Source organism: Geomonas oryzae (assembly GCF_004117875.1).
Classification (GTDB): Bacteria; Desulfobacterota; Desulfuromonadia; order Geobacterales; family Geobacteraceae; genus Geomonas; species Geomonas oryzae.
Window position 1 is genome coordinate 114,739 of record NZ_RAHW01000006.1, and the last position, 230,686, is coordinate 345,424.

Annotated in this window: 192 protein-coding genes, 1 tRNA gene, 1 pseudogene and 1 riboswitch (2 of these 195 running past the window's edge); of the genes and pseudogenes, 117 read left to right on the forward strand and 77 right to left on the reverse strand. The window is 60.6% G+C overall.

Features of this window, described 5'->3' with window-relative positions; genetic code table 11:
- Positions 1-670 carry the 5' portion of an endonuclease Q family protein gene (locus D6Z24_RS15570; protein WP_129127527.1) on the reverse strand. It extends 572 nt beyond the left edge of the window, so the window shows 670 of its 1,242 coding nt (coding positions 1-670); the start codon lies at positions 668-670; the stop codon falls past the left edge of the window.
- Positions 671-736: 66 nt separating this feature from the next.
- On the reverse strand, positions 737-1,144 hold the full coding sequence (locus tag D6Z24_RS15575; RefSeq protein ID WP_129127528.1) for a MerR family transcriptional regulator: 408 nt from the start codon (positions 1,142-1,144) through the stop codon (positions 737-739).
- Positions 1,145-1,320: 176 nt separating this feature from the next.
- On the opposite strand from D6Z24_RS15575, the gene D6Z24_RS15580 reads away from it, so the two are divergent.
- The 8 genes from D6Z24_RS15580 to D6Z24_RS15615 all read left to right on the forward strand — a co-directional run bounded on the left by D6Z24_RS15580 (position 1,321) and on the right by D6Z24_RS15615 (position 7,309).
- Entirely contained in the window at positions 1,321-1,857 is a 537-nt protein-coding gene (locus tag D6Z24_RS15580; protein ID WP_129127529.1) for a nitroreductase family protein, read from the forward strand.
- A 7-nt stretch (positions 1,858-1,864) separates the two neighbouring features.
- Positions 1,865-2,737, forward strand: a complete 873-nt coding sequence (locus D6Z24_RS15585) for a pseudouridine synthase (RefSeq protein ID WP_129127530.1) — start codon at positions 1,865-1,867, stop codon at positions 2,735-2,737.
- Positions 2,738-2,784: 47 nt separating this feature from the next.
- Complete coding sequence (locus tag D6Z24_RS15590) at positions 2,785-3,060, forward strand: hypothetical protein (RefSeq protein WP_129127531.1); 276 nt, start codon at positions 2,785-2,787, stop codon at positions 3,058-3,060.
- 352 nt (positions 3,061-3,412) lie between these two features.
- Complete coding sequence (locus D6Z24_RS15595; RefSeq protein WP_129127532.1) at positions 3,413-4,333, forward strand: diguanylate cyclase; 921 nt, start codon at positions 3,413-3,415, stop codon at positions 4,331-4,333.
- A gap of 94 nt (positions 4,334-4,427) precedes the next feature.
- Positions 4,428-4,628: a hypothetical protein gene (locus D6Z24_RS15600; RefSeq protein ID WP_129127533.1), complete on the forward strand. Its 201-nt coding sequence runs from the start codon at positions 4,428-4,430 to the stop codon at positions 4,626-4,628.
- Between the two features lie 199 nt (positions 4,629-4,827).
- Entirely contained in the window at positions 4,828-5,604 is a 777-nt protein-coding gene (locus D6Z24_RS15605) for an electron transfer flavoprotein subunit beta/FixA family protein (protein ID WP_129127534.1), read from the forward strand.
- 9 nt (positions 5,605-5,613) lie between these two features.
- Entirely contained in the window at positions 5,614-6,528 is a 915-nt protein-coding gene (locus tag D6Z24_RS15610) for an electron transfer flavoprotein subunit alpha/FixB family protein (RefSeq protein ID WP_129127535.1), read from the forward strand.
- A 160-nt stretch (positions 6,529-6,688) separates the two neighbouring features.
- Complete coding sequence (locus D6Z24_RS15615; RefSeq protein ID WP_129127536.1) at positions 6,689-7,309, forward strand: four helix bundle suffix domain-containing protein; 621 nt, start codon at positions 6,689-6,691, stop codon at positions 7,307-7,309.
- Positions 7,310-7,369: 60 nt separating this feature from the next.
- Here the strand turns inward: D6Z24_RS15615 and ligA are convergent, their stop codons facing one another.
- Entirely contained in the window at positions 7,370-9,376 is a 2,007-nt protein-coding gene (gene ligA, locus D6Z24_RS15620; protein WP_129127537.1) for an NAD-dependent DNA ligase LigA, read from the reverse strand.
- Between the two features lie 791 nt (positions 9,377-10,167).
- Between ligA and D6Z24_RS15625 the strand changes: the two genes are divergently transcribed.
- A complete protein-coding gene (locus D6Z24_RS15625) occupies positions 10,168-12,204 on the forward strand; it encodes an ATP-dependent helicase (RefSeq protein WP_129127538.1) in 2,037 nt (678 codons plus the stop codon).
- Positions 12,205-12,406: 202 nt separating this feature from the next.
- Here the strand turns inward: D6Z24_RS15625 and D6Z24_RS15630 are convergent, their stop codons facing one another.
- Positions 12,407-12,967: a peroxiredoxin gene (locus D6Z24_RS15630; protein ID WP_246014702.1), complete on the reverse strand. Its 561-nt coding sequence runs from the start codon at positions 12,965-12,967 to the stop codon at positions 12,407-12,409.
- A gap of 235 nt (positions 12,968-13,202) precedes the next feature.
- On the opposite strand from D6Z24_RS15630, the gene D6Z24_RS15635 reads away from it, so the two are divergent.
- Positions 13,203-13,718, forward strand: coding sequence for a peptidylprolyl isomerase (locus D6Z24_RS15635; protein ID WP_129127540.1), 516 nt, complete (start codon positions 13,203-13,205; stop codon positions 13,716-13,718).
- Positions 13,719-13,788: 70 nt separating this feature from the next.
- Here D6Z24_RS15635 and D6Z24_RS15640 read toward each other — a convergent pair whose 3' ends face one another.
- Positions 13,789-14,298, reverse strand: coding sequence for a hypothetical protein (locus tag D6Z24_RS15640; RefSeq protein ID WP_129127541.1), 510 nt, complete (start codon positions 14,296-14,298; stop codon positions 13,789-13,791).
- Positions 14,299-14,561: 263 nt separating this feature from the next.
- On the opposite strand from D6Z24_RS15640, the gene metK reads away from it, so the two are divergent.
- Positions 14,562-15,731, forward strand: a complete 1,170-nt coding sequence (gene metK, locus D6Z24_RS15645) for a methionine adenosyltransferase (protein ID WP_129127542.1) — start codon at positions 14,562-14,564, stop codon at positions 15,729-15,731.
- 134 nt (positions 15,732-15,865) lie between these two features.
- Here the strand turns inward: metK and D6Z24_RS15650 are convergent, their stop codons facing one another.
- Positions 15,866-16,570: a response regulator transcription factor gene (locus D6Z24_RS15650; protein ID WP_129127543.1), complete on the reverse strand. Its 705-nt coding sequence runs from the start codon at positions 16,568-16,570 to the stop codon at positions 15,866-15,868.
- Position 16,571: 1 nt separating this feature from the next.
- On the reverse strand, positions 16,572-17,531 hold the full coding sequence (locus D6Z24_RS15655; RefSeq protein WP_129127544.1) for a sensor histidine kinase: 960 nt from the start codon (positions 17,529-17,531) through the stop codon (positions 16,572-16,574).
- 141 nt (positions 17,532-17,672) lie between these two features.
- On the opposite strand from D6Z24_RS15655, the gene D6Z24_RS15660 reads away from it, so the two are divergent.
- From D6Z24_RS15660 to ahcY, 3 genes are all read left to right on the forward strand, one after another.
- Complete coding sequence (locus D6Z24_RS15660; protein WP_129127545.1) at positions 17,673-18,764, forward strand: NAD(P)H-dependent flavin oxidoreductase; 1,092 nt, start codon at positions 17,673-17,675, stop codon at positions 18,762-18,764.
- A 420-nt stretch (positions 18,765-19,184) separates the two neighbouring features.
- Entirely contained in the window at positions 19,185-20,102 is a 918-nt protein-coding gene (locus D6Z24_RS15665; protein ID WP_129127546.1) for an ArsR/SmtB family transcription factor, read from the forward strand.
- 53 nt (positions 20,103-20,155) lie between these two features.
- Positions 20,156-21,550: an adenosylhomocysteinase gene (gene ahcY / locus D6Z24_RS15670; RefSeq protein ID WP_129127547.1), complete on the forward strand. Its 1,395-nt coding sequence runs from the start codon at positions 20,156-20,158 to the stop codon at positions 21,548-21,550.
- A gap of 486 nt (positions 21,551-22,036) precedes the next feature.
- Here the strand turns inward: ahcY and D6Z24_RS15675 are convergent, their stop codons facing one another.
- From D6Z24_RS15675 to D6Z24_RS15695, 5 genes are all read right to left on the reverse strand, one after another.
- On the reverse strand, positions 22,037-23,278 hold the full coding sequence (locus tag D6Z24_RS15675) for a molybdopterin molybdotransferase MoeA (protein ID WP_129127548.1): 1,242 nt from the start codon (positions 23,276-23,278) through the stop codon (positions 22,037-22,039).
- A 251-nt stretch (positions 23,279-23,529) separates the two neighbouring features.
- Positions 23,530-24,381, reverse strand: a complete 852-nt coding sequence (locus tag D6Z24_RS15680) for a HesA/MoeB/ThiF family protein (RefSeq protein WP_129127549.1) — start codon at positions 24,379-24,381, stop codon at positions 23,530-23,532.
- A gap of 1 nt (position 24,382) precedes the next feature.
- Positions 24,383-24,607 carry a MoaD/ThiS family protein gene (locus tag D6Z24_RS15685; protein WP_129127550.1) on the reverse strand — a complete coding sequence of 75 codons (225 nt, stop codon included), beginning with the start codon at positions 24,605-24,607 and terminating at the stop codon, positions 24,383-24,385.
- Positions 24,608-24,678: 71 nt separating this feature from the next.
- Entirely contained in the window at positions 24,679-26,409 is a 1,731-nt protein-coding gene (locus D6Z24_RS15690; RefSeq protein WP_129127551.1) for an aldehyde ferredoxin oxidoreductase family protein, read from the reverse strand.
- Between the two features lie 41 nt (positions 26,410-26,450).
- Positions 26,451-26,571: riboswitch (molybdenum cofactor riboswitch) on the reverse strand.
- Between the two features lie 154 nt (positions 26,572-26,725).
- Positions 26,726-27,889, reverse strand: a complete 1,164-nt coding sequence (locus D6Z24_RS15695; protein ID WP_129127552.1) for an iron-containing alcohol dehydrogenase — start codon at positions 27,887-27,889, stop codon at positions 26,726-26,728.
- A gap of 488 nt (positions 27,890-28,377) precedes the next feature.
- On the opposite strand from D6Z24_RS15695, the gene moaA reads away from it, so the two are divergent.
- The 7 genes from moaA to D6Z24_RS15730 all read left to right on the forward strand — a co-directional run bounded on the left by moaA (position 28,378) and on the right by D6Z24_RS15730 (position 36,394).
- Positions 28,378-29,358 (forward strand): GTP 3',8-cyclase MoaA, encoded by a 981-nt coding sequence (gene moaA, locus D6Z24_RS15700; protein WP_129127553.1) that lies wholly within the window; start codon positions 28,378-28,380, stop codon positions 29,356-29,358.
- Between the two features lie 64 nt (positions 29,359-29,422).
- Complete coding sequence (locus D6Z24_RS15705) at positions 29,423-29,854, forward strand: MOSC domain-containing protein (RefSeq protein ID WP_129127554.1); 432 nt, start codon at positions 29,423-29,425, stop codon at positions 29,852-29,854.
- 43 nt (positions 29,855-29,897) lie between these two features.
- Positions 29,898-30,077 (forward strand): hypothetical protein, encoded by a 180-nt coding sequence (locus D6Z24_RS15710; protein ID WP_129127555.1) that lies wholly within the window; start codon positions 29,898-29,900, stop codon positions 30,075-30,077.
- A gap of 81 nt (positions 30,078-30,158) precedes the next feature.
- Positions 30,159-30,971 carry an electron transfer flavoprotein subunit beta/FixA family protein gene (locus D6Z24_RS15715; RefSeq protein WP_129127556.1) on the forward strand — a complete coding sequence of 271 codons (813 nt, stop codon included), beginning with the start codon at positions 30,159-30,161 and terminating at the stop codon, positions 30,969-30,971.
- A gap of 81 nt (positions 30,972-31,052) precedes the next feature.
- The gene (locus D6Z24_RS15720; RefSeq protein ID WP_129127557.1) at positions 31,053-32,402 is read left to right on the forward strand and encodes an FAD-binding protein; all 1,350 of its coding nucleotides are present in this window, start codon (positions 31,053-31,055) and stop codon (positions 32,400-32,402) included.
- A 360-nt stretch (positions 32,403-32,762) separates the two neighbouring features.
- Complete coding sequence (locus D6Z24_RS15725; protein WP_129127558.1) at positions 32,763-34,739, forward strand: (Fe-S)-binding protein; 1,977 nt, start codon at positions 32,763-32,765, stop codon at positions 34,737-34,739.
- Positions 34,740-35,053: 314 nt separating this feature from the next.
- The gene (locus tag D6Z24_RS15730) at positions 35,054-36,394 is read left to right on the forward strand and encodes a radical SAM/SPASM family putative metalloenzyme maturase (RefSeq protein WP_129127559.1); all 1,341 of its coding nucleotides are present in this window, start codon (positions 35,054-35,056) and stop codon (positions 36,392-36,394) included.
- Here D6Z24_RS15730 and D6Z24_RS15735 read toward each other — a convergent pair.
- The 5 genes from D6Z24_RS15735 to D6Z24_RS15755 all read right to left on the reverse strand — a co-directional run bounded on the left by D6Z24_RS15735 (position 36,378) and on the right by D6Z24_RS15755 (position 42,388).
- Positions 36,378-38,675 carry a hybrid sensor histidine kinase/response regulator gene (locus tag D6Z24_RS15735; RefSeq protein ID WP_129127560.1) on the reverse strand — a complete coding sequence of 766 codons (2,298 nt, stop codon included), beginning with the start codon at positions 38,673-38,675 and terminating at the stop codon, positions 36,378-36,380. The genes D6Z24_RS15730 and D6Z24_RS15735 overlap by 17 nt on opposite strands.
- A gap of 74 nt (positions 38,676-38,749) precedes the next feature.
- A complete protein-coding gene (locus D6Z24_RS15740) occupies positions 38,750-39,610 on the reverse strand; it encodes a substrate-binding domain-containing protein (RefSeq protein WP_129127561.1) in 861 nt (286 codons plus the stop codon).
- 126 nt (positions 39,611-39,736) lie between these two features.
- On the reverse strand, positions 39,737-40,147 hold the full coding sequence (locus D6Z24_RS15745) for a hypothetical protein (RefSeq protein ID WP_129127782.1): 411 nt from the start codon (positions 40,145-40,147) through the stop codon (positions 39,737-39,739).
- A 3-nt stretch (positions 40,148-40,150) separates the two neighbouring features.
- Complete coding sequence (locus tag D6Z24_RS15750; protein WP_129127562.1) at positions 40,151-41,323, reverse strand: vWA domain-containing protein; 1,173 nt, start codon at positions 41,321-41,323, stop codon at positions 40,151-40,153.
- A 3-nt stretch (positions 41,324-41,326) separates the two neighbouring features.
- On the reverse strand, positions 41,327-42,388 hold the full coding sequence (locus D6Z24_RS15755; protein WP_129127563.1) for a hypothetical protein: 1,062 nt from the start codon (positions 42,386-42,388) through the stop codon (positions 41,327-41,329).
- A gap of 164 nt (positions 42,389-42,552) precedes the next feature.
- Here D6Z24_RS15755 and D6Z24_RS15760 point away from each other — a divergent pair, with 164 nt between their 5' ends.
- Together D6Z24_RS15760 and D6Z24_RS15765 are read left to right on the forward strand one after the other, a co-directional pair.
- On the forward strand, positions 42,553-42,894 hold the full coding sequence (locus D6Z24_RS15760) for a YtxH domain-containing protein (RefSeq protein WP_198419567.1): 342 nt from the start codon (positions 42,553-42,555) through the stop codon (positions 42,892-42,894).
- 35 nt (positions 42,895-42,929) lie between these two features.
- Entirely contained in the window at positions 42,930-43,121 is a 192-nt protein-coding gene (locus D6Z24_RS15765; protein ID WP_129127564.1) for a ferredoxin, read from the forward strand.
- A gap of 154 nt (positions 43,122-43,275) precedes the next feature.
- On the opposite strand, the gene D6Z24_RS15770 is transcribed toward D6Z24_RS15765, so the two are convergent.
- The 3 genes from D6Z24_RS15770 to D6Z24_RS15780 all read right to left on the reverse strand — a co-directional run bounded on the left by D6Z24_RS15770 (position 43,276) and on the right by D6Z24_RS15780 (position 47,632).
- Positions 43,276-44,448 (reverse strand): cytochrome b/b6 domain-containing protein, encoded by a 1,173-nt coding sequence (locus D6Z24_RS15770; RefSeq protein ID WP_129127565.1) that lies wholly within the window; start codon positions 44,446-44,448, stop codon positions 43,276-43,278.
- Positions 44,445-46,160 carry a nickel-dependent hydrogenase large subunit gene (locus tag D6Z24_RS15775; protein ID WP_129127566.1) on the reverse strand — a complete coding sequence of 572 codons (1,716 nt, stop codon included), beginning with the start codon at positions 46,158-46,160 and terminating at the stop codon, positions 44,445-44,447. Before D6Z24_RS15775 ends, D6Z24_RS15770 begins: the two co-directional genes overlap by 4 nt.
- Before the next feature lie 290 nt (positions 46,161-46,450).
- A complete protein-coding gene (locus tag D6Z24_RS15780; protein WP_129127567.1) occupies positions 46,451-47,632 on the reverse strand; it encodes a hydrogenase small subunit in 1,182 nt (393 codons plus the stop codon).
- Positions 47,633-47,926: 294 nt separating this feature from the next.
- Here D6Z24_RS15780 and D6Z24_RS15785 point away from each other — a divergent pair, with 294 nt between their 5' ends.
- The 5 genes from D6Z24_RS15785 (at position 47,927) to D6Z24_RS15805 (ending at position 62,716) form a co-directional block, all read left to right on the forward strand.
- Complete coding sequence (locus D6Z24_RS15785; RefSeq protein ID WP_129127568.1) at positions 47,927-52,492, forward strand: pilus assembly protein; 4,566 nt, start codon at positions 47,927-47,929, stop codon at positions 52,490-52,492.
- Between the two features lie 2 nt (positions 52,493-52,494).
- Complete coding sequence (locus tag D6Z24_RS15790; RefSeq protein WP_129127569.1) at positions 52,495-57,639, forward strand: MBG domain-containing protein; 5,145 nt, start codon at positions 52,495-52,497, stop codon at positions 57,637-57,639.
- 67 nt (positions 57,640-57,706) lie between these two features.
- A complete protein-coding gene (locus tag D6Z24_RS15795) occupies positions 57,707-59,188 on the forward strand; it encodes a M15 family metallopeptidase (protein ID WP_129127570.1) in 1,482 nt (493 codons plus the stop codon).
- A 248-nt stretch (positions 59,189-59,436) separates the two neighbouring features.
- Positions 59,437-60,192, forward strand: coding sequence for a substrate-binding domain-containing protein (locus D6Z24_RS15800; protein ID WP_129127571.1), 756 nt, complete (start codon positions 59,437-59,439; stop codon positions 60,190-60,192).
- A 37-nt stretch (positions 60,193-60,229) separates the two neighbouring features.
- Entirely contained in the window at positions 60,230-62,716 is a 2,487-nt protein-coding gene (locus D6Z24_RS15805; protein WP_129127572.1) for a methyl-accepting chemotaxis protein, read from the forward strand.
- A gap of 106 nt (positions 62,717-62,822) precedes the next feature.
- Here D6Z24_RS15805 and D6Z24_RS15810 read toward each other — a convergent pair whose 3' ends face one another.
- On the reverse strand, positions 62,823-63,107 hold the full coding sequence (locus D6Z24_RS15810) for a flagellar biosynthesis anti-sigma factor FlgM (RefSeq protein ID WP_129127573.1): 285 nt from the start codon (positions 63,105-63,107) through the stop codon (positions 62,823-62,825).
- 266 nt (positions 63,108-63,373) lie between these two features.
- Here D6Z24_RS15810 and D6Z24_RS15815 point away from each other — a divergent pair, with 266 nt between their 5' ends.
- The 7 genes from D6Z24_RS15815 (at position 63,374) to D6Z24_RS15845 (ending at position 70,507) form a co-directional block, all read left to right on the forward strand.
- Complete coding sequence (locus D6Z24_RS15815) at positions 63,374-63,583, forward strand: hypothetical protein (protein WP_129127574.1); 210 nt, start codon at positions 63,374-63,376, stop codon at positions 63,581-63,583.
- A 9-nt stretch (positions 63,584-63,592) separates the two neighbouring features.
- Positions 63,593-63,961 carry a rhodanese-like domain-containing protein gene (locus tag D6Z24_RS15820; RefSeq protein WP_129127575.1) on the forward strand — a complete coding sequence of 123 codons (369 nt, stop codon included), beginning with the start codon at positions 63,593-63,595 and terminating at the stop codon, positions 63,959-63,961.
- 242 nt (positions 63,962-64,203) lie between these two features.
- Complete coding sequence (locus tag D6Z24_RS15825; RefSeq protein WP_129127576.1) at positions 64,204-65,616, forward strand: OmpA family protein; 1,413 nt, start codon at positions 64,204-64,206, stop codon at positions 65,614-65,616.
- Between the two features lie 121 nt (positions 65,617-65,737).
- Positions 65,738-65,941 (forward strand): hypothetical protein, encoded by a 204-nt coding sequence (locus D6Z24_RS15830; RefSeq protein ID WP_129127577.1) that lies wholly within the window; start codon positions 65,738-65,740, stop codon positions 65,939-65,941.
- Positions 65,942-66,028: 87 nt separating this feature from the next.
- On the forward strand, positions 66,029-67,024 hold the full coding sequence (locus D6Z24_RS15835; protein WP_129127578.1) for an aldo/keto reductase: 996 nt from the start codon (positions 66,029-66,031) through the stop codon (positions 67,022-67,024).
- Positions 67,025-67,260: 236 nt separating this feature from the next.
- Complete coding sequence (tkt, locus tag D6Z24_RS15840; RefSeq protein ID WP_129127579.1) at positions 67,261-69,342, forward strand: transketolase; 2,082 nt, start codon at positions 67,261-67,263, stop codon at positions 69,340-69,342.
- Between the two features lie 49 nt (positions 69,343-69,391).
- Positions 69,392-70,507 carry a transaldolase family protein gene (locus tag D6Z24_RS15845; protein ID WP_129127580.1) on the forward strand — a complete coding sequence of 372 codons (1,116 nt, stop codon included), beginning with the start codon at positions 69,392-69,394 and terminating at the stop codon, positions 70,505-70,507.
- 365 nt (positions 70,508-70,872) lie between these two features.
- On the opposite strand, the gene D6Z24_RS15850 is transcribed toward D6Z24_RS15845, so the two are convergent.
- From D6Z24_RS15850 to D6Z24_RS15885, 8 genes and pseudogenes are all read right to left on the reverse strand, one after another.
- Entirely contained in the window at positions 70,873-71,343 is a 471-nt protein-coding gene (locus tag D6Z24_RS15850) for an SRPBCC family protein (protein ID WP_129127581.1), read from the reverse strand.
- A gap of 14 nt (positions 71,344-71,357) precedes the next feature.
- Positions 71,358-71,954 carry a chemotaxis protein CheD gene (locus tag D6Z24_RS15855; RefSeq protein ID WP_129127582.1) on the reverse strand — a complete coding sequence of 199 codons (597 nt, stop codon included), beginning with the start codon at positions 71,952-71,954 and terminating at the stop codon, positions 71,358-71,360.
- Between the two features lie 37 nt (positions 71,955-71,991).
- On the reverse strand, positions 71,992-74,523 hold the full coding sequence (locus D6Z24_RS15860; protein WP_129127583.1) for a hybrid sensor histidine kinase/response regulator: 2,532 nt from the start codon (positions 74,521-74,523) through the stop codon (positions 71,992-71,994).
- 214 nt (positions 74,524-74,737) lie between these two features.
- Entirely contained in the window at positions 74,738-77,698 is a 2,961-nt protein-coding gene (locus D6Z24_RS15865; RefSeq protein ID WP_129127584.1) for an NAD-glutamate dehydrogenase domain-containing protein, read from the reverse strand.
- 61 nt (positions 77,699-77,759) lie between these two features.
- On the reverse strand, positions 77,760-79,400 hold the full coding sequence (locus D6Z24_RS15870; protein WP_129127585.1) for an anaerobic C4-dicarboxylate transporter: 1,641 nt from the start codon (positions 79,398-79,400) through the stop codon (positions 77,760-77,762).
- A gap of 687 nt (positions 79,401-80,087) precedes the next feature.
- Positions 80,088-80,306 (reverse strand): annotated as a pseudogene (locus D6Z24_RS22100) (glutaredoxin family protein); the annotation flags it as partial.
- 692 nt (positions 80,307-80,998) lie between these two features.
- Entirely contained in the window at positions 80,999-82,411 is a 1,413-nt protein-coding gene (locus D6Z24_RS15880) for a sigma-54-dependent transcriptional regulator (protein WP_129127587.1), read from the reverse strand.
- A complete protein-coding gene (locus D6Z24_RS15885; RefSeq protein WP_246014690.1) occupies positions 82,408-84,183 on the reverse strand; it encodes a transporter substrate-binding domain-containing protein in 1,776 nt (591 codons plus the stop codon). The genes D6Z24_RS15880 and D6Z24_RS15885 overlap by 4 nt, the downstream gene beginning before the upstream one ends.
- 224 nt (positions 84,184-84,407) lie before the next feature.
- On the opposite strand from D6Z24_RS15885, the gene D6Z24_RS15890 reads away from it, so the two are divergent.
- From D6Z24_RS15890 to D6Z24_RS15900, 3 genes are all read left to right on the forward strand, one after another.
- Positions 84,408-86,306 carry a methyl-accepting chemotaxis protein gene (locus D6Z24_RS15890; protein WP_129127588.1) on the forward strand — a complete coding sequence of 633 codons (1,899 nt, stop codon included), beginning with the start codon at positions 84,408-84,410 and terminating at the stop codon, positions 86,304-86,306.
- Between the two features lie 151 nt (positions 86,307-86,457).
- Entirely contained in the window at positions 86,458-86,700 is a 243-nt protein-coding gene (locus D6Z24_RS15895) for a type II toxin-antitoxin system HicA family toxin (RefSeq protein WP_129127589.1), read from the forward strand.
- Complete coding sequence (locus D6Z24_RS15900; RefSeq protein ID WP_129127590.1) at positions 86,697-87,101, forward strand: type II toxin-antitoxin system HicB family antitoxin; 405 nt, start codon at positions 86,697-86,699, stop codon at positions 87,099-87,101. Before D6Z24_RS15895 ends, D6Z24_RS15900 begins: the two co-directional genes overlap by 4 nt.
- Before the next feature lie 100 nt (positions 87,102-87,201).
- Here D6Z24_RS15900 and D6Z24_RS15905 read toward each other — a convergent pair whose 3' ends face one another.
- Entirely contained in the window at positions 87,202-88,578 is a 1,377-nt protein-coding gene (locus D6Z24_RS15905) for an ABC transporter substrate-binding protein (RefSeq protein ID WP_129127591.1), read from the reverse strand.
- A gap of 307 nt (positions 88,579-88,885) precedes the next feature.
- Between D6Z24_RS15905 and D6Z24_RS15910 the strand changes: the two genes are divergently transcribed.
- The gene (locus D6Z24_RS15910; protein ID WP_129127592.1) at positions 88,886-89,275 is read left to right on the forward strand and encodes a hypothetical protein; all 390 of its coding nucleotides are present in this window, start codon (positions 88,886-88,888) and stop codon (positions 89,273-89,275) included.
- On the opposite strand, the gene D6Z24_RS15915 is transcribed toward D6Z24_RS15910, so the two are convergent.
- On the reverse strand, positions 89,272-90,858 hold the full coding sequence (locus tag D6Z24_RS15915; protein ID WP_129127593.1) for an L-lactate permease: 1,587 nt from the start codon (positions 90,856-90,858) through the stop codon (positions 89,272-89,274). The two genes, D6Z24_RS15910 and D6Z24_RS15915, sit on opposite strands and share 4 nt — an antisense overlap.
- 208 nt (positions 90,859-91,066) lie before the next feature.
- Between D6Z24_RS15915 and D6Z24_RS15920 the strand changes: the two genes are divergently transcribed.
- Positions 91,067-92,119 carry an adenosine deaminase gene (locus D6Z24_RS15920; protein ID WP_129127594.1) on the forward strand — a complete coding sequence of 351 codons (1,053 nt, stop codon included), beginning with the start codon at positions 91,067-91,069 and terminating at the stop codon, positions 92,117-92,119.
- A gap of 270 nt (positions 92,120-92,389) precedes the next feature.
- Here the strand turns inward: D6Z24_RS15920 and D6Z24_RS15925 are convergent, their stop codons facing one another.
- On the reverse strand, positions 92,390-92,755 hold the full coding sequence (locus tag D6Z24_RS15925; RefSeq protein WP_129127595.1) for a DUF3135 domain-containing protein: 366 nt from the start codon (positions 92,753-92,755) through the stop codon (positions 92,390-92,392).
- A 216-nt stretch (positions 92,756-92,971) separates the two neighbouring features.
- Here D6Z24_RS15925 and D6Z24_RS15930 point away from each other — a divergent pair, with 216 nt between their 5' ends.
- The 6 genes from D6Z24_RS15930 (at position 92,972) to D6Z24_RS15955 (ending at position 97,169) form a co-directional block, all read left to right on the forward strand.
- A complete protein-coding gene (locus D6Z24_RS15930; RefSeq protein ID WP_129127596.1) occupies positions 92,972-93,421 on the forward strand; it encodes a phage holin family protein in 450 nt (149 codons plus the stop codon).
- Positions 93,337-93,933 carry a DUF3618 domain-containing protein gene (locus D6Z24_RS15935; RefSeq protein ID WP_129127597.1) on the forward strand — a complete coding sequence of 199 codons (597 nt, stop codon included), beginning with the start codon at positions 93,337-93,339 and terminating at the stop codon, positions 93,931-93,933. Before D6Z24_RS15930 ends, D6Z24_RS15935 begins: the two co-directional genes overlap by 85 nt.
- A 27-nt stretch (positions 93,934-93,960) precedes the next feature.
- On the forward strand, positions 93,961-94,236 hold the full coding sequence (locus D6Z24_RS15940; RefSeq protein WP_129127598.1) for a YtxH domain-containing protein: 276 nt from the start codon (positions 93,961-93,963) through the stop codon (positions 94,234-94,236).
- A gap of 403 nt (positions 94,237-94,639) precedes the next feature.
- Positions 94,640-95,569 carry a ketopantoate reductase family protein gene (locus D6Z24_RS15945; protein ID WP_129127599.1) on the forward strand — a complete coding sequence of 310 codons (930 nt, stop codon included), beginning with the start codon at positions 94,640-94,642 and terminating at the stop codon, positions 95,567-95,569.
- Positions 95,566-96,156, forward strand: coding sequence for an HD domain-containing protein (locus tag D6Z24_RS15950; RefSeq protein WP_246014691.1), 591 nt, complete (start codon positions 95,566-95,568; stop codon positions 96,154-96,156). Before D6Z24_RS15945 ends, D6Z24_RS15950 begins: the two co-directional genes overlap by 4 nt.
- A complete protein-coding gene (locus tag D6Z24_RS15955; RefSeq protein WP_129127600.1) occupies positions 96,153-97,169 on the forward strand; it encodes a DUF3187 family protein in 1,017 nt (338 codons plus the stop codon). Before D6Z24_RS15950 ends, D6Z24_RS15955 begins: the two co-directional genes overlap by 4 nt.
- Positions 97,170-97,175: 6 nt before the next feature.
- Here D6Z24_RS15955 and D6Z24_RS15960 read toward each other — a convergent pair whose 3' ends face one another.
- From D6Z24_RS15960 to D6Z24_RS15970, 3 genes are all read right to left on the reverse strand, one after another.
- Positions 97,176-97,700: a hypothetical protein gene (locus D6Z24_RS15960; protein ID WP_129127601.1), complete on the reverse strand. Its 525-nt coding sequence runs from the start codon at positions 97,698-97,700 to the stop codon at positions 97,176-97,178.
- Positions 97,700-98,854: a DUF2157 domain-containing protein gene (locus tag D6Z24_RS15965; protein WP_129127602.1), complete on the reverse strand. Its 1,155-nt coding sequence runs from the start codon at positions 98,852-98,854 to the stop codon at positions 97,700-97,702. Before D6Z24_RS15965 ends, D6Z24_RS15960 begins: the two co-directional genes overlap by 1 nt.
- Positions 98,855-99,109: 255 nt before the next feature.
- Positions 99,110-99,517, reverse strand: a complete 408-nt coding sequence (locus D6Z24_RS15970) for a winged helix-turn-helix transcriptional regulator (RefSeq protein WP_129127603.1) — start codon at positions 99,515-99,517, stop codon at positions 99,110-99,112.
- Positions 99,518-99,614: 97 nt separating this feature from the next.
- Between D6Z24_RS15970 and D6Z24_RS15975 the strand changes: the two genes are divergently transcribed.
- Both D6Z24_RS15975 and D6Z24_RS15980 read left to right on the forward strand, forming a co-directional pair.
- Positions 99,615-100,472: an SDR family oxidoreductase gene (locus tag D6Z24_RS15975; RefSeq protein WP_129127604.1), complete on the forward strand. Its 858-nt coding sequence runs from the start codon at positions 99,615-99,617 to the stop codon at positions 100,470-100,472.
- A 328-nt stretch (positions 100,473-100,800) separates the two neighbouring features.
- The gene (locus D6Z24_RS15980) at positions 100,801-101,907 is read left to right on the forward strand and encodes a Fic family protein (protein WP_129127605.1); all 1,107 of its coding nucleotides are present in this window, start codon (positions 100,801-100,803) and stop codon (positions 101,905-101,907) included.
- 303 nt (positions 101,908-102,210) lie between these two features.
- Here the strand turns inward: D6Z24_RS15980 and D6Z24_RS15985 are convergent, their stop codons facing one another.
- Together D6Z24_RS15985 and D6Z24_RS15995 are read right to left on the reverse strand one after the other, a co-directional pair.
- Complete coding sequence (locus D6Z24_RS15985) at positions 102,211-102,549, reverse strand: hypothetical protein (RefSeq protein ID WP_129127606.1); 339 nt, start codon at positions 102,547-102,549, stop codon at positions 102,211-102,213.
- Between the two features lie 567 nt (positions 102,550-103,116).
- Positions 103,117-103,488, reverse strand: coding sequence for a hypothetical protein (locus D6Z24_RS15995; protein WP_129127608.1), 372 nt, complete (start codon positions 103,486-103,488; stop codon positions 103,117-103,119).
- A 252-nt stretch (positions 103,489-103,740) separates the two neighbouring features.
- Between D6Z24_RS15995 and D6Z24_RS16000 the strand changes: the two genes are divergently transcribed.
- From D6Z24_RS16000 to D6Z24_RS16010, 3 genes are all read left to right on the forward strand, one after another.
- Positions 103,741-104,874 (forward strand): potassium channel family protein, encoded by a 1,134-nt coding sequence (locus D6Z24_RS16000; protein ID WP_129127609.1) that lies wholly within the window; start codon positions 103,741-103,743, stop codon positions 104,872-104,874.
- Positions 104,875-105,129: 255 nt separating this feature from the next.
- Complete coding sequence (locus D6Z24_RS16005) at positions 105,130-106,203, forward strand: GTP pyrophosphokinase (RefSeq protein WP_129127610.1); 1,074 nt, start codon at positions 105,130-105,132, stop codon at positions 106,201-106,203.
- Positions 106,204-106,573: 370 nt separating this feature from the next.
- Positions 106,574-106,879, forward strand: coding sequence for a hypothetical protein (locus D6Z24_RS16010; protein ID WP_246014692.1), 306 nt, complete (start codon positions 106,574-106,576; stop codon positions 106,877-106,879).
- A gap of 693 nt (positions 106,880-107,572) precedes the next feature.
- On the opposite strand, the gene D6Z24_RS16015 is transcribed toward D6Z24_RS16010, so the two are convergent.
- Positions 107,573-108,106 carry a DUF4870 family protein gene (locus tag D6Z24_RS16015; RefSeq protein WP_129127612.1) on the reverse strand — a complete coding sequence of 178 codons (534 nt, stop codon included), beginning with the start codon at positions 108,104-108,106 and terminating at the stop codon, positions 107,573-107,575.
- 227 nt (positions 108,107-108,333) lie between these two features.
- On the opposite strand from D6Z24_RS16015, the gene D6Z24_RS16020 reads away from it, so the two are divergent.
- The gene (locus tag D6Z24_RS16020) at positions 108,334-110,061 is read left to right on the forward strand and encodes a tetratricopeptide repeat protein (RefSeq protein ID WP_129127613.1); all 1,728 of its coding nucleotides are present in this window, start codon (positions 108,334-108,336) and stop codon (positions 110,059-110,061) included.
- Between the two features lie 105 nt (positions 110,062-110,166).
- Here D6Z24_RS16020 and D6Z24_RS16025 read toward each other — a convergent pair whose 3' ends face one another.
- A complete protein-coding gene (locus D6Z24_RS16025; protein ID WP_129127614.1) occupies positions 110,167-110,406 on the reverse strand; it encodes a dihydrofolate reductase family protein in 240 nt (79 codons plus the stop codon).
- 192 nt (positions 110,407-110,598) lie between these two features.
- Between D6Z24_RS16025 and D6Z24_RS16030 the strand changes: the two genes are divergently transcribed.
- From D6Z24_RS16030 to D6Z24_RS16045, 4 genes are read left to right on the forward strand one after another with little or no spacing between them, the layout of a single operon-like run.
- The gene (locus D6Z24_RS16030; protein ID WP_129127615.1) at positions 110,599-110,808 is read left to right on the forward strand and encodes a hypothetical protein; all 210 of its coding nucleotides are present in this window, start codon (positions 110,599-110,601) and stop codon (positions 110,806-110,808) included.
- Positions 110,801-112,780 (forward strand): APC family permease, encoded by a 1,980-nt coding sequence (locus tag D6Z24_RS16035; protein WP_129127616.1) that lies wholly within the window; start codon positions 110,801-110,803, stop codon positions 112,778-112,780. The genes D6Z24_RS16030 and D6Z24_RS16035 overlap by 8 nt, the downstream gene beginning before the upstream one ends.
- A gap of 43 nt (positions 112,781-112,823) precedes the next feature.
- The gene (locus tag D6Z24_RS16040; protein WP_129127617.1) at positions 112,824-114,317 is read left to right on the forward strand and encodes a DUF4118 domain-containing protein; all 1,494 of its coding nucleotides are present in this window, start codon (positions 112,824-112,826) and stop codon (positions 114,315-114,317) included.
- A 3-nt stretch (positions 114,318-114,320) separates the two neighbouring features.
- Entirely contained in the window at positions 114,321-115,013 is a 693-nt protein-coding gene (locus tag D6Z24_RS16045; RefSeq protein ID WP_129127618.1) for a response regulator, read from the forward strand.
- 234 nt (positions 115,014-115,247) lie between these two features.
- Here D6Z24_RS16045 and D6Z24_RS16050 read toward each other — a convergent pair whose 3' ends face one another.
- The 4 genes from D6Z24_RS16050 to D6Z24_RS16065 form a co-directional block, all read right to left on the reverse strand.
- Complete coding sequence (locus D6Z24_RS16050) at positions 115,248-115,808, reverse strand: dihydrofolate reductase family protein (protein WP_129127619.1); 561 nt, start codon at positions 115,806-115,808, stop codon at positions 115,248-115,250.
- Between the two features lie 67 nt (positions 115,809-115,875).
- Entirely contained in the window at positions 115,876-116,562 is a 687-nt protein-coding gene (locus D6Z24_RS16055) for a response regulator transcription factor (RefSeq protein ID WP_129127620.1), read from the reverse strand.
- A 4-nt stretch (positions 116,563-116,566) separates the two neighbouring features.
- Entirely contained in the window at positions 116,567-117,709 is a 1,143-nt protein-coding gene (locus D6Z24_RS16060) for a HAMP domain-containing sensor histidine kinase (RefSeq protein WP_129127621.1), read from the reverse strand.
- 72 nt (positions 117,710-117,781) lie between these two features.
- Positions 117,782-118,429, reverse strand: coding sequence for a hypothetical protein (locus D6Z24_RS16065; protein WP_129127622.1), 648 nt, complete (start codon positions 118,427-118,429; stop codon positions 117,782-117,784).
- A gap of 123 nt (positions 118,430-118,552) precedes the next feature.
- On the opposite strand from D6Z24_RS16065, the gene D6Z24_RS16070 reads away from it, so the two are divergent.
- Positions 118,553-118,747, forward strand: coding sequence for a helix-turn-helix transcriptional regulator (locus D6Z24_RS16070; RefSeq protein ID WP_129127623.1), 195 nt, complete (start codon positions 118,553-118,555; stop codon positions 118,745-118,747).
- 237 nt (positions 118,748-118,984) lie between these two features.
- Here the strand turns inward: D6Z24_RS16070 and D6Z24_RS16075 are convergent, their stop codons facing one another.
- Complete coding sequence (locus D6Z24_RS16075; protein WP_129127624.1) at positions 118,985-120,112, reverse strand: hypothetical protein; 1,128 nt, start codon at positions 120,110-120,112, stop codon at positions 118,985-118,987.
- Between the two features lie 323 nt (positions 120,113-120,435).
- Here D6Z24_RS16075 and D6Z24_RS16080 point away from each other — a divergent pair, with 323 nt between their 5' ends.
- Both D6Z24_RS16080 and D6Z24_RS22035 read left to right on the forward strand, forming a co-directional pair.
- Positions 120,436-120,609, forward strand: a complete 174-nt coding sequence (locus D6Z24_RS16080; protein ID WP_129127625.1) for a helix-turn-helix domain-containing protein — start codon at positions 120,436-120,438, stop codon at positions 120,607-120,609.
- A gap of 119 nt (positions 120,610-120,728) precedes the next feature.
- On the forward strand, positions 120,729-120,854 hold the full coding sequence (locus tag D6Z24_RS22035; RefSeq protein ID WP_129127626.1) for a helix-turn-helix domain-containing protein: 126 nt from the start codon (positions 120,729-120,731) through the stop codon (positions 120,852-120,854).
- A gap of 189 nt (positions 120,855-121,043) precedes the next feature.
- Here D6Z24_RS22035 and D6Z24_RS16090 read toward each other — a convergent pair whose 3' ends face one another.
- From D6Z24_RS16090 to D6Z24_RS16120, 7 genes are all read right to left on the reverse strand, one after another.
- The gene (locus D6Z24_RS16090; protein WP_129127627.1) at positions 121,044-123,809 is read right to left on the reverse strand and encodes an Hsp70 family protein; all 2,766 of its coding nucleotides are present in this window, start codon (positions 123,807-123,809) and stop codon (positions 121,044-121,046) included.
- A gap of 291 nt (positions 123,810-124,100) precedes the next feature.
- Complete coding sequence (locus tag D6Z24_RS22105; RefSeq protein WP_129127786.1) at positions 124,101-124,292, reverse strand: DUF350 domain-containing protein; 192 nt, start codon at positions 124,290-124,292, stop codon at positions 124,101-124,103.
- 87 nt (positions 124,293-124,379) lie between these two features.
- Positions 124,380-125,009 (reverse strand): alkylmercury lyase MerB, encoded by a 630-nt coding sequence (merB, locus tag D6Z24_RS16100; protein ID WP_129127628.1) that lies wholly within the window; start codon positions 125,007-125,009, stop codon positions 124,380-124,382.
- 191 nt (positions 125,010-125,200) lie between these two features.
- Positions 125,201-128,344 (reverse strand): efflux RND transporter permease subunit, encoded by a 3,144-nt coding sequence (locus D6Z24_RS16105; protein ID WP_129127787.1) that lies wholly within the window; start codon positions 128,342-128,344, stop codon positions 125,201-125,203.
- Positions 128,337-129,404: an efflux RND transporter periplasmic adaptor subunit gene (locus D6Z24_RS16110; protein WP_129127629.1), complete on the reverse strand. Its 1,068-nt coding sequence runs from the start codon at positions 129,402-129,404 to the stop codon at positions 128,337-128,339. Before D6Z24_RS16110 ends, D6Z24_RS16105 begins: the two co-directional genes overlap by 8 nt.
- 3 nt (positions 129,405-129,407) lie before the next feature.
- Positions 129,408-130,814, reverse strand: a complete 1,407-nt coding sequence (locus D6Z24_RS16115; protein WP_162605151.1) for a TolC family protein — start codon at positions 130,812-130,814, stop codon at positions 129,408-129,410.
- A gap of 194 nt (positions 130,815-131,008) precedes the next feature.
- Complete coding sequence (locus D6Z24_RS16120; protein ID WP_129127631.1) at positions 131,009-134,170, reverse strand: PocR ligand-binding domain-containing protein; 3,162 nt, start codon at positions 134,168-134,170, stop codon at positions 131,009-131,011.
- Positions 134,171-134,486: 316 nt separating this feature from the next.
- Here D6Z24_RS16120 and D6Z24_RS16125 point away from each other — a divergent pair, with 316 nt between their 5' ends.
- A complete protein-coding gene (locus D6Z24_RS16125) occupies positions 134,487-135,446 on the forward strand; it encodes a tetratricopeptide repeat protein (RefSeq protein ID WP_129127632.1) in 960 nt (319 codons plus the stop codon).
- Here D6Z24_RS16125 and D6Z24_RS16130 read toward each other — a convergent pair.
- From D6Z24_RS16130 to cmoA, 3 genes are all read right to left on the reverse strand, one after another.
- Complete coding sequence (locus D6Z24_RS16130; protein WP_129127633.1) at positions 135,443-135,844, reverse strand: hypothetical protein; 402 nt, start codon at positions 135,842-135,844, stop codon at positions 135,443-135,445. The genes D6Z24_RS16125 and D6Z24_RS16130 overlap by 4 nt on opposite strands.
- A gap of 144 nt (positions 135,845-135,988) precedes the next feature.
- On the reverse strand, positions 135,989-136,966 hold the full coding sequence (gene cmoB, locus D6Z24_RS16135) for a tRNA 5-methoxyuridine(34)/uridine 5-oxyacetic acid(34) synthase CmoB (protein WP_129127634.1): 978 nt from the start codon (positions 136,964-136,966) through the stop codon (positions 135,989-135,991).
- Entirely contained in the window at positions 136,963-137,697 is a 735-nt protein-coding gene (gene cmoA / locus D6Z24_RS16140; RefSeq protein WP_129127635.1) for a carboxy-S-adenosyl-L-methionine synthase CmoA, read from the reverse strand. Before cmoA ends, cmoB begins: the two co-directional genes overlap by 4 nt.
- A gap of 311 nt (positions 137,698-138,008) precedes the next feature.
- Between cmoA and D6Z24_RS16145 the strand changes: the two genes are divergently transcribed.
- Positions 138,009-138,671, forward strand: coding sequence for a LysE family translocator (locus tag D6Z24_RS16145; protein WP_129127636.1), 663 nt, complete (start codon positions 138,009-138,011; stop codon positions 138,669-138,671).
- An 11-nt stretch (positions 138,672-138,682) separates the two neighbouring features.
- Here the strand turns inward: D6Z24_RS16145 and D6Z24_RS16150 are convergent, their stop codons facing one another.
- Both D6Z24_RS16150 and D6Z24_RS16155 read right to left on the reverse strand, forming a co-directional pair.
- Positions 138,683-139,456 (reverse strand): hypothetical protein, encoded by a 774-nt coding sequence (locus D6Z24_RS16150; protein ID WP_129127637.1) that lies wholly within the window; start codon positions 139,454-139,456, stop codon positions 138,683-138,685.
- The gene (locus tag D6Z24_RS16155) at positions 139,453-140,133 is read right to left on the reverse strand and encodes a M15 family metallopeptidase (RefSeq protein WP_129127638.1); all 681 of its coding nucleotides are present in this window, start codon (positions 140,131-140,133) and stop codon (positions 139,453-139,455) included. The genes D6Z24_RS16150 and D6Z24_RS16155 overlap by 4 nt, the downstream gene beginning before the upstream one ends.
- 708 nt (positions 140,134-140,841) lie before the next feature.
- On the opposite strand from D6Z24_RS16155, the gene D6Z24_RS16160 reads away from it, so the two are divergent.
- The 4 genes from D6Z24_RS16160 (at position 140,842) to D6Z24_RS16175 (ending at position 142,504) form a co-directional block, all read left to right on the forward strand.
- A complete protein-coding gene (locus D6Z24_RS16160; RefSeq protein ID WP_129127639.1) occupies positions 140,842-141,120 on the forward strand; it encodes a hypothetical protein in 279 nt (92 codons plus the stop codon).
- A 381-nt stretch (positions 141,121-141,501) separates the two neighbouring features.
- Positions 141,502-141,819, forward strand: coding sequence for a type II toxin-antitoxin system MqsR family toxin (locus tag D6Z24_RS16165; RefSeq protein ID WP_129127640.1), 318 nt, complete (start codon positions 141,502-141,504; stop codon positions 141,817-141,819).
- Entirely contained in the window at positions 141,812-142,225 is a 414-nt protein-coding gene (locus D6Z24_RS16170) for a type II toxin-antitoxin system MqsA family antitoxin (RefSeq protein WP_198419569.1), read from the forward strand. Before D6Z24_RS16165 ends, D6Z24_RS16170 begins: the two co-directional genes overlap by 8 nt.
- A gap of 60 nt (positions 142,226-142,285) precedes the next feature.
- A complete protein-coding gene (locus D6Z24_RS16175; protein ID WP_129127641.1) occupies positions 142,286-142,504 on the forward strand; it encodes a VF530 family protein in 219 nt (72 codons plus the stop codon).
- 729 nt (positions 142,505-143,233) lie between these two features.
- Here the strand turns inward: D6Z24_RS16175 and D6Z24_RS16180 are convergent.
- From D6Z24_RS16180 to D6Z24_RS16190, 3 genes are all read right to left on the reverse strand, one after another.
- Positions 143,234-146,761: an NACHT domain-containing protein gene (locus tag D6Z24_RS16180; protein ID WP_129127642.1), complete on the reverse strand. Its 3,528-nt coding sequence runs from the start codon at positions 146,759-146,761 to the stop codon at positions 143,234-143,236.
- A 144-nt stretch (positions 146,762-146,905) separates the two neighbouring features.
- Positions 146,906-150,004 (reverse strand): AAA family ATPase, encoded by a 3,099-nt coding sequence (locus D6Z24_RS16185; protein ID WP_129127643.1) that lies wholly within the window; start codon positions 150,002-150,004, stop codon positions 146,906-146,908.
- Entirely contained in the window at positions 150,001-151,815 is a 1,815-nt protein-coding gene (locus D6Z24_RS16190; RefSeq protein WP_129127644.1) for a hypothetical protein, read from the reverse strand. Before D6Z24_RS16190 ends, D6Z24_RS16185 begins: the two co-directional genes overlap by 4 nt.
- A 246-nt stretch (positions 151,816-152,061) precedes the next feature.
- On the opposite strand from D6Z24_RS16190, the gene mobF reads away from it, so the two are divergent.
- The 5 genes from mobF to D6Z24_RS16215 all read left to right on the forward strand — a co-directional run bounded on the left by mobF (position 152,062) and on the right by D6Z24_RS16215 (position 158,984).
- A complete protein-coding gene (gene mobF / locus D6Z24_RS16195) occupies positions 152,062-155,316 on the forward strand; it encodes a MobF family relaxase (protein WP_281275042.1) in 3,255 nt (1,084 codons plus the stop codon).
- Between the two features lie 380 nt (positions 155,317-155,696).
- Positions 155,697-156,233: a plasmid mobilization protein gene (locus D6Z24_RS16200; RefSeq protein ID WP_162605153.1), complete on the forward strand. Its 537-nt coding sequence runs from the start codon at positions 155,697-155,699 to the stop codon at positions 156,231-156,233.
- Positions 156,230-158,050, forward strand: coding sequence for a type IV secretion system DNA-binding domain-containing protein (locus D6Z24_RS16205; protein WP_129127647.1), 1,821 nt, complete (start codon positions 156,230-156,232; stop codon positions 158,048-158,050). The genes D6Z24_RS16200 and D6Z24_RS16205 overlap by 4 nt, the downstream gene beginning before the upstream one ends.
- A gap of 169 nt (positions 158,051-158,219) precedes the next feature.
- Positions 158,220-158,567, forward strand: a complete 348-nt coding sequence (locus tag D6Z24_RS16210) for a type II toxin-antitoxin system RelE/ParE family toxin (RefSeq protein WP_246014693.1) — start codon at positions 158,220-158,222, stop codon at positions 158,565-158,567.
- Between the two features lie 69 nt (positions 158,568-158,636).
- Positions 158,637-158,984, forward strand: a complete 348-nt coding sequence (locus D6Z24_RS16215) for a helix-turn-helix domain-containing protein (protein ID WP_129127648.1) — start codon at positions 158,637-158,639, stop codon at positions 158,982-158,984.
- A 381-nt stretch (positions 158,985-159,365) separates the two neighbouring features.
- Here the strand turns inward: D6Z24_RS16215 and D6Z24_RS16220 are convergent, their stop codons facing one another.
- Both D6Z24_RS16220 and D6Z24_RS16225 read right to left on the reverse strand, forming a co-directional pair.
- Positions 159,366-160,373, reverse strand: a complete 1,008-nt coding sequence (locus D6Z24_RS16220) for a hypothetical protein (protein WP_129127649.1) — start codon at positions 160,371-160,373, stop codon at positions 159,366-159,368.
- Positions 160,374-160,470: 97 nt separating this feature from the next.
- Entirely contained in the window at positions 160,471-160,707 is a 237-nt protein-coding gene (locus D6Z24_RS16225) for a helix-turn-helix transcriptional regulator (protein ID WP_246014694.1), read from the reverse strand.
- A 489-nt stretch (positions 160,708-161,196) separates the two neighbouring features.
- On the opposite strand from D6Z24_RS16225, the gene D6Z24_RS16230 reads away from it, so the two are divergent.
- Together D6Z24_RS16230 and D6Z24_RS16235 are read left to right on the forward strand one after the other, a co-directional pair.
- Positions 161,197-161,709 carry a nucleotidyltransferase domain-containing protein gene (locus tag D6Z24_RS16230; protein ID WP_162605154.1) on the forward strand — a complete coding sequence of 171 codons (513 nt, stop codon included), beginning with the start codon at positions 161,197-161,199 and terminating at the stop codon, positions 161,707-161,709.
- A complete protein-coding gene (locus tag D6Z24_RS16235; protein WP_129127651.1) occupies positions 161,706-162,086 on the forward strand; it encodes a HepT-like ribonuclease domain-containing protein in 381 nt (126 codons plus the stop codon). The genes D6Z24_RS16230 and D6Z24_RS16235 overlap by 4 nt, the downstream gene beginning before the upstream one ends.
- 106 nt (positions 162,087-162,192) lie before the next feature.
- Here D6Z24_RS16235 and D6Z24_RS16240 read toward each other — a convergent pair whose 3' ends face one another.
- Both D6Z24_RS16240 and D6Z24_RS16245 read right to left on the reverse strand, forming a co-directional pair.
- Complete coding sequence (locus D6Z24_RS16240; protein WP_129127652.1) at positions 162,193-163,428, reverse strand: tyrosine-type recombinase/integrase; 1,236 nt, start codon at positions 163,426-163,428, stop codon at positions 162,193-162,195.
- A gap of 191 nt (positions 163,429-163,619) precedes the next feature.
- Positions 163,620-163,717: transfer RNA gene (locus D6Z24_RS16245), tRNA-Sec, on the reverse strand.
- Positions 163,718-163,962: 245 nt separating this feature from the next.
- Between D6Z24_RS16245 and D6Z24_RS16250 the strand changes: the two genes are divergently transcribed.
- The 7 genes from D6Z24_RS16250 to galU all read left to right on the forward strand — a co-directional run bounded on the left by D6Z24_RS16250 (position 163,963) and on the right by galU (position 167,897).
- Entirely contained in the window at positions 163,963-164,292 is a 330-nt protein-coding gene (locus tag D6Z24_RS16250; RefSeq protein WP_129127653.1) for a YggT family protein, read from the forward strand.
- Positions 164,289-164,735 (forward strand): DivIVA domain-containing protein, encoded by a 447-nt coding sequence (locus D6Z24_RS16255; protein ID WP_129127654.1) that lies wholly within the window; start codon positions 164,289-164,291, stop codon positions 164,733-164,735. The genes D6Z24_RS16250 and D6Z24_RS16255 overlap by 4 nt, the downstream gene beginning before the upstream one ends.
- Positions 164,736-165,050, forward strand: a complete 315-nt coding sequence (locus D6Z24_RS16260) for a DUF167 domain-containing protein (protein WP_129127655.1) — start codon at positions 164,736-164,738, stop codon at positions 165,048-165,050.
- A complete protein-coding gene (locus D6Z24_RS16265; RefSeq protein ID WP_129127656.1) occupies positions 165,047-165,505 on the forward strand; it encodes a CBS domain-containing protein in 459 nt (152 codons plus the stop codon). The genes D6Z24_RS16260 and D6Z24_RS16265 overlap by 4 nt, the downstream gene beginning before the upstream one ends.
- Positions 165,506-165,591: 86 nt before the next feature.
- Positions 165,592-165,831: an FmdB family zinc ribbon protein gene (locus D6Z24_RS16270; RefSeq protein ID WP_129127657.1), complete on the forward strand. Its 240-nt coding sequence runs from the start codon at positions 165,592-165,594 to the stop codon at positions 165,829-165,831.
- 182 nt (positions 165,832-166,013) lie between these two features.
- Positions 166,014-166,859, forward strand: a complete 846-nt coding sequence (folD, locus tag D6Z24_RS16275; protein WP_129127658.1) for a bifunctional methylenetetrahydrofolate dehydrogenase/methenyltetrahydrofolate cyclohydrolase FolD — start codon at positions 166,014-166,016, stop codon at positions 166,857-166,859.
- 171 nt (positions 166,860-167,030) lie between these two features.
- A complete protein-coding gene (gene galU / locus D6Z24_RS16280) occupies positions 167,031-167,897 on the forward strand; it encodes a UTP--glucose-1-phosphate uridylyltransferase GalU (protein ID WP_129127659.1) in 867 nt (288 codons plus the stop codon).
- Here the strand turns inward: galU and D6Z24_RS16285 are convergent.
- The gene (locus D6Z24_RS16285; protein WP_129127660.1) at positions 167,894-168,739 is read right to left on the reverse strand and encodes a TonB family protein; all 846 of its coding nucleotides are present in this window, start codon (positions 168,737-168,739) and stop codon (positions 167,894-167,896) included. The genes galU and D6Z24_RS16285 overlap by 4 nt on opposite strands.
- A gap of 219 nt (positions 168,740-168,958) precedes the next feature.
- Here D6Z24_RS16285 and D6Z24_RS16290 point away from each other — a divergent pair, with 219 nt between their 5' ends.
- The 12 genes from D6Z24_RS16290 (at position 168,959) to D6Z24_RS16345 (ending at position 184,655) form a co-directional block, all read left to right on the forward strand.
- The gene (locus tag D6Z24_RS16290; protein WP_129127661.1) at positions 168,959-169,771 is read left to right on the forward strand and encodes an electron transfer flavoprotein subunit beta/FixA family protein; all 813 of its coding nucleotides are present in this window, start codon (positions 168,959-168,961) and stop codon (positions 169,769-169,771) included.
- An 85-nt stretch (positions 169,772-169,856) separates the two neighbouring features.
- Positions 169,857-171,185 carry an FAD-binding protein gene (locus tag D6Z24_RS16295; RefSeq protein ID WP_129127662.1) on the forward strand — a complete coding sequence of 443 codons (1,329 nt, stop codon included), beginning with the start codon at positions 169,857-169,859 and terminating at the stop codon, positions 171,183-171,185.
- 63 nt (positions 171,186-171,248) lie between these two features.
- Positions 171,249-173,237 carry a heterodisulfide reductase-related iron-sulfur binding cluster gene (locus D6Z24_RS16300; protein WP_129127663.1) on the forward strand — a complete coding sequence of 663 codons (1,989 nt, stop codon included), beginning with the start codon at positions 171,249-171,251 and terminating at the stop codon, positions 173,235-173,237.
- 180 nt (positions 173,238-173,417) lie between these two features.
- A complete protein-coding gene (locus tag D6Z24_RS16305) occupies positions 173,418-174,374 on the forward strand; it encodes a CapA family protein (protein WP_246014695.1) in 957 nt (318 codons plus the stop codon).
- Between the two features lie 15 nt (positions 174,375-174,389).
- Complete coding sequence (locus D6Z24_RS16310) at positions 174,390-175,076, forward strand: type 1 glutamine amidotransferase (protein ID WP_129127664.1); 687 nt, start codon at positions 174,390-174,392, stop codon at positions 175,074-175,076.
- Between the two features lie 142 nt (positions 175,077-175,218).
- Positions 175,219-177,666 carry a response regulator gene (locus D6Z24_RS16315; RefSeq protein WP_129127665.1) on the forward strand — a complete coding sequence of 816 codons (2,448 nt, stop codon included), beginning with the start codon at positions 175,219-175,221 and terminating at the stop codon, positions 177,664-177,666.
- Positions 177,660-179,816 (forward strand): putative bifunctional diguanylate cyclase/phosphodiesterase, encoded by a 2,157-nt coding sequence (locus tag D6Z24_RS16320; RefSeq protein WP_129127666.1) that lies wholly within the window; start codon positions 177,660-177,662, stop codon positions 179,814-179,816. Before D6Z24_RS16315 ends, D6Z24_RS16320 begins: the two co-directional genes overlap by 7 nt.
- A gap of 421 nt (positions 179,817-180,237) precedes the next feature.
- On the forward strand, positions 180,238-180,576 hold the full coding sequence (locus D6Z24_RS16325) for a P-II family nitrogen regulator (RefSeq protein WP_129127667.1): 339 nt from the start codon (positions 180,238-180,240) through the stop codon (positions 180,574-180,576).
- A 48-nt stretch (positions 180,577-180,624) separates the two neighbouring features.
- Entirely contained in the window at positions 180,625-182,160 is a 1,536-nt protein-coding gene (locus tag D6Z24_RS16330) for an ammonium transporter (RefSeq protein ID WP_129127668.1), read from the forward strand.
- 612 nt (positions 182,161-182,772) lie between these two features.
- Positions 182,773-183,222: a ferritin family protein gene (locus tag D6Z24_RS16335; protein WP_129127669.1), complete on the forward strand. Its 450-nt coding sequence runs from the start codon at positions 182,773-182,775 to the stop codon at positions 183,220-183,222.
- Positions 183,212-184,021 (forward strand): inositol monophosphatase family protein, encoded by an 810-nt coding sequence (locus D6Z24_RS16340; protein ID WP_198419570.1) that lies wholly within the window; start codon positions 183,212-183,214, stop codon positions 184,019-184,021. Before D6Z24_RS16335 ends, D6Z24_RS16340 begins: the two co-directional genes overlap by 11 nt.
- Positions 184,022-184,199: 178 nt before the next feature.
- Positions 184,200-184,655, forward strand: a complete 456-nt coding sequence (locus tag D6Z24_RS16345) for a universal stress protein (protein ID WP_129127671.1) — start codon at positions 184,200-184,202, stop codon at positions 184,653-184,655.
- On the opposite strand, the gene D6Z24_RS16350 is transcribed toward D6Z24_RS16345, so the two are convergent.
- The 12 genes from D6Z24_RS16350 to D6Z24_RS16405 form a co-directional block, all read right to left on the reverse strand.
- Positions 184,645-185,439, reverse strand: a complete 795-nt coding sequence (locus tag D6Z24_RS16350; RefSeq protein ID WP_129127672.1) for a sugar phosphate isomerase/epimerase family protein — start codon at positions 185,437-185,439, stop codon at positions 184,645-184,647. The genes D6Z24_RS16345 and D6Z24_RS16350 overlap by 11 nt on opposite strands.
- Positions 185,440-185,447: 8 nt before the next feature.
- Positions 185,448-186,713, reverse strand: a complete 1,266-nt coding sequence (locus tag D6Z24_RS16355; RefSeq protein ID WP_129127673.1) for a putative nucleotidyltransferase substrate binding domain-containing protein — start codon at positions 186,711-186,713, stop codon at positions 185,448-185,450.
- A gap of 179 nt (positions 186,714-186,892) precedes the next feature.
- Entirely contained in the window at positions 186,893-188,413 is a 1,521-nt protein-coding gene (locus D6Z24_RS16360) for a VC_2705 family sodium/solute symporter (protein WP_129127674.1), read from the reverse strand.
- A complete protein-coding gene (locus D6Z24_RS16365) occupies positions 188,406-188,729 on the reverse strand; it encodes a DUF4212 domain-containing protein (RefSeq protein WP_129127675.1) in 324 nt (107 codons plus the stop codon). Before D6Z24_RS16365 ends, D6Z24_RS16360 begins: the two co-directional genes overlap by 8 nt.
- A 66-nt stretch (positions 188,730-188,795) precedes the next feature.
- Positions 188,796-190,013, reverse strand: coding sequence for a DUF294 nucleotidyltransferase-like domain-containing protein (locus D6Z24_RS16370; protein ID WP_129127676.1), 1,218 nt, complete (start codon positions 190,011-190,013; stop codon positions 188,796-188,798).
- 203 nt (positions 190,014-190,216) lie between these two features.
- Positions 190,217-192,211: a solute symporter family protein gene (locus D6Z24_RS16375; RefSeq protein WP_198419571.1), complete on the reverse strand. Its 1,995-nt coding sequence runs from the start codon at positions 192,209-192,211 to the stop codon at positions 190,217-190,219.
- Between the two features lie 16 nt (positions 192,212-192,227).
- Positions 192,228-192,539, reverse strand: a complete 312-nt coding sequence (locus D6Z24_RS16380; protein ID WP_129127677.1) for a DUF485 domain-containing protein — start codon at positions 192,537-192,539, stop codon at positions 192,228-192,230.
- A gap of 877 nt (positions 192,540-193,416) precedes the next feature.
- Positions 193,417-194,466 (reverse strand): hypothetical protein, encoded by a 1,050-nt coding sequence (locus D6Z24_RS16385; RefSeq protein ID WP_129127678.1) that lies wholly within the window; start codon positions 194,464-194,466, stop codon positions 193,417-193,419.
- Positions 194,467-194,498: 32 nt separating this feature from the next.
- The gene (locus tag D6Z24_RS16390; RefSeq protein ID WP_129127679.1) at positions 194,499-194,750 is read right to left on the reverse strand and encodes a hypothetical protein; all 252 of its coding nucleotides are present in this window, start codon (positions 194,748-194,750) and stop codon (positions 194,499-194,501) included.
- A gap of 71 nt (positions 194,751-194,821) precedes the next feature.
- On the reverse strand, positions 194,822-195,019 hold the full coding sequence (locus D6Z24_RS16395) for a hypothetical protein (RefSeq protein WP_129127680.1): 198 nt from the start codon (positions 195,017-195,019) through the stop codon (positions 194,822-194,824).
- Between the two features lie 387 nt (positions 195,020-195,406).
- Positions 195,407-196,789: a sigma-54-dependent transcriptional regulator gene (locus D6Z24_RS16400; protein WP_129127681.1), complete on the reverse strand. Its 1,383-nt coding sequence runs from the start codon at positions 196,787-196,789 to the stop codon at positions 195,407-195,409.
- A 37-nt stretch (positions 196,790-196,826) separates the two neighbouring features.
- Positions 196,827-198,797 (reverse strand): cache domain-containing protein, encoded by a 1,971-nt coding sequence (locus D6Z24_RS16405; RefSeq protein WP_129127682.1) that lies wholly within the window; start codon positions 198,795-198,797, stop codon positions 196,827-196,829.
- A gap of 235 nt (positions 198,798-199,032) precedes the next feature.
- Here D6Z24_RS16405 and D6Z24_RS16410 point away from each other — a divergent pair, with 235 nt between their 5' ends.
- Positions 199,033-199,914: a DUF2156 domain-containing protein gene (locus tag D6Z24_RS16410; RefSeq protein WP_129127683.1), complete on the forward strand. Its 882-nt coding sequence runs from the start codon at positions 199,033-199,035 to the stop codon at positions 199,912-199,914.
- 145 nt (positions 199,915-200,059) lie between these two features.
- Here D6Z24_RS16410 and mnmH read toward each other — a convergent pair whose 3' ends face one another.
- On the reverse strand, positions 200,060-201,082 hold the full coding sequence (mnmH, locus tag D6Z24_RS16415) for a tRNA 2-selenouridine(34) synthase MnmH (protein ID WP_129127793.1): 1,023 nt from the start codon (positions 201,080-201,082) through the stop codon (positions 200,060-200,062).
- Positions 201,083-201,354: 272 nt separating this feature from the next.
- Here mnmH and secA point away from each other — a divergent pair, with 272 nt between their 5' ends.
- The 25 genes from secA to pilQ form a co-directional block, all read left to right on the forward strand.
- Positions 201,355-204,231, forward strand: a complete 2,877-nt coding sequence (gene secA / locus D6Z24_RS16420; protein ID WP_129127684.1) for a preprotein translocase subunit SecA — start codon at positions 201,355-201,357, stop codon at positions 204,229-204,231.
- A gap of 232 nt (positions 204,232-204,463) precedes the next feature.
- On the forward strand, positions 204,464-205,639 hold the full coding sequence (gene argJ / locus D6Z24_RS16425) for a bifunctional glutamate N-acetyltransferase/amino-acid acetyltransferase ArgJ (RefSeq protein ID WP_129127685.1): 1,176 nt from the start codon (positions 204,464-204,466) through the stop codon (positions 205,637-205,639).
- A gap of 81 nt (positions 205,640-205,720) precedes the next feature.
- Complete coding sequence (locus D6Z24_RS16430; RefSeq protein ID WP_129127686.1) at positions 205,721-206,125, forward strand: DUF2914 domain-containing protein; 405 nt, start codon at positions 205,721-205,723, stop codon at positions 206,123-206,125.
- Positions 206,126-206,166: 41 nt separating this feature from the next.
- Positions 206,167-207,345 carry a serine hydrolase domain-containing protein gene (locus D6Z24_RS16435; protein ID WP_246014696.1) on the forward strand — a complete coding sequence of 393 codons (1,179 nt, stop codon included), beginning with the start codon at positions 206,167-206,169 and terminating at the stop codon, positions 207,343-207,345.
- A gap of 238 nt (positions 207,346-207,583) precedes the next feature.
- On the forward strand, positions 207,584-208,900 hold the full coding sequence (locus D6Z24_RS16440; protein ID WP_129127687.1) for a response regulator: 1,317 nt from the start codon (positions 207,584-207,586) through the stop codon (positions 208,898-208,900).
- Between the two features lie 236 nt (positions 208,901-209,136).
- Positions 209,137-211,803 carry a valine--tRNA ligase gene (locus D6Z24_RS16445; RefSeq protein WP_129127688.1) on the forward strand — a complete coding sequence of 889 codons (2,667 nt, stop codon included), beginning with the start codon at positions 209,137-209,139 and terminating at the stop codon, positions 211,801-211,803.
- A gap of 79 nt (positions 211,804-211,882) precedes the next feature.
- Positions 211,883-212,704 (forward strand): prepilin peptidase, encoded by an 822-nt coding sequence (locus tag D6Z24_RS16450; protein ID WP_129127689.1) that lies wholly within the window; start codon positions 211,883-211,885, stop codon positions 212,702-212,704.
- Positions 212,705-212,715: 11 nt separating this feature from the next.
- The gene (locus D6Z24_RS16455) at positions 212,716-214,179 is read left to right on the forward strand and encodes a sensor histidine kinase (RefSeq protein ID WP_129127690.1); all 1,464 of its coding nucleotides are present in this window, start codon (positions 212,716-212,718) and stop codon (positions 214,177-214,179) included.
- A 20-nt stretch (positions 214,180-214,199) separates the two neighbouring features.
- Positions 214,200-215,570, forward strand: a complete 1,371-nt coding sequence (locus tag D6Z24_RS16460) for a sigma-54-dependent transcriptional regulator (RefSeq protein ID WP_129127691.1) — start codon at positions 214,200-214,202, stop codon at positions 215,568-215,570.
- Between the two features lie 202 nt (positions 215,571-215,772).
- The gene (locus D6Z24_RS16465; protein WP_129127692.1) at positions 215,773-216,552 is read left to right on the forward strand and encodes a DsbC family protein; all 780 of its coding nucleotides are present in this window, start codon (positions 215,773-215,775) and stop codon (positions 216,550-216,552) included.
- Between the two features lie 46 nt (positions 216,553-216,598).
- Positions 216,599-221,719 (forward strand): pilus assembly protein, encoded by a 5,121-nt coding sequence (locus tag D6Z24_RS16470; RefSeq protein WP_246014697.1) that lies wholly within the window; start codon positions 216,599-216,601, stop codon positions 221,717-221,719.
- The gene (locus D6Z24_RS16475) at positions 221,719-222,207 is read left to right on the forward strand and encodes a pilus assembly FimT family protein (protein WP_129127693.1); all 489 of its coding nucleotides are present in this window, start codon (positions 221,719-221,721) and stop codon (positions 222,205-222,207) included. The genes D6Z24_RS16470 and D6Z24_RS16475 overlap by 1 nt, the downstream gene beginning before the upstream one ends.
- Positions 222,179-222,592, forward strand: coding sequence for a type IV pilus modification PilV family protein (locus D6Z24_RS16480; RefSeq protein ID WP_129127694.1), 414 nt, complete (start codon positions 222,179-222,181; stop codon positions 222,590-222,592). Before D6Z24_RS16475 ends, D6Z24_RS16480 begins: the two co-directional genes overlap by 29 nt.
- A 20-nt stretch (positions 222,593-222,612) precedes the next feature.
- On the forward strand, positions 222,613-223,818 hold the full coding sequence (locus D6Z24_RS16485) for a prepilin-type N-terminal cleavage/methylation domain-containing protein (RefSeq protein ID WP_129127695.1): 1,206 nt from the start codon (positions 222,613-222,615) through the stop codon (positions 223,816-223,818).
- Positions 223,819-223,832: 14 nt separating this feature from the next.
- Entirely contained in the window at positions 223,833-224,456 is a 624-nt protein-coding gene (locus tag D6Z24_RS16490) for a pilus assembly PilX N-terminal domain-containing protein (RefSeq protein ID WP_129127696.1), read from the forward strand.
- A 167-nt stretch (positions 224,457-224,623) separates the two neighbouring features.
- Positions 224,624-225,118 (forward strand): pilus assembly FimT family protein, encoded by a 495-nt coding sequence (locus tag D6Z24_RS16495; RefSeq protein ID WP_129127697.1) that lies wholly within the window; start codon positions 224,624-224,626, stop codon positions 225,116-225,118.
- Positions 225,119-225,146: 28 nt separating this feature from the next.
- The gene (locus D6Z24_RS16500; protein WP_162605155.1) at positions 225,147-225,503 is read left to right on the forward strand and encodes a type IV pilus modification PilV family protein; all 357 of its coding nucleotides are present in this window, start codon (positions 225,147-225,149) and stop codon (positions 225,501-225,503) included.
- Positions 225,500-226,681, forward strand: coding sequence for a PulJ/GspJ family protein (locus tag D6Z24_RS16505; RefSeq protein ID WP_129127699.1), 1,182 nt, complete (start codon positions 225,500-225,502; stop codon positions 226,679-226,681). The genes D6Z24_RS16500 and D6Z24_RS16505 overlap by 4 nt, the downstream gene beginning before the upstream one ends.
- A gap of 12 nt (positions 226,682-226,693) precedes the next feature.
- The gene (locus tag D6Z24_RS16510) at positions 226,694-227,311 is read left to right on the forward strand and encodes a pilus assembly protein PilX (protein ID WP_129127700.1); all 618 of its coding nucleotides are present in this window, start codon (positions 226,694-226,696) and stop codon (positions 227,309-227,311) included.
- A 281-nt stretch (positions 227,312-227,592) separates the two neighbouring features.
- Complete coding sequence (locus D6Z24_RS16515; protein WP_129127701.1) at positions 227,593-227,790, forward strand: helix-turn-helix transcriptional regulator; 198 nt, start codon at positions 227,593-227,595, stop codon at positions 227,788-227,790.
- A gap of 17 nt (positions 227,791-227,807) precedes the next feature.
- A complete protein-coding gene (pilM, locus tag D6Z24_RS16520) occupies positions 227,808-228,860 on the forward strand; it encodes a type IV pilus biogenesis protein PilM (RefSeq protein ID WP_129127702.1) in 1,053 nt (350 codons plus the stop codon).
- Entirely contained in the window at positions 228,857-229,405 is a 549-nt protein-coding gene (locus D6Z24_RS16525) for a PilN domain-containing protein (RefSeq protein WP_129127703.1), read from the forward strand. The genes pilM and D6Z24_RS16525 overlap by 4 nt, the downstream gene beginning before the upstream one ends.
- Before the next feature lie 66 nt (positions 229,406-229,471).
- Positions 229,472-230,083 (forward strand): type IV pilus inner membrane component PilO, encoded by a 612-nt coding sequence (locus tag D6Z24_RS16530; RefSeq protein WP_129127704.1) that lies wholly within the window; start codon positions 229,472-229,474, stop codon positions 230,081-230,083.
- Positions 230,058-230,591 (forward strand): pilus assembly protein PilP, encoded by a 534-nt coding sequence (locus D6Z24_RS16535; RefSeq protein WP_198419572.1) that lies wholly within the window; start codon positions 230,058-230,060, stop codon positions 230,589-230,591. The genes D6Z24_RS16530 and D6Z24_RS16535 overlap by 26 nt, the downstream gene beginning before the upstream one ends.
- A 12-nt stretch (positions 230,592-230,603) precedes the next feature.
- Positions 230,604-230,686, forward strand: partial view of a type IV pilus secretin family protein gene (gene pilQ / locus D6Z24_RS16540; protein ID WP_129127706.1) — the 5' end (the start) only. It continues 2,677 nt past the right edge of the window; 83 of the gene's 2,760 nt are visible here — the first part of the coding sequence; its start codon is at positions 230,604-230,606; its stop codon lies beyond the right edge, outside the window.

Below are 230,686 nucleotides of genomic sequence, written 5' to 3' on the forward strand. Positions count from 1 at the left end.
CGTCCGAGTTGGAGACGAGGGTGATGCCGTCGAGCGCTGAGATGCGCCAGTTCATGGCGGGGTCGGAGGAAAGTCCGGTCTCGATGGCGAAGACGTGCGGGGCGAGCTCCTCGAAGCACTCCTCCAGCGTGTTGAAGCCGGAAAAGGCGCCGAATACGGAAAAGTGGGGGGTCCAGGCGTGTGCCGGGATGAGCAGCGCCTCGGGGGACGCCTCGAGCAGCATGGCGAGGAGATCCTTCGCGTCGAGCTTCAGGATCGGCCTGCCGTCCGAGGTGATGCTCCCGATTCCGGCGAGCCTTACGTTCAGCCTGCGCACCGCGTCGAGGTCGGGAAGGAGCACCAGGCAGTGCACCTTCCTGGTGCGGCCGTTTTTACGGTAGATGCAGCTGATCTCGCCGCTGGGTAGGAAGGAAATCGGTGCGAGGCAGCGCTCCGGCACGTCGGGGGCGCCGCAACGGTCGGGCGTTTCCCTGAGCCGGAAGAGCCCGCTGCCATCCGGGACGAGTTCGCGCTCGAGCTCCTCGAGCCACAAGGGATGGGTGCAGTCGCCGGTGCCGATGACGCGGATACCCTTCAACTGCCCCCAGCGCCAGAGGCTGTCGAGGCCTAAGTCGCGGCTCGTGGCTATGGAATAACGCGAATGGATGTGCAGGTCCGCGATGAATCTCATCTGTGTCCCGGTGGGTGGTCCGCCTTCAGGCGCGGCGGGCGGGGATGCGGAGTGCGGGCGGACGGCTCAGGCGCCCGTCTTGTTGCCGAACTTCTTGACCATGTGCTGGCGGTAGCTCGAGATGTCGCTGCGCAGCGAGGCGAGGCTAGCCATCTTCTCGTCGATCTTCTCGATGTGCTCGTCCAGTATCTCAACGAGGCGCGGCACCATGCGCTCGGTCTGCTTCGCCTCGCCGTACGCCGCGTAGAGCTCCTGCATTTCCCTGATGGTGAGGCCCAGTTCCTTCAGCTTGATGATGAACTTGATGCGGCGCACGTAATACGGGGTGAAACCGCGGGTCGCCCCGTCGCTTCTGGGAACGCTCTCGATGATGCCTACTTCTTCCCAGTAGCGGATGGTCCTGGTGGTGAGCCCCAGCGCAGAGGCGACCTCCCCGATGGAGGTTACTTCCTCGCCGTCCGTCAATATGTCCATGGAGTCCTCGCGGTGTTAAATTCCAAGCTAATCTAGAACATGGCGTTCTGGGTGTCAATCGCTTTCCGGCCGGATCGGTTCGGAAAAGCACGCGACACGTCATGCAAAATGCGCGGTTTACAAAACGACGTTTTTGGGATATGTAGTCCAAAAACCGACAAAAGGAGGCCATTGCCATGGATGTTTTCCAGGCAATAACCGGGCGTCGCAGCATCCGAAAGTACAAACCGACGCCGGTTGAACCAGGCAAAATAAAACAGGTCCTTAATCTCGCTCGGCTGGCGCCTTCGTGGAAGAACCAGCAGTGCTGGCGCTTTTTGGTGCTGACCGAGCCGGAGCGCATCGGGCGTCTGCTCGAGGCCTTCCCGGACGATAACCCCGGGAAAAAGGCGATAGCGGCCGCGCCTTGCATCATCGTCGTCTGCGCCGATCCGAACGAGAGCGGCGTCGAAAACGGCATCGAGTACTACATCGCCGACGCGGCGCTGGCCTTCGACCATCTCTGCCTCGCCGCCTACGGTCTGGGTCTTGGGACCTGCTGGATGGGGTGGTACGACGAGGGGCGCATCAAGGAGGCGCTCGGCATCCCCGGCGAGATAAAGGTGGTCGGGCTCACTCCGCTTGGGTATCCCGACCAGGCCCCGAATCCCCGCCCGCGCAAGGAACTGGCGGAGGTGGCCTTCAGCGAGCAGTGGGGGAACAGCCGGTGGTGAGCGTACGATGAATGCCGGATTTGCCGCCAAGGTGACCATGCCGAGGGTCGAGCGGCCGCAGGAAACCGTGCTCGCCTTCTTGCTGCAGCGTTTCCCGAAGATCCCGCCGGAGGTATGGGAGCGCCGCGTCGCCGAAGGCAAGGTGCTCTCGGACGACGGGACGCCGATCACCGCCGAGACACCGTACGCACCGCAGAAGCGGGTCTTTTATTTCAGGGAGATCGAGAATGAGCCGGTCATCCCCTTCACCGAAGAGATCCTCTTCCAAAACGAGGAGCTGCTGGTGGCGTGCAAGCCCCATTTCCTCCCCGTCACCCCGGGAGGCGCCTACCTCGAACAGAGCCTCCTGCACAGGGTGCGCAGACGGACCGGGATCGATCACATCGTGCCGCTGCACCGCATCGACCGCGAGACCGCAGGCCTCGTCCTCTTCTCGGTGAACCCCGCGACCCGCGGGCTTTACGGCGGACTTTTCCGGCAGGGGGGGATCGAGAAGAGCTACCTCGCCCTTTCCGAGGGAAAGGTGCCGGGTGAAAAGTGGCACGTGGAGAGCAGGCTCGTGCCGGGTGACCCTTGGTACACCATGATGGTCGCGCCGGGGGAGGCGAACGCCCGCTCGCAGATAACGCGCATCGGCGAAAGAGGGGGCGTGTCGCTCTTCTCGCTCGTGCCGCACACGGGAAAGACGCACCAGTTGCGGGTGCACATGATGAGCCTCGGGATGCCGATCATGAACGACAGGCTTTACCCGCAGCTGCGTCCCCGGCAGTACGACGACTTCGAAAAGCCGCTTCAGCTCCTCGCCCACACGCTCCGATTCAAGGACCCGGTGACCGGGAAACTCATGGAGTTTCAGTCGAATCGGGAGCTTTTGTGGTAATCTAAAACGGTCTGCGGCTGGAGAGGTCCGGCACACGGAGGTGCAAGATGGCCAAGAACGTGCTTTTGATGGTCGATTACGGCGTCAACAACAGCATCCATGTCAGCCTTTTCAAGATACATTTGAAAGAGGCGGGATGGCGCGAGGGGTTCCTCGAGGGGACTTTCGAAAAGAGCATGGATCTTCCCGATGCGGTGATAGAGAAGGTGGTGCAGGAAGAGTTCGACAGCGCGGCCAACCAGGCTGCCTTCAAGAAGACTTATTGCGAACTGTTCGTCACCGAGGATGAGCTGAAGTTCTCTTGGGACTGGAACACCCCTTAGTCGGTCGCGTTGCAAGTATTAAATATCTGGACAAGATCCACGAGGATTGGTTAATATCCCACCTATGAAAAAACCCGCAGCAATATTCATTATTTTGTTCACTCTGGCAGTGGTAGGTTTTGGAACATGGCAACTCTTCAAAGGGAATTTTGAGGCGGCTTTCTCTTCCTTTCCATTCCTGCTGATCATCTACTTTTTTATTAAACCTTACCGTAGTACTTGACGATAAGCGTCACATCCTTTTTGAGACTCATGATGCTTTCCCGCAGTCTGTTGTGACTGCTGTGAAAGCTCCGGTTTCGCATTGGCATCGATTACCGGCTGCTCTTGTGTAATGTCGATGGGAGAAATCATGTCCAATTGTGTGCTCGTTATCGATGATTCTGCCGCCATACGGGAACAGGTGGTGCGCACCCTGAAAGATGTCGGCCTGTTCGAGCAGTACCGGGAAGCGCGGGACGGCTTGGAAGGGTTCAAGACGCTGATCGACTCCAAGGCCGACCTCGTCATCTGCGACGTCGACATGCCGCGCATGGACGGCTACAAGTTCCTGCAGCTGGTGGCGTCGCGCCCCGACCTGCAGGGGCTTCCCATCATCATGCTGACCGGCATGATGGACTTCAACTCGAAGATCAGGGGGCTCGAACAGGGGGCAAGCGACTACCTCACCAAGCCCTTCGATCCGGGCGAGCTCGTGGCGCGCGTCAGGGTGCAACTTAAGATCAAGTCCTTGCAGGACGATCTGAGGAAGGCCAACGAGCAGTTGAAGCGCCTGACCAATATCGATCATCTCACCAACCTCTTCAATAGGCGTTACCTGTCCGAGATAATGGACGGTGAGTTCATCAGGGCCAGGCGTAACCACGAAAACCTCTCCCTCGTCATTTTCGACATCGATTACTTCAAGAGCGTGAACGACACCTACGGGCACCAAAACGGCGATATCGTGCTCTCCGCCGTCGCGGGTATCGCCCAGCAACAGATGCGCGCCTACGACAGTGCTGCGCGTTACGGCGGCGAAGAATTCGTGCTGGTGCTCCCCGGTACCGCGCTCGAAGGGGGCGTCATCGTCGCGGAGCGCCTGCGCCAGGCCGTGCTTGAATCCTCCTTTCCGTCCCCCATGGAGGATCTCACCCTCACCATCAGCGCCGGGGTCGCCACCTACCCGGGCCCGTCCGTTGAGAACATCGACTCGCTGTTCCGCCGCGCCGACGAGGCGCTCTATCGGGCGAAGCAGAGCGGTAGAAACCGCGTAGAGATGATGCCGACCTGAGAAAAATTAGACAAGTTTAAGAAAATAACTTGAAAAAATTTTAATTTGATTGTAAACGTACCTTCTGCTCGACACCGAACCAGGAGGACGTTCCATGGACAGTTTTGACGAAGCCTACGCCAGGTACCTAAAGTTGCTGGCGAAGCTCGATCGTACCGATGATGTCGCGGAAAAGAACCAGCTCTTTCGCCAGCTGACGCACCTGCTGTGCGAGCTGGAGCAGAATCTGAAAGCCGTAAAAGTAAAGCAGTACGAAAATTGGTCCCGGCGCGAAGAGCTCGCGTATTGGATCTAGTTCTTTCTCCATCGTTTTCCGTCAGATCTCCCCTCAACAGATCCCTCCGTTGTCAGGTCCTTCGCGTCGGCCGCTCCCGCGTAATTCATTAAGATGTTTGACACATTTCGTTACTCCTATATCCTATAATTAAAGCTCCTGGCGGTGCGCCGACACGCGGCGCGCACCGTTCTTTCAATCCCAGTTGGAGGAGGTTGCCATGAAGATACTGGTATGCATAAAGCAGGTGCCGGACATGGAGTCCCGGTTCAAGCCTGATGCTTCGGGCGTATGGTTCGCCGAGACGGACCTTGCCTTTAGAGTGAACGAGTACGACGAGTACGCCGTCGAGCAGGCCGTGCTGCTCAAGGAGCAACTGGGCGGCGAGCCTGAGGTCACCGTGCTCTCGGTAGGGGCGGATCGGGTGGTCGAGGCGATCAAGAAGGGGCTTTCGATGGGCGGGGACCGCGGTGTTCACGTGCAGGATGCAGCGGCACACCTGAAGGATTCCTGGCAGGTGGCGTCGATAATCGCCGCCTATGCCGTCGGGGAAGGGTTCGACCTCATCCTCACCGGGCTGCAGTCACAAGATCGAGGTTCCGCCCAGGTCGGCGTGACGATAGCGGAGCTGCTCGACTATGCCTGCGCCACCACCGCGGTCGGCTTTGAGTATGCCGATGGTACCGTTACGGTGAAGCGTGAGCTGGAAGGAGGGGTAAAGGGGACGGTGCGGCTGAAGACGCCGGCCGTGGTGACCTGCCAGTTGGGGCTGAACCAGCCGCGCTATCCGACACTGCCCAACATCATGAAGGCGAAGAAGAAAGAGGTCCGCGTCATACCCGTAGCCGAGTTGCTGCACCAGGAACAAAGGGTGGCACCGGTCGAATTCCGGGCTCCGGCCAGGAAGGGGAGCGCCGTGGTGCTGGAAGGAGAGCTTGCCGACCAGGTCGACCGTCTCATCGGGATACTGAAGGACAAGACAGCGGTGCTGCGCTAGGGGGATACCATGAAATTCTTACTGATCGGTGAATGCCGTGAAGGCAAGCTGCTGGAATACAGTTATGAACTGTTCGGGTTCGCGTCGCAGGCGGGAGCCGAAACTGCCATGCTTCTTGTCGGCGAGGAGGGAACCCTTCCCGGGTACGGTGGTACCGTTTACCTCGCTGATGCCGGGAAGTACGGCGAGTACAACCCGGACCTGCACAAGCGTCTGGTGCAGGCGGTTGTGGAGCGGGAGCGGCCGGACTACGTGGTGTTCATGCACACCTCCTACGGTTGGGATCTGGCGCCGAGGGTCGCGGCCCTGTTGAAGGCGCCGCAGGTTTCCGAGGTGGTTGCGCTGGCGGAAGGGGGGGGCTTCGAGCGGCCCTGCCTGAGCCAGAAGATGCGTCAGGTAGTGAAGCCGCAGGGAACTCCCGTGGTGCTTACCCTGCAGGGGGGAGCGTTTCCCGCCCTGGTCCCGGGAGGAACGCCGCAGGTGCAGCCGGTCGACGCGGCGGGGGAGGGGAAGGTAGAGTTTCTAGGGTATGAGGCGGCGGCGCGCAAGGGGGTCGACCTGACCAAGGCCGAAGTGATCGTGAGCGTCGGTCGCGGTGTCGGCAAGAAGGAGAACATACCGGTCATTGCCGAGCTTGCCAGGGTGCTGGGAGGTGAGGTCGGGGCGAGCCGCCCCGTGGTGGACAGCGGCTGGATGGATGCCGGGAATCAGGTCGGTGTGACCGGGCAGACGGTGAGCCCGAAGCTGTACGTCGCGTGCGGCATCAGCGGGGCGATACAGCATCTTGCGGGGATGAAGAAATCCGGGTTCATCGTGGCGATCAACAAGGACAAGGACGCCCCCATAGCCGGGGTGGCCGACGTGTTGGTGGTGGCCGACGTGATGCAGTTCGTCCCGGCGCTGACCGCGAAGCTGGTCAAGTAGCGGAACTGCCGGTGGACCCTCTGACCAGTCGGACCAGTCGGACCAGTCGGACCAGTCGGACCGGTCGGACCAGTCGGACCAGTCGGACCAGTCGGACCAGTCGGACCAGTCGGACCAGTCGGACCGGTCGGACCAGTTGGACGAAAATCGGGAGGTGCTGATGAACGGTTCGGACGACCTCATCCTGCCGCACGGCGGCTTTCGCCGTTTGCGCAGTTTTGCGGTGGCGTTGGCCGCCTACGACGGCACCGTGATCTTTTGCGACCGCTTCATCGACAAGCGTTCGCGCACCCACGACCAGATGGTGCAGGCCGCGCGCAGCGGCGTGCAGAACATAGCCGAAGGCTCTCTCGCCTCGGGCACCTCGAAAAAGACCGAGCTCAAACTGACCGGTGTGGCTCGAGCGAGCCTTGGTGAACTGATCCGCGACTTCGAGGACTACCTGCGCCAGAACGGTCTGCAAATCTGGGACAAGGATTCCCCAAAGGTAAGGGCAATGCGGGCGAGGCTCGCCGGACGGTTGACCAAGGCGGCCGGCGAGTCGGACAGGTCGGACAGGTCAGACAGGTCAGACAGGTCAGAGTTTTTCGATGAGCCTTTGCTGGCGGCGTTGCGGGCTCTGAGGACCAGCAGCGCGGAGGTTGCCGCCAACATACTCCTCTGCCTGTCCCACCAGGCAAGCTTCCTGCTCAGACGCCAGATGGAGCGCCTGGAACACGACTTCACCCAGAACGGCGGCTTCACGGAAAGACTCTACAACTACCGCAAGGAACACCGCTGACACAAAAAAGGCGCGGCAACCATCGGCTGCCGCGCCTTCTCTTAACAACACCTGCGACGCCTACCGCATCAGCTCCAAAAATTCCTCTTCACTCAAAACGCTCACGCCCAACTGCCGCGCCTTCTCGAGCTTGCTCCCGGCATCGGCGCCTGCCACCACATAGTCGGTCTTCTTGGAAACGGACCCGGCGGCATGCGCTCCTTCCTGCTCCACCATCTTCTTCGCCTCGTCCCTGGTGAACTTCTCCAGAGCACCGGTGAAGACGAAGGTCTTGCCGGTGAAGCGGCCGCCGACCCGCTTATCCTCGACCTTGGGACTCACCCCGGCCGCTTTGAGCCGCTCGATCACCTTCAGGTTCTCTTCGTTTCTGAAGAAATCGGCGATGCTCGCCGCCACCTGCGGGCCTACTTCGCGGATGCTGGTCAGCTCTTCTTCGCCTGCCTTGGCGAGGTTGTCGATACTGCCGAAGGCCCCGGCCAAAAGCTTCGCGGTGTGCTCCCCCACGTGCCTTATGCCGAGCGCGAAGATGAGTCTGGATAGCTCGCGCTCCTTGCTCGCCTCGATGGCGTTCAAAAGGTTCTCGGAGAGCTTCTTGCCCATCCGCTCGAACTGCATGAAATCCTCTTCCTTCAGCGAGTAGATGTCGGCCACGTCTCTGATGAGCTTCAGGCTCAGCAACTGTTCGATGAACTTGTCCCCGAGCCCCTCGATGTCCATGGCGCGCCGCGAGGCGAAGTGCTTCACCCGCTCGAGCAACTGTGCCGGACAGGCGAAGGCCACGCAGCGCACGGCGACCTCGTCGGGGATACGCACCACTTCGCCGCCGCACACCGGACAATGCGCCGGGACCTCCGGCTTCACCGCACCTTCGGGACGCTTGTCCAACTGTACCTGCACCACGGCTGGGATGACGTCCCCCGCACGCTCCACGATCACGGTGTCACCTTCCCGGATGTCCTTGCGCTCGAGCTCTTCCCAGTTGTGCAGCGTGGCCCGGGACACCATGACGCCGGAGACGTTTACCGGCTTCAAAAACGCAACCGGGGTTATGACGCCGGTACGACCTACGGAATGGAAGATCTTTTCGACTACCGTCGTCGCCTGCCGGGGAGGGAACTTCCAGGCGATGGCCCAGCGCGGCGAACGGCTCTTCTCCCCAAGCTCGCGCTGCATGGTGAAGGAGTCTACCTTCACCACGACCCCGTCGATCTCGTAGGGGAGCTCCTCGCGTTGTTCCATCATCTCCTGGTAGTAGGCGAGCATCGCCGCGATGCCTCTCACCACGCGGGTAAGCGGATTGACGGGCAGACGCCATTTCGGGATGGTCTCCAGGAAGTTGCTCTGGGAGGTGAAGTCGGCGCCGGCAATCTCCCCCGGTGCATAGCAGAAGATGCTGAGCGGGCGCTTGGCGGTGATGCGGGAGTCGAGCTGGCGCAGGGAACCTGCCGCCGCGTTCCTCGGGTTGGCGAAGGGAGGCTCTCCCGCTTCCTCGCGCTCCTGGTTGAACTTGCGGAAGGGGGCCAAGGGCAGGTACACCTCGCCGCGCACGGTGAGAAGTTCAGGGGCCTTGTCCGTCTCCAGACGTAGCGGCACGTCCTTGATCGTCTTCAGGTTCTGCGTCACGTCCTCGCCCACGACGCCGTCGCCTCGGGTCGAGCCGATCTCCAAAAGCCCCTGCCGGTACACGAGCTCCACGGCGACCCCGTCCATCTTAGGTTCGCAGACGTACGCGATCTCCGCGTCCCCGGAAAGGCCCAAGAAGCGCTTGACCCGGTCGTCGAAGTCGATCATGTCCTGCTCGGTGAAGGCGTTTTCCAGCGAGAGCATGGGGAGGGTGTGGCGCACCTGGGAAAACTTCGCGAGCGGCCTTCCTCCTACGCGCTTGGTGGGTGAATCGGGGAGGGCGAGCTCCGGGAACTCGGTTTCCAGCGTGAGCAGCTCGCGAAACAGCGCGTCGTACTCCGCGTCGGTTATTTCCGGCATGTCCTGCTCGTAGTAAAGGCGGTTGTGGCGCTCGATCTCTTTTGCGAGCAGGACGATGCGCTCCCCTGCGGCTTGTGCTTCCATTTTCTAGGACCTCGATGGCTTTTGTCGTGAACGCTGCTTTATAGCACACCCTTCAAGGTATTAACAGCGGGAGATGGCCTCCTTATTCGCCATCAAGGATAAGTGTGACGTCTTCGCACTCAAGCCCCGGGTCGTCGCGCGTAAGGCTCGCCGGACGACGCTTAAGCTGAGTGGCATCAGATGTAACCCCGCTGCGGAGCCTCGGCAAGCATCCCTATTCCCATGCTTCGTTATCCAGGACCGCATTTTGTTAATCTGACGCCTTGAAATAGCAAATGCACCTCTTAGTTTTCTAATACAAGCCTCCATATTAACAAGTGAGACCGGCTCATTAAGGCATGGCGCCCATCTTCGGTCATGACATGCTCGAAGATGGGTACGGAAGTGGCCCGCAGTGGTAAAAATGACACGCAAACTTCGCTTGCCGGGGGCTAAATCAGTAAATGATGGTGTTACTTTGTCTTACTGCACCCATACATTAGCAAACGCACCCCTGCTTTTTCCTTAAGCAGACCTTACATATAATAAACGCACTCCTGCTTTTCCTTAAAGCAGACCGTACATTAATAAACGCACTCCTGCTTTTGCTTGAAGCAGACCTTACATTAATAAAAGTGCCCCTGCTTTTTCTGAAAGTGACTTTTGCATTAACAGATGCAGGCCCTGCTTTCTTTCCATGTCATGTGTAGAGGGTTAAGCATGAGGTGGAGGAGGGGGCGCGATACCGCCTTGCATTGCCCCGCGGCATCTGGTAACAATACGGCGGCTTTTTTCGCTTCGCAGAGGAACACATGCTCGACCTTTCACGTTTAAATCCCGAACAGCTTGCCGCGGTAAAGCATACCGAAGGGGCACTCCTGGTTCTTGCCGGTGCCGGTTCCGGTAAGACCGGCGTCATCACGTATCGCATCGCGCACCTTATCCTGAATCTGAAGGTGCCGGCGGACCGCATCCTGGCCGTTACCTTCACCAATAAGGCGGCAAAGGAGATGAAGGAGCGCGTGGAGCACCTCGTGGGGCGCCGTGATTCGAAGGGGATCGTCCTCTCGACCTTCCACTCCCTCGGAGTGCGCGTGCTCAAGCGGGACATCGAACGCTTGGGGTACAAGAAGAACTTCTCCATCTACTCCACCGCCGATCAGGTGGGGCTCGTGCGCCAGATCGTTCGCGAGGTGAACACGGACAGCAAGAAGTACGATCCGGAGAGCATCATCTGGCGCATCTCGGGCGCCAAGAACAAGTTGATCCCGCCGGACCGCTACGCGCCGAACCCGCTGGACGACGTGGACATGATGGCCGCCCTGGTCTATCCCCGCTACCAGTCCGCGCTGAAGGCGTTCAACGCCATCGACTTCGACGATATCATCATGCTCACGGCCGAGCTTTTGCAGCACCATCCGCCGGTGCTGAAGCACTGGCAGGAGCGCTTCAGCTACCTCATGGTGGACGAGTACCAGGACACGAACTCCTCCCAATACCTCCTGGTGAACCTTCTGGCCGCCGGCAGCGGCAACCTCTGCGTCGTCGGCGACGACGACCAGTCCATCTACGGCTGGCGCGGCGCCGACGTCGGGAACATCCTCGACTTCGAGAAGGACTTCAAGGGGTGCCGCACCATAAAGCTCGAGCAGAACTACCGCTCCACCGGCAACATCCTCGATGCCGCCAACAGTGTGATCGGCAACAACAAGGTGAGAAAGGCCAAGCGCCTCTGGACCGCCTCTGGGCAGGGTCCGCTCATCGACCTCTGCATCGTGCAGGACGACGAGGAGGAGGCGACCAGCGTGGTCGAGCGCATCCAGTTGGAGCGCTTCAAGAAGGACGTGCCGTACAGCGACTTCGCCATCCTGTACCGCACCAACGCGCAGAGCCGCGCCTTCGAGGAGCAGCTCCGTTTCGAGGACATCCCCTACGTCCTCGTCGGGGGCACCCAGTTCTTCGAAAGAAAGGAGGTGAAGGACTCCCTTTCCTATTTGAAGGTGATCGCGAACCCTCTGGACGAAGTGGCTCTGCTGCGCATCGTCAATTTCCCGCGGCGCGGTATCGGCGACAGCACGGTGATCCGCATCAACCAATGGTCGCTGGAAAAGGAGATCCCACTCTTCGAGGCGTTCAGCCGCGTCGCGGAGATCGAGGGTATCGCCGACAACATAAAGGAGAAGGTGCACGCCTTCCACCAGACCCTTCTTGACGCTGCGGCCGCATTCAAGGAGGAGGGGGGACTCGCGGAGCGGGGAAAGTTGCTCTTCGAGAAGCTGAAGATCGAGGAGGAGATCTTCCGTACCATCGACGACCAGAAGACCGCGCGGCGGAAGGTCGAGAACGTGGAGCAGATCATCAACTCCATGGCCGCCTACGAGGAGCGGGTGCCGCAGGCGACGCTCGGGGGCTTCATCGAGAAGGTCTCCCTCATGGACGAGGACCGTTTCTCCGGCAAGGACAAGAAGGACCACGGCAAGGACGCGGTGACCCTCATGTCGCTGCACTCAAGCAAGGGGCTCGAGTTCCCCTTCGTGTTCCTGGTCGGGATGGAGGACGAGATCCTGCCGCACAAGAGGGCCATCTACGAGGACGACAGCATCGACGAGGAGCGCCGCCTGTGTTACGTCGGCATCACGCGGGCGAGGCAGCAGCTCGTGATGACGCGGACGCTGTACCGGAAGCGATACGGAAAGCTCGAGGAGAGGGTTCCCTCCAGGTTCCTGGAGGAGATCCCCGGAAACGTCTTGAACGTGCAGCAAAGCGGCGTGGCGCGCGAGGTCACGCCTGAAGAGGCGGAAAAGAGTGCGGAGGATTTTTTCGCGAAGATGAAGGCGATGATGGGGTAGGGGGAAAGAGATTCAGCTGAGGTTACCGGCATCCGGGTAAGCAATGGAGTCAAATCCCCCCTCTCCCCCCTTCGCAAAGGGGGGGACGTGACGCCATGCTCAGTGCTTCGAGACTAATGACGCAGGAGTTTCCCCGGAAGTTCCTGAAGAATCTTCGCAAAGGGGGGAGTGTAAGGTCACCTGCGACGCCTTTTAGAGAGCCCTAGTGTTTGCCGAGGGTTTTTTGGCCGGGTTTCCAGCCGAGCGGGCAGAGCGAGCCTGTCTGCAGCGCCTCGAGGACGCGCATGGTCTCTTCGATGCTTCTCCCCACGTCGAGGTTGTGCACGACCTGGTACTGGAGCACTCCTTCCGGGTCGATGATGTACAGCGCGCGCAGGGCGACGCCATCCTTCTCGTCGAGGCAGCCGTACTTCATGGCGACTTCCTTCTTGATGTCGGAGAGCAGGGGGTAGCGCAGGTTACCCAGATCGCCCCGCTGGACCCAGGCGAGGTGGGAGTACTTGCTGTCCGTGGAAGCACCCAGCACGACGGTGTTCAGCTGCTCGAAGCCGGCAAGCGCCTCGTTGAACCCCTTGATCTCAGTCGGGCAGACGAAGGTGAAGTCCATCGGGTAGAAGAAAAGGACGACCCATTTGCCGCGGAACTCGTCGAGGGAGACCTGCCGGAACTCCTTGCCCTGCGTGGTGCTGACCCAGGCGTCGAGCTTGAAACCGGGGGCCGGATCACCTACCTTGGCGATCTGCTGGATGTCTTCGGCACCCATCGCAGAAGGAGCGGAGGCGAAGAGGGAGAGGGCCAGTGCGGCTAACAACGTAACGGTAGAAAGTTTCATCTGTCGCTCCTGTGACTGACGCAATATGCTTTACTGTTTACGTTTTCAGGTATAATTCAACGGCGGTATATCATACCCTAGCTCTGTATGAGCAACCAACAAAAACTTTTCACCCAATGCTTAGTATGGTATTGGTGTAGCAAATCAAACACAAAGGAGCAACATAATGACTGAAGAAAAAAATCCCGTGGTCATCATGGAGACCTCGATGGGTACCGTTAAGATCGAGCTCTTCAAAGATAAGGCCCCCATCTCCGTCCGTAACTTCCTCTCCTATGTCAAGGACGCATACTACGACGGCACCATCTTCCACCGTGTCATCAAGAATTTCATGGTGCAGGGGGGCGGTCTGGACGAGAACATGCAGCCGAAGAAGACCAAGTTCGCCATCAAGAATGAGGCGACCAACGGCCTTAAGAACGTGCGCGGCACCCTCGCCATGGCCCGTACCGCGGTCGTCGACTCCGCCACCTCGCAGTTCTTCGTCAACGTGGTGGACAACGCGTTCCTCGACCACGCCGGCAAGACTCCGGACCGTTTCGGTTATGCCGTCTTCGGGCAGGTGATCGAAGGGATGGACGTGGTCGACGCGATCCGCGATGTGAAGACCACCACCAAGTCCGGTCATCAGGATGTTCCGGTCGATCCGGTCGTGATCAACTCGCTGCGCTTGGCTGAGTAGGATAAGAGAGAGATGCCGCCCCGGCAGGGGCGGTGGTTTTTGATGAGCGGCTGGCGGATGCGTCAGCCGCTCATTGCGTTTGAAGGGTAAGGCGGGACGTTATGTCGGAGATGGCGGCACCGCCGGCATTGCGGGCCGAGAAGGCGTCGAGGGTGAAGGATTCCGCTGTCGGGGGTGTCCCGGCTGCCGCGGTGCAGGTAAGGGTGACCAGGGGGCCGACGGTCATGCCGACGGGATTGGCGATGTTGACGGCGAGCACGGGCCCGGAGGCGGACGAGGAAGGGGTTATTACGGCGGCGCCGACATAGCTTCCTCCTATGGCCGAAGCCACGACCCCGTCCGTGACGGTCCCGTCGGCTTCGGTCGGCACGGAGACCCCGGCGGGTAGGCGCAAGGTGAACTGGGCGGCGTAGAGCACGGCGTCGGCAACCGGCCCCTGCGCGGTGACGAGGACGTGCACCGTCCCGCTAGCCGGTTCCGGGATGTGCACGTTGCCGTCATTGCCGGGAATTTGATTCGACCCGGAGCCGCCACAGGCTGCGAGTAACAGGCACATCAGCATCACCGCCGGCAGTTTCATGATTCCTCCCTCAAAGCCTTTTCAGTTCAGCTCTTTGCACTCAAGGAGCTAGGTCACCTTACTGTTTCGCAACGAAAGAAGATTGTAACGGATGTTTTATTGGTATCAACTAATGTTTAAGCGACAGGGAAGTCGGCAGCAGTACCCCGGTAAAATGTGTTGAAATTTGCTGTACTTAATCATTGACAAAGGAAAATGGCACCTATACAATTCGTCAGCTTTGCCTATACCTAGCTGCACACTTTTTCTGGGGGTCTCACCTTATGGAAATGAAGGACTTCATCTTTACCTCTGAATCTGTCTCTGAAGGGCATCCTGACAAGGTTGCCGACCAGATATCCGACGCCATCCTCGACGCCATCCTGGCTCAGGACCCCAAGGCGCGTGTTGCGTGTGAGACGCTGGTCACCACCGGTATGGCCGTGATCGCCGGCGAGATCACCACCAACGCCGTCATCGACTATCCGAAGATCGCGCGTGAAACGATCCGTGAGATCGGCTACCACGATTCCGCCATGGGCTTCGACTGGGAAACCTGTGCGGTGCTGACCTCTATAGATAAGCAGTCCCCGGACATCGCCCAGGGCGTCACCGAAGGCGAGGGGATGTTCAAGGAGCAGGGCGCGGGCGACCAGGGGCTCATGTTCGGCTTTGCCTGCAACGAGACCCCGGAACTGATGCCGATGTCGATCCTGCTTGCCCACAAGCTCGTGGCTAGGCTCGCCGACGTCAGAAAGACCGGCGTGCTCGATTTCCTTCGTCCGGACTCCAAGTCCCAGGTTTCCATCCAGTACATCGACGACAAGCCGGTGCACGTGGACACCGTCGTCATCTCTTCGCAGCACACCCCCGAGGTGTCCTACGAGATGATCAAGGAAGGGATCATCGAGGAAGTCGTCAAGAAGATCATCCCGGCCCACCTGATGGATGCGAACACCAAGTTCCTCATCAACCCGACCGGCCGTTTCGTCATCGGCGGACCGATGGGTGACTGCGGCCTCACCGGCCGCAAGATCATCGTCGACAGCTACGGCGGGCACGGCGCCCACGGCGGCGGCGCTTTCTCCGGCAAGGACCCCTCCAAGGTGGACCGTTCCGCGGCCTACATGGGGCGTTATGTGGCGAAGAACCTGGTTGCTTCCGGCATCTGCGAGCGTTGCGAAGTGCAGGTGGCCTACGCCATCGGCGTCGCCGAGCCGGTCTCCGTCATGGTCGACTGCAACGGCACCGGCAAGATTCCGAGCAAGCGCATCTCCGAGATCGTGCGCGAGGTGTTCGACCTGCGTCCGCGCGCCATCATCGAGCAGCTCGACCTTTTGCGTCCGATCTACAAGAAGACCGCCGCCTACGGCCACTTCGGCCGCGAGCTTCCCGAGTTCACCTGGGAGCGCACCGACAAGGCCGCGATCATCAGGGAGAAGGCGGGACTCTAAGAACCGGTTCTACGTTCTAAGTTCTACGTTCTATGTTAAAAACAAAAGGCCTTCCGGATTCCGGAGGGCCTTTTGTTTTAGACGACTCTTTGTTGTTCAACTTAGAACGTAGAACGTAGAACGTAGAACGGCTGTTAGCTTTTCCTGCTGAACCTGTACCCCACGCCGCGCACGGTCTGGAAGAAGACCGGGCGGGAGGGCTCGGGCTCGAAGTACTTCCTGAGCCGCACGATGAAATTGTCCAGCGTGCGCGTCTCGGCATCGGTGGCGTAACCCCAGACGCTCTCAAGGATCTCACCGCGCGGAATCGCTTCTCCTTCGCGATGGAAGAAAAGCGACAGCATGCGCACCTCGAGGTCGGTCAGATCGATCTCCCCCTGCCGCGTCCTCGCCCGGTAGGAGAGCAGAAAAACCTCGTTGTCGCCGAAGCTGTACCCTTCCTCGACCGGCTCGGGACGGTACCACGCGCTGCGCCGGAGCATGCCGGAAACCCTGAGCAGAAACTCCTTCAGGTTGAACGGCTTGATCAGATAGTCGTCGGCCCCGGCGGCAAGCCCCGAGATGCGGTCGCTCTCTGCGGAGCGCGCCGTCAGCATCAGAACCGGGACGCGCGAGTCCAGCACCCGTATCTTCTGGCAGACCTCGAACCCGCCGATCCCGGGGAGCATGACGTCCAGGATGATCAGGTCGAACTTCTCCACCGTTACCTTCTCAAGGGCCTCCTCGCCGCTCTCCACGTGGCTCACCAGATACCCTTCCTGTTCCAGGTTGAAGGTGATGCCGCGCGCCAGGTGCATCTCGTCCTCGACTAGCAGTATGTGCGGTTTCTCGCCGGACATCCTATCCTCGCTGCTGCCTGCCCTGAAGCGGCAGGGTGATGTGGAAGGTGCAGCCTTTGCCGGGGCCCGGGCTTTCGACAGAGATCTTGCCGCCGTGCGCGCTAACCACGCTTCTCACGATGTAGAGCCCGAGACCGGTTCCCCTGATGTTCTCGCCCGGGGTGCGCACCCGGTAGAACATCTCGAATATCTTCTCCAGTTCGTCGTCCTTAAGCCCCTTGCCGTTGTCCTGGAAGTCGAGCACGCACTGCCTGCCGCTCGCGCTGCGCTTCAAGGAGACGCGGATCTCGGGCGATACCGGCGAGTAGAGAAGGGCGTTCTCCAGGAGGTTTCGGAGCGCCATCTCCATACCCTCGGCGTCGATGGTCGCGGTGATGCCCGGCTCGACTTCGAGGGTGAGTTTACCTCCCTCCGGGAGCTCGCCGCTTTTGCCTTCCAGATAGCTGGTCACGAACCCGGAGAAGTCGATCTTCTTTGCCTTCTCCCCCAACTGCCGGAACTCGATCCTCGTCGCCATGAGAAGGTTGCTGATCAGGATGTTGAGCCGTTCGGTATCGGAGAGCATGGTGTCGAGGAAGCCGTCGAGCTTCTCCTTGGGGAGCTCTCTCATCTTTGCCGTCTCAAGATGCAACTGGATGGAGGCGAGCGGCGACTTGAGTTCGTGGGTCAACTGGGAGATGTAGCTGCGCTGTTGCAGGTAGAGCTTCGCCTGGCGCCGCCAATAGAGGAAGATGACATAGACACCGGCGAGGATCGCCACCGCCATCAACAGTCCCTCGACCAGTACGATCCACTCCACCCCTTGAGTCACAAGCTCAGGCTTGTAGCGCAGGGCGAGGGCTTTGAACTCCTTGTTCCTGCCGATGAACCAGTAGACCCAGGATACGACCATGACCACCCAGATCAGCTGGATCCCTATCAGTGCAATCAACGGGTTGGAGAGTTTCCGGTTCATTTTCATGCCACACAGGTAGCATCGCCGCCGCGTTTTTGCAAGGGGTATCTGAGGAGAGGCGGGCGTTTGTTTTACACTATTATTACAAAAGCCTCGGATGTTCTCTGCTAATGTGTTTACGTCGCAGTCTGTTACTCAGGAGGAGTTATGTTCAAGCCGTTGCGCATTGGTAAACACGAGGCACGTTACCCGCTGATTCAGGGCGGCATGGGGGTAAGGATTTCGGCGGGCTCGCTGGCCGGTCACGTCGCGAAGTGCGGCGGTGTGGGGCTTGTGGCTTCCCCTGGGATAACCCTGAATAGCGAATTTTTCGACGGCAGGAACTACCTGAAGAGCAACTCCCAGGCGTTGAAGGACGAGATCCGCAAGGCCTATGAGATCGCTCCCGACGGCATCATCGGCGTGAACATAATGGTTGCGCTGACCGATTACGAGGAGCTCGTAGTAGCCGCCGTCGAGGCGGGGGCGAAGGTGCTCGTCTGCGGCGCCGGTCTTCCCATGACCCTTCCCGGGCTCACCGCGCACGCGCCGGACGTGGCCCTCATCCCCATCGTCTCCTCGGTGCGTGCAGCGCAGCTGATCGCAAAGAAGTGGGACAAGACTTACAACCGTCTTCCCGATGCCGTGGTGGTCGAGGACCCGGACACCGCCGGTGGGCACCTTGGTGAGAAGATGGAGAATATCGGGACTGGTGAGTACGACCAGTACGCGACCGTGCGCGGCGTAAAGGAATTCTTCCGTTCCGAGTACGGGCTGGATATACCGATCATCGCGGCCGGCGGCATCTGGGACCGTGCCGACGTCGAACATGCACTGGCCGAAGGGGCCGACGGCGTTCAGATGGCGAGCCGTTTCGTAACCACCGTCGAGTGTGACGCCGAGGATGCCTTCAAGCAGGCCTACCTCGATTGCAAGAAGGAAGACATCGGGCTCATCATGAGTCCGGCCGGTCTCCCGGGGCGCGCCATCCTCACCAACCAGCAGGGGATCTTCGACTACGACCGCGACCACTCCTCGGTCTGCTCGTACGGCTGTCTCAAGAAGTGCTCCTACAAGGAGAGCGGCGAGCGTTTCTGCATCGTGAAATCGCTCGATCGCGCCCAGCGCGGCGAGGTCGATTCGGGTCTCGTATTCTGCGGCACCAACGCCTGGAAGGCGAACCGGATCGAGACGGTCCAGGAGATCTTCGACGAGATCTTCGGGGCCCAGGGAGCCGTGACCGAGGACAAGGCCGCCTAATTTAGAAAACACACCAAACGCGGGAGCGCGCCTTGCGCCGGGGCCTTGAAAGGCCGGCAAAGCGCCGCTTCTGCGCAGGAACAACCAGATCCCCCAGTGGCTTTGCGCCGCCGGGGGATTTTTTCGTTTTTCTTCCAATCCATTTCAGGTACCCCCACTTAGAGTGAGGAGTGACATCCCCTCTCCCGCCGGGAGAGGGTGGCCGAAGGCCGGGTGAGGGCGTTGCCACGAGGGAAGGGATTGCAGCTACCGACGCCCTCACCCCGCCCCTCTCCCAAGGGGAGAGGGAGGATGGACGGAGGCTGCTGCGGAAGAGCATGCATAAGGAGGAAATAATATCTCATCCGTCTTGTCGGCAGCGGCTTACTGTGTTATATCAAGAAAACTTGATTTATAACAATAACGAGAGTTGATATAAACATGCTGGAACTTTTCAAGGCACTGGCGGACCCTTGCCGCCTCCGGCTGGTCGGCGTGCTCCTTAATGCGGAGCTCACCGTTCAGGAGCTCACCCAGGTCATGGGGATGGGGCAGTCGCGCATATCGCGGCACCTGAAGATCCTGGCCGAGGCCGGTGTACTCGCGGTGAAGCGCCAGGGGACCTGGAGCTACTACCGCGCCGGTGACGCCAACCCGTTCTTCTGCGCCATCAGGCCGGAATTCGAACGCGAACTCGAGCAGCTTCCCGAGCGCCGTGAGGATCTGGCCGCCGTGGCGCAGGCCCTTGAGGCACGACGGAAACGGAGCCAGGAGTTCTTCGACCGGCACGCGGCCCAGTGGGACCAGCTCTCGCGCACGCTCCTGCCGGTGCCCGAATACCAGGAAAGCCTCCTGGACAAGGTGCCTGAGGCGGCGGTGCTTTTGGAGATAGGCGTCGGTACCGGAGCGCTCCTCGCGGAGCTTGCGCGTCGGGCGGGGCGGGTGATCGGCGTCGACCATTCTCCCGCGATGCTGGATGAGGCGCGCCGCAGGCTAGCCAAGGACGGGGTGCAGGGGGCCGAACTGAGGCTTGGTGACATGAACCACCTGCCGCTGGCCGACGGCGGGGCGGGTTGCGTGGTCGCCAACATGGTGCTGCATCATGCCCCCCGGCCGGAAACGGTGCTCGCCGAGATCGCACGCGTGCTTGCGCCGCAGGGGACGCTGCTTGTCGCCGACCTCGCGCGTCATGAACAGGAATGGGCCAGGGAGCAGCTGGCCGACCAGTGGCTCGGCTTCGAGGACGGCGAGTTGAAGGGGTGGCTTAAGGGAGCGGGATTTTCAGGTATCACCATCGATCGCGTCTCCTCGGGAAACGGTGCAGAAGACGTGCTGCTGGTGCAGGCGGTAAAGACATGAAAGACGGTAAGTTTTAGCAGTATAGACAGCAAGACCATCGAAAGGAGAACAACGTGAAACAGGATTACATCGTAAAGGATATGTCGCTGGCCGATTGGGGTCGCAAGGAGATGATCATCGCGGAAACGGAAATGCCGGGTCTCATGGCGATCCGCGAGGAGTACGCGGCGGCCCAGCCGCTCAAGGGGGCGCGCATCGCGGGCTCGCTGCACATGACCATCCAGACCGCCATGCTCATCGAGACCCTCACCGCGCTCGGCGCCGAGGTTCGTTGGGCTTCCTGCAACATCTTCTCGACCCAGGATCACGCCGCGGCCGCCATCGCCGCAGCCGGCATCCCGGTCTTCGCCCACAAGGGCGAGAGCCTCACCGAATACTGGGACTACACCCACAAGATCTTCGAGTGGCACGACGGCGGTGCACCCAACATGATCCTTGACGACGGCGGCGACGCGACCTTGTTGCTGCACCTTGGCAGCGACGCGGAGAAGGACCCGACCGTCCTCGACAAGCCGACCTGCGAGGAGGAAGAGGTGCTCTTCGCGGCCATCAAGAAGCGTCTCGCCGAGAAGCCGGGCTGGTACGCGAAGACCGCAGCCTGCATCAAGGGTGTCACCGAGGAGACCACCACCGGCGTGCACCGTCTCTACCAGATGTTCGAGAAGGGCAAGCTCAAGTTCCCGGCCATCAACGTGAACGACTCGGTCACCAAGTCGAAGTTCGACAACATCTACGGCTGCCGCGAGTCACTGATGGACGGCATCAAGCGCGCCACCGACGTCATGGTGGCCGGCAAGGTCGCGGTCATCTGCGGCTACGGCGACGTGGGCAAGGGATGCGCCCAGGCGATGCGCGGGCTGCAGGCCCAGGTGTGGGTCACCGAGGTCGACCCGATCTGCGCCCTTCAGGCGGCCATGGAAGGGTACAAGGTGGTCACCATGGAATGGGCCGCGGACAAGGCGGACATCTTCGTCACCACCACCGGCAACATCGACGTCATCACCCACGATCACATGAAGGCGATGAAGCACAACGCCATCGTCTGCAACATCGGTCACTTCGACAACGAGATCGAGGTGGCGAAGCTCAAGCAGTACCAGTGGGAGAACATCAAGCCGCAGGTCGACCACGTCATCTTCCCGGACGGCAAGCGCATCATCCTGCTCGCCGAAGGGCGCCTGGTGAACCTCGGCTGCGCCACCGGTCACCCCTCGTACGTGATGTCCTCTTCCTTCGCGAACCAGACCCTGGCGCAGATGGAACTCTTCTGCAACCCGGGCAAATACCCGGTGGGCGTCTATATCCTGCCGAAGGAACTGGACGAGAAGGTGGCGCGCCTGCAGTTGAAGACCCTCGGCGCCATGCTGACCGAGCTTTCCGACGCGCAGGCTGCCTACATCGGCGTCAAGAAGGAAGGTCCGTACAAGTCGGAGCACTACAGGTATTAAAACCGAGAGGCGTTCTATGTTCTGCGTTCTACGTTCTACGTTGAATGCCTAACCCTCTCCCTCCGGGAGAGGGTGCCCAAAGGGCGGGTGAGGGCGTTGCCGCGGAGTGAGGAATTGCAGCTGCCGACGCCCTCACCCTGCCCCTCTCCCGGGGGGAGAGGGGATATGGACGCTATGCTGCGGACGGTCCTTCAATCGCTATGCAAAAAGAAAGGGCGCTCGGTTTTACCGGCGCCCTTTTCTATCCTTCCTGCTCGCTTTCTTCTTTTTTCTTTTTCCCCTGACCAGGGGTGCATGCCGGCGACATTCAGGTCGCAATCCCCATCCGGGGCAGGATGAAACGCTGCAGCGCCACCCATGCGACAACAATCCCCGCCAAAATCAGCAGCTCGTTCATATTCCACCTCCCAAAATACTACGATGCACTATATCGCATATTCGGGAAGAAAAATATACCAAATTAATTATTATTATTACCCTTTCAGCTTAATGCAGGTAGCCGACGGCGGCCTCGCACTCGCTGACCAGGTCGACCTCCCTCAGCAGGGCGAGATCCACCTCGCTGCCGGCCGGGATGAAAGTCGCGTCGCAGGGGAGCGCGGCGAGTGCGTCGCATCTCGTCATGGTGCTGAGGATCGCGGTGTGCTGCTCGCCCGCACAGTAGGCGACGTGCCTGCCGTGACGCTTCTTCACCGTCACCCGGATGAAGTGCAGCTTGCCGGGCTTCTTGTGGGCGTCCTCGGCGAGAATTCCCTTCACGAACGGGGGAACCACCTTGCGGTGCCCCATCATCTTCAAGAGGGCGGGCTTCACCAAAAGCTCGAAGGTCACCATGGTGGAGACCGGGTTGCCGGGAAGCGAGAAGATCGGTTTTCCCTGCCAGGTCGAGAAGGCGGTGGGACCGCCCGGCTTCATGCCGATCTTCCAGAAAAGCTCCTCAGCTCCAAGCCCGGCGGCGACCTCGCGCACGAGATCCCGGTCCCCGGCGGAAACGCCGGCCGAGGTGATCAGGGCGTCGCAGCAAAGCCCCTGCAACATCTTCTCCCGGTGGCTTTCCACGTGGTCGCGTGCTATGCCGACCAGTACCGGTTCGGCGCCCGCCTCGCGCACCGCGGCGGCCAGCGACAGGGCGTTGGAGTTGATCACCTTGCCCGAGACCGGGCGCTCGCCGAGTTCGATCAGTTCATCCCCGGTGGAGAGTATGGCGATCCGCGCTTTGCGGTACACCGGCACCAGCGCCTGTCCCATGGCGGCCAGCATGCCGACCTCGGCGGGACGAATTCCGGTGCCTTCCGCGAGTACCGGGGTGCCTGAGGCCACGTCGCCGCCTCTCACGCGCACATGCTGCCGGGGGAGCACCTTGTGGCTGATCAACACATGATCTCCGTCCACTTCCGCTTCTTCTATGGGTACGACGGCGTTGCAGCCGGGTGGGATGGGAGCTCCGGTCATGATGCGCACCGCGCATCCGGGCTCGACCGTGGCTGCTGCGTCTCCGCCGGCGGGGAGAAAGCCGGTGATGGTCAGGCGGGTGGGGGCCGAGGTGCAATCCGCGGCGTGCACGGCGAAGCCGTCCATGGCGGAGTTGTCGTAAAGCGGCAGGTCCCAGGGGGCGATGATGTCCCGGCTCACCAGACGCCCGAAGGCGTCCATAAGCGCAACGGTTTCCTCTCCAAGGGGCTTCACGTGGGCCAGTATGATGCCGCGCGCTTCTTCAAAGCTTGGCATGGTGCACCTCCCAGGTGCTTTCCGGGCGCCGTCGTGGCGCCGGTCGATTTCTTCGGCGGCAGCGATGCCGCTTTTGAATCGTTCCTACGCTCCAGCGTGGGAACGAAAGCCGGAGACGCTCCGGTGTCTCCTTCTGCGGACGCTGGAGCGTCCTGAGCGTGCGTTCCCACGGTGGACCGTGGGAACGATTTGGACACCCTGCCTCCCCGGAATTCCTGAGTGAACTTGGGGGAGGGGCGGTCCTGTGAGGTCTATGCTGCGTCCACCAGTTTCACCGGGACTTCCGCGTAGGATATCTCGTGCACTTCCATTTCCAGGAGGTCGATGGAGAGCTTGCGGTTTCTGAGCGGCTCGCCCTTGCCGAGCAGGACCTTGCACACCTCGGCGACCTCGAGGCTCGCCACCACGGCCGGGGTGAAGGAGGGGTTGCCGAGCTGCTGCTCGATCCCCTTGCCGGCCACCCAGTGACGGTAGATGTTCTGCACCGTGGTTTCCCCGGGGAACTGGGTCGCCACGTGCCCGTACCACCCGCCGATGGCGCCGTGCACCATGGGGATACCGGCCAGGGTGCATACCTCGGCCAGCTGCAGGCGGTAAGGGATGCTGTCCAGGGCGTCTACGGCGATGCTGACCCCGGCGAGGAGCTCGAATCCGTTGTTCAGGCAGAAGGCGTCCTGGATGGGGATCACCGTGACGGCGGGATTCACCTGGGCAAGCCGTTCCGCCGCGACCGCCACCTTGGGCTGACCGAGGGAGGCCGGCGTGGAGAGGATCTGCCGGTTCAGGTTGTGCTCCTCGAAGATGTCGGGATCTATCGCGACGATCTGACCAACGCCGAGACGCGCCAGCTCCTCCAGGACGTAGCCACCAAGGCCGCCGCAGCCGATCACGGCTACGCGGCTTTGAAACAGGCGCAACTGCTCCTCGACGCCGATCATGCTCCGGTTGCGCTGGTAGCGGGCCGGGAGGATGCCGTTTTGCAAAGCGAGCCACTCCACCGCGGCGTGGCTTATGTCGAACAGTTTCGCGGTGGTATCCTGGGCGCGCCAGGAGAGCAGGTCGTCCTTGGTCTGTTCTTTCAAAAAGGTGAGGGCGTTGCGCATGTCAGCCTCCTCCGACCAGGGGAAACAGCGAGAGGGTGTCGCCGTGGGCGAGCTTGCTGTCCAGTTCGCCGTGCCGGCCGTTCAGCATCACGATGCCGATCTCCTCCTCGGTGAGTCCTAAAGAGAGCACTACGGCCCGCACGTCGGTCCCTTCGAGGAGTTCCTGCTCGGCCACCTTGAACCTGCCGTTTCTGAACGTGGCGAAAAGTTTGAGAGTTATCTGCATGAGGCACCTGCTCGAAAGTTCAAACGGAAAAACCCGGCGTGACCTTCGTCACGCCGGGCGTCGTGTGGGTCCTAGAAGTTCCAGAACTCGTCGATTTCCTCGTCGGTGAAGTCCCACACCGCGTTGTGCGGTGCGACCGGCTCGGTCTTGAAGAAGTCGGGCAGACGGTCATGCACGTTGGTGAGACCCGCTTTCTGGTTGAACTCGCGCTCGGTCTTCAGGACGTACTTGCCGAGGTTGGTGACGTCGTCGCCGGTGAGGGCGATGCCGAAGCGGGCGTTGATCATGTCGATCAGGGCCGGGAGGCACTCCGGGATGTCCAGCGCCGGGAAGGCGACGAAGATGCACATACCGGTGGAGTCGACCGCGGCGGTAGCGATCTGCAGGTTGCGGGAGAGCTCTACCTGGCCGTCCTTCTTGAGCGGGTCGACGTAGCCCCCGACGTTCAGGATGTTGGTGGCGATGGTGTAGCCGGAGGTGTGGTCGGCGCCCATGGTGGAGGTGGCGTAGGTGATGCCGATACCCTTGACGGAGCGCGGGTCGTACGCCGGGATGGCCTGGTTCTTCACGACCGGGACGCGGGTGACGCCGTAGGTGCGGCCGACGGAACCAGCGCCGCCGCCCAGGATGCGGCCGAGGGCTGTGCCCTTGCCGATCTCTTCGGTCAGCAGGCGGAGCATTTCTTTGGAGTCGCCCCAGTTGAGGATGCCGGCTTCCATGGCGACGCCGAACATGACGGCGGTCTCGATGGAGTCGATCCCGATGTCGTCCATCAGGTTGTCGGCGCGGGCGATGTCGTCCAGGTTGTCGATGCAGCAGTCGGCGCCCAGGCCCCAGATGGTCTCGTATTCGAAGCCGGAGGTGACGTACTTACCGTCCTTGTCGTGGTAGACCTGCGAGCACTGGATGATGCAGCCGGCGTGGCAGCCGTGCTTGGGCTTGCCGCCGCGGGCGACGATGGTGTCGTACATGGTCTCGCCGGAGATCTTGTCGTGAGCTTCGAACTGGCCGGTGGTGAAGTTTCTGGTCGGGAGACCGCCCGCCTCGTTCAGGATGTTCACGAGGACGTTGGTGCCGTAGGTCGGCAGACCCTCGCCGGAGACCGGGTGGTCGAGGATGGCCTTGGAGAACGCCCTGGCGGCAGTCTTGAATTTCTCGGGATCGGCGATCTTCACGCCCGGGGCGTCTGCGCCGTCGATGGAGATGAACTTGATCTGCTTGGAGCCCATGACTGCGCCCAGGCCGCCACGGCCGTGGCTGCGGATTTTGCTGTCCGGATCCTTCACGGAGATGTTGGCGGCGGTCATCTTCAGTTCGCCGGCCGGGCCGATGGTGAGGACGCCGGTCTTCTTGCCCAGACGTGCCTCGACGGCGTCGATGACGGCGAAGTTGCCCTTGCCCAGCAGTTCCTTCTCTTCGCTGATGGTGACGCCGTTAACGCCGACGGCGAGGTTGTACCAGGCGTCGCCTTTCGGGGCGCCTTCGATGATGAGGGCCTTGATGCCGAGTTTCGCCAGCATTTGTGCCGCGGTGCCGCCTGCGTTGGACTCCTTGATGCCGCCGGTGAGCGGGCTCTTGGCGCCTGCGGAGAGGCGGCCGGAGTTGGCTGCCGGGGTGCCGGTCAGAAGGCCCGGTGCGAACACCAGCTTGTTCTCGGCGGAAAGGGCATGGCAGGTCGGCGGTACTTCGGCTGCGACGATGGTGGAGGTGAGGCTGCGGCCGCCGAGGCCTGCCCAGGCTGCCGGAACTTCTTCGATCTTGGTGGTGAGGTCGGTCATGTTGACGCGAAAAATCTTATCCATGCTTTTCAAGCTCCCTAATTTAAATTGTTCTACCGGCTGCTTAGCGTCAACCGGGACTCCTTTCCAAAGGGGAGGCTGCGCCGTTTCCCGCGCAACCCGTTGGCCTGGAGCCATGAGGGGGATCCCTTTTAGGCTCGACACGGCTCGGAGATTTTTGATGCGTGACTGACCCGACACCGCTTACGCATCTAGTTGCATGTGCTGGGGGTATTCTTTCCCCTTCCCCCGGAGGGGGAGGTTGGGTGGGTGGGTAGCCAGGAAAAGCCCCCCTCCCTTACCCTCCCCCTCCGGGGGCGGGGATCATGCTACAAAGGTATTACATTGCATCCTTGAAGATCTGGATGACCTGCTCAAGGGTCGCTTTGCGCGGGTTGGTGAACTGGCAAGCGTCCTTTTTTGCGTTTTCCGACATGATCGCCAGGTCCTCTTCCTTCACGTTGAGGGCCTTGAGGCCGGTCGGGATGCCGATGGAAGCGGAGAGGCTGCGGATCCTGTCGATCGCTTTCTGGCCGGCTTCGGTCACGGAGAGACCGTCGACGTTCTCGCCGAGAGCTTTCGCGATGTCGGCGAAACGCTCGGGGCATGCGATCAGGTTGTACTGGCTGACGGCCGGCAGCAGGATGGCGTTGCAGACGCCGTGCGGCAGGTTGTAGAAGCCGCCTAGCTGGTGCGCCATGGAGTGAACGTAGCCAAGCGAAGCGTTGTTGAACGCCATGCCGGCCAGGTACTCGGCGTAAGCCATCTTGTCGCGTGCCTCGAGGTCTTCGCCGTTGGCGACAGCCTTGGAGAGGTACTTGGCGATCAGCTCGATGGCCTTGATGGCGCATGCGTCGGTGATCGGGGTGGCGATGGTGGAGACGTATGCCTCAACCGCGTGGGTGAGGGCGTCCATACCGGTAGCAGCGGTCAGAGCGGCCGGCTTGCCGACCATGAGCAGCGGATCGTTGATGGCGATGTTCGGAGTGCAGCGCCAGTCGACGATAGCCATTTTCACGTGGGTATCGGTGTTGGTGATGATGCAGAAACGGGTCATTTCGGAAGCGGTGCCCGCGGTGGTGTTGATGGCGACGAATGCCGGCATCGGCTTGGTGGACTTGTTGATGCCTTCGAAGTCGCGGATGTTGCCGCCGTTGCCGATGACCAGGCCGATGCCCTTGGCACAGTCATGGGAGGAGCCGCCGCCCAGGGAGATGATCGCGTCGCAAGCGTTTTCCTGGTACACCTTCACGCCGTCGTGCACGTTGATGTCGGTCGGATTCGGCTCGGCGCCGTCGAAGATGATGGCCTTGACGCCGGTGGCTTCAACCTGCTCCTTGATCTTGTCGGCAACGCCCATAGCCGAAAGACCTTTGTCGGTTACGATGAGTGCCTTGGATGCGCCCAGTGCTTTCACCTGGTCGCCGGTTTCCTTTGCGGAACCGATACCCATCAGCGAAACCGTCGGAATGAAGAAGCCGTAAGTCTGTTCTCCTAATGCCATTTGTCTTTCCCCCTGTTGTTTTTCCGGGCTATTAGCGCCGGTTTGATTATTTTAAGATTCGTGCGGTGTTGCATACACTTTCCTAAAACGGTTTTCTATGCTTTCGCAAGGGGCGTACCAGAATTCACCGTAAACGCAATTTTTTGCCAGCCCGAACAATTTTCATAGGATACCGTATACTTAACGAATTCTGTGTTTACATTAACCTGTCCTCGCTGAAAGGTTGCGTTCTGAAATCGAACAGTTGCGGCGTTCCATAATGGAGCGTTTGCGCTTTTGTGGAACGGCCGTTTTGATCAGCAAACCGATGATCCCCGCTGTGCCTTCCTGTTGAATTCAAAATCCCAAAAATTGGTTCGTTTGTTGTGTATTCACCATCTTACTTCCTGCCTCATTAGTGTCGGGCGTGCCTTTTTGCGCCGAAGTGGAACAGTTGGTACCGATATTGCCTTGTATACGGCGAGGCGTGTTTCACGGAGGGATGCGGCATGGCACTGATCGATACCTACGGCAGGCGGATCAACTACTTGAGACTCTCGGTCACCGACCGCTGCAACATGCGCTGCAGTTACTGCATGCCGGCGCAGGGGGTGGCGAAGCTCGGGCATAAAGAGATGCTGAGTTACGAGGAGCTGTACCGCGTGGCTGCAGCATGCGTGGCGCAGGGGATCGAGAAGATCAGGGTGACCGGAGGGGAGCCGCTGGTGCGAAGGGGCATCGTCGAATTCCTGGGGAGCCTTTCCTCCATCCCGGGATTAAAGGAGCTGGTGCTTACGACGAACGGGCTCCTTCTCGAGGAGCTTGCCCTGCCGCTCAGGCAGGCCGGTGTGGCCAGGCTCAACATAAGCCTTGATTCGCTGAGGGCGGAAACCTTCGCGAGGATCACACGCGGCGCCGATCTCTACCGGGTGCTTGCGGGGATAGCGGCGGCGCAAAAGGCGGGTTTCGGGCCGCTAAAGATCAACATGGTGGTGATGCGCGGGGTGAACGACCAGGAGATCCTCGATTTCGCCGCTCTTACCATGGATCACCCGTTCACGGTGCGCTTCATAGAGTACATGCCGACCCTCCAGGATGCGAAGTGGGGCGCCCAGAGCATGCCGGGAAGCGAGATCCTCTCGCGCATCGCGGAGCGTTATCCACTGCTGCCGCTGGTGAACTCGGAGATGGCGGGACCGGCAAGGAACTACAAGATACAGGGTGCCCCGGGCGCCATCGGGATCATCACACCTGTCTCCGGTCACTTCTGTGAGAGCTGCAACCGGATCAGGATAACGGCGAACGGTCGGGTGCGCGGCTGCCTATTCTCGGACCAGGGGACGGACCTGAAACCGCTTCTGGCATCGGACGACCCGGGAGCCCTGCATGAGGCGCTTTGCCGTATCGTGACGCAGAAACCGGGACGGCACCATATCGCCGAGGAAGGGGCCGAGCAGGCCGTGGTCAACATGTCGCGGATCGGCGGGTAGCAGGACGGGTTCGGCAAACGTGGGCCGGGAGCTGGGATCAGCACCGGCGATAGCGGAGGAGATTATGAGCGCTTCTGTAGTGGCGGTGAGCGTAAGTGAGAATAAGGGCGAGAGAAAGAAGCCGTCGCCGGCGGTGCATCTCAGGGAAAACTTCGGGATCATCGGCGACGCGCATGCGGGGGACTGGCACCGCCAGGTGAGCCTCCTTGCCGAGGAGAGCATCGAGAAGATGATCGCGCTGGGGCTCGCGGTTGGACCGGGAGATTTCGCGGAGAACATCACCACGCGCGGCATCGAACTGGTGACCCTGCCGGTGGGGACACGAATCGGCATCGGGCCGGTGGTGCTGGAGGTCTCTCAAATAGGTAAGGTCTGCCACACCCGGTGCGCCATCTACTACCAAGCGGGCGACTGCGTCATGCCTAAAGAGGGGATCTTCGCCACGGTGGTAAGTGGCGGCGTGGTGCGCCCCGAGGACAAGATCGAGCTGCTGTAACAGGCAGCATATTCAAATCAGCAGGCTAAGAAGGGGAGAGGTCATGAAGGACAGAAGCCAGAAGAAAGTGAACATCATCTCGATACGCATGAGCGACGACGAGCGGGACGCCATTCAGAGGCTCATGGACAAAAGGGGGAAGAAGGCTTCCTTCATCATGCGCGAGGCGTTCGCACTCTTCAGGGAACAGTGGGAGCTTTCCAGGGGCGAGGCGAGCCACTAGCCGGTAGCCACTAAAACCTTTGTGGACCCGGTGGACTGTGGCAACGGGTTTCAACACTGTTGGCAAAAGAAAGGATCTTCAATGTACGTGGTGGCTTGCATTAAACAGGTGCCGGATACGACCCAGGTGCAGATCGACCCGGTGACCAATACGCTGGTGCGCGATGGCATTCCCTTCATCGTCAACCCTTACGACACGCATGCGCTGGAGGAAAGCCTCCGCATGAAGGCGCGCTACGGGTTCAAGGCGGCGGCGCTCTCGATGGGACCGCCTAACACGGAGGCGACACTCAGAAAGGCGCTCGCTCTCGGCGTGGACGAAGCCATCCTCTGCTCGGACCGTGCCTTCGGCGGCGCGGATACGCTCTCTACCAGCAAAGTGCTGGCGGAGGCGATCCGGAAACTTGGCCAGGATGACGAGGTGGGACTGGTCTTCTGCGGCAAGCAGACCATCGACGGAGATACGGCCCAGGTCGGCCCGGGCATCGCCATCCGCCTCGGTTTTTCGCAACTCACGCTCGTGGATCGCATCGAACACCTCGACTTCCTTTCCAGAAAGATCCGCGTGCGCCGCAAGCTCGAGGGGCGCTACGAGATCGTTGAGGCGAAGCTGCCGGCCATGATCACGGTGGTGCGCGAACTGAACCGCCCGCGCTACCCGACAGTCCCGATGCGACTGAAGGCGGCCAGGAGCGAGGTTAAGGTCTGGAGCAACAACGACCTGAAACTCGACCCCAACGGCATCGGCCTCAAGGGGTCGCCTACCTGGGTGAGCAGGATCTTCTCGCCGCAGCGTGCGGCGGGCGAGATCATCGGCGACGGATTGAACGACCCCACGGGGACCGCCAAGCTCCTCTTGGAGAAGCTTGTGGCCAGGGACATGCTGGCGGTGTAGGGCGTCACTAAAACCTTATGGACTGATTGGACACCGGTGGACCCGGTGGACCTGATGGACGTGACCAGGAGTGGGTAAAAGATGGCTGAAGTCAAAACCAAACTGAAGAAGCCGCGGGGTAAGGTTCGTCTGATCGAGGGGAAGTGCATCGCCTGCGGCGCGCGCTGCCAGAGCAGCTGCCCGGTGGACGGCATCCAGATGAGCGACGCTGGAGAGCCGCAGATCGAACTCTCGAAGTGCATCGGCTGCCTCAAGTGCGTGAAGGCCTGCCCGGGCTCGGCCCTGGAGATCTTCTACTCGAAGGAGGAACTGGAGATCCTGGCGCAGCTAGCCGGTCAGCAGGACCTCGCCGAGGATGAGGCCGATCCGGAGGAGCTGGCACGCCGCGAACTGGTGGCGGCTTACCGCGGCGTATGGGTCTTCATCGAACAGACGGAAGGGGAGGCGGCCCGCGTTTCGTGGGAGCTCCTCGGCAAGGGGAAGGAGCTGGCGGCGAAGCTCGGCGCGCAGCTCTCGGCGGTGGTGCTGGGCGACAAGGTCGAGCACCTCTGCCATGAGGCCTTCAGCTATGGTGCCGACCAGGCGTATCTCATGGATCAGACGGTCTTCGCCAACTACCGCACCTATCCGTATCTGGACGCCCTTTGCCACCTGATCGACAAGTTCAAGCCGGAGATCGTGCTCATGGGCGCGACCGGGATGGGGCGCGACCTCGCCGGGGCCGTCGCCACCCGCGTCAAGACCGGCCTTACCGCCGACTGCACCGGCCTCGACATCGACCAAAAGCGCAACCTCATGCAGACCCGCCCGGCCTTCGGCGGCAACATCATGGCGACCATCATGTGCGACCGTTTCCGCCCCCAGATGGCGACGGTGCGCTCGCACGTCATGCCGATGCCGGCCCAGGAGGCGGGACGCAAGGGTAAGATCATCCCGGTTTCCCTTCCCATCAACGAGGCGGACGTCTTCACCAAGGTGCTCGAGGTGATCCGCGACAAGAAGGCGGGTGAGGTGGACATCGCCGGCGCCGAGTTCATCGTCTCCGGTGGGCGCGGCCTGATGGCGAAGGAGAACTTCGCCATGCTGCAGGAGCTGGCCGACGAGCTCGGGGGCGTCGTGGGCGCCTCGCGCAGCGCGGTGGACGCGGGGTGGATGCCGCCGGACCGTCAGGTGGGGCAGACCGGCAAGACGGTACGCCCGAAGATCTACATCGCCTGCGGCATCTCCGGTGCGATCCAACACCTGGTGGGTATGCAGGACTCCGACCTCGTCATCGCCATCAACCGCGACAAGGAGGCCCCCATCTTCGAGGTGGCGAGCTACGGCATCGTGGGCGACCTGTTCCAGGTGGTCCCGGCGATTACCGCCGCGCTGCGCGATATGAAGGCGGCCCAGGGGGGCGTCGAGGTCAAGGACGTCAAGGCGGCGTAAAGGTTTGGGAGACGCTGGAGCGTCTCGGGCTTGCGTTCCCACGCCGGAGCGTAGGAACGATGCATCTTGGGAAGATTCCTTCTTCGCCATTTGGGAGAGGGTAGGGGTGAGGGCGCCGCTTACGGTGGTAATGCGTCGACGTGGGGTTGAGGCACCGCCCTCACCCTGGCCCTCTCCCGCCTTCGGGCCGAAGGGGAGGGGACTGGCTCCGCAGGTGCCTGTCCCCCTGGCCTGTCCTTGGACAGCCTTCCCCCCTCCCAACCTCCCCCCTCCAGGGGGAGGGGCCACTGCTCAGTCAAGATGCCGCTGCCATTTTGAGCGGCAACCGGTCATCGAAAAACACTTACAAAGGATACGTTCATGCAACCTAATCCTGTCATCTTCGCGCCGCTTCTGGCTGCGGCCTGCGCCATCTTCGCCTGGAGCTGCTACCGCCGCTTCAGCCTGGTCGCCGTCGGCGCCGCCGAAGACCGTCTCTCCGGCTTCCCCGAGAGGCTCAAGGGGATGTTCCTCTTCGCCTTCCTGCAGAAAAGGGTGGTGAGCCGCCCCTTCGGCATCAACCACGTCTTCATCTTCTGGTCGTTCCTGGTGCTCGCGGTAGCAAATACGGAATTCCTGCTGGCGGGGGTGTTCCCGGCGGTGAAACTCGCGAACCTGCTCCCCGCGGCGCTCTACCTCCCGCTCGTCTTCGCTTTCGATCTCGTCTCGCTTTGCGCCCTCGCCGCCGTTGCGCTCGCGCTGGTGCGAAGGGCGGTAGCGCCTCCCTATGAGGGCGCCCGCACAGGCGAGGCCTTCGGCATCCTCTCCATGATCGGCACGCTGATGCTCGCCTACTTCGGCCTGCACGCGGCGGAGATCGCCATGGGGCAGGAGCAGGCGGCCCAAGCCATGCCGGTCTCTTCGGCCCTGGCGGCGATGCTGGCGGGGGAGGGGAGCGAGACCCTGAAGAGCGTCGCGCAGCTCTCCTGGTGGCTGCACGCCGGGGTGCTGCTCTTTTTCATGAACTATCTTCCCTACAGCAAGCACATGCACATCCTGGCCGCCATCCCCAACTGCTTCTTCAAGGAGCTGGAGACGCCGAACACCCAGCCGCGCGAGGAGTTCGAGGAGGGGAACGTTTTCGGCACCGGGAGCATCGACCGCTTCACCTGGAAGGACCTCTTCGATTCCTTCTCCTGCACAGAGTGCGGGCGCTGCGAGAAGTCCTGTCCTGCCGCCAACACCGGCAAGCCGCTCAACCCGCGCCTCGTCATGCACGACATCAAGGTGAACCTCCTCGCCAACGGCGACCTCCTGAAACGCGGCGGCGAGCCGACCGTTCCGGTGATCGGCGAGGGTGAAGGATGCATCAAGCCGGACGCGCTCTGGTCCTGCACGAGCTGCGGCGCCTGTCTTGCCGCCTGCCCGGTCTTCATCGAGCAGATGCCGAAGATCACGAAGATGCGCCGGCACCTGGTGCAGATGGAAGCGGATTTCCCGGAAGAACTTCTGAACCTCTTCGAGAACATGGAGCAGCGCTCAAACCCCTGGGGGATCGCACCGGGCGAGCGCGGCAAATGGGCCGGCGGGCGCGACGTGCAGCTCTTCGAGGCGGGAAAGACCGAGTACCTGTACTTCGTCGGTTGTGCGGGGTCCTTCGACTCGCGCAGCAAGCAGGTGACGCTTGCCATGACGCAGATCTTCGAAGCGGCCGGGGTTTCCTACGGCATCCTCGGCAAGGACGAGAAGTGCTGCGGCGACAGCCTGCGCCGCCTGGGGAACGAGTACCTCTTCGACAGGATGGCCAAGGAGAACGTGGCGCTATTCCAGGAGAAAGGGGTGAAGAAAATCGTCACCCAGTGTCCGCACTGCTTCACCACGCTCAAAAACGACTACAGGCAGTACGGCCTCGAGCTGGAGGTGATCCCGCACGCGGAATTCATCGAGTCGCTCATCGTTCAGGGGAAACTGAAGCTCGACCACCACGCGAAAAAGGGTGGCAACATCGTCTTCCACGACTCCTGTTACCTCGGGCGGCATAACGGCGTCTACGAGGCGCCCCGTTCCGTAATCGCCCACGCCACCGGGAGCGCTCCCGCCGAGATGGAGCGCAGCCGCGAGAATTCCTTCTGCTGCGGTGCAGGGGGCGGGCGCATGTGGATGGAGGAGCATCTTGGCGAGAGGATCAACCTGAACCGGGTGAACGAGGCGCTCACCGGCGACCCGGGCACCATCTGCACCACCTGCCCCTACTGCATGACCATGATGGAGGACGGCCTGAAGGAACGCTCGACCGGCAGCACCAAGGTGAAGGACATCGCTGAACTGGTGGCGGAAGGGCTGAAGGGGAGGGGGTAGAAGGTAGAAGGTAGAGACCGCTGAGAAAATCCCCCCTGTCCCCCCTTCGCAAAGGGGGGGACCTGGCGCCTGATGCGGCCCTTTGTGGACACACTTGTCGCCATCCCCGGGAATTCGCGGATGACTCGTGGGAGGGGAAGAGCCAAACAGACAGCGGCGGCCGGCGACGGTGGGTGATGGTCTCACGTCGGCGGCTCCGAGAACTCTTCGCTTTCCGGGAAGGACCGGGTGGGACGTCTTGACGCGGGCGGCACCTCCCCCCCCGGCTCCTTTCCGGATGGCGAGGGGCAACACGATTTCTAGAGGAACGCAAGATGAACAACAACGCGGCGGCACTATCGGAATTCATGCCGGACAACGAGCCGGCCTTCCTGGAGTACCCCTCCAAGCTCTTCGTGGAAACCACCAGCCGCTGCAACCTAAACTGCGTCATGTGCATGAAGCAGAACACGGACGGCAGCCGGGTCGAAGACGGCGACCTCGACGTCGCCACCTTCAGCCAGCTGGAGCCTGCGCTTCCGAACCTGGAGGCACTGGTTCTAAACGGCGTCGGCGAACCGCTCATCAACACGCGTCTCGAGCACTTCATCACGCGGGCGAAGAAGCTCATGCCGGTAGGGAGCTGGGTCGGCTTCCAGAGTAACGGCCTCTTGCTGTCGCACCTGCGTGCCGTGTCACTCCTTGAGGCGGGGGTGGACCGCATCTGCCTCTCCATGGACGGCGTCGACGCGGACACCTTCAGCTCCATCCGCTCCGGCAGCCAGCTGGTCGACCTGGAGCACGCGCTGAACGCGCTGGGAGCGGCAAAGGTAGCCTGCCGCCGCCCCGACATGGAGATCGGGGTCGAGTTCGTCGTGATGCGCGACAACCTGCGCCAGCTCCCGGCCGCTCTTTCCTGGGCCGCCGAGTTCGGCGTCAGCTTCGCGCTCGTGTCGCACCTGCACCCCTTCGACGAGCCGCACCTCACCCAGTGCAGTTACGACCTCTCGAGCGACGAGTCGATTTCCCTGTTCCAGAGCTGGATGAGCAAGGCCGAGCTGAAGGGGCTCGACATCCGGCGCTACTTCGATGTGCTGTGGAATTACAAGAAGACCGAGGAGGAGCGCGCCATCATCGAGTACGTGGCGGCGATGAAATCGGACGCGCAGCAGCGCGGGGTGACGCTCGACCTGAAGCGCCTCTTCGCCCTGGACACCGAGCGCATCCATGAAAGCCAGGCGATTTTCGAGGAGGCGGCGCAGGTAGCGCGCAGGACCGGGATCGAGCTGAAGCTTCCCGAGGTGGCGAGGCGGGAGAGCCGCGTCTGCAGCTTTGTCGAGAAGGGGAGCGCCTTCATCTCCTGGGACGGCGGCATGCATCCCTGCTACCACCTCTGGCACCACTGCCGCTCCTTCGCAAACGGCTGGCTCCACCCGGTGCAGCCCTGGAGTTTCGGCAACGTCAAGGACAAGGGGGTGCTGGGGATCTGGAACAGCCTTCCCTTCCGCCGTTACCGCGAGAACGTGCTGCGCCACGACTACCCATCCTGCGCCGAGTGCAACACGTCTCCCTGCGACCTGATGCAGTCCGACCGCTTCGACGTCGACTGCTACGTGAACACCGAGCCCTGCGGCAGTTGCCTCTGGAGCTCCGGCGTCTTCAGGTGTCTGGACTGATGCCTCTCAGCACCTCCCTGAGTGTTGAGAGGCTGTAAGGCTTCTGGATAAAGCCCGCGACATCCTTGCCGGAGAATTTCTGCTTCAGCTCCGTCTCGCTGTAGCCGCTGGACATGACGACATGTACGTCCGGATTTATCTTCTTCAGTTCGATCAGGCACTGCCCTCCATCCATCTGGGGCATGGTGAGATCCAGGATGACCACGCGGATGCCGGGTATGGCCTTATAGAGCTCGATAGCCTCCCAACCTTCGCTGGCGGTTATCGGGGAAAAACCGAGTTCCCTGAGCATCTCCGCCCCGATGGTGCGCACGGTTTCCTCGTCATCGACCAGGAGCAAATATCCTGAGCCTTCCCAATCATCCTGCTCCGGCAAAGGGGCGTGTTCGGTCACCGCCTGGTGTACGCCGGCCGGGATCAGTACCTTGATCGTGGTCCCCCGGCCCGGTTCGCTGTCGACGGCGATCGCCCCGTGATGTCCCCTTATGATGCCCTGGACCGCAGCCATGCCCAGACCGCGCCCGGTGAATTTGGTCGTGAAAAACGGGTCGAAGATCCTGGCCAGCGTCTCCTTGTCCATGCCGCACCCCGTGTCTGTGATCTCCAGACAGACATACACCCCCTCTGCCAGTTCCTCGTTCTGCCATACGTTCTTCAGGTAGCTGCGGTCGCACTCCATGCTGCTCGTTTTGATGGTGATGGCCCCGTTATTTTCTCCGATTGCTTCAGAAGCGTTGATAACCAGGTTCATGATGACTTGGCGGATCTGTGTCGCATCGCCTTCGACGAGCGGGAGCGATGCGGCGAGGTCAAGGCTTAGGCGGGCTTTCTTCGATATGGAGACCTCGAGCATGTGCAGCATCTCTTGCAAGAGACGATTCAACTCCAGGTTTTCGATAACGAACTTGCCCTTGCCCGAGTACGCGAGCATCTGTGCGGCGAGGTCGGCCGCCCGCGCCGATGCTTGCTCTATGCTGCGCAGGTTCCGTATGGCCGGTGAGTCCTGACCGACCCGCATCAAGGCGAGTTCCGCGTTCCCCATGATGGCCATGAGGATGTTGTTGAAGTCGTGGGCGATGCCCCCGGCGAGCACGCCGAGGCTCTCCAGCTTCTGCGAGTGCAGGAGCTGTTTTTCGAGCTGTTGCTGTTCCGCCTCGAGACGCCTGCGCGCCGTGATGTCGCGGGCCAGCAGGATGAATCCGGTGCATGGTGTTCCCATCGCCGTGACGGAAAGCTCGAACCACATCTCTCCTTGCGGCATATCGAGGGAATACACCGCGCCCCGGTGCGAGCCGCTCCTTCCTGCTTCCGCAAGGGCTGCCGTGATGACACGCGCCGGCTCTTCCGGCAGGACGTCGGGGAACTTCTTTCCCATGAACAGGGCCGGCGGAACATAGGGGGCGTTCTGCGAGGAGGAATGAAATTCCACGATGATCCCGTCCAGGTCGGTCCGGAACATCAAATCGGGCATCGAGTTGAGGATCGCCTCCTGCGCTTCCTGGGCGAAACGCACGTTCGCCTCGGCCCGCTTGAGTTCCGCGATGTCGCCTTCCAGTCGCTCCGCCATCATGTTGAAACTCCTGCAGACGGTGTCGATTTCCCCCACCGACGCGCAGGTTACCCGCGCGGCCATGTTTCCTGCTGCCAGCTCATCGGCGACGCGGGCCAGCTCGCTCACCGGGCGCAGCACCAGCCGGTTCGCGGCTACGTTCAGGACGATGGCGAAGGTGAGCGACATGAAGAGCATGCCCACCAGGATGATCTCGGTCTGGCGCACCAGCTGCGCGTGGACGTTCCGCCGGCTGAGCCCGATGCGGACCGCGCCCTGCGTGGAGGCATCGACACTGATCCTTTGCAGGAGCTCGATCACGTCGCCGTTCTTTTTCAGACTGTCCACTACCGTACCGATGGAAGCGTCGGACGGGAGCTTTTCGAGGACGGTTTTCACCTGCGGGTGGGAACGGTTCAGGCTTGCGAACGCCGTGGTCTGCGGGATGCCGTCGGCGTCCTCGATGACGGTGTAGATGATCTCGTCATCGTGCACCTCCGAGACCAGGGCATCCAGCTGCAGGGTATCCTTCAGAATCAGCGCATCGGTGCAGACCGATGAAATGTAACTCGCGAAGGCCCTTCCCTTGTTCTCGAGGGTGAGTTCCAGCTTGTTTCTTTGCGCGACGAACAGAGTCACCGCTACGGCAACGGAGAATACGAGGACGATGCTGAAGGAGAGGAGGAAAAACCTTCGCTGCAGGCTTGGATGTCTGATCTGCCAGGTGCCCATTAGTACCTGCCCTTCGCGGAGCGTCGGTTGGTGCGCCGACCTACCGGTGGATGTTGCACGGTCAGCAGCGAGACCTACTTGATGTTCTTTCTAAGCCATTTTTCCATCTCGCGAACCGAGTCGTAATCGGCATCTTTCGGGATTACGAACCGGTCGACCTTGATGCCGGCGAGAATCCGCCTCCCTTCGGGATCCTCGTGCATGGTCAGGAAGATGTGCCTGATGCGCGCTTTGAGCACCGGGTCGAGGTCGCCGCGGGTGACTATGGGGGGGATGCCGTAGCGGGGCGATTTGGCGATGATCTTCGTCTGGCTGGTGAAGCGGGGATCCTTGCTGGCGGCGTAGTTGTAGATCAGGCTGTCCACACTCGCCCCGGCGACGATCTTTTTCGCCACCGCTTCGATCGCCTTGTCATGCGTTCTCGTGTAGATGATCTTGCTGAAGAACTTCTCAGGGGGAACGTTAAAGCTTTTGCCGATCATGTACGCGGGGGCAAGCCTGCCGGTATTGGATTTGGGATCGGTGAACGCGAAACTCTTCCCTCTTAGTCCCGCGAGATTCCTGATCTTGCTGCTGCGATGGGTGATGATGTAGGCGTAGTAGAAGGGTTCTCCGTAGGACTGGGGCGCCACCAGCAGCTCGGCCCCGAACTTCTCCTTGTCCATGACGTAAGGTCCGGAGCAGACGAAGGCGAGCTTCAGCTCCCCGCTTTCCAGGAGCCGGTCGGTCTCCTCGTAAGTGCGCTTTTGCACCATCTCGACCGGCCGCCCCAGTTTCTTCCCGACATAGTCGATGATCTGGTCGTAATACTTGACCGTCTCCTGCGGAGAGATCATCGCGGCGACACCGAACTTCAAAGGCTCGGCGCAAAACGCTTCAACGTCGGCAAGACAGAGAGTGGAGATGACAGCGAAGGCAATCAGAAGTGCTTTCATTACGTCTCTCCCAACTTCCACTTTGGTTTTGGCTGGTGCTCGGATGAACCTGGAGACGAAAGACAAGGCATAGATCATACGCTGAGACAGTCTAACATGATAATCATGTTAATCAACGTGACTTTATTACAGGTCTCCCGTCATCTCCTGCAGGAGATAGAGCTTCGGGTTCACCTTGCGGACGCATTCAATCACCTCGCGCAGCATCTCTTCATCCAGTCCGCACTCCTCGTCGATGCCCTGGAAATAGGGATAACCCTTCGGGAGCGGCGTGAGGGCGCCGTCGCGCAAGAGCATCACGTCTACCAGGTCGTTCACCCTCCCTTCCGCCTCCCACGGGTCGCGGTAGTTGAACTGACGCGCCACCACGTGGAGCCCCATGCCGTTTTCGAAGATTGCCTTCACCTCGAAGGAGAATTCGCGCGGCGCGCTGTAGTTCTCGCTGCGCCCTGAGCGCACCATCACCTGGGCGCCCGCCTCCCTCAATATCTCTCCTACCGATTCGGCGGTCATCGGTGTCGAGTTCGTCTCTTCCATCATTTAAACCTCCAGTCTCATTTCGATGCCCCAGGGGGCCGGCTTCTCCCCCTCCGCGGTGAGCACCCAAAGGGTGGGCAGTTCCATCCGTTCCGGGACGGGGCCGATGCCGTCGGTGAGGTAGATCACCGCGGCGGGCAGGGGATGCATGGTCTTCGCGTACTCGAAGACGGGGCGCAGGTCGGTGAACCCGCCGCCGTCGTAGCGCTCCGGGACGAAGGCGCTCCCCTTGAACGCCTCGACGCGCTGAATGCGGCTGTTCGCGTAGAGGACGGTGATCGCGGCGTCGCGCCCGCGGGCGATCTGCAAAAGCTCGCGGGCGAACGCCTCGCGCAGCTCGACGACGTCGGTCGAGTCGCTGACGTCGATGGCTACCAGCAGGGTCAGGCGGTGCCGTTTTCTGCTCCCAGGGGTGTCGTGCTCGAAGCGCCGGTGTTCGCGCATCCAGGTGCTCGTCTTCCCGATCCTTCCGGCGGTGGCGACGAACTGTCTGAGCACCTGTCGCCAGGGGATGGGGGAGGGGCGCAACAGGGCGTCCACCACGGCGCGCAGTTCGGCGGGGGCTTCGCCGTCGCTGCCGCGCAGGCTCTCGCGCGTCACGGCGCGCAGCATCTCCTCGGCAAGCGGCAGCGGCGTGCTGTCGGCGTCGCTCCAGACGGCGTGGTCGTCCACGGTCGCGGCTGCCGCGGGGTCCTTCCCGGCGCCGGAAGCCCCCTGGACGTCCCTGGCCTCGTCGCCGAACCCGCTGCCGGAGAGGTTGCCGATGTCGAAGGGGCGCACGAGTTTCGCGTAGTACTCCTCGGCGGCGAGCCCGTTGGGAAGGTCGAACTGGGCCGGGTAGACCGCCCCATCGGGAAGCCCCGGCGTGTCCGGATTGATGGCGAGATCGCAGCAGAGGTCCCAGTCGTGGGCGTTTTTCCCTTTGCCGCGCAGCATGTGCAGGTGCAAAAGGTGCTTCACCAGGTGCTCCAAAAGCGCCTGCTGCTCGGAGGCGGCGAGCAGGCCGAAGGGGCCGGGATCGACGGCCAGGGTGGGGGTGCCGTTTCTGATGGTGACGCCGGCTGCCTTTCCCTTGAGCGGCGCCTCCTCGCGGCGCAGGTTCAAAAGGAAGTGGCCGTAGAAAGGGCGCTCCTTCAAAAGGCGCACCACGGCGTTTTGCAGGGTGCCGGGGGACACTTCTTACCCCGCCTGCGCGCTGATGGCCTGCATGGCCTCGAAGATGACCGCGTCGTGCTTGTCCTTCACCAACAGCAGGGCGACCTCCGGGATCTTCAGGAGCGACTTCACGAAACCGAAGCGCAGGTCGCGCGGCAGCACGGCGATGAAGGCAACCAGGTTCTCTTCCTGCTCCTCGGTGAGCGACGGGGAGACCTGGAGCAGGGCGGTCAGGTCGTTGATGGTCGCCGCCTGGACGTCGTCACGCTGCGCCTCGGCCCGTTCGGCCACCTCCGCCCAGGCGTTCAGGATCTCCTCGGCGGTGACCGGCCTTCCCTTGCGGTCGGAGAGCCAGCGCATGAAGGCGATGGCCGCCTCCTTTCCGACGATCCCGGAATAGACCTCCATCTCGAGCTCGGCGGGGAAGCGGCAGTTCTTCTTGAGGACGCTGACCATCTCCCAGGCGCGCTCGCTCGGTTCCACCTGCATCTCCATCGGCATCCCCTGTTTGGCGAGGAAGCCGTGGTTGCCGGCCAGAAACTGCCGCACTTCGCCCGCGAGCTCGCGCTGATGCGCGTAGCGCGCCCAGCATTGGTAGTCTGTTTCCACGAAGAGCATCACCATGCGGTCGATGAGCGCACGGTCGAGAGTCGCCACTTGGTAGCTCCCGTCGGGCGGGTTGATGCTCACCACGACCTTGTGGCGTCGGGAGAGGGTATGGGTGTGGATGGCGCGCAGCATACCTTCCGCCGGCGGCTCCACGAACTGGAAGATCGCCTGGAGGGTGTCCTCCTGCTGGGCACGGTTCAGCTCGTCGCAGTGGATCACCGTTTCCGGCGCGTCCTCGGCGGGAAGCCAGGAGGGGCGCGACCAGTGCATCACGTCGCCGTTTCTGAAGGGGATGCCGACCAGGTCGCCCACCTCCATCTGCCCAAGGCGCAGCGACACGTACTGGCGGTCGAGCTCGCGGCAGGCCTGGATGATCCCTGCGCTCTTGCCGACGCCGCGGTGCCCGACGACGCATGGGGTGAGGTCGGTCTTGGAGAGAATTTCTTTTACAACCGTCTTCATCTGTTCAATATTCATGGCAGCCTGAACCTTTCCTGCTCTTGAAGTTGAAACAAACCGATATCTTACACAGATTCATGAGAAGGTGGAAGGGGGTAAATTGGATTTTGAATTGGACGAAATTAATTTAGTTGCTAGTATTACCGCTGTCGTTCAAACCCAAAGGGACGGAGGAGCACGGTATGGGACACAAGGAGTGCGAAGGAGGGGGGATGGCGAGCCTGGTGATCGGCGGTCTGATCGGCGCCGGACTTGCGCTTTTGCTCGCCCCGCAGACCGGGAAGAAGACGCGGAAGTATTTGGCCTCGCTGGCGGAGGAGATGAGCGAGAAGGCCAACGACACGGTGAGCGAGTTTGCGGAAACCGTTTCCGACTTCGTGGAGAAGGCGACCGACCGCGCCGCCGAGTTCGTGAAGGAGAAGGAGACGCTCACCAAGGAGTCGAAGAAGATGCTTCTCGCCGCGCTGGAGCGGGCGCAGGAGAAACTGGAAGAGCAGAGAAAGAGGCTTGAGGATAGCATCTAACGAGCAGCACACATCAAACTACTGGAGGTGCAAACATGGCAAAAGAACCCTGGGTGGATCAAGACGTCTGCATCAGCTGCGGGCTTTGCACGGACAACGTGCCGGAAGTATTCCGCTTTGCCGACAACGGCAAGGCCGAGGCATACGATCCGGTCGGCGCTTCCGAGGACGCCATTCAGCGCGATGCCATCGACGTTTGTCCGGTTAGCTGCATCCACTGGCGGTGACGCCTGTAAGGACCGCGTCAGGAAAGTGAAATGAACAGGGCCGTACCATCTTGCCGGGTGCGGCCCTTTTTTTGCGCTATTCCGAAAATCACCCGCCTGCCATCCCTCCGCCGTTCCAGCCGCCAGTTGTCAATCGGCAATCGTCCATTGTTAATCAGGCATCCTCGAAGTGCGTTCCCTTGCGACACCAGCGCCCGCCGCTCACGATGGAGGAGAGGGCTCCCTCGCGCTCGACGGTGTCGGCGCGCACCGAGAGGTAGACGTGGATCGGGATGAAGGCGAGGAAGATCCACATGACGAACTGATGCACCAGGCGGACGTACTGCACGCCGACCAGGTCGTCGAACATGACGAAGTAGCGGAAGACGAGGTTCCCCGGGTCGTAGAGGGCGTAAAGGGCGAAGCCGGTGAAAAGCGCCAGGAGCCCCACCCCGAAGATGGCGGTGTAGGCCACCTGCTGCAGCGGGTTGTGGCCTATGTAGTGGGGAGGGCGGTCGAAGCGGCAGAAAAGGTAGTTGAGCGCCACCTGCACCAGGTTCTTCAGGTCGCGCATCCGGACCGGGAAGAGGGCGTACCAGCGCTGGAACTGGTTCGAGGCGAGGAAGAGTCCGGCGATGCGCAGGATCGCGGCGCACAGAAGAAGCCACCCCGCCACGAAGTGCACGAGCCTGAGCCAGCTGAGGTAATTCGTGAACCCCTCCGCCCCCCCGTAGACCAGGCGGCCGCTTCCCATCAAAAGGCCGGTCGCGGAGAGGATCAGGATGAGAAAAACGGAGAACCAGTGCAGCACGCGCAGCTGCCAGTCCCACACCGGGACGTATCGGAATTCGGCGGGCTCCTCGATGCGCCTGCTCTTGCGCCTGGTGGCGCGCACCGGGATGTAACCCAGGAATTCCCAGCGTTCCGACCCGTCCGGAGCGACGCTCCCCCTGCCGATGCCGAGGGCGCGGAAGCCGTGGGTCATGCGCATCTCCGCCTGCATCTCCGCGCGGTAGCGCGTCGCCTCGTCCGGGTGGCAGAGGTAGAGGATGCCGTCCACCTCGCCGCGGGCGATCATCACCTCCTCGCCGCTGTCGACGCGGCGCACTCTAGCGACGCTCCGGGCAAGCTGCGGCTCCAGCGGGGTGAAGGCTAGCTGTTCGTAGTGGCGCAGGTCCTCCTTCTTCGAAGCCGCGCTCAAAAGGGCGAGGTCGACCGGATCGCCGGTCCCGAAAGGGGCGCCGAGCGCTGCGGCGATGAGGAGTTCCCGCTTCTTCTTCCCGCCAAACGGCACCGGGTCCTCGAGCTCGATCCGTATCTCGGATTCAGGTATGTCGTAGAGACTCATCGCACCTTCACCTCCACCCCGCCACCACCGGGCACCAGCACGTGCACCGCGCAGGAGATGCACGGGTCAAAGGAATGGATGGTGCGCAGCACCTCCAGGGGGCGTTTCGCGTCCAAAAGCGGATGCTTTCCGCCCCCGGCCAGCGCCTCCTCGTAGGGGCCGCGCTGGCCGCCGGGATCGCGGCCGGAGCTGTTCCAGGTGCTAGGCACCACCGCCTGATAGCGCACGATACGGCCGTTTTCGATCTCGATCCAGTGCGAGAGGGTGCCGCGCGCCGCCTCCATGAACCCCATCCCCTGGGCCTGTTTCGGCCAGGTCGAGGGCTCCCACCGCTCCTTGTTGAAGGTGGCCGTGTCGCCGGACTTTATCCTCTCGTTCAACTGGGCGAACCACTGATCCATGCGCCTGGCGAGGATGACCGATTCAAGCGCCCGGCAGTAAGTGCGCCCGAGGGTGGAGTTCAGAGCCTCGATGCCGGCGCGGAGCTTTCCGAGCCCCTCTTTGGCGAGCTGCACCGTCTCGGCGTGCCCCTGTGCTACGGCCACCATGATGCGGGCGTTCGGCCCCACCTGCACGGCACGTCCGTCGTAGCGCGGCGCCTTGCACCAGGTGTATTTCGGCCGGTCTGAAAGCTCCTTGAAGGGGGGCTTTGGACCGGTGTAGTGCGGCTCGGTTTGCCCCTGCCAGGGGTGCAGCCCCTGCCGGTCCCCCTCTGGCTGGCTGTACCAGGCGGAGGAGACGAACTCGGCGAGCTTCTTGGGATCGAAGGGGTGTGCCGTGCCGTAATTGCCGTCCATGAGAAGGGCGGCTGGGAAGACCCCTCCCGCCGGAGCGCCCGAACAGGACCAGGCGCTCTCGCCGGTGGCCATGAGGTTCGGGGAGGAGGCGCCGATGGCGGCGTAGTCCGGGTAGAAGGAGGCGATGGCGAGGACGTCGGGGTAGTAGACCTCGAGGACGAAGCGTTTGGCCTGATCGATCATCCCGGCCATCTCGTCGAGACGCACCTGGTTCACCGTGATCTGGTTGTTCAGGTTGATGGAGCAGGCCATCCCGCCGACCAGGTAGTTCGGGTGCGGGTTCTTCCCGGCGAAGATGGTGTGCAGCCGGATGATGTCGCGCTGCCAGGAGAGCGCCTCCAGGTAGTGGGCGAGCGCCATGAGGTTCGCCTCGGGGGGGAGGCGGTAGGCGGGGTGCCCCCAGTAGCCGCCGGAGAAGATGCCGAGGCCGCCTGCCGCGGACGCCGCCACGCGCTTTTGCACCTCCGCGTACCAGGTGGCGGAGTTGTTGGGCCAGGGGGAGACGGAGGCGGCCAGACGCGAGGTGGCGGCTGGATCGGCCTTCAGCGCGCTCATAACGTCGACCCAGTCGAGGGCGTGCAGGTGGTAGAAGTGCATCACGTGGTCCTGCAGCGTCGCCATCCCGGAGACGAGGTTTCTGATCAGTTCGGCGCAGGGGGGGATCTTGCACTTGATGGCGTCCTCGACGGCGCGGATCGAGGCGATGGCGTGCACCCCGGTACAGACGCCGCAGATGCGCTGCGCGAAGGCCCAGGCGTCGCGGGGGTCGCGCCCCTGCAGCACGCGCTCGATGCCGCGGAACTGGGTGGCGCAGGCCCAGGCGTCGCCTATCCTCCCGTTGTCCGCTTCCAGCTCGATGCGCAGGTGCCCCTCGATTCGGGTGATGGGATCGATGACGATTCTCTCGCTTGCCATTTCACTTCTCCTTTGACCTCAAAAGCTCCAATGCAACCACACCTCCCCCCGGAGGGCTACGGCCCGCAGGCGGGGGCGGGGACCCGGCGGCAAAGTGCACAAGAGAGGTTGCATTCCGCGAGTCCCCCTCTCCCTCCGGGAGAGGGTGCCCAAAGGGCGGGCTTGCCCACCGTAGCATTTCCTATGCGAAGGCGGGTGAGGGCGTTGCCACGAAGTGAGGACGGTGAATCTGTCGACGCCCTCACCCTAGCCCTCTCCCGGAGGGAGAGGGGATGTAGCGTGCCTTTGCGTCAAGTCTTCTTGTCCTGTTCCTCCCGCTTTTCCGTATCCCCAAGGACCGCGAGGGGGAGGGTCTCGGGGCGCGCCTTCTTCGCGCGTTTTTTTGCGATCACCGTCGCGGCGGAGTGGACGGCGACGCCCCCCACCGAGGCGGCGACGGCGGCGATGCCTATGGTGTTGGCGGTCGCCTCGACGCCCAGCCCGGGGACCATGAAACCGGGGAGCCTGTCGTAGAAGGGAGTCATGCGGTCGTAGAAGTGGCGCTCGGTGCAGCCGAGACAGGGGTGCCCCGCCTTGATCGGGAAGCTCTGCCCCATGTTCCACTCCACCGTGGCGCAGGGGGCGAAGGTCGCCGGCCCCTTGCAGCCCAAGCGGTACAGGCAGTGCCCCTGGCGGGCGTTGTCGTCGTCGAAGCTGTCGGCGAACTGGCCGGCATCGAAACTCGCCCGGCGCGGGCATTTATCGTGGATGCGCTGCCCGTAGGCGAAGAGGGGGCGGCCGTTGCCGTCCAGGGGGGGCGGGTGACCGTAGGCGAGGTAATAGGTGAGGGTGGCTGTGATGGTTTCGGCGATGGGGGGACAGCCGCTTATGTTGACGACGGGACGGTCGGTGATGACGTCGGAGACGCCGACGGCACCGGTCAAGTTGGGGGAGGCGGCCTGCACGCAGCCGTACTCGGCGCACGCGCCGACGGCGATTACGGCGCTCGCCTTTTGGGCCGCGCGCTTCAGGACGTTCAGGGCGGAGTCACCGCCGATGGTACAGTAGGCGCCGTCGGCATTGAGCGGCACCGAGCCGTTCACGAGCAAAAGATGCGGCCTTCCCTCGGCTTCCTTCAGCACCTCCTCCGCGGCGGTGCCGGAGGGGGCCATCAGAAGCTCGTTGTAATCCAGGGAGATCTGCTCCAGGACCAGACGGTCCACCGGGCTGCTGCCGGAGCGAAGCAGGCTCTCAACGCATCCGGTGCACTCCTGGAGCTGGAGGTAGATGACGCTTGGGCGCTTCGCCCCGGAGAGCCTTTCGGCCACGTCCTTGGCGAAGGCCCGCCCCCCTCCGGGAAGCGACGCTGCGCCGAAGAGCACCGCCATCCTGCCGCAAAAAGAGAGAAAATCCCTCCTCGTCACCCCGCGCCGGGCCAGGTAATCCCTGAACCCTTCGCCGCCTGACCAACCGCCATCCATGGACTCGTTCATCTTCGTTCTCCGCCTCCGTTTCCCTGCCCTGGGGAGGGAAAGGTCGTGTGATTGAGAACTGCACGGCCATTGGGAAAGTCACCTGATCTTTCCAATGAATTTAAAGGAAAGATTAACCCTGAAGGGGAAGATGTCAAATTAGACCGAGAACGCTTTTGAGACGCGGAACCCATCGAATCGATGGGAGACTTTATTTTCGAGAAGCCGACGCTATACTCTTCTGATTGAAATTTTCTAATATTTCTGCCGTTCAAGCATCGCTTCAAAATCACTTTAATGGGAGAGGTGGCCGAGATGAACAAGGGTGCAGCGCCGCGGACCGCGCGCCACGCGTTGGTCGTTCTGCTGGTCTCCGTTTTACTGCTTGTTGCCGCAACGTCGCGCGCAGCCGATCCTGCGGCCGCCATGCAGGCGTACTGCAGCGTGCCGCCCTTGCCCGGGCTCGGGGTGAGGCCGAACCTTTTGCTCATGCTGGACAACTCAGCCAGCATGTACGACCTCGCCTATACCGATCCCAAGCTCTTCTGTTTCGACGACACCTTCAATGCGGCCGGCTCCTATCCCGGCTACTTCGATGAAAAGAAGGCGTACCGCTACGTCACCTCCGGGGGATACTTCACCGCCACCACCGACAGCATCGCGTCGAGCGGTTGCAACCAGGCCCGCGCCGATTTCCTCTGCGTCAACATCAAATCCAAGAAGGTCGACACCTTCCTCGCCACTGGAAAGTTCCTGAACTGGCTGACGATGAGCAAACTCGACCTTGAAAAGCTGGCCTTGACCGGTGGGAAGTACGACCCGGGTACCGGCATGCTGCAGGGGGAATCGCGCGGCTGCGTGGGGAAGCGCTACGTCAAGATGGTGTACGACGATAAAGGTACCCCCCTCCCTGTCACCTTCGGCGTGCGCGGGCCGATCCCCTCCGAGCCGGGCTACGTCTCCCAGGCAAGCCACGGCGGGCCGACCCGCATCGATATTTATCCGGCGGTTTATCGGAAGGATGAATGTCTGGACGCGGTGAAGAAGTGGCAGGAGAGCGCATCCGTTGATCAGCTCTCGAATGCCGCGGCGCTCTGCATGGGGGGGCTCTACGACAACTGGGGCATCCCGACGCCGGGCAAGATCTTCACCGAGACCTTGAGCCTTTGTTATTCTCGCGGGACCGACTTCGGGTTTGAGGACACCGGTGACATCCGCAACGACTGCATCAATCGCTATAGGAGATACACGCTGCCGACACTGCTCCGCGCAGGTGTCGGAGAGGACATCTGCGCGGCGAAGGTCTACCACAACCCGCGCTTTTACAACAACAACGTCCATACCACGGGATACCTGGGAGAGTGCACGCAGGGGTCGGGGTTCAGCATTAATGAAGCCTGCGGACTCAACACGATCAAGGATTACTGCAGGGAACTCTCCGACCCCTGGCTGAGCGATCCCTCGGCCAATGCGAACCGACCCTCAACCGACGCGGCGCTTCCCTCCTTCATCCTCGACGCCGGCATTACGAACCTCGGTGCTCCGGTTGCGACCATCGTGGCGCGTCTGGCCGCGGATGCGCCGCCGTCGGGGCTCATCCAGCAGTTTGCGGCCGAGATCAACTTCGGGGCCATCACCTTCAACGACGACGGCGCCCGCTCCGAGTGCGACCAGGGGGGGGGAATCCGCTGCGTAAGCCGCTGCAGCGGGGACCCCGTCCCGCAGAGGGAATGCGGCGTCGCCTCGGACTGCGACACCAAGGGGCCCTGTCTTACGGCAGCACAGAGCGACGGCGGCAACATCATCTCCTATGTCAACCACTCGCCGGTCGGGGACCATGCCTCCGGGCTTGTCGCCGCCATCGACGCCATCAGGGGGACCTCGTGGACCCCTCTGGCGGAGACCCTCTACGAGAGCATCGGCTATTTCGCCAACAACGCTTCCTACCGGTTCCAGTCCGCGGATTTCGACGTCGCCAAGCCCCCCTCCATGTACAGCTGCCAGCGCAACAACGTCCTCATCGTCACCGACGGGATGTCCACGGCGGACCGTGCCCCGGCGTTGAACGCTTTCGTCGCCGACGCGGTTGCCAAGTGGTCCGGTGCGGGCGGCCTCCCCGCCGGAATGACCACGGCGCCTGGCACCCAGGCTTCGGCCGCCCCCCCCTACCAGGGAAGCTACAACCTGGACGAGGTCGCCTGGGTCGCCAGGCACCGGAACATCTTCGACCTGGCCCAGGCGCCGGCCCGCCCCAAGGAGTACATCACCACCCACGTCGTCTACACCGGCCCCCCCTGCGGCGGCTACAACCCGGACGGGAGCTGCGCCACCGCCGACGAAGGTGTCCCCGAGAAGCTGATGCAGCTCACCGCCGGAAACGGCGGGGGGAGCATGAAGAGCGTCAAGGACCTCCCTGCCCTTCAGGGGGCGTTGAAGGGGATCTTCCTGCAGGTGATCGGCGGCTCCAGCGTGGGCGCCGGCTCGTCGCTTCTCTCAACCGGAGACGGCAACGGCGCGCTTTACCTCCAACCAAGTTTCTTTCCCAACAAGAGCTACGACGGTGGAGGGAGCGCCGCGGCCTGGACCGGTGAGTTGCAGGGGCTTTGGTACTACATCGACCCCCTTGTCGGCACCAGCGGCGCCGCAAGCAGCGTGCGCGAGGACACCGACGGCGACAAGACCCTCGACCTGAAGCAGGACCGGGTGGTCCGTTTCGAGATGCCGACCCCGCTCGGAGAGGCCCGGGCCACGCTCCTCACCGACCGTGACGGCGACGGCAAGGCAGACGTCCCGCAGCCCGCGGGGTACCCGCTTTCCGTGGTGCCGGAGGCGGTGCAGAGCCTTTGGCGTGCGGGGCGCCTGCTCTGGGCGCGGGCTCCCTTGGGACGCACGCTGTACACCCAGACCGACGGGGCGACGCTCGTCCCGTTTCTCGATACCTCGGTCGACGCCTACCGGGAGCTCCTGCAGGCGAAGGACCAGGCGGAGGCACAGCAGATCGCCGCTTTCGTCAAGGGGGTGGACGACCCATCCGGGAGCGGCGGAGCCCCGACGCGGGAGAGAAGCCTCAAGGCCTACGGCGCCGCGCAAAGCCTCGTCTGGAAACTGGGCGACATCGTTTCCTCCGTCCCTGTGGTGCAGTCGGCGGTGCCGCTCGGCAGCTACCACCTCCCCGCGCCGCGCGGCTACGGAGACATCTCCTATGCGAAGTTCGTCAACCAAAGCGGCGGGTACGGGAAGCGGGGGACCGTCTACGTCGGCGCGAACGACGGGATGCTGCACGCCTTTAGGTTGGGGGCGCTCAAGTTGCACCCGGACGCCGGCACCACCTGGCCGGCAGGGCGCAAGGCGCTCCTTGCCGGGAGCAGTCTCGGGGAGGAACAGTGGGGCTTCATTCCGAAGAGCGCGCTTCCTTATCTCAGGTACCTGAAAGAGCCGCTCTACCCGCACCTGTACTATGTGGACGGCACCAGCACCCTGGTCGACGCGAGCATAGGCGATCCGGCGACCTGCAGCCGCGGCGACTACTGGAACTGCGCCAAGGACGAGCGGGGGGGGAGCAACTGGCGCACGGTGCTCGTCGGCGGGATGGGGCTCGGCGGCGCGAGCCGCCCCTACGGCACCGACTGCGCCGACCAAGGGAACTCCTGCGTCAAGGCCCCCGCCGCCGGTGTCGGCGGGCTTTCCTCATACTTCGCCCTGGACGTCACCGACCAGAGCGTCGAAGGGGGCGCCCCGCGGCTTTTGTGGGAGTTCTCCCACCCGGAAATGGGTTTCGCCACCTCCGGCGCGGCCATCCTGCGCGTCAAGACGCGCCGCGCCCTGGGGACCGAGGTGATCCACGACCCGGACCGCAACGGGCGCTGGTTCGCCGTGTTCGCCTCGGGCCCCACGGGCGCCGTCGACCGGGGGACGCGCCAGTTCACCGCCATCTCGGACCAGAATCTGAAGCTCTTCGCCGTCGACCTGAACGCCGCCCCCCCGTTCGTCGAGGGGCGCAACTACTGGGTGATCGACACGGGGATAGCCAACGCCTTCGGCGGCAGCATGGCGGGCGCGGGAATCGACTCGGACAAGTGGAACTCAGGCGCTGCAAACAAGGGGCAGTACGAGGACGAGGCGCTCTACGTGGGTTACAGCCGGCCCACGGCCTCCGGGTGGACCGGCGGGGTGTTGCGGCTCTCAACCGGTGAAGACCCCAACCCGGCCGCCTGGAAGACGAGCCGGGTGATCGATGGCGTCGGCCCGGTCACCGGCGCGGTGGCGAAGCTGCAGGACCGGCAGTACAAGAGGCTTTGGCTCTACTTCGGCACCGGGCGGCACTTCCACAACCAGGACGAACCGCAGGCGGCACGCGGACTATTCGGCGTGCTCGAGCCTTGCTACAGCAGCGGTGACAACGCGCTCCGGGTGAACGACGTCTGCACCGCCGCAATGTCACGGGACGACCTGACCGAGGTGACCGATGCCGCGAAGGTCGTCCCTCCCGGACAGCAGCAGGGGAACTACCGGGGGTGGTGGATCGCCCTCGACGGGGCGTCCCATGCGCTGGGAAGCGAGCGGGCCCTCGATTCACCGGCTTCCGTCACGAGCGGCGCGGTGTTCTTCCCCACCTTCAAGCCCCCCCTCGACCCGTGCGAAGAAGGGGTCTCCTACCTCTGGGGGGTGCACTACAGCACCGGGGGGGCGGTGGGCGCCGTCTCCGGGCAGGCGGTGCTCCCGCTCTCCAACGGTTCCGCCGCCGACATCGACCTCTCGGGCTTCACCGACCGCGCCGGGCGCCGCAGCGCGCCCCTTCCCGGCAAGGCGGTGAAGCCGCGCCTGGTGACCAACAGCGGACTCAAACCCATCAAGAGAATCATCCACATGCAGGAGCGTTAGGTATGAGACGAGCCGCTGCGGCAGAGCGAAACAAAGCCAACGTGTCGATACTCCTGGCCCTCATCTTTTTACTTCTCCATCCCGGTGTCGTGCGCGCCATGAACCCGTATCTGGATGGTTTCAACATCTACCACGGCGGTACCGTCGCCATCGACGGCTCGGTGCACGCCGTCGCCGTGCAGGGCTCCGACGGCAAGATCGTCATCGGCGGCGATTTCACCCTGACCGGCGGCACCCCGGAAGTGACCCTCCGGCACCTCGCACGTCTAAACCCGGATGGGACCCTCGACAGCTCCTTTACTCCCCCCGTCCTGGACGGCCCGGTGCACGCAGTCGCACTGCAGCCCGATCCCGCTCTCCCGGCCGGGCCGGAACTCGTGCTGATCGGCGGCGCCTTCACCAGCGCCGGCGGGGTGACGAGAAAGGGGATCGCCCGGCTTTCCGGCGGCAACGGTGCCTTAGACGCCTTCGACCCGGTAACCGCGGCAGGCCCCGTCACGGTGCACGCCATTACCCTGCTTCCCTCGAAAACGAGCATCCTCGTCGGCGGCGTCTTCGCCGCGATAAAGGACGGGGTGCCGACCCGGAACCTGGCCGGGATCTCGGCGGCGGGGGGCACGAGCGGGGAGCTTGACTGGCGCTATGCCGGCGGACTTGGCGACGACGCCGGTAACGCGGCTGTCTACGCCGTCGTGCTGCAGGACGGGGCGGTCGTGGTCGGCGGCGAGTTCGTCACCCCCGGCTCGGCCAACGTGGCGCGCTTCACGCCGCAAGGGGACTACGACGGCTCCTTTGCCCCGCCGACGCCTGGTGGCGTGGTGCGGGCGCTGGCGGTGCAGGTGGACGGCAAGGTTCTCGTCGGAGGGGATTTCTACGGTGGTGCGCTCGCGCGCAATTACTTGGCGCGGCTTATGCCGGACGGGTCCCCGGACGTTTTCGACGCCGCGATCGACACGACCCCGGGGGGGCTGGTCTCCGCCATCGCGCTGCAGCCCGACGGCAGGATCGCGGCGGCGGGGCGCTTCACCGTCGGACCGGAGGCGGCAAAACGCGCGAACCTTGCCCGCTTCGGCATGGATGGGAGCCTCGACCCCGCTACATATCCGGCGCCCGACGCGACGGTCCTTTCCCTGGTACTGGCGGGGGACGGCAAGCTTCTTGCCGGCGGGGAGTTCACCATGGTCGGCACCGTCTCCCGCACCGCCCTGGCCCGCTTTTACCAGACCGGCGTGCTCGACGACGACATCCCGCAGATCGTGCAGGACGACAACATTGTGTTGAGGGCGACACAGCGTCCCGACGGCCGCACCTTCATCACCGGGTATTTCGAGGACGTGCTGGGGGAGCCGGTCTCCTTCACCGCCGGTCTCACCAGCGACTGGTCCTTCGACTACGATTTCGGCCCCATAGAGGTCACCAGGCGCATCTTGAGCATCGCCAACATCCCGGACCGGGGTCTTCTGCTCGGCGGCGATTTCTTCTTCGTAAACTGGGAGCTGCAGCACAACCTGATGCTCGTGGACGATGCAGGTGCGCCGGTTCCCGACTTCAACGCCAAGGTGGAGTCCTACCTGAGCGAGGCGTGGGGGGTGATCTCCTCAATCGTTCAGCCGGCTGGAGGGCCGCTCGGCGAGAGGGGGATGTTCTACACCGGCGGAGACGCCTCGTTTGATTCTCCCTGGCGCTATCTTGGCCGTTACCTGGAGACCGGCGAGCGAGACGAGCGCTTCGTCCCCGCTCCGGAACTCGACAACCCGGTAACGGTCCTCGCCATGCAGCACGATGATCTCGTCCTGGTCGGGACCGAACATGGAAAGCTCCTGAGGCTCCTTCCCTCCGGCGCCCTGGACCCCGCATGGAACGGCGGCGCCCCCCTGGTGTTCCCCGGTTGGGTCCATGCTCTCACCGTGCTTGCCGACGGCAGGATCCTGGTCGTCGGCGACCTTCAGTACCCCGGTTCCGTGACGGACCAGGCCACCGGACAGACCGAGCCGGTCAAGAGAAACATCCTGCTGCTTCACGAAGATGGCGCCGTGGACGAGAGCTTCGTCCTGGCGACCGATTCCACCGACACCTATTATTCTCCAACCATCCTTGGCGCCTCCGTGGAGACCGACGGGGCGGTCATCATCTTCGGCGCTTTCGACCAGGTGCTGGACGGCTTCGGGACCAGGCTCGACCGACGCTATGCGGCGCGGATTCTGGCCGACGGCCGTGTCGACCCGGATTTCGACCTTGGGCTCGCCAAGCCGCCGTCGATGGTTCAGGACGAGGTGAAGGTGGCTGCCCTGCAGCCGGACGGCAAGATCCTTCTCGGCGGCAACTTCAACAACTTCGGGGCGAGGAGCAAGCTCGCCCGTCTGTACAACGGCTGGAGTACGGACGATCTGTCGGTCGCTGCAGACGGAGCTTCCGTCACCTGGCTCCGCTCCGGGAGATCTTCCGAACTTTGGCGGGTATGGTTCGAGCACTCCGCCGACGGCGTCAACTGGGAGTTTCTCGGGCACGGCGCCAGGATCCCGGGCGGGTGGCGGCTTGACGTTCTCGACCCCGAACGGTTGGGGGTGAACGCGAATCACTACGTCCGCGCCAGGGGATTTACCGCAGGGGACGCGGGCAGTGCCGGTTCGCTTGTGGAGTCGGTCCGGCTCTACCACCTGAAGCGGACGAAAATCAAGGTGACGGTTACCGCAGCCCCCGCGGTGAAGACCTACGGCGATGCCGACCCTCCGCTCACCTACACCTTCACGCCGGAGTTGCAGGCGGGGGACGGTTTCACCGGCGCCCTCTCACGCACGGCAGGAGAGGACGTCGGCAGCTACCCCATCACTCAGGGGACGCTCGCCCTTGGGGACGGCTATGAGCTCGCCTTCATCGGAGCGTCTCTGACTGTCGGCCAGAGGGGGCTCGTCATTAAAGCGGACGACTTAACGAAGACAGCCGGACAGGAAAACCCGGCGCTTACCGCCGGTTTCACCGGACTTGCCCCCCGGGACACCCCGGCAAGCCTCGGCGGCGCTCCACTGCTTGCCACCTCCGTCGATGCCTCCACCCCGAAGGGGAGCTACCCGATACGCGTATCTTTGGGGAGCATCACCAGCGCGAACTACCAGTACAGCTTCGCGGACGGCACCCTCACCGTGACGGGCAAGACCCAGAGCATCACCCCACCCGTGCCGGTGACGATGACCTACGGCGACCCTCCCGTCGCCGCGGGGGGAAGTTCAAACAGCGGGTTGCCTCTTGTCTACGCGAGCTCCGACCCGACGGTGGCAACCGTTGTGGACGGCGAGATCCGCCCAGGTACAGCCGGAAGCACCGTGATTATCATCTCGCAGCCCGGCGATGATTTTTGGGATCCTGCGCCTCCCGTCACGGTCCCGTGCACGGTTGTCAAGGCGCGGCTGACGGTGGTCGCGGAGGACAAGTCGCGTGCCTACCTGACCCCCAACCCCGAGCTCACCATGCTCTACCGCGGCTTCGTAAAAGGAGAGGGTAGCTCCGTCCTCTCCGGAACCCCGACGCTTTCCACCACGGCCGACCTGACCAGTCCGGTCGGGAGTTATCCGATCCTGGTCGGTGTGGGGACGCTGCAGGCGACGAACTACAGCATCGCGGCGGTGAACGGGACGCTCAACGTGTTCAGGTCCTGTCAGGAGATCACCTTCCCCGCCATCCCCGAGCGGACTTTCGGCGATCCACCCTTCGAGATCGTGGCCTCGGCCTGCAGCGGCCTCCCGCTCACCTTCCGAAGTTCCGATCCGGCGGTGGCCCGCGTCGACGGGAACGTCCTCACCATCACCGGGGCTGGTAGTGCGGTGATCACGGCCTCGCAGGCGGGAAGCGGGGACCTCGAGACGGCGCCTGAGAAGACGCAGCCCTTCGTCGTGCACCGAACCGGACAGCAGGTGACCTTCAGCTCTCCGGCGCAGAAGGTGGTGGGGGATCCCCCCTTCGACCTCGAGGGGAGCGCGACGAGCGGGCTTTCCGTCAGCTTCCAGAGCTCCGACCCTATGGTCGCCAAGGTCTCGGGTAGCACGGTGACCATCGTCGGAGCGGGGACCACCGTGCTCAGCGCGCTCCAGCCCGGCAACGGCAATTACCTTGCCGCGGCGCCGGTGTCGAGGGCGCTCACCGTCGCAGCCGAAGGGACCCCGCCGGAGCTCTCCCTATCCACGCTGAGTTCGGGGGGCTTCACCTCGAACCCGGTCGTGAACCTTCTGGGGCGCGCATACGACGCCTCGGGTATTGCGAGCCTCACCGTGCAGGGAATCGACCGGACCGCCGACGCCACACTTTTCAGCTCGGCCGTAGTCCTCTCCGAGGGGACGAACAGCGTGAGCGTCGCCGCCCGTGACGGTTCCGGCAATCTGACCACGCATACCTTCAGCATCACCCTGGACCCGCTCGCCCCCAAGCTTGAAGTCACCGTCCCGGCGGACGACAGCGTCACCGAGGCCGCCTCCCTCTCGATTCTGGGCACCGTCCCGGCCGGGAGCACGGTTGCCATGACCGTGAACGGGGAGGGGGGGCAGCTTCTCGCCGTCACCGACGGTGTCTTCTCGGCGACCGCGGCGCTTTCGCCCGGCGTGAACACGCTTGAATTCACCGCCGAGCGGGAGGGGAGAAGTTCCCGCGTCAAACGCAGCGTCACGTCCGCCGCAAACGGCCCCTCGGTAGCCATCACCGCGCCGCCGCAGGATATGAGGACCGAGGCGGCGTCGGTGGTGCTCAGGGGCAGTTGCGGCGCCTCTGCGGAGGGGGGCGTCACCCTAGCCGTGAACGGGACGACCTCGCCTTTGGTGCTGTCGGCCGGGCTCTTCGAACGGGAGATCCCCCTGCACCCGGGCGAGAACCGGGTGACCGTCGAGGCGCGAAGCGCGGCGGGGGAGGTGAGCGTCGCGCAGCGCAACCTGATAAGGGTGGAGCGGATCGCCGGCGACTTAAACGGCGACGGGAGGGTCGACCTCGTTGATGCGGCACGCCTGCTCAGGGTCTCCCTCGGTGAGGAAGAGGCTTCCGCCGAGGTCATGGCCCACGGCGACCTTGCGCCTTTGGCGGACGGCGTGCCCAAGCCGGACGGCATCATCGACGTGGGTGACGTCCTCGTGCTTTTGCGCAGGATCGTCGGTCTCGCCTTTTTCTAGGATTTTTCTTGCCTTCGGCGCTCCGAAATCGTATAGACGTCGCTAACGTCTGGAAAAGGAGCGGCTCATGAAACAGAGTTGGTGGTCCATCGCAACCGGTTGCATCTTCGCGGTCCTGAGCCTTGCCGGGTGCGGCTCGCGGATGGAGCTTCCCCGGCATATCGGCGCGAGCCTTGACGGTATCGCTTCCGCAACCGACAGCGGGCAGCTCCTCTACGTGGACCCCGGCACGCCCGGGCGCCCGCAGGCGTTTTTGTACCCCGTGCAGCACGCTTTGACGGGATGGGAGCAGGCCCTCCCCGCGGTAGCGGTGAACCTCGGCAGAAACGGGACGGCTCCCCCTTTCGAGAAGCGCGAGGGGGACGGCCGCACCCCTTCGGGCATCTTCCCGCTCACCCGCGCCTTCGGCTCGGCACCCGCCCCGAACGGGAGCTTCCCGTACCGGCAGGTCGACGCGCAGGACCTCTGGGTTGACGACGCACAGTCCCCCGACTACAACCGCTGGGTGGTGCGAGGCGCGACGAAGGCCTCCTCTTTCGAGGAGCTTTTGCGCCCCGATCCCCTTTACCGCTACGCGATAGCCGTCGACTACAACAGCGAGCCCGTGGTGCGGGGTATGGGTAGCGCCATCTTCATCCACGTCGAACGCGCCCCCGGCGCAGGCACCGCCGGATGCGTCTCCATGCCTGAGGCGGACCTGGTGCAGTTGATGCAGTGGCTTGATCCGGCAAAAAGGCCGCAGGTGGTGATAGGCACCCCATCAGCCGTTGCGGTCGCGACCGAAGGGGTGAAAAGCGTGCTCCCCGCCGACCTTCCCCCCGTTTTGAAGAAGCGGCTCCCGGAGGGGGCGCGCCTCCTGGCGCTCAGGCAGGGAAGCGGCTTCTTCGCCGCCGCCGTTGCCCTCCCGCCGGAGGTCTCGGCACGGATGCAGGAAAAAGGGGCATGGCGTCCGGAGTGTCCGGTTCCCCTGCAGGATCTGGTCTACCTGGTCACCTCCTACTGGGGGTTCGACGGGGCGCGCCATTACGGCGAGCTCGTGGTGCACCAGGCGCTCGCCGCCTTTTTCATGGACGCGCTGCAGCACGGCTACAACGGCCGTTTCCCGATCGAGAGGATGGAGCTCATCGACGCTTTCGACGCCGACGATTTCCGCTCCATGGCCGCCAACAACAGCTCCGCGTTCAACTGCCGCGAGGTCCCGGGGAGGCCCGGGGTCTTCTCGCGGCACAGTTACGGCGCGGCGCTCGACATAAACCCGCTGCAAAACCCCTATCTCATGCTGGAAGAGGCGGGAAGGGAAAAGGGCGCCCGGGTCGATGGGGGCGCCGCGGCGCTCGAGTTCTGCCTCGGCAACCCCGCCTTATGCCGCGTTCTTCCCGCCGCCTCGGCCCCCTATCTCGCACGCAACGAGCGCCTGCCAGGCATGTTGCAGCCGGGAGACCCGCTCTTGGCCGCTTTCAAAGAACGCGGCTTCACCTGGGGGGGAAGCTGGCGTTTCCCCGACTACCAGCACATCGAGTTCGACCCCGCGAAGCTCTCCCCGCCGTAACCTAATATCTAATTTCCCGATCAGGCTACTGCCCCCGCTACGATGTCCGGTAAGAGTGCCCCCTCCCCCCGGAGGGGGGAGGCTGGGAGGGGGGAAGGCAGTCCAGGGAACCAAATCAGTCCCTGGGCTTCTCTCCCGCCGCCTGCCTTTCCGCCCGATTTCCTCTTGTATACCGATGTTCCCTATTTTTTCACTAAGGTTTTTCCCTCGCCCCGTCGATACGCCGATAAAAATCCCGGAGGTGTTTAATGAAGAAGATGCTTAAGGCGACGGTGTGCGGTTTGGTGGTGTTGGCTGCGGCGGCAGCCTACGGGGAGGAGATCAAGGTGGGGGGCGGTGGCGCCTCCATGGCCGCGGTCTTCACCCCGGTGAAGGCCCCCTTCGAGAAGGCGACCGGCGACACCCTGATGGTGCTGCAGTCCACGCCGAAGGACGGTCTCGTCGATCTCCTGAACGGCAAGCTCGACATCGCCGCCGGCGCCGTTCCGCTCGAGTCGATGGTCAGCGGGGCCGAGAAGGACGGGGTCAAGGTGGACCGTGCCCGCCTCGTGGTGACCCAGGTTGCGGTGAACCGTACCGTGATCTTCGTTCACCCCTCGAACAAGGTGGCGCAGCTCTCCAAGGAACAGCTAAAGGGGATCTTCACCGGGAAGATCACCAACTGGAAAGAGGTCGGCGGTGACGACAAGGACATCATCGTCGTATGGGGCAAGGCAACGCCGGGTCAGAACGCCCAGTTCAAAAAGGAGATCCTTGACGGCGCCGAGGTCGCCAAGGACATCCTGGACACCACCAACTACGCAAAGATCAAGGAGAGCGTGGCAGCCACCCCCGAGGCGGTCGGCATCGACCCGCACGGCTTGGCCGATGCGACGGTGAAGGTGGTGGAAAGCCCGGTGCTCACCATGCCGATCATCGCCATCACCAACGGCAAGCCCTCGGCAAAGGCACAGAAGGTTTTCGACTACATGAAGGGCGACGGACAAAGTTACGTGAAGAAATAGTCGCTCAGGCCTTCAGACAGAGAAACGGTGCCTTTACATGACGATAAAGACCAAGCTTATCAGCAACGCCCTGCTCACCCTCGCCGGTATCGCCATCATCGGCGGGGTGAGCCTTTTGGGCATGAAATTCGTTCAGGGAAAGCTCTTCATTCTGACCGAGCGCTCCACCCCGTTTCAGCTAAAGACCATCGAGATGCAGCGCTCGCTGCAGGAGCACACGGCAAATCTCGCCGAGGTGGCCTTCGCCTCGGACGTGAACGCCCTGGCCGCCGCACGCAGCTCAGCCGAGCGGACCCTCTCCGATCTGCACAAGGTGAGCGGCGAACTCGCGATCCTGAAGGGAGGGGAGGGGGGGGACGGCGCCAGCGGCGAGGTGGAGCGGCTGCAAAGCCTCACCTCAGAGATGCTCGCCACCACGCAGGCGCGGCTAAAGGCCGAGGATGGGGCGCGCCAGGCCGACCTCGCGATGAAGCGTGAGCTCCAGGAGATCACGCGGAAGCTCTCCGATCTCGACGTCACCATCCAGAAGCGTCAGAAGAGCTCGGCCCGGCAGCTTTCGGCCTCCAGCGGTTCGGCAAGCGACATCACCCAGAAACTCATGAGTCTCACCACGGCGCGGGACTACCTGAAGGACGCGAACTTCGCCCTGTCCGAGCTCTTGAAGGCCAACGGCAAGAAGGGGGTGATCATCGCCCGCGGCAAACTAGACGCGGCGCTTAACGAGTTCGGCAAGAACCGTCTGGTCGCCGCAGGCGACGCAAGCGTCAGGGTCCCAGCCGAAATGGCGGCGGAGGCGCGCCGGATGGTCACCTCCCCACAGGGGCTCCTGGAACTGAAGGGAGCGGTGCTCGCCAAGGGAGGTGAGCCCTCGCCCGAGTACGAGCAGATGGCGCAGAACGTATCGGCGAAGCTCTCCGGTGCGGTGATCGAGATCGAGCAGTCGGTCACGTTGGCGACCGGTAAGTACCAGCAGGAAAGCCGCAGCCATGATGACTCGCTTAAAGGGTCGAACCTGGCGGGGGACATCCTTGCCCTGAACGGCACCCTCCTGTCGCTCGGGCTCGATATCAAGAGCGACATCAGGGAGCTCTTCGCGGCACGGACCAAGGAGGAGATCGCCCAGGTCACCGGGGAGCTCCAGGCGCGGTTCGCGGCGGCCGAGGGGATCGTGAAGCGCATGGCGGCGCAGCTTGGGAGCCGCAGCCCCGAGCTCGGCGTCCTGCGGGGGGTGCAGGCGAACCTTGCCGGCATCAAGGGGCAGCTTCTCTCCAAGGAGGGGGCCGTGGCGAAGCTGCAGCAGGTGGTAGAGGTGCGCAGCCAGGCGGGCGCGCTGAACCTGAAGCTCAAGGAACTGGTGGCACAGCAAAACGAGCGGGGCAAGCAGGGGGTGACGGCGGCCCAGAGCGAACAGGAAAAGGCGGTCGCCTCGGTGAACCGCGTGGTGCAAAGTTTCGTGCTGGTGGTGGCGCTTCTCGGCGGGGCGATGATCGTCTTCAGCCTGGTGACCGGCATCCTGCTCACCCGCTCCATCACCGCGCCGATCCGCGAGCTCACAGTGCTAGCCGAGGGATTCGGCAGCGGCGATTTCAGCGGCAAGCTCGACGCCGGGCGCAAGGACGAGTTCGGAGCCCTGGCGCTGCACTTCAACCGGACCTCTGCGAAGCTGGGCGAGATCACCGGGGCGCTTGCCGGCTCCATCGGGCGGCTTGCCGATCACTCCCGGCATCTCTCCATCACGGCCGAGGAACTGGCGCAGGGAGCCCGCGAACAGGCCATCGCTACGGAGCAGTCGGCGGACGCGGTAGGCCAGATATCGCAGAGCATCAACGAGGTGGCGGGAAGCGCCGCCCAGGCGTCCGAGGCGTCCCAGCAGGTGCTCACGACCGCACAAGAGGGGGGCGAGATCGTCGCCGGGACCGCCCAGGGGATGGAACAGATCGCGGGTTCGGTACGTGAGGCGGCGGCCCTCGTGCACAACTTGGGTGAGCGTTCGGAACAGGTCGGCTCCATCGTCGACATCATCAACGACATCGCCGACCAGACATCGCTTCTGGCGCTGAACGCCTCCATCGAGGCGGCCCGGGCCGGGGAGATGGGGCAGGGGTTCGCCGTGGTGGCGGACGAGGTGCGCAAGCTCGCCACGCGCACCACCGAGGCGACCACGGAGATCGCCGCCATGATCCGCGAGATCCAGGACGGGACCTCGCGCACCGTGTGCGCCATGCGCTCGGGAAACGAGAACGTCGCGGAAGGGGTGCGCCGCGCAGGCGAGGCGAGCCGCTCGCTCAAGGAGATCCTGGCCGCCTCGAACCGCGGTGCCGAGATGGCGGAGCGGATCGCGGCCGCGGCCGAGCAGCAATCGACCGCAATGGTGGAGATATCCGCCAACGTCGACGGCATGGCCGACATCACCAGGAGGTCGGAGCGCTCCACCGATAAGGTGAGGCGTGCCTCGGCGGAACTGCGTCAGATCGCAGAAGAACTTTCCGGTATGGCAGCCTGGTTCCGCTGCAAGGCGGCGTAACGGGAAGGGACGTCGGGCGGCGCCCGACGTCCGGAGGAAGAAACAGTTCGGCGCGTCACTTGCGTGGCGCGCCGTTTTTTGTTCGTGGTCGAGAGTGGGGTGCGGATCAGAGGCCGGCGCCTTCGGTAAGCATCTTCTGCGCCACGAGGCGCGTGTCCACCCGGTAGCTCCCCGCGTCGAGCTGCGCCTTGATCGCCGCTACGCGCCGGGCCTGTTCCCGGTCCAGTTCCTGCGTCGAGATGCTCGTCAGGGACGACGAGAGCTCCACCACGTCTTCCCGCTTGGCCGGTTGAGGTTGTTGCCGTTTGGCAGGGGGGCGCAGCGGGGTATCCATTCTCCCTTCCACGGGGAGGGCCGACTTCGCCTGCTCTATCTTCGAGGTAACGTCCATTTTTTCCTCTTCGCTGAACTCGGTTGGGAACGTCGCATCTGTTTGAATGGTAAACGTTTCCGACACCGAAGCCCAGTGAGTTTTCTTTCATGTCTCAGCAGTCAACCTGCCCGTCCCACCTCTCTTCGCCGCCGTCCGCACCGCCCGATCCCATCAAAAAAAGAAAAATTGGTTCATTGACATTAAAAGTTGCTAAGTTATTTTTGTGTGGTGCCTGCGGGGCGCCGCGGGCGAGTGGCGAAAAAACGGTGTCAAAGGAGGAGGTTATGGCTAGCGCGCAACTGCAGACGCAGACCCAGGCCCCGGCGAACGCGCCGGTCACGGTGGTGAAACAGCATTCCTTCGGAACCTTCGCCATCAGCGTCACCCTCTTCATCATCCTGGCCATCGCCCTCTTCGTCTACCTCACGCTGAGGCGGCAGGTCCCGCCGAAGCACGTGGACCAGAAGGCGGGGGACGAAGGAGAGGACAACTAGGAGGACGCCATGCAAAGGGAACTTGCCGTGTCGGTGGACTGGCTTTGGGAGCGGATCAAGGAAGGAGAGCCGCTCTTTTTTATCGAGTTGCATCACCCGGGTGACGTCGACCTTTCGGTGCACAAGGTGCGCGGCGCGCTCGTGGCAAATGTCGACGACGTGCTGCGCCACCTTCCAGAGCTGCCGCGCGACCGGCTCGTCGTCATCTGCGCCACGGTCCCGGGGGACGAGCCCGCCCTTGAGCTTGCCTTGCGGCTGAAGGAGGCGGGGATAGAGGCGCGCGCCCTCACCGGCGGGGTGCTGGAGTACCTTAAGGCCGGGCTTCCCGCGGAGGAGCGTCGCGCCGCTCGGGAGATGACCCGCAACCGTGGGCTGTAGCCGTTACCGGCGCTCTCCCCGCCGGGTAGCTCCTAAAGCCTTGCGGGAGTTGACAGGATGGCGAAGGACGCTATATTGGTATCCGTTAATTTTTCCGGCGCTCCCGGGGCGCCGGGTGCAACATCGGGCAACGATCATTCCACGCCGGCGAGGGGCCGGGCTAGGGGCGCTCGCCGCAGGCGGGCCCTAACAAATTTGCAGGAGGCCCGTACCAGCGGGTGCTCCTCAACAAGGAGGCTGCGATGAAAAAAATCACCAGCTTTATCTGCATGATGGTCCTGGCCGTGATGGCGTTTGCCGGTACGGCGCAGGCAGGGGAACGGGCGGGGGCGTTCAGCATCTCCCCGTACGTCGGCGGGTACGTCTTTGACGACGACGACCAGTCCTGGCTGAAGGAGCACCGCCTCATGGGCGGTCTGCGATTGGGCTACGACTGGACCGATCACTTCAGCACCGAGCTCGTCGGGAGCTACATGAAGGGGCAGTACGCCAGCGTCGACCGGCACTTCGGGATCTATTCCTACCACCTCGACCTGCTCTGGAACTTCATGCCGCGGACCGCGTTCGTTCCCTACCTCGCAGTAGGCGGCGGCGGGACCACCATCAGGCTCAAAGGCCCCAACTCGCATGACGGCACCTTCAACGGCGGCGGCGGTCTCAAGTTCTTCATGGGCGACAACGTGGCCCTGAGGCTGGACGCCCGCCACATCCTCGACTTCCAGAACAAGGACCTCGACGACAACATCGCCAACAACTGGGAATACAGCCTGGGCCTCACCTTCGTGATGGGTGGGAGAAAGGCTGTCATGGCCCCTGCCAGGGCGACCGCCGCACCGGGCGGCCCTCCTCCCGCCGAGCAGAAGGCTGCCGCCGAGCCTGAACCGCAACCCGCACCGGCCGCCGCAACCGAGCCCACCCCGGGGCATTACAAGTACTGCATCACGCTCCAGGGCGAGTTCGACATCGACAAGGCGATCATCCGCGACGATCTGCGTAACCAGATCGCCCAGGTCGGCAACTTCATGAAGAAGTACCCGACCACCACCGCCGTCATCGAGGGGCACACCGACAACGTCGGCTCCTACAACCACAACATGGACCTCTCCCAGCGCCGCGCCGAGGCGGTGGTGAACTACCTGGTGGAACAGTACGGCATCGACCGTTCGCGCCTCTCCGCCAAGGGGTACGGCTTCACCCGTCCCATCGCCGACAACGCGACCGAGGAAGGGAAACAGAAGAACCGCCGCATCGAGGCGATCATCGACTGCGCCTTCGACGTGCAGCAGATCCCCCCGCCGCAGCGCCTTTGCATGTCGCTCGTGCTTGATTTCGACACCGGCAAGGCGGATGTGAAGCCGCAGTACCGCGACGAGATCGCCAAGGTGGCCGACTACATGAAGCGTTACACCACGACCACCGCGGTCATCGAGGGGCATACCGACAGCACCGGCACCCCCGAACAGAACATGAAGCTCTCGCAGCAGCGTGCCCAGAACGTGGTCGACTACCTGGTGAAGAACTTCGGCATCGAGCGCTCCAGGCTCTCCGCCAAGGGTTACGGCGCCACCCGCCCCATCGCCTACAACAAGACCGCGGAAGGGCGTGCGCAAAACCGCAGGATCAACGCCATCATCGACTGCGTGATTCAGAAATAGCCATGGACAACGGCCAGGGACCCCCGCTCACCTCAAGCACCCTGGCCTTCGGCAGCCTGTCAACCGCCGCAGAAATAGCCCATCACGCATGGGCTATTTTTGTTGATCCCAGGAGAAAGAGATGAATAAGACCGTGGTTACCCTGCCGCAGGTCTCCCTGATCGCGGCTACCCGTGTGTTGCTGGGGAGCGGCCTGGGGCTGCTGCTGGCCGACCGGCTGAGCGGGCGCCGGCGCAGGCTTGCCGGCTGGACGCTTTTTCTTGCCGGTGCCGCCAGCACCATTCCGCTGGCGAGGATGGTACTGGGAAAACGATACAAAGACTGAAGGCGTTCCCGCCCGGTGAAGGGCGCCGCGGCAGCCCGCAAGGCGCCGAGGCGTGAGCCGGCCGGGGCGCAAGCGGGGGAGGTGGATATGCACAAGCGGAAACTGGGACAACGCGGGTTGGAGGTCTCCGCCATGGGGCTTGGCTGCATGGGGATGACCTGCGGCTACGGGCATCGGGACGATGCCGAATCGATCCGGGTGTTGCGCCGCGCCGTGGAACTGGGGGTTACCTTCTGGGACACCTCAGAGAACTACGGCCCGTTCAGCAACGAACAGCTCCTTGGGCTGCTCCTGAAGGAGGTGCCGCGCCAGAGGCTCGTCATCGCGACCAAGTTCGCCTGGCGCTTCGGGCCGCACGGCGAACTGATCGGTCTGGACAGCAGCCCGGCCCAGGTGCGCCGCTCGGTAGAGGGGTCGCTTAAGCGGCTCGGGACCGACTACATCGACCTGTACTACCAGCACCGCCTCGACCCGGCCGTCCCGGTGGAGGAGACGGTGGGGGCGCTTTCCCGGCTGGTCGAGGAGGGAAAGGTGCGCTACATAGGGCTCTCGGGGGCGGGCCCGCGCATGGTGCGCCGCGCCCATGCCGTGCACCCGCTCACCGCGGTCCAGGCCGAATATTCGCTTTGGGAGCGCGGGGTTGAGGAAAAGCTGATGCCGGTACTGCGCGAACTGGGGATCGGCATGGTCGCCTACAGCCCGATGGGACGCGGTTTTCTTGCCGGCAAGATCAGGACGCCGGACGACCTGGAGCCGTGCGACGGGCGCCGCAAAAACCCGCGCTTCTTCGCCGAAAACCTGACCCACAACTTCACGCTCGTCTCCATGGTGGACGAAATCGCCCGCAACCACGACGCGACCCCCGCCCAGGTCGCCCTCGCCTGGATCCTCAGGCGCGGCGGCGACATCGTTCCGATTCCCGGGACCAAGCATCTGCGCTATCTCGAGGAGAACACGCAGGCGGTCGGGCTCCGGTTCGCCGAAGAGGTCTGGTGCGCCCTGGACCGGTCCGTCGCCTGCTTCCATATCGCCGGCGAGCGCTGCGACGACGATGCCCTTCGCTTCGCCGACGACTCCGACTAGGCCGCCGTCTCCGGCCTTATCAGTCACAGACACAACCATTACAGTATCTGTTGCATGACTCGTTGTCATAGAGCGCGAGCGACAAGGTTTAACTTTGCTCAATGACTTGCTATATTCATGGCAGGAGCCGACCGTCTTTTCCTGCCGACAGTTTCCGGGCCGTCCAAAGCGGCCCGCCGGGTGCGGGAATGGAACCGGCCGATGCTCCGAGACCGTAAGGCTAAAGGAGCAGCGCCATGAGCAAGCATCCCCTTGCCGCACCCGCCACCGAGACCGACGAACTCTGCATCAACACGCTGCGCTTTCTGGCGGTAGACGCCGTGCAAAAGGCAAACAGCGGCCATCCCGGGATGCCCATGGGGGCCGCCTCCATGGCGTACCTGCTCTGGAGCAGGTTCTTGAAGCACAACCCGCGCGATCCGGGATGGTTCGACCGGGACCGCTTCGTCCTCTCCGCGGGGCACGGCTCCATGCTCCTCTACGCGCTCCTGCATCTCACCGGCTACGACCTCCCGATGGAGGAGTTGCAGCGCTTCCGCCAGTGGGGAAGCCGCACCCCCGGCCATCCCGAGCGCGGCGTGACGCCGGGGGTGGAGGTGACGACCGGCCCCCTGGGGCAGGGTTTCGGCAACGCGGTCGGCATGGCGATGGCCGAGGCGCACCTGGCGGCGCGTTTCAACCGTCCCGGTTTCAACATCGTAGACCATCACACCTACGTCATCGCCGGGGACGGCGACCTCATGGAGGGGGTGGTCTCGGAGGCGGCGTCGCTTGCCGGGCACCTGCGCCTCGGGAAACTGATCTGTCTCTACGACGACAACCGCATCACGCTCGCCGCCTCCACCTCGCTCAGCTTTTCCGAGGACCGTGCCGGGAGGTTCCGCTCTTTCGGATGGCAGGTCCTGGAGGTGGAGGACGGCAACGACCTGGCGGCACTCGGGGAGGCGCTCGAGGCGGCGCGGGCGGAAGAAGAGCGCCCGTCGCTCGTCATGGTGCGCACCCGCATCGGTTTCGGCTCTCCGGCAAAAGAGGGAAGCTTCGAGGCCCACGGCGCGCCGCTCGGCGCGGAAGAGGTGTCGGCCGCTAAAAGGAGGCTTTCCTGGCCGGTCGAGCCGTCCTTCCTCGTCCCGGAACCGGCGCTCGTGCGCTTCAGGGAGGCGGTGAAGCAGGGGGGCGCGCGCCAGAGCGCGTGGGAGGAACAGCGTGAGAGGTACGCGGCGCTGTACCCGGAAGAGGCGGCGGAATTGGCCCTTGCCCTCTCCGGGGAGCTCCCCGCCGGGTGGGAGGAGGTGCTCCCGCAGTTTCCCGCGGACGCGAAGGGGATGGCGACGCGCGCCGCATCGGGCAAGGTCCTGAACGCGCTCGCTTCCCGCCTGCCGCAGCTTTTCGGCGGCTCCGCCGATCTAAACCCATCCACGGTGACCGCACTTGCCGGCAAGGGGGACTTTCAGAGCGAGGCGTGGCAGCCGGAAGACCGGCAGGGTGCCGTCGGGGGGACGTGGGGCAGGGAGGGCGCCAACGTCCACTTCGGCGTGCGGGAACACGGCATGGCCGCGGTCGCGAACGGCCTTGCCGCCCACGGAGGGATCATCCCCTTCGGCGCCACCTTCCTCACCTTCTCGGACTACCTGCGCCCCTCGCTGCGTCTGGCCGCCCTGTCCGATCTCAAGGTGATCCACGTCTTCACCCACGACTCGATCGCGGTGGGCGAGGACGGGCCGACCCATCAGCCGGTGGAGCATGTCGCCTCGCTCAGGGGAATTCCGCGCCTTTTGGTGCTGCGCCCCTGCGACGCCAACGAGACCGCATTTGCCTGGAGGGCCGCGCTCGAGACGAGGAACCGGCCGGTGGCGCTCGTCCTGTCGCGCCAGGCGGTCCCCACCCTGGACCGTGCGACCTGCGGCGCAGCCGAAGGCGTGCTGCGCGGAGGCTACGTCCTGGCCGAGGGTGACGGCGGCACGCCGCGGCTCATCCTCATCGCCACCGGCTCAGAGGTCTCCCTCGCGCTGCGGGCGCGCGACCGGCTCCAGGAAGAGGGGATCGCGACGCGCGTGGTGTCGATGCCCTGCTGGGAGCTCTTCGACGAGCAGCCCCGGGAGTACCGTGAGTCGGTGCTCCCCCCGGAGGTCCCGGCGAGGCTCGCCGTCGAGGCGGGAAGCCCGCTTGGGTGGCACAGGTACGTGGGGAGCGCCGGTGCGGTGCTGGGGGTTGAGGGGTTCGGGGCCTCCGCCCCGGGCGAGGTGGTCCTCTCCGAATACGGCTTCACCGTGGACAACGTCTGCAGGCTCGCCCTGCAGCTGATCGGAAGGGGGGAGTGATCGGAGGGTGCTGAAGGCGCCTCATGCTCCCTGCCGGTAAGGAGTGATCATGAGAGATACGCCGATCACGAGGCTGCGCGGCTGCGGCCAGAGCGTGTGGCTTGACGGCATCGGCCGCAGCATGCTCCTCTCCGGCGAGCTCGCTGCGCTGGTCCAGGAGGACGGCGTGAGCGGGCTTGCCTCCACCGTTGCGTCGCTGGAGCGGCTCGTAGCCGCCGGGAGCGACTACGACGCCTCGATCGCGTTTCTTTCCCGTCGCGGGGATGGCGCCCCCCAGATCTGTGCGACCCTGCTCGCCGAGGACGCCCGCCTTGCCGCCGACCTGATGCGTCCGGTCTACGAACTCTCCGATGGGCGCGACGGGTTCGCAACCCTGGATATCTCCCCACGCCTGGCGCGCGATGCCGGCAAAACGGTGGCCGAGGCGCGGCGCCTCTGGGACATGGCCGACTCACCCAACCTCTACATCAGGATCCCCGGCACCCTCGAAGGGGTGGCCGCCCTGCGCGAGCTGGTGCGTGAGGGGATCAGCGTCTGCGTGACCCTCGTCTTCAGCGTTCCCCGTTACCGTGCCGCGGCCGACGCCTACTTGGACGGCCTCTCCCTGCGGGCCGCGCGGGGGCTGCCGCTGGAGCGGGTGACCTCGGTGGTGGAACTGCCGCTCATGCAGATCGACCGCCTGCTCGAACCGCTGCTCTCAAGCCTGGCCCGGGGGGAGAACGCGGAGAGGTCCCTTGCGGAGGTGCTGAAGGGGAAGGCCGCCATCGCCTTCGCGAAGGCCCTGCGCTGCGTGAACCGGGAGATCCACGGCAACGACCGCTATCGCGTTCTCGCGGCGCGCGGCGGTCGGGCTCAGAGGCTCGTCTGGGCGAGTTCCGGCGCCGGCGACCTCGACCTCACCTATCCCGAGGCGCTCATCGGTACGGACACGGTGCAGCTCATGGCGCCTGGGATGCTGGCCGCGTACCGGGAGCGAGGCGCCTCCGTCTGCCGCCTCGACGACGGCGTGCAGGAGTCCCTTGTCCTCCTGGAGAACCTCTGCACCCTGGGGGTGAACCTGCACCACCTGGCCCAGGAACTGGAGGACGAAGGGGTTGAACGTCTGACCCGCCACTACGACAGCCTCCTGCGCAACATAGAACTCAAGCGGCGGGCGGCCTTGTAGGGATGAGGAGGACGGCGCATCGGCCGCAATGCGCAGCCTCTTTCAGTGTGCGGAATTGGTGCATGCAAATTAACTTTTGTCAATATTGTGTCGCCGGCCCGAAAAAAGCTTGAAAAGTGAATAAGTTTCCCGCGATCCTGCCGGAATCAAGGTGGACGCGGCTTGGCAATGCACAGTTTGGTGGAAAAAACTGTGGATAAGTTTCCGGATCGTCCCGATATCCTGCCGTAGATCGCAGTTTTTTACCTTTTTGCCTAAAAAATGTGCAGGGAGCCGTGCGGCGCCGGATGCGCCGAAGGGAGCCGGCAGCAGGAGGGATGACTTGCCGAGGAGGGGGCGCAAAGAGCTCAGGTTCCTTCCGCCCGTCAAGCGGAACTTTGGGGAAACCCGAGCTCCTTGGCGAGCGCCACGCGGCGGTAGTTGAAGATCTGCCGGACCCGGTGCGCAACAAGCGGTGCGGCGAGCCGTCCCAGGAGCCCGAAGGGGAGCACGTAGTCCACGATGTCGGTCATCAGGGTCCCCTGCGGCGTCTCCTCGAAGATGTGCTGGTGGTGCCAGAGCCGGTACGGTCCGAAGCGCTGCTCGTCCACGAAGAATTGGGGCGCGTGCATGTGGGTGATCTCGGTCACCCAGTTGACGGTGAGGCCTAAAAAGGGTGTGACCGTGTAGGTGACGATCATCCCCGCGTGCATCTTGTCCGGCAGCTCTCCGGTGATCCTGAAACCCAGGTCCGGCGGCGTTATGAGCGGCAGGTTCGCCGGGTGGACGAAGAACTCCCATGCCCTTTCGATGGGCATCGGCAGCAGCTGTTCCTGCTTCAATCGGTACATCTTCATCACGTTCCTTCCTTCTACCAGAGTTCGATCTCGGTGAGTGCCGCCTGCTGCTGCTCGATCGCCTTTTGCCAGCAGTAACGGTCGCGCTGGGCGAGCTTGTCGCTGCGGCGAGAGTCCACCTTCCTGCGGTGCACCGCGAAGTCGCCGTTGGAGAAGTGGATCACCCGCCCGAAGTCCCCGCCGATGTCCATGGCGTCAATCGGGATCCTCTCCTGCTCCAGAAATTGCATGATGAAGCGGCAGTTGACCTGCCCCACGCAGAAGAAGTTGTCATGGGAGCTTTCCGGGTTGATGATGGTGGCCCCGCCGAAGATCTTGGCTTTCACGTGGCGTCGGTCCGTCCCTTGCGCCATCATGGCGTTGATCAAAAGGTCCATGGCGTGGATGCCGTAGCGACCCGCGTCGGTGATGTTGAGTGGGAGATCCCGCGAATAGCGCGGGTTGCTCAGCATGAAGTGGTTCATCCCGATGATGCGCCTTACCGGGTCGTAGAGGCAGGCCGCGATGCAGGAACCCAGGAGCGTGGAGATGACGCAGGGACCGCCGGTTACGTAGAGTTCTCCCGGCGAAATGGTGACCCGCTCTCCGTTTTGGTACTTTTCGATTTTCATCGGGCACCTGTCTCCTGCGGGTTTGCAGCGCGGCAAACTACGCCAGCACCTGCCTGATCTTCTCCCGGAGCTTTTCCATCTCCAGCGGCTTCTGTATGTAGTGCATCCCCGACTCCATCACGCCCCGCTGCACCACGGTGTCCGCGGTGTGGCCGGACATGTACAGCACGCGGAGCTCGGGCGCGAACTCCTTGATGCGCGCCACCATCTCCCGCCCGTTCATCTCCGGCATCACCACGTCGGTCAGGATCATGTCGATTTCCGATCGCCTGTCCCGGCAGATCTCCATCGCCCGGAACGGGGTCTGCGCCTGGATCACCTTGAGTCCCATCTCCTCCAGAAGGCGCGTGGTGAGCCACAAGAGCATCTCCTCGTCCTCGACGAGGAGGATCGTGCCCTGCAACTTCTCTTCGTCCGCCGAGCCCACTTCGGCGCTTTCCCCCTGTTCCGGCAGGCGCGGCAGGTAGATCCGGAACACCGCCCCCTCGCCAAGTTCGCTGTAGACGTTGATGAAGCCGCCGTTTTGGCTCACGATGCCGTACACGGTGGAGAGCCCGAGGCCGGTCCCTTTGCCCGCCCCTTTCGTGGTGAAGAAGGGCTCGAAGATGTGCGCCGCGGTGGCCTTGTCCATGCCGCAGCCGGTGTCGCTCACGGTGAGACAGACGTACTCCCCGGCGCGGGCCTCCGGGTGCAGGTAGGCGTACTGGCTGGTCATCCTGACGTTGGTGGTCTCGATGTTGAGGCTGCCTCCTTCCGGCATGGCGTCGCGCGCGTTCACCGCGAGGTTGATCAGGACCTGGTCCACCTGCGAGGGGTCAATGAGCACGCACCAGAGCCCCTGCGCGGGATGGAAGGAGAGTTGCACGTCCTCGCCGATGAGCCTCAAAAGGATCCGGTTCGCCTCCTGGATCTGCCGGTTGAGGTCCACGGGCTTGGGCGATATCACCTCCTTGCGCGAGAAAGCCAGGAGCTGCCGGGTGATGTCGCTCGAGCGGCGGGCCGCGTTTATGATGAGTTCCAGGTACTGCCCCACCGGCTCACCGTCTTCCAGCTTTCTTTTCGAAAGTTCGGCCGCGCCGGAGATGACGCTCAACATGTTGTTGAAGTCGTGCGCCACCCCGCCGGCCAAACGCCCGATCGACTCCATCTTCTGGGATTGGCGGAACTGTTCCTCCAGGTGCTTTCGTTCCGTGGTGTTGATGAAGGCGACGACTGCTCCCACCACCTTCCCCTCCTTCACCTGCGGATAACACCAGTATTCCGCCGGGAAGCTGCTGCCGTCCGAGCGCCAGAAGACCTCGTCCTCGACGTGCCCCACCTTTCCCTGCTGGATCGCTTGGTGCGCCCTGCACTCCGCCTGCGGCATCTTCCTGCCGTCGGGGTAGCTGTGGTGCATCACCTCGTGCATGTTCCTGCCGAGAAGCTCCTGCGCCCCATGGTACCCGAGCATCCTGACGCAGGCGCGGTTGCAGAAGGTGCACCTTCCCTCGAGGTCGACGCCGTAGATCGCCTCGCCGGTCGAGTCGAGCAGAAGCCGCAGCCGTTCCTCGCTTTCCCTAAGCGCCTCCTCCGCCTGCCAGCGCTCAGAGATCTCCTCCTCGAGCTGTGCGGCCTGTTCCTGCAGGCTTTCCTGGGCCGCCTGCCGCTCGGTGATCTCTTCCTCGAGTTGCACGGCCTTTTGCTTCACCTCTTCCTCGGCCCTTCTGCGCTCGTCGATCTCCTGCTTTAGCTGCCAAAGGGCGTACCCCATGCCGGTCACGAGGACCAGGGAAAGGGCTTTGAGGAGGCTAAGGCGCCAGTCGACCCGGCTGTGGTAGCGCTGCACCCGGAGCATGACGCCGCTCGCCTCATCGGTAATCGGCACTTCCCTGATGGCGTGACGGTCCGTGGTGTCGCGCTGCGAAGAGGTGGCGAGGATACGGCCGTTGATGTCGGAGAGGCTCAGGTGGTAGAGGCGGGGACGGGTCTGCGAGATCAACTGCTGCAGCAGCCTGTCGCAGGAGTAGACCCCTCCGAAGAGTCCGAGAAAAGTATCGCCCCGGAACACCGGGACCCAGATCTCGAAGGACGGTCTTCCCTGGATCGCCTCGAAAGGACGTGTGTACACCGCCTTGCGCTGCTCGCGGGCCAGGTGGGAGGCCCGCTTGGGCTCCGGGAGGTTCAGCTGCAGGCCGACGATCTGACGGTTGGGGGCAAGCGGTGCCACGTCGGTGATGGTGAAGTCGGCGTCGACCCAGGTGACGTTGATCAGCTCGGGATGGGCCTGCACGTACCGGCTCACCCTCTCCTGAAAGAGCCCGGCATCGAGCTTTCCAGCGCTCCGCTCGAAGGCGAGCATCTCGAGGTAACTCTTGTTTCCATCCAGGGTGATCTGAAGCGATCCGCTGAAGGTCCTGGTGCGGGTGGCGAGGTCGCTTTCCTTGGCCCTTTCGTTATTTCCCTCGGTGAACCAGACGATGAGTGCGAAAACGAACAGGAAGATGGCGAACAGCACGATGCTGTAGCGTAGTGCGACCGACCGTTTGCCGGCAAGGTCTTGCTGGGGGGGGGAGTAACTCGTCTTCGGCACAACTTCCTCCGGCGGGACAGGGTGATGCACCGCTCATCGGCATTTTGGCGGAAATGTTGAGTTATGTGACGCCGTCGAGCAGCCTCGGGCGACTTAATGATAACAGCAAAAAACGGTTGCACAAACGGAAGAACCCGCCGTTACCGGCGGGTTCATGGGGGCTGCGTCCGTTGGTCTCCCCCTCCCGGGGATGGGAGGGGGGAGGAGCCTGCGGTTATGCGGGGAAGTTTCTCGAGATGTGCAGCCTCAGGATGTCCTCGAACTCGGTTTCCTGGTCGCCGCGGTACACCATGGAGGAGCCGAGCTCGGCGGCTAAGATGGCGCAGAGGTACTTCTGCGGCAGCGTGGCGATCCTGCGGCGGTAGCGCGCGTTGTCGGCGATGAGCACCGGCAGGTGGGCGAGCACCGCACGGCGAAACGGCGCCTGGCCGAGGAGCTCCGGGCGCCCCTGGAAGAAGCGGAACAGGCGCGCGTAGTGGCCGTTGATCTCGGTGCTGATGGCGTCGGAGATCTCGGTGCACGGCAGGACCGGGTTGTCGCGATGGCGCTTCAGGATGAGGCGCGCCTCGTCCGCCGCCCGCTTCTCGAGGATGGCGATCACCCCTGCCACGTACTCTTCCTTGTCGGCCAGGAACTCGGCATCGCTCATGAGCAGGTTCGCGATGATCTCGTAGGAGGAGGAGATGACGCCGCACTTGTTGGCCGAGGCGTCACGCATGATGATGACCCCCTTCTTCTGCAGCTGCATGCGGGCCTCGGGCGTGATGAAGGAGTTGGCCCCCTCCACGATGGCGCGTGCCGAGGGGGTGCCGTCGGAGAGGAAGAAGCGTTCCCAGTTGTTGGCGTCGATGGTCTCGGGACGCCCCCCTCCGGGGATGAAGAGGTCGGCCTCGGTGGTGAAGGGAAGCTCCCCGAAGAGGCGGGAGAACTCGTCGATGGAGATCCATTCCTCGAATAGACCGTCCGCCTTCATGGTCGCCTTGCGGTAAAGGGTCTTCAGCCCCTCGGTGCGGCTGCCGCTTCTGAAGAGCATGAAGCCCCCCTCGTGCAGCGCTTTCGGGTTGAAGCCGTCCAAGTCTTCCTTCAGGAGGATGCGGGAGAGCTCCTCGTGGCGCGCCCCTTTCGGATCGAAGAGGGCGGCGGTGCCGTCCAGGATGAGGCGGATCTGCATCCGGGGATAGCGGTCCAGCATGATGCGCATGGCGTTACCCGCCACGTCGCCGTTGGGGCCGCCGGTGAACTTCACGCTGAAGGGGTGGTTCACCATGTCGATGCCGAGGTCGGCCATGGTGATCTCGGCGAAGCGGACCACGCCGGTAGAGGTGACGCCGAACTCCTTGTGGTTGATGCCGACCGTCTTGCTGGACATGATGCCGATCCCCAGGAGGTAGCCGCGGTTTTTGGAGATCCGCGCGATGCTCTCGATCATGGAGTCGTGCATGTTCTCGTCCGGGCCGAGTTCGATCGGTTCGTCCTCGCGGTAGTAGTCCACCACCGCCGGGAGCTTCGCCACGCCGTTTTGGGTCACGAAGATGTCGAGGAAGGCGTTCGCCACGCCGTACTGCAGCTTGTAGAGCCTGAGCGTCTCCAGGTCGCGCTCCCCGCTTCTTTGCAGGTCCCCCGCTTCGAGGATCAGCACGAGTTTGGATCCCCCCTCGTAGATGTCCTTGTTCTTCAGGTGCTGCGTGTGGGCGAGGACGAAGTTCTCGCGGAAGATGGTGTTCGCGTTGGTGATGAAATCGTCGCCGTTTCTAGCGATCACGGTGCGCCAGCCGCCGCGGGCGATGTCGGAGAAGCCTATGTGGTAGCCGAAACCGAAGCGGCTGAAGAAGAAGGTGACCCGGAAGGGGAGGGCGGTGGGAAGATCCGAGGTGAACTCCCGGCCGAGCTCGGTCAGGTAAGCGGGGTCGAGCCTGAAGGCAAGCGCCTGTTTCTCCGGTACGTAGAAGTTCGTCTTCAGGGTGTGCTTTATGAAGATGAGGCAGCAGCGGAAGATGGCGCGGCGCACCTCGTCCAGGTAGCGGTGGCCCGTGTTGTACTCCTCCACGACCCGCTCGGTCTCGGCGAGGGCGCTCGGGTATATCAGCTCACGGTCGGAGACCGCGGGATCGAAGCGCACCGAGAAGAGCTCGGTCAACTGCAGGGCGATCTCGGGGTGCGAGAAGAAGGCGCTCTTCACGTCGTCCAGGCCGAAACGGTCCGGCTGGTTGTGGGCGAGGTTCGTGTGGCAGAAGGCGATGAAGGCGTTCACGAGGGAACCCTGCCGGCCGGAGAAGGTCCCCTTGGTGACGAAGTCGCGGTAGGCGAGGGAATTCGTCGCGAGGATCTGGGTGTTGTAGAGCTCGTTTCTGAGGACGCTGAAGAGTTCGCTGCCGCGGGAGAGGATCTCGCCGTCGCGGCGGCGCACGTAGAAGGTCCCGAGGAAGAGCGGGTGCACGCCGTTGGAGATGGTGAGGCAGTAGGCGCGGTTAACGCCGAGGTCGAGGCGGTTGAACACCTCCATCACCTGGAGCAGGAAGTCGTGCTGCGGCGGGTTGGCGACGGCGAAGTGGATGCGCGACTCTTTCCCCCCCTCCATCTCCTCGACGTCCAGGTAGAGACCTCCGGCCTGATTCCCTTTCTGATAGAGGTTCAGCACCTGGGCCAGGCGCTCGGGCCACGCCATGCGGACGTAGTTCTCGTTGTTGAGCCAGATTATGCGCAGGAGGCGGTCCAGGTTGCCCATGGCGAAGTCCGGGTAGCTATTGCGCAGCGCCTTTGCCACTTTGGACCGTATCGCGGCAGGAACCTCTTTACCCCCCTCCAGGATCTCCTTGTTGCTTTTCCTGTCGAACTCGAAGCGCTGGATTTCGAGGGTGCGGTCGCTTCCCGGGAGCGGATTCTCCGAGTGGCCGATCATGGCGTACGAGATCTCCCGCTCGGGGATGCGGCGCAGCGTGTCGTACAGGGACCCCGGCACGTTGGGGAGCGCCTGGATCAGGCATTTTTCACGGTCGGCGAGCACGAGACGGCGGTTTTGGGCGAGGCTTCCCATCTCGCGTTCGAGAAGGGCCATCGCCTCCGGCTCGTCCTTCATGGCGATGAAGAAGTAAGGGGGGAACTGCTCCATGAGCCAGGAACGGTTCTCCATGATCTGGGTGCTCAGTCTTTTAAGCTCTGCGGCGGTTGCTTTCATTGCTCGTAACTCCCTTCTGAGAAAGGTTGATGGTGCATAAGGACCTTGGTTTCTATTGCCGTTAGAACATGAGCTTAGCCAGCACGAACCCGATGCCTATCGATGAGAAGGTGGCGACGAGCCCGGGAATCATGAAACTGTGGTTCAGGACGTAGCGTCCGATCCCCGTGGTGCCGGTGCGGTCGAAGTTGATCGCGGCGACCACGGTCGGGTAGTTCGGGATGAAGAAATAGCCGTTCACCGCAGGGAACATGGCGATGAGAAACGGCGCCGGGATGCCTAGGCTGATGCCTAGCGGCATGAGTGCCCGCACCGTCGCCGCCTGGCTGTAGAGCAGGATGGAGAGGACGAAGAGGGCGAAGGCGAAGAGCCACGGCGCTGTGGTTACCATCTCCTTGATGGAGCCGCTCAGGAAGTCCATGTTCCCCTGGAAGAAGGTGTCGCCCATCCAGGCGATACCGAAGATGGCGATGACCGCCTGCACCCCGGCGATGAAGACGCTCCCCTCGGCGACCTTGTGGATCTTCACCTTGCAGATAAGGAGCATGAGTGCGGCGATGGAGAGCATGACGATCTCGATCACGTGCGGCATCCCCATCTTTTCCTTGTTCTGCGCGGGGCGCTTGTCGTCGAACTTGACGATATGGTAGCCGAAGGGCGTCTTTATCACTTCGGTCAGGTCGCCCGGTTTCTTCAGTTTCGCGCACGCTTTCTCGAATTCGGGGATCATTTTCCCCTTCGCCTGCCAGCCGAGGTCGCCGCCGGTGGTCGCGGTGGCGTCGATGGAGCACTGCTTGGCGATATCGGAGAAGCTCCCGCCGGATTTAAGCTGGGCGAGCACCTCTTTCGCCTCGGATTCGCTTCTTACCACGATGTGGCTGATGCGGGTGTCGCTACCGACGCTCCATTCCGGGCGCATCTGCGGGAAGGAGCCGAAAAGGACCACGAGGATGGTGCCCAAGAGGAAGAGGGCGACCGCGATCTTGGCGGTTGCCGGGGTGTTCCTGATCGCCTCGTTCACCTTGGCGGTGTCGGCATGCGCGGCGCGCGGCGGGGGGACGGTCCCCTCCTGCAGGCGCTTCTGGTATTCAGGATCCTGGTCCAGTTCCTTACCGAGCTTGTTGGAGATGAAAGCGGCGATGATGACGCCGATCAAGGTGGAGGGGATACAGACCTTCAGGATGTCGATCAGTTCGACGTTGAAGCCGAACTTGGCGGCGGACCCGCCGAGAAGGCCGAGAAGTGCCACGGTCGCCGCGGCGATCGGGCTGGCGGTGATGGCCTGCTGCGAGGCGATGACCGAGATGGACATCGGGCGTTCCGGGCGTACCCCGGTCTCGCGCGCCACCTCGGCGATTACCGGAAGCACCGAATAGGCGACGTGGCCGGTGCCGGCGAAGAGGGTGAAGAAGTAGGTCACCATCGGACCCAGGAAGGTGATGCGGTCCGGGTTGTTCCTGAGGATGCGCTCGGCGAGGGCGACGAGGTAGTCGAGCCCTCCGGCCGCCTGCAGGACTCCGGCGGCGGTGACCACCGCGGCGATCATCAGCATGACGTCGATGGGGGGTGCGGTAGGCTGCAGGTGAAACACGAAGGTGAGGACTGCGAGTCCGAGGCCGCCGAGAACGCCCAGGCCGATGCCGCCAAGGCGTGCCCCTACGAAGATTGCTGCCAGTACCACTGCGAATTCGAGCCAGAACATGATGATTCTCCCCTCTGAGGTGGTCGGACGTCCACGCGTCCATGACCTGGACATAGCATCGGGGATGCCAAGGGGAGTGTTTTGAGGCAAGCCTTTGTATTGGCAACGTTTTCTAGCGGTGAACGCGGCGTGACTTGCGCGCCGGGGGGTATGCCTTCGGGAATAGGGGTGAGCATCACGTGGGAAAAACCGACGAAACTACGTGTGGTTAATGAACAGTATTACCATCGCTATAGTATGCCCGCGGGCATACCCCTTTTGATGATGTTCACACGGGAATTTGGGGCATCAGGGGGGATCTCCCCACGAAGCGCAGCAGTAGGCGCCAGGCCCCCCCTTTTGCGAAGGCTCTTTAGGAAACTCCGAGGGGAGCCAATTGTTACTTGTCGTAGCAGAGAACATGCCCCTAACGTCCCCCCCCTTTGCGAAGGGGGAGCCTGTCCCCCGTTGAGATCGTTCCTACGGTCCTCCGTGGGAACGCACGTTAGGGACGCTCCAGCGTCCCTAAGCGGACGCCGGAGCGTCCGAGGCTTTGCGTTCCCACGCTGGAGCGTAGGAACGATGTGACTAAGAACCAAGCGCGAGGCCTAACGTTCCCCCCTTTGCGAAGGGGGGACAGGGGGGATTTGCCTTGGTAAGCGCGCACGCTGCGCAGGTAGACGCCGGATGTCCGGCAACAAGCCCGTCTCAGCGTGAAGGTGGTGTGGCGGGTGCCAGCTCGCGCAGCGCCCGTTCAATGGCGCGTATGTCGCAGCCGTCGACGACCTTTTTCCCGCCGTCGAAGACGATGGTGGGGACGATCTCGCCGCCGTAGAGCTCGCGCCAATCCTTGCGGGCGTTGGGGTCTTTCCGGATGTCGCGTACCGTGAAGGGAATTCCTTTCGTGGTGAAATAACTTTCCACCTCTTCGCAGTAGCTTCAGCCGCTGCCGACGAACATCACGATGGACGGGTAGGAGCGGGCGCCCGTTTCCGGCACCGGTGCCGTTGCGCATCCGACGAGCGACGGCGCGAGTAGAAACACCGCCAAGGCGGCCGCCAGTGCCATTGTCCAGTATCGCCGGAAAAGCCGGGCGCTCCTATTTAGGTGTTTTGTCATCGGTTCCTCCGCATAATTTTTACTTACCGGGAATCCGGGAGGCGGATGCAGCTCCCCACGAACCGTAGCAGGTGACCTGACGTTCCCCCCTTTGTATAGACCGGGGACATGAGTTACACATTTGAGATCGTTCCTACGGTCCTCCGTGGGAACGCACGTTTGGGACGCTCCAGCGTCCCCTAAGCAGACGCCGGAGCGTCCGAGGCTTTCCGTTCCCACGCTGGAGCGTAGGAACGATCTGAAATCACCGCGGCGATCGACATCCGGCGTCTGCTTGCGTGACGCCCCCCGCAAAAGGTGCTGAACATACTGGCCAAGAGACTAAATCCCCTCTGTCCCCCCTTCGCAAAGGGGGGGACGTTAGGGCATGCTCTCTGCTAGACAAGTAACACCATTGGCTCCCCGGAATTCCCGGATGAACCTTCGCAAAGGGGGGAACGTTAGGGGGCGTGCAGAACTTCGTAGCAAACTGCACTTCGCGTGCCTCCGCGATTTAAAAATCATTCCCTGCGCTGCTTGAGCCTCTTGCTGAGCGTGGGCTGCGAGACCCCTAAAAGCCTGGCCGCGATGGACTGGTTACCCTCCGCCCGGCGCACCGCCTCGGCGACCAGGAGATCGATCGCCTCGGTGAAGCCGGGAAGCCGCTCCACGTGGAAGAACGGGTTTTCCGACGGCTCGGCGTGCAACTCCTCCGCGGCATGCGCCGGACGCTCCCCTATGGCCCGGATGAACGCCTCCATGGAGAGGACGCCCCCTTGATGCAGGCTGACCGCGTCGTACACCATCGCCTTCAACTCGCGCACGTTTCCCGGGAAGTCGTAGGTGGAGAGGAGCACGGCCAGCTCCTTCGGGAGGGTCGGCTTTTTCCTGCCGAACTCGGCGCAGGCAAGCTCCATGAAGTGATCCAAGAGGAGCGGGATATCCTCCTTTCTCTTTCTTAGTGGCGGGACGTGCAGGTGGTGCGCACGCAGCCGGTAGTAGAGGTCCTTTCTGAAGGCACCCGCCGCCTGGCGCTCCGCCAGGTCCTGGTGCGTCGCCACGACAACGCGGGCCCTCATGCGCCTCGGCCGGTCGCTCCCGATCGGGTAGTATTCCCCTTCCTGCAAAAGCCTCAAGAGCTTCACCTGGGACCCCATGCTCAGGTCGCCGATCTCGTCCAGAAAAAGAGTCCCATCCGCCGCCTGCTCGATCATGCCGCTTCTCGCCTCGGCGGCCCCGGTGTAGGCCCCCTTGACGTGCCCGAAGAGGGTGTCCGATACCATGGCGTCGTCGAGCCCCGCCACGTTCACCGCGACGAACTGCCCCTTACGGCCGGAAAGACGGTGCAGGGCCGCCACCACCAGTTCCTTGCCGACGCCGCTCTCCCCGGTAACCAGGATCGGCTGCGAGCTCACCGCCACCGCCTCGATGTACTGGAAGATGGAGCGCATCCCCTTGTCGCCGGTCACGATGTCGCGGAACGCCTCCGGGTGCTCCAGCCTGTCGTACAGGAAGCGGTTTCTGAGCTCCCGGTTCTCAAGCTGCAGCTCCTTCTCGCGCACCGCCCGCTTCACCCCCTTGACGATGCGCCCCTCCTCGGAGGTCTTCACGTAGTAGTCGAAGGCGCCGCTTCTCATGCACTGCACCGCGGTCTCCAGCTGGTTCAACCCGCTCACGATGATCACGGTCACCTCGGGATGCTCCTCGGCGATCCGCTCCAAAAGCTCCTCGCCGGAGAGGTGCGGCATGGTGAGATCGAGGAGCACGAGCCCGATCTCGTGCCGCGCCATCAGCGAGAGCGCCTCGCGGCTGTCCTGACAGGTGATGATGTTGTTCAGCCCGGCGCGCTCCAGCGTGATGCTCATCGAGTAGAGCCAGTCCGGCTCGTCGTCCACAAGGAGGATGCCGAAAGACGGGTAAAGGGTCGCACTCATGACTGCTGCTCCTTTGGCTGTGGTACGGGAAGGGTGAGCCGTGCCGTGGTCCCGGTGCCGGGCTTTGAGGTGAAGGCGAGCCCGCCGCCGTGCTCCTTCGCGATGCCGCTCGATACGGAAAGCCCGAGGCCGGTCCCGCCGCTCTCACGCTTCGTGGTGAAGAACGGATCGGTCAGGTGCTGCAGGTGTTCCGGCGCGATCCCCGTCCCCTGGTCGCGCACCTCGAGGATGACCGAGTTTTCACCGGCGTCGAACCAGGTGGCAAGCTCGATGCCGCGGTCCGGGGAGGGAAGCGCCTGGCAGGCGTTCACCAGGAGGTTCACCACCACCTGCTCGATGCGCTGGGCGCTTCCCTGCAGTTTCGGGATACCGTCGCCGAGCGACACGGTGAAGTTCTCCGTGCTCTTATCGATCAGGTTCCCCAGAAGACGCAGGGCCGCCTGCACCGTCTCGTTCAAGTCGAGCTCCGCGGTCTTGCCCGGCTCCTGCTGTCTCGCGAAGTCCTTGAGGTCCTCCACGATGAGCTTCACCCGGCGCGACCCATCCTGCATCTGCCCCATGAGCTTAGGCAGCACCTCGCGCATCCGGGAGTAGGGTAGACCGCCGAACTCGAAATCGCCGTGCCGCTCGAAATGCTCCTCGAGGATCGGCTCCGCGTCCCGAAACGCCTCCATCATCACCGGGAGGTTCAAAAGGATCAGGCCGTTCGGGTTGTTGATCTCGTGGGCGACCCCGGAAACCAGGATCCCGAGCGCCGCCATCTTGTCCGCCTGCACGAGCTGCTGCTGGCGGTTTCTGAGCTCCTCCTCGGCGTGGCGCCGCTCCTCGACCTCGCGGGTGAGCTCGGCGGTGCGCGCGGCCACCTCACGCTGCAGCGTGCGCGACCAGAGCACCGTCCCCCCCACGAGCAGGATGAGCGGCAGCACGACGATGGCGCCGTACTTGAACACCTCGCTCCAGGTGAGCCCCGGCGGTTCCAAGACGCCGAGCCACCTGTTGTAGATCCTCTGGTACTCGCCGGTTTTCTTGAGTATGGCGAGCCCCTCGTTGAAGCGGGCCAGAAGCGCCGCGTTCCCTTTCTTCACCGCGAAACAGTACTGCTGCGCCGATACCGGGTCGCCCACCGCCTCGAGGTTCGTAAGCCCCAGTTCCCGGATCAGGTAGAGGCCGGGTAGCTTCGCCATCACCGCGTAGTCGTGCTTTCCAGAGGCGAGCGAGCGCAGCACGTCGGCGTGGGTGGGGACCGGGACGATCTTCGCCCCCACCTTTTTCGCCGCGAGGAACTCCTGCATGATGCCGTCGTTCAAAACGAGGACTTCCTTGCCGCGCAAGTCCGCCAGGGTGAGATGGCGGTTGCCCCCTTTGCGGGCGAAGATGGAGTGGTGCACGATGGTGTGCGGCGGCGAGAAGTCTATGCTCTGCGCACGCTCGTCCGAGAATGACATCCCTTCCAGGATGTCGACGTTGCCGTCAATAAGGTCCCTGCGCCGCTCCGACCACGCACCCAGGCGGATGTCGACCTTGAGCCCCATGACGCGGGCCACCGCGCGGGTGAGTTCCACGTTGTACCCGGCAGGCCTGTCCTCCCGGTCCAGGAACTCGTACGGGGGGTAGCTCCGGTCGCCGCCTACCACCACGAGCGTCGGTCCCTCTCCCCCCTCCGCCGTACCTTCGGCGGCGCGGGCACCTGGCAGGCACAGTGTCAGCGAGGCGGCGACAAGGCACAAGAGGGTGACCAGTATGAATCTGAAGCGGGCAGATATAGTCATCATCGATGCAGCTTATCTGTCAATCCGGCAGCTTGCAAGCGGTTCTTCCGGCTGTCACTATCGGCGCGACGGCATTGAGCCATTATTTTTCACCAATGTTTGTTGCGCCTGCGGGAATTCCCTTAAGTGCCCGGAACACGCGCCGAAGACAACGATATGACCTGCGCCGGGCTTATCTTCGGAGGATTTCCGTTCCGAATACACATTACATATCGAAGAGGTACCTTATGAACCTGAGAAGCAAGGTAAACGTTACTGTTGTCATAATGTTTGCCGTGGCGCTCATCGCGCTCATCGTCGCCGCCACCAGCAGCACCCGAAAGATCATGGGGGGGATGATAAGCAGTTCCCAGGTGGCGCTTGCGACGGACAACGCTGGCAGCGTAAACGCCTGGCTCCTGTCGAAGCAGGCCATTATCGCGGCGGGCGCCAAGGACCTCTCCAAGGAGCAGGGGCAGTCCAAAGAGCAGATCATGAAACTCGTGCAGCTTCTGGCCGGTGCCGGCGGCTTCTCCACGGTCTACCCCGGATACGAGAACGGCGTCTTCGTCTCCTCCGACGGCTGGGTCCCGGATGCCGGGTGGGACCACCGTAAGAGGCCCTGGTACGAGAAGGCCAAGAGCGAGATGAAGGTGTCGCAGACCGAGCCGTACGTCGACGCTCAGACCGGCAAGACCATCATCTCCTTCATCGCCCCGATCACCGCCGGGGGCGCCTTCACCGGCGTGCTCAGCTCCGACATCATGCTGGACGATGTCATAAAGCAGGTGCTGGACGTGAAGGTGGGGGGCTCCGGTTACGCCTTCGTCATCGACAAGTCCGGGAAGATCCTGATCCACCCGAAGAAGGACCTGGTGCTGAAGAAGAAGTTCCAGGAGGTGGCACCAGGTGTCGGGGATCTGAGCGCCAAGCTTGCGGCGGCACCGAGCGGGACGATCGAATACACCGCAGACGGGGTGGATAAAATCGCCACCTACGCCAAGATCCCCGCTGCAGACTGGTACCTCTGCGTGACTACCGTCAAGTCCGAGGCGTTCGCCCCCGTTAACAAGCAGGTAACCGCGCTGGTGGTGCTGGGCGCCATCTTCCTTGCCGGCGGCATCACGCTGATCTTTTTCGTGCTGCGCCGTCTTCTGAGTCCGCTGGGGATCCTATGCCACCGCGTGTCCGATCTGGCCGAGGGGGAGGGGGACCTCACCAAGCGCGTCGACGTAGGGGACCGCAAGGACGAGATCGGCCTTCTCGCCGACAAGCTGAACACCTTCGTCGAGCACATGGGAGGGATCATCGGCCAGATGGCCGACGCCTCCCGGTCGCTTGCCTCCGAGTCCAACGCCCTTACCGCCACCTCAATGTCCATCTCGGTGGGCGCCGAGTCGGTGGCCGGACAGACCGCCACCGTGGCGACGGCGAGCGAGGAGATGGCCGCCACCGCCGCCGACATAGCGAACAACTGCCATCGCGCAGCGGAGAGCGCCCAGCGCGCCGCGGACACCACGCAGGACGGCTTCAAGGTGGTCTCCAGCACCGTGGAAGGGATCCGCTACCGCGGCCGGATGACCCGCGAGAACGCCAACCAGATCTCCTCCCTCGGCGAGCGGAGCGAGCAGATAGGGGCGATCGTGGCGACCATCGAGGACATCGCCGACCAGACCAACCTGTTGGCGCTTAACGCCGCCATCGAGGCCGCCCGGGCCGGGGAGCAGGGGCGCGGCTTCGCAGTCGTGGCTGACGAGGTGCGTGCCCTTGCCGAACGGACCACCCGAGCCACCAAGGAGATCGGCGACATGATCAAGGCGATCCAGCAGGAGACCAGGGGGGCGATCGCCTCGATGGAGGAAGGGGTGCGCGGCACCGAGCAGGGAGCCCTTGAGGCCGAGCGGCTGGAGGGGGCGCTGCGCAACATCCTCGAGCAGGTGAACGACGTCACCTCGCAGGTGAACCAGATCGCCACCGCCGCCGAGGAGCAGGGTGCCACCACCGGCGAGATCACCAACAACATCCAGCAGGTGACCGCCGTGGTTCAGGAGACCGCCAGCGGTGCCCAGGACTCCGCCCAGTCCGCCTCCCGTCTCTCCGAGCTCTCCGCCGAACTGCAGACGATCGTCGGGAAATTCAAGCTGTAATCAGTTCACCCTGTAGCGGCTGAAACGCGCAACGGGGGACGAGTCTTGGACTCGTCCCCCGTTTTTTTTTCTCTAACCGTACGGCCTTAAGCGGTGCTGCACGTACTTTACGCGCGTTGACAGATAGTACTATATCCAGTATCGTTCAGGTATGGGCACGGCTGAAAAACAACTTGAGCGAATGCGCCACAACCCTCGTGACTGGCGCATCGAAACCCTGGTTGCCGTGGCGACCAGGTATGGTGTTGAAATCCGTAACCATGGCGGTAGCCACCATGTCTTTTCGTTTCCCGGCATTGAACTGGCCGTCACCATTCCGGCTCACCGGCCGATCAAGCCTATTTACGTACGTCAATTGGTCGCGCTGATAGACCAGGCAAGGAGCAGAAGATGAGCATCAAGAAGATAAAACCGGTTTCCCCTCCTCACGCATTTGAAACGTACATGCACGAAATCTCTCCCCTCTCCCCGGAAGATGGTGGAGGCTTTCTTATCACCTTTCCTGACCTCCCCGGCTGCATGTCCGATGGAGCTACCGTTGAAGAGGCGATCGCGAACGGAAGGGATGCTTTTTCCGCCTGGGTTGCCGCAGCGCTCGATATGGGGAAGCCGATTCCCGAACCGACCTCGAAACCCATGGAACTTGTCGAAGCCTCAGGAAAGTTCGTCGCCCGTCTCCCGAAGACTCTGCATGCCCGGTTGGTTGCCATGGCCCGCCAAGAGGGGGTCAGCCTCAACACATTGGTGCTGACTCTCATCTCCGAGAGTGTCGGGCAAAGGGGGAAGCGCGTTTAGCAAGCATTCATCCACCCAAGTCCCGAATTGCCAAACTTTTCGAAAGAGTTGGCGAAGTCTAGCCCTCCGCTTTCCGCCGCCTTTGCCCCTCAAGCGCTGATCACCCCTGCTTGGTCTGCGCCTCCCCGAACTTCTCCTCGAAGCATGCCGGGCAGATGCCGTGGCTGAACTGCGCCTCGGAGTGCTGCGAGATGTAGGACTCCATCTGCTGCCAGCTCTCTTCGTCGTTTTGCACCTTCTTGCAGTACATGCAGACCGGGATGATCCCCTCGAGCATCTTTATCTTCGAGAGCGCCTCCTCGAGCTCCGCGTTCCGTTCGATCAGGTCGTCCCTGTGCCTCTTGATGGTCCTGCGGCTGTACACCAGCTTGAACAGGTTGTCGATGAGGGCGAACAGCAGGACGATGGAGATGGTCGCGAGGATTTCGACCCTGTGGCTCCAGAGGAGATTGGCCGGCTTGTTGATGAGGATGCTCCCCTCGGGGAGCCTGGACTCGGGGATGCGGAAACGCCGCATCTCGTTGTAATCGAACATATCCTTGTTCGGGCTCGGAACGACGGTAGGCATGGTGTCGATGGCGGCGCCCTTCAGGATGTTCGCCGCCATGGTCGCCGCGGCGGAACCGTGCTCGCGCAGGTTGATCAGGCGCCCGCCGACGATGCCGTTGCCGAGGCTGAACTCCCACCCGCCGTAGACCGGCACCGGGCTCCCCGCGGAAACAAGCTTCAGCGCGTCGTTGGTGGAGACCCGCTCCCCGTTTTTGTCCTCGACGAAGGAGGCGAAGTAGACGATCACGCTGTCCGGCCGCACATTTTTGACGCGCTCCAACAACCGGTCCAGGCGCAGACCGGCTACATAGGAAAAGCGGGCGCGGCTGGAGAATTGCGCGGCGGCCTTGCGGAACTCCTCTTCGTTCAGCCTGCCGGTCACCGATTGGTCGCTGATGGCGATCACCTCGGTCGCTTTCGGATGCAGCTTGAAGATGAGGTCGAGGGTGTCCTTGAAGCTCGGGCGCTCGTCGATCCCGACGATGCCGTGCTTCCCTTTGAGCCTCGAAGGATCGAAGGAATTGGTCCCGCAGAAGACGACCGGGGTGCTTCCGAAGATGTTCTCCCTCTGTTTCTCCAAGACGTCGAAAGCGTAGTCATCCGTGGAGAAGACGAGGTCGAAGTGCCGCTTCTGGTACTTGAACGTGAGCAGGTCGATGACTTTCGCGTCGAAGGCGTTGCCGCTGTAGTTCTTCGAATCGAGGTACTCGATCAGGATCTCGGTCTGCGGCAGGGCTTTAAGCAGCGTTTCCCTGAACCCTTTGACGATGTCGTCGGAGCCCCGGTAGCCGGAATGGTAGGAGTTGAGGATCAGGACCTTTTGACGGGCCTTGATCTCGGCTGCGTCCGCGCGGGTGGCACCGGACGGCGCAAGAAGAGGGAAGATGGTGAGGAAGAGCAGGAGCAGCCGGAGCGCGCTTTTCTTCATAATTCGTTTCTCCACCCGGCTTGCAGCGAGCCGGCCGGTGGGTAGAGGCGCCTTCACCTGTAACTGGCGGTGAAGGCAGGACAGCAAAAAGGCTCAGTGGGGAACGCATGGTGCTCATGACGCATCTGTAAACAGTTTCGGCATAATCGTTCCCAGCTTGAGCGGCACGGCGTCTTTCTCACAGGAAAAGCGGTGTGGCAGGGGGAGACGCTTCCGTGTCGATATTGTGACGACCTCGGGAAATCCGGTACAATTGTGCTCTGGAGCAACCCGGCATAAGCAGTCTCCTGAGAGAGTGGGGGGAGCCATGCGCGAACACGATTACTATCGATATGAGAATGAGGACCCCTGGGAAGGCGTACAACTGACGAAGGAGGCGATAAGGGCGCGTGCCACCTTGATCCTCTACACGGCGCTCATCACCGCCCCATTCGTCGCGCTGGTCGCCTGCAGCGGCTTCGCGAGCGGCTTGAAGGGGCATGAAGTGCTGGGGATCTCCTGCTACAACGCCATGATATCCACCATCTTTTTCTTCGACACCTTGAGAAACGCCGCCCACGACTGCTTCGACGAGGCACAGTCCGAAGGGTTCGTGACCTGCGTCGAAGGCATCCCGGTCATCGACCGTAACTACCCGCACCGCCGCCTGGCCAGGCTCTCCTTCGCCATCCGCGGGAGGATGCAGAAAAAGCCTTAGCCCCTGAACCAGAGCAGCGCGACCACGAAGCACGACGTGACCAGGGTCAGGACGACGGCGAAGATGAAGGCGATGCGGATGACGAGGCTCTCCTCCCCGATCCTGTCGATGGCGGCGGCCGCGTTCTGCAGCTTCGCCGGGGAAACCACGCTGGCGAGTCCCCCCCCGAAGGCGAGCCCTGCGGTTATGATCAGCATCGCCTCGGTGGACATCCTGAGGTTGCGGGCCGTCGACATCGCGTACTTGGCGAACATGGCGATGGTGGACGCCTCGCTCCCGGTGATGAAGCCGCCGAAAAGTCCTATGAAGGCGACCACCTGCCCGTAAGCCCCCTGGAACAGCTGGGCCGACGCGTCGGCCAGGACGCGCACCATGCTAGGCGAGGCGAACTGGTGCGTCGCCATGTCGTAGCCAGTCATGTTCATCACCTCGCCGATGGCGAAGAAGATGGCGGCGGCGAACACCGGTCGGGGCGCCCGCTTGAGCCATACCGCACCCGCCTCGCGCAGCTGTTGCCCGGTGGGGCGCAGAAAGGGGAGTGCCAGCAGCGTGCTAGCGAGGATCCAGGTGTAGGCCTGCCAGAGGGCGCGCGTGTCGATAGGTTTGCCGTCGGCGGAAAGACCTGCAACCGGCAGCTTCAGGGTGCGGTACAGCAGGTCGAACATCTCCTTCGGGAGGTTCAAGGCGAGGATGAGGAGCACCAGCAACAACCACGGCATCACGGCGCGCCAGAGCGGAAAGGCGCGGCAGAAGGCGAGCTCGTCCTTGGTCAGCCGGCTCTGGTCCAGTACCGGATGCCCGGTGACGATCAGGTACAGCGCCATGGCGACGATGACCGCGATGCCGCAGATGACACCGGTCAGCACCACGAGGTTGTCGTAGCGGTTGGTGAAGGAGGCCACCACGCCGATCACGCCGCCGGTTATGAGGCAGGGGAGAAAGCCACTTTTGATCCCTTCCCAGCGTCCGACCATCCAGAGCATGCAGAAACCGATGAGGGTGGAGACGACCGGCAGGAAAAGGCAAAAGACCATCCCAGCCTGGTGCAGGGTGATCTCCCCCTTGCCGAGGAAGCTGTTGGCGATGTCCACGAAGACGACGATGGGGGCGCCCAGGAGGGCGTAGGTGCAGAGGGAATCGTAGCCGATGGCGGGGAGCGCCACCGCGACGGTGCTCGAGTACCCCATGGCGAGGAGGATCGGCGGCAGGATCGAGACCGGAGTCGCCCCGACCGCCACCATGAGCGTGCCGAAGCCTATGTTGATCATCATGATCTGCACCGCGCGGTTTTCGCTGGCGATGGTCTTTATGAAGATGGTGATGCGCTTGAGCGCGCCGGTCTTCTCCATCACCGCCATCTGCAAAAGGGACGTGGCGACGATGAGCGATACCGAGAAGGAGCGGATGAGTCCCGCAGCGGTGGAGCGCAGGATCACCTCGGCGGAGGTCTGAAAGCCGAGCCAGGCGACGAGCGAGATGACGATCCATCCCGCGAGGCCGCTTATGTCGGCCGCCTTGCGCAATACCAGCAGAAGAACGAGGATGACGAGAATGGGAAGCAGGGTAAGCAGCAGCGGGGACATCGGTTGAGGCTCCTTTCGGGCGTGAGTTGTGCCGCAGGCGTTTCACGACACAAGCGCCCCATCATAAAGGAACCCGCCTCACGGTTCCAGAAATAAATGCTCATTTGTCGTCTCTTTCAAAGGAGATGTTGTGGCTTTGGTGCCGTTGTGGCACAATCCGCGGCTTCCTCAACCGAGGAGCATCATGCAAAGCAACAGGAGTAAAGGTATGAACCTGGAATCGATCCAGCGGCGGGACCTTCCCGCCATACTGAGCCGCATGCCCAAGGCGGAACTGCACATACACATCGAGGGGTCGCTGGAGCCGGAACTGATCTTCGAGATGGCGGGCAGAAACGGCATCAGGCTCGACTACGCCTCCATCGAGGATCTGCGCGCGGCGTACGCATTCACCGACCTGCAGAGTTTCCTCGACATCTACTACGCAGGCGCGGGCGTGCTGCAGACCGAACAGGACTTCTTCGACATGGCCTGGAGTTACCTGAACCGCGCCAAGGCGGACAACGTGCTCCATGCCGAGATCTTCTTCGATCCCCAGACGCACACCGCGCGCGGCATCCCCTTTGCGACGGTGATCGCCGGGCTGGACCGTGCGGTGCGCCGCGCAGGGGAAGAGCTCGGCGTCTCCGCATCGCTCATCCTCTGCTTCCTGCGCCACCTGAGCGAGGAGGACGCCTTCGCCACCCTGGAAGAAGCGCTGCCGTACCGCGACCTCTTCATCGGCGTCGGGCTGGACAGCGGCGAGCGGGGCAACCCGCCCGAGAAGTTCGCACGGGTCTTCGCGCGCTGCCGGGAACTGGGGCTGCACATCGTCGCGCATGCCGGTGAAGAGGGGCCGGCGGACTACATCCGCGACGCCCTGGACATCCTGAAGGCCGAGCGCATCGACCACGGCGTGCGCTGCCTGGAGGATGCCGACCTCGTGGCCCGGCTGGCGCGCGAGAGGGTGCCGCTCACCGTCTGCCCGCTTTCCAACGTGAAGCTCGCCGTCTTCCGCGAGATGCACGACCACAACCTGGGCAGGCTCCTTCAGGCGGGCCTCGCCGCCACCGTCAACTCGGACGACCCGGCTTATTTCGGGGGTTATCTGAACGACAACTACGCGGCGACCTTCGCGGCCCTGCCGGAGCTGGGCGCGCGCGAAGCGTACCAACTCGCCCGAAACAGTTTCGAGGCGTCTTTCGTTGCCGAAGAGGTGAAGAAGGGGTGGGTGACGGCACTCGACGAGTACTTCGCCGGTGCGTGCGGGGGAAAGGGCTGAAAAAATGACCCGATTAATGATGATCTTCCGCTAGCCCCCCTCTCCCTCCGGGAGAGGGGGGCCGTAGGGCGGGTGAGGGCGTTGCCGCAAAGTGAATAGTTGCAACTGCCGATGCCCTCACCCTGACCCTCTCCCGGAGGGAGAGGGGATGTGGACGTTATGCAGCGGGAGATCATAGCTGATAGCTAATAAAACGGCCACGGAGGATACCTGAGACTGCTTTTGCGCTCAGATAACCCCGTGGCCGCTTTTGTCACACGCTTCGTTTCGTCAAATCCTGCGCAGTTTTGCGGTTTCTTCTTCCTTTCTCTCGATGCGGTCCTTCCTGCCGAGGGTGCGCATCAGGCTGTTGCAGGTCTGCACCAGTTTCTCAAGCTGTCCATTCTCGCCGTACACCTCGCCGTAAAAGATGTTCTCCATGATGTGCATGCGCCCGATGTTGCTGCTTGCCTTGCGCAACTGCATGCCGATCGACCACTGCATGCGTTGCAGCTGCAGTGATTTCTCCGGGGTCCTGGCCACGCAGGCCTTCTTCACGGCTTCCTCCGCCAGTTCATCGAACAGGGCGGGGGCCCTCTTGTATAGTTCCCGCAGTTCTCCCGGGGTATATGATGTGAACTCTCGTCTGGTACTCATGACACTCTCCTTCTTCCTTTCATTGCAATAAAAGCCATACTCAAGCGTCCGATTGAGTTTTTCTAATTGTCTTTCAAATCGCAAAAAAATGCCAGCAAAATGTATACGGCCGGAGGCGTGAGACAAAGCCCGCTTGCAATAAAAGTTTAAATTTCCTAACATTAATTATCGGTAACGTTGATCCGGGGTGATTCGTCATTCGGAAAGGAGGCTGCCATGCCGGACAAAGGTGAGAAAACGATCGGTGAACTGGTATCGGAACTCGGCAGCGAGTTGCGCGCATTGCTCCGGCAGGAGCTGGGGCTATTCGCAGCCGAGATGAAGGAGAAGGCGGTACATGCCGCCAAGGACGCGGCCGCCATCGCCGTGGGCGGCGTGCTTTTGTACACGGGGCTCCTGGTGTTGACGGCGGCCATCGTGCTCGGGCTCGCGACGATCATGCCGGCGTGGGGTGCGGCGCTGTTGGTGGCGCTGGGCCTATTTGCGATAGGAGCGGTGATCGTTCTTAAGGGTGGAAAGGATGTGAAGGAGATGGATGCAAAGCCCACGCAGACGATGGGGGCTTTGAAGGAGACGGTAAAATGGGCCAAAACGTTAAGGTTCACGAGCAGCACGCATCGGCGGACGAGATTCGCGAGCAGATCCGGCACACGGAAGGCGATATAACAAGGACCGTTCACGACCTTGAGGAGCGTCTTTCGCCGCAGCACCTGAAGGCGCGCGGCGTACGACGGGCAAAACTGTTGGCATGGGAGGGGATCGCAGGCGTGCTGCGGTTGGCGCAGCGGACCTCGGTGCAGGTCTTTGTTATCGGCGCAAGCGCAGCGCTCCTGGCACTTGGCAACAGGCGGGTACGCAACAGGGTCACCGCGGGCGTCGGGCTGAAGAAAACGGTTGAAGTCCCCGTGACGGGTGGCGCGGCCCGGGCGGCGGGAGCCGGGGCGCTGTGGCTTTTGCTGCGCAGGTTGAACGCGGGAAGGACGGCCGCCGTGGCGGCGCCGGTATCGGGGTGGTCCCTTGCGGCAACCGCGCTGAAAGGTTTTTTGAGCGGCAAGAAGGCGTCGCAAAAGCACGGCACGCCGCGGGAAGGGAAAAAGCTTGCCTGGCGTGGTCTGGCGGCAAGCGTAGGCGCCGCCCTTGGGAGCTACTGGTACAACCACAAGGCAGGCAGAGTCTAGAACCAGCAAGGCTGGGAGGAGGACGTCATGAGAAGACACGGACACGCGAGCACCACGGCTGAGGTGGTGAGCTTTTCGGCCGGAGCACTGGTAGGAGCAGGCCTTGCCCTGCTGTACGCCCCGAAAACAGGGCACGACATGAGGGAGAAAGTTTCCGACGTGACCGGCGATGCCATCGCCAAGATGAAAGGGCTCACTACCGAAGTCCAGGACAAGCTGAACCGCAACCTGCGCAAGGGGCGCGAGTATGCGGAGGAAAAAGTCTCGGAGCTGTCGTCGCACGTTGAAGAGCAGTATCACTGAGCAAGCAAGTGGTGAAGAGACCCGCACAGAGGCTGCCCGTCCGGGCAGCCTGATTTTTTTTGCGAAACACGGGTAGGGGGACTGGCTCCGCCAGGTGCCTGTCCCCTTTCACATTGTTCCCACGGAGGACCGTAGGAACGATCTCAACACCCTTGGAAAATCGTTCCCACGCTCCAGCGTGGGAATGCAATCGGGAGACGCTCCCGCGTCTCGTACTGCGGACGCTGGAGCGTCCAGGGCTTTCGTTCCCACGGTGGACCGTAGGAACGATGCCGAAAGTGACCGTTTCCACGAAGCGGAGCAGTAGGCGGCGCGTTCCCCCTTGGCGCTCCCACCAAACCAGGGTTGACGGCTGCGCCGCAGTGTGACAAATTGCCTGAAATTTTTCCCATTCGAGAACCTGATGAACCGACCCGTCCAAAAGATCGCCGTCATCGGCGCCGGAGCGCTCGGCGCCGTCTACGGCAGCCTCCTTTTCACCCTCGACAGAGACTCCGTCTTCTTCATCGCCGACGGCCCGCGCGGCCAAAGGCTTAAGGCCGACGGCGTGACCGTGAACGAAACCTCTTTCCACATCCCGGTCTTCGCCCCAGAAGAGGCGCCGGTCGCCGACCTCGTCATCGTGGCGGTGAAGCACCGTCAGCTCGACGAGGCGATCGCCGGCATCCGCCGCGCCGTCGGAGCGGACACCGTGATCCTGTCGGTGATGAACGGCATCGACAGCGAAGAGCGCTTAGCCGCCGTCTACGGTGCGGAAAAGGTGCTTTACGCCCTCTCCATAGGGATCGACGCGGTGCGTGAGGGGAACGCGGTCACCTACCAGAACCTCGGGCGCATCCTCTTCGGCGAGCGCGACAACACAGAACAGAGCGCGAGGGTCCGCCGGATCAGCGGGCTCTTCAGCCGCGCCGGCATCGCCCACGAGGTGCCGCAGGACATGGTGCGCAGCCTCTGGTTCAAGTACATGATCAACGTAGGCGTGAACCAGGTCTCCGCCGTCCTCGGCATGACCTACGGTTCGCTCAGGGAGTCCGCCGGGGCGCGCGAGATGATGGACGCCGCCATGCGCGAGGTGATCGCCGTTGCCGTGGCCAAAAAGGTGGATCTTTCCGAGCGCGACCTGGACGAGTGGTACCGCGTGCTTGGCACCTTGGGCGCTTCAGGGAAGACCTCGATGCTCCAGGATGTGGAAGCGGGACGTCCGACCGAGGTGGACATGCTTGCCGGGACGATGATCGCCATGGGAGAGCAGTATCGGATCCCGACGCCGGTGAACCGGGAGCTTTTCTCCGAACTGAAGCGGATTGAAAACGAGAAGGAGAGGGGCAGATGACGATCTCACGCACCGTGGAGTTCATTCTAGAGCTCGACAAGCTAAAAGGCGTGACCCGCAAGAACCGCTCGAAGGGGAGCGACCGCTACGAGAACTCCGCCGAGCACAGCTGGCACATCGCCATGATGGCCTACTCGCTCGAGCCTTTCGCCGCGGCGCCGGTGGACATGCACCGGGTTGTCGGTATGCTCCTCGTGCACGACGTGGGCGAGATCGACACCGGGGACACCATCGTCTACGCCACCGAGGGGTGGGAAGAGCGCAAGGCCGCCGAACTTGAGGCGGTAAAGAGGATCTTCGGGATGGTGCAGGAGCCGCAGCGCTCCTTTTTCCTGGACCTCTGGCTCGAGTTCGAGGAAGCCGCGACACCTGAGGCGCGTTTCGCCCATGCCGCCGACCGCGCCATTCCGGCCCTGCTCAACCTTTCGAACGAGGGGCAGAGCTGGCGTGAAAACGGCATCAGCTACGAACGGGTGATAGGCCGCATTGGGCCTCCCATCGAGGCCGGCTGCCCGGCGCTTTGGGAATACCTCCGGGGGCGTCTTGCCGAGGAAAACGAGAAGGGATGGTTCGGGGAGGATAGATGAGGAAACTGGCAAGCTTGGCCGTTGCGCTCTTTCTGGCCGCCGTCACGGCTTCAGGCGTCTGCGCGGAACCGCTCGCGATAACACCCTTTTACACCTTCAACCAGAATCCCCTTGTGCAGATCTACGGTCTGCCCGCCGCGGAGAACGCCGTCGTGCAGCCGGCGGGACGGGGGTGGGGGCTTCTGGCCTTCGACATCGCGAACAGCGACGTCGATGACGAGAACGCACGGGAGCGCCTGCTTCTGGATGGCGAGAGCGAACGGACCACGCTCGCCTTCCGCTACGGCGTGGCGGAGAACCTGGAACTTGGTTTCGATCTTCCCATGGTGGCCTACAACGGCGGGATCTTCGACGGCTTCATCAAGAATTGGCACCGGTTCTTCGGGCTTCCACAGGGAAACCGCCTGGTCTCGCCCGACGACCGGCTCCTTTTCCGCTACGAACGTGACGGGGAGGAGCGGCTTCGTATGGAAAATGCCACCTTCCGCATGGGCGACGTCCGGCTCAACGGCGCTTGGCAGCTCTACCACGACCGCAGCGCCAATCCGCGCGCGCTTGCGCTGCGGGGAAGCGTGAAGCTTCCCACCGGAAGCAGTTCGAGGCTTACCGGCAGCGGCAGCACCGACCTGGCCCTTTGGCTTACCGGCAGCGATGACTACCAACTGCCGGGGAGATGGGGGCACGCGACCCTCTTCGGTGCGCTAGGCGGCATGGCGCTCACCGACGGGGACGTGTTGAAGGGACAGCAGGAGAACCTGGTCGGTTTCGGAACCTTCGGCGGAGGGTGGTCGCCGCGCGACTTCATCGCCTTCAAGGTGCAGTTCTCCGGGCACACCGCCTTCTACAAGGAGAGCGACTTGAAGGAGCTCACCTCGCCCGCAATGCAGCTTCTCTTCGGCGGGACCCTGGCCTTCACCCAATCGACCACGCTCGACATCGCCCTTTCCGAGGACATCATCGTCGGCGCCTCTCCGGACATCGCCCTGCACCTCGGTCTGGGGCAACGCTTCTAGCCCCTTTCACCTTAGTTCGAGCGGGAGGAGCGCTCCGGTTCCTTTCCTGATGCCCAAACGGATCGGGCGGGGCGGCCCCTGCCTCGGAACGGTCACCTGGACCCACAGCTCTTCTCCGGAAGGGCGCAGCGAAGGGTCGGGGACATGTTCGGGGATGAAGAAGGGGACCGGCTGCGCGAGGACCGCAAACTTTCGCCCCTGACGCTCCACGATGCGCACCTGCCGGGACGGATCCAAGCCGCGCTCCTCCGCTTTCGGCGCTGCCACCAGCCGTCCCCCCTCCACCGAAAGCTGCACGGCCTGCGCCGGTTGCCACCCCGCTTTCTTGTCGGGTTCCCGCAGGCCCCGTCCTTCCACGACGAGATCGAGGCTCACGTAACGCCCCCTGATCGGGAGCGAGGGGTCATGCGGAGCGGCCTCCACCCAAACGGCGGGAAGCGTGGCGCGATCGTAGAGGAGTTTTCCCCCGAGCAGGGCCACCATGCAGACGTGGAGCAGGGCCACGGCGACCCCTTTGGCAGTCCGGCTCATCACTCGACCCTCCCCAGGCGTTCCACCAGCCGCCGTCTCGTCTTCTCCAGCAGCCATCCACCAAGCAGGAACAGAATTCCGAGCCCGGTCAGGCTCGCCGAACGTCCCAACTTGTCCATCACCGTGGAGAAGTAGAAGATGAGCACGGTGAAGGCGAAGCCCGCGATGCCGAGGTTTATCCTCTCCCTGCGGGATTCGTGAAGCCCCCACCATATGAGGGCGATGGAACCGGAGGCGCTGGTAAGGTAAAAACCGGCCTGTTCCCAGAAGGTCCCGGCATGGCTTGCCGCCATGAACCGGGACGGCTCAACGGACGTAGTTCCAAGAAGCAGCACCCAGACCGCCGCGACGGCGTTCATCCAGGCCGCCTTGCCGCGCAGGAAAAGGGACAGCGCCAAGGGACCGGCCAGGGCGACGCCCCACCCCGCGACGAGATGGGCCGTTGGGACAGCCGGAGTCCCGTGCTGGAAGGTGTCGGAAAAGGCCGTGCCGGCGGCAAGCGGCAGCAAGGCGATGCCGCCGATCCATGCCAGCGCCCTGCGCACCGGCGATTCCCTACCCGGAAGCACGGCGGTGAGATAGGTGATCGCGAGGAGCAAGAGCCCTTCGCTCAGCACTCTTTCGCCGCCGTACCAGTTACGGGTCGCCTCGGCCCATTCTCCGGCAAGCCAAACCGGCGCGAGGATGGCGGCGAGCGCTGCCTGCGGCCAGTCGCGCAGCAGAGCCCACGCCCCCAAGGCGCCCAGGGCCCAGAGCATGACCCCGGCCGGCCAATGTTCCTGAAGATGAAAGATTTGTGCGGCGAGGAAGATGCCCGCGCCGAGCGCGACGGTGCCGACGGCGTGGAGGGCGGAGGAAAGGGGAGGGAAGCGCACGGCGGAAAAGACCGCCGCAAGGTGGAAGAGCGCCACCATGGTGATGGTGAGTGAGAAGCGTCCCGCGGGGGAAAGGGAATCCCAGTGGGCGGCGACGAAGAGAAGGACGCCCGCGCCAAGCAGCAGGGCGCCGAAGGCAACCGCCAGGAGCACGGGCCAATGCAGCCCCTGTCCCCGTTCGTGGTCGGACTCGAAGGCCCTGATCCGTTCGGCGGTGGCCGCGTCGATGACCCCTTCCTGCAACCATCTCTCCACGTCTTTTTGCCAGCGACCAGCCATCCGTCCTCCCGTGCCGTTTGTGAGGAATCCCGGAAAGATTGCGGCGACGAGAATAGCATGCAGGTTAGCGGCTATCAATTTAAATGTTGAAAGTACGATAAGACCGTTAGCCACGGAGGAAATCTGAGAAAATCTGAGAGAGGCAAACACTAGAGCGGGGATAACCCCCTCTTTTGTTTTTGGTTCAGATTTTCTCAGAAGTCCTCAGATTTTCTCCGTGGCCAAAGGTTTCGGGCTTCTTGTCGTTCTCTTAAATCACTTCCGCACGCTCTCTTCCGGGTCCACCGCCCGCTGGACCGCCATGATGCTCGGCAGGTTCCCCTCGATCCAGTCCGCCAGCGCCTCGACCTTCTCTCCTATGGCTCTCCCTAGCGGGGTGAGCGAGTACTCCACGTGAGGCGGCACCACCGGATAGGAGACGCGGTCGACGAAACCGTCCTTTTCAAGGTACTGGAGCGTCTGCGCCAGCATCTTCTCACTCACTCCCCCCACTTTGCGCCGCAACTCGCTGAAACGGTGCGTCTTTTCCATCAACGCCACCAGCACGAGAACGCCCCACTGGCTGGTCACATGCTTCAGTATTTCACGCGACGGGCACTGCACGCAGAACAACTCCCCGCGGCGCATCTGGCCCGACAGGCTCACTACTTCCGGCTCACTCATGACACTTACCTTTTTGTGCGTACTTACTTTTTGTAATCGCTGTTGCTATGCTCCACCTGTAACACAAATCGCATCCGCACATAAAGGAGATACCCACATGATAGTCATCACCGGAGCCACCGGACAGTTGGGGCGCCTCGTCATCGCGTCGCTTCTGAAGAAAGTACCCGCCTCGCGCATCGTCGCCGCGGTACGTAACCCCGAAAAGGCCAAAGACCTCTCCGCACTCGGCGTACAGGTGCGCCGGGCCGACTACAACGCGCCCGAGACTTGGGAAGGCGTGCTCGCCGGAGCCGAAAAGGTGCTGCTCATCTCCTCCAGCGAAGTGGGGCAACGCGTAAATCAGCACCGAAACGTCATCGACGCGGCTAAAAAAGCAGGCGTGAAGCTCCTCGTCTACACCAGCCTGCTGCGCGCCGACACCACGCCGCTTGGTCTCGGCGCGGAGCACATCGCTACCGAGACGCTGATTCGCGAATCCGGCGTCCCGTTCGTCATTCTGCGTAACGGCTGGTACACCGAGAACTACGCCGCCGGCATCCCTGCAGCCGTCGAGCACGGCGCTTTCTACGGCTCCGCAGGCGACGGCCGGATCGCGTCGGCCGCCCGCGCCGACTACGCGGAAGCCGCCGCTGCCGTACTCACCCGTGAAGGGGAGGGTGGACGGATCTACGAACTTGCCGGCGACACCGCCTACACCCTCACCGAATTCGCCGGTGAGATCTCCCGTCAGTACGGCAAAGAGGTCAACTACGTAAACCTCCCCGAGTCCGAGTACAAACAGCTCCTCCTCTCCGTCGGTCTTCCCGAGCCGTTCGCCGCACTTCTCGCCGACTCCGACAGCGGCGCCGCCAAGGGAGGGCTCTTCGACGACAGCCATCAGTTGAGTGTCCTGATCGGCAGGCCGACCACCTCCCTCGCAGCGGTGATAGCCCAAGGCAATAAAAGTGCTTAGAGCGCTAGGCTACCTCTTCAGTTTCCACGTGCAGAAAAGCCCACCGGATCATCCGGCGGGCTTTATGTTCAAAGTACGATAAGACCGTTAGCCACGGAGGAAATCTGAGAAAATCTGAGAGAGGCAAACACTAGAGCGGGGATAACCCCCTCTTTTGTTTTTGGTTCAGATTTTCTCAGAAGTCCTCAGATTTTCTCCGTGGCCAAAGGTTTCGAGTAGGTTTTTTGAGTTCGCTACCCGGCGGCTTTTCATATTTGTTTTTAATATCGCACCATGTTATAAACGGTAAAGCGTCTCAAAATATGAAGCGATTTCTGAAGCGAAAGATATGATCGATTACATCTGGCAGCAAAAAAACTGGCCTCATCTTACCTGGGACACGGACCGACTACTGATTCCGTTGGGAGAGTGCCGCCTTTTGCAAGGAAAACTCCTTAGCAGGGTGGCCGGGCTGGGCTTCAATCTCGGTACTCAGGCACGGGCCGAAATCCTGGTCGAGGAGACCATAAAGACATCCGCCATCGAAGGGGAACAATTGGATGTTCGCTCCGTCCGCTCCTCGGTCGCGCGCAGACTTGGATTGCCTGCAGCGGGGATGCCGGTTGACCGACGCATAGACGATCTTGTTTCCGTGCTGCTTGACGCAACGCAGAATTTCGACCAGCCGCTCACCTTCGAGCGCCTGTGGGGGTGGCATGCGGCACTGTTCCCGTCGGGTTATTCGGGAATGCACAAGATAAAGGTAGGTGCTTGGCGGGAAGGTGCGGAGCCGATGCGCGTGGTTTCGGGGCCCCTCGGCAGGGAGACAGTCCATTACGAGGCCCCGCCGTCGGGGCGGGTTGCTGAGGAAATGGATGCTTTCCTTGCCTGGTGGGACGAGAGCAACGGTAAGGTCGAAGGCATCGTCCGCGCGGCGGTTGCCCATCTGTGGTTCGTCACCATTCACCCCTTCGAGGACGGCAACGGGAGGATCGCCCGTGCGCTTACCGATCTGGCGCTGGCTCAGGATGACAAACAGCCGGTGCGATACTACAGTCTCTCCACCCAGATCATGGCGGAGAGGGAAGGTTATTACGGCGTTCTGGAGAAATCGCAGAAGGGAGCTTGCGACATCACCGAATGGCTGGCTTGGTTTCTCGGCAGCTTCGCCCGGGCGATCGAGCGCTCGGAAAAGATACTTGACGGCGTTTTTTCGAAGTCGGAGTTCTGGCGTCGGCATGAGCAGGAGAAGCTGACAGACCGCCAGAAGAAAGCCGTCAACCGCCTGGTCGATGAAGGCGACTTTGAGGGAGGCTTGACGACGCAGAAATATGCGTCAATGACCCATTGCAGCCGTGCGACGGCCTTTCGGGAACTGGACCAACTCACCGAACTCGGCATATTGCGCCGAGACGGCCAGGGAAGGGCGGTCCGGTACCGGTTGGTTGAGGGGTAGAAGACGGCCGGGAAAAGCGGGGGGGCTGTAGGTAGTAAGAAGCCCGCCAGAATCGTCCGGCGGGCTTTATATTCAAAGTACGATAAGACCGTTAGCCACGGAGGAAATCTGAGAAAATCTGAGAGAGGCAAAACACTAGAGCGGGGATAACCCGCTCTTTTGTTTTTGGTTCAGATTTTCTCAGAAGTCCTCAGATTTTCTCCGTGGCCAAAGGTTTCGAGTAGGTTTTGGGACACAAACCGCCCCCCCCCGCGAAATGTGACCGAAACGGTGAAGGGCAGTGAGGCTGACGGCTGGGGAGAGCTAACCGGCGTGCATTTTTTTTGTCCGGCCCGTCGCACGTGGCGCCGGACGTTGCGTGCTCTCAATGAGCCTACCGCTTGCATACTTATGGATAATACTGGCGATCAATGTCTGATACGGCAAGCCTTCTTCTGCTGCACGCATTTGGATATCTTCTAAATCTCGAGATGATAATCGAATATTGATCCGTTTGTCCTTGGCCAGCGTCGCTGACGCACTGGAAGTGTAACGTGCCGTCTCCTCTTTAAGGTTAGGCACCGATTGCCATTCGCTATTTTCAAACGACGACACGATATCTTCTTCGTATTGTTTGTCTTCAGATTTTATCTTTTTCTTCATCGGGATTTGGCCTCTTTGATATACCTTTTAGTCGCGCTTCTACTTGGGATGATGGTTTTAAGGAATATTTCCTTCTCCGTTTCTATAAAAGGAACAAGATAGACGTAATCTCGGATATGGATGACAAAGATGCGCTGGTTTGGATATCGCTCTTTATTAGGATGCTCCACTACATCCAAGAGGCCACCTGTTGAGATAGATACTAGGGTTTCCTCAAATGAAATGCCACGTTCGGACTTCAGGCTCATGTTCTTGTCTGAGTTCCAGTTGACAGGTTTCATGACGCAATTTTAGACTCATGTGTGCCCTTTGTCATCTCGAAAAACTCTCAAGCCGGTAAGGCCGGGGGACCTGCAGGTACCAAGAAGCCCGCCGGATTGTCCGGCGGGCTTTATATTCAAAGTACGATAAGGCCGTTAGCCACGGAGGAAATCTGAGAAAATCTGAGAGAGGCAAAACACTAGAGCGGGGATAACCCTCTCTTTTGTTTTTGGTTCAGATTTTCTCAGAAGTCCTCAGATTTTCTCCGTGGCTAAAGGTTTCGGGCTTCTTGTCGTGGCGCTTAAATCACTTCCGCTCTCCCGCCAGCCGCTCGCACAGTTCCTTGAACGCCTTCGTATCGACCTTCAGCTCCACCGGCTTGCCGTTGTCCTGGTAACCGATGGTGACGAGGCCGCCGACGATCTCGTGCTCCATCTCGGCGAAGAGGACGGCCCGCGGGTTGATGAGGAGGTTGCCGGAGCGCAGAAAGCCTCTCTCCTCGAGGTCCCGGGCCATTTCCTCCTGCTCCGTCTTATGCACCTTTTTGAAGAGCTGCTTTCGTACGGCGCTGCCGTCGAACCAGACGTCGATGAGGCGCGTGTCGTCGCCTACAAGCGGATTCTCGGCCGGAGTGGTGAGTTGTGCGGCAAGGATTTTGTCGGTATTGATGTAACGCATCGTGGGCTCCTTGGAAAAAGGGAAGGCGGCATCCTGAACCTTGCCGCCGTGCGGTTGGCTCAATCTAATTTAAAGTCTGACACTCTTCAAGCTAATTCTGCCGGTGCTCTTACGTGGTCCGATCAACAGTACCGGCGCCGATGACTGAGGAATCTTCGTCAGCCGTTGCATCATACCGTCTTGGTGAGAGAATTTCTCGAACCGCTATGAGAGTGGAAAGCGGTGCGGCTGTACGCAGGGTGAGGGGCTGACATGGCAATTATGGCGATGCTTATTGGAGCTGTGCTGGTGCTCCTCGTGCTGTGGGAGGGATTCGAGACCATCATCTTGCCGCGCCGGGTGACGCGCCGTTTCCGCATCACGCGGGTCTTCTACCGCAGTAGCTGGCGTCCATGGACCTGGCTCATCCACAACTTCGTCCCGGTAAGACGCCGGGAAACATGGTTGAGCTACTTCGGCCCGCTGTCGCTTCTGCTTCTCTTGAGCATCTGGGCGGCGGTGCTGATCACCGGGTTCGCGCTCATCCACTGGGGCGGTTCCTGGTTTCTGTACCGCAATGGCGGCACCGACCTCATAAATGATCTCTACCTGAGCGGCACCACCTTCTTCACCCTGGGGATCGGCGACGTGGTGCCGAAAACGAGTCTGGGACGGCTGCTGGTGGTGATCGAATCGGGGATGGGGTTTGCCTTCCTGGCCCTGGTGATCAGCTATCTCCCGGCCCTGAACCAATCCTTCGCCCGACGCGAGGTGAGCATCTCTTTACTCGACGCGCGGGCCGGTTCGCCTCCCACCGCTTCCGAGATGCTGCGCAGGCACAGCCATCACGGTGGCGCGGAATCGCTTCGCGAACTGCTGCACGAGTGGGAGCGCTGGTCCGCGGAGTTTCTGGAGGGACACCTTTCCTACCCGGTGCTCGCCTATTTCCGTTCGCAGCACGACAACCAGTCCTGGCTGGCCGCGCTCACCTCGATCCTCGACACCTGCGCCCTGATCATGGCGGGGGTGGAGGGGACCTGCAACCGCCAGGCGGAGCTTACCTTCGCCATGTCGCGCCACGCGGTGGTCGATCTGGCGCTCGTGTTCAGGACCCAGCCGCGGCAACTGCCTGCAGACCGGCTCCCGCCGGCGAAGCTGGACGAGATCTGCGACATCCTCCGCCGCAACGGGCAGAAGCTGAAGGAGCGGGACGTCCTGGAGCAGAACCTCTCCGAACTGCGCCTCATGTACGAGCCTTACGTCCACGCGCTCTCCCGGCATTTCAAGGTCGGGCTTCCTCCGTGGGTGTCGCGGGAAAAAGGCTTGGACAACTGGCAGGCAAGCTTTTGGAAGCCTCCCGGCAAGCACCAGAAGGCTTCCGAGCAAAGCGAAGAACGGCACTTTTAATAAACCCCACTCTGAGAGCGCACCATTGCAGGCCTTGCCCAGACTTACAGCGAGGAACCGCATCCAGTAGGACAAGCTATTGCAGGGGCGATGAATATCACCGCGAGCGAATTCCCTTTTTGAAAGGGCTCACCTGTGCTATTGGAAAAACGGATAGCTTCGCGAGCGGAAGCTTAAATGCAAAAGCAGAGAAGATGCAGCCCCCCTGGCTGGTGGTAACCCGGGCGGTGCGTCTTGAGGATAAGGATTCGAATTATGGCATCACTTGATTTTGAACGGGAAAAGGCACTTTTCAGGAAATACTACGATACCAACGAGAAGCGGTTGATCGGGGCGAAGGACTCCTTTGTCGACATCGTCAGAACCCTGGTCGGGCAGACCGGAGCGGGGGCGACCACCAAGGTCGAGGGGCGCGTCAAGGAGAAAGAGGAGTGCATCAAGAAGTTCCAGCGCAAATACCAAGGGAAACTCGAGGCCGACGAGCAGCCCTACCAGGTCAGGGACTTCATCTCTGACCTGATAGGCGTGCGGATCGTCTGCCTCTATGAAGACGAGGTCCCGGTGGTGTCGGAACTGCTGCAGCGCAACTTCAGGATATTGAACGTAACCGACAAGACCTCCGCCGTCGAGAGCACGGAGGACTCCTTCGGCTACAAGGGACTGCACATGGACCTGGCCCTGGACCCCGAGGCGGCTTATCCCGTCAGGAACCTGCCGCCGGCCGATCTCTGCTTCGAGGTGCAGATCAGGTCCCTCATCCAGGACGCCTGGAGCATGCTGGACCACAAGATCAAGTACAAGAAGTCGATCCCGGTGGACCTGAAGCGCAGGATCAACGTGCTCGCCGCCCTCTTCGAACTCGCCGACCGCGAGTTCAAAGAGATCAGGAACGCCACCTCAGACCTGATGCAGCAGGCAACGGTGACGCAGATCGAACCGGAAGCGCCGGGGCAGGCGGTTTCCGCAGGCACGAAGACGGTGAACGCCTTCAACTTCGTGCCCATCGCCGCGCACTTTTTCCGTGACTTCGTCTTCGACGACGAGAAGGTGGACGATTTTGTCCAGGACATACTGGAACAAAACAGCACCCTGCAAAAGGCCGATCTGCACAGGTGTCTGAACGAGAACCTGAAGGTGGTCCGGGAGTACCGCGACCACATACTCGCGGAAAACCCCGAGAGGACCTTCAGCGCCTACACCTCGATCAGGCACTGTCTCCACCTCTACGACCAGGAGAAGTTCGCACGGATCCTCTCGAGAAGGAACAGGGAACGTTTCGTCGCATGGTTGAAGGCCAACCAGCCGGCGCCTGCAACACTGCAGCCCTGATCCCCCGTTTCTGCTCCGCCCCCCCCTCCCCAGAATTACAACCCATTCCAGAAGACCGCGGTAGCGCCGCTTGGCCTGGAAACCGGACTTCTCAGCGCCCTCAGGGGCGCTTGAAGTTTTTGGGCCCGCTTCCTCTTGCATTGCGTCACCTATGGAGTAATATACCTAAGATTTTGATAATTGAGGTTGGTTAATAAAATGAAGGACCAGGGCTTTCGCTGATGCGAAGCAAGGGAGGTGCGACGTGGGTTATCGGATCATACGAAACTACCGGAAAATGTGCCCAACGAAGTTTCACACCTTGGTGCAGAGAGTGGCTGCTGCCCTTTCTGACAAGACCAGGTTTCCCGATTCATTTTGGGAAGGGAGGTTGGCGCTGTTCCAGGCGTTTCTGGCTGCAGTGCTCAAGCACGATGCGGTGCATAACCAGTCCATCATGGGCAACAGGCTGTTGATTATGGAACGCGACGAACTTCAGAGGCAACTCGTCGTTTACCTTGAACAGATTGCTTTGCATCTGGAAATGGCTGCCATTTCGAAACCCGAGGTGTTCAGCGCCTCAGGATTTGACCTGAGCAGGGACAAACGGGGACACGGTCGGGGTAAGGCCGTAAATGCGGCACTCGGTGCCGCTCAGAGCGAGCAGGAAGGAGGGGAGGGCGGTACTTCATCTTGATGCGGTTCCGGCTCTCCACCGCATAAGTGGCATTACCCCACCTCTTTGCCAGGGGGTGCCCCTCGGCACCCCCTGTTTTTTTCTGCTCTCGCCGGACTCCCTTCTTTTCACGGCACCACGTAGACCGTCCTCCGCGCCAAGCGCTTCTTTCCTGCCCCCGCTGATCCCTAATAACCTGAGAGTTGTAAGTATGAAGTGAAACGTGATTTACATCGTGTAAACCTAGATGTACTTCGAGTCAGGCGAGATTGATAACATGTGAACCTTAATTCAGTTGCTACACATCTCGATGTATACGAAGTAAATAATGATGCATTAAAAGTAAACCGAGATATATTAGAAGTAAATCTAGATGTATAGGAAGTAAGTCGTTATACATTAAAGATAAACCTATGTGTATAAGAAGTAAGTCAAGATGCATTAAAAGTGAATCTAGATGTATTAAAAGTAACTCTTGACGCACACGAAGTAAATGATGATGTACGCGAAGTAAATCTACCTACACACGAAGTCAACCTTCATTTGCAGCGTGTAAATCGTGGTTCACGCGATATTTATCAGGATGCACGTCTTGTCACCCACGATATACGAACTCCAAGTCCGGGTTGAAAGAAGCTGACGAGGATGGAGGCGACAGATGATGCGACCTAAGGAGAAGCTGCGTCTTGAAGCGGACTGGAGAGGCGACCATTCTCAGTTCCGTGACGGCATCGGTTGGTCTTGGTTGAGCAGACGCCAGCCCTTGATGCTCTTTAAGATGACCCAGAGGTAGGTAAGGACGAGGATGACTGCCCCGACGCCGAAGAACAGGAGCAGTATCCCGAGGAGGTAGCCGATGAGGGATTTCCAGAAGATGCTTATCTGGTAGTCGAAATGCGTGCGCGGGAGGGCAGGGGAAGCGCTGCCGCGATAGACATAGGCAATAACGACACCTACGATCATGGTGACGCCCCAAAGAATCGCACCGATGTAGCAGCCGTAGACCACGGCAGGCATGGTCTTCTCCGATGCCTGTACCTTGTCGAAAGCCTCCGCGATGTCCCCCATGCCGTAGCCGATCAGGTAGATCTCGCGGGCGTGCTCCCCGTCCACTACGAAGTCGACCCGGTCCTTCGCTTGAGGCGCGCGGGGGCTTTTCCAGTCCGATCTCCCGAAGCGGTACCTGGTACCGTCAGCCGTCCTGATGACTCCCCCTTCCGCATCGATTCCAAGCACCATGCCTTCCATAAGTCCTCCCCCAGTAAACGAGCCGGTCCTACGGCGTTAAATAGTAGCCATGAAAAGAAGATGTTCAAGCTGCCTCCCTGGATATAGGAGCGCATGTGATTTAGTGCCGTTTTACTGGAGCTATAGCGGGAACGACTACGCTGCCCTAGACACCGTTTTTTTCTTGAGACTAAGAATGAACCAATGTAAACTGCGCCAATTTTCAATTTATCCAAGGAGATTTTTGCATGCGGAACGCTGCCTTTCTGCTAAGAGTCTTTGCCATTTTGTTGCCGTTTTTGCTCACTTCTAATGCCTATTCAAAAGTAAAAAAAGCGAATAAGCGCGTTGCTGACACGGAGACAACGGGCTTTTATGTATTGGTTGAAAAATTAGATGGTAGGTGGAAGATGCTGTCTGTAAGTAAAGATAGCGTTAACAGGAAAAATCCTAATCAGGAAATTATGTTTGTCAGCGAAGGGTTAAATTTAGTTCAGCCCGCATTCCTTGGCACTAGAAACGTAGATCCCAAAAGATATAGTGAGATGTGTAGCTACGCTGAAAGCGAAGATAAGCGCGGTTACTCAGCTTGTAACAGTAACCTGATGAAGTTCAACTCCGTCGTTTCGGGAATAGACAAATTCACCAATTTTGTTGGGCTAGGCGTTGCCGACAAGGATCACAGATACAACAAGTACATAGATACAGAAGCAGTGTCTGAGGTGGTTGCTCAGTCAGGCATGATGGCCAAGGTGAAACAATACGCTGCAGAAGAGGAGGCAAGACAAAGGGAGGAACAAGAAAAGCAGAGAATAGCGCTTGAAGACAAAAAGCGGCTGGAACGCGAAAAGGAGGTCCAGCTGAAGCTTGCATCTGAAGAGAAGGAAAGACAGACAAAAGCGAAAGAAGTCCGTGAGATCCATAAAGCCTTCCCTTTGCTGTTGATAGATAAGCAGGGCTTTGAAGGCAAGCTAAACAGTATTGCCGTCGCACGCGGGATGGAATTCCAAGCGGGCCCGGAGGACGCTGACCCCCACGTTGCATTGAAGCGCTTTACTTCGTTGGCTACAGCACGAAACAAATATGAAGCGATCTACGACGTCGGAATGTTGTACTACGAGGGGAAGGTTGTGAAGCAGGATTATAAGCAAGCATTTAGATGGTGTTCTGACGCCGCCGACAAAGGTTGTGCCGATGCCGAGGCGCAGATCGGTTATATGTACGGCAAGGGGGAGGGCGTCAAGCGCAATATGGTTCAGGCCGCGAAATGGTTGCGGCTTGCTGAGGCGAAAGGCTACGAAAACGCTCCGCCTAAGAACGACTTCGCTTCGGTAAAAGCTTGTATAGAGACTTCGCTTGCAGAAGACGTGAATTACTCACACTATGAAGTAATAATTAAATCGATCATAGATGTCGAGGCTGTAATTAAAAAACGAATGAATGTTGTTGCTATAGACAATGCTGACGCTATTAATCTGATGATAGAAGATGATGAATTTTTCCGAAATCACCCTGGAAGCAATATCGATTTGCGTTCCGGAACCGGTCTTTTGAAAGATAGGGGCGTGTCGTATAAATTTTCTAGTGGTGAAGTCCTGGCGGCAAATTATACCGGCGATAACGGTGTGACATTTGAAATTACAGATATAGACGGTGCAGGAGTAACCTTAAAAAACAAAATCAACAGTAACTATCTCAAATTCAGGTACGATGTGTGCGCCAGGAGTAAAGGAGGTTTTGTAGATATTTACTACGAGGATCTTGTTAAGTCGATAGCTTCTGAATCCAACAAAAAGGTGAAGTACAGCGATGTAGTCGCAGCTCTCAATCGTTACTATAAGGAAAAATACGAGCCCAAAGGGAAGTCTTTGTGGCAGTTAGCCGATGCTCTGCTTGTGAGTGGCGTTGAACGCGATTTGATCGCTACTGACATGGCAAAAATCATGCGGGGTAAAAGTGGCAAGAAGTCTAAATGATGAAGGTCAGTCATAAGGCGCCAGGTTCATGGGTGCCACCTCAGCATTCCTGCGCCCCCGTCCCTTCCGGACGGGGGCGTCTTCGTCTCATTTGGGTGGGGGCTTCTAAAGCTCCTTCGGTACTTGGTACCGCAACTCGGCGAAGCCTGAGCCGAACTGCTGCACAGATACCAGCGTGAGCGGGGGAGTGACCAGGCGACGCGGGAAGAGGGGCTTGCCTTTCCCCAAGGTGACCGAGCCCACCTGAACGATAATCTCGTCCAGAAGCCCGGCATCATGGAACTGACCGGCTAAATCGCCGCCGCCTACGATCCAGATGTTCTTGGAGCCCGCCGCTTTGCTCATCTCAGCATGTACAGGCCTCACGTTGCCATGGACGAAATGGATGGACGACCCAGAATTTCACTTTTAAGGAAAGCATGATTTCATGGGATGTCGCTCTGTTTTTCTCTTCTTGATACTTTCTTGATGTCCTTCATCCCTATCTTGACACCATCTTTATGCACATAGGGCTATTGTTGCGTTATGGAGGTGGATATGAAAGTCTATCTGTTTGATATCAGTAGTGGCTTGTATTTAGGCGAAGATTATTGGGATTCTAGGGACGTGCTCGAAGCGGAGGGCGCCACGAATCTTGCACCACCCAAGGTGCGTTATGGTCAATTGCCTGTTTATGACCGTTCGGTCCGTAAATGGAAGTTGGTACCTATTGGCAGCCTGCAGAATTCGGGAGCCAAAAATGAATGAAGACAAGCTGAAATCCATATCATTTGTCGGCAGGGCATTCCGAACAATTTTTGGATCGCCAAAATACCTGAAAGACCCGCACCTGTTTCACAAGATGGCTCTTATTCCTGTTTTGGCTTGGGTCGGCCTTGGTGCAGACGGGTTGTCCTCGTCGGCCTACGGTCCTGAAGAGGCTTTCCGTGCTCTTGGAGAGCATAACTATTTGGCTATTTTTCTCGGTTTTGCCACTGCATTGACGGTGTTTATCATCTCATATGCTTACTCTCGAATAATAGAGCACTTCCCTCACGGTGGAGGCGGTTATATCGTTGCAACACACATGCTTGGCGAAAAAGCCGGAGTTGTTTCAGGCAGCGCCCTACTTGTTGATTATGTAATGACTATTACCATTTCCATTGCCTCCTGTTGTGATGCGGTATTCAGTTATGTTCCTAAAGGCCTCCATCATTACAAGGTGCCGGTAGCCTGTATTTTTACGGTGATCCTGATAATTCTCAATATCCGGGGGGTCAAGGAATCCATATCGGTTCTTGCTCCGATCTTCATGATCTTCGTTGGAACTCATGTATTAATGCTGCTCGACGGGGTTATGACGCATACTGACAAATTTGTTCCCTTGGCAAACGACATACATCGCGGCTTAAACCATGACCTTTCAAACATCGGCATTTTCGGTATACTTTTGCTCTTTGTACGAGCCTACTCCTTGGGGGGCGGAACTTACACTGGTATTGAAGCAGTTTCAAACGGCTTGCAAATAATGCGTGAACCCAGAGTGCAGACCGGCAAACGCACCATGTTCTACATGGCATCTTCCTTGGCCTTTACCGCAGGAGTCCTTTTTCTTTGCTACTCCCTGTTAGGAGTCACTCCTGTAGAAGGAAAAACACTCAACGCCGTACTGGCAGATAACCTCTTTGCCAAATGGCCGATGGGGAGTTGGATTTCTTCAATTACAATTTTTTCCGAAGGCGCACTGTTGTTGGTGGCTGCCCAAGCGGGATTCGTTGACGGGCCGCGCGTAATGTCAAACATGGCTATCGATTCATGGTTCCCACACCGCTTCGCAGCACTATCTGTTCGACTGACCATGCGCAATGGGATCCTTCTGATGGGTACCGCCGCCATTGCCCTGTTATTCTATACCGGAGGGTCCGTTTCAGCATTGGTGGTAATGTATTCAATCAATGTCTTTATAACCTTCTCTCTGTCCCAGCTTGGGATGTCCAAATTTTTCATTCAGCGAAGAAGAGAGGACCCGCTGTGGTTTCGCCATTTGTTGGTTCACCTTTTAGGGTTGTTGCTCTGCGTTACCATCTTGATCATTACTACGGTTGAGAAATTCGCCGAAGGGGGATGGCTTACACTCGTCATAACATCAGTAGTCATAGGGCTTTGTTACATGATCAAAGGGCACTATGTAAGTGTTCGTCAGGGCATGAAGGATCTGGATGATACCCTGCTTGATGTGCCAATATTGCAACATGGAGAACCGCCGGCGATTGATAAAAACGCTCCGACAGTTATCCAGCTGGTTTCGGGATACAGCGGTTTCGGCGTACACACGCTTTTTTCCATTATGTCCACCTTCCCCAAAACCTATAAAAATATCGTCTTTATTTCAGTCGCCATGATTGATTCAGGTTCTTTCAAAGGAGCTGAAGAAATCGAAGCGCTTGAGTCATCAGTAAGGACCAGCTTGGAGGCATATGTGGCCATGGCTCATAAACTTGGCCTGGCGGCTGAGTTTCGAACCGCTTTATCTACCGATGTTGTTGAGAGCGCGGTCGAGCTGTGCAAGGCAACGGCTGAGGAGTTTCCGCGATCAACAGTTTTTACGGGTCAGATTACCTTCAGGCTTGAAAAGTTCTATCATCGTCTGCTGCATAACGAGACGGCATTCGCCATACAACGCAGACTTCAATGGGACGGGCTGACAACCGTCATTATGCCAATTAGGGTGAGGACGTAATTCTGCTACTGACATCATACAGGTTCGAGGGTAAGATTCCCCAATGAAGACTACTCACACGCTTTCCGGCTATCTCGGCGCAGTCACCCTTGTTGCATTAGCCTCATTGCTGTGTGAGGTGGTAAGAACATCCATCGCACCAGCCAACATGGTAATGCTGTATCTTTTTGCTGTGGTACTGGCAGCTGCGCGGCTTGGACTAAGGCCAGCCATTCTGAGTGCCTTTCTGTCGGTTCTTGCTTTCGACTTTCTTTTTATACCACCTCGTTTTTCCTTTCGTGTCTCAGATTCGGAATATTTGATCACCTTCTTTGCGCTTTTTATAGTGGGCGTCATCATCAGTTCCCTTGTTGCACAAATACGCGAAAAAGTAGATCAAGTTGAACGGCAAGAAGCTCGGACAAGTAGTCTCTATTATCTTACTCGTGATTTGTCTGTTGCCGCTGATGTACCTGCGATCATTGGCGCCTTACAGCGAGCAGTGCTCCGCAACTTTGGTTCCCCCCTGGCTGTTTTGCTTGATCATGAAAATGACCTTGAAACGGTTGATGGTTCCACTACGCTTACTCTAAATGACAGAAGCGTCGAGATCGCCAATTGGGTAATTAAAAGTGGTCGATGTGCCGGGAAAGGAACATCTGCTTATTCTGATTCTTCGTTTATATTCGTTCCGATCAAGACCGGGAAACAAACTGTTGGCACAATGGTAATCGAAGAGAATGAAACGGCGCTGGCTGAAAACCTTCAGTTGATGGAGGCATTTTCCGGCCAGGCGGCAATGGCGCTTGAAAGAGTACGTTTGTCACATCAAGCAGAGGAAGCACGAATACTTCGTCAAAAAACTCATTTAGAACAGGCGCTTCTGAATTCCATATCCCATGATATGCGCACCCCGTTAGTGACCATATCAGGAGTTCTCGACTTGTTGTTAAACAATGACCAAGTATACGACTCGAACGAATGTAGGGCCATGCTTTCTGCTGCTTCGGAAGAAGCAGGCCGCCTCAACCGTTTTGTTGGTAGCCTGCTCGACATGACCCGACTTGAGGCGGGAGTGCTTTCACCCCGACTTACAGACTGCGAAATAGATGAAATTATCGGATGTGCCATTGGAGGTGTCGAACAGCGTTTAGGCACACATCATATCGTGACATCAATAGTACCCAATTTGCCTTTGGTTTCTGTTGACTTGGCTCTTCTGACTCAGGCGCTGGTAAATTTGCTGGACAATGCCATCAAACATTCGCCTGAAGATGCTGATATCTTGCTGTCGGCACGGTTGGAGGAAACATCTATTATTCTTACCGTAAGCGATAGCGGGCCTGGAGTGCCTGACGGTGAAGAAGAGCGCATTTTTGACAAGTTTCATCGCGTTACGGTCCCTGAAAAAACCGGAGGTTCCGGGTTGGGACTTTCCATAGCTAAAGGGATCATTGAATCTCATAGTGGGAAAATTACCGCATCAAATCGGGTAGAGGGTGGTTTGAAGGTAGAAGTAATGTTGCCTGTAGCTGAATTTGTCATTGACAGAGGTTAGACGATGAATTCGAACAAACTGTTCCGCGTATTGGTCATTGATGATGAACTACCGATTCGTCGTTTTCTCCAGACTATTTTGGAAAACGAATTCACGGTCCATTTAGCAGAAGGTGGGTATTCCGGTCTTGCTGCTGCAGCAACAACGAAGCCGGATGTAATCCTACTGGACCTTGGCTTGCCTGATCTTGATGGTATTGAGGTAATCAAACGTATTCGTGAGTGGTCATCAGTACCTATAATTATATTGTCAGTTCGGGAGAGAGAGGATGACAAGGTTGCCGCTCTTGATGCCGGCGCCGATGATTATCTTTCAAAGCCATTCGGTGTCAACGAATTACAGGCAAGAATTCGTGCATCTCTGAGAAGAACACTGCACCAGACACCAGAACCACTGTTTAGTTGCGGTGATCTCGCCGTAGATTTGTCAAGTCGCAGAGTAACTGCTAGTGGCCGTGAAATATCGCTAACACCGACTGAATACGATATATTACGACTATTAGTCACCCATGCCGGAAAAGTGCTTACTCACAGCCACATTCTTAAAGAAGTGTGGGGTGTCGGATATTTGGAGCAACCGCATGTACTGCGAGTCAATATAAGTAATCTGCGCCGTAAGATAGAATCAGATCCATCAAGACCAAAATATATCATTACAGAACCGGGTGTGGGCTATCGCCTTAAAACCGATGATTGAGTAACATATTTAGGCGAGACGATCGCGTCATCCTGGAAGGGCGCGATACTTCAGAACTCGTCCCGACCCGTCCTGATGACTCCCCCTTCCGCATCGATTCCAAGCACCATGCCTTCCATAAGTCCTCCCCAGTAAACGAGCCGGTCCTACGGGGTAAATAGTAGCCGTCGAAGGGGATGTTCAAGCCTCTCCGCTAGAGGGACAGGCACCTACGGAGCCAGTCCCTTCAGAGTGTCAAAGGGGCGGCTTCTGTACTTGGTATCGCAACTCGGCGAAGCCTTTGCCGAACTGCTGCACAGATACCAACGTCAACGGGGGAGTGACCAGGCGACGCGGGAAGAGGGGCTTGCCTTTCCCCAAGGTGACCGAGCCCACCTGAACGATTATCTCGTCCAGAAGTCCGGCATCATGGAACTGACCGGCTAAATCGCCGCCGCCTACGATCCAGATGTTCTTGGAGCCCGCCGCTTTGCTCATTTCAGCGTGAACAGGTCTCACGTCCCCCTGGACGAAATGGACGTTCGCTCCCTTGACGGTAGGGAGCGTCCTGCTCGAGAAGATCCAGACCGGCTGGGTGTACGGCCATGCCGATCCGGTTTCCAGCGCCACCTCATCCGCATGGCGCAGCATCCACTCGTACGTTGCAGAGCCCATCGCCAGAGCGCCCACCTCAGCGATAAAAGCGGGATAGCTGGTGTCCTCCACGTTGCCCAACTGGAACAGCCAATCCAACGAATCATCTTCTGTAGCGATGAACCCATCAAGACTTGCCGCTGCGTAGTACTGTGTCTTCATTGTCATTGTTGTTCCTAAACTTGCCTCTGGTGTTTGTTGACGTCCTGCCTGGGCCTACACCATACCATCAAGGGATGAAGCGGTAGCCGGTCCCCCAGATGGTTTCGATGTAGACGGGATTGACCGGGTCTGCCTCGATCTTCTTGCGGACTTTGTAGATATGAACGGCGATCGTCGAGGTGTCACCGTAATACTCGTTGCCCCAGATCGCCTCCATGAGTCTCTCCTTGGTGAAGACGATACTGGGATGGGAGGCGAGAAAAAAGAGGATCTCGTATTCCTTGGTGGTGAGCTGAACCTCCTTGCCGTTCACGAACACCTGGCGCGAGCCGGTGTTGATCTCCAGCCCCTTGTGCAGGATCACCTCCTGTCCCACCGCACTCCCCTTGAGCCTTTCATAGCGCTTCAGGTGCGACTTGATCCGGGCCATGAACTCCGCCGGGCTGAAAGGCTTGGTCAGGTAGTCGTCCGCACCGAGATCGAGCCCCCTGATCTTGTCGATGTCCTCGTTCTTCGCGGAAACCACGATGACCGGGATCTCCTGTTGCTTCCGGATCTCCCGGATGATGTCGTAACCGCTGACCTGGGGCAGCATCAAGTCGACTACGACGATGTCGAACTGCCCGGAGGTCGCGCGTTTAAGCCCCGCCGCACCATCCTGGACGATCTCCGTGTGGTAGCCGTTAAGCTGCAGGTAGTCGCGTTCCAGTTCGGCGATGTCCAGGTCATCCTCAATCAGCAGCACTTTTTTCATCATCTTACCTCGACTCTTCACTCTGCGGCAGCATGACCGTGAAACAGGTCCCTTCTCCAACCGAACTCGTCACCGCGATCTCCCCGCCGTGTGCCTGGACCAGTTCCCTGGTGATGGCAAGCCCAAGCCCCGTGCTTTCGAACTGCTTGCGCCGTTCCGTATCGATCCGGTAGAACCGGTCGAAGATAAGCGGCAGCTTGTCCTGCGGGATGCCGGGGCCGTTGTCCGCGATGTCCACGGCGATCCAATCGCCCCGGCGGTAGAGAGTCACCTCGAGCGAAAGCCCCTGTTCCGGTCCGTGTCCGATGGCGTTGCGGACGATGTTGTTGATCGCCTGGTAGACGCGCTTGCCGTCCATCCTCACCAGCCGTTCCTCGTCCAACAGATCGACGAACTTCAGTCCTACCTGCCGCGGTTCCAGTTCCAGGCGATACTCCTCCATGAGATCGGCGAAGTAGCTGCGGACGGGAACCTCCTCGAGCTTCAACTCGAGCTTTTGCATGTCCAGCTTGGAGAAGAGGAAAAGATCGTCCACCAGGTGGTTCAGGTAGGAGATGTTGTGGTGAATGGTCTTCAGGTAACGCTCGCGCTGCTCCGGCGAAGCTTCGCCTTCCAGCAGCATCTCGACATAGCCCCGGATCGAGGTGATGGGAGTCTTGAGATCGTGGGAGATATTGGCCACCAGGCCCTTGCGGTTTTCCTCGTACTCGGCTTTTACCTGCTCACCTTGCAAAAGCTGGTACGCCATCTCGTTGAACGATACCGTCAAGAGCCCCACGTCGGTGGGGAGATCGCACTCCACCCGCACGTCGAAGTTCCCCTTGGCGATCTCCTCCACTCCGCGCTGCAACTCCTGGATCGGCTCGATGATCCTCTTCTCCAGGCGTTTCAGGAAGACGAACATCGCGATCTCTTTGACAACGAGGACCACGGCGAAGAAGATCCCGATCGCCTTGATTCCCGCCCATCTGAAGAGCAGCACCAGGATGATGAGGTTTAGGAGGAACACCACCGGCCGTGCGTAACGAAAGACGCGGTGAGAGCGCAGAAACTCGTGGTGATGGCGGTGCAGGTGGTGATGGAGCCTCCCGAACTGCTCGCAGCAACTGTTCTCCCGGTGTCTTCTCCAGGCGTACTGATTATCCATTGGTTCTCCAAAAAAGTTCGAAGTCGGCCGCGGCGCGGGGGGACGAGCCACCCGCGCCGCGCGTCCTTCTTGCTACCAGGCGAGCGCCACTTCGCCGCTTACGGTGAGTTCGTGCAGGGCGCTGTCGGCGTCGCGCAAGCCGCCGTCCATCCCGAGGGTGATCTTCTGGATCTTGCGCTCCTTGTCGATCTCGACGTTGATCTGGCCGTGCAGGTCTTCGACCCCGCGGTAATCGGCGAGGAACCCGTGAGCATGGCAATGCCCAGCCTTGTGCCGCAAGGTTTCCAGCAGGCATTCTTTCATCTCTGCCGGAAGCGCGTCAAGGTTTAGTGACAGACGTGCCATCCCGTTTTCCCTCTCCTCCGCCTCGATGCCGTTCAGTACTCCCAAGGCAAGGGAAATGCGGCCGAGGAATCCGCATTTTCCTCCCCGCTGATCCCGGCCCCTTCCGCCGTGGAAAAAGCGTCTCGACATGCCGGACTTGCAGCAACACGGGAGGTCGAACTCCGTGGTGCTCTCGCGAGTCACGTGGTGCCCGTCGTGGTTGAACCTGGCCGAGACCACGGACCTGCCCACACCGCTGTCGGCTTTTTGGAACTCGTTACGCAGGGTGAAGACCTCTTCGTGTCCCTTGCGGACGTTGGCGGTGAGGACCCCTGCGAGGTTCCCGGCCTTCTTCATGGTCACGGCGACATCATACATCAGCTTGATCTTGTTCATACAGTAGCCTCCTTGGATTGGTGATGGCGCTACTGTACGAAACCATTTTTAAATGCCCTTGAAGTAACTAACAATTTTTTCTGAAGATCTATGAAAATTTTATGAACAGAGGGGGGGAGGGGGATGGGGGATTTCGTTTTGCAGTTGATAGAAGCGCGTAAGAAGGCACACATGACCCAGGACGAGGTGGCAAGGAGGATGGGGAGGACCCAGTCGGTTGTGGGTCGCCTCGAGTCCGGTCATCCCCTCCCCAGCCTGAGATCGCTGAAGCGGTACGCTGAAGCCGTGAACCGCAAGGTTGAGATTCGAGTGGTGTGAGACGGTAGAGGAAAAGGAGACAGGCTCCTTTTCCTTTTTCGGCCATCCCCATGATACGAGGTAGAATCTACAATCAGCGATTAAGAGGACCGATTAAGAGGATGGAGTTGATCTGTTGACTATTCCTGCCGTTTTCTGCTCTCAGTCAACTAATCAACCCCGTCCCTCTGGATTTCGAGACTATTGCACCGAGTAACGCATAATTTCATGGGCGTCCCTCTGATGCTCAGGAAAGGCTCATTTGTTAAGGATGATCTTGGTGATGAAATTGGACTGGTTGTTTAGATACTCTCTGGCCTCAGCTTCACCAAAAGCCTTCTCATGCCTGAACCTATCCATGATAGGGGTATAGGAAACGCTTAAAATGGAAGCTGTTTTGCCTCCCTCTTCAGGGAATATTTTGAGAATTATTTTTAGATCTGCAGTCTCGTTGCCGACCTTAAGAGTGTCATAAAACTCGTAGCGTGAATTGCCGGCGATGAACTTATAAGAATCCAACCTACGCTGTATCCTCGATGTTACCACCTCATAGGGCACTTTAAGGGTGACTTCTTTGAGGTTGACCACAACCTCTGGCAGTTTCTTGTATCTCTCTTTTAGAGAGGTCTGAATTTCGCGTGCAGCTTTGTCAATTTTCTTTTGATAGTTGTAATTCATATCCAGGCTTGAGAGGTTGCCCTCTACATATTTCATGGTATCTGAAATTTGATCCCACTTCGCAAAAAGAGTTGCAATCTGCTGATTGGTAAGCCACAAATTCGGGTTGATTATCTCGTAGTCAGGGATAGTGATTTTGAACCCAACATTGCTGTCCGGTCTGCAAGTGAACGATGCAGCCAAATTCACCTTAAGGTTCCCGGTGGCGGTGCTACCATGGCCCCATGTTATTGAAAGTGACTTGTCCACTTGTTGTTTATATAAAGTTGGGGTGTTTACAATAGTTGGGAATGCCACACTAGTTTTCGGCATTGCTCCGGCGGGGGTTGCAGCTGTGAATTGATAGGTGATTAAATCAGGCCACATAGCAAGCGTATTCATGATCCTATTTTTTATAAATTCAACCTTCCGCTCACAAGTGTCATTTTCTTTAAACACATCAGGGCCGTCGAACGTCATTTCCGATCTCTTTTGGGAAATCGACTCGTCTATGAACTTGTAAACATAGGGATCTGCATTGTTGTCAATTTTAATGCGTTTTAGAATGTCATCCCTTATGTCCTGGCTCTTTGGATAAAATTCCTTTGCAGCAACTGTCCCTTCCCAGGCCTTGTCTGCTAATGGAGTCTGCATTACGGCTACTTTATTCTGTACACCACATCCTGTTATTAAAAGAGCAAGGCTCCCAGAAAAAAGGACTTTTATCATATCCTACCTCCATGATCTATTTTGATTTCCCGACATAAGCTCAGCGTCGGAGATGTCTAGCTTTGTGTGTGACGCTTTGAAATGAGGGGAGACGTCGCAGGATTGGAGAACTGTGTTGACTCTGTGTGTTTTACTCAGGGATTCTCATCGGAAGGGTGGATAGCATCTTGAGGCTTTTTTGAAAATCACTGCAGGTCTCGATGTGGGCAAGAGCTCATGGCCTAGGGGCAGGTCTTGCTTTTTGATATTTCAGTAGGCAGAGGGATGTCCCGGAAATCCTGCGCAGCAGCTGCCTTTTTCATTGACGTCCCCCAAATGCTCAGTTGATAGAAGCGCGTAAGAAGGCACACCTGACCCTGGATGAGGTGGCAAGGAGGATGGGGACGACCCAGTTGGTCGTGGCTAGCCCCGAGTCCGGTCATCCCCTCCCCAGCCTCAGATCACTGAAGCGCTACGCCGAAGCCGTGAACCGGAAGGTCGAGATTCGAGTAGTGTGAGAGCGTTAGTCAGTAACTCAAGGAACTCAAGCACGTCCCCTCCAGCTTCCTGCCCCCAAGGCCTCCTTAAGAGCCTATTTAGTGAAGTTAGCAGGCAAGGGAAAAGGGAGCGTGACCACATGATTCGTGAAGCTGTGGAACATCACGGCTATACACAAAAAGCTGTCGCTGACCATTTTCATTTGCACTACTCTACCGTCAACCGCATCTTGGCTAAACTTGGCTCCCATGAAGAGCAAGAGTAAAGACCTGACCCCAAGGCCTAGGCCTTGGGGTCAGGGACTATTGCAACGAGTAACGCATAATTTCACGGGCGTCCCTCTGTTTCCGTAACAAACTAGATCAGCTGAGCCTTTCAGCCAAAAGAAACTTATGATCTTATGACCGTCCCCCTGTCCCAACTCTGATTACGTGTCAAGGGCTGAGCCCTCTGTTTATACGCAGAAAGAAGAATCCTGTTTGACGAGTTGAACGAACGTTTCGTACTCCATTTTTATGTCTTCAGTCTTCAGGCAAAACAGATCCTCAAAAACAGTGGCAAGATCAGTATCATTTTGACCAAATTCGAGGGTGCAGAGGTGACCTATCGACTTGTAAGAGAAGCTGTTGTCTTTATTCTGCTTGTCGAAGAAAAAACAATGTCCGTTCAAATAGTCAAAATCAGGATGTTTGCTGCAATAATTCCAAAAAACCAAAGGATACAAAAGCAATCCTACATTATTGACATCGTCGATAACGAAGGCTTGCTCCTGTGAATAAGTGCTCCCCCCCGAATATGCATACACCTCATTAAAAGGGGGTTTACCGTGACAGACTATGAAATTGCCATTGTTGTTTTTTCCAAATCGTTCTTTTTTTACATTGTTGAAATAACCGAATTTGTATTTAGAGAAAGCTTTAGCACTTATATTGGCAAAGATTGTGACAATAGAGTTTACATCATAATCTGATGATATTTTGTCGTGCTTGAATTGTGCGTAGAACTTCAAAGCTGAATCAACTTCACTTGCATGATTTGTTACTAACTCGATATAAACAGAAGAAAAAGATGCGCTGTTATTTAGTTGCCCCAAGCATTCCTTTAAAAGAGCCCATAACGGCCCGGCTGAGCGTTGGGTGAAGCTTTTAAGCAGCTTTGTTGATCCACGTCCTTTATGTACACAAAACTCTATGTAGGCGATATAGGCCCCCATGGCTAAGGCAGCTTCGACAAACTCAAACCCGTGCTTGTACATATGCTGCTTTGATATGCTGTTAGTTAAAAACTTAGATAATGGCTCCGACAACGGATAAGGTAATGTGTCAGCTAGTTCGTTGATGTTGAGCCAACCTTTATCCGTATTGCGGGAAGTGTAAAGTTGAACTGACTTATTATTGATAAAAGACACAGCAGAATTGCTAGTGCCAAAGTCAAATCCAACGTAGGAATCACTAAAGTTCGTCTCCGCTGCAAAAGTCATGTCTAAGTAAAATGGCTTCGCGTCTAGATATAGACCTTCGTCGTCAGTTCTACCTCGCTTGTAATAAAACCTGGGAAATGTTGTTCCATCTTCCTTTATTATGAGCCTTAAGAGAAGGTTGCTGTCAAGCTTGAGCCCCTTTGGTGAGTGTAGGGTCTTTGCTTCGATGTTCTGAAGATTTTCTAAGTCAGATGGGTCAAAACTCGAGCGAAGGAAATAGTAATCGAGCAGTTTTCTTGGTGGATGGTCTAGTCTGTATTTCCAATACAGTGATTTATTGATGTGATTCTTCATTGAGCTGGCGGAAGACAAAAGTACGCCATTAATTCCGGAATCAAGGTCTTCGGTTCCGAGGACAGCTTTAAAGCGCGGGATCTCGTGGCCTGTTTCATCTGCTTCCAGCACTAGGCACAATCTATTATATGTTGTAGTGCCAAAATCACCCTCACTCTTCGTGTAAAAAACCCTTGCACATTCAATGGCAAGGCCTTTTGCTACTACCTCTTGAAAATCAGGTAAGGGTAGAATATCTGCTTCAGAAAGCTCAGTCCGAAACTCATCCGTGATCAGCTCGCATAGCCAGCCTATATTTGCAGACCCGCCGGACAACAAAACGACCGTAATTGGAGCGCCTTTTAACTCTGCTACACTTCGTTTGAGCGCAGACCCTATCGTTGGGCGTAGATAGGCTTTCCAAATCTTTTCAATAAAAATGTTTTTAAAATCTTCGGCTGTAAATTGAACGTTCAAGACGTTACTGCTTTCACTAAACGGCGACTGGGGGAGATGGATAGGGACAGATATTTTTTTGATATCAGAATCTAAAGCCCAAGAGTGGTTTTCTGACAATAACTTGCTCAGTGTGAGCTTTGCCTGTTCTATCTTGTGGACTGTTCTGTTAAAATTTATGATAAAGGAACGGTAGTTTTTGCTAAGAGTGCTTATATCGGTTTTACCCTTTTTCCAATCTTTGTACGCTGTAATAGCCTTGTGGAAGTCAGCTCGCTCATGTTTCTGCACTACCTTCTGCGAGTAGAGCTCTTCTGCTATTGCTCTATTTATAAAAAAACCGCCTACTGCTTGAGAACACGCTGCCATAGGCCTAGAGTTTTTGCCACTTTGACTTATATCTCCATCTTTAGTCGTTTCAATAACGCAGACATCAAAGCTCCCTCCGCCAAAGTCTAAAACTAAAGCGAATTGCTTTGCCTTTTGCGCTATTAAAGGATGTTTAAGGCCATATCTGTAATACTGAAAAACAGCAAATGGCTCCGGCAAAAAGTCTATAGAGTCATACCCTTTCCCCCTTAGCAGGTTTCTTATGTTCTGCCTGTAGTTGGCCAGCCAGCCCTCCGGAACAATGTCTCCTTGCATCGACAGTGGCTCAGCCACCATAATGCTTGAACTCTTGTCGATATTGTTTCCTTCAAGCCATTTGCTTATGTTTGTAACAACTTCATATATGAAATCTGCTGTTAATGCTGCCGCCGTTTTCGAGTCCCCTGTTGCTGTCCTAAAGGAGGACTTAGTTTGAATTCCGGGGGCGTAATTGCCTAGGTCTATTTTAAAGTCCTCATTTACAAGATGCGATTGGTTCCTCCTTTGAGCTTCAGCTAAAGCTTGGGACCCTATTAAATATTCTGATCTGTCCTTGTAGTAGAGGACAGTAGGGATATTATATGAACCCTCATTCAAATCCATAAGCTGAACAGTATTTATAAAAAATTCTTTTTTGCTCATCCTAGTTTCCTCCAATTAAGTTATAACTCTACTTTACATGCCTTTCACAGAACGCCGGATTGCACAAAAAAGATTAGCTAATTCAGTGCAACCGCTAACTAATACGGCAGTATCTTTCCTGGGGCCGGCATGCACGATTGCAAGGTTCAGTATAGCTTACAAGGCGCAACTACAGTCCCCTTCTATAGTTGCTTCAGTAAGTCATGCACGCCGCGTTTAGTATACCGGCGACGCTGGAAAAGGCGGCGAGGAGGAGGGCGGAGGGGACTTTGCCGGCTTTTATGTCGTCGACTACAAACCCCAATACCTTGCGCAGAACGGAAAACACAAAAGTTGCACCATGGTGGCCATCAACGCCCAGGCGGCCATGTCCACGAGATTCACGCTGTGCGCTATTACGATGGCTACGGGAATGGCGAAACCGAGCAGGGCTCCGGTGAGACTTACGGCTGCCGCCAGATTCCCCTCGCGGATCAGGCCGATCTCGTCATAGGGGAGCCGAAGGGGTCAGGAACCATCTAATCCAGGAACCATCTAATCCGATAGAGGCACTTTCATGCACCTCATACCCTAACCTGCAGCTCTTTCCATTCTCCGCTGCACCACTGCATATCCCAGTTGCCACGCTTCAGTGATTGACACAATGAACGCTTCTGGATGTTGCGACATCCAGGTGGCGGCAGCTTCATTTGAACTGATGAAATGAACTCCGCTGCAGAAACTGCTGCGGACATTGCAACAGCCGGCCTCCTTTCCGGGTATCACCATGGAGAGGACGACTTCAGCCGGTGACACATCACTTACTCCCGTTGGACCCACCGTCATGCAAACCTGATTCTGCGTTACCGGACAGCGCGATTCGACCTGCACTGTTTGATCCAGTGCCACGGGATACATGAGAGCATCGAGCGCGCACCAGATGTACAGCTTTTTGCCGCAGACCTTGAACGCGTGCGGCGTCGGAAGAAGCGACAGACCGCAGGCTACTACGTCTCCGTTGTCGTCGTACACGGCATCTGCAAAAGTCCCCAGCGCCATTTCGACGTCATGTAGCGACATCCCAAGAGCATCAGCTATGCTCGCCCTGGATACGGGTTGTCCATTGGACAGGGTACGCAGGAGGAACAGCCAGACGTCCGGATGCTCGCAGTGTAAGGCGGCCTGAACGGCATCTAGTCTTTTCAAATTCTCGTATCTCATTTCCTTCTCTTGCCGCACCGCGTCGCTATACCTCTACTGCCGCAGAGGGGGAGCATGGAATCAGGTGCCGGAGTTGGATCTATGTATGGCGGTAAGCGCAATCTAATTGATGTGCTGTCATTGTTCAAGCCAAAACTGTAAACATTGTGAATGGAAGTAGACTGGGCAGGGGCAGGGGAGGGGGGGATGTTTCAGTACTCGGCCCGATCAGGCTCTTGCGGCCCGGGGGACGTGCGGCCTTGAAACCTGCCGTAGCGAAGGGCGAGGGTGGGAAGCACCAGTAGGTTGAGTGTGGTCGAGGTGACGAGTCCTCCGAGGATCACGAGCGCCATCGGCCCTTCGATCTCACGCCCCGGCGCGCTCGCACCGATCGCCATGGGTAGAAGTCCCAAAGCGGTGACGAGCGCGGTCATCAGGATCGGCGCGAGTCGCTCGGAAGCCCCCCGCATCGCCGCGTTCCTTCCCCATGCCATCCCCTCGACCAGAACCAGATGCTCGTAGTGCGAGATCATCATGATGGAGTTGCGCAGGGTGATGCCGAACAGGGTGACGAAGCCGACCATGGAACCGATGGAGAGGGTCCCGCCGGTCATGAACGCCGCCAGCACCCCGCCCACCACGGCGAAGGGGAGGTTCGCCATGACCAGCAGCAGGTTCCTCGCGTTCCCCATGACCATCGACAAAAGCAGGACGACCCCGACGCCCGCCATCAGGGAGTGGACCAGGAGTTCCCGGCGTGCGCGGGACTGGGCGGCGGCCTCGCCGGTGAATTCTAGGTAACTTCCGGGGGGAAAGGTGACGTCGCGGGCGATCCGTTTCCTCGCCTTCTTGACGAAGGTGTTCACGTCGCGCCCCGCCACGTTGCAGGTCACGGTCTGCACCCGTCTGGCCGCGTCGTGGAGCACGGCGTAGCGGCCGGAGGTCTCATAGATGTCGGCCAGTTGTCTCAGCCTGACGTACGCGCCGTCGGGGTTTTGCAGCGGCAGGTCCCCGACCCGGGCGACGCTCCCGCGCGTTTGGGCATCGAGGATGACGGCGACGTCGAAGACCCGGTTCCCCTCGTAGGTCTCTCCGACGTCGACCCCCTGGTAGGCGGTGCGGACCGCGTCGAGAACGTCCAAGGGGGCGAAACCCCAGCGGGAGAGTTCCTCATCGCGCAGGCGCACCGTCAGTTGGGGAGTCCCCGGGGGAGACTGCACCTGCACATCGGCGGCGCCCGGCATTCCGCCGAGGATTCCGGCAACTTCGCGCGCCTTCCGGTCCAGTTCGTTCAAGTCGTCGCCGTAGATGTTGACGGCCACCGGGGCGGTAAAGCCGGAGAGGGTTTCCTCCACCCGTTCGGTGAGAAAGGTGTTCACCGAGAAGTTCACGCCGACGAAACCGTCGAGCGCCGCCCTGATCTCGCCCCGCGCCCGCTCGGCCTCATCCCCTTTCATGGGTTTCAGGTCCACGTCGAACTCGCTGGAATGGGTGCCGAGCGTATCGTCTCCCTCCTCCGCCCGCCCGGCACGCTGGGCCACCGTGCGGACGAAGGGGAGCTTCAGGAGTGCCGTCGTCACTTCGCGCCCCAGGCGCAAAGACTCCCGGAGCGAGGTGCCTGGCACGGCGGTCATGTGGACGATGAAGTGCCCCTCCTTCAACTCGGGCAGGAAAGCGGCGTCCAAAAACGGCAAGGGGGCGAGACCGGCCAGGGTGAACAACGCGACGGCTGCGACGACGGCGCGGGGGCGACGGTCCAGCGTCGCCAGAAGAGACCGGTAACGCTTTTTCAGCCACCGGACCACGGGCGGCTCCCGTTCCGGCAGCTCCCGTCCCCCCAGGAGAACGAGGCACAAGGCGGGGGTGATCGTCAGGGCAACCGCGAGCGAAGCGAAGGTCGCCAGTATGTAGGCGATGCCTAGGGGGGCGAAGAGGCGTCCAGCGAGACCGGACATGGTCAGGACGGGGACGAAGACGAGGGCCATGGCGAAGGTGGCGTAGACCACGGCGCCCCGGACCTCCAGGGAGGCGTCGTAAACCACCCGCGCCGCCGGGAGCGGCTCCGGCAGGCGCCGGTTTTCCCGCAGCCTTCTGAGGATGTTCTCGACGTCGATGACGGCGTCGTCCACCACCATCCCGACCGCTATGGCGAGTCCCCCGAGGGTCATGGTGTTGAGGCTCAGGCCCAGGTGTTCCAGGCCCGCCACGCCGGCCAGCAGCGAAAGAGGTATGGCGAGGCAGGAGACGGCGGCGGTACGCAGGTTGAAAAGAAAAAGAAAGATGACGAGCGCCACCAGCACCGCGCCGGTGAGAAGCGCGGATTCGACGTTTCCGATGGCGGTTGCGATGAAGTCGGCAGGACGGAAGACGTCTCCGTGCAAGGTCACTTTCTGCGAGGAAAGCCCGGGGCGGACCTCGGCCAGGGCCTTTTCGACCGCGTCCGTCACCTCCCGGGTGTTCGCCCCGTACTGTTCCGACACGAGCAGTTGCACTCCCGGCGTCCCCATGATCAAGGCGGCGCCGATCGAAGGCTCCGCGGCCTCGACCGCCTGCGCCACATCTCCGATGGTAACGTTGGCGCCGTTTCGGTGCACGATGACGGTTCGGGCAAGTTCATGCGGGGTCAGGGACTGTCCCTCGCCCCGGAGGATGAGGCGCTGGTTGCCGCTGTCGATGAAACCCGCACCCCGGACGCCGGTCGCCCGCCGCGCCGCCGCCAGGAGATCCTCGACGGAGAGGCCGTAACGTATCAACCGGTCGGGGCGGAACTGTATCTGCAATTGCCGCACGTCGCCGCCGAACACCGCCACCTTCGCCACGCCGGGAACGGCCTGGAGACGCGGCCTGACCGTCCAGTCCGCGATGGTTCTAAGCTCCATGAGCGAGCGCGTCGCCGAGGTGAGCCCGACCGCCAGCACCACGCTCGTTGAGGAGGTGAGCGGGGTGATCACGGGCGCCTGCACCCCCTGGGGGAGCCGCCCCGCCAGGGTCGAGAGACGTTCCGCCACCAGTTGCCGGTCCCGGTACACGTCGCTTCGCGGGTCGAACGTCAGCGTGACGACGGACAGCCCCTGCAGTGTGCCGGAGCGGAGCGACTCGATCCCGGTCAGGCCGTTGACCGCGTTCTCCACCGGCCTGGTGACGAGCGCCTCCGCCTGCTCCGGGGAAAGTCCCGGCGCCTCGGTCTGGATGACCACCTGCGGGGGGGCGAATTCGGGGAAGACGTCGTACTTGGCGCCGCCGAGGGTATAGACCCCGTACCCGGCCGTGAGGAGGGCGAGCGCGATCACCACGCCCCTAAACCGGAGGGAGAACCGGACGAGGGAAGCGATAATGCCGCGGTCGCGGCTAGTCATCGTCACCTTCCCCTCCCCCCTTGATCCTGGGGCGGAATTCCTCGGAAAGAAGAAGCTGCGCCCCGCTCACCACAACCCGGTCGTCGGCAGAGAGTCCCCCGGCCGTGAAGTAACCGCCATCGACGGGCGCCGAGGTCGGAATTTCCCGCCGCACGAACCGGTCCGCACCCTTTTCCAGGTATGCCCACGCTTTTCCCTGCCACCACACCACGGCCGCATCGGGGACCACGACTCCCTGCACCATGGGGCCGACCGGCAGCCGGGCAGGCACGTTCATGCCTGGAAGCAGTCCGGAGCGAGCCGGGGCGAGGTAGAGGAAGCTGATCCCCTGGATGCGCGGATCGGTGGCAGGTGCGGGCGAGACCAGGCGCGCCGCGATCGAAGGGGCGCCGCCCGCGGTCTGGAGCCGTATGGTGCGCGGCGCCGTGGCGACTCGCACGTCGGGGAGAAAGGTTACCTGAAGCAGCCGATCCTCCTGACGCGCCAGCCTCTCAAGGGGGGCACCCCCTTCGCGCACCCAGCCGGCGATGACGCCTCCCCAGCGTTGTCTCAGGCTTCCGCTCAACGCTTTCACGGAGGCGCTTGCGGCCTGCAGGCTCGCCTCGTCGCCGCGCCATGCCGCCTCGGCCGCCTGGAGGGCCTTGTCCGAGACGTTTCGATCGTCGGCGTTCAAAAGCTTCAGCCGCTCGTACTCTGCGCGGGAGGCGGAAAGATTCGCCCTCGCCCTTTCCGCCTGGGCCTTTGCGGCGGCAAAAGCGTTAAGGCCGTCGAACAACTCCTGGAGCGGAAGGACGACGCCGGTTGCGCGCTGTTCCCCGCGGCGGGAGAGCGGGGCAGGGGAGGCGACGGCTATGCCGGATTTCCTCCGCTCGGTCTCGTCCACCGCGACGACGACTTCGCCGTCAGCAACCGAGACCCGCGACGGCGCTTTCACCGGGCGCTCTCCCCCGGCGTCCATGGCCCGCTCCTTGTCCCCTCTCAGCCACCCCCACACGAGGAGCGCCGCGATCCCGGAGAGGATGACCATGGTCAGGATGACTCTAAGGCTCTTCCGGTTCACGTTTCAGTCCTCCTTCTCGGGCCTGGGATTCGCCTCCACGTCCGCCGGAAGAAGCTCGGAAAGCGGCAGCGGCCGCTGGAGCGCATCCTCCAAGACCCCGCGCGCCCGCAGCACCCCCGAAAGGGCTTCCAGGCGGTCCAGCGCCGAACTCTCCATTTCCAGGGACGCGCCTGCCAGCGCCAGCCGGTCCGTCTCGCCCGCCTCGAAGAGGGCCTCGACGGAGTTCCGCGCGGTGCGTTGCGCCGCGAGCGCCGCATCCGCGGTCGCGAGCTTGTCGAGAAGGGCGCGGTACCCCGCAAGCGCCTGATCGACCTCGCCCGAAACCCGCGCCTGAAGCGCGGCGAACCGTGCGGCGGCTTCTTCGCGACGCGCCTGCGCCTGCGCGATGGGGCCCCGGTTCCGGTTGAAGACCGGGAGCGTCACGGAGAAGCCTATGGACCAGACGTCGTCTCCCTGGTCCCACTGATAGCCCGGACCGAGGCGAAGATCCGGATATTGCGCGGCGATTTCCAGTCGAAGCGCGGCCTCGGCCGCTTCGTAATCGCTGAGGAGCGCGAGGATGTCCGGGCGGTTGGTGAGGGCCTGCCGGCGCAGCTCTCCTGCGGCCGGCAGGGGAAAAGGGGCGTCGATGAAACCAAACGAAATGTCGAGGCCGTCGACGGCCTCCTTCGGCACGCCGAGCGCGGATGCGAGCGCGACGCGGGATTGCGCGAGCCGTTTGCGTGCCTCCATCTTGAGGAGGCGGATCCGTTCAAGCGCCAGGCGGGACCGTGTGACGTCCGGTAACGACGCTTCTCCGGCAGCGAGACGCGCTTCGAGAAGGCTCACGACCTCCGCTTGCGCGGCTTCTTGCCGCTGCAGCAACGGCTCGGCCTCCATCTCGGCATAGAGGTCGCAGAGGCTTGACTCCAGGCGGCTTCGCACCCGCCATGCCGCGTCGGCGATGTGCAGACGGGCCGCGTCGGAGCGTTTTTCGGCTTGCAGGATGCGGTAGCCCCGCTTGCCCGCGGTCTCGATCGGGATGTCCAGGTTGAAGCCGAGGCTCCAGGGGGAGAGCGTGCCGCCGGCGGTGTCGGAGTGATGCTGCGGCGTGAAGCCGATGCTCGGGTCCGGGCGTTGCCCGGCTGTTATCTTTCCGGCCTCGGCGACGCCCCATGAGGCCCGCGCCGTGTCAAGATCGGGATGGTAGTAGAAGGCGGTCAGGGTGAGCGTGGGCAGGTCCCACGAAGTTGGAGGCCAGGGCGTGATCTCGTGACGGAGGTTTTTCTCCAGGAAATTCCTGAGCCCCGGGGCGTCGAGGGTGCGGGATTCGAAGGCTGCAGCCGTCCGTGCGGTATCCAGATGTTTGGGGGCGTAGACCGCGCATCCGGCGAAAAGAGCCGTAATCAGGCAGAGAACAATCAGCTTCATGCCATCCTCCCCGCGTTCCGATCCCGCCTTCGCGGCGGTTACATCGATCGACATCACGAACTACCGATGCCGTCTCCCGGAATATGTCGGCCCCGGCTGCTTTCGGTTGGCGAAATTTAATTTATTTATCTCGATTGTTCAAGCGGAAACTTCCGGCTCTGCGGATCGACAACGCAAGAAGGGCCTGCCGAAGCTCAGCGGTCCAGCACCTCCCTCACCTTTCTCAGCAGCTCCATCGGGCGAACCGGCTTCATGATCAGTTCGATCCCTTCTTCGGACACACCCCGGTTCTGGATGAAGTCGGCGGTGTAGCCGCTCGAGTAGAGCACCTTCACTCCCGGCTGCAGCAGCGAGATTTCTTCGTAGGCTTCCTTGCCGTTCTTCTTCGGCATGATCATGTCCATGAGGATCATCGCCACCCGTTCCCTGTTCGCGGCGAACTGCTCGACGACGTCCTGCCCATCGACGGCCTGGATCACGTCGTAGCCGAACTGGGAAAGTATGGAGACCACCAGGCTGCGGACTTCGGCATCGTCCTCGGCCAAAAGAATGGTCTCGCTCCCTCCTCTTGGCGCCTCCATCTGCGCGACCGGGACGTCCGTCTCGCTCCTTGCCTCCTGTACCGGCAGGTAAATCCTGAAGGTGGTCCCGTGCCCGGGCTCGCTGTAGACGTTGATGATCCCGTTATGCTGCTTGACGATGCCGTAGACGATCGCCATGCCGAGGCCGGTTCCCTTGCCGACTTCCTTCGTCGTGTAGAAGGGCTCGAAGATCCTCTTGCGGGTCTCCTCGTCCATGCCGGTGCCGCTGTCCGACACGGTCACCACTGCGTAGCTCCCGAGCTCCGTCCGCCCGGACTCGTGATCGATAGGGGATTCCACCGCCTGCAGCCCGGTCTCGATGGTGAGCATCCCTCCCTTGGGCATGGAGTCGCGCGCGTTGGTCGCCAGGTTGATCAGCACCTGTTCGAGTTGCCCCACGTCGGCGTTCACGATGAGCCGGTCGCCGTAGGTGACGGTCTTCAGGTGTATGTCCTCGCCGATGACCCTCAGGATGAATTTCTTGAAGTTCTCGATGACCTCGTTCAGATCGACCGGTTCCAGGTGGATCACCTGTTTGCGGCTGAAGGTCAGCAGTCCCTGGGTGAGTTGCGCCGCGCGTTCGGACGATGACAGGATGTGGTCGACCCATTCCTGCTCTTTCCGGCTGAGGGTTTCGTTCATCTTCAGCATGTTGCCGTAGCCGGTGATCACCTGAAGGATGTTGTTGAAGTCGTGGGCGACGCCGCCGGCCAGTTGCCCCACTGCTTCCATCTTCTGCGACTGCCGGAGCTGTTCTTCGAGGTGGATCCGCTCGGCGAGCGTCCTCGAAAGCTTTATGGAGGCGAAGCTGAGCGTGGAGACCATCCTGGTCAGCTCGGCGTAGAACTTCATCCCGGCCTCGGCCGCTTCCTTGGTGAAGCGCGGCACCCGCTCCAGCGCGGCCAGGTACTCAGTTTCATCGAACCCGTAACGCCTCGCCTGCTCGCGGAAAAGCTCCACGTCGGGCGGCTCGTCCTCGTAGAAGAACTGCCCGATGAAGACGTTGCCGACGTGCCTGCCTCCAACCTCTATGGGAGTCACCATGTCCCACATGTTGTTCTTGCAGCGGTAGCGTCTGTAGGTCCCCGACGCCACTCCCCTGGAAAGGACGGTGTCGCTCTCGAGGCAGTTCTTGCAGGCTTCGGGATGGACCCTGTGGAACTTGGTGCAGATGTCCTGCCAACCCACCGCGACCAGCACCTTGCCTGAGACGTCGAGGACCGCTCCGAGCATCCCGGTTATCTTGTAAAAATCCTCCATCATGGCCTGGAGCATCTCGCTGTCGATGATGTCGGAGAGTTCCAGCGTCCCGATGTCCCCTTCGGGCTCCAGAATGGCCTTCAGTTTGTGCCGGACGGTCTCCTCGCTCTGCTTGAGCGCGATCTCGGCTCTCCTTCGTTCCTCGACCTCCTCTTCGAGCATCGCGGTCTGTTCTTCGAGGAGCGCCGTCTGCTCCTGCAGCGTTTCCTGGGTGATCTCCCGCTCCGTCAGTTCCTCCTCGAGCTGGCCGCTTTTCTTCTTCAACTCGTCTTCCAACTGCTTCAGTTCCGTGATGTCGGTCGATATGCCGCAAAGGCCGTATATGGCGCCGTGTTCGTCCCTGAGCGGAAGTTTCACCGTCCAGTAGCTGCGCGTTATTTCGTTTTCCGCACCAAGGTTCGTCTCTTCTCTTCTGACCGTGAGACCCTCCTCGAGGACAGGGCGGTCGCTGATCATTATCTCCCGCACCGATTCGGGGGAGAAAAAGGCTGCGTCGGTCTTGCCAAGGATCATCTCCTCGGGCTTTCCGAACAACTCGGAGACCTCGCGGTTCACGTAGCTGTAGCGGTAGTCGGTGTCCTTTATGAAGATGTAGGCGCCGACGTTGTCGAGGATGGTGTCCAGGCGCAGCTTGCTTTCCCGCAACGCCGCCTCGGACGCCTTGCGTTCGCGGTTGCGGCGGTAGAAGAAATAGACGGCGAGGCACGCGACCAGCAGCGCGAAGGGGAGCAGGTATTTCAGCATGTCCCTGAAAGTCGGCTCCTTGGGCTCGTAAACGCCGAACCATTTCTGGTACAGCTCGTCATAGTCGCCGTCGGCCTTGGTCAGTGCCAGCCCTTCGTTCAGCGCGGCGAGGAGGTCGGACTCCCCTTTGTGCACGCCGAAGGTGAACTTTTGCGCGTAGCCGGCCTTAACGTCGAGCGGGTGCACGTTGTTGATGTGCAGCTCTCGCAGCGTCTGCATGCCGGCAAGCTTGCTGAGCAACATGGCGTCGTGCTTGCCCGAGGAAAGGAGTTTGAGTCCTTCCCGTGCATCGTCCACCAGCACGAGCTGCTTCTGCCACCCCTTGGATATCGCGTATTCGTGGGCCAGGTCCGACTTGAACACGATGATGGACTTTCCCGCGAGGTCCGCCTCGGAGCGGATGCGGTTGTCCCCCTTGCGCACGAAGACCGCGCCGTTGACGGTGACGTGGGGGACGCTGAATTCGGTGTAGCGATGGCGTTCGTCCGAGGTGGCGATGTTGACCAGCACGTCGACCTTGCCGTCCCTGAATTCCTGGAGCAGTTCGCCCCACGGCCTGACCCGGATGGTGTACGCGAGCCCCGCCTCCCGCGCGACCTCTTTCCAGAGTTCCACGGCGAAACCGCCGGCGGTCGCGTCGGTGCTTCCGGTGGAGAAGGGAGGGAAGTTCTCCTCGCTTCCTACCACCAGCGTTTTCTGTGGGTGGTAAGCGGCCGGTGCTGCTGCAACGGAGACTATGAGGCATAGGATGAGGATGAGACTTTTGAACATTGCTGGCCCTTTGGTAGAAGTTCGGGTGCACTGTATCAGGCCTGAGAAAAGCAGGAACCTGGCATTAATGAGTTGAGTACAGAGAAAAGATAACAGAGAAAAAGAAGTCGTAAAGAGAACGGTCAATTGTGGTCCGGGTTTGCCGGGGAATCGGCTGTCTAGTTGCGGGGGGGGGGCGGAGACTGCGGACGCACCCCGTTCGATAGGTCTTCCCGGGGTGGAAAGGTGAAGCGCTTACCATTGACAGCTTGATGTGAGTTATTTAATCTTTCGTGCGGGACTGTGGAGCACATACTGCCGTGAAGGAGATGCCGTGATGGATGATATAGCCAACAAGAGGATTGAAAAGCTGACAAACCAGGGGCTCGAGCATTTGGAGGCCGAAAGGTATTCGGAAGCTATTCAAGTCGCGATGAAGCTCGAAGAGGCCAAAGGCCCTCTCGCCTTCTACATTGCCGCCCAGGTCTTCGCCAGCTCCAAGAATTTCAGGGATGCCGTTTCAACGATGAGGCGCGGCGTGTTGAAACGCCCCACTTTTTGGATGAACTGGTACTTCCTCGGCATCTATCTCGGTCAGCTTAATAAATTTGAAGAAGCGCTGGCTGCCTATGAGCAGGCATTGCTTTGTCCGCTGGCGAACGCGGATATGATTCGTCTCAACATGGCCTTTCTCTCGATAGCTTGTAAGGAATTCCAGGCGGCGCTTGATTACCTTGACGGCGTCGAAAAACCTTCCCTGCAATCGGGTGCCGATCAGGCGCGAGTGGCTGCTTTGGAGGGGGTCGGCAGACTTGCCGAAGCGGAAGAGTTGGCCGAAGTCCTTCTCAAGGAGCGTACCGAGGGGGATGAGGAGTATCAAAAAAGGGTAGGGCTAGTGGCCGCGGCACTCGCGCGCATCCGGTTGCAAAAGGGACGATCAAAGGAAGAGGTCCGGAGTTTCCTGATGCATTTTCTGGAGGAGTTCGGATGCAGCACTCCGGTGCTCTTTGAAATAGTGAAGCTGGAAGAATTACGCTACAGTGCCGATTCCAAATACTACCGCCTGGCGATTGTCTCCAAGCTCCCGATGGACCATCCCTGGTATCGGGAGGCGCAGGCTTACGGCATCGTCTACGACGTGGTGTCGGATTCGGAGGAACGGGCGTTCGAGATGGTCATGGTATTTGAGAGCGCCGCCGGGGTCGAGAGCGTAGACGTGGCAAGTTGCAAGATACGCGGAGACATGCCGGAAGAGCCGATGGGTGTATTTTGGTTCAGCGAGAGATTTTTCGGTTAACTTTGCGACGGTGAGGGGGCACCCTCCGCAGGCGAATCGAGTTGCGCGAGCAGCGATTGCCTGCGTCGGGGATCGGTCAGCCTCCTTACCAGCCTGCTGCACTGGCGGCGGTGAGCCATGGTGACGATCATGGTTCGGCGGTCTCCGCTCTCCGAAGCTTCCCTGTATCGCGACTCCTCGGTTTCGATTATCGCCTCCAGGAACTCCCCGAACTCGGACCACTCCTCGTTATCCAGGAGGTATTTCATCAGGTCCCGCGCCCCGGCAACCTGCGCAAAGGCGAAGAGCTTACGAGGTTCATAATCGTCCTCCTCCACGCTTTGAGATCTCATGATCGACTCCTTGCTTAACGTCCCCAACTCCATGGCGAGCAGCCTGTCTTCTCTCCCGATATCCATGATGCGCCTCCACTTCCTGAAATGGTTGGTGCGTCACTACGGAGGCGAGGTCAATGGTCCGTGCGACTTCGCCTTTTGCCAGTCACCAAATGTACCGCATGGGGGAGGATTTGCCACGGCCGCCTCGAAAAATCAGGCAGGCCGCTACGGCTTCGTCGCGGTGAAGATGGCACGCAGCGGTGCGGGGTGTCCTTCGATGGTCTTCTCCGCGTCGTCGGGGTCGAGGAAGTCGGGGAGCGATTCGAAGCGCATCCAGTCGGTGGTGCGCTGCTCGCCGGTGCTCGTGCGGTTCGTGTCGACGCAGGCGATCTCGGTGAAGCCGCAGCGCTTGAGCCACAGGGTCATCGCGGCGATGGAGGGGAGGAACCAGACGTTGCGCATCTTCGCGTAACGCCCCGGCGGCATGAAGATGGTCTCCCGGTCCCCTTCGACGATCAGGGTCTCAAGCACCAGTTGTCCGCCGCTGCGCAGGCACCCCTTCAGCTCGAAGAGATGGTCGAGGGGAGAGCGCCGATGGTAGAGGACACCCATGGAGAAGACGGTGTCGAAGCAGGCGAGATCTGCGGGGACGTCCTCGATGCCGATGGGGATGACGTGGTGCTGCGGGTCGCGCAGGTAGCGTTGCATCACCTGGAACTGCTGCACCGAAAGCAGGAAGGGATCGATGCCGAGGACGAACCCGGCGCCGGCGCCGCGCATGCGCCAGCCGTGATAGCCGTTGCCGCAACCGACGTCGAGGACCCTGCGCCCGGAGAGCGGCTGGAGGTGCGGCAGAACGCGGTCCCACTTCCAGTCCGAGCGCCACTCGGTATCGATCTCGATGCCGAAGAAGTTGTAGGGGCCCTTGCGCCAGGGGTGAAATGCCTGGAGTCGGGCGATCAGCTCTTCGCGGTTTACTTTGCCTGGATCGAGATCGGCGCTCGAGCCGATGGTGACGCTGTCAACGAGGTCGACCTTGGACGGGTGCAGCTTCGGCAGCGACTCAAGGGTGCTCAGCCAGCCGGGAAGTTTGCCGTGGCAGTCGAGATCCAGTCTCTGCGGTAGGGTCTCCCGCAACTGTTCTGCCCAGCGTTCCTGTCCCATGGCGGTCAGTTGCGGATAAAGCGCGTCGTAGAAGTTCATTTGACAGCGACCATGGAGGCGAAGTTGAAGCACTGGAACCAGACGTCAAAGGACGAGAAGCCGGCCGCCTTGAGCCGCTCCTGGTGGCACGAGATGGTCTCGGGGATCATCACGTTCTCGAGCGCCGACCGCTTCTGGCTGATCTCGAGGTCGCTGTAACCGTTGGCCCTTTTGAAGTCGTGATGCAGCTCCTGGTGAAAGTGCTGCCGCTCAGGATCGCTGAAGGCGATTTTTTCCGAGAGGATGAGGATGCCGCCTGGTCTCAATCCGGCATGGATGCGCTCGATCAGTTCCGGACGCTGGGCCGGGGGGATGAACTGCAGTGTGAAGTTCAGGACCACCACCGAGGCATTCTCTATAGGGACATCCTGGATGTCGGCGCAGATCATGTTGACCGGAACGGCCGGTGCGGCATCGCGCGCGAGGATTTCGCGTGCGCGCTCGATCATGGCCTGCGAGTTGTCGACGGCGATGATGTCGCAGTCGGGTGCCTTGATGCGCTGGCGCATGGAGAGGGTGGCCGCTCCGAGGGAGCAGCCGAGATCGTAGCAATGGCTTCCGGCCTGGGCGTACTTCGCGGCGAGGATGCCGATATTGGAAATGATCATCCCGTAGCCGGGGACCGAGCGTTGTATCATGTCCGGGAAGACCGCGACCACCCGTTCGTCGAACTTGAAGTCGATCATCTCCTGCAGCGGCGCGGCGTAGATGGCGTCTGTTTTTCTGGGCACTGTCTTTGTTCCTTTGAAACTTTTTTGCGTACAACGGAAGAGTGGAAGATATCCCGTTTCCGCAGGAACATCAACCCCGGGTTTGCTTCCGGCATGTTGCCGCCCCTTCACCCGGCTTTCTTTTCATGTAATTGGGGATGTGGCTTGTAGGTTGTGGCAATGAATTCCATTGAAAAGATTATTTCTCTAGCGGAGGTTCATAGGGTAATATCCGCGTGCATGGCCTGATCCTGTGCAGGGGGGGGAGGGGATGTGATGTGGACGTTGCGTAGCGTAAGATCATGACGAATCAGAATTAAGAAAGGAACTCGATGTTCTCCATACTCCTTACCATTTGGCTTCTTTATTTGGCGGTTTTGCTCAGCCCGGGAGCGAACACCCTCCTCATCACCCAGCTTGCGGCAAGCGAACAGGGAAAGTCCGCCCGCGTCGCTGCGATGGGAGTCGCCGTCGGTTCCACGACCTGGTGTATCTGTGCCGTGTGCGGACTGCACGTTATTTTCGTGGTGTTTCCCGCGCTCAGGATGGCGTTGCAGATTTCCGGTGCGACGTATCTTCTGTACATCGCATGGCGTCTTTGGCGTCTGGCCGACGCTCACGATGCGCAGGAGAAAGGACGCACCGTGAAAAGTCCCATGGCGGCGTTTCGCCTCGGCTTTTTGACCAACATAACCAATCCGAAGGCCGCCCTCTTTTTCGGAAGCATTCTTGCCGCCTCGTTCCCTCCGGCTCCCGGCTGGGCTCTGCAGGTTGCGGTCATAGCACTAGTGATGGTGACCTCGGCCTCCTGGCACTTGCTGCTCGCCTATGTCTTCTCACGCAGGACGGTGCGCTCCGGTTACGCCCGTTTTCGAAGCCCCTTCAATCGCCTCGCCTCCCTGGTCGTGAGCAGCGTCGGGCTTGGTTTGTTCGTGGCTACCCTGAAGGAAGCACAGCACCGGATCTTCACCGCATCTGCAAATGCGGTTTGGTAAAACGCAGTAAGCTACAAAGCCTTCTGTACTTTCTGAAGTTTCAATACGCCGTCGGCCTCTACTTTCTCCATTTCACAAGTGATGGTTTTAGTGGTTAATAGGGGGGTGCGGCAATGCATCACTTCCGCGGTTTTTTCACCTTTCATTGAGTAGACCACCACCTTGTGCAATAGCTCATCTCCTGCTTGCGCTACGGTACATTGGAAAGCAAATCTTCCCTCTGTAGCGGTGAATTTTTCGGGAGTCGTGCATGGCTCCAAGCTCTGCCTGACTCCTCCCTGCCGCACCAAAATCACCCTTTCCCTTCTCCCTTCTAGTGGGTCTTCAATGCTTTTCCCGTCATAGTAGCGGGATATGACGATAGATGAGGTGCTGGTGAGCGGCTGACTGGTCGTCACGCGATCTGCGTCGTCCCAGTTCACTGCTGTAGCTGGGACGTCCGCGATCGACACGTCGACTGCGCTTTCCCTAAACGCCAACGGGCTTCCTGGCCGGACTCTACATCTTTTGATGTAAGCATCCTGTATGTAGGAGGGCACTGCTTTAAGCGATTGCCTGGCTGCTTCTATAGACTTTTCCACCTTGGGAGCCCACATGTATACATTCCTGGCATCCCCGCAGTCTCTGCTGCTGACGGTGATGCCGCTGCTGGTTCCGCTTCTTTTCCACTTGAGGGCTATTCCTGCAGGAGTCAGGTCGCTGGCGCCGATCACAAGCCATACCTCTTCCGCATAGGCTGATACGGAGTGGAGCAGCAATAGCATTACAATAGCTAAGACCTTCATAGTCCGCTCTCCTGTTTGATGATGTACAGTTTAGAGTTTGGTAGGAGCTGAACGTGGGCCACGTCTCGAAAGGTACTCCAGTCCCCTCCCCAGACAAGCCCTTGTGCTTTTGCTGAGCTGTCTAAGGAGCTCCAAAAGCCGGCAGTTTCGGCTTGTTGAGTCCACCCGAAGCGTGAGTCAATAATATCTGCTGCATAGGAATTGGGAGTACCGTCAAGACGTTGTGCGTTGTGGAAGCTGAACTTTACCTTTGAGCGGCCCGAGCTATACAAGGTCATTTGCGTCGCTATGGATCTCCACCCGTAAAAAATATGGGGCAGGTAACCCATAGATTCCAGTCGACTTAGTAAAATGACAACCTTACTCTTAAATTCACAGTTCAAGCTGCTGAGCTTCTTGTCCTGAGGCCATTTGCAACTGTCACCGCTCCACTCATACATCGCATGGCTATTGTCGGTCAGTTTTTGGAGGCTGAGGCTATAAGGCTCGATTATGCCTGTTGGTTTAGGCAGGAAGGATGATTGGAACGTAATTATCGCTTTTACTGTGTCATCCCCGCATACGCCGGCACCTATCGCTATCCTATATCCCTTGGATCGCAATAGGGTTTGGATACGCACCACGTCAAGATTATGATTTTTGCCTCCAACTCCAACGGTGTCTACAAGATGGATCATAAGAACCTCGTAGCTGGACGCCGCCGCGGTTTGTGAAGGCTGCGACAGCGGGCACGTAGTCTGCGGCTGTTGTTTTAGGAGAGCAAAACGTATAAACGACAGAGCGTAGCATCTGATGCCGGTGGAGGCAAGGGCATGGCAGAGGGGGGGGAGGGAAGGGGCGACTGAGGTACCGAGGGAGGCAGGTGCCGGCGGTATTAAGGAGTTATTGTTGCACCAGAACCATGCGTGAGGTATATTACGCGCATGTCAAGAAACGGCCGACAACAAACGACGAAGGCGGGGTACGAAGTGGGCTCTCGACCGCCTGCCAAACTTTCCGAGAAGGCTTCTCGCCAACTCAAGCGCAACCACGTTTCTCCGAAACTCATGTCTATTCTAGAGAAGGCTGGTTCGGCGGATGTTACTCACTTGGATACCCCAACTGGTCACGCCGCTTCGAAGCCCTCCTCATCCCACGATACCGGCGTCAAACGTCATTAGCCTGTGTCATTCGAGTTCGAGTCACTCCCTATTTATTCTGCCAGGCCCTCTTCATTTACAAAAAAATTCGTTTTCAAAGCTGGATCTGACGAGAGAGATCAGGTCGTACAGGCCATAAAACGTGCCCGGGATAATCAGTGCCGTATTTATGTTTTGAGAGACAATGATGTGAGTTGTGGCTTTGTGGCAGTATCGCTTTCGACTGTTGGGGACGAGGACCTTCCGATGCTTGTCCTTGATTACTTACTGGTCTCCTTGCCGTTTCGGGGGCTGGTCTTTAAAGAGCTTGGCGAATTAAGGGTCGTGGATTATTTACTGGCCCAGGTCCTGAGAATTGCGATGGAGATCAGCCGCCTTGCCCCCGTACGCTACGTTGGGTTGCAGCCTGCTAACCATAATCTCAGTGCATTCTATCAGCGGCGTGACTTTATAAAATTAGACAAGACCGACTGGTTGTTCACAGTTCTTCCTAAGCCATCTGCGGCATCTAAGCAAGAGAAGTAAAAGTAAAAACGCGTCCCCTCTCCACTCTATCTCGGTACTGTTGCGTTGGCCTGGTATATATGACCATAGTGTTTCAGCGAGAAATACGTGCCGGTATGAGGCGGTAACGGTATGAAAGACCGCGCGCTGCTTCTAATAGCTGCAGTGGTCATGGCCGGAGCCTCCTGGGCGTTCTGGCATTTACTGGGAGACAATGCCTTTACAACATTTTCCTGCCTAATGCTGCTTTGCCTTGCGTTCGATAATGTCAGTCTGAGGCGGAAACTGCGGAGCCGGCAGGGCAAATAAAACGACCCTTCAAAGAGCTAACCAATTACTCAGCTTCCGCAATCATTTGAAGTCACACTTGTTGAATCCACCATAATGGTGTAAAAGGGAGTCATGGCTGAAAGGCGAAAGCCGGCATACGATCTAGAGGCTTTCAAAGCCGCTTTCAGCTCGGTTGACCGGCTGGCTCTGACCGGCACGGCGCTGCGCACCGCCGCTGCTCTTGGCTTCGGGCGTGCGGAGATCGTGGCCACCATCCATTCCATGCAGCGGGGACAGTTTTACAAGTCAATGACCTCCTATGCCGATGCCAGGCTGTGGCAGGATGTTTACCACGTACCGTCGCCAGTGGGACTGCTTTACGTCAAGTTCACCGCTGATGTCGTTACGGAGTTTCTGCTTTTGTCGTTCAAGGAGAAGGATCATGAGTAATCCTGTATGTCCTGAAACGGGGGCGCCGATGTACCGGGGTGAGCGACCGACGACTTTGACCTATAAGGGCGAATCCATCACCTTCGACATGCCGGGCTGGTACTGCGACCGCTCGGAGGAGAGCATCCATACCGGTGAAGACCTGAAAATCTCCGATCGGATGCTGAACCGCCTGAAAGCTATCCATGAGGGGCTTCTCCCGCCTGAGGAAATCCGCCGCATCAGGAAAAAGCTGCACCTGACCCAGGAGGCGGCGGGGCTTGTGATCGGAGGAGGCCCGAGGGCTTTCCAGAAATACGAAAAGGGAGATCTCCTGCCCAGCCGCGCTGTGTGCAACGTGCTCATACTGCTGGACCGTGATCCGGAAGGACTTGCCGTACTGAAGAACCCTAAAAAGGCAGCTTGAGGCGCTTTGGTGCCGTGCGGGGGGGCAATGATTGCACCAAACAGCCATCGGGATGAAACTATGACCACTCAAACGCCAAACGACCCGCTCCACGGTGTCACTTTGAAGATGATTCTCACCGAATTGGTGGAGGAACTCGGCTGGGAAGAGCTGGGAAGGCGGATCGACATTCGCTGTTTTACCCACACCCCCAGCATTTCCTCCAGCCTCAAGTTCCTAAGAAGGACGCCCTGGGCCAGAGACAAGGTCGAGGAGCTGTACCTGAGGTTAAAGATGTAAGGTTCACACCCCTTCCGGTCTCCTTCCAGCCCTACCAGTCCAGAATGGAAGACTAAAAATTTCTGGTATCAGGCTGGAATTGATATAACGTCCAGAGCCTAAGAGATTGCAACTTCGCAAGCCTAGCCCCAGATCCCCCAAGCCTGGCCCCAGATCCCCTTCGTTCGTGATCGGCTCGGGCAGCGGTAAAGTCGCCGTGCCCCTTGAGAAAACGAAGCTGGTTTTGCATCTGGGACAGCTGGTTACCGTCGCATCGGGCGGGCATTTGTCGAAGGAGACGGATTTACTCAATCCGCACGAAGGGCACGTTGCGGCGACTGGACGAGAAGTCATTCCAATAACCTTTCCTGTTCTGGGGTAGACACAGAAAAAGCCTTTGGTAGTACCAAAGGCCTTCTTTATGGAGGTGAGGTAATGGCGGAAGCACATGGGAATCTAATATTTGAATTAAGGGCACGTATTTAAAGTTATAATTATAATACTTGTTTTCCAGGTTACCCCGAAAGTTACCCCTGCTTTGAAGACGATACAGCAGGTTCAAATGCGAAACCAATGCTTCTTCTTCAATACGAAGGACGGACATTAAAACATCAACGCGTCGCTGTGTAGGTTGTCTTGCATGCAGATGAGGGTGCTGTTGTTACTAGTTTTAGCTGACCGGCGGCTGTTGGTGGTAATCTTGAGATCCATTTCTCTCAGATATTAATTTCTGTGATTTTGGGTTCACCTTTACCAGCTTTCTATCCTCAGGTTACCTCTATCCCGGACAATACGTTTACCCAGACGACCAGCTAGTCTTTCAGCTATCTCGAAAATATTTATTGCCTTACTTTCTTTAACTTCACCATACTTTGCTGTCATCCACTCAAGCTCTTCCAAATTCCCCATATGGGCCAGTGCCGTTAATGCCTTCCTGCTGGCATTAGAGTCCGCAGAGATCGCAATTTCTCGTAATAATGAATGACACCTACCATAGTCTTCAGCATCAATGAGATCTATACAGCACTCTACCTGCCAGGACCCTTCTAAGGTGTCGTCATCATCAAGGGCCAGATATTCACACCATGAGGCGCGAAGCATAGTGTCCACTTCATCAAATGTCAGATCATAGCCAAGTTCCTTTTTAAGTCTGTTGGCATGACAACGCAATTTCAACGGAAAGTCTTGATCATCCTTCAGTGCTTGATCTAGCCACTCAAGGAATAGTCCATACATAGGGTGACGCTTGGGACTGTCAAGAACACCACTACAGTCCAAAGTTGGCTGCATCTTATATGTAATGCCAGTCATGAGAGTGGATAAGGCCAATATTGGCACGTTTTCTCGTTGTTTCAATTTTTCCACAGCCAGGATGCTATTGGCATCACTGAAATGATTAGCATGGAAACACCACATTTGAACTATTTCGTCTGACACTTTATCTAGCTTACTAACAAAGTCAGTTGATGCGACCTCATCCCCTGCTATGGCAAGCATGAGTTGAAGTTTAGTTTGTCTATCACCAACTGCTGCGCCAATAGCCGATCTTATAATCTCTTGCCGCTCAGTCGATGAGAAATCAACTTGAAAAAGTCCCATTATCAAATGAGAAAGAATTCTATCTTGTACAACGGGTGTTGCGACAAGTGAAATGAATTCATCCCGTGCTCCTTGAATGTACCAGAAGAAATCGTCAGCCATCAGCTGTTCCCAATAATCAACTTCACCTTCATCCGCTCGTAGAATTGGAGCAACCAATTGCATGGCGGAAGCCTCTATAGGGTGGTCTCCCAGTTGATAACCAGCGAGTCTGACTAGGGCCGGAAGCGTTTCGTCAGCTGATATGCTCTGCCATGCCCCGGGTTGTAGTTCTTCACGAGGTAATTGGCTAATGAGCTTAGCAATTGACGCAACTTCTTGAGGTGTTGTGGCGCTTGATCGAACTCGCTCGATGTACATGCTCAGTGCTTCATTTGCAATACGATTAACCACTTCTTGCCACCTGTGCAACCAACATTGGCGCTCCAGATCGTTACTCAGGAACGCTTTAAGAACTTTGGTAGTAAATACCGTATCATTCTTTGCCGTTACAATTTCAGCACCACCTGAATGAAGCAGGCGTCCGCTTAACAAAATTTCTTCAGCCTGCTGGGGAATTGCATCGGTAAAGCCATCGGCTAGAAGTAAACCGATACTATTCATTATCTTCCAGCTCTCGCTTATCCATACATTAGCAAGCCTATTGCCCACCTCTGCTTTCAATTCAGGACTTAATCGAGCGCTATTGACAATGCACCGACCAATAAGTCGTAGAACTGTGTGAAAAGCATCATCAGGCATGCCCAGTTGAGCTCGAATGATCTTTTCTGCGGCGGGGTGCATTTCCAAGCTGAACTGGATCGCCTGTGCCCAAGGACGGCGAACAACATAACGAAACCGCTCTCCAACTTCGTCAGGCAACTCACGAACCATCCAGCATGCAGCTAGGTATTCCTGTACTATTGGATATGAAAAATGCAGGCGTTGCCCTTGGCGGCGCAATACTCCAAAACGAAGTAAGAGTTCTATGTAAACACCAGCCTGCTCGCAGAATAAAGATCTTCTTAATAGGTTTCTCGCATGCTGTTCGGCCAAACCAACACTGTCGGTCTCAAGCCCCTGAAAAGCAAGATATTCGGCAGCTTCTCGTACATCGTCAACATGCACGTCACGCGAATATGTCTGCTTGTGCCGCTCGGGAGAGAAGAGAACCGTTAGATAAGTTTCCAGGAGGTCGGAACGGCTCCGCGGCAAATCGGCATCTGGTTTCACTGTTGCAAGCACAAGAGCTAAAAATAGCGGAATACGGAGAAGATGAGCTAAGTCAGGGTGCCGCCACATATGCTCACTTAGGCGCTCGCTAGAAATTCTAGAGCCCCCTGTCTGATATGCTTTTGCAAGTGCAAGGACTAGCTCATTGTTAAGGCGATCAATATCCAATCGCGGAGCATCAAGTGGGTGAGGTAACGCACTTCCATCCCGGACCGTCAGTACCCAGGCTGTTTGCGGAAAACGAGCTGTAAATCGAGCAATGAGAGCCACAACAGAACAACGATCTGTATCAGCCAACTCATCTAATCCATCGAAGAAAACAACGGCACGGCCACCTTCGCAGAGTCGAGTCCAGTCAAGTGCAACTTCATAACCGTCATTGATGCAGGTATTTAAATAGTCGTGAATAGGTTGTTTAGTTTCGGCTAATGCATCTAATGGGACAATTACAGGTACAAACACCGGGTCGGCAGCTAATTGATACGTAAGGGCATGAAGTAGTGTCGTTTTTCCAAAGCCAGCTGAGGCATCGATTATAGCGCGTCTCGGTTCGACACGAGGGAATTTGTTTAATTCAACCTTGTTCCTTATCGTATGTTGTCGCCAATTCACATCTTCTTCTTCAAAGTCACGATGCTGATTATCACCTGACCGGTCTCTTAAGGGCAGCCAAAGGAACATTTCTTCAATAGAACCAGACACACCTGTTCCTGGCACAGAGAGCCTCGCATACATTTTTCTCACTGCGTCGCGATACTGGTCCAAACCCCATCCAGGCGTGTCTCGAACTATAACTTTGTGTTCTCGGTGTAATCGGTCTAATAACTCTGCTTGGTGAAAAGTTCTGCGAATGCGGGCATTACCACCAACCATGTCGCGTAACAAGCTAAATAAGGTTCGTGCATCAACACTCGAAGAGGGCACAAAGCTAGGCAGTGAGTCATTTTGGAGTTGCTCCAAAGTTTGAACCCAAACCTCTGACATTGCTGCAATTCGGAATGTATCTTCGCGGCTCTTAGTTGTTAAAGAATCAATTATCTTGTGTACTACGACTTGTTGGCTGTGTGATAAGGCTGCCCACCATTCATCATAAGTAGTTTTACCACTAGCTCGTTGACAAGCTTCACGAAGGGCGCCCACATCACTGGTCCAGTTGCCTACAACTAGAATTAATTTATCAAGCCCTCCTTTGGCTGTTTGAAGTTGTGTGTAAAACGCCTGCCAAAGATTGGCCCAAACTGAACCGGTCGTTACAATATTTTCTTTTGCCTGGATGAAAGAATTAGATCCATCGGCATGAGTGACGACAATGTCATCCACAGCATTAGGTGCTTCAACTCGCACTGAAATCACAGCCTCTGAAGCACTACGAGGGCGTGGATCAATTAGGCGTCCGAGATATAGAGCGCTCCATGTGTTTTGGTATAGAATTCCAGATTGCGTGCTAGGTCCACCGAGTTCAGGCATACATCCTCATGTTTGCTAACTTATTTGAGTCTCCATACCTAGAGCCGAGCGTGAAGCTGCTGCCGTTTTTTCGTATATGTGAGACATGTGAGACGTGCCGTGCCGCGCTTAGCGTTTCTTCCCTAGCGCTGGGGTGTCGCGGCATCAACCTTGTCTGGTTAACCTGATTTCGCGGAATCTTTCACCAAGGAACCTGAACTTGTGGCGGAACAACCCTGCTACCTGGGAATCCGCAGTTGCGAAAAATATCTGCCGTGTTCCTTTCAAGGCAAGTTCACGCAGGTGATCAAGAAATGAAAGGACATTTATGTCGTCTATGTGCGCAATGGGGTCATCGAACAATAAGACTTTTGGACCTCGCTCTAATCTTGCATTCATAGCTAAAAATAGTGACAGTGCGTACGCTGCACGCTGTCCTGTACTCATTTCGTGAAGGCCCACCTCGTGCTCGCTTTCACGCCTGACTATACGCAGTCCGGAAAAATCCGTTTTCAGATCAAATTCATTGGGGACATGAATGCTACTAAAAGTTGAAGCAATTAGTTTTCCGTTCTCTTTCAGTACCTGCTCCGAAAGGGTCTGTTCAGAATAATTATTGAGTAGCTCATTCAATATCGCCTGTGCGTATTCAATGTGCTGCTTTCTTATAGACAATTCCTCGATATTTTTCGTACTTTCACATAATATCTCATGTGCCTTTTTTACCTCAGTGTCAATAGTGGACTCACGTGCCAAGCATGTCGCCAACTGAACCAGCAGTGCATGTACTTGACCTAGTCGTACTGACAGTTCTGTTGGGTCGACTGCGAAGGGGGATAGTACCATCACATCTGAAAGTGTCCGCATCGCTTTCAGGGCGCGGTCGTTTGCATGCAGTTTCGCATCTAGCTGTCGCTTCAGAACCTCGATTGGAAAAGTAACGTCAATACAATGCTCGCGTGCCAATGCTTCACAATTGTCCTCAATTATGTGTAAATCCAGTTTTAATGCAGCCAACTGATGGTGGTGTTTCTCAAGTGCTTCCAGTAGATCCTTTTTGAAAGCTTCTAAATCTTCCAGTGAGGGCAGCGAGCCTTTGACTTGAGCGATTGTTTTCAGCTCTTGAAGGGCACCAGAGGTAAAGCCATTTGATTCGAGTTCTGCTAGCCTGATGTTAATTCGATTGAGTTCGTTCTGCTCTGCGTCAAGCTGTTCGCGACCGGAAGTCACTTTTCTTAAAGCGGCCGACACAGAGAGGGTAGCTACACCTTTGGGGCCAACAAACGATTGTAGGCCTTCTAGTGCTCTAGTTTCAGAGAGCGCATCGGAAACTGCTTTATCCGCAAGTTGGAGTCTTGAGCGAAGTTCCAAAGACTTTTCCTCCTCCGCTGTATCGACATTTGAAAGCATACGTTCAAGCAATTCTCCTTGCTGGAATTTATTGTGGCAAAGCGGACAATGATCCTTGTCCGGCACTTGGACTAAAATTTCCTGTGCGATAGACCGAAGCTGTTGCCGCAAAGCGGCAGTATCCGCTTGTGTTCTCTCATAATTCTCAAGTGCAAGCCTTACGTCTGAAGCCTGCTGGCGTAGCTCGGACAGCCGAGAGTGACTCTTCGTGACAGCGGTTATAAGCATGTCTTGGCGCAGATCGTCCCCCGGAGAGAACGCATCGGCCGACTTTGTATTGGCCAAGGCAGAGGTGAGTTGCCCAATCGACAACCCTAGTTCACGCTGCCGCAGCAACAGCGTCTCCAGTTTAGAGGTGATGTAGGGGGCAAGACTCTCAATGGCGGCGAGCTGGCTCAGTAATGGTGGTACCTGCCGTTCTACTTGGACCCCCGTTTCACTGATCTCAATCTGTTGTTTGTGTAGCCTCTTTAATGTTTCAATTGTTTCCTTTAACCTGTTGCATCTGGAGACGAGAGCAGATTCTTCAAGCGTGGAGGCGGGGAGCGCTAGTTTCTCGAGCGTTTGGGCTTCAGTTAATGCTATTTGGATGGGCAAACTGAGGTTACTGCACTCGAGTTTGCTTTGAGGCGGCTTCCTCCAATTGATCCGGTCTATTGCGATAAGTACTTCGGGGAATATTTTATCTGATTCATTCGGGGTATTAAGCAAGGCTTGGAGGCGATCTTGCGATTCGCGCTGCCGCAGGTTTCCAAAGGCAATGTCCTTGTCAACGGATTTACATGTTTCATTCAACTCCCGGCTGACTCGATTGAGCCTATCCAGTGCCTTGCCTGCCTGGGCTCCGAGGAGAAGATGAGTAATATCTTGACTGATGCGCTCTTTGCTCATCTCAACAGTAAGGCCGACAGCAGCATCCGTGTCGAGGAAGTTGAATTTCCCAAAACTTTCGTCAATATTCAGCGTCCTTAACTCATTTTTCCCATACCAATTCAAGTGTCGCGCACGTAGCTTCTTTGGGTCGGTACTTGGGCTGGTCTCAAACGTTAACCCGGAACTTTTCAGGATTGCGGAAACTGTAGTACCTCGAATAAGTTGTCCGCTACGCTTTGTTTTTCCGCAGTAGAGGTACTCAATGGCTTCAAGAAGTGATGTTTTGCCTGCGGCGTTTACGCCAACAATAAGATTTACTTCACCGAATTCAAACTCACGAGGGATCGGATGCTTCCGGAAGCCTTTGATTGAAAGCTTGCTTATGATATCTCGATTGACTGCTAACTCTGAGGGATCAAGATTCAGGGTTGTTAAAGGTTTGCGCAAACGTTGGAGTTTGCCAGCAGTGATACGGCGAGACACTTCTGGGATTTGGTAGTCTTCATCAAGGACGAACCCAAGTCCCTTCCCATCAAGTATCTGCATCCAGGTAGATACTAAATCCGGAGGGAGTTGCTGAGGATATATTTGTCGGGAAACATTAGGCTTGAGTAAGTGCTCCAGTTCATCTTCGGTGACCACTCTCTTGCGAGCATATTCATGATCTGATTCGACTTTTGCTTTTGCTTTATCAAAACCACTTTTGTTTATTAACTCTTTACTTATTATGAAATATAGGTAGTGATTCCATCGAAGGTCATTATTACCATTAGGGTCAAAATAGAGTTTTCCAAGAAGTTTGTCTTGATAATCGCGTAGCTGGTCTACTGTAGAGAATAAATTTTCGTTAAAATCAAAATAGCGAACTGCATATGCATTGTCCTTATACCTGTCGAAGGCACGGAAAACACGGTCGGACACCTTCTCAAGGCTTGGATAATGCTGACGGAGACTTGACGTGGCACGAGTAATATCAATCATTCGAAAACCCCTGCAATATTAACAGGTGATGTACCACCTGGATGTGTGATAGAGGCGTAGGTGCTCGGGCGAAAAATCTCGATACGGTTATCGCGTTTGAAGACAACACAGAGTCGATCTCGAGCGTGATCTGCTTGTTCAGCGGCTTTCAGGGGATCGGGTTCCCTAGCGAAAATTCGCTGAAATTTTTCCCCAATTAGAGCCTTACTTATCTTTGCGTAGATTGTCTCAATCAAATACATCTCTGGATCTTCTCCCAGATATACCAAGGTCGCGAGTCCTGCTCCATGTAAAGATTCAACGTTGCGATGCGGCTCCGTTCGCAGCCAGGTGAAACGAAACCCTTGCGCCAGATCTAACACTGCTGGTGGCCATGGCACGCTTTGACGAGTCAAGCTGATCGCTGTCTGAGCATGTCGTAATCGCCGACGTCGAAATTTAACACCAGCTCGTCTTAAATCCGATTCTTGATGCACAGTTACTCTGCGTATAGATTCCTCTGAATCGACCGTTAAAGCTTGGAGCTCGCTTGCCTTGTACCAACTCACCATATTACCGTCAGGTCCCTCAAGTAATTCCAGAGCTCTCTCGACAGCTAAAGGACTTGCTTGACATAGCGGTGGTAATGGTCCGAGTAGGTCCGCATAGTCATTCACCGCTTTAATGAAGCCATCATCCGGTGCTTCTGTTACCCATTCAGAAGCTGCGATGTCCCAACGAAGTCTGGCTAGTACCTCGGGTGCAATTGGTTGCACTAAAGCTTGACGTTCCGCACTGAAAACTTTTTGTTTACGAATCAGAGCCAGATGGGGTGAATAGTTAAGGAAAAAGCCGTGCCAGTGTTTCCCGATAAAGGAATGATAAAGCCCTTGCTTGTGGCAGGCATCAATATCTTGATCGGTAGCATTAAATTTAGGTAGGGGGAGATACCATGCTGATCCTCCAATGTCGCGCCAATCATGTTCCTCACCGTTTTCTTCCTTCCATTTGACACCACGAGCCCAGTTGACACACAACACCTCTGTGTTACTCCTGCTCCCTACGGAAAAAAGATGGGTTCTGTATGAGGTATAATCCTGATGTCCAGGTTTCTGATTGAGTTGAATATGCAAAATTAATGAGTTACGGTGATGTTGTTCCACCAACTCATTTCTAAAATCAAAAGCGTCTGAGCAGATTATGCTGAGCAGGCTTATGTTGTTAATTCCTTCATTGAATTTGTATACTTTGTTTCCAAGATATAGTGATTTTAGTTCGATGTGGCCTTCGTCCCTGCATGGTGTCGTCTTAAATTGAACAAGAAAGCAAAGAACGGCTTTTTCAGCACTATCTTTACACCAGAAAACGTATACAAGGGGGTCGATATAGCTCTTCTGAGCCTCCTGCTTGGCATCGAACTGTTCGTGAATTAACCTAACTGTTTCGTGCGATTTCTGGGTTTTTTGCGCGAGATTTCTCAAATCTTTAGGTTTAATACTTTCGCAACCCAGTGCCCAAAGAGCACCTTCTCGTGGCCGGAAACGGCCCCCAATAATGTCTTCAATAACCGACCAAGGCACGCAGTACTCTGGAGCGACGACAATATCCGCCTCAGCTTTCTGAGCCTCTTGGAGATACGAACTGCACATTAGAGCACCTGCCGCTTGGTCACTATGCCCAACGCGGTCGGTATTACCTTCAAGACACCCCTGAGGTTGCAGCACCATTGCACTGTAAAGTTCTCGTCGCGGATCGAGGGCATCGAGCGGCGTTAAGATCAAGGGTGCATCTTGAATATCATCCAGAACCTTTTCAACATTTACTATTTCCATACTCACCCGTCGAAGCTTCAAAGGATATGTCAGCTGACAAACGTTGTCTGATTCAAAGTTTTCTCTTGTAGTGATGGAAGGGTACTCTAAATTAAAGGGTTCTTCCAATCAAGCGAATTGTTGTCGAAATTATCATTGCTGCTGGCTTAGGATGTGTTAATATTTCCCTTTTACGTCAATCTGGCGGGTTTTTAAAGAGCTCAGCCAACAGCGGAGTTCCTTGGCAAGGGAGGGGAAAAGGCGATGATGTCTGTCTCTCCAGGAATGAGTGCAAGTCAAGCCGGGGGATACTTCTCCAGGGAGGACTATTACCTCAAGGGGGCCGACCAGGGGGAGCATTCGCGGTGGCTCGGCAGGGGAGCAGATTCGCTGAAGCTTGCCGGACAGGTTCGGGAGGAGGAGTTTAGGGCTCTGTGTGCTGGGAGAGATCCAACTTCACGGGAACGGATCGTCGCACCGAAGCTCGTCCGGGATAAAAAGACCGGGGAACTAGTGGAGATCCGCAGGGCCGGCAACGACTGTACCTTCTCCGCCCCCAAATCGGTATCTATCCTTTACGCGGCGGGGTCGGAAGGGATCAAGGAGGCGCACGACGCGGCGGTTGCGGCCGTGCTCGGTCACGCGGAGGAGCGATACTCGTTTTACCGCTGCCACGGCGAGGTGGTCAGGGGGGAGATGGTCGCCGCCGTCTTCGATCACGCCACATCGAGGAGCCTCGATCCCCAACTCCACTCGCACGTCTTTATCGTGAACGCGGTGCGCACTGTGAACGGGGACTGGAAAGGGAACCGGAACCGGACCCTTTTCCAGGACCAGAAGCTTTTGGGGCGGTTGTACCGGCAGGAGCTGGTGCACGAACTTGAGCAGCGCGGTTACGGCATCGTCTTCACCTCGCGTTCCAAGATGTTTTTTGAGGTGGCAGGTGTCGACCCGCAGCTTATCGAACATTTCAGCTCGCGGAGGAAAGCGATCGAGCAGCAGGTGCGACTCTGGAACGAGGGGGGTAAGTTTCCCGGAGTTCCCCATGCGCGGCTCTTTGAGATGGCGGCCCTTGAAACCCGGGACCCGAAACGGGAGGTTACCCGGCAGGATGTGGTCGAGGCGTTCGAACAGGGATTCAACCGGTGCGGCACCACTTCCTTCGAGGTTAAGGAGAAGCTGGAGCGGTCCCGCGGGTGTCCTGTTCCTCCCGGCCATTCGGCGCCCGAGGTGGTGAGGCTGGCAGCGGACCGGCTGGTCGAACGCGAGGCGGTGCTGGAGCGCGCGCGGCTGTTGGACCGGGCCGTGGAGATCTCCGGCGGCAGGCACGGCATTGAAGAGCTGAACCGAGCCCTGGAGGAAGGGGTTCGCGACGTCATGAGGCTGGGACGGGACGGCCGGGGGCGGGAGTACTATACGACCCGAGAGATGCAGGAGCTTGAGGCGAGAAACCTGGAGACGGTGCGGACGCTTCCCGGCTTCAGGAGTGTCACCACGTTTGACGAGGTGGCGGCGTACCTGCGCCACCAGGAGGAAACGGGCGGGGTACGTCTGTCGGCTGGGCAGAAGGAGCAGGTCGTGAACGAGCTGGCCGGAAGCCGATCGGTGAGCGTCGTCGAGGGGAAGGCGGGGACCGGGAAGACGCTTGCCTCCCAGGTGATCGAGGAATTCAACCGGGAGGTGCTCGAACCCCAGGGGAAGGAACACCGTACCTTCAACGTCGCCTACACCGCGAAGGCGGCCTCCGAGATGGAGAAGGCGTGCGGCAGGCCCGGTTGGACCGTGGACGCCTTCCTGAATGCCCGTGCAAGGGGCGAGGTTCGCCTGCAGAGGCAGGATGAGGCGGTGCCAATGTTGGTGGTCGCGGGCGAGAGGGTCGAGCTTTCCAGGGGCACCCAGGTGGTCCTGCGCGTGGACGAGGCGGGGATGCTGGGAGCCCGTCAGGCGGGACTGTTGCTCGATACGGTGCGGGAACTCCAGGGGGAGGGGGTGCAGGTTAAGCTGCAGCTGATCGGCGACCCGCGCCAGATGCCGGCCATCGCCGCAGGCGACCTCTTTCGCCAGGTGCTCAAGCTGTCGGAGGAAGGGGCGGCCGACGTGGCGCACCTCGACGAGATCCGAAGGCAGAAGGATCCCGGGCTCCTGGAGATCGCCAAGGTCTTGAACCGGGAAGACCGCCTCCCTGGAGAGAACGCCAGGGAGGCCCTCGACTCCCTCAAGGAAACGGGGAGGGTGATCGAGAGGGAAGGGCGGGAGGCACTTCTGGCGGAGGCGGTCAGGGAATACCGGGCGCAGGCTGCGCGGCTCTCGCCGGATGCGGCAAAGGCGGCGCTGGGAGAGCGCCAGTCGGTGCTTCTGGTCGCCGCCACCAACGCGGACCGGGAGGAGCTGAACCGCGCCATCAGGGAGAGCCGGGTGGCGGCCGGTGAGATCGAACCGGGGAGGAGCTTCAAGGTGCTGGTTCCGGCCACGACCGGTGTCACGGCGGATTCCTACCGGGAGGGGGAGGTAGTCGTCTTCTCCGGGTACCGCGGCGTGGACGGCAGGATGGAACGCTGGGGCGCCAGGTTGAACACGGTGGGGAAGGTGACCGGGATCGACCCGGAGGGGAACCGGGTCGAGGTCGCTTACTCCTTCAAGGGGAAAGCGAGAAGCGGAGCAGAGGCGGTCCGGAATGTGACCAAGAAACTCCCCGCAGCGGAGATGGCCGGCAGGGTGACCGTGTACCGGGAAGAGGAAAGGATATTCGCCCCCGGCGACCGCCTCGTGACCCTGAAGAACGACTGGGAGCACGGGGTGCGTAACGGGTCGCTCGGGGTGGTGGAACGTTTCGACGAAACGGGGCAGCCGGTCGTGCGCTTCGAGACCGGGGAGGTGACCCTGGATCTCGCGCGTTATCGGCACATAGACCACGCCTACGCGGTCACGCTGCACAAGAGCCAGGGGAGCACCGTGGAGCATGCCATCCTCTTCGCCCCGGTGCGACCTGGTGGTGAGAAGAACCAAGTGCCGGCAGAAGGGTACGCGAGGGCGAGTTACAACGCATTGAACGTCGCCGTTACCCGCGCCCGGTACGGTGCGACCGTCTGCACCAATTCTCTTTCCGATCTTGCACGCGAGGTGGAGCGGGTGGAGGTGAAGACCTCCACGCTCTATCCGATACAGCATGCAGAGGAGAGAGGCCCGGTGGTTGCCGGAGACGGGATGGTGAACGTGGAGCGGAAAATCCCCGAGGCAGGTTCTTTCCCCGCCCCGGCCGACACCGAACCTCTCTCCCGTACCGGGGAGGTGTTGCCGCAGCATCCGGTGTCAGCGAAAGGGGAGCCCACGGTCCCGGTTCCGGCCCGGGAGAGATTCGACCGCGGCGCCAAGTTCAGCGAACGTCTGGATGCCCTGGCGCGCGCGGGTGCAGCGCGGCCGCCGGAACCATTGGTGCCGAAGGTGGTGGGGGCGGTCATACCGGTGAAGACTATCGAGCCTGTGAAGTCGATTCCGGTGAAGGGGATGGATATCGACATGTGACATCGGTATCCCTAATCCGCTCCAGGTTATCACGACTGATTCTTGCCTGATGCGACAGCTGCGGTTCCGGGTCGTTTTGGCGCTGGTGTTCGCCTGAATTTTTGCCGATCGGGATGCAGCCGGGAAAGCCGGAGGAGTAGGAGAAAGAAGAGCGGCGGGCCTCGCTTCGTTCGGCTTTTTTCCATTCACACCTCAGCAGCCCCTGCGGGCTGCCTCTGAATGAGGGGAGGGGCAAGTAGCCGTAATTGCAGTTGTCGCTTGTGCCACGCCGTGCTACGTTCGGCTTTGGCCGGACCTCCTGGTGCTGGTAAGTTGTCGGTATCCTTGTCGTTTCCGCTGTGCTACGCCGTGCTCCCGGACGGGGGCGAAGGAGGTCAGCCGTGCAGAGCATCCACGTGAGGGTTTCCGAAGAGGAGGAGGCGCTTCTGCAGGAGAAGGCGGCGCTTCTGGGAAAGAGCGTTTCCGAGCTGGTGCGGGACGTTTTGTTCCGCGATCTGGACCGCATTCTGGAGCGTCAGCCGGCGACCTTCGGGCAGGTCGAGGAGCTGAAAGCGGAGCTCATCGCCGCACGGGAAACGATCCGGGAGCTGGCCGTTTCCTGCGGCAGAATCTCCCTTCTGGAAGAGCGGTTCGAGGCGCTTTCGGAGCTGAAAACCGCTCAGGCGGGAGTCGAAAAGCGGCTGGAAAATGCCGAGGAGGAGATCCACGCCCTCTCGGAAAATCTGGTCCGGCAGGCGGAGATCCAGACGGAAGAAAGAAACGCTCCCTTCGGGATGCAGCGCAGCTTCGTGCAGGTCGCGCTGATGGCTGCCTACACCCTGGCCAGGGGGACCTTCAGCAACAACACGGAGGCCTGGAACCCATACAAGGATGAGGCGAGAAGGCGCGCCTTCCCGGGCGAAGGGGGGGCACCGTGAGCTTCGGGGCGTCGAAGAACTCCGGGTATTCCGGAGCCGGTGTCTGGGCCGCCGACGTTGCGCGCAGCGTCAGGATCTGGCTCCGCGCCGTCCTCTTCTCCGTCTTTCTCTACCTCGTTCTCCTCGGGTTCTTGGTGTACAAGAAGGCGCTTCCCATCTGGCTGGAGGTGACCTGGAAGTTCCAGGTGGCGAAGCTGTTTCGGGGCTCTCCCATCCAGCCCTTCTTCACCATTCAAGGATACCGTTACCGGGCCTCGGACATGCTGGCCATCAAGGCCTCCTACCAGATGGAGGCGGCGGTGCGGGCGCTTATTCACCGTAACCGCTGGTATCCCGCGCCCGTCTTCGTCCTGGTGCTCGGGGGCTTGTATCTCGTCGTGCGCCGGAAAAACGCGCGGCTTGTGAGGCGCGAGCACCTGCGCGGGCCGGTCCTCATCTCGGAGCGCAAACTCTCCCGGCAGGCGGCGAAGGAAGCAGGGCTTCTTCCCTTCGGGCCGGTCCGTCTCCCCTTCAGGTTCGACGCCGAGCACGCCATGATCGCGGGCAAGACCCAGGTCGGGAAGACCGTCACCATGGCCCAGCAGTTGGCGGCTATCAGGGAGGCGGGGTTGCCCGCCGTGGTCTACAACTTCAAGGGGGAGTACGTCGAGAAGTTCTACCGTCCCGGCATCGATTACCTTGCCAATCCCCTCGACGCGCGCGGGCTCTCCTGGAACATCTTCGACGACGTGGAAAGCATCCCGGACATCTCCATGCTGCTCGGTTCATTGGTGCCGCCGGGAAACGAGGTGGAGCGCTTCTGGCACAGCGCGGTGAGGGACGTTTTGCGCGGCGTGATGGCGGCGCTCTACCTCCAGGGGAAGCTCACCAACGACGATATCTGGAGGGCTATTTCCTCCGGCATGAAGGAGATCGCGGAGCTTTGCGCCATGACCGAACAGGGGGCGGCGGGGCTCAAGTACATCGAGAAGCATGGCGGGAAGCAGGCCTCCATAGTCGGCGCGGTGATGATGATGTACTGCTCCTGGTTCGAGTACGCGAGGACCGGTGGGGGCTTTTCCGTGAAGCGTTGGCTGCAAGATCCCGGCGGGAGTTTCCTCTTCATTACCGGCGCCGCCAAGGTGGAAAATACCCTGCGCCCCTATACCTCGCTCATGGTCGATCTCCTCTGCAGGGAGGTCCTTTCCCTTTCCGACGACCCGAACCGGAGGCTCTATTTCGTCCTGGACGAGTTCGGCAACATGCAGCAGCTCCCCTCCATTAAGCGCATCCTGACCGCCGGGGGGAGTAAGGGTGCCACGGTGCTTCTGGGGTTCCAGGACGTCTCCTCCATCGAGGAGATCTACGGCCCGAGGGACGCGAAATCCATCCTGAACAGCTGCGGCACTACGCTCGTCATGAAGCTTGCCGACGAGGCGTCGGCCGGGTATTTCTCCGGGCGTTTCGGAGACGTCCAGTACCGGGAGATCGCCGAATCCCGCACCCTCGCTCCGCGAAGCTCCAAGGTGACCGCCACCTTCTCCGAGGTGACGAGGACCGAGAAACTGATCCTCCCCTCGGAGATCCAGGGGCTCAAAAAGCTGGAGGGGTACCTGATGATCCCGGAGCACGAGCCGGCCAAGATCAGGGTCAAGATCCGGCCGCCGAACGAGCTTCCCTCCGTTAACCAGGCCTTCATTCTGAGAGAGGGGCTATCGCTTGATGACATCAGGGAGAAGGAGCGGAAGATCGAGCAGGCCGGGGAGGCGGCGGCCGTTGCCCCGGTCCCGGCGGCGCCGGTGACGGAGGAGGTTCCGCTCGGGGACCGGGAGTTTTAGGTATTGGTTTCCTGGCGGCTCAACGGGATAAAGCCGGTCCCGCTTGACATTATACCTATATTGGTATAGCTTCGTCTCATGCCTTGCCGGGGCGGCGCTTCGGAGGTGCCGTGAAGGAATCGGGTACTAAAAAAAGCCGCGTCGTGAGACGCTGCGAAGGAGAAAGGGCGTGACTAAAGGAATCGAGTTCTTGGGTGATTCGCTCGAGGTGATCAAGGGGTTTCCGCAGGAAACCAGGGTCAGCATGGGGCACGCGCTGCACGTGGCGCAGGATGGGGGAAAGGTTCTCTACGCCAAGCCCCTGAAGGGGCTAGGTGGCGGAGCCACCGTCATCGAGATCTGCGACGACTGCGACGGCAACACTTTCCGGGTCATGTACACGGTCAAGATCGGCAGCAAGGTCTTCGTGCTGCACGCCTTCCAGAAGAAGTCGAAGAAGGGAATCGAGACCCCGAAAACGGAGCTCGAGATCGTGAAGGCGAGGCTGAAAAAGGCGAAGGAACTGGCCGAGAGATAGGCGTGGGGGCGGGTTTGGGATTCCGTTGACACACCTTCAACAGCAACTGGTAGTAACGAGGATGACAGCATGAAAGAGAGAAGAGAGGAAGAGATCGAGGAGACGGCGGTGACTCCTTCCGGCGGCAACGTGTTCGCTGACCTGGGGCTGCCGGACGCGGAAGAATTGCTGGCGAAGAGCACCATCGCCATGAAGATAAACCAGATCATCGAGAAGCGTCATCTGTCCCAAACGGAGGCCGCTGCGCTCCTGGGGATCACCCAGCCGAAGGTGTCCATGATCCAGCATGGAAAGCTTAGAGGCTTCTCGCTGGAGAAGCTCTGCAACCTGCTCACCCTTCTCGGGCGCGACGTGGACATCGTGATCAGGGAGAGAAAGAAGGGTGGGCTGGGGCACATGCGGGTGGTCAGCGCGTAGCTTGTTTTCCTTCTGAAAAGGGAGGGGGAGGGCTCCCCCTCGCTGCGACCGCCAGGGTGCACCTGTCGTTCTTCGCTACCCCCTCTGCGGGGTGATTTCCCCCCCGCAACGCCCCCCCTGTTAAATATCGGAATTTGGTCCAAAGCCGCCGGGGCTTCGCACCGGCCGCTTTACCGGTCTTAAGCCCGCCGGCTCAATGTCGCCGGCCGGCTTGAACGGCAGCGGGGGCGCTCCCCCGCACCCCGCCAAGAGGCGGGATCTCCCACCCGCCAAGTGGACCGAGGCCGTCGGCACTCGCGCCGACCGCCTCAGTCGGTCTCGCCCGCCCCGCTTTCCGGGGCAGGCTCCTCTTTACTCCCTCCCTGATCCCGCTTAGCCCTGCTAGCTCCAGATGCCGTGCAGGACGGACCAGATCCGGTCGTGGGACCGGTAACCGGGGTCGCTTTTTATCCTGCTGCACGCTTCCTTGAGTGTGTCCGCCTCCTCCGGCGACAGGAAGAGCCGGCAGCCGTGGGGCAGGCGCAGAATCAAGAAATCGTCGGTTGTCTGCAGGACCGGCGGCTCCAGATTATCCAGCGAAGAAAGCTCGCAGAACTGGCGGTATTCAAGCGGCATCACGAGGTTGTTAAGCTCCAGCACGGCCCAGAAGCCGGTATCGTTGCTGACCACCTGCAGCCGGAACTGGGCCCCTTTTTCGGTTAAATCCACCGGCTGCTCCAGGTACTTTAGGAACCGTTCCGAACTGCCACGCCCCTCTTCGAAGACTCCCCCGGCGGCAAGGGTGATCAAGGTTTCGTCATAGCCGGAGAGGGTGCTGGAGAAGGGGACCTCACTGACCATGTCGCTTTCCCTGAAGAGAGCCGCCAGGTTCCTTACCATCAGGTCGGGGTTGTAGCTTTTCGTTTCCGGTGCCTTCTCCGCCATGGCCAGCATCTTCTCAAGGGCTGTCGGGACATGGTTGTTGATCCCGGTGCTTACGGCGTAAGCGTTCAGGTTGGAGAGGAGGTAATGATCGTCGGGAAAGTGGGAGTGGTAGAGCCGGTACAGCTCCTTGTGCAGTTGTAAAAGCTCGATGAAACGTCTGCGCGGGATGCGGCGTTTGAAGTACGAGGCGCGCTGTATCTCGTAAATCATGAAGAGATACTCCGCCTTTCCCAGCGGTCCTTCTCCCTCGAGGTGTGTCTTGAAGATGGAGAGCAAGGATTCCTTCCGGTCCTCCTGCAGGTCCATTATCGCGTGGTGGAGAGCGGGAATCTCCGTATTGGTGGTGAAGACCTCGCGGGGAGCGTCCGTGGGCTGGAACCCTTCGTCCTCCGCCGGGTCCCTTAAAAATGCCTCCGCCGCGTTACAGATCCTTTGCGATAGCTTTTGAAGCTGTTGTCGGGCCATGACTGCCTCCTTTTGCCAAGATGTGGGAGGGAAGCCCCTCCTCCCGGTGCCGGTCGGACCGGGGAGAAGGGCGCTGGATTCCGGTGAAACGGCCGGATCAGGTACTCCGTGGCGGCTTCTCGATCAGGGGCTGGATGTCCTGCCAGTACCAGCAGGTGGTATGCGGCCCAAGTTTCACCGGTTTCGGGAACCGGCCGCTCTTCACCCCGGCCCACCAGGTCGTCTTGCTGACCGGGATCAGTTGCAGGACCCTCGATAGTCGTAACAGGCCTTGTTTCGGGATCTCGCTTTCCATGTTCGCCTCCTTGACGCCGCGGGATCTCCTCGGTAGCATCCGCGGGCGCTCCTTTGACGATGCGCTAGATAGGGGTGTCGTTCCGGCCCGTGCCGGTCATCCCTTTACGGATTCTTGCTCTAAATGTGCCAATGTTAATTGTTTAAAATGTTTAATATTTTACGGGCGGGCGTTGTTAGGTGTGGCCAAGATCTGAACTTCCGCTGTTCAAAAGTAGGACTGGCGCGGACGGTGGATGGGGGACGACCCGGTGGGTGCAAGAAAGGGGGGCGGTCTTTCAGCTTCTTCCGCTGCTTTCCCTCCACCCGTAGATACACCCGCAAATGCCCAAAAGGAGTGAGTGAGACTGGCGTTCGTTATTAACAGACAGAACTGGATGGCTAGGAACCGCCGCACGACTCGCGACGGCAGCGACCAATGGATGGAAAATATCGGAAGAGGTGGGGCGGCCGCCCCCCTTGATGATTCGCTCATTGCTTTTGCCACTTTTATGTATATAATATGTACATAAATAGCGAGGAGGTCTTCGTGAAAACGGCACGTTTGAACATCGTGATAGAACCGGAAGAAAAGGAACTGGCCGAGCAGCTTGCCGCCGAGTATAGCCGCCGGACAGGGATGGAAACGACGCTTTCGTCCTTTGTCCGTCTCCTGATCCGGCAGGCTGCACTTGGCAAAGCTGGTGAAAACGGGTTGCAACAGGAAACGTTGCCGTTCCGCCCCACAAGGCGTAAGCGCCCTCCCCGCCACCGGCCGAGCGAACAGTTGTCCATCTACCGGGAGCAGATCAAGGCCATAGCCTTGGCGCATCATGTTACCAATGTGAGGGTCTTCGGTTCTACCGCGCGCGGAGAGGATACCAGCAAGAGCGACCTGGATCTGTTGGTGTCGCCGATTCAGGGGGAAACGGGATTGATGGAGTTGGCAGAGATTGCGACGAAAGTCAAAAAGCTCATCAAGGTCCCGGTCGATGTTGTCCTGGATACGGAAATACCGGAAGAACACAGGGACAGGATCAATAAGGAGGCAATCTCGATATGACGGACAATCGAAAACCGCGGGCCCTTAAGGAATACCTGGACGACATGCAAAAGTCGGTTAATCGTCTGGCCGAGATTTCAGGTGCAGGCGAGGCAGTTTTTAAGTCCAATGAGGACAAGCAGGATGCCGCTATCAGGCATATTCAGATTCTGGGTGAAATCTCCGCCAAGCTCTTAAAACATTATCCCGCCTTTGTTTCGGATAATAAAAACATACCGTTCAGGACCATCAGTGACATGAGAAACATGCTGATTCATCACTACTTTGGTGTGAGTCTCGATGCTGTATGGAAGGTTCTCAGAAGCGATATTCCATCCCTCCAAGCCGAACTCGACCGTCTCGTGCTAACGAGCAAGAATTCTGTCCCGAAAGGTTAAAATGTAACCCCTTCCGCTGCCCGGGAAAAGAGTGAAGCAGAAGGCGCCTTAAAGCCGAACGCGGGCGCCGCCAGTCGGGTGTTGCCGTGCCCGCCGGGAGAATCGGTTACTTCCGGGCACTCTTTTTGGGAGCAGGCATTTTCGTCCCACTCTTCAGGCCGTCCAGGTAATCGGACCACGTCTGCATCATCTCCCTGCGCTGGGGTAGAAATGCGGTCCGGTTGTAGGCCCTGCCGTTTGGGTCCTTCACGGCGTGAGCCAGTTGGTGCTCGATGATGTCGGGCCTGAAGCCCAGGACCTCGTCCAGGATGGTACGTGCCGTGGCACGGAAGCCGTGCCCGACGATGGTGTCGCCGTCAAAGCCCATGCGCCGGAACGAGGCGTTGATGGTGTTGTCGGACATGCAGCGGAAAAAGGACCTGGTGGAGGGAAAGACGTACTTGCCGTGCCCGGTCAAGGGCTGCAGCTCCTTGAGGACGGCGATCGCCTGCCGTGACAGGGGTACCAGATGCGGCAGGCCCATCTTCATCTTGGGACCTGGTATGTTCCACTCAGCCGTTTCCAGGTCGACCTCGGCCCACTCCATGTGCCTTAGTTCACCGGGTCTCACGAAAAGCATCGGGAGGAGTTTCAGGGCGGACTGGGCCACAAGACCCCCCTGGTAGCCGTCCATGGCACGCAGCAGAGGGGCGAGTTCCTTCGGGTCGGTCACAGACGCCATGTGCTTGCGGGTCTTGCTGGTGGGGGGGAGATACCCCTTGAAGCCGGCGGAGATGTCGTAGTTCGCCCGGTCGGTTGCGATGGCGTAGGTGTAGATCTGCCCGAGGATGGTGCGGACCCTGCGGGCCGTCTCTATCACGCCGCGCGACCTGACCCGGTCCAGGATCGCCTTGATCTCCCTGGCCGCCACCTCTGCGATCGGTTTGGAGCCGATCCAGGGGAAGACGTCCTTCTCGAGCCGGGTCATGATGGTGGCAGCGTGCTCCGCCGACCACGCCTTGTTGCCCATCATGTGCTTGTGCCATTCCCGGGCGATATTGTCGACGCTGTTGGCGGTCAGCTCGGCCTTTATTTCCCTGACCTTTTTCCGCTCCCCCGAAGGGTCGATCCCCTTGGCGACCAGGGCCCTCGCTTCTTGCCTCCGCTCCCGCGCGTCAGAAAGCGAGATGTCCGGGTAGACCCCGAAGGAAAGCAGTTTTTCCTTCCCCTCAAAGAGGTACTTGAACCTCCACCATTTCCCGCCGCTCTTGGTTACCTGGAGGTACAGGCCGAGGCTGTCGGCCATCTTGTATGCCTTCTCCTTCGGCTGCGCCTTTCTTATCTGAAGATCCGTGAGTGCCATAATAGTTACCCCAGTTACCCCTCAAAAAAGGGGGGAGTTACCCCACCTCGTTTTGGAGTTACCCCCAAAAGTTACCCCAGTTTTATACCGGATTATGACGGATACTATAGCACCAAAATGGATGTTGGAAAATAAAAAACCCGCCAATTTGGCGGGTTTAGCTACACCTTGGAACGGTGTGAAACTGTTAATGGCGGAAGCACATGGGAATCGAACCCACCTGGGAAGTTTCTCACCCCCCACACCGGTTTTGAAGACCGGGCCGCCCACCAGCGACGGTGGTGCTTCCTCATTGATTTTCTTGTCGCAATTTTTAAAACATCTCCAACTTTAAGTCAATATATAAAATTGGATATAAAAAGGAGCACGGCTTATGACGGCCTCTCTTTCGTCGCCTTTATTTGTACGCCTTGCAAAATAGTTCTTATTTTTGCTGATAGTTGCGCCTACCCGCACACCCCCGCTATGCTTGACAAACAATCGTGTTTTCTGTATAGCTTGGCGTGCCTTACTACCATTTAAAGAGGGGGATGAATGATCCTGTTCGCCAACATACTCTTGGCCCTTGCGAAGATCATCGAGTTGGCCAACGGTCTTTTAACCGTGTACAAATACATCCTGCTCGCCAGCGTCATCATCTCCTGGGTCAACGCCGATCCTTACAACCCCATCGTAAACTTCATCTACCGGGTCACCGAACCGGCGCTGCGCCGCATACGCCGCTACATGCCGGACACCGGCATGCTCGACCTCTCCCCGCTCGTGCTCTTCGCGCTCATCTACCTCGTGCAGATCGTGGTCTTCGATACGGCCTACAGCTACCTCATCATCTACAGCAACCAGCTCAAAGGGGGTGTCCTGTGAAGATAACTCCCATGGACATCCAGCAGCAGCAGTTCAAGGGTAAGATGCTCGGCGGCCTCGACCCGGAGGACGTGGACGCGTTCCTGCAACTGGTGGCGGGCGAGATGGAGGAGCTCATCAGGGAAAACAACGACCTGAAGGAGCGCATCAACCGGAACCAGACCCAGATGACGGAGATGGAGGCCCGCGAGGCGCAACTGCGCGAGACCATGCTGGCGGCACAGCGCATCACCGAGGAGATGAAGGCGAACGCCCAGAAAGAGGCGCACCTCATGATCTCGGAGGCGGAGCTGAAGGGGGAGCGCATCGTCGCCGAGGCCGAGAACAAGCTGGTGCAGTTGAACAACCAGATCCAGGAACTGAAGCGGGACAAGCTCCAGTTCGAAACCGGCTTCAAGAACCTCCTGGATACCTACTACAAGCTGCTCGCCCTGGACAAATAAATGAACGAAGAGACGGTACGGGTGACACGGACGCCGGAGGGGCTCCTCTTCACGGTGCACGTGCAGCCGCGCGCCTCGCGCAGCGAGATCTGCGGACCGAAGGAAGGGGAGCTGAGGGTACGGCTCACCTCGCCGCCGGTGGATGACGCGGCGAACAAGCAGTGCGTCGAGCTCATCGCGAAGAGCCTCGGCATCGCCAAGTCCAAGGTGAGCATCAAGTCGGGCGCGAAGTCCCGGCACAAGGTGGTCAGAGTACAAGGGGTGGAGCAGGATGACCTCCTGCCCTTATTCAAAACGGAGAAGGAGCAGCAATGAAGGCGAAAGACATTATGGTAACGGACGTGCCGTCCATCACCACCAAGACCACGGTGGGTGAGGCGGTCCGGATCATGAAGAGCAACTTCGGCGACGAGAGCTTCCTGAACGCCGCACCCGGCCTGATCGTGGTCAACGAAAGGGGGGGACTGGCGGGGATCCTCACGCCCTTGAGCATCATCACCGCCATCATGGACGACGCGCCGGAGGGAAAATCCGACCCCGCCTTCTTCGGTTCCCTGTGCGACCGCATCAAGGATCTCCCCACCTCCGCCATCATGGAGCATCAGCCCATCTCGGTCACCCAGGACGCGAGCGTGAGCGACGTGGCGCGGCTCTTTCTCACGCACCGTTTCCAGAGGGTCCCCGTGGTGGACGGCAAGAAGGTGGTGGGGATCATCTACCGCTCGCGCCTGCTCTTCGCCATCAGCCAGAGCCTGATCGTTGCCTCTTGACAAAAACGGAGGCGGGTACTTATATTTGTTCCTGCGCCCGGCCGTTCGCGTCAGACGCCACAGTTTCATAGGAGGTTGTAAAAGCGATGCCACTTTACGAGTATCAATGCAAAAGCTGCAACGAAACCTTTGAGTTGCGCCAGAAGTTTTCCGACGCACCCGCCACGGAGTGCCCCAAATGCGGCGGCTCCGTTGAAAAGCTGATCTCCCAGTCCGGCTTCTCCCTGAAAGGGGGAGGGTGGTACGGTGACGGATACGGCAGCTCCAAGGCGGCCCCTTCCTGCCCCTCCGGCGGGGGATGCGCCGGTTGCCCTTCGGCCTCCTGATCGCGCCGTGAAACGACAAGGCCCCCGTACCCACGGGGGCTTTTTTTGTCCCCGCTCCCCGGCAAAATCCTTTACAAAATCTCCGGTTTTAATTATTATCGACAGCTTAAAAAACTGAGCCCGGCCCGCCCGCGAGGAGGCGCCGGGCCTGCATATTCCAGCGGAAAGAGGGGTACACGTTCATGGCGAAAATCATCGACGGTAAGGCCATCGCGGCAAAGATCCGCGCCGAGATCAGCGCAGAAGCGGCAAAACTGAAGGAGCAGGGGATCGTCCCTGGGCTCGCCGTGGTGCTTGTCGGGGAGGACCCGGCGAGCAAGGTCTACGTCTCCATGAAGGAGAAGGCGTGCGCCGACGTCGGGATCTTCTCCGACGAGTACAAGCTTGCCGCCGAAACGAGCGAAGAGGAACTCCTCACCCTCATCGACAAGCTGAACAACGACCCGAAGATCCACGGCATCCTGGTGCAGCTGCCGCTTCCCAAGCAGATCAACACCGAGCGGGTTCTCGAGGCGATCGCGCCCGAGAAGGACGCCGACGGCTTCCACCCCTACAACGTGGGGCGTCTCGTCATCGGCAAGCCGCTTTTCCAGCCCTGCACCCCCTACGGCGTCATGGTGATGCTCAAGGAGACGGGGGTCGATCTGACCGGCAAGGAGGTCGTCGTGGTCGGGCGCTCCAACATCGTCGGCAAGCCGGTCGCCTTCATGTGCCTGCAGCAAAACGCGACGGTGACGCTTTGCCACTCGAAGACCCGCGACTTGGCCGCCAAGGTTGGGCAGGCGGACGTGGTTATCGCTGCGGTCGGCGTTCCCGAGATGATCAAGGGGGCCTGGATCAAGGAAGGTGCCGTGGTCATCGACGTCGGGGTGAACCGCGTGGGTGAGAAGAAGCTCGTAGGGGACGTGGAGTACGCCGTGGCCAGCGAGCGCGCCTCGGCGATCACACCGGTTCCGGGCGGCGTCGGCCCCATGACCATCACCATGCTTTTGCAGAACACCCTGGAGTCGGCGAAGCGGGGGATGTAACTGTCTCCCTCTCCCCCCGGGAGAGGGACGGGGTGAGGGCGTTGCAATAGGGGACGATCTTCCCCAGGGCTTCTCCCTCACCCGGCCTTCGGCCACCCTCTCCCGGAGGGAGAGGGGGTAACAGCAGGCAGGCTTTTCGGACTGTATCTAATATGAGCAAGGAGTATCGTAATGCGCGTTAAAAAGGCCGTTTTCCCGGTCGCGGGGCTCGGCACCCGCTTCCTGCCGGCCACCAAGTCGACACCCAAGGAAATGCTTCCGCTCATCGACAAGCCGCTCGTCCAGTACGTGGTCGAGGAGGCGGTCGCCTCGGGGATCGAGCAGATCCTCTTCGTGACCGGCCGCGGCAAGAGGGCCATCGAGGACCACTTCGACATCTCCTTCGAACTCGAGTCGCTGCTCTACGAAAAGGGGAAGGACCACGAGCTGCAGCAGGTGCGCGAGATCGCGGAGATGGCGAACATCTTCTTCGTGCGGCAGAAAGAGGCGCTGGGGCTTGGCCACGCCATCCTCTGCGCCAAGGAGTTCGTCGGTGACGAGCCGTTCGCCGTGCTCCTGGGTGACGACATCATCGACGCTCAGCAGCCCTGCCTCGCCCAGCTCCTCGAGACCTACGAGAGCTACCGCTCCCCGGTGCTCGCCCTGGAGCAGGTACCCATGGAGACCATCTCCTCCTACGGCTGCGTGCGCGCAAACCACCTGGCGAACCGCGCCTACGAGGTGCTCGACCTGGTGGAGAAGCCGCCGGTCGCCGAGGCGCCGTCGGACCTCGCCATCATCGGCCGCTACATCCTGACACCGGGGATCTTCCCGATCCTCGAGACCCAGGAACCGGGCAAGGGGGGGGAGATACAGCTCACCGACGCCATCAAGACGCTGTCGCGCCGGGAGTCGATCTACGGCTGCCGCTTCGACGGGATACGCCATGACTGCGGCGACAAGCTCGGGTTTTTGAAGGCGACGGTGGATATGGCGCTGAAGCGCGACGAGTTCAACGGGGATTTCGAGGCGTTTTTGAGGCGGCGACTGGGCTGCTAGTGCAGCCTGCCGCTGCCGCTGCCGTAGTGGAAGAAGGCGATCAGCTTGAAGCTTTCGCCGGTGTACCCCTTGGGGAAGGAGCCGATCGGCCCTAGGGCGTTCAGGGTGCGCAGCACCTCGTCGTCCAGGATCTTGCTCCCGGAACTTTCCAGCATGTCGACGCGGACGATCTCTCCCTTGCGGTTGAAGGTGATCCGTACCGGCGTCGTCCCCTCGATGCCGCGCATGAGCGCCGCCTGCGGGTAATGCCAGACGCCGTAGATGGCGGTCTCCAGCCGGCGCAGGAACGAGCCGAACTGGATGTCGTCGGTGTTCAGGAAGCGGGTATCCCCTTCCTCGACCTCGCTTCTGTACTTCTCCCGGTAGCTCTCTTCCAGGCGCGCAAGTCTGGTCGCGCTCGGGAAGAGCTTGGCGCGGTCCAGCGGGGCGCTTTTGGGCTTGAAGATCCCCTGGCCCGGCGCCGCCTGTTCCCTCGACGGCTCACGCATCGGGTAGGACGGCTCGCGTGTCGCCTGGGAAGGGCGGCTCGGCTGAGGCGGAGCGCTGTTTCTTTGCGGCAGCATCCGGTCCACCGCGTCTCTCGCCTTCGGGGCCATCTCCCTGACGACGCGCTGCGGGGTCTCCGAGTACCTCTTGATATCGGGTTTGGGCTGCGGCTTGATCTCCGGTTTCGGCTGGGGAGGGAGCTCGGGAAGGTCGGTCAGATCGACCATGGTCGCTTCCGGGGCCCTTTTGTCTTGTCCGGGGGGGATTAACGTGATAACAAGATATACCGCCAAATGGCAAAGCAGCGAGAGCAGCAGCAGGTAAAGGAAGTTTTTCTCGACGTATCTATCTGACATGTATCTCCACCCGTAACTGATCGGGTGATTCGTTGGCGCTGAACCTCGCGTGATGGTAGAAGATCATTTCGCAAAAAGCAAGGGGTTTGGGCAGACAGTCTTCGCGCCTGACGGCGTGCCCTCCACCCCCCGGATTTTTACCGCTCCTTGACCTAGGTCAACTTTTTTCCCGAAATCTCTAGTAACGTTAAGACATAAAAATTCACTTCCGAGGTAGCCATGCTCGTAGTGGTGTGCGTCAAGCAGGTACCAGATACCACGCAGGTACAGATCGATCCCGTCACCAACACCCTCATCCGTGAGGGCGTTCCCTTCATCGTGAACCCCTACGACACCCATGCCGTGGAACAGGCGCTCCGCTTCAAGGACCGTTACGGCTGCCGCGTGGTCGCCATCTCCATGGGCCCCCCGAACGCCGAGGCGACGCTCAGAAAGGCGCTGGCCCAAGGGGCGGACCGGGCCGTGCTTCTCTCCGACCGGGTCTTCGGCGGAGCCGACACGCTTGCCACGAGCAAGGTGCTCGCCGCCGCCATCGAGCGCCTCTCCAAGGAGGACGAGGTGGGCGTGGTGATCTGCGGCAAGCAGACCATCGACGGCGACACCGCCCAGGTGGGCCCCGGCATCGCCACGCGCCTGAACTTCGCCCAGCTCACCCTGGTGGACCGGGTCGACGAACTCGACCTTTCCGCCCGCAGGATCAAGGTGAGCCGCAAGCTCGAGGGGCGCCACGAGCACGTCGAGGCCCCGCTTCCGGTGCTTCTCACCGTGGTGCGCGAGCTGAACCGTCCCCGCTACCCGACCGTCGCGATGCGTCTTGAGTCGGCCGACGCCAAGGTGGAGGTGTGGGACAACGGCGTGCTGGGGCTCGACGTGAACACCATAGGCCTCAAGGGGTCGCCTACCTGGGTGAGCCGCATCTTCTCCCCCGAGAGGGCGAAGGGTGAGATGCTCGGGGACGGCGCGCACGACCCGGAAGGGGCGGCCCAGATCCTCATCGACAAGATGATCGAGAAGGACCTCCTGGCGCTTTAATTCAAATTCACCACCTGGATCGGGACGGCCGGGAGCCGGAACAGGCGAACGATCGTCACAACCGGGAACCATCAAGGAAGAAGCAATGACCGATGCTGTGAAACCACCGAAAAAACCGCGCGGCAAGGCGCAGCTTTTGGAAAACAAGTGCATAGCCTGCGGCGCCCGCTGCCAGAGCGCCTGTCCGGTTGACGCGATCCAGATGAACGACGCGGGCGAGCCGATCATCGACGCCTCGCGCTGTATCGGCTGTGTCAAATGCGTGAAGGTCTGCCCTGTGCAGGCAATCGAGATGGCCTTCACCCCGGAGGAACTCCGCATCCTCAAGGAGCTCGCCGCCGCTTCCGGCGGAGAGGTCGTGGAGGAGGACCCCGAGGAGGCGGCACTCAGGAAGAAGCTCGCCCTCTACCGTGGCGTCTGGGTCTTCATCGAGCAGACCGAGGGGGAGGCCGCCAAGGTCTCCTGGGAGCTTTTGGGGAAAGGGAAGGAGCTCGCCCAGGCGAGGAAGGCGCCGCTTTGCGCCGTCGTCATGGGGGACAACGTGGAGAAGCTCTGCGCCGAGGCGTTCGGCTACGGCGCCGAGACCGTCTACCTGATGGACGCGCCGGTTTTGCGCCACTACCGCACCGAGGCGTACCAGAAGAGCCTCTGCGCCCTGGTGGAGAAGTACAAGCCCGAGGTGATCCTCATGGGCGCCACCGGCCTTGGGCGCGATCTCGCAGGCGTCGTCGCCACCGTCCTCGCCACCGGCCTTACCGCCGACTGCACCGGTCTCTCCGTCGACGACAAGGGTAACCTGATGCAGACCCGTCCGGCGTTCGGCGGCAACATCATGGCCACCATCGTCTGCGACAAGTTCCGTCCGCAGATGTCCACGGTCAGGCCGCACGTCATGCCGATGCCGGAGTTCGACCCGCAGGCGAAGGGTGAGATCGTGCGCGAGCCGGTGCCGATCGCCGAGGACCAAGTCCAGGTGAAGGTGCTCGACATCCTGATGGACGGCGGCGGCTCCAAGGTGGACATCGCCGGCGCCGAGTTCATCGTCTCCGGCGGGCGCGGCATGATGGCCAAGGAGAACTTCTACATGCTCGAGGAGTTGGCCGAGGTCCTGGGGGGCGTGGTCGGCGCTTCCAGGAGCGCGGTCGACGCCGGCTGGATGCCGCCGGACCGCCAGGTGGGCCAGACCGGGAAGACGGTGCGCCCGAAGGTTTACATCGCCTGCGGCATCTCGGGTGCCATCCAGCACCTGGTCGGGATGCAGGACTCGGACGTGGTGATCGCCATCAACCGCGATCCCGAGGCCCCCATCTTCGAGGTGGCGAGCTACGGCATCGTGGGCGACCTCTTCAAGGTGATCCCCGCGCTCACGCAGAAGCTGAGGACGCTGAAGGCCGCCCGTTCCGGCGCGAAGTAACGGCAAGAGAAAAAGAACCCTGCTAGCGGCCCCCCGGGCCGCAAACGATACGAGGTACCACCCATGCAAACCGCCATCTTCACGACGCTTCTGGTCGCCTCGCTCCTGTTTTTCGGCTGGAGCGTCTACCGCCGCCTGTCGCTGGTCCTTCTGGGGCAGCCCGAGGAGAGGTTCGACCAGCCGGGGCTCCGTCTTTCCGAGATGTTCCTCTACGCCTTCGGGCAGCTGCGCGTCATCAAGAAGCCCTTCGGCCTGAACCATTTCGTCATCTTCTGGTCCTTCGTGATCCTCGCCATCGCGAACGGCGAGTTCATGGTGAACGGGGTCTTCCCGACGCTCAGCCTGGCACTTTTGCCGGAAGGGTTGCACCGGGCGCTCCTCTTAGCCTTCGACGTGGTGTCGCTTCTGACCCTTTTCGCCATCGTCCTCTCGTTTGTGCGCAGGATCGTGGTGAGACCTGCGCAACTGGACAGCCTGTACGTGAAGGGGAGAAGCCCCGAGGCGTTCGTCATCCTCTCCTTCATCGCGCTATTGATGCTCGCCTACTTCGGGATGCACGGCGCCATCATCGCGCAGCGTCCGGAGGCCGCCGCCTCCGCCATGCCGGTATCCACCGTGGTGGCCGCCTGGCTCACCAATGCCGGCGTCGACCTTTCCCTCGTGGAGAGCGTCTCCTGGTGGGTGCACGCCTTCGTGCTCCTGGCCTTCATCTGTTTCCTGCCGCTTTCAAAGCACATGCACATCCTGACCGCGATCCCGAACTGCTACTTCGGGGCACTTACCTGGCCCGCGACGCAGCCGCGCGAGACCTTCGAGAAGGGGGCGGTCTACGGCGTAGGGAGCGTGGAGCGCTTCACCTGGAAGGACCTCTTCGACTCCTTCTCCTGCACCGAGTGCGGCCGCTGCCAGGCCGCCTGCCCGGCCTCCATCACCGGCAAGCCCCTGAACCCGCGCCAGATCGTGCACGCCATCAAGACGAACCTTCTGGAGAACGGCCCGGCGCTGAAGGACGGTCGAAAAGCCACGCTGCCGCTCATCGGCGACGAAGGGGAGGGGACCAACACCGAGGACGCCATCTGGTCCTGCACCACCTGCGGCGCCTGCATGGAGGCGTGCCCGGTTCTCATCGAGCAGATGCCGAAGATCGTCAAGATGCGCCGCCACCTGGTGGAAACCGAGTCGAAGTTCCCCGAGGAGCTTTTGAACCTCTTCGAGAACATGGAGCAGCGCTCCAACCCCTGGGGCATCGCCCCGGGCGAGCGCGCCAAGTGGGTCTCCACCCTCCCGGTGAAGCCGTTCGTTGCCGGGGAGACCGAATACCTCCTCTACGTCGGCTGCGCAGGCTCCTTCGATTCCCGAGCGAAGCAGGTGACCGTGGCGCTCGCCACCGTCCTGAACGCCGCCGGGGTCTCCTGGGGGATCCTCGGCAAGGACGAGAAGTGCTGCGGCGATTCGTTGAGACGCCTCGGCAACGAGTTCCTCTTCGACAAGATGGCTAAGGAGAACGTGGAAATCTTCCGCGAGCGCGGCGTCGCCAAGGTGATCACGCTCTGCCCGCACTGCCTGACCACGCTGAAAAACGACTACCGCCAGTACGGCCTCGAGCTCGAGGTGGTGCACCAGAGCGAGCTGATCGCCGACCTGATCAAGAAGGGGCGCATCAAGCTCGACGGCGGCGAGAAGAGCCTCGGCAAAATCGCCTACCACGACCCCTGCTACTTGGGGCGCCACAACGACATCTTCGAGGCGCCGCGCACCGTGGTCCAGGCCGTCACCGGCGAGGCGGTCATGGAGGCGGAGCGCCACGGCCGCAACTCGTTTTGCTGCGGCGCGGGTGGCGGGCGCATGTGGATGGAGGAGTTCATCGGCGACCGCGTGAACCACACCCGCGTGGACGAGCTCCTGGCCGAGAAGCCGGACACCGTCTGCGTCGCCTGCCCCTACTGCATGACCATGATGGAGGACGGCTTGAAGGACCGCGGCGCCGGAGAGGTCAAGGTGCGGGACGTCGTCGAGGTGCTCGCCGAAGGGCTCTTGCACAAAAAGGGTTGATACCGTGCTCCCCCTTCCGGGGTGCCCAAAAAATGGGGCGCCGGGAGGGGGAGTGCACGCTTTGCAGGCAAAAGGAGAACCCCGCTGACCCCGCTCACCCCAAGGCGCGCCGCCGTCGCGATTTTTTTCTCCCTTCTCGTCGCCCAGACCTCCCCCCCGGCCGGGGCCGCCGGGAGGACGGTGACCGTTGCCGCGGTCGGCGACATCATGATGGGCACCGACTACCCGACCCCGAGGCTCCCGCCGCGCGCCGGCCGGGATCTCTTCGCCGGGGCCGCACCGTTTTTGAAGCGCGCCGACCTCGCCCTCGGCAACCTCGAGGGACCGCTCACCAAGGCGCAACTCCCCGGAAAAGAACCCGTTCCCGGGCGCCGTTACCTCTTCCGCACTCCACCCTCCTACGTTCGCAACTTAAAAGAAGCAGGCTTCTCCATGGTCTCGCTCGCCAACAACCACGCCCGCGACTTCGGGGCGGAGGGGCTCGCCGAGACGAGGCGCGCCCTCGAGGAGGCGGGGATCCTTTTCTCCAGCAAGAAGGGGGAGGTGGCCCGCTTCGACGTGCGCGGCGTGAAGGTCGCCGTGATCTCCCTCTCCTACGGCCCGGCGCCGCGCTCCATCGTTTTCCCGGCACAACCCCTGCAGGAGATCGCCACCGAGGCGCGGCAAAACGACATCGTCATCCTCTCGGTCCACGCCGGCGCCGAGGGGCGCGGGGCGCTGCACGTCTCCCCCGGGATGGAGCGTTTCCTCGACGAGCCGCGCGGCGACCTGGTCGGCTTCGCCCATGACGCCATCGACCGCGGCGCCGACTTGGTACTCGCGCACGGACCGCACGTGCCGAGGGGGGTGGAACTTTACCGCGGCAGGCTGATCGCCTACAGCCTCGGCAACTTCGCCACCTGCAGCGGGGTGAGCGTCGCCGGGGAGAGCGGCTACGCGCCGCTTGTCACCGCCGAGCTCGCCGCCGACGGTTCCTTCGTCGCCGGGAGCATCGAGTCGTTCCGGCAGTCTCCCGGCACCGGCCCGCGCCCCGACCCGAAGCGGCGCGCCCTGCGCCTCATGCGCAGACTCTCGGCCGAGGATTTCCCGGACTCCCCCATCGTCTTCGGAGAGCGGGGGACGCTCGGCGTAAGGTGATAAGAAGGAGTTTCCATGTTCCTCATCGTGCAGAACGACCCCAATTGTCCGGCAGGCATGCTGCACCAGGTCCTCGAGGCGACGCGCGTCCCTAACCGTACCGTTTGTGCCTTCGCGGGCGACCCGATTCCCGGCCCTTCCGGCCTCACGGCGGCGGTGGTGCTCGGAGGCGAGATGGGTGTGCACGACACGGAGCGGCACCCGCACCTCTCGCTGGTCATCGCCTTCATGCGGGAGGCCGTCGCCGCTGGGGTGCCGCTTTTAGGGATCTGCCTCGGGGGACAGCTTCTTTCGCACGCCTGCGGCGGGACGGTGAGTTCCCCCTCCCCGCACGTGGAACACGGCATTCACCGCGTCGACCTCAACGCTGCGGGCGCCGCCGATCCCATCTTTGCCGGGGTCGCCAACCCCTTCGTCACCTTCCAGCTGCACAACGACAGCTTCACCACGCCCCCGGGGGCGACCCTGCTCGCCTCTTCCCCCGCCTGCCCGGCGCAGGCCTTCCGCCTCCCCGGGCGCGTCTACGGCGTCCAGTTCCACCCCGAGGTGGACCGCTCCATCGTGGAGCTGTGGGACGGCCTCTTCACCCCGCGCGCCGATCACCTCTCCGGCTTCATCGCCGCGGAGGAGACCTTCAACCAAGCCTCCCGTACCATCCTCGCCAATTTCGTATCCCTCTCGCTCTCCCCTGCGCAACCTTGAAATAGCCGACCCTTTATTGTAAAGTTCTAACGTTTGTGCTCCGGGCATCATTAAAATCGCCCCAACCCGGAAGGGGACCGGCTCCGCCAGGTGCCTGTCCCCCTCTGGCGGATCTCGCTCCGGAGCGCGACCGGGAGGTGCCGTGAAGCTAGCGTTGCCGGGTCAAAGCTGCCTTAAATCCAGACTGATCACACTGCTTCTCGCAGGCAACGGGCTGCTCCTTCTCGGGCTCGCCGCCGGGTGCCTCTGCTACCGCATCCTGATCCCCGCCTCTCCCCGGCTTCCCGGCGCCGACGCGCCGCTTCTGCTCTTCGCCTCCCTGCAGCTCATCTTCGCGCTCTGCGGCATGACCGCACTCGCGGGGCTCCTCTCACAGCGCATCGACCGGCTCATCGCCGACCCCATCCGCCGGCTCACCGAGAAGATGGAAGTCGTCTCGGCAAGCCAGGACTACCGCGTGCGCGTCGACCCCGAGGTGGCATCGGGGGACGAACTCGGGCTTCTTTTCGCCTGCTTCAACAACATGCTGGCGGAGATCTCGGTGCGCGACGAGCGGCTCGCGCTGCATTCTGAGGAGCTCAAACTCGAGGTGGCCGAGCGGACCTGCGAGCTGCGCAGCGTGAACGAGCAGCTCGAGGAGAGCCTCAAAAGCGTGCGTCACGCCATGCAGTCGGCCCAGTCGGCGAGCCGCGCCAAGTCGGACTTCCTGGCCCAGATGAGCCACGAGATCAGGACACCTATGTACGGGGTGCTCGGCATGACCGAGCTCCTCCTGGGAACCGGCCTCACCAAGGAGCAGGTGCGCTACGTGGAGACGGTGCGCCGCTCGGGCGAGGCGCTTCTCTCCATCATCAACAACATCCTCGACTTCTCGAAGATCGAGGCGGGAAGGATGGAGCTCGAGAACATCCCCTTCGACCTTACGCAACTGGCCTCCGACGCGGTGGCGATCTTCGCCGAGGACGCCGCGAGGAAGACGCTCGAGCTCTCCCTGGAGCTGGAGCCGGGGCTCCCCCGGATGTTCATCGGCGACCCGGGGAGGCTGCGGCAGGTGATGGTGAACCTCCTCGGCAACGCGGTGAAGTTCACCCCCAAGGGGTGGGTCCGCCTGACCCTATCCCTCGCCGAGGAGCCGGCGCTCGTGCGCGTGAGCGTTGAGGATACCGGCATCGGCATCCCGACCGACGCGCGGGAGCGCATCTTCCGTCAGTTCGCCCAGGGGGACGAGTCGATGACCCGCAAGTACGGCGGTACCGGCCTGGGTCTCGCCATCGCCCGTCAGCTGACCGAGCTCATGGGGGGGACGCTCGAGGTCGAGAGTAAGCCGGGGGAGGGGGCCCGCTTCAGCTTCACGGCCCGTCTGCAGCTCCACGAGGAGTCCTCGCGCGCCGAGCGCTGCTGCGCTGCCCTGCGCGGCAAGAGGGTTCTCGTGGTGAGCGACGCCACGGAACTGTCCGAAGCGGTGGCGGAGCGGCTCGTCTCGTGGGGGGTGGACCTGGAGAGTGTTGGGGACGCGCCGGGAGCGCTCTGCCGCCTGGTTGCCGCCCCCTTCGACCTCGCCCTGATCGACAAGGAGGTGGCGGGAAGCGACGCCCGGGAACTCGCCTGCGCCATCCGGGCCCTCCCTGAGGGGCGTTCCGTCTGCCTTCTTCTCCTCGATGAAGACGGGGAACTGGCAGGGGACCCGCGCCTTGCCGGGGTGGAGGCGACCTGTTATCCCCGCGGCGGCGCAGCCCAGGAAGGGCTTTACGGCGCAGTGGTGGCGGCACTCGGGATGGAGGAGGATGAACGCCTCGAGGCGGGATGCTGCGGGGCGACCCCGCCGCGCCTGCACCGGGTACTCCTGGTCGAGGACAACGTGGTGAACCAGGAGGTGGGGAAGGGGATACTGGAAAGCCTCGGGTGCCGGGTGACGGTGGTCGAGGACGGGCTCGCCGCGGTGGAAGAGGTGCAGCGCTGCAGTTACGACGTGGTCTTCATGGACTGCCAGATGCCGGTCATGGACGGGCTGGAGGCGACCCGGCTCATCAGGGAGCACGAGCGTGAAGGGGGTGTGCGGGTCCCCATCGTGGCCCTCACCGCCCACGCCATGAAGGGGGACCGCGAGGCATGCCTGGAGGCCGGGGCGGACGACTACATCTCCAAGCCGTTCAGCCGGGAACAGGTTGCCCGTTCGATGGAGCGGCTCTTGCGGGGGACGGCGCAGGAGCATGGAGAAACGCAGGAGGCCGACGTGATCTCCCGCGACAGGATGAGCGGCGCCCTCGCCATGATCAGGACCCTCCCCGGCGATCGCGGCAAGGAGGTGCTGCGCAAGGTGGTGGACCTCTACCTCGCCAGCACGCCGGCGCTGTTAAAGACCATGCGGGAGGCGGAGTCCGGGGGGGATGCCGAGAAACTGAAGGCGGCGGCGCACAGCTTCAAGTCCTCGAGCGCCAACCTCGGCGCCTTGCGCCTGGCCGGGGTCTGCAGGGAACTGGAGAGACTGGGACGTGCCGGCTCAACCGAAGGGGCGCTTCCGCTTTTGCACCAGGCCGAGGAGGAGTACCGGCTGGTCCGCGACGCGCTCAAGGGAGGACCGCTATGCTGACCAGGAAGAGCAAGCGCGCAACACCGCTGGTCATGGTGGTGGACGACGACCAGGCGGTGCGTATGCTGGCCCGGGAGACCCTGGAGAGCTCCGGCTTCGCCGTGCACGACGCGGAAACCGGCGAGCAGGCGCTGGAGGATTTCGCCCTCCACGACCCGGACATCGTGCTCCTGGACGTCATGATGCCGGGGATCGACGGCTTCTCGGTCTGCTCCGAGATTAGAAATTCCGACGCCGGGCGCGACACCCCGGTGCTCATGATGACGGGACTGGACGATCTCGCCTCCATCGACTCAGCCTACGAGGCGGGGGCGACCGACTTCATCACCAAGCCGATCAACTGGCACATCCTGGGCTACCGGGTGAGCTACATGCTTAGGGCAAGCTCCGCGCTCGAGCAGTTGAGGGAGAGCAGGGCCGGCCTTGCCCACGCCCAAAGCCTCGCGCACATAGGAAGCTGGGAATGGGACCTCTCAAGCGGCGAGATCCGCTGCTCCGAGGAGGTCTACAGCATCTGCTGCCTCGACCGGGAGCAAAACCGCATGAACCCCATCATGGACCTCGTGCACCACCAGGACCGCGCCTTCGTGCAGAGCTCCCTCGAGGACGCCGTCTCCCGGCGCACCCCGGTCAGTTTCGACTACCGCATCCTGATCGAGGGGGGAGAGCGGGTGCTGCACGCGGAACTGGTGACGGTGCTGGACGACGCCGGGGACGCCATCTGCCTCACCGGGACCATCCAGGACATCACCGAGAGGAAGCGGGCCGAGGAACAGATCCGACTGCTCGCCTACTACGACGCCCTGACCGGGCTCCCCAACCGCCGCTTCTTTCAGCAGCAGCTGGAACAGGCGCTCATCTACGCGAACCGAAACGACCGGATGCTCGCCGTCCTTTTCCTCGACCTGGACCGCTTCAAGCTCGTGAACGACACCCTAGGACACGGGGTGGGGGACCGTCTGCTGCAGGACGTGGCGGACCGCCTCTTGCGCTGCGTGCGCAGAAGCGACTGCCTCGCCCGGGCCGAACAGGACGAGTGTCCACCTTCGCTCGTGTCGCGCCTGGGCGGAGACGAGTTCACCATCATGCTCTCGGACATCGAGCACTTCCAGGACGTGGCTAAGGTCGCCAGGCGCATCCTGGAGGCGGTCTCGGTTCCCTATTCGCTCGAGGGGCAGGAGGTCTTCGTCTCCACGAGCATCGGCATAAGCCTCTACCCCTTCGACGCCACCACGGCGAGCGACCTGATCCGGAACGCGGACGGCGCCATGTACCAGGCGAAGGAGCAGGGGCGTAACGGTTACCAGATCTACGACGAGTCGATGAGCGCCAAGGCGCTGGAGCGGATCATCCTGGAAAGCCAGCTGCACAAGGCGATCAAGGAGGGAGAATTCATCCTCCACTACCAGCCCCAGGTCTCCAACGCCACCGGGGAGGTGGTGGGGCTTGAGGCGCTGGTGCGCTGGAACAGTAGGGAGCTCGGCATGGTCGAGCCTTCGCGCTTTCTCCCCCTTGCCGAGGAGATCGGACTGATCATCCAGATCGACCAGATCGTCATCGCGCAGGCGTGCCGCCAGCACAAGCTCTGGATGGACGCGGGGATGAAGCCGGTGGTCATGGCCGTGAACATCTCCGGGCAGCAGTTCATGAAGAACGAGCTCCTGGACGCGGTGACCACGGTACTCAAGGAGACCGGTCTCCCCCCGGAGCTTCTCGAGCTTGAGCTCACCGAAGGGGTGCTCATGGCCCATACCGAGCGGACCGTGAAGACGCTGCAGGCGCTGAAAGGGATGGGGGTGCGTCTCGCCATCGACGACTTCGGCACCGGGTTTTCCTCGCTTTCGTACCTGAAGCGCTTTCCTCTCGACGTCCTGAAGATCGATCGCGCCTTCATCAAGGACATCACCACCGAGGCGGACGATGCCGCCATCACCCTGGCGACCATCGAGATGGCTCACACCTTGAAACTCCTGGTGATCGCTGAAGGGGTGGAGACTCGGGCACAGCTCGAGTTCCTCACCGACCACGGCTGCGACATGTACCAGGGATACCTGTTCTGCAAGCCGGTCCCCCCTGGGGAGATCGCGCGCATGTTTTTCCTCTCCCCCCCCCGGACCCTGCCTAAAAAAAAGTCATCGCTGCCGCAATAGTCACCCGCTCCGCCGCCCCGTATACGGGTGTGCGCTTAAAATACCAATTATTACGGCTGTTTCCGGATGTCGCTTCGCGATGGCATGGCCTGTGCTAAACCGTGATCAGACACGGCACGATGGCGTGCTGGACAAGGCTTTCCCGCCCGTTTAGGCAATGGTGCAGGTCGTGGTGGAGGGCATCATTATTGGGAAAGGGGGACTGTTTTCAAGGCTGGACCAGAAGCTGTTTATTCGACGTTGAACAAAGGCAAGGGCATCGAAGCCTTCACGGGCCTGAAAAGAGGGTGAAACCCGTTTAACCCGATTGATGCTATGTAGCAAGCCGGGAGCCGGCCTGCCGAATGTTCTGCAAGTATTGAGTACACCCTGTGTACTGACGACGAAATCCACCGCCATCACAAAGAAGAGGAGGCAAGCGATGAAGCTGATCGAAGCAATCATCAAGCCGTTCAAGCTGGACGAGGTGAAGGACGCCCTCAACGAGATAGGGATCGAGGGGATCACCGTGAGCGAGGTAAAAGGGTACGGCCGCCAGAAGGGGCATACCGAACTGTACCGCGGCGCCGAGTACGTCGTGGACTTCATCCCCAAGGTGAAGATCGAGATCGCCGTGGCCGACGAACTGGTCGCCAAGGCCGTAGCCACCATCGAGGAGACCGCCAAGACCGGCAGGATCGGGGACGGCAAGATCTTCATCCTCCCGCTGGAAGACGCGGTCCGCATCAGGACCGGAGAGAAGGGCGACGAGGCAGTATAGGCCCCGCTGACAACACCAAATCCAATAAAACCATCAATGGAGAGCGTTATGATACGTGACATTAAAAAGGTTAAGGACGCAGCTACCCCCGCTTCCAGCTGCCTCGCGATGAAACTCGGCAAACTGGCCCTGCTGGCCGGCCTGATGCTCGTACCGGTCCTTGCGATCGCCGAGGAGAAGGCTGCCGATTCTGCCGCCGCCCCGGCCGCGGCAAGCGCCGTTGCCGCCCCTGCCGCGGCACCCGCGGCGCCCGCCGCAACACCGGCCGCCCCCGCAGCCGCTGCCCCCGCAGCCGCTGCCGCACCCAAAAACGTCGACCCGGTCTTGAACACCGGCGACACCGCCTGGATGCTGGTCTCCGCCGCCATGGTCCTCTTCATGACCCCGGGCCTCGCCCTCTTCTACGGCGGCATGGTGCGCCAGAAAAACGTCCTCTCCACCATGATGCACTCGCTGGTGGCCATGGGTATCGTCGGCGTGCAGTGGGCCATCATAGGTTACTCGCTCGCCTTCGGGCCGGACATGGGGCACGGCCTCGTCGGCAACTTCAGCAAGGCGCTTCTTGACGGCCTGATCACCTTCAAGGACGGCAACGCGGTTTACGCGCTGTTCCAGAACGTCCCGACCGAGCCGGGCGCCATTCCCGAATACGTCTTCGCCATGTACCAGGCGATGTTCGCCATCATCACCGTGGCCCTCATCTCCGGCGCCCTTGCCGAGAGGATCAAGTTCTCCGCCTACTGCCTCTTCGTCCTCCTCTGGACCACGCTGGTCTACGATCCGCTGGCGCACTGGGTCTGGATGTCTGACGGCTGGCTCTTCAAGATGGGCGCTCTCGACTTCGCAGGCGGTACCGTCGTTCACCTCTCCTCCGGTATCTCCGCCCTGGTGGTGCTGTTCTTCCTCGGCAAACGTCACGGCTTCCCGACCGAGCGCATGGCTCCGCACAGCTTGCCGCTTACCCTGTTAGGCGTCGGCATCCTCTGGTTCGGCTGGTTCGGCTTCAACGCGGGTTCCGCGATCGTAGGCGCCGGTTGCTCCGACGCGGCGGGCGGTCTGGCCGGCCTCGCCTTCATGACCACCACCATCGCCCCGGCAGCTGCCGGCCTCACCTGGATGATCGCCGAGTGGATTCACGCCGGCAGGCCTTCCGCCCTGGGCTTTGGCTCCGGCGTCGTGGCGGGCCTCGTCGTGATCACCCCCGCAGCCGGCTTCGTGCAGCCGGGTGCCGCCATTCTGATGGGCATCGCAGGCGGCCTGGTCTGCTACGGCGGCGTGATGCTTAAGGCGAAACTGAAATACGACGACTCCCTGGACGCCTTCGGCGTACACGGCGTGGGGGGCACCACCGGCGCCATCCTGACCGGCGTCTTCGCCACGGTCGGCGCCACCGGGCTTACCTCCGGCAACATGAAGCAGTTCGTCACCCAGCTGATCGCGGTCGGCGCGGCTGCCGCATACGCGGTGGTGGTTACCTTCGTGATCGCCTTCATCCTCGACAAGACCATCGGCCTGCGCGTCGAGAAGGAAGACGAGATCATGGGTCTCGACCAGACCCAGCACTCCGAGACCGCTTACAACTAGTTCTTCGGAAACATTTTCAAAGCAAGATGGAAGGGGGGCGTCAAGCCCCCCTTTTTTGTGATTCTTCCGGAAATTCCGGGGAGCCAATGGTGTTACTTGTCAAGCAGATACCATGCCCTAACGTCCCCCCCTTTGCGAAGGGGGGACAGAGGGGATTTAGCCTAGGCCTGGAAGTGCAGCACCCTTTGCAGGGGGCGTAACGCAAGCAGCCAAGACCAGTGGTGATGTCCACGAGGGAAGCAACTCAACAACTTCAACGGGAGGACACCGAGAGCAAAAAAGCAAATCCCCCCCGTCCCCCCTTCGCAAAGGGGGGAGCGCGAGGTAACCTGCAGCGCTTCGTGGAGACACCTGTCCTCGTTCCGCGGAATTCCCTGATGAAGCTTTTTTGTGCCCGTGTGAGGACCCGACTCGCAGGCAGGACGAGCTTTAAACGTCGTTCCTGATTCCGCATGGGTGGTGATGAGGAAGGGGGAGCGCGTGGGGCTCGGTCTGGAGTCGAGCGATATTTTGGGGCCGTTGCGCAGCTAAAAAATGATCTAGCGTTTTGAAATACCGAGATTTCCTGTTACTGTTTTCCAGCCGTAACAGAACGATCTCGGGAGGGCGATTATGGATTCGAGGGACATGGTGCTCCGCAAGGAAGGGGACGGCAGTGGGTACTACGAGCGCTGCAGCGCCGAGGCGGGAATCGCCGGGCTTTCATCCATCTTCAGGATGTTCAGCGAGGACGAACTGCGTCATGCTGGGGCCCTGCGCGCCTTAAGAGACGGCGGCCGGGTCGACCTGCGCCAATCGGCGACGCTTGAGGGGGCGAGAAGCATCCTGCGCCGCCTGTCGGCGGAGGAGCTCGCGCGCTACCGCGGCGACCTCGGGCTTTACCTGAACGCCATGCAGTTCGAGGCCATTTCCGCCCGCGCCTGCGCCGATCTCGCGCGTGAGGCGCTGCACCCCTGGGAGCGCGAGCTGTTCCAGACCATGGCCGAGGAGGACGAGATGCACTTCACACTGCTCGAGGAGATGCGCGAACTTTTGAAGGACGGGAGGGATGATGTCTACTGAGGGGCTGCAAGCGATGCTGGACACCGCGGTCTCCGCGGCGCGCCAGGCCGGCAGGCTGCAAAAGGAGCGGCTTTGGGGTGAGTTCACCTTCGACTTCAAGGGAGAGGTGGACATCGTGACCGAGGTGGACCGCGCCTGCGAGGAGCTCATCGTGAGCCGGATCGCCGCCGCCTTCCCCGGTCACAGCTTCCTCGCCGAGGAGAACCTCTACGCCGACGGCGACCCCGCCTGGCGCTGGGTCATCGACCCGCTTGACGGCACCACCAACTACGCGCACGGCTTCCCGTGGTTCTGCGTCTCCATCGCCCTCGAACACGAAGGGGAGCTGACGCTCGGGGTCATCTACCACTGCATGATGGACGAGCTTTTCACCGCGGTACGCGGCGGCGGCGCCTTCTTGAACGGCAGGCCGATCAGCGTCTCCTCGCGCAAACCCCTGCGGCACTCCCTGATCGCGACCGGCTTTCCCTACGATGCGACACGAGGCAACGAGAACAACTTCAGAAACTTCTTCGAGCTGCAACTGGCCGCCCGCGGTGTGCGCCGCGCCGGGGCCGCCGCCCTCGATCTCGCCTACGTGGCGGCCGGGAGGCTCGACGGTTACTGGGAGTGCAAGCTGAAACCGTGGGACGTGGCGGCGGGGTCGCTCCTGGTCAGGGAGGCGGGGGGGATGGTGACGAACCACAAGGGGGAGCCGCACCGGATCGGCGATCACCGCATCCTCGCCAGTAACGGGCTTATCCATGAGGAGATCGAAACGCTCCTGGAGCGGGCCTGCAAATCCGATCCGGTTCTTTGAGCGGAAGACGTGTTGAGAAGAGGGCGCTCTCCGGGCGCCTTTTTTTTTCGCCCTCACCCCGCCGCTCTCCCGGAGGGAGAGGGGAGCCCTTTCGCTTCTTAAAATCCTGTAGGAAAAAACGCGGCGATGTTATATAGTTGTGCAGCTTTTCGCCCACCCTGACAGCCGGAGGATCCCGATGCTTAACCTGCGCAAGAAAATCCTGGTGGCCATCGACGGCTCGCCGCTCTCGGACAAGGCCGCCGAGGAGGCGGTGCGTTTCGCGGCGGGGATCCCGAGCCAGTTCAAGAGCAAGGTGTACGGGCTCCTGGTGCTCCCCAACGCGCCGCGCAACACCTTCACCGACTTCGTCCCGGCCCGCCCCATAACGGAGCAGGAGAAGTGGGGCGAGTTGAAGGAGCGCATCTTCTACGTCGTGGAGAAAATCGCCGCGGAGCTCGAAGTGCCGCTCGAGACGGCCGTCGTCTACGGGGATCCGGCCGAGGAGCTGATCCGGTTCGCGCAAAAGGAGGAGATCGACGTGATCGTGATCGGGAGCACCGGGAAGGGGTTCTTGAAGAGGAAGCTGCTCGGGAGCGTCTCCCACAAGGTGGTGCGGGACGCGAAATGCTCGGTCTACGTGGTCAGAGGGTAGCCTTGTCGGTCTCCTGCCTGAGATAGGCGAGGATCTCCTTCAGGCTTTCGATGATGATCTGCTCCCCCTTGGGAAACTCGTGGGGGGAGAGCTCCAGGGTCAGGATGTCGTTGTACTCGGTGTTGCGCAGGTGGTTCAAAAAGCGGGTGAGCGGCAGGATGCCGTGTCCCGGCAACAGGTGCTGCCTGCCGTGGCCGTAGTCGGAGAAGTGGATGTTGCGGATCCGGCCGCTGTTGTAGCAGAGGTAGAAGTCGTTGATGAAGTTGGCCCGCCCGCTCCCCATGTGGGTGCAGTCGAAGGTGAGAAAGAGGTTCCTCTCGTGCAGGAACTCGATCAGCTTCTGGGTCTCCGAAAGGATGTAACCGTTGATCCGGTACTTTCCGGTCCACGGCATGTTCTCCAGGGTGAGCGTCACCTGGTCCCCCCCCACCTCCTTCTGAAAGTCCTGCATGCGGTACAGCCAGCGCCAGTAGGCGAACTCGCACCCCACCCATGACGGCGGGTGGAAGTTCACGAGCCCTATGCCGCATTCCGCGGCGATCTCCACGCAACGTTTCAACGAGTCGACCGGACTCCCCCAGCCGTCCAGCTGCAGGAACGGGGCATGGATGGAGAAGATCGGCATGATCTCCGCGAGCTCCTTCACCAGCCGGCGCGAGTTCACCTTCTGGAACTCCTGGTTGATCACCAGTTCCACGCCGTCGAACCCGGCCTCCCTTGCCATGGCGAACGCCTTGGGGAGCGGGAAGATGAAGAGCGTTCCTGCGGAGATGGAAATCCTCATGCCCGGTCCTATACCTGTCCCACCATGTTCTGGTAGGCGATCTTCTGCAGGTTGAGCACCGCCTCCAGCGCTTCCCTGAGCCGCGCGTCAAGTTCCAGGTCGAAATCCTCGGGGTTCGCATACCCACCGGGCCCCTCGCTGCGGATCTCGCTTTCGATGCGCAGCGCGAGCAGGCACTGCAGCGCCTTCAAGAGCCTCTCGGCGAGGTCCACGTCCATGGCGCCCCGGTACAAAAGCGCGCGGATGCGCTGCAGCGTCCCCCCCTCGTGCACCCCGACCTTCAGCGACAGGATGCGCACGAGCTGCACCAGCGGCGAGAGGGCGAGCCTTTCTATGTCGATCTCCCCTTGATGCTCGCCTTGCTCGAGACGCCAGCGCCCGAAACGACCGAGAGCTAGCGGCAGGCCGATCACGCGCCGCGCGAGCTGGAAGAAGGGATCGCGCCCGAGTTCTTCTCTTAGCGCGAGGGTTGCCGCGCCGACCGCCTGGTCCGCGAGCGGCTCGAACCCGGCGATGTGGGCGAGATCGGCCATCGATTCAAGGCGCCAGCGCCATTCCGGGAGCGGAGTCGCGCGCCGGCGCTCTGCCGCGGCTAAGGGGGGAAGCGGAGCCGGGGAGACGGGGGGCGCTGCATCCTTTCCGTTGCCGTTTTTCAGAAGCGAGCGCCATTCGGAGAGCGAGCCGTGCCACGGGGTCTCCTGTTCGCCCAGAAGCCCCGACTGCTGGAGCGCCATGGTGAACTGGCGGCTGAACAGGTAGAAGCGCTCGGAGTCGAGCTGGTGCAAAAGGAGGTAGCGGTTTTTGCTGTAGAGGGTCTGCTCGCCTCGGGCGCGGTCGCCGGAGACCAGGAGCGCGTAGACCGGCGCCGTTCCCTGTCCCAGCTCGCGCATGCGCTCTTCGGCGAGTTCCGCCGCCTTTTTCAGCACGAGGTCGTGCAGGTGGCCGCAGGCGCCGCAGAGGGCCAGCGGAGAGCCGCGGCGTCGGAAGTGGGCCGCCGCGAGCTCGCGGTAACGCTGTTGGGGCGCCTGGAGGGCGGAGGCCGTTTCCGCGCGGGCGATCTCCTCCTCGACGACGGCAAGTTCCTGGTCGAGCTGCCCCTCGTAGTCGAGCTCCGCGCGCAGGGTGTCCATCACCGATCTGAGAAAGCTCTCGGCGGCGCGGGATGAGCTGCTCTCCCACTTGCGCTCCAGGCGCGTTTTCAGATGTTCCAGCAGCTCCGTGCTGGCCCGCCAGGTGAGGATGTCCTCCCCTTTGGTTCCCAACAACATGGGCATGAGTACCCCCCCCCAGAAACCGTTCTACGTTCTGCGTTCTACGTTCTACGTTGAAAACTCACATCCGTTTTTTCAGCTGCATAAATCCTGTTGAAACTTCCAGCTCCGGCCGCGCCCCTCGAACACGCGGGCGATTTAAACGTAGAACGTAGAACATAGAACGTAGAACGTTCTTTGTTTCAGTCCATATGCCCGTGCACCTCCTGCTCGAGGAAGCTTCTCATCGCCTCGGGCGGGGGAGGGGTGGCGAGCGATACGGCGATCATCACCAGGATCACCAGGGGCGTCCCGCAAAGGGCGGACGAGGTCAACGGGAAGAAGGAGGCTGCGGCGGGAAATGTGCCGCCGAAAACGGGCTCGGCCACGGTGCAGAGCACCCCGGTCAGCATCCCGGCGATGGCGCCGTAGCGGTTGGCGCGGTCCCACCAGATCCCGAGAAGAAAGAGCGGGAAGATCGTGTTCCCGGCCAGGGCGAAGGCGACTGCGGTGATCTCCGCGATGAGCCCGGGCGGGTCGAGTGCGATGATGAGGACCACCGCAGCCAGCACCAGGGTCCCCCCCTTGGCCACCTGCATGCGCGCCCGCTCGCTCGCGCGCGGGTTCAGGAAACTGTAATAGATGTCGTGCGAGATCGACGCGGCACCGGTCATGAGAAGCCCCGCCACGGTGAAGAAGGCGGCGGACAGGGCCCCGGCGGCAAGCACGCCTACGAGCCACCCCGGAAGTCCCGCGGCGACCGCGGTGTTGAGCGTCACGACATCGGCCGCGGCACGCGCCGCCTCCGGGGAGGGTATCATGCCGCGACGCGCCTCGATGAGCCTGCCGAAAACGGCGAAGGCGGGGGCTGACCAGTAGACGAGGGCGATGAAGAAGAGCCCCCACACCACGCTCCAGCGTGCGTCCCGCACGTTCGGGACGGTGTAGAAACGGGAGAGGACGTGCGGCAGCCCCCCCGTGCCGACCATGAGGGTGAAGCAGAGCGCGCACCACTGAAAGAGGGAGTCGTCGGCGAAGGGGAGGGTGAAGTCGATGCGGAACTCGCGCCACAGGTCGGTCAAGGCGCGCCCGTAGCCGAACTGCGGCAGCACCCAGAAGTAGCCGAGACGGCGGGCGAGCCACATGAGCGGAACGATGAAGGCGACGCAGATCACCAGGTACTGCAGCTGCTGGTTGCGCGGCACCCCGAGCGCCCCGGAGATGACCAGGTAGGAGACCACGGCGAGGGCCCCGTAGACGACCCCCTGCTCGTACCCCACGCCGAACATGAAGGAGAAGATGAGCCCGATCCCCTTGAACTGGGCGACGCAGTAGATGACCGAGATGGCGATGGCGATCACCGCGGCGATGAGACGCGCGGGCTTGGAGCCGTAGCGCTCACCCACGAACTCGGGGGTGGTGAACTTGCCGAAACGCCTTATCTGGCTTGCCAAAAGCACGAGAAGGAGCACGTACCCGCCGGTCCAGCCGATGACGTAGGCGAGCCCCTGGTAGCCGTGCAGGTAGATGATCCCGGCAAGACCCATGAGGCTCGCCGCACTCATCCAGTTGCTGGCGATGGCGGCGCCGCCGCCGATGCGGCCGGTGAAGCGCCCTCCGAAGCCGTATTCCTGGCTTTCGCGCGCTTTCTGCCTCAGTCCCACGAGGATGAAGGAGAGGAGCACCAGGAGAACGACGAAGATGGACCAGGACGAGTCATTCATAGCTTCTATCCCGCTTGCGGCTGTGGTACTCGGTGATCCGGTCCACGTAGACGTTGAAGATGATGCACAGGAAGATGAACCAAAGCGGCAGGAACTGCCCGGTGAACCAGAAGTGCAGCGGGAGGTTGAACAGGGTGAGACGTGTGAGCAGGCTCCCGGCCCCGGTCCCGCGGCAGGCGTAGACCAGGAACTGGAAGCCGAAGGTGCAGACGACCCAGCCGAAGAGGATGGCGAGGATGATCAGCACCTCGTCCCGCATGTGCCCCTTCTTGGGGCGGAACAGGTTTACCTTGGAGCGCTTTTCGGGACGGCTCATGTCTCCTCCCTTGAGGGATGCGCGACCGCCGCGCTTGACGCCGAAAGGGCGCCGGGTGCTGCGGCTCTAGAGTATGGAGAAGTTCGTGTGTATCGTCTTTTGCAGGTCCTCGATCAAAAGGAGCGCCTGACGCATCCGTTCCCGCTCGTCCGAGGGGAGGGAGTACGGGTTCAGGTAGTAGGCGTCCTTCTGGATCCCCTTGATGACCTTTATCTGGAGCAGGATGCGGTGCTTGGTGAGGATGCGGTAGGCAGCTATGAGCCCGCGCGCCATGACGGCGGAGAAGCTTTGCTCCTGCTCTAAAAGCTCGATCCTTCGCACCGTCGAGGTGGCGGGTATCGCCTGGTTGATCGCCAGGATGCGCACGTTCATGACGAGCGGCGCCCAGGCGAGGAGTTTCAGGTTGAAGGCCCCCTTGTGCTCGCCGCTTCCCTCGGTCCAGAAGCGCTTCAAAAAGCCTAAGGCGAGCTTCATTTCGGTCGCCGCCTTGGCCATCCCCCAAAGCGCCATGAAGTAGTCCTGCAAAAGGGCGCGGATCAGGGAAACCAGTCGGCCTGCGAGTTCCTCGTCTCCCGCCACGAACCGGGCGTCCGAGAGGACGATCAGGTCCATGAGGTTCTTGCCGTAATCCTCGGCCTCGTAGCGCACGATGGCGTGCAGGCGGCGCTGCCATTGCGAGATGGACCCGCGCCAGTTGTCGTTGGAGGGCATGATCCCGCCGGTGCACTTCTTGAACCCGATCTCGGCCAGCCTCTCGACGAGGATCCGGCTGTACTCGGCGAAGTAGCGGTCCGCTTCCTCGCCCCCTTCGTCGGCATAGACGATGAGGTAATCCTGGTCGGTGATGAGGGTCTGCTCCTCGCGACCGTCGCTTCCCATGCTGATCAGGGCGAAGGGGACCGGCGGCGGGGAGGGGAGTTCGGCGGCAACGAGCTCCAGGGCCCGCCGGGCGAGGGCGTCGCGGTACCAGGTGCAGTTTTCGTGCAGCGAGGTGACGGAGTAGAAGCTTAGGAAGCGCTCCATCTCGAGGGCGTTCAGCTCCTCATGGAGGCTCAGGAGCGCGGCGTAATCGGTCTCGGTTTTTACCCGCTCGACCAGGGTCTCCTCTCGTCCGGAGCAGATCCTGAATCTGCCGAGTTCATCGGAGGTCCGCTGCACCAGCCCGGAGAGGAGAAGTTTCATCTCCTCGCGGTCCAGAAGCGGCAGGTAGGCGCGCACCTCCCCCAGCAACTCCTCGAGGAGTGCCCCGTCGCTTGGCTCCGGTGGGTAGGTCTGATGCGGCATGTGCGGCCACCTCTTTAATGTGTTCTGTGGCGATTCTACAGAAAAAAATGGGGATGTAAAACTGTTTTGCTTAAATGGAGGTCACTTTCGCCGGCTTCCACGGTTTTCTTCCCCGGCAAAGGGCACGGAAGCATTGGGGGTGCGGGCAAAAAAATTGGGGAAGGTTTCCCTTCCCCAATTCCTTGCTGCGTTGATGCCGCTTGCTAGTGCTCGACAGCCTTGGCCATGCCCAAACCGGTGTTCTGGCGGACGTAGACTTCGTCGAACATCTCTTCGGAGCGCCTGTTCGGGAAGGCGAGGGCGCCCAGGATGGCGGCCATGAAGCCGAGCGGGATGGAGATGAGGCCCGGGTTCTTCAGGGTGAAGAGCGGCTTGTCGAGGCCGACCATCGAGGTGCCGGTCTGCTGTGCATCGACCTTGGCCTTGGCGAGCGCCTTCGCGTCCTTCTCGGACAGGCTCTGGCCTGCCGGGAGAGCCGCCTGTTTCTTCTCCATGGCCACGATCACCTTCTTGGCGCCTTCGGCGACCACTTTCGGGTAGGTCATGTTGGGGGATACCATCACCAGGGAGATGGAGGCGATGGTGCCGACCAGGAGGCCGGAGATGACGCCGGCGGTGTTGAACTTCCTCCAGAACAGCGAGAGGATGACGACCGGCAGGTTGCCGGAGGCGGCGACCGCGAAGGCCAGTGCCACCAGGTGTGCGACGTTCTGCTTCTCGGCGGCGAGGCCGATCATGATGCCGCAGGCGCCTACCACGAAGGAGGTGAGGCGTGCCGCGAAGACCTGCTCGTGCTGGTCGGCGTGGCCGTCCTTGATCACGTTCACGTAGATGTCGTGGGCGATGGCCGCGGAGGCCGCAAGCACCAGGCCGGAGACCACGGCGAGGATGGTGGCGAAGGCGACGGCGCACAGGAAGGCGAGGAAGAGGTCGCCGACGATCGGCGCGATATCTGCGCCCATCTGCTGAGCCAGCATCAGGGTTGCCATGTTGCCGCCGGGGTCAACCGAGGTGATGCCCTGCGGGGTCAGGTGGATGGCTGCGCCGAAGCCGAGCAGCGTGGTCAGGATGTAGAAGCCGCCGATGATGAACATCGCGATGATGACGGACTTACGTGCGGCCTGTGCGGTCGGCACGGTGAAGAAGCGCATGAGGATGTGCGGCATGCCGGCGGTGCCGAGCACGAGTGCCATACCGAGGGAGATCTGGTCGAGCGGGTTCTTCAGGTAAAGGCCGGGCTCGAGGAAGCGCTGGCCTGCGTCCACGCCGGAGAGGATGACGCCGTCTTTGAGCACCAGCTTGGAAACGTGGTCCTGGATCTCGGGGCTGCCGACGATGGTGGAGAAGAAGCCGATCGGGTTGAAGCCTGCCTTGATCATGACCAGGAAGGAGAGCAGGAAGGCGCCGGCCATGAGGAGACCCGCCTTGATGATCTGCACCCAGGTGGTGGCGACCATGCCGCCGAAGACGACGTAGCCGACCATGAGTACGCCGACGCCGATGATGGACAGCTTGTAGGGGATGCCGATCAGAAGGGCCATCAGCTTACCTGCACCGACCATCTGGGCGGTGAGGTAGAAGGTGGAGACGGCGACGGTGGAGAGGGCTGCGAAGGCGCGCACCGGCTTCGGCGAGGTCCTGAAGGAGAGGATGTCGCCAAGGGTGTACTTGCCCGCGTTGCGGCAGGGCTCCGCCACGATCAGGAGCACGGTGATGTAGGCAACCAGCCAGCCGACCGAGTACATGAAGCCGTCATACCCGTAGAGCGAAATGAGGCCGGAAATACCGAGGAAGGAGGCAGCCGACATGTAGTCGCCGGCGATGGCCCAGCCGTTCTGGGTTCCCGTGATGCCGCCACCCGCCGCGTAGAAGTCCGACGCGGTCTTGGTCTGCTTGGCGGCCCAGACGACGACGCCCATGGTGATGGCGATGATGACGAGGAACATCCCGATGGTGATGGTCCTGTTCGTTTTAAGTTCTTTCTTTGCCGGTGCCGGTGTGGCGGGGGCAGGTGTGGCCACTGAAGCGGCTGCGTTGGGCGCGGGGGCTGCTGCCGTCGCGGCGGGGGCTCCCTGTGCTGCGGGTGCGCTCATCGCCGGGGCTGCGCCGGCTGCCGGTGCCTTCTGCTCTTCAGCGTAGGCGGCTGCGGCTACCGAGAGGGCCAAGCTGGCTGCTATGAATATCTTCTTGATGGTCATGTCCTGTCCTCCTTTCCTAGAGATGTAATTCGTCGATCAGTTCCCTGGTCAACCGGTCAAAGTCCTTGTTGGCGACATGCGAGTAATAGAGTGCAATCCCCCAGGAGACGAAGAACTGGGAAAGCGCGAAAATGTACCCGAAGTTGACTACGCCGATGATCTTGACCTTGAAGAGTCCCGGTGTGTACGCCGCCCCGATGGGGAGCAGGAAATAGTACACGCAGGAGAAAATCCACCACCCGAAAAGGAAGGCCGTCTTCTTGTGATGCAGCTCTACGAATTTAGGATTCTTTGCAATTGCTTTCCAGTCGTACTGTCTTTCTGCCATGGTTGTCACTCCTTTCTAGGGTAAGATGCGTTGCGCGGCGGCGTCCCGCCCCTGTTGTTCCTACTCTTCGATAAATCCCCCTTTCTCTTTCCGATTTCGTTTCCAAAATTGCCGATGCTGTTTTGCTGAATTTTGTTAAAGCGTTCTGTTTTGATTCAAAAAACGCCATGTTGTCGTTTTTGCGTATCTTTTGCGGCTGTTTCATGCTGATGTTTCCGCCAGTCTCCGGCGAGCCGGTTTTGCATCTGGCGTATACGTGTATTTCTTGTACCACACGTATTGCAAATGTACAATAAAAATAAACAGCGTTCTAAATATTTTGATCGCCAAAAAACGCGAAAAGCCGCCATCTGGTCGAGTGTAAATTTTTGATATTATTACTTTAAATTCGAAAACCGGTGGTAAATTATTTTTTATTATTGTTGGGTTAACTGACGCGTGTGCGAAGTTTGGCCCGTTTTGTGGGACTGTTTTGCTGTTCACTCAAACGCTGTCGCATTGTCGTGTCAGACATTTCAAGAGACTCAATCTCGTAAGTTCCGGAGCCTGGACGGATACTATCCTGCCTCAAATAGGCGGCAGTTCTCTGTATGTCTGAGGGTGGGTAAAAGCATTTGAAGAACGTAGGCGGATCGAGATAGGGCAGCCGGTCGCTTTGGTGACTGTTTTTGCGAACACGGATAAGATCAAAAAACGAGAAATGGCGAAGGAGTGGAAAAGAGAACGGTACTTAATGCAGATCAGATGTGGTGTATAAAATGATGGTCAGTGTTACAGAGGCTTTATCAGAGGGGTGCCGGTGCTGTTTCTACACCAAAAAAGAGGATGCCGATGTCGGAATCCTCTTTTATACAGTGCCTTTCACAGCTATTAGCGGTTACCTTCGCCCCAATGACAGTGGCCTGGCCGGACCGTTCATCCGTATTGCGGCTGCGAACTCCATCCAGAAGATGAGGTAGATGGAAACCATGAGCGAGAGGCCTATGTTGGCGTTCTCCGGTCCGAGGGTTTTGGTGAGGATCGGGGAGGCGAAGCCGGCGCCCAACGTCCCGGTGGCGCGTTCGAGCAGGTAGAAGACGGGGAGGGTGACCAGGGTCCCCGCCACCATGATGGCGATGCCGCGCCCGCGCTTGACCCAGTACTTGGGAGAGAAGCCGAACATCCGCATGAAGATGACCACCAGGATGATCCAGACCGAGTAGTCGACGGCCGCATCGGGAAGGGCGAGCTTGTTCTTGACGAGCGCCACCTCGAGGATGGTGACCGCGAAGAGGAGCACGAACATCCAGTTGAACTTCTCGTTCGCCTGGGTCTGCCAGTTGCGGCTGTCCGGCGCCGCGGTCTCCCGCATGGAGTGGTTCGGGGTGCCGAGGGCCGAGAAGAGGATGGCGAACCAGATACCGGCGTTGTGGAAGAGGAGCGAGGCGTGGTTGCCGGCTACGTTGGCGATGCGCGACATGGGGTCCCGGGCGAAGTCGGCGGCGATGCGCATCAAAAAGAGGTTCACGATCACCGAGCACATGATGATGACGGTCAGGGTGAAGATGCGTCGCGGCAGCAGGTAGGGATCGATGCGGTCCGGAAAGCCCAGAATGAAGGCGAACCAGATGAGGTACATGATGAGCGGGATGCCGAGACAGATGCCGTAGACCGAGTTGCCGGCGAAGTCGCCGTTTTGGGCGTAGATGATGTACTTGTCATCGCGCTCCGGGTCGGTGTTCACCGCCTGGACCACTTCCTTCGGCACTTTCTTTACGTGCGGCAAAAGGCCCATGGCGTACCAGCCGTGGTCCCCCTGGGTGGTATCGACGACCCAGTACTGGTCCGCCATCATCTCGTCCAGCCCCTGGAAGATGCGCAGCGAGAAGACGGCGCAGGTCACGACGACGACCAAGAGAAGTATCACGTTTGTCAATTTCATCGGCATGTGAAGTTCCTCCGTATCGACGCCCTGTGGGGCTATTCCTTGTGGGTGGTCCAGAACATGGATACCGCGTTCGCCGCAAACAGGCCGTAGAGCCACATGGTGTTCCAGGCCGGGCCGGACCAGTGGCTGCCGCGGCCGCCGCCTACCACGCCCGAGGCGACCACGATGCCGATCAGCGCGGTGAAGGCGACCATGGCGACGGCGCGCAGGATCGCGCTGTTACGCCAGGTGTGCCGCTCCAGTTCCTCGAGTCTAGCGAGCAGTTCAAGTTCTTTTTCACTCATCGCCGTTCTCCTTTTGCAACAAATCACAGTGGACTAAGGGGTGATCCGTCCGCCTGGCTGAACCCGTCGATTCACACCAGGCAGAGTTTCGGATCGAGCTTTCCGACCGGAACACGGTCCGACAGCTCCTGGTACTTCAGGCATTCCCTGAATCGGCAGCTGCAGAACATGATGATCTGCTTCACGTCGTGCGGCGAGATGTAGCCGCAGCCTACGTCGCAGTAATCATCATTTTTGCCGAAGAAGGGGCAGACCTTTGTTTCCTGCATAAGACCTCTATTCCTTTTTCAAAGCAGACGCACTCAGGCAAGAAAGGGGTGACGTAAACAGTTTTAGCAACTGCCGTACCAATTTGGCGTTTACCCGTGTCTTCGGGTGATAACGGGTCTGAAATCAACATGTTACCCGGTGTTCCGGGGAGGGGGCGGTGGAGCCTTGGCGGACGTATTTTTGCAAAAACGCAAAGAAATCCGAAAGGGAAGCGATGCCGTAGCCTACGGGCAGACTCGTACTGATTTTCGGCTGCTTTAGTGTAAAGGTGCGGGATATCGACGGGTTGGCGGCGAGGGGCGGGACGGGACTAATGAATTTGCAGGGCTGCAAGTGCGGCGGCGCCCCTTTTTGCAATGATGCGAAAAAGAGGCGCCGCGGCGGGACTAGCTGTTGTATTCCTCTTTCCTGATGCCGTACTTCTTGATCTTGCGGTAGATGGTGGCCATGTTGGTCCCCGCTTCCTTGGCGGCGGCCTCCACGTTCCCCTGGTTCTTGCGCAAGAGGCCTCTAAGGTACTCGGTCTCGAAACGCATGAGCGCCCTCGAGTAGTCGCCCTCATCGGCCGCTACCTCGGCGCCCCCCTCGGAAGGGATCACCTCGATGAACTGGGAGAGCACGGGCAGGGTGATGTAGTCGCTGCTTTCCATGGCGATGCAGGCCTCGATCACGTTCTTCAACTGGCGGATGTTGCCGGGCCAGGAAAAATCGACCGCCGCCTCCATGGCGTCGTGGGCGAGTCCCTTTATGTGGGTGCCGAACTTGGCGTTTTGCAGCGAGATGAAGTGGGCGGCGATGAGCGCGATGTCGTCGCGTCGCTCCCTTAACGGGGGGAGGTTGATGTTGACCACGTTCAGGCGATAGAAGAGGTCCTCGCGGAAATCTCCCGCTTTCACCGCCTGTTTCATGTCCGCGTTGGTGGCTGAGAGGACGCGCACGTCGACCTTGGTGGGGGTGGGGTCCCCCAGGCGGTTGAACTCCTGCTCCTGGAGAAAGCGCAAAAGCGTCTTCTGCACCGTCATGGGAAGGTTCCCCACCTCGTCGAGAAAGAGGGTCCCGCCGTCGGCGGTCTCCAAAAGGCCGCGCCGGTTCTCCGCGGCGCCGGTGAAGGCCCCTTTCTTGTAGCCGAAGAGTTCGCTCTCCAAAAGCGAGGCGGGGAGGGCGCCGCAGTTGATGGCGACGAACTTCTTCTCCTTCCTGGGGGAGTTGTAGTGGATCGCCTGGGCGATGAGTTCCTTGCCGGTTCCCGACTCGCCGGTGATGAGCACCGAGGTGTCGCGCACGGCAAGTTTCTCCACCCGCTCGAGGACCTCCTTCAGGGCCTTCGATGCCCCGATGATGTTGCCGAAGTTGAAGCGTCCGACGAGTTCCTCGCGCAGCTCGCGGTTCTCCTCCATGAGGCGGGTGTGCTGCAGCGCGTTCTTTACCCGGTACAACAGCTCCTCGGGCTCGAAAGGCTTGGTGAGCATGTCGTAGGCCCCTTTTCTGAGGGCCTGGATGGACATCTCCACCGTGGCGTAGGCGGTGACCATGATCACGGGAATCGCCGGGTCCTTCTGTTTCACCTTCTGCAGGAGCTCGAGCCCGTCCATCCCGGGCATCTTGATGTCGGTGACCAGAAGGTCCCACTGCCCGGCCTGAAAGGACTCGGCCGCCTCGAAGCTCCTCGTGAACGCGGAGACCTGGTAGCCGTTGTCGGAGAGGACCGCCTCCATCATGCGGCAAAGCCCCTCCTCGTTGTCGACCAACATCACCCGTTTTTTCGTCATGGTGCCACTCCGTTATCCGCGCGCGGCGCGGCTTTTCCTAGCAGTATTCGTCCCGGTTGATGGGAAGCTTCACCTCGACGGTGGTGCCGACCCCCATTTCGCTGGTGATCTCGATCTTGCCGTGATGCTGCTCCACGATCTGCTTGGTAATCGCGAGACCGAGGCCGGTCCCCTTCACCTTGGTGGTGAAGAACGGTTCGAAGATCTTCTCGATGTGCTCGGGCGAGATCCCCGCGCCGTTGTCGCGGAACCTCAGGCAAACCCATTCGTCTTCCACGGCGGCCGTGCTCACCACGAGCTCGCCCCCTTTTTGCATGGCGGCGCCCGCGTTCAGGATCAGGTTGATGGCCACCTGGCGCAGTTGGTCGCCGTCGACCATGACGCGCGGCAGGGAGAGGTCGAAACTCTTTTGCACCGTCACGTGGTGCATGTCGGTGTGGTTTGCCGCGAAGTCGACGATCTGCTCCAGAAGGTCGTTCACGTTGGTCTCCTCCAGTACCGGCTGCGGGGTCCGGGCGTAGGAGAGGAGGTCCTGAACGATCTTCTTGCAGCGCTTGCTCTCGCGCTTTATCTCGTGGATGAACTTGTAGTTCGGATCCTCGGGCGTCAGCTTCTTCTCGATGTAGGCGGCGTACCCCAGGATCACGCCGAGCGGGTTGTTGATCTCGTGCGCCACCCCGGAGGAGAGGACGCCGAGCGACGCCATCTTCCCCTGCTGGGCGAGGTTAGCCTCGAGTTCCTTGTTGTGCTTGATGATCTTGGTCATCCGGTTGAAGGCGGTTGCGAGCTCGCCCAGCTCGTCTTCCGAGTCCACCGGCATGGTCTCGTCCAGCCGCCCCATCTTGACCTTTCTGATCACCTCGATCATCCGGCTGATCGGCTCGGTCATCACCCGCGAGGCCAGAAGCACCATGAACACCGCGAGCACCGACACCAGTATGGTGAGCACCACCATGCTCTCGAGGATGCGCCCCTTGATCGCGTTCGCCTCCTGGTAGAACTCCTCCTCGTAGGACCCCACCGCAACGATCCAGTTCCACGGCTCGAAATACTCGTAGCGCACGATCTTCATGCGGGGCGCCTCGTCCCCCTTGTTCTTCCAGGGGTAGCGGATCCAGCCGTTTTTACGCTCGCACATCTCCTTTATGAAGTGTTGCCCGTTGGAGTCGGTGGCGTTCAGGAAGTTCTTCCCCTCCCCGGTCGGGTGGATCATGAAGTTGCCCGAGGTGTCCATGGCATAGATGTAGCCGGTCTTGCCCACCTTCTTGCTCTTGATCTTCTCCTTGAGCGCCTCGAAGGAGCGCCGTTCGAAGGCGACGTCCTCGTAGGTCTCCTCGAGATAGCCGCCTGCGGCGATGATCCAGTCCCATTCCCTCAAGTAGCGGTACGCCACCATCTTCTTTCTGAGCGACTTGTCCCCGAGCGCCGCGTTTTTCCAGGGGTAGACGATGTACAGGATCTCGCCCGGCTTCGAGCGTTTCGCCTTTTCGATCATCTCCCTGATGAAGTAGCGCCCGCTTTCGTCACGGCTGTCGAAGACGTTCGCCCCTTCCTGCGCCACGTGCACCTTCAGTTCGCCGCGGCTGTCCATGGCGTAGATGTAGCCGGTCTTCCCGACGTTCACCTTCAAGAGGGCGTTGCGCGCCTCGCGCTGGGCCGTCTTCAGGTCCATCCGTCCGGTTCGCTGGAGGTTCTGCTGGCTCTTTACGACGTTGTAGGCGAGCTCGGTGACCGTCTGCAGCTCGTCGTGGAAGGATTTTTCCTTGTCCTGCTTGTAGACCTGGAACTGCTGGTAGTGGGAGTTCAGGAGGTCGACCGTGAAGGAGGCCATGTGCTGCAGGTCGTCCTTGCTGGTCTGGGTGATGCCCAGGTAGGCCTGTTTGGTCGAGATATAACCGATGATCCCACCCACGAGGAAGATGGGGATGATGACAAGGGGGAGCACCAGAACCACCATCTTCCAGCGCAGCTTCAGGTTGTTGATGAAGTCGAAGAGGTATCTCTGCACGGCTCCCCCGAAAAATGGGTTTTCTTTTTGCGCAAATGGTGGAGACTATCTCGTGTTCAGTTAGTGTGTTTCTCCCGGTGTTTACTGACTTTGCACCCAGACAAACGCTTTTTTGCAAACACTATTGACAGTGTAACGGCGATACTACCGTATACGGTATGGCAAATGCCAGTCCTTTTTTCGCATTTCTGCAAAAAAATGAGTATACTGTGACAAATTTTTCCCGGAGAACGCAATGGAGATTCCACAATATCCCGGCTCGCGCGGCATCACGCTGGAGGATAAATCCCTCCTGGACCGGCTTTTTTCCGAGCTTCAGCCGCGCGTCTCGGAACTCACCTTCGCGAACCTTTACCTTTTCCGCAAGGCGCACGAGTACCGCCTGACGAAGGTGGGGGACTCCGTCCTCGCGCTCGGGCGGGGCTACGACGGCACGCCATACTTCCTTCCCCCTATCGGTGGCGATGTCGATGCAGCCCTCCTGAAGCTTTTCGATGATGGGCTCACGCTTTACGGCGCAGACGACGCTTTCCTCGCGCGCCACCTTCCGTCGGACCGCTTCGATGCCGTTGAGGATCGCAACAATTTCGACTACCTGCACGTGAAAGAGGATATGGCGCAGCTAAGCGGGAAGCTCTACCACAAGAAAAAGAACCGGGTGAACTATTTCGTGAACCGGCACCGGCACGAGGTGGAACTATTCGCCGAGCGGCACGTGGCGGGAGCGCTCGCGCTTCTCGAGGAGTGGGGGAGGGTGAAGATGGAGCTTGCCCCCGCAGGGTCGGTCCGGGGCGAGGTCGAGGGGTGCGCGGAGGCGCTCAGGCTGCACGGTGAACTGGGGCTTTCCGGGGTCGTGGTTCTGGTGGAAGGGGTGGTGCGCGGTTTTGCGCTGGGTGAGCGGCTGAACCGGGAGACGGCGGTGTGTCACTTCGAGAAGGGGGACAACTTCATGGAGGGGCTGTACCAGCTCCTGGACCGGGAGTTCTCCCGGCTGTTGTTCACCGAATGCACCTATCTGAACCGCGAGCAGGATCTGGGAGAGGAGGCGCTCAGGCAGGCGAAGCTCTCCTACCACCCGGTGGAGCTGCTGGCGAAGTACCGGGTGCGGAGGCGGTAGAAGGTTCTTCAGGAAATTCCGGGCAGGCATTGTGTTGGTCTCCACGAAGCGCTGCAATGGGCGCCGCGTTCCCCCCTTTGCGAAGGGGGGACAGGGGGGATTTGCCTTAAATACTTTTGGGAGGGATGTTTGCGGTAAGCGAGGCTTACGCCGGCAGCGCCGCCAGGCGCTCTTCCAGCTCCTTTGCCGCCTGGTCGAAGTCCTCCATGCAGAGGTCGAAGTCGGCCTCCCAGGTGCGGTTTTTATAATAGACCTTGTCGTAGTAGTCGATCACCAGCCCCTTCATGAACTCTTCCATCTCCCAGCGCTCCAGGTTCTCGCCGAGCTCTTCGCAGCGCTTGCCCCCCAGCTTCTTTTTGATGCGCTGCAGCGCCGCCGCCATTTCCTCCTTGTACTCGGGAAGGCCGTACTCGTCGATCAGCCGCGCCACGCGGGTCTCCAGCGAGGCGTGGCACCACACCCTGATCCCCTGCGCCATCTTCTGATAGAAGTCGCCCGGAAGCGAGACGCGCCCGATCCGCTCGCTCTCCCCCTCGAGGATGAGCGGTTCCCCCGCGGGCGCTTTCCGACAGGCGTCCCACAAGAGAGTCTCGAAGCGTTTCTGGGTGAGGTCCTGGTTGAGCCCAAGCTGACCGAAGGCCGAACCGCGGTGGCAGGCGAGTCCCTCGAGGTCGAGCGTGGAGCGGCCGCGCTCTTTAAGGCGCTGCAACAGCGTGGTCTTGCCGATGCCGGTCATGCCGTGCAGGACGACGAGCGGCACCTTCGGCGCGAAGGGGGTGAAGTACTCGCCGACCACGTGGCGGAAACTCTTGTAGCCGCCGATCAGTTGCGTCGCCTTGAAGCCTGCGAGGTCGAGGATGACGGTGACGGTCTTGCTGCGCAGTCCGCCGCGCCAGCAGTAGACGAGGATGGGGCGGCCTGCAGCGGCGTCCGCGATCTCCTGCACCATGGCGGGGAAACGGTGCGCGGTCAGCTCGAGGCCGCGGCGGCGCGCCGTGTGGGGGCCGTCCTCCTTGTGCAGGATGCCGATCTCGACCCGCTCCTCGTTGGTGAGCAGCGGAACGTTGATGGCTCCGGGGATGTGGTCCTCTGCGTATTCCAGGGGGGTACGGACGTCGACTATGAGGTGGGTGTCGATGAGTTCTTCGTTAAACGGCGTTGTTTCCACGTACATTGGGCTCCTTTTCCGGCGGCCCATTATAGAGATGCGCCCGGGGGATTGCAAGAACGTCCGCACCTGGGGGAGCTCCTCCCCCTGGAGGGGGGAGGTCGGAAGGGGGGAGGGGGCGCGTTCGGTCGAGGAGTGCAGTGTGCTGTCGGTCGATATTACACCCGGAAAACCCAGCAAGACTCGCGCCTTTTCAGTTGAGGGATTCTCACTTTTATGGTAGCGTACACTGTTTTTTTTATCCTGTTTTGACTGCTAAGGAGATTTCATAGATGTTTGGCGCGCTTATAAAGAAGTTTGTCGGGAGCAAGAACGAGCGGGAACTGAAGCGTCTCTGGCCGATCGTGGAACGCATAAACCAGCTGGAAGCGGAGACCGTAAAGCTCACCGACGATGAACTGCGCGGCAAGACCGCCCAGTTCAAGGAGCGCTACGCCAAGGGGGAGAGCCTCGACTCGATGCTTCCCGAGGCGTTCGCCGTCTGCCGCGAGGCGGGCAAGCGCGTTCTCGGCATGCGCCACTTCGACGTGCAGCTGATCGGCGGCATGGTGCTTCACGCCGGCAAGATCGCCGAGATGAAGACCGGCGAGGGTAAAACCCTCGTGGCCACGCTTCCCTCCTACCTGAACGGTATCTCCGGCAAGGGTGTCCACGTCGTCACCGTGAACGACTACCTCGCCAAGCGCGACGCCGACTGGATGGGGCGCATTCACAAGTTCTTGGGCCTCTCCGTGGGCGTCATCGTGCACGGCCTTGAGGACTGGGAGCGCCGCGAGGCCTACGCCGCCGACATCACCTACGGCACCAACAACGAGTTCGGTTTCGATTACCTGCGCGACAACATGAAGTTCGACCTGGCCGACTACGTCCAGCGTCCCTTCAACTTCGCCGTAGTCGACGAGGTCGACTCCATCCTCATCGACGAGGCGAGGACCCCGCTCATCATCTCCGGTCCGACCGAGGATTCCACGGACAAGTACTACATCATCGACCGCATCATCCCGATGCTCAAAAAGGGCGAGGTGATCGAGGTCGAGGCCAACACCCTCTCCGGCAAAAGGAAGACCTACACCGGCGACTTCACCGTAGACGAGAAGGCGAAGAGCGCGACCCTCACCGAGGAAGGGGTGCTGAAGGTCGAAAAGCTTTTGAAGATCGACAACCTCTACGATCCGAGGAACATGGAGATCCTGCACCACACCCAGCAGGCGCTCAGGGCGCACGCCCTTTTCAAGCGCGACGTTGATTACGTGGTGCGCGACAACGAGGTCCTCATCGTTGACGAGTTCACCGGTCGCCTCATGCCGGGGCGCCGCTGGTCCGACGGCCTGCACCAGGCCATCGAGGCGAAGGAAGGGGCGAAGATCGAGAACGAGAACCAGACGCTCGCCACGATCACCTTCCAGAACTACTTCCGCATGTACGCGAGGCTCTCCGGCATGACCGGTACCGCCGACACCGAGGCTGAGGAGTTCCACAAGATCTACAACCTCGACGTCGTGGTCATCCCGACGAACCGCCCGCTTTTGCGCCCGGACTTCCCGGACGTCATCTACAAGACCGAGCGCGAGAAGTTCAACGCGGTCATCGCCGAGATCAAGGAGCTGCACGAGAAGGGACAGCCGATCCTGGTCGGCACCATCTCCATCGAGAAGTCCGAGCAACTCTCCGAGCTTTTGAAGCGCGAAGCGATCCCGCACTTCGTCCTCAACGCGAAGCAGCACGAGAAGGAGGCGGAGATCGTCGCCCAGGCGGGCCGCAAAGGGATGGTCACCATCGCCACCAACATGGCGGGCCGCGGTACCGACATCCTTCTGGGTGGTAACCCCGACGGTCTTGCGCGCCAGGAGTTCGGCGGCACACCGGATGCCAAGACCGAGGAGGTCATCGAGGCGATCGGCAAGGCGATCGACGAGGAACAGGACGAGGCTGCGATCCTGAGCATGCTCGAGAAGGACTTCGGCGGCATCTTCCCCATCGTGGACCGCCACGTGAAGAACGGTTTCGACATCGACACCGAGCAGCTCGAGCCGGTCATCTTCGCCGAGTTCAAGCGCCAGTTCGATCTCCTCGTGGACAAGCACAAGCCCGTCTGCGCCGTGGAGCATGACGAGGTGGTGGCACTTGGCGGCCTGCACATCCTAGGCACCGAGCGCCACGAATCGCGCCGTATCGACAACCAGCTGCGCGGCCGTTCCGGCCGTCAGGGCGACCCGGGCTCATCCCGTTTCTACCTGTCGCTGCAGGACGACCTCCTGCGCATCTTCGGTTCCGACCGCGTCTCCATGATCATGGACAAACTCGGCATCGAGGAGGGCGAGGCGATCACCCACGGCCTGATCACCCGCGCGATCGAAAACGCGCAGAAGAAGGTCGAGGCGCACAACTTCGAGATCAGGAAGCACCTGATCGAGTACGACGACGTCATGAACAAGCAGCGCGAGGTGATCTACACCCAGAGAAAGGAGATCCTCGCCGGCAACGAGATCAGGAAGAGCTTCTCCGGGATGCTGGAAGAGACCGTCACCGACGTGGTGCAGGCCTTCGTCATCGACCGTACGCCTGCGCGCGAGTGGGACTGGCAGGGGATCACCGACACCGTCTTCAAGCTGTTCGGCATCCACCTCGACCTGACACCGGAGCTTTTCGACCGCATCACCCCGGTGAACTTCGAGGACACCCTAAGAAGCAGCACCCGTGACCGCTTCAACCAGAAGGTCACCGAGTTCGGCGACGAGCTCATGGATCACCTGATCAAGGTCATCATGCTGCAGGTAATCGACACCCAGTGGAAGGACCACCTTCTCTCCATCGACCACCTGAAAGAGGGGATCGGTCTGCGCGGCTACGGCCAGAAGGATCCGAAGCAGGAGTACAAGCGCGAGGCGTACCAGCTGTTCATGGACATGATGAACCGCATCCGCCAGGAAGTAGTGGAGAAGATCTTCTGGGTGCAGATCGGCCAGGAGGAAGATCTCGCGCAGTACGAGTTGGAGCAGCCGGAGCAGAAGATGGTCTTCAATCTCGTCGCCGAGGAGGCCGAAGCGGCCCCCGCGAAGGAGGCCGCGAAAAGCGCGCGCAACGCAGGTAGAAACGAACCCTGCCCCTGCGGCAGCGGCAAGAAGTACAAGAAGTGCTGCGGCAAGTAATCTGAACAAACGTTCAACGTTCGACGTTCAGCGTTCAATGAAGGGCATTGTTATTTGCCATTGCTTTCCCGGCGTCGCGGTACCCGTACGGTCCCAGGATGCCTCAGACGAATATTGAACGCTCGTCGCTTCGTGTGTGTTGGTTACGTTAGCAGTCCCGCACTCAGATGCTGTAGGCGACGCACCCCGTCGAACGTTGAACGCTGAACGCTGAACGGTTTTTGGAGGTTCTATGAAAGGTTTTCGCTTCTCCGCCGTCGAGGCGGCCATCAAGAAGCCGGGCCGGCTCGACCTGGCACTTATATTCTCCGACCACCCCGCCCAGGTGGCGGCGGTCTACACCACCAACAAGGTGCAGGCGGCTCCGGTCCTCATCTCGCGCGAGCGCTCCAAAAACGGCAGGTGCCGCGCACTCCTCGTGAACAGCGGCAACGCGAACGCCTGCACCGGCGAGCAGGGGATGGGCGACGCACTCGAGTGCGGCAGAAGGACCGCGGAGGCGCTCGGCCTCTCGGACGAGGAACTCCTCATCGCCTCCACCGGGGTCATCGGCCAGCCGCTCCCCATGGAGCGCTTCAAAAAGGGAATCCAGCCGCTCGTCGACGGCCTGGACCACGGCACGCTGGACGACGTGGCCCGCGCGATCATGACCACGGACACCTTCGAGAAAATCGAGCGCCGCAGCGGCGAGGCCGGTGGGAAACCGTACAGCATCTGGGGGATCGCGAAGGGGGCCGGGATGATCCACCCCAACATGGCCACCATGCTCTCCTTCCTGGTAACCGACGCGGACGTCGACGGCGCCTTCCTGCAGAGCGCCTTCACCGAGGCGGTGGACGGCTCCTTCAACGCGATCACGGTCGACAACGACACCTCGACCAACGATACCGCGGTCATCTTCGCCAACGGCGCGGCGCAGAACCCCGCGATCAAGGCGGGCACGCCGGAAGGCGCCGCCTTCGCCGCTCTCCTGCACGACGTGCTCCTCTCCCTGGCGAAGCTTATCGTCAAGGATGGCGAGGGGGCGACCAAGTTCGTCGAGATCAGGGTGAAAGGGGCGGCAAACCGGGCCGACGCCAAGAAGGCGGCGCTCGCCGTCGCAAACTCCATGCTGGTTAAGACCGCCTTCTTCGGGCAGGATGCCAACTGGGGCAGGATCATCGCCGCCATCGGCTACTCGGGTGCCGATGTGCAGCAGGACAGGGTGGAGATCCGCTTCGACGACGTGGTCATGGCAACCGGCGGGGTGTTTGCCGGCGGCGATGCCGAGGCAGCCGGGACCCGCGTCCTGCAGCAGAAGGAATTCCGCGTCACCATCGATCTGAAACTGGGCGCCGGCGAGGCCGTCGTTTTCACCAGCGACCTCTCCTACGACTACGTCCGCATCAACGCGGATTACCGGACCTAGAACGGCAAACGACGCCGCCTTCCGGGCGGCACCGGCGGCACGCCGGCATCACACTCTCCGCCACACGCTGCTGGAGGAACAATGATCCGCACCAGGATGTTACCCGTCATCGCTGCATTGGCTGCCACCCTCGCCGCACCGGGCCTTTCGCGCGCGGGCGACCTGAAGATCACGGAGATGGCGGTCACCACGAAGATCGTCAAGGGAAATCCCATCGATTCGGTGCGGCGCATCTCATCGACCTCGGTCAAGGCGCTGTACTGTTTCACCAGGTTCTCGGCACCCGAGGATACCGACACCACCATAAAACAGGTGTGGTATCTGGACGATCAGGTGGTCGCCGAGTACGAACTTCCGGTCAAGGGTGCGCACTGGCGCACTTACAGCCGCAAGGCGGTGGAGAAGGGGAACTCGGGCGAGTGGCGCTGCGACGCCGTGGACAGGGAAGGCAAGGTCCTCAAATCGGTCAGCTTCAGGATGAACTAGCTTGAAAGTCACGTTCGGGTAACGCAGCAAGAGAGTACACATTGAGATCAGTCACATTCTTCAGGGGGAGTCTGCTCCCCCTTCTCAGAAGCATCTGCTTTATCCTGCTGGTCGTCGCCTTCGCCACCGATTCCCGGGCCGGCGATCAGCCCCGCATCGATTCCCTCATGAACGAGGCCATCGCGCGCAACCTCATCGCGGGCGGCGTAGTGGTTATCGGCAACCGGGACCGCATCCTCTTCGAGAAGCCATACGGGCGCACCTCCCCGTTTCCCGACGCTCCTCCCATGGCCGTTTCCACCATCTTCGACATCGCCTCGCTCACCAAGGTGACCGCCACCACTCCGTCGGTGCTGAAACTGGCCGAGGAAGGGAGGATCTCCCTCCTGGACCCGGTCGTCAAGTGGTTCCCGGAGTTCGCCGGGAAGGGGAAGGACGCCATCCTGGTGATGAACCTTCTGACCCACACCTCGGGGCTCGACGACATACCCCTTTCGAGCGCGAACCCTATGCAGAGCGCCGTCGAAGGCGCCGCCGCGCAGAAGCTGAAAGGGGAGGTGGGGCACCGTTTCCGTTACGCCGACCTGAACTTCATCCTCCTGGCCGAGCTGGTGCGCCGCGCCACCGGTGCGCCCCTCGACCTCTTCGCCCAGGTTTCCTTCTACCGGCCGCTCGGCATGACCGACACCTCATTCCATCCGAGGGAAACCGGGCGCTGTTCCGGGACCATCAGCGACGACCGGGTCCTTTTCGGCGAGCCCCAGGACTACCTGTGCCGCCAGCTGGGCGGCGTCGCCGGTCACGCCGGCCTCTTCACCACCGCGGGCGACCTCGCCCGCTTCTGCCGCATGATGCTCGCCGGCGGGGTGCTCGACGGCAAGAGGGTGCTCGCCCAGCGCACCGTGGACCAGATGACCGCTCCGTATTTCTCGCGCGGCGGACTCGTCGTTCGCGGCCTCGGATGGGACATCTCGTCCCCCTTCTCGGCGCCACGCGGCCAGGGGTTCTCGAGGGTCTCCTTCGGGCATACCGGCTACTCCGGCTCATCGATCTGGATCGACCCGGTCTCGGATACCTTCGTCATTCTCCTCACCTCGCGGTTGGAATATAAAAAGGTTCATGATTTCAACAAGCTGCGCGGTGATCTCTCCACGCTCGCCTCGCAGATCTTCGGCATACCGCCGGAGCTCGGCGAGATGGCCAGGTTCAATGACGAGTGATTAATAAGAAAGGGCAAAAACCTTGACACTCTTTGCCCTTTATGCTAGCTTTTTTTACCATTTTGGCTTGATACTGGATATATTTGCGCTCACTTAGCAGACTGTCTTTCCTGTCAGACCAGACACAGAAAGAACCTTTGATCCTGCTTTGCGGTTCTCTATGTCTTAGCCGCTCGGCATGACATTTTCAGTGCAAGATAACTCCTATAGATAAGCTTCCTAGTTACAGGGGGAATCGATGGGCAACAGACTGCTCCTCGCCGATGACAGCATCACTATCCAGAAGGTCGTGGCGATCATCTTCGCCAATGAGGAGTTTGAACTTACCGTTGTCGATAACGGTACTGCTGCCCTTGAAAAGGCGCGGGAGATGAAACCCGACGTGATGCTCGTCGACGCGCTCATGCCGGGCAAGACCGGCTACGAGGTCTGCGCCGAGATCCGCCGCGATCCGGTGCTAGGCGCCGTTCCCGTCATCCTCCTGATCGGCGCCTTCGAGCCGCTCGACGAAGAGAAGTCCCGCCAGTGCGGCGCCGATGCCACCATCTCGAAGCCGTTCGAGTCGCAGCAGCTGATCGACCGGGTAAAGGAGATGCTGGAACTCGGCAAGACCCGCAAGACCGCTCCCCCCGTTGCAGCCCAGCCCGCTCCCGCAGCGGAAGAGATCTGGGGTGATCTCTCCTCGTTTGACGCCATGGCGCAGCCGGCACCCGCTGCCGCCGCACCCGTTGCCGCGCCTGCCGCCGCACCTGCTGCGGCACCTGCGGACGAGAACCTCTGGGAAGGGGTCACCGCTGCCGCAGAGCCCGCATGGGAGCTCCCCGCGGTCGAGGAACCGGCCTGGGAAGCGCCGCCGGCACCGGCACAGCCCGCCGCCGTAGCGCCCGCCGCTGCGGTGGAGATGGTTGAGGCGACCATGGAAGACGATCTCTGGGGAGCCTTTGAACTGGAAGAGGAGGCCCCGGCCGCACCTGCAGCATCCCCGGCCCAGCTTTTCGGGGTCGTTGAGCCGGAGGCCGAGTACGAGGCCGAGGAGATCTTCAGCTTCGACGAGGCGGAAGAAATCGAGGAGACCGGCCCGCCGCTCGACCTCGAGGAACCGGTCGTCGATTCTTCGCTCACCGTTTCCGAGGAGGAGTTCTTCGCCTTTGCCGAGGAGCCCGAGCCGGCAGCGGCGGTCCCCGCCGAGGCCGAAGCGGAAGCCGAGGCCGCTGCCTTCGGAGTCCCCGAGTACGAGGCGTTCGAGTTCGGACTCGAGGAGCCCGCACCCGAGGCCGCGCCTGCCGCACCTGTTGCCGCCGCGCAAGTGGCACCGGTTGTCCCCGCGGCACCCGCTGCACCTGCCGCTCCGGCGGTCGCCGCACCCGTCCAGGCGCCCCCCGCGGCCGTAGCGCCCGCAGCGGTCCCTGAACTGACCGAGGACCAACTGGTCGCCGCACTCTCCAAGGTATCGCGCGAGGTGATCGAGCGAATCGTGTGGGAAGTGGTGCCCGACCTGGCGGAAGTGATCATCAAGGAAGAGATCCGCAAGCTGAAGAGCGGCGTACGCGGTTAAAGCGGGCGTCGTACGCGCATCCGCTTATGAAACAGGGGATTTCACGATCCCCTTTTTTCATAGCTGCAGCCTGAAACGTTCCCGCCCCCGGAGGGGGAGGGACAGGGAGGGGGTGCGCAGCGGCTGACCGGTTGTTCTTTTCCCCCCTCCCAACCTCCCCCCTCCAGGGGGAGGAGTGTTATGAAGCAAGTTTCGCGGGGAGCCCCGCCGAGCATTTTCCCAATGAGGTAGATTAGATGGCAAACAAAGAGCTGGAAAAGGTTTACGAGCCGAAAAGCGTTGAGCAGAAGTGGTACCAGGAGTGGGAAGGGAGGGGTTACTTCCATGCCTCCGTCCCGTCGGACAAGCCGGGCTACTCCATAGTCATCCCCCCGCCGAACATCACCGGCGTGCTCCACATGGGGCACGCCCTGAACAATACCCTGCAGGACATCCTGTGCCGCTGGAAGAGGATGAGCGGTTACAACGTGCTCTGGATGCCGGGCACGGACCACGCGGGCATCGCCACCCAGAACGTCGTCGAGCGCCAGCTGGCAGCCGAGAAAAAGGACCGCTTCGAACTCGGCCGCGAGGCGTTCATCGAGCGCGTCTGGCAGTGGAAGGGCGAATCCGGCGGCCAGATCATCGGGCAGTTGAAGCGCCTGGGCGCCTCCTGCGACTGGGAGCGCGAGCGCTTCACCATGGATGCCGGTCTTTCCAAGGCGGTGCGCGAGGTCTTCGTGCGCCTGTACGAAGAGAAGCTCATCTACCGCGACAACCGCCTGATCAACTGGTGCCCGCGCTGCCACACCGCGCTCTCCGACATCGAGGTCGAGCACGAGGAGAAGGCGGGGCACCTGTGGCATCTGCGCTACCCGGTGGTTGGCACCGACGAGCACGTCATCGTCGCCACCACCCGTCCCGAAACCATGCTAGGCGACACCGCCGTAGCGGTGCACCCCGAGGACGAGCGTTACAGCCACCTGATCGGCAAGATGGTCATGCTTCCGCTGGTGAACCGTGAAATCCCGGTCATCGCCGACGATTACGTCGACCGCGAGTTCGGCACCGGCGTTGTGAAGATCACCCCGGCGCACGACTTCAACGACTTCGAGATGGGACTTAGGCACAACCTCGACCGCATCAACGTCTTCGACGAGTCCGGCGTGGTGAACGCGGCCGGCAAGCAGTACGAGGGGATGGACCGCTTCGCAGCGAGAAAGCAGGTGGTGGCGGACCTCGAGGCGGCCGGGCTTCTCGAGAAGATCCAGGACCACGGCCTCTCCGTTGGCGGCTGCTACCGCTGCAAGACCGTCGTCGAGCCGTACATGTCGCTGCAGTGGTACGTGAAGGTGGGGCCGCTCGCGGAGCGGGCACTCGCCGCGGTCAAAGACGGCCGCACCAAGATCGTGCCGCAGCAGTGGGAAAACACCTATTACGACTGGATGGAGAACATCCGTGACTGGTGCATTTCGCGCCAGATCTGGTGGGGACACCGCATCCCGGCCTGGTACTGCGACCACTGCGGCCACATCACCGTGGCGAAGGAAGACCCGACTTCGTGCAGCCAGTGCGGCTCCGACGAGATCCGCCAGGAGACCGACGTGCTTGACACCTGGTTCTCCTCGGCGCTTTGGCCCTTCTCCACCATGGGGTGGCCGGAGAAGACCCCGGAGCTCGCCGCCTTCTACCCGACCTCGTGCCTCGTCACCGGTTTCGACATCCTCTTCTTCTGGGTCGCCCGCATGATGATGATGGGGCTGCACTTCATGGACGAGGTCCCCTTCACCGACGTCTACATCCATGCCCTCGTGCGCGACGCGCAGGGGCAGAAGATGTCCAAGTCCAAGGGGAACGTCATCGACCCGCTTACCGTGATCGATGCCTACGGCACCGACGCCTTCCGCTTCACCCTGGCCGCCTTCGCGGCGCAAGGGCGCGACATCAAGCTCGCCGAGGAGAGGATCGCAGGCTACCGCAACTTCGCCAACAAGATCTGGAACGCCTCGCGCTTCGCCATGATGAACCTGGAAGGGTTCGACCCGAACAAGGTTGACGCGGCATCCTTGAAGCTTTCCAACGCCGACCGCTGGATCCTGTACCGCCTGAACGAGGCGGCCGCCTCGGTCGACTCGGCCCTCGAAGGTTTCCGTTTCAACGAGGCGGCGAGCGAGCTGTACCGCTTCACCTGGAGCGAGTTCTGCGACTGGTATATCGAACTCGCCAAGGACGATCTCTACAAAGGGGACGCCGAGCGTCAGGCCGCGGCCAAGTACGTGCTCTGGCTCGTGCTCGAGAACCTCTTGCGCCTTCTGCACCCGTTCATGCCGTTCATCACCGAAGAGATCTGGCAGGCGCTTCCGAAGAAGGACGGGGCGGCCGACTCCATCATGATCTCCGACTTCCCGACCCCGTGCGAGGAGTGGAAGGGTTACGCCGCGGCCGCCTCCGAGATGGAGCTGGTCATGGAAGTGATCAAGGGGATCAGGAACATCCGGGGTGAGATGGAAGTGGCGCCCAGCAAGCAAATCGCCGCCATTCTCGACTGCAAGTCTGAGGGAAGCCTCGCGCTTTTGAAGAAGAACGAAGTCTACGTGATGAGCCTTGCGCGCCTTTCCGACCTCGCCATCGGCCAGGGGATCGAGCGTCCCGCCGAGGCCTCGCTGCAGGTGGCGGGCGACGTCGAGATCATCGTTCCGCTGAAGGGGCTCGTGAACGTCGAGGAAGAGGAGAAGCGTCTCGGCAAGGAGATCGCGAAGATCGAGAAGGACATCGAGTTCCTGTCCAAGAAGCTCGCCAACCCGAGCTTTGTCGAGCGCGCGCCGGCCGACGTGGTCGAGAAGGAGCGCGAGAAGATCGCCGAGTTCGAGAACAAGAAGAAGCTCCTGGAGGAAAGCCTGGAGAAGATCCAGAGGCTGAAGTAGCAATTACCGTTTTTGTCGGACCGGTCAGACTAGTCCGACCAGTCCGACTGGTCCGACAAATACAACGTAAGAGGTCGCATTGACGCCCTATATTACCTACGCCTTTTTCGCCTTCCTTTTGGGGGCCGTGGTCGGCTCCTTCCTGAACGTCTGCATATGCCGGATGCCGCATGGCGAGTCGGTGGTGTCGCCGCCGTCGCACTGCCCTAAGTGCGACTACCAGATCCGCTGGTACGACAATATCCCGATCCTCAGCTACCTGGCACTGGGCGGCAAGTGCCGCTCCTGCGGTACGCGCATTTCGATCCAGTACCCGCTCGTCGAACTCTTGAACGGGCTTTTAGCGCTCGCCCTTTTCGTCAAGTTCTTCCCCCCTGCCTTCATGAACATGGCGCCGCTTCAGGCGATGGGGCGGCCAGCTTTCTATTTCATCGTTCTCTTCGCGTTCTGCTGTGCTCTCGTCGTGATAACCTTCATCGACCTCGAACACCAGATCATCCCGGATACGATCTCGCTCCCCGGCATCGTCGTCGGTTTCCTGGTTTCCTTCTTCATCCCGCACATCGGCTGGCTCAACTCGCTGATCGGCATCGTGGCCGGCGGCGGAAGCCTGCTCCTAATCGCCTGGATCTACCAGGCCGTCGCCAAGAAGGACGGCATGGGCGGTGGCGACATCAAGCTGCTGGCCATGATGGGGGCGTTCCTCGGATGGAAATCGATCCTCTTCATCATCTTCGTCTCGTCGCTCTTGGGCTCCGTGATCGGCGTCACCCTGATGGCGATAAGGAAGAAGGACTCCACCCTCGCCATACCCTTCGGCCCCTTCCTGGCCGGCGCCGCCGTTCTCTACATCTTCTACGGCCGACGCATCATCAGCTGGTACCTGAACATGGGAGGGTGAGCGCGGCTGCCATGAAACCTCTCCGTTTCAGCCTCACCTTCTACATCCTTTCCGCCGTGAGCCTGCTGCTCGTGCTCGCATGGCTACTCCTCTCGCTGATCTCCTTCAAGACCGCAGAAAAAGACCTGCTGACCCAGAAAGGGGAAGACACCCGGCTTCTTCTGGGCGCCATCGTCTCCGTCCTGCCGCGTCCCTTGGCCCCGCCCGACCCGCAAAGCTCGGTGGCGCGGTATCTGGAACAGCTGAGGCAGGACGGCAGCTTCGAGGGGCTCCTCGTGGTGGACGACACCTTGCGTCGGCTCTACACCTATCCTGCCGCCAGTGCGGTCGACGACGGTCTTCTCAGCGTTTTGAAGAACGGGCGCACGCTCTTTCAAATCTCTCCCGATCATGCCACGTGCCGCTCATACTCACCGATCCTCGAGCAGGGCAAGGTCGTCGGGGCCGCCCGGCTTACGCTGTCGCTTCGTCCCGCACAGGAGCGGCTCTCCTCGTCGCGCCGTCTTTTTCTCGCTTACTTCGCCCTGGATTTCCTGCTGCTGCTGGTGCTCGGATCCTATCTGCTTTCCCGCACCGTGGTCACTCCATTCAAGAAACTACTCCAAGCCACCCGGAGGATCACCGCCGGAGACCTCGGCGTTTCCGTGAACGTGGCGGGGAGCGCCGAGGTCGCAGAGCTCTCCGAGGCATTCAACAGCATGCTGGTGGCGTTAAGGGAGAAGAGGGTGGAGGTCGAGGAGAAGGTAGCCGCGCTGACCTGGGCCAACAAGGAACTGGTCGAGGCGCGCAGCGAGGCGGTTCGATCCGAGAAGATGGCCTCCGTGGGGCTTTTGGCCGCGGGTATGGCGCACGAAATCGGTACCCCGCTTGCGGCGATCATGGGGTACAGTGCGATCCTAGCCGAGGACCTTGCCGCTGACCCGGAAAAGGCGGATTATCTGCGGCGGATCACCGAGGAATCGCAGCGCATCGACCGGATCGTCAGGGGGCTTTTGGACTACGCCCGCCCGAAGAACGCGCAGCGCGAAGAGGTGGTGGTCCGCACTCTGCTGGAAAAGGTGGTCGAACTGCTTTCTCCCCAGGGGGTGTTGAAGCATCTGGAGGTGTCGATCGAGGTCGAGGCGGGCCTCCCGTTGATTTTTGCCGATCCTTATCAGCTGGAGCAGTTGCTGATCAACCTGATTATGAATGCGAGAGACGCCATGCCGCGGGGCGGGAAGCTGTGGCTAAAGGGGAGCAGTCGAGGAGCCGATGTAGTCGTCGAGGTGATCGACAGCGGCCACGGCATGCCGCCCGAACACATAGGAAAGGTGTTCGACCCGTTCTTCACCACGAAGGAGCCCGGGAAAGGGACGGGGCTGGGTTTGGCCATTGCCGCCCGCATTGCGGAATCCTGCGGCGGCAAGCTCGAGGCCCAGAGCGAGCAGGGTAAAGGAAGCCGCTTCATCCTGACCCTTCCGGCGAAGGCAGGGTAGGCGGGGAGAAGGAGCAGCATTTGATCGAGAAGAAGAAAATCCTGGTTGTGGACGATGAGGAAAACCTGCGTCACATGCTGCAGGTCCTGCTCAAAAAGCAGGGATACCTGGTGGAGCAGGCGCCGGACGGCGCCGACGCCCTCACCAAGGCGCGCGAGGGGAACTACTCCTTCATCCTCTGCGACATCCGCATGCCGGTCATGGACGGCAAAAGCTTTCTCACCGCCTGCACCAAAGCGGGCGTCGGCGCCACGGTGATCATGATGTCCGCCTACGGCACCGTCGATGACGCCATCGAGTGCATGAAGCTTGGGGCCTACGACTACATCTCCAAACCTTTCAACAGCGACGAGGTCGCGCTGGTCCTGAAAAAGGCCGAGGAGCGCGAGCGCCTGAAGGACGAAAACCGCCGCCTGCGCGAGGAGGTGGGGCGCGGCAGCACCCTTTCGGAGATCATCACCCGCAACGCGCGGATGTCCGAGATCATGCAGCTCGTCAAAAAACTCTCCGAGCATAAAACCACCGTCCTTATCCAGGGCGAATCCGGTACCGGAAAGGAACTCATCGCCCGCGCCCTGCACAACTGCGGCTCGCGCAGAGAAGGCCCCTTCGTTGCCGTCAACTGCGGTGCCATACCGGCATCCCTTCTTGAAAGCGAACTATTCGGTCACGTCAGGGGGGCCTTCACCGACGCAAGCTACGACAAGGTGGGGCTTTTCGAAGAGGCGGATGGCGGCACCCTTTTTCTGGACGAGATCGCCGAGCTGCCGCTGCCTCTGCAAGTGAAACTTTTACGCGTGCTCCAGGAAGGTGAGATCCGCCGGGTAGGCGGGGCGGCCGCCACGAAGGTCGACGTTCGGGTGGTGTCCGCGACGAGCCGCGACCTCGTTCAGGAGGTCGCCGACGGGAAGTTCCGGGAGGACCTCTACTTCCGGCTCAACGTCTTCGCCCTTTCTCTCCCCCCGCTGCGTGCGCGTATCGAGGATGTGCCTCTTCTGGTCGAGCATTTCCTGCAGAAGTACGGCGCGCTGATGGGAAAGCCGGGGGTGCGCCCCACGCCCGAGGCCCTGCAGGCGCTGGTGCACTACCGCTGGCCGGGCAACGTACGGGAACTCGAAAACTGCATGGAGCGCGGTCTGGTCCTTTGCGAGGGGGGCGCTCTCGGACTGGCGGCCCTCCCCGAGGTGGTGCGCGAGGAAGCGGGTCTTGGACGGTCGCTGCCCGAGCTGCCCGATTCGCTCTCCATCAAGAAAGGGGCGGAAGCGCTGGAGCGCCGTCTCATAGTGCGCGCTCTCGAACAGACGGGAGGCAACCGCACCCATGCGGCGCGCCTGCTCGAGATAAGCCATCGCGCCCTTTTGTACAAGCTGAAGGAGTACGATCTCGGTTAGCCGTCCGTCCAGTGCCAATTTTTTGCGGAGTCTGCGGCTCTGCTATGAAAAAAATGCGTACATTTCCGGTTGCAGCCGTGGTATGGTATGGCGCAACTGTGCGGTTTGAGGCCGAAACGATGACGGGCCGATGTGCCGTAGTTAGAGGCATGGTTGTTGCTGCCAACCCCGGGGCAATAAAAATCACGTATGAGGTGTACTGATGTCGTTGTGGAAAATTCTCGCCACTTTAACCTTTGCAGCAGCCGTTTCCTTCTCCTCCCAAGCCTTCGCCATGTCGCAAGGTTGCACCGGTGAATGCGCATCCTGCCATTCGATAACCCTTCAGGAGGCGAGCGGTCTCTTAAAGGAGATCGGCTCGGTCAAGGACGTCAAGCCGGCACCGGTGCGCGGGCTCTACGAGGTCACCTTCGAGCAGCAAGGGCAGACGGGAGTCGCGTACCTCGACTACGGCAAGAAACACATCATAGCCGGCCAGGTCTTCGACATCGCTTCGCGGCAGCCGGTGGGAGGTTCGGCGCAGGTTGCGCGCCAGGAGCGCAAGGACCACCTGGACCCCGCCACGCTCACCGCGGAGAACACGCTGGTGCTCGGTAACCCCAACGGCAAAAAGAAGCTCTACGTCTTCACCGATCCCGAGTGCCCGTACTGCGCGAAGGCGCATGTCGAGCTTAAAAAACTCGCCGCCATGGAGCCCGACCTTGCCATCTACATCAAGCTCTTCCCGCTCAAGATGCACCCGAAGGCATATGACAAGTCCCGCGTGATCCTGTCGCGCAAGTCGGTCGAGCTTCTCGACCAGTCCTTCGCGGGAAAGGCGCTTCCTGCCGCGACCGACAAGGACCCCAAGAAGCCCGTGGACGACACAATCAGTTTCGCCGCCGCAAACGGCATCAACTCCACCCCGACGCTCGTGCTCCAGGACGGGCGCATCATCGTTGGTTACCAGGATGCTGCGGCGATGCAGCAGTTGCTCCGGTAGTTTTGACCTTCTCACAGCCGACAGATTCCCTTTCGTGAGGTGCAAGGTGGAAAAGATAAAGCAATCACTATTGATGAAGGCCTCGACTCTGGCGCTCGCACTCGTCCTGTCACCGGCGGTTTCGCATGCCGATCCCGGCTCCAATTACTGCGTGACGCCGGCGTTCGTCGCCGGGAACATACCGCCCAACCTGCTGCTTTTGATCGACAACTCCGCCAGTATGTACGACCTGTTCTACCAGGACACGACCAACACCTATTGCGCCAACTCCACCACCACGGCGTGTACCTCAAACACCACCTGCGCTGCGCTATCGGCGACCTGCCGGCAAAGCGGGACCACGACCACCAGCACCGTCTACTCGGCCAAACCCTGCACCTCGAACAGCGACTGCACCGCCGGCGGTAGCAAGTGCAATTCCGGTTTCTGCACGAAATGCAACGCGAACGGCGTCGGCGATTGTGTTTCCCAGAGCACGACGATTTTCACGCCGACCGCCTGCACCACGGACGCCACCTGCAGCGCCATCACAAGCGGCGATACCTGCAACAACAAGTGCAACGTCCGTCACGACTGCTACGACGCCACCTACAACAGCGCCACGCCTTACAGCGGCTATTTCGACTCCGACAAGACCTACTCCTACGATTTCACCAACAATAAATTCATTGACGACGCCACCATGCCGGGAACTTGCAGCTATTCCGCCGGCACCACCAAGTACGTCTGCGTCAACACCACCGGCGCCGGCACCACGTCTGAGGCCGTGGTTCAAAACGCCACCGGTTTCGTCGCCAGCGGAAACTTCCTCAACTGGCTCACCGCTTCCAAGTTCGACATCGAGAAGGGTATCCTGACCGGCGGCAAGTACGAAGACAACACCCTTGTCGCTGAAACGCGCGGTTGCGCAGGGAGAAAGTTCGTCAAGAGCCTCCCCGCTGCCAAGCTCACCTTCGCGATACGCGGGGGGACTCCTGAGGGGATCTCCAAGACCACGAGCCAGGCGACCGAGTACGGGCAGACCTACATAGATATTTCCACCGGCACCTACAACGCCTCGGACTGCCTGGCCGCCATGGACGACTGGATGAACGTCACCACCACCAACCCTCCGCAGTTGGGCGCCTTCCAGAACGACACAAAGGGATGCGTCGGCACCTCGACCACCCTGGCCAACGCCGTGACCGCGTCGTCGGTCTGGAACCACATCCTGCACGACTGCTACCAGGGGTTGAGCGGGGGGGCTCAAAGCTACAGCACCAACCTCTCCGCCCTTGAGGGCGAGTGCAAGAACATCTACGCGAACCTTGCGCCGAACCTGATGACCGACCCCAACGCAGGTTACGCAGTCTGTTCCAGCGTGCTGACCTACACGATCGGCGGCACCAGCTGGCAGGGGTACCTGGGGGCCTGCTGGAACGGCACGCGGCAGGACTTTTCCAACTGCCCGCAGACTAGCAACGACCCAAACGCCGACACCCAGGTGAAGCGCATGGCCAACTACTGCAACGTGAACATCAACACGAACCCGGTCGCTGACCCCTCTTCGACCTCGCTCACCACCGCCGGGCAGAGCGCACCGGGTTTCATCCTCGAACAGGGGCTTCTCAACACCCAGCCGGTGGGAACCTTCAGGGTGAGGGTCGCGACCGATTCCGCACCGGTAGGGCTTTTGAACGACTTCAAGGATCGTATCCGCTTCGGGGTGCAGACCTTCCAGAACAACGGCGCGGGGAGCGAGTGCGGCAGCAACGTCGGCATCCCCTGCGTCAAGACCTGCAGCGTAACCTCGACGCGCATCTGCTACTTCGACAGTGACTGCCCGGTCACCAACGGCACCCAGGAGACCTGCGGCGCGCTCACGAAGAGGGACGGCGGCCAATTGCTCACCTACGTGGGGTCCGGGCATTGCTCCGTAGCCACCGGGACCGCGTGCACCGTCGACTCCGACTGCGCCTCGCTCACGCCAAGCGGCCAGACCTGCAAACCCGACATAGGTGACCACAGCGGCGGCATGATTCAGGCGATCGACGGCATTCCGGCCACCTCCTGGACGCCGTTTGCCGAGAGCTTCTACAATGCGCTCGGGTACTTCGCCCGCGACAACGCTTATACGCAGAACCCGCCGCTCAGCCGCAACCCTACCAGCACCCATGCGTTTCCCTTGCTCGCTTCGCCCAACGCGGCTACGAGCTACCTGACGGAGAAGAACCCGTCGCAGTTCCGCTGCCAGTCGAACAACATACTGCTGATCACCGACGGCATGTCCACCGCCGACCAGAACGGTTCCTCCGAGGCGCTCGCCTCCCTGTACGCCTCCCAGGTTCCCAACACCGTTGGGGCCCTCACGACCTACGGCATCAGCGGCTACGATACGGCGAACAGCTGCCCCCCTTACGCCGGAAGCCGCAGCATTAGCGACCTCGCGTGGATCGCGAAGAACCGCGGCATCAAGACCCTCGCCACCAGCGGGACGGCTAGCACCACCGCTCCGGCCACACCAAGCGAGTCGATCACCACCTTCGTCGTCTACTCGGGGCCCCAGACCAGCAATCAAACCGGGCTTTGCGATCCGAAAACGCTCATGGACAACACCGCGAGAAACGGCGGCACCACGTTGCTGTCCGCCACGGACCGGGATGGACTGCGCGACCAGATAAGGGCTGCGCTTTCCGCGATCGCCGCCAAGGCCGCCTCCGGTACGGCGGCCTCCATCCTCAGCAACAGCGAGGGTAGCGGCGCCAACATCCTGCAGGCCGTCTTCTTCCCGAAGAAGGTCTTCGAAAACCAGACGTGGACCTCCTGGATCGGCGAGATGCAGAACCTTTGGTACTTTGTCGATCCTCTGATCAGCCGCTCCACCATCCGCGAGGATACCGACCAGAACAAGGCGATGGACCTGATCAGCGATTGGGTCGCCAGCTTCCGCTTCGACAGCTCGGACAACACCACCTACGCCTATCTCTCAAAGGACACCAACGGCGACGGCGTGGGAGACACGGCCGAACTCAAAAAGGACAGCGACGACGTGTTGAGTATCTGGCGCGCCGGACGCCAACTCGCCCTGCGGCCGCTAAACGCCGCCAGCATCCCCCCGGCCACCACCGGCGACCCCGCGCGTCCGCGTACGATCTTCACTAGCCTGAACGGCACGAGCCTGACCGCGTTCTCTTCAGAAATCTTCCCAAGCAACGGGACCAGCAACGCCGCCACTTTGGCCCCGTATCTGAACGTGAGCGCTACGGAGGCGGAACGCCTCATAAACTACGTGCACGGCATCGACCAGCCCGATGTGGACGGCTTGAACGAATACCGCAAGCGCAAGGTGGACATCAAGGTGCCGACGGTGGTGAACGCCGTCACCCGGACGCTCAGCTACGAGACCAAGCCCGGCACCTGGCGCCTCGGGGACATCATATCCTCGACGCCGCGCGTTCAATCGACCGGCAAGCTCAACACCTACAACCTCGCTCCCACCAGCGGGTACAGCGACGTCTCCTACGCCTCCTTCATCGGTTCCAGCAACTACAAGAGCCGCGGGATGGTCTACGTCGGCGCGAACGACGGCATGCTGCACGCGTTCAAGCTGGGGCTTTTGGACGTGACCGCGAGCAACACCCAGAAGGCGACCCTGTCCGAATCCGGCCTCGGGGAGGAGCAGTGGGCCTACATCCCGAAGCAGGTGCTCCCGTATCTGCAGTACTACGCCGACCCGTACTACAACCACCTCTACTACGTGGACGGCTCGACCCTGCTTTTCGATGCCAGCATCGGCACCAGCACGGCGTGCTCTGATGCGACCACCTATTACGATTGCGTGAAGCCGAATTCCGTCACCACCGGTGCCGCCGGCACCGCACTCGATCCGGGCACCAACACCTGGCGCACCATCCTGATCGGCGGGATGGGGATTGGCGGCGCCTCGGCCAAGACCTGCGCCTCGGGGGAACCCTGCGTGGCGACACCGGTTGCCGCCGATCCCGCCAACGCCGCCAACGCGCTCGGCTATTCCACCTACTACGCCCTCGACGTTACAAATCCGACTGCTCCTTCGTTGATGTGGGAGTTCAACAACACCGCCATGGGGTACGCTACCACCGGGCCCGCCATCGTCAGGGTGGGGGACAGGGCGAAGAACGGGCACTGGTACGCCGTCTTCGGTTCCGGCCCCACCGGCCCGATCGACACCACCTATAACCAGTTCAAGGGACAGTCGAACCAGACACTCAAATTCTTTATCGTCGATCTGCGCACCGGTACATTGGTGAATACCATCGATACCGGCATCGAAAACGCCTTCGCGGGGTCCATGCTCGGCGCCTCGATCGACGCCGACCGTTGGGACTCTTCCAGCAACGGCCACTATCAGGACGATGCGATCTACGTGGGGTACACCAAGAAAGCCTCCGACGGTACCTGGACCGACGGCGGCGTGATCAGGATCATGACGAAGGAGACGAGCACGGTGGCAAACTGGGCGTGGAGCCAAGTGATCGGCGACACGGGCCCGGTGGTGACTTCCATTTCCAGGTTGCAGGACCGGAAGAACAAAAACCTCTGGCTCTACTTCGGTTCGGGCAGGTACTTCTACCACGCCGGCAGCGAGATCGATGACAACAACGGACAGCGCCGCATTTACGGCATAAAGGAGCCCTGCTACAACACGACGGCGCATCCCGGGAACCTCTTGGACAAGACCTGCACGGCAACCGTGACCTCGGGGGTAACCGACCAGTCCAGCAGCATCTCGACCACCATCGGCGCAGGGGGATGGAAGATCGACCTCGATCCCGCCAGCGGGGACTTCGGCTCCGAACGCGTCGTCACCGACGCAGTCGCCCTCACCAACGGCACCGTGTTCCTCACCTCCTTCATGCCCAACGCAGACCCCTGCGGGTTCGGTGGTAACTCCTACCTCTGGGCCCTGGGGTACGACACCGGCGGCAGACCGAGCGACGCGGCGCTCAGCGGAAAGGCGCTCATCCAGCTTTCCACGGGGGAATTCAAGGAGATCGACCTGTCGAGCGCCTTCGGCAGCGGCGCCGCCCGGCTTCTGAGACGCACCAGCGCGGCGATGACGGGCAAGCCCCCGGCGGACGCCTTCCCGATCGTCAGCAAAAGCGGCAACAAGCCGGTGAAACGCATCATGCATATCCAGGAGCGGTGATGAGCAAAGAGAGCGGCTTCACCATCGTCGAACTGGTCGTCATCGTCTCCATCATGGCGATTCTTCTGACCATCGGGAGCCTGAACTTCAGCCAGATGCAGAGGAAAAGCAAGGTGGAGGAACAGGTGCGCAACATCTACTCGACCCTCACCGATGTAAGGCTCCAGGCGATGTACACGAAGACGCCGCGCGCGGTGACGGTGGTTGGCAACGCCCTGCGCATCTACGAGACCGACGACACCACGGTGGCCCCCTCTTCGGTGGTCAACCTCTCCTTCCCGATGGTGATCGGGCCGGGGGCGGGAGCCGTCGTCTACGACGCGTCGGGGGTGGTGAACGATGTCGAACGCGCTATCTGCGTGGAGCCCGGCAACGTCGCGGACAACCCCGGTAACATGGACAGCACCATCATCTCGTCGGTGCGCACCTACATCGGAAAAAGAAGATCAGGAGGCGCCTGTGCCCCAAGCAGCATTGATCAAAAATAACGACGGCTTCACCCTCATCGAACTGATGGTTGCGGTGATCATCGTGGCCGTCGGCATGTTCGGCGTGCTGGAAACCGTGAACGTAACCCTGCAGCACAACCTGAAGAACGAGTTGCGCAACGAGGCGATCAAAGTCGGCGAACAGTACATGGCCGAATTCCGCGGCATGAACTTCGCCTCCATCACCGATTCCTACCCGAGCATGAACGTCGACAGGAAGGTGAGGGGGGTAAGCAAGCAGTACGTGGTGGAGCGCAGCTCCCAGGTGCTCGCCCGCGACGGCGCCCTGCAGCCGACCACGAAACAGGTGACCGTGGTGGTCAAGTGGGCCTTCCGCAACCTCACCTCGCAAAACCGGGTGGTATCAGTGGTGGCGCAGCCATGACCGGGGCCGAGGAGTTACCGATGCTTAAGCGGAACAAGGGATATACCCTGGTGGAACTCATCGTGGTCATGGCGATCTTCGTCACCGTGCTCATCGTGGTTTCCAGCGGTTTCAAGACCGTGCTCACCCAGGTGGGGCAGCAGAGCAAGCAGATGGAAACCGACATAGGCAACGTGGTCGGCCTCGAGATCTTCCGCTCGGATCTTCAAAACGCGGGGTACGGGCTTCCCTGGGCCTTCCAGTCGACCCCGGCCGCCGCCAAGTACACCGAGGCGACCAGCAGTGACGCCGGAGGGGCGGTCTCCGCGGACATCTGGTCCGCCGGTCAGAGCCCGCGCACCTACAACGACGCCGGCGTCGGCACCGGCATCCCGCGAGCCGTCCAGAGCGGCGCCACCACCTTTAACGGCGGCTCGCAGTACCTGGTGATCAAGTCGCTGATCGCGGCGACCTCGGCCGCTGGCACCCAGAAGAAATCGGTGAACGTCACCTACAACGACACCGGCAGGCATACGACCGTATGGGGAGATGCCAGCAGGGATTTCAAGCCGGAAAGTACCGCCACGGAGCGTATCATCGTGCTCAGGAACACCTTCATCGATCGTGTCCCGAGCCGGCAGTTGCAGGTCGACAGCAGCGGCAACTTCTCCGCCTACTTCAAACAGAACCAGTACACGAGTCTCACCCTGCCGCACTCCTCCGGCGACGCCTTCGAGGTGTACGGGATCGACCCCGGGACGGAGCCCAGGATGCCGTTCAACCGCGCCGACTACTACGTCGCAACGCCAGCCGCCCCGCCGCCCGCCTGCGCACCCCACACCGGCGTGCTGTATAAGGCGGTGCTCAACCAGGCGGCCAACGGCGGTTTCAGCGCCATACCGCTTCTTGACTGCGTGGCCGACATGCAGGTGGTCTACGGGATCGGAGACGCGGGCTCGAAGGAGGTCAACCTGCATCAGGCGACCTTGCCGGGGACCGGCAGCGCGCAGGACATCCGGGAGAGGCTCAAGGAGATCAGGGTATACATCCTTGCGCACACCGGGAAGAAGGACTCGTTCTACACCTTCCCGAGCCAGACCGTGGACGTCGGGGAAAGGTTCGGCGGCGCCGCGAGCCCGCTGATCGGCAGAACCTTCGACCTCGGCGCCAGGATAGGTGGAGACTGGAGTAACTATCGCTGGAAGCTTTACACCATAGTGGTTCGACCGCAGAACCTCATCCAGTAAGACACGGAACGCTTATGAAAAAGATCGGCAACGAAGACGGCATAGCACTGGTGACGGCACTCATGTTCACCCTGATCTGCCTTGGGATCGTGGCGGGCCTGATGCAGATGCTGCTTCTCGAGACCAGGGTCTCCGGGAGCCAGAAGGCCTACCGCAACGCGCTGGAGGCCTCCTACGGCGGCACCGAACTCATCACGCGCGAATTCATCCCGAGGCTTTTCGCCAACTACTCGACCAGCATCAACCCCTTGCTGAACGACTACGGCGCGGGGGGGCTCGGTGACATCAACCTCGTGGTGGACAAGGCGGCCTTGGGGACCAAGTTGGCCAAGGCGACCGAGGAGTGGGGGAGCCTGTCCAAGACGGTCAACGCGAAGGACATGCCCGACCTGCAGTTCACCCTGAGGGGGCTCTCCTCCAACACCAACTTCAAGGTCTATGCGAAGGTAGTCGACACGGTACCGGGGAACTCCGACCCGACCGGGGTCGATTACCTCGATTCCGGGGTGGGGGTCGCGGGCATCGGTTCCGGTATCGCCCCCAAGCACAACCCGGCGCTGTACAGCCTCGAGGTGCAGGGGGAGCGGGCCTCCAGCCCGAAGGAAAAGGCCATCCTCTCCGTTCTTTACGCCTACTGACATCGCCTCGCACAGCAAAAAGCCCTCCCTCTACGGGGAGGGCTTTTTTTTTGCCCTCCGCCGCAGTTTCCTCGCCTTTTTTTTCCGGGGTCCTTTGCTAAGATTGGTGGGTTCAAATTTTGTCGGGACTCCGACCACCGGTCGCCCGGCGTCTTCCGGGGGTAAAGATGCCTTCACGCGGCTTCTCACTCGTCGAGATGTTGACCATTATGGCGACCGTGGCGCTTCTTGTCGCCCTTGGCACCGTCATGTTCCAGCGTTATGACCGCAGCTTCAGGCGTGAGGCGCAGACCCGCTTCATCCTCGCCGAACTTATGAAAGCCCGCATGCAGGCGATCACCCAGCACAGGGTGATCCGGGTGAAGCTGTACCCGGACCGCTTCGAGGTGTACTCCTCCGGGACTGATGACCGCAACGGGGCAAGCCCTTACATGGTGCAACAACTCAGGTTGCCGCTGTCGAGCAACGCCGTCGGTTTCGGCGGCGGGGCGCATGTCGACTTCAAGGAAACCGGCCTGACCGACGACTGGTGTTCCATCTGTGTCGATGCCGACGCCCAGTCTCCGGGTCTTGACAGCATCGTCATCTCGGCCACCAGGATGAGCCCGGGCTCAAAGGACAAGGGAAATGAGTGCACCTCGGACAACATCACCATCAGGTAGCGCGGGCTTCAGCCTCGTGGAGATGCTCATGGCCATGCTGGTCGCAACGGTCGGGCTTTTGGGGCTTTTGCAGTCGGTAATCGTCGCCTATCAGCATACGGTGAAGACACGCTGTCGCAGCGAGGCGGTGCGGGTGGCCGAAGAACGGATGCATACGTTGAGCGGGCTCCCTTACGCCAACATCACCGGCAATTCTGAAAAGTCAAACGTCGAGACGAGAATGGTGGGGGGAGTTCCATGGAGCTACACGGTGACGAGCAAGGTGCAGCGGGCGGGGAGCACCAGCGCAGCCGTGAAGCTGACCGTTGCCATCACCTGGATTGCAAGGGGCGAGGCGGCGAGCCATGAGATCTACACGCTGAGGACGAGGAGAGTAGGGGAATGAGGCCCAAGGGGACGCAACGGGGTTATACCCTGGTCGAGCTGCTGGTGTCGATGCTGATCTTCTCGGTGGTGATGACGCTTATCAGCGTCTCCTTCGGGAGGATCGTGAGGAGCTCAAGCCAGCTCGGCAGGTCTGAGGAGAGCGACATCGCAGGCCTGATCGGGCTCGAGGTGATGCGAAGCGACGTCGAGCTGGCGGGATTAGGCCTTCCCTGGAGCGTTTCCAGCGAAATAAACTACACCGAGGCCGGAGCTTCCGACGAGTTCGTCAACAGCTGCAGTGACGGCTGCCCCGACGCGATGCCAAGCCGCTACAACGACCGTCCCTACCTGGACGCTCCCCCCGCCTACCGGGTGGGGGACAACGTGGGCTTCAACGGCTCGGACTACCTCGTGCTAAAGGGGACCGCGCTCGGCACGAGCACCGTCTGCCGCAGCTGGTGTTACCTAAAGAAGGGGGGGGTGACCAGGCCCTCGCGCGTCACCCCGGAGCTTTCCAGCGGGAGCCGGGACCGCGTCATCGTGCTCAGAAACGAGGTCAGCTCCGGGGGGGCGAGCCGCTCCCTCGTGAGCAAAGGGAGCGACTTCACGGTCGCCCTCAATAACGACGGATTTCCGGGGACGTTTAGCCCGGCGGAGGAAACCGACACCTACCTCGTGTACGGGGTTGCCAACGACTACTACGGCGCGAAGCTCAGCTTTCCATTCAACCGGTCCGACTACTACATAAACCGCAAAGCCGAAAAGATGTCGAAATCCTGCAACGACGGTACCGGGATGCTCTACAAGACGGTGATCAATCACCAGGGGGATCCCACGAAATACCCGCTACTCGATTGCGCCGCCGACATGCAGGTCGTGCTCTACCTGGACACCAACGGGGACGGCAAGGTCGACTACCACCCCGTGCTCGCCAGAGAAATACCGACCGCGCAGGAACTGCGCGAGCAGCTGAAGGAGATCAGGGTTTACGTTCTGGCCCAGCAGGGATTGCCGGATCCCGCCTTCTTCTATCCGGTAGCGACCCCGTCGCGTGCCATCTTCGTCGGCGACCCCGCCTTGTCGGACGAGCTTGGGCATGTCTGGAGCGAGGGGGCGCTCGCCCAGAGGTTCGGGGCGAACTGGCGCAACTATCACTGGAAGATGTACACCATCGTGGTGCAGCCCAAAAACCTTTAGCAGGGAGGGGCGATGCGATACCTTGGCTCGCAACATGGTGCGGCTTTGGTGACGGCGCTGATGCTGACCGCGCTGTCGCTTGTGATAGCCGTCGCACTGCTCACCATGGTCACCACCGGGATCCAGACATCCGCAAGCCAGAAGCGCTACCGCAGCTCGCTGTCGGCGGCGAGGGGCGGCGTGGATCTTTTCACCCAGGAGCTGATGCCCAGGCTGTTCCAGGTGGAAACGACGGTCGGAACCCTGGAACGCGAATTTTCCGGGATCGAGTTGCAGGTAAACCTCGACAACTGCCTGAGGCAAAAGCTGACGCTTGCGCCGGCATCCTGGACCGGCTGCAGCGCGACGCAGGCCTCGAGCGATCCCGCGGCGGCGCCGGATGTCACCTTCCGGCTTGCCGGGCCGCCTGCCGCTGAGGGGTTCACGGTCAGCACCAAGATCGTCGACACCGTCCCCGGCAACACGGACCGAAGCGGCTACGACCTTCTGGATGCGGCCGGCGCGGTGGCGGCCCAGGACGAAGTGGTCCGTCCGCAGCACGTCCCGGCCATGTACCACCTTGCGGTGCAGGGGAGCAGGGACGGGCAGAGTCGCGAAAGGGCGCGTCTGTCGGTCCTTTACGCCTACTGAGGAGTAACGTGCGGGCGCCGCACGGCGGCGGGTAAAGAGCGTAGGTGTTCTTGAAGGGCGGGTTGCGACAAATTGCAACTCGCCTTTTTATTGGTATCATCTCCCCAGCCCGCCCATTAGAATTCTGCTCATGTACGCGAGGTCTTTCGCGCCCGATCATGGGCAGCCATCTCTCTTTGGCATATAATTATGTATAATTTGAACTAAAATGTTGACTTTCGTGAAATTTGGTGTATATCTGTGCCAAAATTTCCTACGACTGTCTTAAGCGGTGCCAATCAATGATCATGAACAGCGTGAAGAAATTGCGGGAAGAGCGCCTGATGAGCAAGGCCGAGTTGGCGCGCCTGGCCGGGGTGTCACCGATAACCATCGACCGGATCGAACGGGGTGAGGAATGCAGGATGGAGACCAAGCGCAAGATCCTGCTTGCTCTTGGGTTTTCCCTCTCCGACAAGAACAAGGTATTCCAGGACTAGGGTAATAGGACCACGCGATGCTTTTCTCCAAGAAGAAGGACATAGTAGGGGTCGACATAGGATCCAGTGCGGTGAAGCTGGTGCAACTGCGCCCGGCGAAGGGAGGGTACCATCTGGTAAAGATCGGGATCCTGCCGCTCCCCGCGGAGGCCATCGTCGACAACACCCTGATGGACAGCTCTTCCATCGTTGAAACCGTCCGCCAGCTTCTCACCACCCTCGGGGTGAAGGCCAAGGAGGCCGCCTGCTCCATCTCCGGCAACTCGGTCATCATCAGGAAGATCTCCCTTCCGGTGATGCCGGTCGAAGAGCTCGAGGACCAGATCCACTGGGAAGCGGAACAGTACATCCCCTTCGACATCAACGACGTGAACGTCGACTTTCAGATACTCTCCCCCGACGAGCAGGACCCCTCCAAGATGAACGTCCTCCTGGTCGCCAGCAAGAAGGACATCATCAACGACTACCTCTCGGTGTTCGCCGAGTCCGGCCTCAAACTGGTCGTGGTGGACGTCGACTCCTTCGCGGTCCAAAACTCTTACGAGCTGAACTACCCCGCCGATCCCGATCAGGTGGTGGCGCTCGTCAACATCGGGGCGAGCATCTTCAACCTGAACATCGTGCGCGACGGCATCTCGCTTTTCACCCGTGACGTGCAGATGGGGGGCAACCTCTACACCGAGGAGATCCAGAAGCAGTTCGGCATCAGCAGCGGCGAGGCCGAGGAGATGAAACTTGGTGCAGCCGACGCGGCGGACCCCCGCCTGAAGGAGGTGCTGCAGCGGGTGAACGACACCATCGCGCTCGAGATGCGCCGCTCCCTCGACTTCTACAACTCCACCGCCGGCGAGGAGCGCATCACCAAGGTGTTTCTCTCCGGGGGGGGCGCGAAGACGCTGCAACTCGTGGAAGCGGTGCAGCAGCGCCTCTCGCTCCCGGTCGAGCTCATGAATCCGTTGACGAACGTCACGGTGAACGAGAAGGAGTTTGATCCGAAGTACCTTGACGAAATCGCCCCGCTCATGTCGGTAGCGGTGGGCCTCGCAACGAGGAGGGCCGGAGACAAATGATAAGAATAAACCTCCTTCCCGTACGGGCGTCCAAAAAGAAAGAGACCATGCGGCAGCAGGTCGCCATCCTGGTCGTCGTCCTTGTGGGGCTATTAGCGGTAGGGGTGGGCGCCTGGATCTACCTGCGCAGCCAGATCACCAGCCTCAACAACGAGATCGCCAGCTCGGAGACGGAACTCGCCGCGCTTAAGACGAAGATCGGGGCGATCGACAACCTGAAGAAGCTGCAGGCCGACGTGAAGAAGAAGCTGGACGTTTTGAACCGTCTGCGTCGCGACAAGAGCGGTCCGGCGTCGCGGTTGTCTGCGCTTTCCGAGTCGGTGCCCGAAAAAGTGTGGCTCACCAAGTACACCGAAAACGGTGACAAGGTATCGGTAAGCGGAGGTGCTCTCAGCGAGGATCTCATCGCGATTTTCATGAAGAGCCTGCAGGCTTCCGGCGACTTCAAAAACGTGGAGCTGGCCGTATCGGAACAGTCGGAAATCGCCGGAGTGAAGTACAAACGCTTCGATCTCAATTTCCAGATCGCGGATCAGAAGCCGTAGGCCGGTTTTCCGGCATAGGGAAGGCGCGCGGACGGCGCATACAAACTCGCTAGCAGAGGCATTGCCATGGATCCACAGATAGAGAAGTTGCTGAAGCTCCCGACCAAGGAGAAGGTCGCACTTTTGATTCTGCTCATGCTCCTCGAGGGGGCGGCCATGTACTACGGGCTGCACCGACCCCGCTTGCAGGAGCTGGACGGGCTGAAGAAGAAGCACGAGGATCTGCAGAAGCAGGTGACGGAGAACCGGCGCATCGCCAACAACCTCCCCCGCTTCAAAGCGGAGTACGAGCAACTAAAGCGCGACTTGGACAACGCCCTGACCGAGCTGCCGAACCAGAAGGAGATACCGTCGCTTTTGACCAACATCTCCAACGTCGGCAAGAGCTCCGGGCTCGAATTCCTCCTCTTCAGGCCCAAGCCCGAGGTCCCCAAGGATTTCTACGCCGAGGTGCCGGTCGACATCGCCGTCTCCGGAACCTTTTTCAACGTGGCGGACTTCTTCGTCGCGGTCAGCAAGCTGCCGCGTATCGTGAACATCACCAACGTGAGCTTTTCCGACATAAAGCCGGTAGGCGGCCGGACCAGCCTCAAGGTTAACTGCCTGGCCACCACCTTCCGTTTCCTCGACCCCAAAGAGGCACAGAATGCCAATGCGAAAGCCAATAAACCTAAATAGCGTCGTGCTGCTGCTTGCGCTGGCACTCGTGCCCGGCTGCAAGAAGGAAGAAGCACCGGCGCCCGCTCCCGCACCGAACCAGCCGCACCCGGCCCCCGCTCCCACCCCGGCGCCGCCGGTGCAGCAGCAGATGTCGTCTGTGGCGAAGGCCTCCGGGGTGCCGAGCTTCAAGAAGGACCCATTCAAGCCGGTAATCGTGCCGGCCACCCCTGCGCCGACCTCCACGGCGGCGGGCCCAAGCGTATCCCCTGCCGCCGACCTCCTCCCCATCCAGAGCTTCGAGGTGAGCAAGTTCAAGGTATCCGGCATCATCGCCGGGATGAGGGAGAACCGGGCGCTCTTGATCGATCCCAACGGCAAGGGGTACGTCGTGCAGGTGGGGATGCAGGTAGGAAACGCAAACGGCCGCGTCACCCGGATCACCCCTTCGGCGGTTGAGATCGTCGAGAAGGGCGCGGGGCGCGGCAAGGGTAGAACCATCGTGCTTACGCTGGCCAAGAAAAGGTAAGGAGCGTTTCAGATGACCATGTACCAGAGCAGAATTCTTTTCCATGCCATGGCCTTAATCGTCCTGCTGACGGTTTCCGCCGGCTGCGTCAAGAG

What these genes read in the sequence shown, in the direction of transcription:
- D6Z24_RS15635 (WP_129127540.1), top strand. Translation starts at nt 13,203, where the DNA reads ATGACTGAAGAAAAAAATCCCGTGGTCATCATGGAGACCTCGATGGGT.
- D6Z24_RS16370 (WP_129127676.1), bottom strand. Translation starts at nt 190,013, where the DNA reads ATGCCGCATCAGACCTACCCACCGGAGCCAAGCGACGGGGCACTCCTC.
- D6Z24_RS15935 (WP_129127597.1), top strand. Translation starts at nt 93,337, where the DNA reads ATGGGCCAAAACGTTAAGGTTCACGAGCAGCACGCATCGGCGGACGAG.
- D6Z24_RS16000 (WP_129127609.1), top strand. Translation starts at nt 103,741, where the DNA reads ATGGCAATTATGGCGATGCTTATTGGAGCTGTGCTGGTGCTCCTCGTG.
- D6Z24_RS15900 (WP_129127590.1), top strand. Translation starts at nt 86,697, where the DNA reads ATGAGCATCAAGAAGATAAAACCGGTTTCCCCTCCTCACGCATTTGAA.
- D6Z24_RS15665 (WP_129127546.1), top strand. Translation starts at nt 19,185, where the DNA reads ATGCTGGAACTTTTCAAGGCACTGGCGGACCCTTGCCGCCTCCGGCTG.
- D6Z24_RS16300 (WP_129127663.1), top strand. Translation starts at nt 171,249, where the DNA reads ATGCAAACCGCCATCTTCACGACGCTTCTGGTCGCCTCGCTCCTGTTT.
- D6Z24_RS16165 (WP_129127640.1), top strand. Translation starts at nt 141,502, where the DNA reads ATGGCTGAAAGGCGAAAGCCGGCATACGATCTAGAGGCTTTCAAAGCC.
- D6Z24_RS16475 (WP_129127693.1), top strand. Translation starts at nt 221,719, where the DNA reads ATGAGCAAAGAGAGCGGCTTCACCATCGTCGAACTGGTCGTCATCGTC.
- D6Z24_RS15695 (WP_129127552.1), bottom strand. Translation starts at nt 27,889, where the DNA reads ATGGCATTAGGAGAACAGACTTACGGCTTCTTCATTCCGACGGTTTCG.
- D6Z24_RS15720 (WP_129127557.1), top strand. Translation starts at nt 31,053, where the DNA reads ATGGCTGAAGTCAAAACCAAACTGAAGAAGCCGCGGGGTAAGGTTCGT.
- D6Z24_RS16310 (WP_129127664.1), top strand. Translation starts at nt 174,390, where the DNA reads ATGTTCCTCATCGTGCAGAACGACCCCAATTGTCCGGCAGGCATGCTG.
- D6Z24_RS15920 (WP_129127594.1), top strand. Translation starts at nt 91,067, where the DNA reads ATGAACCTGGAATCGATCCAGCGGCGGGACCTTCCCGCCATACTGAGC.
- D6Z24_RS15775 (WP_129127566.1), bottom strand. Translation starts at nt 46,160, where the DNA reads ATGGCAAGCGAGAGAATCGTCATCGATCCCATCACCCGAATCGAGGGG.
- D6Z24_RS16075 (WP_129127624.1), bottom strand. Translation starts at nt 120,112, where the DNA reads ATGATAAAAGTCCTTTTTTCTGGGAGCCTTGCTCTTTTAATAACAGGA.
- D6Z24_RS15980 (WP_129127605.1), top strand. Translation starts at nt 100,801, where the DNA reads ATGATCGATTACATCTGGCAGCAAAAAAACTGGCCTCATCTTACCTGG.
- D6Z24_RS16335 (WP_129127669.1), top strand. Translation starts at nt 182,773, where the DNA reads ATGGATTCGAGGGACATGGTGCTCCGCAAGGAAGGGGACGGCAGTGGG.
- D6Z24_RS15715 (WP_129127556.1), top strand. Translation starts at nt 30,159, where the DNA reads ATGTACGTGGTGGCTTGCATTAAACAGGTGCCGGATACGACCCAGGTG.
- D6Z24_RS16490 (WP_129127696.1), top strand. Translation starts at nt 223,833, where the DNA reads ATGAAAAAGATCGGCAACGAAGACGGCATAGCACTGGTGACGGCACTC.
- D6Z24_RS16330 (WP_129127668.1), top strand. Translation starts at nt 180,625, where the DNA reads ATGATACGTGACATTAAAAAGGTTAAGGACGCAGCTACCCCCGCTTCC.
- D6Z24_RS16430 (WP_129127686.1), top strand. Translation starts at nt 205,721, where the DNA reads ATGATCCGCACCAGGATGTTACCCGTCATCGCTGCATTGGCTGCCACC.
- D6Z24_RS15810 (WP_129127573.1), bottom strand. Translation starts at nt 63,107, where the DNA reads ATGGACGTTACCTCGAAGATAGAGCAGGCGAAGTCGGCCCTCCCCGTG.
- D6Z24_RS15770 (WP_129127565.1), bottom strand. Translation starts at nt 44,448, where the DNA reads ATGAGTCTCTACGACATACCTGAATCCGAGATACGGATCGAGCTCGAG.
- D6Z24_RS16445 (WP_129127688.1), top strand. Translation starts at nt 209,137, where the DNA reads ATGGCAAACAAAGAGCTGGAAAAGGTTTACGAGCCGAAAAGCGTTGAG.
- D6Z24_RS16155 (WP_129127638.1), bottom strand. Translation starts at nt 140,133, where the DNA reads ATGATCCATCTTGTAGACACCGTTGGAGTTGGAGGCAAAAATCATAAT.
- folD (WP_129127658.1), top strand. Translation starts at nt 166,014, where the DNA reads ATGGCGAAAATCATCGACGGTAAGGCCATCGCGGCAAAGATCCGCGCC.
- D6Z24_RS16170 (WP_198419569.1), top strand. Translation starts at nt 141,812, where the DNA reads ATGAGTAATCCTGTATGTCCTGAAACGGGGGCGCCGATGTACCGGGGT.
- D6Z24_RS16120 (WP_129127631.1), bottom strand. Translation starts at nt 134,170, where the DNA reads ATGTTCAAAAGTCTCATCCTCATCCTATGCCTCATAGTCTCCGTTGCA.
- D6Z24_RS15655 (WP_129127544.1), bottom strand. Translation starts at nt 17,531, where the DNA reads ATGAAAATGAACCGGAAACTCTCCAACCCGTTGATTGCACTGATAGGG.
- D6Z24_RS16410 (WP_129127683.1), top strand. Translation starts at nt 199,033, where the DNA reads ATGGAGATTCCACAATATCCCGGCTCGCGCGGCATCACGCTGGAGGAT.
- D6Z24_RS15600 (WP_129127533.1), top strand. Translation starts at nt 4,428, where the DNA reads ATGGACAGTTTTGACGAAGCCTACGCCAGGTACCTAAAGTTGCTGGCG.
- D6Z24_RS15915 (WP_129127593.1), bottom strand. Translation starts at nt 90,858, where the DNA reads ATGTCCCCGCTGCTGCTTACCCTGCTTCCCATTCTCGTCATCCTCGTT.
- D6Z24_RS15950 (WP_246014691.1), top strand. Translation starts at nt 95,566, where the DNA reads ATGACGATCTCACGCACCGTGGAGTTCATTCTAGAGCTCGACAAGCTA.
- D6Z24_RS16015 (WP_129127612.1), bottom strand. Translation starts at nt 108,106, where the DNA reads ATGGAAGGCATGGTGCTTGGAATCGATGCGGAAGGGGGAGTCATCAGG.
- D6Z24_RS16340 (WP_198419570.1), top strand. Translation starts at nt 183,212, where the DNA reads ATGTCTACTGAGGGGCTGCAAGCGATGCTGGACACCGCGGTCTCCGCG.
- D6Z24_RS16050 (WP_129127619.1), bottom strand. Translation starts at nt 115,808, where the DNA reads ATGAAGACACAGTACTACGCAGCGGCAAGTCTTGATGGGTTCATCGCT.
- D6Z24_RS15850 (WP_129127581.1), bottom strand. Translation starts at nt 71,343, where the DNA reads ATGAAGATGTACCGATTGAAGCAGGAACAGCTGCTGCCGATGCCCATC.
- moaA (WP_129127553.1), top strand. Translation starts at nt 28,378, where the DNA reads ATGGCACTGATCGATACCTACGGCAGGCGGATCAACTACTTGAGACTC.
- D6Z24_RS15615 (WP_129127536.1), top strand. Translation starts at nt 6,689, where the DNA reads ATGAACGGTTCGGACGACCTCATCCTGCCGCACGGCGGCTTTCGCCGT.
- D6Z24_RS15845 (WP_129127580.1), top strand. Translation starts at nt 69,392, where the DNA reads ATGAGAGATACGCCGATCACGAGGCTGCGCGGCTGCGGCCAGAGCGTG.
- D6Z24_RS16375 (WP_198419571.1), bottom strand. Translation starts at nt 192,211, where the DNA reads ATGACCATCAAGAAGATATTCATAGCAGCCAGCTTGGCCCTCTCGGTA.
- mobF (WP_281275042.1), top strand. Translation starts at nt 152,062, where the DNA reads ATGTCTGTCTCTCCAGGAATGAGTGCAAGTCAAGCCGGGGGATACTTC.
- D6Z24_RS16025 (WP_129127614.1), bottom strand. Translation starts at nt 110,406, where the DNA reads ATGAGCAAAGCGGCGGGCTCCAAGAACATCTGGATCGTAGGCGGCGGC.
- D6Z24_RS15885 (WP_246014690.1), bottom strand. Translation starts at nt 84,183, where the DNA reads ATGATGACTATATCTGCCCGCTTCAGATTCATACTGGTCACCCTCTTG.
- D6Z24_RS16090 (WP_129127627.1), bottom strand. Translation starts at nt 123,809, where the DNA reads ATGAGCAAAAAAGAATTTTTTATAAATACTGTTCAGCTTATGGATTTG.
- D6Z24_RS15675 (WP_129127548.1), bottom strand. Translation starts at nt 23,278, where the DNA reads ATGCCAAGCTTTGAAGAAGCGCGCGGCATCATACTGGCCCACGTGAAG.
- D6Z24_RS15805 (WP_129127572.1), top strand. Translation starts at nt 60,230, where the DNA reads ATGACGATAAAGACCAAGCTTATCAGCAACGCCCTGCTCACCCTCGCC.
- D6Z24_RS16065 (WP_129127622.1), bottom strand. Translation starts at nt 118,429, where the DNA reads ATGAACAAGATCAAGCTGATGTATGATGTCGCCGTGACCATGAAGAAG.
- D6Z24_RS16240 (WP_129127652.1), bottom strand. Translation starts at nt 163,428, where the DNA reads ATGGCACTCACGGATCTTCAGATAAGAAAGGCGCAGCCGAAGGAGAAG.
- D6Z24_RS16225 (WP_246014694.1), bottom strand. Translation starts at nt 160,707, where the DNA reads ATGCTACCGAGGAGATCCCGCGGCGTCAAGGAGGCGAACATGGAAAGC.
- D6Z24_RS15910 (WP_129127592.1), top strand. Translation starts at nt 88,886, where the DNA reads ATGCGCGAACACGATTACTATCGATATGAGAATGAGGACCCCTGGGAA.
- D6Z24_RS16525 (WP_129127703.1), top strand. Translation starts at nt 228,857, where the DNA reads ATGATAAGAATAAACCTCCTTCCCGTACGGGCGTCCAAAAAGAAAGAG.
- pilM (WP_129127702.1), top strand. Translation starts at nt 227,808, where the DNA reads ATGCTTTTCTCCAAGAAGAAGGACATAGTAGGGGTCGACATAGGATCC.
- D6Z24_RS15995 (WP_129127608.1), bottom strand. Translation starts at nt 103,488, where the DNA reads ATGCGTTACATCAATACCGACAAAATCCTTGCCGCACAACTCACCACT.
- D6Z24_RS16250 (WP_129127653.1), top strand. Translation starts at nt 163,963, where the DNA reads ATGATCCTGTTCGCCAACATACTCTTGGCCCTTGCGAAGATCATCGAG.
- D6Z24_RS16040 (WP_129127617.1), top strand. Translation starts at nt 112,824, where the DNA reads ATGAAGACTACTCACACGCTTTCCGGCTATCTCGGCGCAGTCACCCTT.
- D6Z24_RS15745 (WP_129127782.1), bottom strand. Translation starts at nt 40,147, where the DNA reads ATGGAAGAGACGAACTCGACACCGATGACCGCCGAATCGGTAGGAGAG.
- D6Z24_RS15905 (WP_129127591.1), bottom strand. Translation starts at nt 88,578, where the DNA reads ATGAAGAAAAGCGCGCTCCGGCTGCTCCTGCTCTTCCTCACCATCTTC.
- D6Z24_RS16325 (WP_129127667.1), top strand. Translation starts at nt 180,238, where the DNA reads ATGAAGCTGATCGAAGCAATCATCAAGCCGTTCAAGCTGGACGAGGTG.
- D6Z24_RS15585 (WP_129127530.1), top strand. Translation starts at nt 1,865, where the DNA reads ATGAATGCCGGATTTGCCGCCAAGGTGACCATGCCGAGGGTCGAGCGG.
- D6Z24_RS16270 (WP_129127657.1), top strand. Translation starts at nt 165,592, where the DNA reads ATGCCACTTTACGAGTATCAATGCAAAAGCTGCAACGAAACCTTTGAG.
- D6Z24_RS15690 (WP_129127551.1), bottom strand. Translation starts at nt 26,409, where the DNA reads ATGGATAAGATTTTTCGCGTCAACATGACCGACCTCACCACCAAGATC.
- D6Z24_RS22035 (WP_129127626.1), top strand. Translation starts at nt 120,729, where the DNA reads ATGATTCGTGAAGCTGTGGAACATCACGGCTATACACAAAAAGCTGTC.
- D6Z24_RS15660 (WP_129127545.1), top strand. Translation starts at nt 17,673, where the DNA reads ATGTTCAAGCCGTTGCGCATTGGTAAACACGAGGCACGTTACCCGCTG.
- D6Z24_RS15755 (WP_129127563.1), bottom strand. Translation starts at nt 42,388, where the DNA reads ATGAATATTGAACAGATGAAGACGGTTGTAAAAGAAATTCTCTCCAAG.
- D6Z24_RS16105 (WP_129127787.1), bottom strand. Translation starts at nt 128,344, where the DNA reads ATGACTAGCCGCGACCGCGGCATTATCGCTTCCCTCGTCCGGTTCTCC.
- D6Z24_RS16220 (WP_129127649.1), bottom strand. Translation starts at nt 160,373, where the DNA reads ATGGCCCGACAACAGCTTCAAAAGCTATCGCAAAGGATCTGTAACGCG.
- secA (WP_129127684.1), top strand. Translation starts at nt 201,355, where the DNA reads ATGTTTGGCGCGCTTATAAAGAAGTTTGTCGGGAGCAAGAACGAGCGG.
- D6Z24_RS15865 (WP_129127584.1), bottom strand. Translation starts at nt 77,698, where the DNA reads ATGAAAGCAACCGCCGCAGAGCTTAAAAGACTGAGCACCCAGATCATG.
- cmoB (WP_129127634.1), bottom strand. Translation starts at nt 136,966, where the DNA reads ATGAACTTCTACGACGCGCTTTATCCGCAACTGACCGCCATGGGACAG.
- D6Z24_RS15650 (WP_129127543.1), bottom strand. Translation starts at nt 16,570, where the DNA reads ATGTCCGGCGAGAAACCGCACATACTGCTAGTCGAGGACGAGATGCAC.
- D6Z24_RS15595 (WP_129127532.1), top strand. Translation starts at nt 3,413, where the DNA reads ATGTCCAATTGTGTGCTCGTTATCGATGATTCTGCCGCCATACGGGAA.
- argJ (WP_129127685.1), top strand. Translation starts at nt 204,464, where the DNA reads ATGAAAGGTTTTCGCTTCTCCGCCGTCGAGGCGGCCATCAAGAAGCCG.
- D6Z24_RS16295 (WP_129127662.1), top strand. Translation starts at nt 169,857, where the DNA reads ATGACCGATGCTGTGAAACCACCGAAAAAACCGCGCGGCAAGGCGCAG.
- D6Z24_RS16360 (WP_129127674.1), bottom strand. Translation starts at nt 188,413, where the DNA reads ATGAATGACTCGTCCTGGTCCATCTTCGTCGTTCTCCTGGTGCTCCTC.
- D6Z24_RS15640 (WP_129127541.1), bottom strand. Translation starts at nt 14,298, where the DNA reads ATGAAACTGCCGGCGGTGATGCTGATGTGCCTGTTACTCGCAGCCTGT.
- D6Z24_RS16160 (WP_129127639.1), top strand. Translation starts at nt 140,842, where the DNA reads ATGCTTGTCCTTGATTACTTACTGGTCTCCTTGCCGTTTCGGGGGCTG.
- D6Z24_RS15940 (WP_129127598.1), top strand. Translation starts at nt 93,961, where the DNA reads ATGAGAAGACACGGACACGCGAGCACCACGGCTGAGGTGGTGAGCTTT.
- D6Z24_RS16495 (WP_129127697.1), top strand. Translation starts at nt 224,624, where the DNA reads ATGCCTTCACGCGGCTTCTCACTCGTCGAGATGTTGACCATTATGGCG.
- D6Z24_RS15970 (WP_129127603.1), bottom strand. Translation starts at nt 99,517, where the DNA reads ATGAGTGAGCCGGAAGTAGTGAGCCTGTCGGGCCAGATGCGCCGCGGG.
- D6Z24_RS15580 (WP_129127529.1), top strand. Translation starts at nt 1,321, where the DNA reads ATGGATGTTTTCCAGGCAATAACCGGGCGTCGCAGCATCCGAAAGTAC.
- D6Z24_RS16395 (WP_129127680.1), bottom strand. Translation starts at nt 195,019, where the DNA reads ATGCAGGAAACAAAGGTCTGCCCCTTCTTCGGCAAAAATGATGATTAC.
- D6Z24_RS16400 (WP_129127681.1), bottom strand. Translation starts at nt 196,789, where the DNA reads ATGACGAAAAAACGGGTGATGTTGGTCGACAACGAGGAGGGGCTTTGC.
- D6Z24_RS15795 (WP_129127570.1), top strand. Translation starts at nt 57,707, where the DNA reads ATGAAACAGAGTTGGTGGTCCATCGCAACCGGTTGCATCTTCGCGGTC.
- D6Z24_RS15880 (WP_129127587.1), bottom strand. Translation starts at nt 82,411, where the DNA reads ATGAGTGCGACCCTTTACCCGTCTTTCGGCATCCTCCTTGTGGACGAC.
- D6Z24_RS16265 (WP_129127656.1), top strand. Translation starts at nt 165,047, where the DNA reads ATGAAGGCGAAAGACATTATGGTAACGGACGTGCCGTCCATCACCACC.
- D6Z24_RS16285 (WP_129127660.1), bottom strand. Translation starts at nt 168,739, where the DNA reads ATGTCAGATAGATACGTCGAGAAAAACTTCCTTTACCTGCTGCTGCTC.
- D6Z24_RS15800 (WP_129127571.1), top strand. Translation starts at nt 59,437, where the DNA reads ATGAAGAAGATGCTTAAGGCGACGGTGTGCGGTTTGGTGGTGTTGGCT.
- D6Z24_RS15685 (WP_129127550.1), bottom strand. Translation starts at nt 24,607, where the DNA reads ATGCAGATAACTCTCAAACTTTTCGCCACGTTCAGAAACGGCAGGTTC.
- D6Z24_RS16185 (WP_129127643.1), bottom strand. Translation starts at nt 150,004, where the DNA reads ATGATTGATATTACTCGTGCCACGTCAAGTCTCCGTCAGCATTATCCA.
- D6Z24_RS16465 (WP_129127692.1), top strand. Translation starts at nt 215,773, where the DNA reads ATGTCGTTGTGGAAAATTCTCGCCACTTTAACCTTTGCAGCAGCCGTT.
- D6Z24_RS15955 (WP_129127600.1), top strand. Translation starts at nt 96,153, where the DNA reads ATGAGGAAACTGGCAAGCTTGGCCGTTGCGCTCTTTCTGGCCGCCGTC.
- D6Z24_RS16380 (WP_129127677.1), bottom strand. Translation starts at nt 192,539, where the DNA reads ATGGCAGAAAGACAGTACGACTGGAAAGCAATTGCAAAGAATCCTAAA.
- metK (WP_129127542.1), top strand. Translation starts at nt 14,562, where the DNA reads ATGGAAATGAAGGACTTCATCTTTACCTCTGAATCTGTCTCTGAAGGG.
- D6Z24_RS15965 (WP_129127602.1), bottom strand. Translation starts at nt 98,854, where the DNA reads ATGGCTGGTCGCTGGCAAAAAGACGTGGAGAGATGGTTGCAGGAAGGG.
- D6Z24_RS16150 (WP_129127637.1), bottom strand. Translation starts at nt 139,456, where the DNA reads ATGAAGGTCTTAGCTATTGTAATGCTATTGCTGCTCCACTCCGTATCA.
- ligA (WP_129127537.1), bottom strand. Translation starts at nt 9,376, where the DNA reads ATGGAAGCACAAGCCGCAGGGGAGCGCATCGTCCTGCTCGCAAAAGAG.
- D6Z24_RS16060 (WP_129127621.1), bottom strand. Translation starts at nt 117,709, where the DNA reads ATGGATAATCAGTACGCCTGGAGAAGACACCGGGAGAACAGTTGCTGC.
- D6Z24_RS16355 (WP_129127673.1), bottom strand. Translation starts at nt 186,713, where the DNA reads ATGCCCATGTTGTTGGGAACCAAAGGGGAGGACATCCTCACCTGGCGG.
- D6Z24_RS15930 (WP_129127596.1), top strand. Translation starts at nt 92,972, where the DNA reads ATGCCGGACAAAGGTGAGAAAACGATCGGTGAACTGGTATCGGAACTC.
- D6Z24_RS15780 (WP_129127567.1), bottom strand. Translation starts at nt 47,632, where the DNA reads ATGAACGAGTCCATGGATGGCGGTTGGTCAGGCGGCGAAGGGTTCAGG.
- D6Z24_RS15960 (WP_129127601.1), bottom strand. Translation starts at nt 97,700, where the DNA reads ATGAGCCGGACTGCCAAAGGGGTCGCCGTGGCCCTGCTCCACGTCTGC.
- D6Z24_RS16510 (WP_129127700.1), top strand. Translation starts at nt 226,694, where the DNA reads ATGCGATACCTTGGCTCGCAACATGGTGCGGCTTTGGTGACGGCGCTG.
- D6Z24_RS16055 (WP_129127620.1), bottom strand. Translation starts at nt 116,562, where the DNA reads ATGAAAAAAGTGCTGCTGATTGAGGATGACCTGGACATCGCCGAACTG.
- D6Z24_RS16260 (WP_129127655.1), top strand. Translation starts at nt 164,736, where the DNA reads ATGAACGAAGAGACGGTACGGGTGACACGGACGCCGGAGGGGCTCCTC.
- D6Z24_RS16125 (WP_129127632.1), top strand. Translation starts at nt 134,487, where the DNA reads ATGGATGATATAGCCAACAAGAGGATTGAAAAGCTGACAAACCAGGGG.
- D6Z24_RS16345 (WP_129127671.1), top strand. Translation starts at nt 184,200, where the DNA reads ATGCTTAACCTGCGCAAGAAAATCCTGGTGGCCATCGACGGCTCGCCG.
- D6Z24_RS15705 (WP_129127554.1), top strand. Translation starts at nt 29,423, where the DNA reads ATGAGCGCTTCTGTAGTGGCGGTGAGCGTAAGTGAGAATAAGGGCGAG.
- D6Z24_RS15740 (WP_129127561.1), bottom strand. Translation starts at nt 39,610, where the DNA reads ATGAAAGCACTTCTGATTGCCTTCGCTGTCATCTCCACTCTCTGTCTT.
- D6Z24_RS16505 (WP_129127699.1), top strand. Translation starts at nt 225,500, where the DNA reads ATGAGGCCCAAGGGGACGCAACGGGGTTATACCCTGGTCGAGCTGCTG.
- D6Z24_RS16515 (WP_129127701.1), top strand. Translation starts at nt 227,593, where the DNA reads ATGATCATGAACAGCGTGAAGAAATTGCGGGAAGAGCGCCTGATGAGC.
- D6Z24_RS15945 (WP_129127599.1), top strand. Translation starts at nt 94,640, where the DNA reads ATGAACCGACCCGTCCAAAAGATCGCCGTCATCGGCGCCGGAGCGCTC.
- D6Z24_RS16455 (WP_129127690.1), top strand. Translation starts at nt 212,716, where the DNA reads ATGAAACCTCTCCGTTTCAGCCTCACCTTCTACATCCTTTCCGCCGTG.
- D6Z24_RS15985 (WP_129127606.1), bottom strand. Translation starts at nt 102,549, where the DNA reads ATGAAGAAAAAGATAAAATCTGAAGACAAACAATACGAAGAAGATATC.
- D6Z24_RS15820 (WP_129127575.1), top strand. Translation starts at nt 63,593, where the DNA reads ATGCAAAGGGAACTTGCCGTGTCGGTGGACTGGCTTTGGGAGCGGATC.
- D6Z24_RS16365 (WP_129127675.1), bottom strand. Translation starts at nt 188,729, where the DNA reads ATGAGCCGTCCCGAAAAGCGCTCCAAGGTAAACCTGTTCCGCCCCAAG.
- D6Z24_RS15735 (WP_129127560.1), bottom strand. Translation starts at nt 38,675, where the DNA reads ATGGGCACCTGGCAGATCAGACATCCAAGCCTGCAGCGAAGGTTTTTC.
- D6Z24_RS16020 (WP_129127613.1), top strand. Translation starts at nt 108,334, where the DNA reads ATGCGGAACGCTGCCTTTCTGCTAAGAGTCTTTGCCATTTTGTTGCCG.
- D6Z24_RS15835 (WP_129127578.1), top strand. Translation starts at nt 66,029, where the DNA reads ATGCACAAGCGGAAACTGGGACAACGCGGGTTGGAGGTCTCCGCCATG.
- D6Z24_RS16485 (WP_129127695.1), top strand. Translation starts at nt 222,613, where the DNA reads ATGCTTAAGCGGAACAAGGGATATACCCTGGTGGAACTCATCGTGGTC.
- galU (WP_129127659.1), top strand. Translation starts at nt 167,031, where the DNA reads ATGCGCGTTAAAAAGGCCGTTTTCCCGGTCGCGGGGCTCGGCACCCGC.
- tkt (WP_129127579.1), top strand. Translation starts at nt 67,261, where the DNA reads ATGAGCAAGCATCCCCTTGCCGCACCCGCCACCGAGACCGACGAACTC.
- D6Z24_RS15610 (WP_129127535.1), top strand. Translation starts at nt 5,614, where the DNA reads ATGAAATTCTTACTGATCGGTGAATGCCGTGAAGGCAAGCTGCTGGAA.
- D6Z24_RS16500 (WP_162605155.1), top strand. Translation starts at nt 225,147, where the DNA reads ATGGCCATGCTGGTCGCAACGGTCGGGCTTTTGGGGCTTTTGCAGTCG.
- D6Z24_RS16030 (WP_129127615.1), top strand. Translation starts at nt 110,599, where the DNA reads ATGAAAGTCTATCTGTTTGATATCAGTAGTGGCTTGTATTTAGGCGAA.
- D6Z24_RS16190 (WP_129127644.1), bottom strand. Translation starts at nt 151,815, where the DNA reads ATGGAAATAGTAAATGTTGAAAAGGTTCTGGATGATATTCAAGATGCA.
- D6Z24_RS15575 (WP_129127528.1), bottom strand. Translation starts at nt 1,144, where the DNA reads ATGGACATATTGACGGACGGCGAGGAAGTAACCTCCATCGGGGAGGTC.
- D6Z24_RS15760 (WP_198419567.1), top strand. Translation starts at nt 42,553, where the DNA reads ATGGGACACAAGGAGTGCGAAGGAGGGGGGATGGCGAGCCTGGTGATC.
- D6Z24_RS16145 (WP_129127636.1), top strand. Translation starts at nt 138,009, where the DNA reads ATGTTCTCCATACTCCTTACCATTTGGCTTCTTTATTTGGCGGTTTTG.
- D6Z24_RS15725 (WP_129127558.1), top strand. Translation starts at nt 32,763, where the DNA reads ATGCAACCTAATCCTGTCATCTTCGCGCCGCTTCTGGCTGCGGCCTGC.
- D6Z24_RS16045 (WP_129127618.1), top strand. Translation starts at nt 114,321, where the DNA reads ATGAATTCGAACAAACTGTTCCGCGTATTGGTCATTGATGATGAACTA.
- D6Z24_RS16390 (WP_129127679.1), bottom strand. Translation starts at nt 194,750, where the DNA reads ATGAGTGAAAAAGAACTTGAACTGCTCGCTAGACTCGAGGAACTGGAG.
- D6Z24_RS15975 (WP_129127604.1), top strand. Translation starts at nt 99,615, where the DNA reads ATGATAGTCATCACCGGAGCCACCGGACAGTTGGGGCGCCTCGTCATC.
- D6Z24_RS16070 (WP_129127623.1), top strand. Translation starts at nt 118,553, where the DNA reads ATGGGGGATTTCGTTTTGCAGTTGATAGAAGCGCGTAAGAAGGCACAC.
- D6Z24_RS16215 (WP_129127648.1), top strand. Translation starts at nt 158,637, where the DNA reads ATGAAAGAGAGAAGAGAGGAAGAGATCGAGGAGACGGCGGTGACTCCT.
- D6Z24_RS16235 (WP_129127651.1), top strand. Translation starts at nt 161,706, where the DNA reads ATGACGGACAATCGAAAACCGCGGGCCCTTAAGGAATACCTGGACGAC.
- D6Z24_RS15730 (WP_129127559.1), top strand. Translation starts at nt 35,054, where the DNA reads ATGAACAACAACGCGGCGGCACTATCGGAATTCATGCCGGACAACGAG.
- D6Z24_RS16115 (WP_162605151.1), bottom strand. Translation starts at nt 130,814, where the DNA reads ATGAAGCTGATTGTTCTCTGCCTGATTACGGCTCTTTTCGCCGGATGC.
- D6Z24_RS16350 (WP_129127672.1), bottom strand. Translation starts at nt 185,439, where the DNA reads ATGAGGATTTCCATCTCCGCAGGAACGCTCTTCATCTTCCCGCTCCCC.
- D6Z24_RS16440 (WP_129127687.1), top strand. Translation starts at nt 207,584, where the DNA reads ATGGGCAACAGACTGCTCCTCGCCGATGACAGCATCACTATCCAGAAG.
- D6Z24_RS16130 (WP_129127633.1), bottom strand. Translation starts at nt 135,844, where the DNA reads ATGGATATCGGGAGAGAAGACAGGCTGCTCGCCATGGAGTTGGGGACG.
- D6Z24_RS15680 (WP_129127549.1), bottom strand. Translation starts at nt 24,381, where the DNA reads ATGCGCAACGCCCTCACCTTTTTGAAAGAACAGACCAAGGACGACCTG.
- D6Z24_RS16320 (WP_129127666.1), top strand. Translation starts at nt 177,660, where the DNA reads ATGCTGACCAGGAAGAGCAAGCGCGCAACACCGCTGGTCATGGTGGTG.
- D6Z24_RS16535 (WP_198419572.1), top strand. Translation starts at nt 230,058, where the DNA reads ATGCGAAAGCCAATAAACCTAAATAGCGTCGTGCTGCTGCTTGCGCTG.
- D6Z24_RS16385 (WP_129127678.1), bottom strand. Translation starts at nt 194,466, where the DNA reads ATGCCGATGAAATTGACAAACGTGATACTTCTCTTGGTCGTCGTCGTG.
- D6Z24_RS15830 (WP_129127577.1), top strand. Translation starts at nt 65,738, where the DNA reads ATGAATAAGACCGTGGTTACCCTGCCGCAGGTCTCCCTGATCGCGGCT.
- D6Z24_RS15895 (WP_129127589.1), top strand. Translation starts at nt 86,458, where the DNA reads ATGGGCACGGCTGAAAAACAACTTGAGCGAATGCGCCACAACCCTCGT.
- D6Z24_RS15925 (WP_129127595.1), bottom strand. Translation starts at nt 92,755, where the DNA reads ATGAGTACCAGACGAGAGTTCACATCATATACCCCGGGAGAACTGCGG.
- D6Z24_RS16530 (WP_129127704.1), top strand. Translation starts at nt 229,472, where the DNA reads ATGGATCCACAGATAGAGAAGTTGCTGAAGCTCCCGACCAAGGAGAAG.
- D6Z24_RS15825 (WP_129127576.1), top strand. Translation starts at nt 64,204, where the DNA reads ATGAAAAAAATCACCAGCTTTATCTGCATGATGGTCCTGGCCGTGATG.
- D6Z24_RS15790 (WP_129127569.1), top strand. Translation starts at nt 52,495, where the DNA reads ATGAGACGAGCCGCTGCGGCAGAGCGAAACAAAGCCAACGTGTCGATA.
- D6Z24_RS15890 (WP_129127588.1), top strand. Translation starts at nt 84,408, where the DNA reads ATGAACCTGAGAAGCAAGGTAAACGTTACTGTTGTCATAATGTTTGCC.
- D6Z24_RS15765 (WP_129127564.1), top strand. Translation starts at nt 42,930, where the DNA reads ATGGCAAAAGAACCCTGGGTGGATCAAGACGTCTGCATCAGCTGCGGG.
- D6Z24_RS15630 (WP_246014702.1), bottom strand. Translation starts at nt 12,967, where the DNA reads ATGGGTGCCGAAGACATCCAGCAGATCGCCAAGGTAGGTGATCCGGCC.
- D6Z24_RS15710 (WP_129127555.1), top strand. Translation starts at nt 29,898, where the DNA reads ATGAAGGACAGAAGCCAGAAGAAAGTGAACATCATCTCGATACGCATG.
- D6Z24_RS15590 (WP_129127531.1), top strand. Translation starts at nt 2,785, where the DNA reads ATGGCCAAGAACGTGCTTTTGATGGTCGATTACGGCGTCAACAACAGC.
- D6Z24_RS15785 (WP_129127568.1), top strand. Translation starts at nt 47,927, where the DNA reads ATGAACAAGGGTGCAGCGCCGCGGACCGCGCGCCACGCGTTGGTCGTT.
- D6Z24_RS15870 (WP_129127585.1), bottom strand. Translation starts at nt 79,400, where the DNA reads ATGTTCTGGCTCGAATTCGCAGTGGTACTGGCAGCAATCTTCGTAGGG.
- D6Z24_RS16180 (WP_129127642.1), bottom strand. Translation starts at nt 146,761, where the DNA reads ATGCCTGAACTCGGTGGACCTAGCACGCAATCTGGAATTCTATACCAA.
- D6Z24_RS15855 (WP_129127582.1), bottom strand. Translation starts at nt 71,954, where the DNA reads ATGAAAATCGAAAAGTACCAAAACGGAGAGCGGGTCACCATTTCGCCG.
- merB (WP_129127628.1), bottom strand. Translation starts at nt 125,009, where the DNA reads ATGAGATACGAGAATTTGAAAAGACTAGATGCCGTTCAGGCCGCCTTA.
- D6Z24_RS15605 (WP_129127534.1), top strand. Translation starts at nt 4,828, where the DNA reads ATGAAGATACTGGTATGCATAAAGCAGGTGCCGGACATGGAGTCCCGG.
- D6Z24_RS16175 (WP_129127641.1), top strand. Translation starts at nt 142,286, where the DNA reads ATGACCACTCAAACGCCAAACGACCCGCTCCACGGTGTCACTTTGAAG.
- D6Z24_RS15815 (WP_129127574.1), top strand. Translation starts at nt 63,374, where the DNA reads ATGGCTAGCGCGCAACTGCAGACGCAGACCCAGGCCCCGGCGAACGCG.
- D6Z24_RS16005 (WP_129127610.1), top strand. Translation starts at nt 105,130, where the DNA reads ATGGCATCACTTGATTTTGAACGGGAAAAGGCACTTTTCAGGAAATAC.
- D6Z24_RS16035 (WP_129127616.1), top strand. Translation starts at nt 110,801, where the DNA reads ATGAATGAAGACAAGCTGAAATCCATATCATTTGTCGGCAGGGCATTC.
- D6Z24_RS15625 (WP_129127538.1), top strand. Translation starts at nt 10,168, where the DNA reads ATGCTCGACCTTTCACGTTTAAATCCCGAACAGCTTGCCGCGGTAAAG.
- D6Z24_RS16290 (WP_129127661.1), top strand. Translation starts at nt 168,959, where the DNA reads ATGCTCGTAGTGGTGTGCGTCAAGCAGGTACCAGATACCACGCAGGTA.